We start from the raw sequence: 230686 nt of genomic DNA on the forward strand, positions 1-230686 counted from the left end.
GTTGGAAAAGACACAATGATGGAATACAACAAGAATTATTATGAACTGCTTGATCTGAAGTTCGGCAAATGTAAATTTTCCCTTGCAGGTCTCAAAGACAAAAAATTTTTCGAAGGTTATAACAGAAAGAAGATTGCCACTAAGTATCCGAATGTAGCGCGGAATTATTTTAAAAAGATAGGCTGTGACATTGAAATAATAAAAATAGAAGGTTCCGTGGAGCTTGCGCCTGTCCTTGGACTTTCAGATGCTATTGTGGATATAGTTGAAACGGGAACAACTCTTAAGGAAAATGGCCTTGAAATTTACAGGGATATATGTGATATAAGTACGAGGCTTATAGTAAATATTGCAAGTCTCAAGATGAAGAAGGATGAAATAGAAGAAATTGTGGATATGCTTAAAGAGCAGGTGGATCAAAGAGAAGACAGGGCAGAGTTTAAGGAGGCATTGAAATGATGAAGATAATTAAGGGAGATACAGATTCAAAACTTGAATATATGAAGCTTTTAAAAAGCAGGAGAACTGATGTGGATTCAAGTGTGGAGAAGGCGGTATCCAAAATACTTCAAGATGTGCGGCAGCAGGGGGATAAAGCACTTCTTTATTATACAAATAAGTTTGATTCAAAAGAGTTGAATAGAGAAAATATTCTGGTTACAAGAGATGAAATTGACAACGCTTATGAAAAAGTCGACAAAAATTTTATTGAAGCTATAAAAAAGGCTAAGAAAAATATTGAAAGGTTTCATAGACACCAGGTTCACAATTCTTTTGTAGTTGCAGATGAACCGGGAAAGATAATGGGACAGAGATATATTCCTCTTGAAAGAGTCGGTGTGTATGTACCAGGTGGTACAGCAGCATATCCTTCTTCCGTACTTATGAATATAATTCCTGCCAAAATTGCAGGGGTGGATGAGGTGGTAATGGTTACTCCTGTCAGAGAGAATCTAAGTATAAATCCAAGTGTGCTTGTGGCTTGTGATATAGCTGGAGCTGATAAAATATACAAGGTAGGCGGTGCACAGGCGGTGGCTGCCCTTGCCTATGGAACGGAAACAATACCGAGAGTTGATAAGATAGTAGGACCTGGAAATATATTCGTGGCAACTTCCAAGAAGCTTGTTTACGGGGAAGTCGACATAGATATGATAGCAGGGCCAAGTGAGATACTTGTGGTTGCAGATAAAACTGCAAATCCAAGATTTGTTGCAGCTGACCTTATGTCACAGGCAGAACATGACAAACTTGCGTCATCGGCTCTTGTAACTACATCCTATGAATTTGCCGAAGAAGTTGACAGAGAAGTGGAAAAACAGATAATTTCACTTGAAAGGCGAGAAATAATAGAGGAATCACTCAAAAACAATGGGATAATAATTGTAGTTGACAGTATAGAAGACGCAATTGAGCTTGGAAATGAAATTGCACCGGAACATCTTGAGTTATGTATAGAAGACCCTTTCTCACACCTTCCCAAAATAAGAAATGCAGGTTCGGTATTTTTGGGATCTTACAGCCCGGAGCCACTTGGAGACTATTTTGGAGGACCAAACCATGTACTTCCAACAAGTGGTACGGCAAGGTTTTTTTCACCACTTTCTGTAGATGACTTTGTGAAAAAATCAAGCTATATATACTATTCCAAGGAAGAACTTCAAAAGGCAGCGGACAGCATAATGACAATAGCTGAGGATGAAGGACTTACTGCACATAAAAATTCAATATATGTAAGGAAAAATTAGAGAGGTGTGGTTTTATGAGTGGAGATGTTTCTAGAAAGGCTGTAATTGAAAGAAATACTCTTGAAACGAAAATAAAAGTTGAACTTGATATAGATGGAAGTGGAGAGTATAAAATTGATACGGGAATAGGATTCTTCGATCATATGATTACTATGATAGCTAAGCACGGTAATGTAGATTTGAATGTATCTGCAGAGGGCGATTTGGATGTTGATTTTCATCATACTGTAGAAGATGTTGGAATAGTAATTGGACAGTGTATAAAAAAGGCTCTTGGAGATAAATCCGGCATAAAAAGATATGGAACTTTTTTTGTACCTATGGATGAGAGTCTTGAAATGGCATCTATAGATTTGAGCGGAAGGCCTTACCTTGTATTTGAAGGAGAGCTCAGGAGCCCAAAAGTTGGAGACATGGATACGGAACTTGTAGAGGAATTTTTTAGGGCACTTGCATTTAATTCAGATATGACTCTTCATGTAAAATCCCTTTATGGGAAGAACACACATCATGTTATAGAGGGAATGTTCAAGGCATTTTCCCACGCTTTTAGAGAAGCCTATACAAAGGATAGTGAAATAAAAGGGGTACTTTCAACAAAAGGAGTTATATAGGCCTTTATAAAAATAATAAACATAGGGAGGCATAAAAATTGATTTCTATTGTGGACTACGGAATGGGAAATTTAAGGAGTGTTCAAAAGGCTCTTGAGTTTATCGGGGCTGATACAGAAATAACAGGGGACAGAGATAAAATACTAAAGGCAGATGGAATAATACTTCCAGGTGTTGGTGCTTTCCCGGATGCCATGGATAGTATAAAAAAATTTGGTATAGATAAAGTTCTTCATGAAGCAGTGGATAAAGGCACTCCTCTTATGGGAATATGTCTTGGAATGCAGCTGCTTTTCGAAGAGGGAGAAGAAGTAAGGCATGAAAATGGACTTGGATTTTTAAAGGGAAAGATAAAAAAACTTGATATAGACTTGAAAATACCTCACATGGGATGGAACAATCTTGTATTTGATGGAAAATGCAATATACTGGATGGGGTAAAAGAGGGCAGCTATGTTTATTTTGTCCATTCCTACTATGCGGATGTAGATGATGAAAATGTATTGAAGGCTCACAGCGTTTATGGAATAGATATTCCGGCAGTTGTAAGCAGGGAAAATGTATATGGGATGCAGTTCCATCCGGAAAAGAGTGGAGATATAGGAATGAGGATGCTCAAAAACTTTTGGGAGATGATAAGATGATAATATTTCCTGCTATGGATTTAAAAGATGGAAAATGCGTGAGATTGTACCAGGGTAAATTCGACAGATCGCAAGTGGTTGGGGAAAGTCCTGTGGAAGTTTCAAAAATGTTTAAAAAACAGGGTGCCGGTTATATACATATGGTTGATTTGGATGGTGCCTTGAATGGAAGAATAAAGAACATTAATATAATAAAAAAAGTGGTTGAAAGTGTAGGAATACCTGTAGAACTTGGAGGAGGCATAAGAAACATTGAAACAATAGACAGTCTTCTTGAAGCAGGTATTTCAAGAGTAATACTTGGAACAGCAGCTCTTAAAAATCCTCGGTTTGTGAAAGAGGCAGTGAAAAAGTACGGAGAAAAAATAGTTGTTGGAATAGATGCAAAAAATGGAAAAGTTGCAGTAGATGGGTGGGTTAATGTAAGCGAAGTAGATTATATAGATTTTGCAAAACAGATGGAGGATATAGGGGTTTCAACAATAATATTTACAGATATAAGCAGGGATGGAACACTTGAAGGACCAAATCTAGAGCAGCTTGGAAACATAAAAGAAAGTGTGACCTGCGATATAATAGCTTCAGGCGGGATAAAGAATCTTCAGGATTTAAAAAATATATCAGAGATGGGGATATATGGTGCAATAACGGGGAAGGCCATATATTCTGGAACTATAAACTTAGAGGAAGCTATAAATACGTGTGAAAAATAATTTGTTGGAGGGTGTGAAAATGAGTATATATTGGAGTGAAGTTACAAAAAATGTCGAACCCTATGTTTGTGGAGAACAGCCGAAAGACAAGAAGTATGTAAAGTTAAATACAAATGAAAATCCGTATCCCCCTTCGAAACATGTGATAGAGGCTATAAATAATTGTGCAAAGGACGATTTAAGGCTTTATCCAGATCCTGACTGCGATAAACTCAGAGAATCAATTTCAAATTATTACGATTTGAAAAAAGATCAGATATTTATAGGAAATGGATCGGATGAAGTACTTGCAATGTCATTTTTGGCTTTCTTTGATAAAAAGGATAATATAGTTTTCCCTGACATTACATATAGCTTTTATCCTGTTTATGCAAATTTGTATGGCATAAAATACAGACTTGCAGAGTTAAATGAAGACTTCTCAATACCAGTTGAAGAATTTATCAAAAATAATGGAGGAATTGTAATCCCAAATCCCAATGCTCCCACAGGGAAGGCTTTGGACGTTGATTCCATAGAGAAAATTGTAAAGTGCAACAAGGATTACGTAGTAATTATAGATGAGGCATATGTTGATTTTGGATGTCATTCAGCAGTTGAGCTTATAAATAAATATAAGAATCTGCTTGTGGTTCAAACTTTTTCGAAGTCAAGGTCTCTTGCAGGACTCAGGGTTGGTTTTGCACTTGGAGACAAGGAACTTATAGAAGGACTAAACAGGATAAAAAATTCATTTAATTCTTATACGGTGGATAGAATTGCATCCAAGGCGGCGGTGGCTGCCATAAAAGATGAAGATTATTTTATAAAGTGTACGGAAAATGTAATAAAGACAAGGGAAAGTACTACCTTTAGGCTTGAAAAGCTTGGATTCAAGGTTGTACCTTCAAAAGCAAATTTTATATTTATAAATCATCCTGAATTGAATGCAGGTGAAGTTTTTTTAAAGCTTAAGGAAAAGGGCGTGCTTGTCAGATATTTTGATAAAGAAAAAACAAACAACTATTTGAGGGTAAGCATAGGTTCTGAAGGTGATATGAATGTATTTATATCAAAAGTCAGTGAAATCATAAGTGAGGCTAAATTGTAAAGGGAGGTGTTTTGCATGCTTACAAAAAGAATAGTTCCATGTCTTGATGTTAACATGGGCAGAGTTGTAAAGGGAATAAATTTTGTGGATTTGAAAGATGTAGGCGATCCTGTGGAAATAGCAAAGGAATATAATATGCAGGGTGCTGATGAAATAGTTTTTCTTGATATAACTGCAACCCATGAAAAAAGAAAAACAATGATAGATGTGGTAAGGAGAGCTGCAGAGCAGGTTTTTATTCCACTTACCGTGGGTGGAGGAATAAGAAATCTGGATGATTTTAAAAATATTCTAAGGGCAGGAGCTGATAAAATATCTGTAAATTCTGCGGCTATAAGAAACCCCGAACTTATAAAGAAGGCTGCTGACAGATTTGGAAGCCAGTGTGTTGTAGTTGCCATTGATGCGAGAAAGAGAAAAGATGACAGTGGATGGAATGTAGTTATAAACGGAGGAAGAATAGATACAGGACTTGATGCACTCAAGTGGGCTGAGAAAGTACAAAAACTCGGTGCCGGAGAAGTTTTGCTTACCAGTATGGATGCAGATGGAACAAAAAAAGGATATGATATTCCTCTTACAAAGGCGGTAATTGATATATTGAACATACCTGTAATTGCATCGGGGGGATGCGGATCCCTTCATGATTTCTATGATGTATTCAATGAATCCGGTGCTGATGCTGCACTTGTCGCATCACTTTTTCATTATGGTGAACTTACGATAGAACAGGTAAAAAAATATCTTAGAGAAAAGGATGTGCCTGTAAGGCTTTAGGAGGAAAAAATATGGCTGGAATTGATTATGATATTGATATTTTAAAAAAAGCTGATTTTAAGGGAGGACTGCTTCCGGCTGTAGTTCAGGATTTCAAAAATTCCGAGGTTCTTATGCTTGCATATATGAATGAAGAGTCACTTAAGAGGACACTTGAAAGCGGAACTACCTGGTTCTGGAGCAGATCAAGGAGTGAGTATTGGAACAAGGGAGCCACATCTGGACATTTTCAATATGTAAAAAGTATATCACTGGATTGTGATTATGATACAATCCTTTTGAAGGTTGATCAGATGGGAGCTGCATGTCATACTGGAAACAGAAGCTGCTTTTTTAACAAGCTTACAAAATAGCATTTACGTGTGGAGAGGAGAAAATTATGGGTGTAAAGGATACTATAAATGAACTTTATGGAATAATGGAAAGCAGAAAAAATGATCCTGTGGAGGGATCTTATACAAATTATCTTTTTGAAAAGGGTATAGATAAAATATTAAAGAAGGTCGGAGAAGAAAGTACGGAAGTAATTGTTGCAAGCAAGAATGGAAAAAAAGACGAGGAAGTTCCGGAAATATGCGATCTTATATATCATATTGTAGTTCTTATGGTAAATCAAGGAATTACACTTGATGAAATAGATCAAGAATTAAAAAACAGAAGAAAGAAAATAAAGAACAAAAAACCCGAGAGAAAAAACATAGAAAAAATTTAAAAAACTTGTCTTCAGATATATTTTATGGTAGATAAATGTTTGAATTGGAGGAGAATATCTATTATAATAAGGTATGTTTATTTTTTACTTCTGGGGGGAGTCTTTTGAACTACAAAGTAATAGATGAGGTAATCATTCTGTCAATTATAATGGCAGCAGGTTTTTTTGCAAGAAAGAAGAATATAGTGAGGGAGGAAAGTGTCAGCAGTCTTTCGAATCTACTTATAAATATAACTCTCCCAGCACTTCTTCTTTCTTCTTTTAATTATGATTATTCTCCAAAAATGTTTGTCGAAGCAAAGAGGATATTTTTATATTCTTTTGTGTTGAATTTGTTAATTGCATTTATAAGCAGATTTTTGACATTAAAATATAATAAAGATTCAAGTAAAATTATAAGATTTGCCGCAATATTTTCAAACAGCGGTTTTATGGGATATCCTGTTCTTGAAGGATTGTTTGGTAAAATAGGTATATTTTACGGAGCTGTATTTAACATACCGTTGAATATTATAATGTTCAGTATTGGAATTATGATATACACTGGAAAAAAAGACATGAAAACAATAAAGGGTGTTATTACGAATCCTGCTGTAATTTCAACCATAGCTGGATTTTTGCTATTTATGTTTTCTATAAAAATACCAACAGTTTTAAATGAGGCGATAAGTACTGTAGGTTCAATGACGACACCGCTTTCCATGATAATAGTTGGATGCATGCTGGCGGAAATGAAGTTTGAAGATATATTTAAAGGCAGCATAGCTTATTATATATGTCTGGTAAGACTTTTGTTGATCCCGGCTATAAGTTTTGTTATATTGAAATTGATAAGAGCGGACAGCTTTATGCTTCAGATATCAGTTGTGATTCAGGCAATGCCGGTTGCGGTTCTGTCTCCAATACTCGCACAAAAATATAATTCGGATGAAAAACTTGCATCAAAGAGTGTCTTCATAACAACCATTTTCTCAATGATAACTATACCTGTTGTGGTTGCTGCACTTCAATATTTTGATAAATTATTTTAGTGGACAAAGGGTATAATGAAGTGTATATTGTGAAAAATAATTATATGGAACAAGGTGATTTTATGTTTGATACACATGTACATACTGCTTTTTCGACTGATTCCAAAATGAAAATTCAAGATGCACTGGATTCAGCTGAGAAAAGACGACTGAATATTACAATTACAGAACATATGGACATAGGTTATCCTGAAAAAGGCGAATTTATCTTTGAGCCTTCTGAGTATTTTAGTGAATATTCAAGATTCAGGGAAAAGGGAGTTTTGCTTGGAATAGAAATTGGAATGAAAGAGGAGTCCGAGGATAAATCAAGGCTTGTAGTATGTGATAATCCTTTTGACTTTGTACTCGGTTCAATTCATCTTGTAGATGATATTGACCTGTATTATAGTGAATACTATGAAGGGAGGAGCAAAGAGGAGGCATATGAAAGGTATCTTTGTGCAATGCTCAATAATTTGAAAAAATTTGATTTTATAGATAGCCTTGCTCATATAGATTATATTGCAAGATATGCCAAATACAGTGATTGTGAACTCTATTATGGTGATTTCCCGGATTTGATTGATGAAATTTTGAAAACGCTAATAGATACTGGAAAATGTATTGAGCTTAACACGAAAAGGCTTGAAAACGAAAATTCGAGAAGCTCTCTTGTCAAGATATATAAAAGATATTGTGAACTTGGAGGAAGATATATTACAGTTGGATCCGATGCCCATGATGAAGGAAAAATCGGCTGCAATTTTGATATTGCATTTGATATATCAAGTTATTGCGGACTCAAGGTAGTTTACTTTAAAAACAGAAATATGGAGTATTCGAGAGATAGTTAGCTTGTGTCTATTATAGTTGACAGGTTTAGTCGGATTTGATAATATAATAACATAGACAAATTATAAGTTGTGTATCAAAGGAAGTGGTTAAGTGAAGCTATCCACAAAAGGAAGATACGGAGTCAAGGCAATGGTTGACCTTGCTGTTCACTACGGAAGTGAACCATGTTCTATAAAAAGTATTTCCGAGAGACAGGGAATATCTGAGTATTATCTAGAACAGCTTTTTTCACCGCTTAGAAAGGCAAATCTTATAAAAAGTATAAGAGGAGCCCAGGGAGGATATATACTTAACAGGCCGCCGGAAAGTATAACGGTTGGGGACATCATGAAGATACTTGAAGGACCCATTGAGATATCGGAGTGTATAGACGATGAGGAAGGAAGTTCATGCAACAACTCCAGTTACTGTGCGACTAGGCTGCTCTGGTCAAGAATCAGGGATAGCATAGACAGTGTAATGGAATCTACGACATTGCAGAATATTGTAGATGATTATAATGATATTCAAAAAAAGAAGACTGTTAAAGATAGATAACTTTAAAATATAACTCTTTGTTGGATTTGGACGAGAGTTATATTTTTTATTTTTTGGGGGAAATTAAAATTAGCTAAATATTCTTTATTGAAAAGGTGATATGCTTGTACAGAATACGGGACTTTATTTTTAAAGAGGTTGTAAGTCTGAATGGAAAAAAACTTGGTTTTATAGGTGATATACTCATTGATTTCGATCAAAAGATTGTAAGTGGATTTGATGTAATCTCGAATAATATATTGAGAAAGGATTTGAATGTAGATGTACGTGACACCCTGAGTTTTGAACCGGTTTTGATAACATCGTCGTTTTTTAGAGGGGAAAGAGTAAAGTTCAATGATATAAGAGCTTTTGATGTGGTGGATAGGGGAGGAAGAATAATGGGACATCTGGAAGATGTAGTTTTTTATGAGAAAAGCTTTAAAATAAGGGCGTTTATATTGTCCCGTGGTTTTATCTATGATATTTTCAGAAAAAGAAAGCTTTTACCGGCACAAAAGCTGGTGCTTGGAGAGAAAAGTATATTATACATATAAATAATTATATACAAGAGGCGAAAATGAATAATATAAAATTGAAAAAATCAATAAAATACATAGTAATACTGATTGCAGTAATATGCACTGCGGTAATTTTTAAAAAAAGTGCTGCAGTCAGAGAGATAATTTGTCTTTTGGTTGTATCTCTGTTTATAACGTATATGTTAAAGCCGTTTTATATGAAACTTGTAGATTTGGAAATTGGAAGATCCACGTCGGCGATTATACTTGTATCGGGTTCGGTGCTTGTGTGTGTATGTTTGTTTATGCTTATAATACCATGCTTTTTCAATGAAAATATGAATATAAAGTATATAATGCAGGGAATACAAAATTTAACAGAGCAAATATATAAAAATTTAAAGCCGGGCAGAGGCAGTGGAATTCTTTATAGAATAACAGACACACTGTATTATAAAATACAGGAAATTGTCATGGGAATTTCAGGAAAGATATATGAAATTTTGATGAAGCTTAGCGGTATACTTGTATATGTGGTTGTGATACCGATAGTTGTGTATTATTTTTTGATGGATGGAAGAAAGATATCTCATGGAATTCTAAATTTCCTTCCTATAAGAACGAGAAGTAGAGCATCGAATATAGTCAGACATATAGATATTGTTCTTGGAAGATATATTTTCAGTCAGGTGCTTTTGAGCTTCCTTATAGGAATTGTTACCTTTGTGATACTTTTGATATTAAAAGTTGATTTCCCTTTTATCCTCTCTCTTATAAATGCGTTTTTCAATATAATTCCATATTTCGGACCAATATTTGGAGCCATACCGGCTGTTCTTGTAGGCTTTATGAAATCACCGAGAACTGCGATTTATATAATGGTGTGCCTATATGTCCTTCAGCAGATAGAAGGCAATATACTCAGTCCGAAGGTAACTGCTGAAAGTGTAAGCATGCATCCTCTTTCAGTTATATTTTTGATTATATTGGGAGAAAAAGCGGCAGGATTCGTTGGAATGGTGGCGGTTATACCGATAGCTGCAGTTGTTAAGATAATATATAAGGATCTTACTTACTATATATTCTGATTTTTGGCAGTATTTAAATCTTCGGAATAATATTGACATCAATGCTTATTTTATTTATAATTTTATAGTAATTGAATATTTGAGATAATGATTGGAATAAGTAAGTGCGTTTTAAAAAAGAGAGGAAGCGTAAGGTGAAAACTTCCATTTATGACATGCTGAAGCTATCCATGAATCATAAGTGAGTTGTGAGAGACATAAATTGTGCTTTGATTTTTATGTAATTAGGGTGGTACCACGGATTGGCCTTCGTCCCTTGTAAGGGATGATAGCTTTTTTTATTTTGTACCACATTTTTAATATTAAAGGAGAGATTAAGATATGGAAAATTTGGGATTGAACCAAATAAGAGAAATGTATTTGAAGTTTTTTGAAGAAAAAGGACATCTTAGGCTTCCGAGTTTTTCTCTTGTTCCGAAACAGGATAAGAGTTTGCTTCTTATAAATGCAGGAATGGCACCATTGAAACCTTATTTTACAGGACTTCAGGTTCCACCCAGAAAGAGAGTTACTACATGTCAGAAATGCATAAGAACAGGAGATATAGAAAATGTAGGAAAGACTTCAAGACATGGTACATTTTTTGAAATGCTCGGAAACTTTTCTTTTGGAGATTATTTTAAATCAGAGGTAATTCCTTGGGCGTGGGAGTTTATAACACAGGTTATGAAGCTTCCGAAAGACAGGCTTTATGTTACCATATACTTGGATGATGATGAAGCATATGAGATATGGACAGAAAAGACTGATGTTAATCCCAAAAATATATTCAGACTTGGAAAAGAGGATAATTTTTGGGAACATGGAGAAGGACCCTGCGGACCTTGTTCTGAAATCCATTTTGACAAGGTAGGTCTTGATATAAAAACTGCTGAAGATTTTGTAGCGGCGGGAGACGAAGACAAGGTTGTTGAGTTGTGGAACCTTGTGTTTACTCAATTTGATAAAGATGAAAGTGGAAAGTATAATAAGCTCCCAAATCCAAACATAGATACAGGAATGGGACTTGAAAGAATGGCAACTGTAATGCAGGGAAAAGACAGTATTTTTGAGGTGGATACGATACGTGACATATTAAATGAAGTTTGCAGGATTTCAAATACAAAATATGGTGAGAGTAAAAAGCAGGATGTATCCCTCAGAGTTATAACAGATCATATAAGAAGTATTACCTTTATGATAAGTGATGAAATACTTCCTTCGAATGAGGGACGCGGCTATGTTCTGAGGAGACTTCTGAGAAGGGCTGCAATGCATGGAAAGTCACTTCACATAAAAACTCCGTTTTTGTGTGGACTTGTAGATGTTGTTGTAAGAAATTCAATGCAGGGATATCCGGAATTAAAGGAAAGACAGGGATACATAGAAAAAGTGATAAAACTTGAAGAGGAAAGATTTGATCAAACTATAGACAGTGGAATGAACATACTTGATTCTTTTATAGAAGAAATGAAGTCAGAAGGTATAAAAGAGCTTTCAGGTGAAAGGGCATTTAAACTCTATGATACTTATGGTTTTCCTGTAGAGCTTACAAAGGAAATACTTGAAAACAATAATATGACAGTAGTTCTTGACAAGTTCATGGAGGAAATGAAGAAACAAAAAGACAGGGCAAGAGCAGCAAGGGAACATACAAATTACATGGGTGCGGAAGATACTGTATTAAATAAAATACCGCTTGATATAGACACTGAGTTTACAGGTTATGAAAGTCTTGAATCTGAATCAAAAGTAAGAATTATAATAAAGAATGAGGAAATAGTTGAAAGTTTGAGTGAAGGTGACACGGGAGTTATAGTTGTTGATTCTACTCCATTTTATGCAGAAATGGGAGGACAGGTTGGAGATCATGGAATAATTTCAAACGATGGATTCAAAGCGGAAGTTTTTGACTGCAAACACAATGTGGCAGGAAAAATAATGCATTTTGTTCATGTTGTATCAGGGGAACTTTATGCTGGAAATATGGTTTATTTAAGTGTTTCAGAGACAAATAGAAACAATATAAGAAAAAATCATACTGCAACGCATATTTTAGATGAAGCTTTGAGAAAGGTGCTTGGAAGCCATGTGCACCAGTCAGGTTCTTATGTAGATGACAAAAGACTCAGATTTGATTTTAACCATTTTGAACCTGTGAGCCGTGAAAAGCTTGCTGAAATTGAAAGACTCGTCAATAAAATTGTAATGAAGGCGGAAAATGTTAAAACTGATATAATGTCGCTGGATGATGCTAAGAAAAGCGGGGCAATTGCTTTGTTTGATGATAAGTACAAAGATGAAGTAAGGGTTGTATCAGTTGGAAATTTCAGCAGGGAACTTTGTGGGGGTACCCATGCGGAAAATTCTGGAGAAATAGGACTTTTTAAAATAATAAGTGAAACAGGAATAGCTGCCGGGATAAGAAGAATAGAAGCAGTTACAGGTGAGTCTGCACTTGAATATATTGAGTCAAAATGCGATATAATAGATAAAATATCATTAAAGCTCAAGTGCTCTGAGCCGGATTTGCTCAAAAAGCTTGATTCTGTTACACTTGAATTGAAGAATAGTGAAAAGGAAGTTCGTGATCTCAAATCGAAAATTGCCGGAGGCTCCGAGGAAAAAATATTGGGTTCTGAAGAAAATATAAAGGGCGTAAAACTTTACCGGGGAGTATTGAAGGATATAGACAGAGATTCCATGAGAAATCTGGCGGACAAAATAAGAACAAAAGATGAGAATGCTGTAGTTGTCCTTGGAAGCAGTATTGATGGAAAAGTAAATCTTATTGCAATGGCATCAAAGGCAGCCGTAAAAAAAGGTGTTCATTGTGGAAAGATAATAAAAGAGATTGCATCAATTTGTGGCGGAGGCGGCGGTGGAAGACCCGACATGGCACAAGCCGGAGGGAAACTTCCAGATAAACTTTGTGATGCGGTTGGAAGTGCTTCTTTAATTGTTCAAAATATAGTTGAGTAGTATACAATTTATAAAATATGTTTTATAATGTACTTATTAGAATTGTGAGCGGGGTGATATAAATGAGTGAAGATAATACTATTCAGTTTGATATTTCAGAAAGTAAAAAGGCTCTTACAAAGGAAATATTGACGGAAGTTTATGATTCGCTAATTAAGAAAGGATATAATCCAGTCAATCAGCTTGTTGGATATTTGATTTCTGATGATCCGACTTATATAACAAATTATAATGGTGCGAGATCTCTAATCAAGAAACTTGAAAGAGATGAAATACTCGAAGAGGTTTTGAAGGCATATTTGGACATAAAATAAAGGCTAGTCTGTATATTTTGTTTGCAGGTTTTGGAGAATGTTATTTTATATGGAGAATATATATGAGAATATTAGGTTTGGATGTTGGTGATAGGACTATTGGGGTTGCTGTAAGCGACCCCTTGGGATTTACAGCGCAGGGAATTACGACTGTGAGAAGAAAAAACCAGGAAAATGATATAGAAGAAATAAAAAAAATATGTGAATCCTATGATGTAGAACTTATTATATCGGGGCTTCCAAAGAATATGAATGGTACTCTTGGCCCTCAGAGCCGGAAAGTAGAAGAGTTTTGCAGCGAAATACGAAAGAAGATAGATATTCCAATAAAAATGTGGGATGAGAGGCTTACGACGGCTGCAGCCAACAGGGCTATGCTTGCAGCTGACTTGTCAAGAAAAAAAAGAAAAAATATAGTTGACAAGGTAGCGGCTACGTATATATTGCAGGGGTATTTGGATAGTATATATTAAAAGAGGCTTTTTAGTTTTATAGACGGAGTGTATTTTGTATGAAAATTGATTTGAAAAATATAGTTCTTGAAGATCAAAACGGGAAAAAGACAAGGTTTGAATTTGTTACTAAACTTGAGGTGGATGGTAGAGAATACTTTATCGTTGTTCCAAAAGATAATAATGATTCGGAAGAGGCAATAGTTCTCAAAATTCATGTTGATGAAAAAGGCAGCAGTTTGTTTGAAACCGTGGAAGACGAAGAAGAATTTTCTAATGTAGTTGGAGCTTATGAGATGACTTTTGAAGATAATATTTAAAATAAATTATTTTTTACTGTCAGTATCAAAATTAAAAGCTATGCTTACATAGCTTTTAATTTTGATATTAATTGATTTTCAATTGACTGCTACCTTTTATAGTATTAAACTAGGATTGAAGTAAATGTTATTATGCATTTGACCCTTAAAATATTATATTTAAATTTTAATTGAAATGAGGTAGTATGATGTCAATACTTTCATCTGGAGAAATAGAAAGACTAAAGAATAGTTTGAAGGAAAAAGGTTATAAGCTTACACCACAAAGACGTGCTATAGTTGACATAATAATAAAAAATGAAGGAAAACATCTCACAACAGAGGAGATATACGATCTTGTTAAAAAAGATTGTCCTGAAATAGGATTGGCTACAGTGTACAGAACTGTTCAATTGCTGGAAGATATTGGTGTAGTGTGCAAGCTTGATCTAGGTGATGGATGCAGCAGATATGAGATAGTACATGAAAAAGAAATTCACCATCATCATCATCTTATATGCACTAGATGTTCGAAAATAATTGAGGTTCCGGATCATCTCTTAGAGGGTCTTGAATCACAAATAGAAAATAAATATAAATTTAAAATTTTAAATCATAGTCTAAAGTTTTATGGAATATGTAGTGAATGTTTAAAAAAATCAAAAGAATAAATAGGAAGGAGGATTTATTTGCGTAGAGAAAGAGATAAAATAAAAATTATTCCATTGGGCGGTTTAGGCGAGATAGGGAAAAATATGACTGTTATAGAATATAAAAATGACATCATAGTCATTGATTGTGGACTTAGTTTTCCTGACGAAGAGATGCTCGGAATAGATCTTGTTATACCTGATATAACTTATCTTAAGAAGAACATTGACAAGGTTAGAGGTATATTTTTGACACATGGACATGAGGACCACATAGGTGCTCTTCCATATGTACTAAAGGAGGTAAATGTACCTGTTTATGGTACTAAACTCACACTTGGAATAGTTGAAACAAAATTGAAGGAACATGGTATGTTAGATAAAGTGAATCTTAATGTCGTTGTGCCTTCAGATGTAATAAAGCTTGATAATATGTCCGTTGAGTTTATAAGAACTGGTCACAGTATAGCAGATTCAACAGCTATAGCTGTCAATACACGTGTCGGTACGATACTTCATACAGGAGATTTTAAAGTCGATTATACACCTATTGATGGAAGTGTGATTGATCTTGCAAGATTTGCAGAACTTGGGAAGAAGGGCGTTCTGCTTATGCTGGCCGACAGCACTAATGTGGAAAGACCAGGATATACAATGTCTGAAAGTACCGTTGGCGAAACCTTTCAGAGGTTTTTTGCAAGTGCAAAAAACAGAATAATAGTAGCTACTTTTGCATCTAACATACACAGAATCCAGCAGATAATAACTGCTGCTGAAAAATATAACCGTAAAGTAGCTATATCAGGAAGAAGCATGGAGAATATAATGGAGGTGGCAACAAATCTCGGTTATATCAATGTTAACAAAAATACAATTATAAATATTGACAATATAAACAGGTATCCTAATAACAGACTTGTAATAATAACAACAGGAAGTCAGGGGGAACCAATGTCTGCACTTTCAAGGATGGCTGCGTCTGAACACAAAAAGGTGAATATAATACCAGGTGACAGAATAATAATTTCGGCAAGTGCCATACCAGGAAATGAAAAGCTGATATCAAGAGTTATAAACCAATTGTTTAAAAAAGGTGCAGAGGTAATATATTCAGCACTGGCAGATGTTCACGTGTCAGGTCATGCCTGCCAGGAAGAGCTTAAGCTTATGCATACCCTTGTAAAGCCAAAGTTTTTCATGCCGGTTCATGGTGAGTACAGACATTTGAAGCAGCATGCTGACCTTGCAATGAAACTTGGCAAACCATCGAAGAATATTATAATGGCCAATAACGGAGATGTTATAGAACTTTCGAGGGACTCAATAAAAAAGAATGGAACTGTTGTATCGGGACAGGTTTTTGTAGATGGACTTGGAGTTGGAGATGTAGGAAATATAGTACTCAGAGACAGAAGGCATCTTTCGCAGGATGGAATACTTACAGTTGTTGTTACTATTGAGAAGGAAAGTGGCAATGTAATTGCAGGGCCTGATATAATTTCAAGGGGATTTGTGTACGTAAGAGAGTCAGAAGACCTTATGGAAGAGGCAAAACAGCTTGTTAGTGATGCACTTGAAGAATGTCATGAAAAACATGTAACTGAATGGGCAAGTATTAAATCCAGTGTAAAGGATGTTCTAAGAACATTTTTGTACGAAAGAACGAAGAGAAAACCAATGATACTTCCAATAATTATGGAAATATAAAATTGATTAGAAAGGATTTAATTCAATATGAGTGTATATGAAAAAGCAGATGAACTTGCAGAGGAATTGAAAAACTGCGAGGAAGTTGTTGAGTTAAGAAATGCAGGCAAGGAAATAATCGACAGTGAAGAAAACAAAAAGATAATTGACGATTTTAGGCACATGCAGATGGATGCATATTCAGAACAGATGAAAAATGGTGTATTGTCAGAAGAAACCAAAAAAAGGTTCAATGATATGGCTGCTGTTATGGACAGCAATCCAGCTGTAAGCAAATATATACACACAGAAGAAAAATTTACTATGATGTGGCAGAAAATACTTGATAAATTGAACACTGCAATAGGGATAGATTTTTCTTTTGGAGCAGATAACAAATAAAATAATTTTATTTATAAAGGCATTTAAACTATTACAGTAAGTTGACTTTTTTAGACTATGATATTAAAATAGATATGTTAACTTTAATTGGATACTAAAAAGTATCCAATTTTTTTGGTAAATTATTTATAATACAGCTTAATGCATTTGATTAGTTTAAGTGTAAAATTGGAGGAATAATAATGGATTTATTTACAAGAAACGATATAAGAAATGTGGCAATAATAGCGCACGTAGATCATGGTAAAACCACATTGGTTGATGCATTGCTTAAACAAAGTCATGTGTTTAGGGCAAATGAAAAGGTTGAAGAAAGAGTAATGGATTCAAATGCTCTTGAAAAAGAAAGAGGTATAACTATACTTTCAAAAAATACTTCTGTTGTACACAATGGAATAAAGATAAATATAGTAGATACACCGGGACATGCAGATTTCGGTGGTGAGGTAGAACGTGTTCTTGAGATGGTTGACAGTGTACTTTTACTGGTTGATGCCTATGAAGGACCTATGCCGCAGACAAAATTCGTACTTAGAAAAGCTTTGGAGCTTAAGCTTAATCCAATAGTTGTAATAAATAAAATAGATAAACCTAATGCAAGACCGGATGAGGTGCTTGATGAAATATTTGATTTATTTGTAGAACTTGGCGCAAATGACAGACAGCTTGATTTTCCAGTTGTATATTGTTCTGCAAAGGCTGGAGTTGCAAAGTTCGATGTAGATGATGAAGCAGTTGACATGACTCCTGTTTTTGAAACTATAATAAAAAATGTTCCAGCTCCACAGGGATATGTTGATAAACCACTTCAAATGCTTGTAACTACCATTGACCATAATGAATATGTGGGAAGAATAGGTGTTGGAAAGATAACACGAGGGGTTATAAGAAAAAATGATCCTGTTGTATTGATTAGAAAAGATGGAAAATGTGAAAATGTGAAGGTTTCAAATCTTTATGTTTACAATGGACTTAAAAAGGACGAGACAAATGAGGCGAAGCTTGGAGATATAGTTGCCGTATCAGGAATCCCAGACATAAATATAGGTGAAACTTTGGCGGATCCGTCAGCTCCCGAGGCACTTCCTTTTGTAGACATAGATGAGCCAACGCTAAGCATGTATTTTATGACAAATGATTCACCTTTTGCAGGAAAAGAAGGCGAATATGTCACTTCAAGACATTTGAGAGACAGACTTTTCAAGGAACTTGAAACCAACGTTTCTTTGAAAGTAGAGGAAACAGATTCATCGGATTGCTTTAAAGTAAGTGGAAGAGGAGAACTCCATCTTTCAATACTTATAGAAACAATGAGAAGAGAAGGTTATGAGTTCCAAGTTTCAAAACCAACAGTTATATTTAAAGAAGAAAATGGGAAAAAGCTTGAACCTATTGAATACTTGACAATAGATGTCCCAGAAGAGTTCATGGGTGTTGTAATGGAAAAACTTGGGCCAAGAAAAGCTGATATGGTAAATATGACATCGGCAGTAAACGGATATACAAGACTTGAATTTAAAATACCGGCAAGAGGACTTATTGGATTCAGAAATGAATTCATGACAGACACAAAAGGAAATGGAATAATGAATCATGTATTGGATGGATATGAACCTTATAAAGGTGATATACCTGAAAGGACAAGAGGTTCACTTGTAGTATTCGATCCTGGCACCACTGTAACATATGGACTTTTTAATGCGCAGGAAAGAGGAACTCTTTTCATAGGTCCTGGAATTGAAGTATATGCGGGAATGATAGCAGGCGAATGTTCAAGATCTGAGGATATAGATGTAAATGTATGTAAGAAAAAACATCTTTCAAACACAAGATCATCTGGAGCAGATGATTCCCTAAAACTTGTACCTATTGCACCTATGAGTCTTGAAAAATCACTTGAATTTATAGCATCTGACGAACTTGTCGAGATTACTCCAAAGAGTGTACGAATGAGAAAGAAGATACTTGATGCAGATTTAAGAAAAAAGGCTATGAGAAGAAAGTAGGAAGGATTGTCTATATTGAAAAATAATTTAACAAAGCTTTTCCTGGCTCTTGGTATTGGTTTTATAATTTTAGTTGGATGTGTACTTTATTTTGGATACAGGGGGGTAATACATCCCCTCGAAAAAAACGGTGATAGAGTCAGTTTTAAAGTTGAAAAAAATGAGAACATTGACAGATTAGTTGACGAATTATATGACAATGGAAAGATTGCTAGAAAAAACTTGTTGAAGTGGTATTTAGACAAAAAATTTTCTGGAATCGATATAAAACCGGGTGAGTATTCCTTCGATGGGAATATTCATATAAATAATTTTGTGAGATATATTGAAAGTGGAATAACAGATGACAGGCCTGTAAGTCTCACAATACCGGAAGGCTATGATATTGAGCAAATAGCCGACCTGCTGAATAAAAAGGGGATAATAGACAGAAAAAGTTTTTTGGAAAGCCTAAAAAATTACAAGTATCCTGCCTTTGCCAAAATTGATAAAGGCAGAAGATATGTTCTTGAAGGATACTTGTTTCCTGATACATACCAGTTTCTAAAAGGAAGCAGTGGGAATTTTATAATAGAGACAATGCTTGATAGATTTTCGGATGTGATGTCGGAAGTTGAAAAAAAGTATAATAAAAAGTTTACAAATGATGAAATTGATAAAATAGTTACCATGGCGTCTATTGTAGAAAAAGAAGTTAAGCGGCCTGATGAAAGAGGAAAAGCGGCATCAGTTTTTTATAACAGACTTGAAAAACATATGAAGCTGCAGTCATGTGCTACTGTTTTGTATTCTTTGAATAAACATAAGGACAAACTTTATTACAAGGATTTGACTGTTAAATCGCCATATAATACTTATATTGTAGACGGGATGCCAAAAGGACCGATATCAAATCCTGGTAAAGGTTGTATCGAGGCGGCGATAAAGCCGGATAAAACTAATTATATTTATTTTGTTTCTAAAAACAATGGAAGTCACTTTTTTACAGATGATATAAAAAAATTTTCTGAAGTAAAAGAAATTACTCAGGAAAATTGATTTTGGAGGAAACATGAGCAGTGGAGTTAGTCTTGATTATGTGGAGAATTATATAAGGTCATTGATTGGTGAACATACTGGAATCTTGAGAGACATGGAGTGTTATGCAGCTGAAAATGCTGTTCCAATTGTGCAGAAGGAAATTGCGAGGTTTATAGAATTTATGATTACAATCAAGAACCCCGGAAATATACTTGAACTTGGAACGGCAATAGGATATTCTTCAATTTTGATGAAATTGAGTTCCGTAGGTGATTGTCATATAACTACAATAGAGAGAAGCCCGGATATGGCGAAAATCGCACGTGAGAATATACAAAAGGCAGGATTTTATGACAGTATAAATGTTATAGAAGGCGAGTGCATGAATGAGCTGTTGAAACTTAAAGGCAGATATGATTTGATATTTATAGATGCAGGAAAGGGACATTACAGTCATTTCCTTCCTGAATGTTTGAGGCTGCTCGACAAAAATGGAATAATAATTGCAGATAATGTACTTTTTAGAGGTATGATAGCTTCTGATAAACTTGTTTTAAGAAGAAAGATAACAATAGTCAAGAGAATGAGAAAATATTTGGAAATGATATCGGATGGGAAGAAATTTGTAACATCGGTTATACCTATGGGAGATGGAATTTCCATAACTGTCAGGAGGAATTGACATGAAGAAACCTGAACTTCTGGCGCCTGCCGGAAATATTGAAAAACTGAAAACTGCAATAAATTTTGGAGCGGATGCAGTTTATCTCGGTGGTAGCAGGCTTAATTTGAGAGCTTTTGCCGATAATTTCACTGATGATGAATTGAAAAACGGTGTGGATTATGCTCACAATATGGGCAGAAAAGTATATGTAACAGTGAATGTGTTTCCGCACAATAGTGATTTAAATGGAATTGAGAGCTATTTAAAAAAGCTGTATGATACTGGAGTTGATGGCATAATAGTGTCGGACCCAGGTATAATAATGACGGCAAGAGAAGTTGTACCGAATCTTGAACTTCATTTGAGTACACAGGCTAACAATGTCAATTGGAAGTCAGCACAATTTTGGCACAATCAAGGTATAAAGAGAATAGTTATGGCAAGAGAGATATCACTTGACGATATAAAGTCAATACGACATCATCTTGACGAGGATTGTGAGATTGAGGTTTTTGTACATGGATCCATGTGCATGTCGTATTCGGGAAGATGTGTAATATCTAATTATATGACTGGAAGAGATGCAAACAGAGGACAATGTGCCCAGCCGTGCAGGTATAAATATTATCTTATGGAAGAAAAGAGACCTGGTGAGTACTTCCCTGTTTTTGAGGACGACAAAGGAGCATATATATTGAATTCAAAGGATCTGTGTATGATAGAGCATATACCGGAGCTTGTTGATGCAGGAGTGGATTCACTTAAAATAGAAGGAAGAATGAAGAGTTCATATTATGTTGCAGCTGTTGTAAAGGCATATAGACAGGCGATAGATGCTTATTTTCAAAATAAAGAAGGATATGTGTTTCAAAAGAAATGGAAGGATAATCTCCTAAAGGTAAGTCATAGGGTGTATTCAACAGGATTTTATTTTGGAAAACCCGATATGCAGATATATGAAACGTCATCTTATATACGAGATTATGATATAGTTGGAGTGGTTAGAGGTTATGATCCTGATAGCAAAATAGCCAATATAGAGCAGAGAAACAAAGTATATGAAGGAGATAAAGTTGAGGTTTTGAGGCCAGAAGGCGATAATTTTTTTGTGGAACTCAAAGATATGAGGGACGATACAGGTGAGAAAATTGATTCAGCTCCAAAGGCGCAGATGATATTTACGATAGAGACAAACATGACTTTAAAAACAGATGACATGCTTTTGAAGTCTAAAAATAAACATTAGTATATTTATTTTGTAATGTTTTGAATAAAACATCTTATTTTGGATAGAAATTATTCTAGATGAGGTGTTTTTTATATGTTTAAGATAAATAGGAACAAAATATCCAAAAGGCAGAAAATAGTGTTTGTATCAATTTTGATTTTATTTTTATTGTTAGGATTTAAAATATTTGAGATTCAACATTTTCAGTATGGCAAGCTCAGTGTAATGGCAAATTCACAATACTCTTATTCTGAAAATACAACTGACGCTGAATATAAGCTTTTTGACTGCAAAGGCAAGGAACTTTTGAATTATAACAAGAAATATTATGCAGTAATATGTCCTGATATATTCTTGAATGACAACAAAAGCATGAAGTCTGAGAATGTGCTTACACTTGTTTATGTGCTGAGAAATTATAATGAAAAATATGATATTTCCAAAAGCAAGTATTTAAATGGCAGTCAGAAACTATATTATGAGGTGGATGAGAGTACATACGAAAAATTGAAAAAATTAAAAGGGATAAAGGGATTTTATACATACGAGTATTCACCTGTAGATAAGTCTGGAGTGTGGAAGATTGAAAATCTTCTTGTAAATACTAAAAGAACAAAAGACAATTCCACAAAATCACCTGATTCCATAGAAATGAAAATCCATGAAAAAACTAAGAATAATAAAATATCAAAGGTGATTTTTCAGAAAGATGTTGACAATAATATAATAGGAAGCAGTGAGAGTACAGGCAAGAATAATGTAAATGTAAGGCTTACTTTGGATAGAAATATGGAAGATGGTATAAAATCTGTCATAAACAATTATAATAATAAAAAATTTGGCCAGATTGGTGTAGTTCTCATGGAGTCTGATACAGGTGATATACGAGCTATTGTTCAAAAAGATGATACGGAACCAAATGTAAATCTTGGAGTATCTACAAACCATGGTTTTTTCCCGGGCTCAACATTTAAAATACTTGTTGAAGAAGCAGGACTTGACAACAATAAGATATCAGTTGATGATAAATTTGTATCGAGAGGCTTGTTTGAGAAAAAAGATGATCAAGATTCAAAAGGAGAAACGTTTACTCCTGAAGAAGCATTTGTTGCTTCAAACAACGATATTTTTTCCCAGATAGGTGATAAAGTTGGCTTTGATAGTATATATAACAATTTAAAATCTCATGGACTTTTGAAAAAAACCTTAGGATTTGATCAGGAAAAAACAGGGGAATTTGAAGTGAAAAATCCAAAAGTATCAGATGGAAGCCTTGGACTTACATCTATTGGACAGAATATAAGAATAACACCTCTTGAAGCTGTAAGTATACCTAATACGGTAATAAATTCAGGGGTATATGTAGAGCCGCACATAATAGATGCGTATGTTGATAATAATAATAAAGTTATAAAAAAAGAAGAGTACAATAGCATGCAGATAATAAAGAAGTCAACTGCAGATGTAATGAAAAATCAGATGAGGGAGGTAGTCGAAAAAGGAACAGGATCACTTGCGTATATTGATAATTTTCAAGTCGGTGGAAAAACTGGCAGTACTCAGAGAATGGAAGTTTCAAACAAAACAAATTCGGTTCAGGAGCATTCTGATGGATGGTTTGTAGGATTTTTCAATGCAGGTGGTAAAAATTATTCCATGGTTGTATTTGTTCAGAATATAAATAAAGATACAGAGAGTGGTGGAAATAGTGCTGCACCCATATTTAAGGAAATAGTCTCAAAAGTTTTCGGAAATACAAAAAACAATTAAATTGAGCATATATGCACTTTTTTTAAATAAGGCTCATATTATATTAATAAGCACTATTAGGAGGAGCAGCTGTGTTTTTAACGAATTGCTTATTGGATATTATTAGCAGTATGTTGTTTATGACTGGATATGTTACTAATAATAGCTCATTTCCACAACCTCTGAATGACGAGGAAGAAAAATACTATTTAAAAAAGCTTAAAGAGGGAGATTTACTTGCAAAAAGCGTACTGGTTGAAAGAAATTTGAGATTGGTGGCTCATATTGTAAAAAAGTATTCTTATCCGGGAAAGGATATAGATGATTTGATTTCAATAGGTACAGTTGGGTTGATAAAGGCAATAGATTCCTTTGACCAATCAAAAGGTACCAAACTTGCCACTTATGCAGCAAAATGCATTGAAAATGAAATACTTATGCTTATAAGAAATAATAAGAAGATAAAAGGTGAAGTTTACTTGCAGGATCCTATAGGAATAGACAAAGAGGGCAATGAATTGCCCTCCAGAGGATAGATGTATCCAGAAGAGGGCTAAGTTATGGTATTATCATTTATTATAAACCATATATTTTAAAAATAAAAGCCAATTTTTAGAAAATAATGCGCGGGTATATGACAAGAGAGAACTCATCGTTTTTTTGATCTTTTCTTTTTTTATAAACGGCCTTGTTGATTACATTTTTTAAAAGAAGGTTTTTCTCGGCAATGCTGTTTGAGTTTTTATATGCGTCGAGAACATTTTTTATTTTTGATATGTAGTCTTCGATATTTCTTGTATTGTTCTCAACTTCAATTTTATTTTTTATAATGTCAATGACCTTTTTTGTATCTTCAATTCTTGAGGATACGTTCTTGGATCTTTCGGTAAAAGTATCTATATCATATATTCCTCTTTCAAATAGATCGAATAGATTATTTTCCTGGCTTTTGAGTTCATTTAGTTTATTAATCAAACTTTTTAAATGTTTTTTATATGATTCTAGATTTGGATTCAACTTTTGTGGGCTGAGTTTTATATTCAATTCAAGGTTCTGCAATAGAGATTCTATACTATCAAGCATTCTGCTTTCTATGTATATGAATTTTGAACTTTTGTTTCCACATGATCTGGCACATATAATGTGAGGTTCTCCTGTCTTGTAGGATCTGTATACCATTTTTGATCCGCAGTTGCTGCATATTACGATTCCCGCCAGTGGATTCCTTATTTTTGCCGTAAGTTTGTATGGAGTGTGATACTTACCTTTCATTATGCTGTTTGCTGCGTAAAATGTATTTTTATCTATTATAGACGGATGCTTTCCGTTTACTATTATCCATTGCTTTCTTGGTCTTGTTCTGGTTTCTTTTATTTTATTTGGTTTTTTGGACTTTTTTATATCTTTTTTCTTCCATGTTATTTTTCCTATATATACGGGGTTTTTTATTATATTGGATATTATGGAAGGTTCCCAGTCTTTGCCTGTATAGGATTTGTAGCCAAGTTTGTTCAGTTCCCTAGCGATATTTGTGTAGCCCATGTTTTTATTTACGTACATGTCGAATACGAGACGTACAACGGAAGATTGTTCTTCATCGGGGTCAAGTGTTCTGAAATGTTTACCTTCCTTTATATTATATCCGTATGGCGGAAGAGGAGAAAGATAGTTACCTTCCTCTATAGAACGGAGTCTTCCACTCTGGAGTCTTCGATTTATCATCTTTAATTCCTTGCGGGACATAAAGGCTTCAAATTCGGAATACTCTTCATCAAAGTCATCATTTAAATCATAGGTTTTCTGCAGCGTTATAATTTTGGTATTATGTTCTTTGAAAGTTTGGAGAATGAGGCCCTGTTCCTGCATATTCCCACGCCCAAGCCTTTGCATATCCATGCAGAGTACTGCATCGTACATATTTTTTTCGATTTCTCCAAGCATCTTTAGCATTTCGGGTCTATGTATAAGACTTTCTCCAGAGACAATTTCTTCATATATCTTTATTATGTCGAGTTTTTTTCCGGCAGCGTACTTGAGAAGGGCTTTTCTGTGTTTTGCGAGAGTTTCACCCTGCCCAAGATCTCTCTCAATTTCTTCATCGGCACGTGATTTACGAAGATAAATACATACTCTCATTTAATAATTCACCTCGTTTTAATAGAGTAAGCTATTTTATTCATATCTTTTATTGAAAGCTGTACAAGTATATTTATATATATGTATTAATAAATTAAAATAGAGGTGGTTTTATGAAAAATGAAAGATTTTTCAAATCTGGAAATACATCTATAAAGATAATTTTTCCTGAAATCACCGAAGAGGAGAACGAGAGACGTAAACAAGAAGTAAGAAAACTTGCTGTAAGGATAGTAGAGAACAGCATTAGAAAGAAATAAAAGTACAGAATCTAAAGAAATAGTACTTATATGTAAGGATTTATTTTCAATTAGTGTTGTAACTGTTTACAAAATATTGTATAATTACAATACATACTAATTATATCCATTTAAGATTATATCTTTAAATACTCTTAAATGTGATTTTCAAAAACCCTGGCTAATCCAAGGTTTTCTTTTTATACATTTCAGATAAAATACAGTACGTCCATCATGCAGAGGGCAATGAAATTTCATTGATGGATGTTTTGGGAAGCGACGAGGATTCCATAGTTGAAATTGTAGAACATAAAATGCAGGTAAGAAAATTATATTTAAAAATAAATACATGTCTTACAAGTAGGGAAAAATGTGTAGTTGAAATGAGATATGGACTTTCAGAGGGTAAACCCAGAACCCAGAGAGAAATAGCAAAGTTTCTTGGAATATCAAGATCATATGTTTCACGAATAGAAAAAAAAGCTTTGAAGAAATTATACAAAGAAATGAATTATGGGAAGAAACAGTAAAGTAATTTTACCGTATATTGTATGGCAATATATGCAATATAACTAAATTTACACCTTATTTGGAGTATTGTATTAAAGATTTTAAATATAGTACGATTAATAATATAGAGAAATGTCTACATTAAATACTTCGAAAGGGGAAAAAAGGTGAAGTTGCTGAAAGAATTATTGGAACTAACTACTAGAGAAAATGCATCAGATTTACATTTAACTGTGGGAGTACCCCCTATTATAAGAAAAAACGGTAAATTAAGTAAAGCTGGAAATGAAAAGTTGAAACCAGGTGATACAGAAAAATATGCAAAAGATATACTCAACGGTGATTATGATAAGTATGTTGAAACAGGTGAAATTGATAGCTCATTTTCAGTATCTGGTCTTGGAAGATTTAGAGTTAATGTTTTTAAACAAAGAGGCAGTAGCTCAATTGCAATAAGAGTAGTTGGACTCAAGGTACCGACTTTAAATGAGCTTAAATTTCCACCGGTGATTAAAACATTTACTTCATATAAAAGGGGTATGATTCTTGTAACAGGTCCTACAGGAAGTGGAAAAAGTACGACTCTTGCTGCAATGGTAAATGAGATAAATTCAACAAGGGCGGCTCATATAATAACACTTGAAGATCCTATAGAGTATCTTCACAAACATAGTAAATCTATAATAAATCAAAGGGAAATAGGGAAGGATAGTTGTAGTTATTCCACTGCACTCAAGTCTATTCTAAGAGAAGACCCGGATGTTATTTTAGTTGGAGAAATGAGGGATCTTGAAACGATATCAATTGCCCTTACTGCAGCGGAAACGGGGACTTTGGTATTGTCAACGCTTCATACAATAGGAGCGGCAAAAACAATAGACAGGATAATAGATGTATTTCCGGCCTATCAGCAACAGCAAATAAAAATACGACTTGCAGCTGTCGTGGGAGGAATAGTATCACAGCAGCTTGTAACAAACATAGATGGCAAGAGCAGAGTTGCAGCACTTGAGATAATGGTTGCTACAGCGGCTATAAGGAATATGATAAGGGAAGGTAAAGGCCATCAGATAGAATCAGCTATGCAGACTGGTGCCAAATATGGGATGAAGACAATGGATATGTCCCTTGCAGAGTTGTATAAGAGAGGGAAAATATCAATGGAGTCCATGCTTGCGTATGCCGTTGACAGAGATATGATAAAGAGAATAATAGAACTTTGATATTATAAAATTGTATGTTGTGTAAAATATTTATTAACAGTATAAACACTATAGTAATTGATAAGTATTTATGTTAAAATAACCTTAAATTAGGGGGGATGAAATTGGACATTTTTAAAGAAATAATTCATGATACCTCTCGTATTCTAACCTGTATTGTTTACATAATATCAATATACTACTTGTGCATATCGTTTTTTGGCTTGTGGCGAAAAAAAGATGACAAAATTACTACGAGAAAATCAAGCTTTGCACTTATTGTAGCAGCTCACAACGAGGAAGTTGTAATTGGAGATGTTGTTGACAGCTTGATGGCTCTTGATTATCCAAAGCAATTATATGATGTTTTTGTGATTGCTGATAATTGTACAGATAAAACAGCCCAGAAGGCCAGAAAAAAGGGTGCTATTGTTTATGAAAGGTTCAACAAGGACAAGAGAGGAAAAGGATATGCACTTGAATGGATGTTCAATAAGTTATTTAAGATGAATAAAAAATATTCAGCAGTTGCAATATTTGATGCTGATAATTTGGTACATAAAAATTTCTTGAATGCCATGGACAAAAAGTTGAACGAAGGCTATAAAGTTGTGCAGGGCTATCTTGACAGTAAAAATCCTGTTGACACTTGGATTACGGGTAGTTATTCTATTGCATTTTGGACCAATAACAGAATGTTTCAACTTGCAAAGAGCAATATTGGATTGTCTACGCAGCTTGGAGGGACTGGGTTTTGTGTAGAAACAGGCATATTGAAGAAACTGGGATGGGGTGCCACATGTCTTACAGAAGATCTTGAATTTACATGCAAGCTTATATTAAATGGATACAAGGTCGGTTGGGCTCATGATGCAGTGATATATGATGAGAAACCACTTACTCTTCCTCAGTCATGGCGGCAGAGAAAGAGATGGATGCAGGGATTTGCAGATGTATCGAGCAGATATTTTTTCAAACTTGTAAAGAAGGCATTTACGAGTTTCAGCTTTGTACCTCTTGATTGTGCGCTATACAGTATTCAGCCGATTGTTACGGTGCTGATTGGTATTTCTGCAATCATGGGATTTTTGCAGCACTTTATGTCTACATACAACATCATATCTAATTTAAGTGAGTTCGTTTATTCAGTAGATTTTAGTGTAGTGACAGTTCTGGCTATAGGATTTTCAATACTCCAGTGTATATATACTCCACTTATTCTTCTAATTGAGAGGAAATTCAGCTTTAAAGTTTTTTTGTACTATTTGTTATACCCACTGTATATCATGACGTGGTTTCCAATTTCAATACTTGGAATTCTCAATAAAAACAACAAGGAATGGAACCATACAGTTCATACACGAAGTGTAAAAATAAAAGATCTTAGAAAGGCAAATTGATATAACTGTGAGGAAAAGAGATACTTCTCTTTTCCTTTTATTATACAATTAATATATCTCAGTGTATTTTAGAATTTATCAAAATATGATAAAATATAAAGAGGAAATTCCAATTTCCTGTTGAATATATATTTTGATGGTTCTATTACAAGGGGGAAAATATTTAATGGACGAATATATAATAGGAATAGATGTTGGATCATCTAATATATGTGCTGCAGCAGGTAAGTTAGATAGATATGGCAAAATGCAAATAATGGGTATTACTTCAGCTGATTGCAGTGGAGTAAAAAAAGGAGTTGTAATAGATATAGACAGTACTTCCGAGTCTATAAAAAAATGCATTTATGATTTGGAAAGAATGATAGATATCAAAATAGAGGAAGCTTATATCGCTCTCCCCGGAGGATTAAGTGAACTTGTTGAGACAAAAGGAGTAGTTGCCATATCTTCAGAAGATGGAGAAGTTAGACGAAATGATGTGAATAGAGTTTTAAAAGCATCTAAAGTAATGACTATTCCGAACGATAAGGAAATAATAGGGATAATTCCAGAACAGTATATAATTGATGGATATGATAAAATAAAAGATCCTATAGGAATGAGTGGCGTAAGGCTTGAAGTGGATGCTCAGCTTGTAATTGCCCAGTCAAGTGTGATAAATAATTTTTTTAAAAGTGTAAATAGGGCTGGAGTAAAAGCAAGCGGACTTGTCTTTGAACCTACGGCGATGTCTCAGGCTGTCTTGAGGGATGAGGAAATTCAGAGAGGAGTTTTACTTGTCGATGTAGGTGGAGATTCAATAAATATCTATGATTACAATTCAGGAAAACTTGCTAGTATGGCTACCGCACCGATTGGTGGTAATAGTATAACTAATGATATCTCAGTGTGCTTGAAGATTCCTATATCTTCTGCAGAAAATTTGAAGAAAAAGTATGCAAGCGTTGAATCACTTTCAGATGTTAAATCCTTTGAAGTAGAAGTGAATACAGATTATAACAGTAAGGTTAAAGTTGACTATGATGTTCTTATTCAAATAATACAGGCTAGAGTAGAGGAATTGCTTTGTATAATAGACAGCAGGATAAGGAATCTGGATAATAACGAGAATATATCAGAGGTTGTTTTGGTAGGTGGAGGAATATCACAAATAAAAGGAATAAAAGAATTTAGTGAGAAAGTACTGGAGAAACATGTTAGAATTGGTGTTCCCAATTATATAGGTGCGTCCAGCCCAATGTATGTTACAGCAGTTGGAGTTGTTAAAGATGCATCTAATTCCATGGATGGAAAATATGAAAATCCATTGAACAAATATGAAGAAAAAAAGTCGGAAGACTATAAAAATCTGTTGAGACATGGTGCTGAGACTGAAAATAAGGAGTATGAAAGCAGTGGTTTTGTATCAAAAATAAAGGAGTTTTTTACAGATTTTTTCTAATGAGGAGGGTATTGTAGTGCTAGATTTTGATGTTGATGTTCAGGATTTTGCTCAAATAAAGGTAATAGGATGTGGAGGCGGAGGAAACAACGCTGTAAATAGAATGATAATTGAAGGATTAAAAAATGTAGAGTTTATCGCTATAAATACAGATAAACAAGCCTTGATGCTTTCGCAGGCATCTCAAAAAATACAAATAGGAGAAAAGCTTACCAAAGGGTTGGGAGCAGGTGCAAATCCTGAAATAGGACAAAAAGCTGCAGAAGAAAGTAAGGATGAAATTTCACAGGCAATAAAAGGTGCAGACATGGTGTTTATAACGGCAGGAATGGGCGGCGGAACTGGAACAGGTGCAGCTCCTGTAATTGCTGAAACGGCCAAGTCAATGGGCATACTTACTGTAGGAGTTGTAACAAAACCGTTCCCTTTTGAAGGAAGAAAAAGAATGATACATGCAGAAATGGGAATAAACAATTTGAAAGACAGGGTAGATACCCTTGTAACAATTCCAAATGAAAGATTGTTGTCGATAGTTGATAAGAAAACTACCTTGATGGATTCATTCAAACTTGCTGATGATGTATTGAAACAAGGTGTTCAGGGCATATCAGATCTTATAACAATACCTGGACTTGTAAATCTTGATTTTGCAGATGTAAGAACGATTATGATAGATAAGGGACTTGCTCATATGGGTGTAGGCAAGGGCAATGGAGACAACAGAGCACAGGATGCTGCAAAACAGGCCATATCGAGCCCTCTTCTTGAGACTTCTATAGTTGGTGCAACGGGAGTACTTTTAAATATAACAGGTGGTGCTGATCTTGGATTGCTGGAAATAAATGAGGCTGCTGAAATTGTTCAAGATGCTGCGGATCCAGATGCTAATATAATATTCGGAGCAGTTATAGACGAAGAGATAAAAGATGAGATAAGAATTACTGTTATAGCTACGGGTTTTGAAGAAAAGGCAAAAACTGCGAAGCCAGAGAAAAAAGTGAATAAGGAAAATGAAAGCGGAAACAGAGAACAATTTTACCATCGTAATGACAGTAAAGATGAAGCTGCAGCTACATCAGAATATAAGAACTTTGAAGATGAAGACCTTGAAATACCAGCTTTTTTAAGAAGACAGAGAAGACAATAAAATTAATTGAGTAGTTTATAAGCTGCCGGCAGAGATGCCGGCAGCTTTTTATGTCTTAGAAAACTAGTGTGTTTGGTATTGTGCATAAATTTGAATTACATGACATATTATAGAAAATAAAAATGTTCATCACAATTAGAAAATGACAAAATTTTGAACTAAACAAGTATATAATAAAAAGTAAATTATGGGAAAATAATACATTAAGGAGATGGTGGCACTTGATTGTTTTTATAGATGTGCTTGTTTTTATAAATATTATAGTTAATTTCTTTGTAATGTATATTACAGCGAAAACCATGAGAGTTGTAATTGAATTCAAGTATATGATTTTGTCATCTGCAATCGGGGGAATGTATGTTGTCACCATGATTTTCCCGAGGCTTGAAGTGTTTTCAACTTTGCCATTTAAGATATGTGCAGCAGCAGTAATGATTGTTATTGCATTCAGACGAAAAAATTTTATGTTCAATATAAAAGCATTAGCAATGTTTATAATGTATTCTATGCTTCTTGCGGGTGTTTGTATGTTTATCCAATACAACAGGTACGGGTATGGGTCATATGATTTCTCGTCAAAGTGGCTTTTGATTGCGATTATGATGACATATGTGGCTGTTGACAGACTTGTTGTATTTGTAAACGGGAGAAGAAGTCTTAGCACGCTTATATACAATGTTGATATTGTAATGGAGGGTGGCAGCAAAAGTGTAAAAGCATTTCTTGATACGGGTAACGAGCTTAAAGAACCTGCAACCAATCTTCCGGTTATAATAGTCGAAAGGTCCGAGTTTTTGGATGTTAACATTGAAGGTTATGATAAATTATATATACCTTACAGGGTAGTTAATGGTAGCTGTGATAAACTTTTGGGATTCAAACCGAAATCTGTAATAATAAAAACGCAAAATACTACTGAAAGCAGGGAGGCTGTAGTCGCTTTTTGCGATGACAGGCTAAGTGAATTTAGTGATTATCATGCACTTTTACCAAGGGGAGTAATTTAATTGTAAATCAAGTGTGTATTGAGGATAAATCCAAAAAAATAGGACTAATTGGGGGAAAAAGTTATGATGAAAATAAATGTTGTACTTAACAGATTGATGCTGAAATTCAAGGTGTTTTTTAAAAATTTGTATTACATAGGAGGAAGTGATGTCCTGCCGCCGCCTCTTACGAAAGAAGAAGAGGCAGATCTTGTCCTTAAACTTGTTTCCGGAGATGAAAAAGTAAGATCTACACTGATTGAGAGAAATCTGAGACTTGTTGTGTATATAGCCAGAAAATTTGAAAATACAGGAGTGAATGTGGAGGACTTGATATCGGTTGGAACAATAGGACTTATAAAGGCTGTAAATACTTTTGATCCAAGCAAGAAAATAAAGCTTGCAACTTATGCTTCTAGATGCATTGAAAATGAAATACTCATGTATCTAAGACGCAACAACAAAGTAAAGGCAGAAATATCGTTCTACGAGCCTCTTAATATAGACTGGGATGGAAATGAACTTTTGCTCTCCGATATATTAGGGACGGAAAATGATATAGTGTATGATCTTATAGAAGATGAGGTGGACAAACAACTCCTTGTTATGGCCATGCAAAAGTTAAGTGACAGAGAGAAGAAAATAGTAAATTTGAGATTTGGTTTGAATGGGAATATTGAAAAGACGCAAAAGGAAGTGGCAGACATGCTTGGTATATCACAGTCCTACATATCGAGACTTGAGAAAAGAATAATAAAAAGATTAAAAAAAGAAATAAATAAAATGTTGTAAGTTTGTCTTTAGTATAAAATTCAGCTTCTTAGTAAATACTTAAAATGCTATATATTCTAAAGGGGCTGATTGCATGATAATTAACAAAGTTGAAATCTGTGGCGTAAATACATCTAAACTGCCAGTTCTTAAAGAAAATGAAATGAAAGATCTTTTGATTAAGACTAGAGATGGTGATTTAAAGGCTAGAGAAAAGTTTATAAAAGGAAATTTGAGACTTATATTAAGTGTAATACAGAGGTTCAACAACAGGGGTGAGAATGCAGATGACCTGTTCCAAGTTGGATGTGTTGGCCTTATAAAGGCGATAGACAATTTTGACCTTGGCCAAAATGTAAAATTTTCTACTTATGCAGTGCCTATGATAATAGGTGAAATAAGAAGATATTTAAGAGACAATAATTCCATAAGAGTTAGCAGATCCTTGAGAGATATAGCCTATAAGGCACTCCAGGCAAGAGATAAGCTTGTTAGGGAAAACAACAAGGAACCTACAATATCGCAGATAGCCAAGGAACTAGAAATGCCGAGGGAAGAAGTTGTGTTTGCACTTGATGCAATTCAGGATCCGGTGTCGTTGTTTGAACCAATATACAGAGACGGTGGAGATGCAATATACGTAATGGATCAGATAAGTGATACAAAAAATGTCGATGAAAATTGGCTTGAGGATATATCTATAAAAGAAGCCATGAAGAAGCTCAATGACAGGGAAAAGCTTATATTAAACCTTAGGTTTTTTGATGGAAGAACTCAAATGGAAGTAGCTGACGAAATAGGAATATCACAGGCTCAGGTATCAAGGCTTGAGAAGACTGCATTGAAACATATGAGGAAATATATATGATGGTGTAAGTTTATAATAAAATTTATTTGGGAGGGGTTTACATATGGAAAATGATATGGATGAAGAAATTTCACTATATTCTCTGGCTGCTTTAAGGAGCATGGAGATTATAGATATAAATACGGGTTCAAAACTTGGACTTATAAAGGACTTAAAAATGGACTGTGAAAATAATAGAATAATTTCTATTATACTTCCATCTACAACATCTAAGATAAATTTATTTGGAAAGAATGAAGATGTTGAGATCCCATGGAGCAGTGTAAAAAAAATTGGGGTAGATGTTCTTCTTGTAGATGCAGAGGATATAGCATCATAAATATTCGGTTATCCGTCCTTGTGAAGTTGATGTTGATGCAAACTTTGCCAAATAAGTGTATAATATAGACAAATATAGATATAAAGGACGTGAAACAGGATGAAATGCCCTTATTGCGGTCATGAAGAAAGCAAAGTTGTTGATTCGAGATCTACTGAAGACAATACAGCTATCAGGAGAAGACGCGAATGTCTTAAATGCAAAAAAAGATATACAACTTATGAAAAGATTGAAAATCTTCCAATACTTGTTATAAAAAAGAACATGGAGAGGGAATATTTTGACAGGGACAAGATGCTTAACGGACTTATAAAAGCATGTCAAAAAAGACCTGTTTCCAGGCAGGAACTTGAGAGTATAGCAGATGACATCGAAAAAACTATAAACAATAAAATGATAACTGAAATAAATTCATCTGATATAGGTGAAATGGTGATGAAAAGACTAAAAGATATAGATGAAGTATCTTATGTTAGGTTTGCTTCTGTCTATAGGCAGTTTAAGGATATAAATACATTTATGGAAGAAATAAAAAATCTTATTTCAAAGAAGTAGGCAGCTAATTGTAAGCTGTCTACTTTTTTTATATATTGAGGTGGATATTAGTTTAATTTAACAAATAATTAGCCTGTACTTAATATAACAATTGTATACTTATGTAAAAAGTTTTTATATGAGGTGGATTAAATGAGTATATGTTATAAAGATGAGATAGAAAAAATACTGTCAAAGAAAGATATAAGCACAGTATTTCAGCCAATTATATCTCTTAAAAATGCGTCTGTCATAGGATATGAGGCATTAAGCAGAGGTCCCAAGGATTCTCCACTTCACTCTCCAAAAAAGCTTTTTTTAGAAGCGGAAAATTATGATAGAACATGGGAGTTAGAGCTTTTATGTAGGATAAAGGCCATTGAGAAAGTAAAACAAATAGATAAAAATAAACTTCTTTTTATTAACGTAGATCCAAAAATATTTAAAGATCCAAGATTTAAAAGTGGATTTACCAAGGATTTTTTAAAAATTAACGGAATATCTCCGGATTCAATTATATTTGAAATAACTGAGAAAACTGCCATAAAAGATTATAAAGGTTTTAAAACGGCATTGGACAATTATGTAAGGCAGGGATATAAAATAGCTATTGATGATATGGGTACTGGTTATTCAGGACTTAAAACTTTAATGGAGACAAAGCCTCATTATATAAAAATTGATATATCTTTTATAAAAGATATAGACAAAGATTTGTTTAAACAGGAATTGGTAAGGACAGTCTTGTCTCTTGCCAAAGCTACTAATATGGAAATTATTGCCGAAGGAATTGAAACTGAAGCTGAACTTTTAAAGCTGATAAATTTAGGAGTTACATATGGACAGGGATATTTTCTGCAAAGGCCATCAGGGGCCTTCCTCGATATTTCAGAAAGGGTGAAGGAGAAAATAGTTAAGTATAATAGAATAGAAAATAATAAATTTGATAAAAATTATGTGGGAAGTATAGCTCAAAATAATCCAGCATCAGAGGTTACAACCAGAAATAAAGATATTAAGCAGTTTTTTGAGAAATTTCAAATTACAGGTGTATGCATAGTAAAAAATGGTTATCCAGTCGGACTTATTATGCAGCACAACTTGGACTATGTACTTGCTACTCAATACGGAATGTCTGTTTTTTTTAAACGTTCTGTAGCATTGGTAATGGATACATCTCCCCTTATAGTTGATTATTATACAGATGTAAGTGATGTAGCTAAAGTTGCCATGGCAAGGGATATAAAGAAAATATATGACTATGTCATAGTTACTAAGGAAAATAAGTATTATGGAATTGTTACAATAAAAAATTTACTTGAATATACTATGGAATTTGAAAAAAACCGTGCTAAAAATTTAAATCCCCTTACTGGTCTTCCGGGTAATGAAATTATAAATAAGGTAATTGAAAACATAATGCATTGTCATGAAAGATTTTTTTTAATTTATGCAGATTTAAATAATTTTAAAATATACAATGATACATATGGTTTTGAAAATGGAGATAAAGTATTAAAACTTACAGCAAAGCTTATACAGGATGAATTTGAAAAACTTTCTCTACACCGGAGTTTCGTAGGACATATAGGAGGGGATGATTTCGTATGTGTAATAGAATACAATTTTGAAATTTGCTGTGAGCTTTGCAGAAATATAATTTCAACCTTTGACTTGCAAATATTAGATTTTTTTAATGAAAAAGACAAAGAAAAGGGATATATTGAATCTCTTGACAGAAAAGGGAACAAAGACATATTTCCTCTTACATCCATAGCACTAGGATGTATATGTGGGTATTTTGAAAATTTTAAGAAGATTGATGAAGTTGGAATACATATGAGTAAAATAAAGAAAAAAGCTAAAAAAATAAAAAACAGTAGTTTTATAATTTTTGATATAGATAAAAATACCTTTATAAATGAATAACAATATTGGGGGAAATAATATGAAAGAAGATATTAAATTAAAATTTTCAACTAATTTTTTAAAAATAAAAAAGTTAGTTAATATAATTAAATTTAAAGATATAAGGTTTTTTAAAAGTGTGAGCCTAAAAATAACAGCAGAAATTGGAATACTTGTAGTGACTGTATGTGCGGTTCTTGGATTTATTTCTTATTATAGTTCTTATAAATCCATGGAAAAAAACATAAATTCACAATTGAAAGATAAAGCAACACAATCATCTAAGTTAATTTCAGAAATGCTTTCAGGACAAATTAAGTCAATGCTCCAAATAGCTGACAGGGAAGAAATAAAATCTATGAATCCTAAAGTGGAGATTCCAATCTTAAACGAGAAATCCAAGGAATTGAATTATTCGAATTTAGGTGTAATGGATCTTAGTGGACTTACATATATGGAAGATGGTACGAAAACTCAAAATAATTTAACTTCCGATGATTCACAATATATGAAAAATTCTATAAAAGGAAAAGGTCAAATATCGGGACCATATTTCAATATAAATGGGGAACAAATTATAGAAGTGTCGGTTCCAATAAAGAAAAATGGAAGTGTCATAGGAGTATTGTTTGCCAATATTGGTATGTCTGAACTAAATAAACTTGTTCAAGGTATGAAGGTTGGAAATACAGGATATTGTTTTATAGTTGACAGTAATGGAACCAAAGTTGTAGATAAAAATCTTACCTTGGTACTAAATAGAGACAATACTATAAAAAATGCTCAAAAAGATAAAAGTCTTGAAAAAATAGCGGAACTTGAAAAAGATATGATAAAGGGAAATAAAGGTTATGGATGTTATAATATGAAGGGTGTGGATAAGCTTCTAGCTTATTCTCCTATACCGGGAATAAAATGGTATTTAGGCCTTACAATGGATAAAAGAGAGATATTTTCATCTGTAGAGTTATTGAAGTATAAAATGATGGCTGCAACTTTAATATTTATAATAATAGGGGTAATAATAGGAATAATAATATCATTGAGAATAAAGGCGCCTGTTGTAAAAATAAGAAAATATGCGCTTGAACTTTCAAAATTTAATTTTAGATGTAATTTGGATATAAAAAGACAGGATGAATTTGGACAGCTGGCTGATGATTTAAAATTTGCAATAAAAAATATAGAGGGAATGATAAAATGTGCCAGTGATGAGGGAAAGTTGACCCTAAGGTCCAGTAATTATATAAAAGACATGTTTGATAAATCTAAAATAGAGGTAAACACTGTTGTTGAAGGTTCAGGTAATATAACTGCCAGCATGGAAGAAGTGCTGGCTTCAGTTGAAGATCTTGGAGAAAGAATTACTTCTGTAAAAACTGTAGTTGGACAAACTGTAGATGAAATTGGAGCGGGACTTGATTTTGCTGATAAAATAAATAAAAAAGCTGAGATAATGAAGAACAGAATAAAGAAATCCCAAACAGATCTTCAGGAGCAATATAATACCTCAAGTGAGAAACTAAAAGAATCACTTAATACGATTAAAATTGTAAAAAATATATTTGACATGTTAAAACAAATAAGGAATATATCGAAAAAAACAAATATAATTGCTGTAAATGCTCATATTGAATCTGCAAGAGCAGGAGAATATGGAAAAGGGTTCATGGTAGTTGCTGGAGAGGTGAGAAAGCTTGCAGAACAGTCATCATCTGTAGTAGATAAAATACAAGGGGATGTGAAGGATATGACTGATGCAGTGAGTGAACTTATTGGCTGTTCAAGAGACATGCTATCTTCCGTGGAAGAAAAAATTGTAAAAGAATACGCTCATATAATAAATATGAGCTTAGAATACCAAAATGATAGTAATAAGATAAAAGATTTTATAAACAAGTTCTATGTACTTGCAGATAGTATAAATTTGTCTCACAATGAACTTTGCGGCATAATCAATGAAATTATAGATACAGCTGACAAATGTACAAGTGATGCTTCTGATATATCCGAGAGCATGGAATCCATAGAAGCTAAAAATACTCATATTGGAGTTAAAACTGATGAAAATGCCGTTAGAGCAGAAGAATTAATAAAAATAGTAAATAAATTCAAGATAAATGTTTAAATAAGGATTTAGGAATTATTTCAGCTGAGATTAAAGATACTATGGGAACTGTAAATATTATGGCAAGTGAGCCTGTAAGTCCCTGAATTATCTCAATACTTACCATGTCCATATTTATAAGCTGGTTATAGTCCAGATTGTAGGAGTATATTATTATGATCATGCTTAAAGATGCCCCTGTAAAAGCGAGTATAAGTGTGTTTGCCATAGTTCCCATCATGTCTTTTCCTATTGTCATACCGGATTTGAAAAGTTCCTGTTTTGAAATACTTGGATTGGAAAGATATATTTCCTGCATTGATGAGGCTATGGATATGCAAAGATCCATGACAGCTCCAAGGCATGATATTAATATTCCAGCAGTAACAAGCTCCTGAACTTTCATTCCGGATACATTTGAAACCATGTTTAAACTTTCTACTTGTGTAAGATTCAATCCATTTAAATGTGCAAAATGTCCGAATACAAGTTCCAATAATCCTGAAATGGCCACTCCGCATATGGTTCCTAAAATGGCACAGGTACTTTTGGGACTAAATCCATTTAAAAGAAAAAGAGACATACAGGTAATTATGCTTGTGATTAAGATTGATGATGCTGTAGGAGAATAACCGAGATACAGCATTGGTATAAATAAAAAAATGACTAAGGAAAGGGTAAATATTAGACTTAGTACCGATTTCATGCCTTTTTTACCGCCTATTATACACAAGGAAATAAAAAACAATGCGATAAATGCATATTGAACGGGAGCTCTGTAGTAATTATATACTATAATGCTGTAGTTACTTTCGGAAGACGAAATTTCGACAATTATTTTCATGTTTTGTTTCAGATATACATTGTGTGTATCACTTAAATAGTTGGTTATATTTTTTATTTCACCTGTATGTTCACCGGAGATGATTTCCAATTTTGCATTCTGGGTGCCTAAGTATATATTGCGGGAATTTTTAAGCTTTGTCATAGAATTGTTTTTTACAGACAGGACCCGGGCCTTTTCATATTTTACAGATGATTTCCCATTTTGAATATTATATGTAACAGGATGGTTTGTATTGAATTTGTATAAAAATATTCCAGATAAAACTACAAGTAATAAAACAGTGAATATCTTGTAACTTTTTAAAAAGTTTATCATTTTATACCTCCAAAAAAATTTTAAGTAATTAAATTCATGCTTCCAATTATATAACAGCATTAAAATCTATTTATAAAGTTTATGTAAAATGTAAGTTAAATTAGAATGTTATGATTTTTTTACACAGAATTTACACTACTGAGAAAGAAAAAAACATATATAATGCTAGAATTACAATTGTACATTAAAAAAGGGAGGAATTTTATGAATTCATATTTTAGAAAAGCGGGACTGTTTTTTTTATGCTCGTTTATAGGACTCTCATGTGCTGCAATACCTTTATCAGTTAATGCCAAAGATTCTGGAGAGAATATTACAGTTCAAGAGCAGTCTTCGACTAAAGATGGCAAAGCTCATATAAAGGACATAACTTTTTCACCGGGAAAAGATGAGTCAGAAATAAATTTCACCTGGTATTCAAGTAATAATTTGTCTGCACAGGTTGAGATTGCACTAAAATCAGATATGACAAACAGTGAATTCCCATCTGAAAAGTCAAAGTTATTCAAGGGAGAAATATCTAATGGAGATGATGGATATTTTTCCAATAAAGTAACTGTGACGGGACTTAAAGACCATATGTCATATGTATATAGGGTAGGAGATGGTACAAATTGGAGTGATGTAGAAAATTACACAACAGAAGATACTTCAGAATTTAATTTTTTATTTGCAGGAGATCCGCAAATAGGTGCCAGTGGTGATATTTTAAAAGATGGAGAAGGATGGCAGGATACGATAAAGAAAGCTACAAGTAAATTTTCAAATGCAAGTTTTCTCTTGTCAATAGGTGATCAGGTAAACAACGGCAAGGAAGTAATAGATGGAAATAATGAACCTGAATACAACGAGTATTTTAAACCACAACAGCTTAGAAATATACCTATAGCAGCAATTTCCGGAAACCACGAAGGTTATGGGAAAGGACACATTACTCATTTTAATATTCCAAATATGTCGGATAAATATGGTATATTTACGAGTAATGGATATGAAACGGATAAAAGTAGTGGAACTACTGGAAATGATTATTATTTCGTGTATGGAAACACATTGTTCTTAATGCTGAACAGTAATGACATAAATGCAGAAGATCACAAACAGTTTATGGAAGAGGCAATAGCTCAAAATCCAAATGTAAAGTGGAAGATAGTTGGAATGCATCATTCCATATACAGTTCTGCAACACATGAGACGGATGCAGATATAGCGCAGAGGAGAATTACTCATCCGCAAGTATTTCAGGAACTTGGCATAGACGTTGTACTTGATGGACATGATCATGTATATACGAGGTCATGCCAGATGGAAGACGGAAACGCTGTAAGCGATAAAAATGATACAAATGTTACAGATCCCAATGGAGTACTTTATGTAACAGCAAATTCAGCCAGTGGAAGTAAATACTATGAAATTCAAGAACCAAACTACAATAATTATTATGAAGCAAAAAAGGAACAGATTCATGTACCTACCTTCTCGGACATAAAAATGACGGATAAAAGTTTTACAATAACAACATATAGAACTGATACTATGGAAGTTACGGATACCTATACTATAAACAAGACTTCAAACCATAAAAATGTATCAAGACTTGCTGGAAAAAACAGATACGAAACAGCTGCCAAGGTATCAAAAAATAAATGGGACAGTGCGGATTCGGTGGTTCTCGTTTCAGGGGAAAGCTTTGCAGATGCATTAAGTGCAGCACCTTTTGCAAATTCAAAAAAGGCACCTCTTCTTCTTACTGAGAAAGCTTTTCTTGACACTTATACTAAAAATGAAATATCACGGCTTAAGGCAAGAACAGCTTATATAGTGGGCGGTATAGGTTCGGTTTCAAAAAATGTAGAAGATACACTTAGAAATATGAATATAGTAGTAAAAAGAATATCAGGAAGTGACAGATATGAAACTTCACTTGCAGTTGCCAAAAGCATGAAGAATATTAAGGATATATTTATGGCATCTGGAAAGGATTTTCCTGATGGACTCTCGGTGTCTTCCTATGCTGCATTAACAGGAAGTCCAATACTATTGACCGATGGAAGTAGTGTTGATTCAAATATTTCAACCTATATAAAATCGAGTAATGTCAAATGTTATATAGTTGGTGGAAAATCAGTTGTAGGGGACAATGTATTAAAGGAGATAAATGGAGAAAGAATATCTGGAGAAGACAGGTATAAAACCAATATAGCAGTGCTTGACAAATTCAAGGGTGACTACAGCAAATCCAGTATATATATAGCATCTGGAAGCAATTTTGCAGACGCACTATCAGCTTCGGCTGCTGCAGGAAGTAAAAAGGCACCAGTGATACTTGTAGGAAATTCAGTGCCTGATGCTGTGAGCAAGTACGTAAAATCAAGTACAGGAAGTGTTGGACAGATAACAGTTCTCGGTGGTGAGAGCGTTGTGCCTCAAGGCATTATAAATGAAATATTGAAATAATATCTTTTTAATGAAAGGATTTCTCTGGTTTTAGCAGCCATTGAAGTTCTTTTATTTTGCATTTATGTATGTTAAATTAATGTTAAGAAGTTTAAAATATGTATACAAAGTTCAATTAACAGATAAACAATGTTAAAATATATTTTGTAATATTAATTATTATTGTGGAGGGCTGATATGGAAAGTATTTATATAGACAACTATGAATTTTTAAAAATTGATCTCTGTGGAGCAGAAGCTATTTTTTCCACGGCAAAAGGCGACCTTGATTTTAACAAGGAAAAGAGATCGGGATTAAAAAATCTTGACAATTTAAAAAGGCACTTTAATATTCAAGATGTAGGATATTTAAGTCAGGTTCATGGTGATAAAGTTGTTGATTATTCGAGAAAACTTGAAAAGGCAGATGGACTTTTGACTACCAAAAAAGGAATCGCTGTGGGAGTTTTTAACGCAGATTGTGTGCCAATACTTCTTTATGACAGTGAAAATGATGTTGTATGTGCAGTTCACAGTGGATGGAAGGGCACTTTGAATCTTATACTTATGAAAGCTGTTCAAAAAATGAAATCTGAATATAAAAGCAGTGCGGATAATATTTACGCGTGTATAGGACCTCATATAAATGTTTGTTGTTATGAGGTTGGAGATGAAGTTGTAGAAAAATTTGCAGAGTCGCAGTTTTATAAAGACAGGAAAGATATATTTTTAGGCAACAATCTTGACCTTCGGAAATGCCTTTTACACGAGTTACATCATGAAGGGATAGATGACGACAATATAATTTGTGTTGATGTATGTACATCTTGTAACAAAATGTATAGAATGCACTCCTATAGAAAAAATAAAGACTGTGGACGTATGTTTTCATTTATTTATATGAAGTAAATTAAAAATTCGTTAGTTTGTTTGGAGGTAGTCATGTCTGAAGAAAAAATTCTAATAGTTGATGATGAAGAGCACATATGTGAACTTATCAAATTCAATCTTGAAAAAAACGGATATAAGACAATAACTGCAGGGGATGGAATCGAGGCACTGAAAAAGATAAAACAGGAAAAGCCAAATCTTATACTTTTGGATGTAATGCTTCCTGGAATGGATGGCTACGACGTATGCAAGGAAATTAGAAAAGACAGTTCAATTGCAACTATTCCGATCATAATGATAACTGCAAAGGGCGAGGAGTTTGACAAAGTGCTTGGACTTGAACTTGGAGCAGATGATTATATTACAAAACCATTTTCAGTTAGAGAACTTGTTGCAAGAATAAAAGCTATGTTTAGAAGGATAAATATTGAAGGGGCAGATAATTATTACGTTTTTGGAGAACTGAAGGTTGATTTTGACAAGCATGAGGTTATTAAGGATGGAAACAAAGTGGAACTGACACTGAAGGAGTTTGAACTTTTGCATATTCTCGTGAAAAATATGGGAAGGGTTGTTACAAGAGATTTTTTACTTGATAAAATATGGGGATATGAATACGTTGGTGAAACTAGAACAGTAGATGTACATATAAGACATCTGCGTCAGAAAATAGAACAGGATGATAAAAAACCGAAATATATTGAAACAATGCGTGGAATAGGATATAGATTTAACCCTGAGGAATAACGGTGATTTTATGAGAAGAAAATTTATGATGTCCATGATAGGTATACTTGTACTCAGCTTGATCGTAATGACAGGGCTTTTTATGATAATTGAAAACCATGAATATATAGAAAACATCAAGACTACTTTGAAATTGAATAATCAGGCTGTAATAAATGCAATGAAGAGAGAAGGTTACAAGGACAGGCCACAGGCATTCAAGGATTATTTCAATAATACAAATATGAGGGGAACATGTATAAACAAATATGGAAGGGTTATAAGCGATTCTGAAGAGTATGGGAAAGAACTTCCCAATCACAATGGAAGAAAGGAAATTGTAGATGCGAGAAAATATGGAGAGGGTTATGATATAAGGCTGAGTGAAACTACTCACAAAACCACATTATATTTTGCAACGGCAGATACCGATGGATATGTAGTAAGAAGCGCGATGACTATGAAACGGATAAAAGGGTTTGAAGCTGTATACTTTAGATATTATATAATGATAATGTTGGCATGCATAGGTTTATCTTTAGTTTTAGTGACAAAGTTGTCTGATTCCATATCACGGCCTATAAGGAGACTTCAGAAAATAACCGCCAGTATAGCAGATGGAAATCTTGAAAAAAGAGTCAGCATAAACAGAAATGACGAAATAGGGCAGCTTGCGGAAACCTTTAATAATATGGCTGAAAAACTCCAATATACATTAAATGATTCAATAAACCAGAGCAACAAGTTGAAGGCAATACTTACAAGTATGGACAGTGGGGTAATTGCAATAGATACAGGATATAAAATTATAATGATAAATCCGTATGCCAGGGAGATATTTGGAATAGACAGCGATATAATTGGCAAAAATTTAATGGACAGTATACGTGATTTTGAGCTTGAAGAAATATTCAAGTATGGGAATGGAAAATATCATGAAATTACTATAATATGGCCTAGAAAGAGGCAACTTAGAATAAAAACTGCAGACATAATAAACAATTTTAAAGATAAAATAGGTACGGTGGCAGTTGTACAGGATATAACCGACATAAAAAGGCTGGAAAACATGAGATCAGAGTTTGTAGCCAATGTTTCTCATGAATTAAAGACTCCTCTAACATCTATAAAAGGCTTTGCAGAAACCTTGAAATATGTTGACAACAGTGAAAACAAAAACAAATTTTTGAATATTATAAATGATGAAGCTGACAGGCTTACAAGGCTTATAGAAGATATTCTTATATTATCGCATATAGAAAATGACAATGATGATTCAAATGACAGGATAAATATAAAATCTATCATACAGGATGTATGTTGTCTTATGGAAGGTACCGCTAAGAAAAAAAATATAAATATAGCAATGGATGTTTCAAGTCTTCCCGATATCTATGGAAACAAGGATAAATTTAAACAGATGATGATAAATCTTATAGACAATGCAGTTAAATATTCAAATAAAGATGGTTTTGTTGAAGTAGGGGATAGACTTGTCAATGAAGATTGTATAATCTGGGTAAAAGACAATGGGGTTGGAATATCAAAAGAACACAAGGAACGTCTTTTTGAGAGATTTTACAGGGTTGATAAAGCAAGGTCCAGAAGTCAGGGAGGAACAGGACTTGGACTTGCAATAGTAAAGCACATAGTCATGGGGTTTAAAGGAAGTATAGAGGTTGAAAGCGAAGTTGGTATAGGAAGTAAGTTTATTGTAAAAATTCCTGTTTCAAAACAGGATTAATATTTGAAGGGAGTTTGATTTTATGAAGGAAACTTTAAATGATTTGAAAGCAAGAAGAAGCTGTAGAAAATATAAAAGTCAACAGATAAAAGGGGAAGAGCTCAGTGCTATTCTTGAAGCGGGAACTTATGCACCTACGAGTATGGGACAGCAGTCTCCTATAATTGTTGTTATTCAAGACAAGAAAACAATAGAGAAAATTTCTAGGCTAAATGCAGAGGTTATGGGAGCAAAATCGGATCCATTTTACGGTGCTCCGACTCTTACTGTAGTTTTTACAGACAAGGATAGAAGTACTTATATTGAAGATGGAGCACTTGTAATAGGCAATATGTTAAATGCTGCAAATGCACTTGGGGTGGCCTCATGCTATATATATAGGGCGAGAGAAGTATTTGAAACCGAAGAAGGAAAAGCTTTTAAAAAAGAATGGGGACTTAAAGACAATTATGTTGGAGTAGGAAATTGCATTTTAGGATATGCGGAGGAAGGCGGGATAGGAAAAGCTGCTCCAAGAAAAAAAGATTATATAATAAGGACGTGAATTTTAAATTTGTAAAAGGCAGTATATAAACAATATGTATTTATATGCTGTTTTTTGTTCTGTTTGGAATCTACCTGTTTTTGCGTATTGGAAAAAAGAACTTGTACCTATTCTTTAGGAAAAGTATAATAATAGTTATTTGCCGCAGGAATTAATATATTTGATAATGAGTATGTCCAGTTCGCAGCTTATATTTAATATTTCATCAGGTAATGCATTATTTAAAATCTTATTATTTAAGACTTTTCTCAGTTCTTCAATCTGGTACTCAATTTTTTCGACATCGTTCATAAGTATAAAATCCTCCATAAGATCACAAAACTTGCTCAATAAGCAAATTATAACATTATTTCTCACATATAATCAATTAGAATATATGATATTTGGAGGACAACTTGATGATTCATACTAAAAAAAACAAAAATTTAATTGGAGACAAAGTTAAACATGCCAGACTTAAAAGCAATCCGAAGATAACTCAGAAGGATTTACTTGCAAGACTCGCAGTAAGAGGATTAGAACTTGAAAAAACTGCTATATCAAAGATTGAATCAAAAAAGAGACCGGTTACAGATAGGGAACTTGTTGCTATAGCGGATGCACTTAATGTGAGTATATTATGGCTTCTGGGAAAAAAGGAGTAGTACCTTGCCGGTATATAAGATTGAATAATCAAATAATTTACATTTTAGCGTTAATTTAACTTATATACTTCTTAAATAATTAAGAACTTAAATTTATCAATAGAAGAGAATAACAATTGAAACTTATAAATCAAATATTTGATTTATAAGTTTCAATTGTTGTATTATTTTAGTTTGTAGTAAAAAATAATGTTTTCAAAAGAGTATGTGTTTTACAACTTTGAATTAATTCATCTGCGTAATACTGAAGACTTGAAACTGTATATATAAATATGAAAATTATGCTGATAACTTGAATAAGCTGTAATACTCTGTGCGTACTACTATTTTTATCATGCAATTTTCTAAAACATTTTAGACTAATCAATATATTTAGTAATATAGCCATAACTACCACGATATTGCTAACTATATCCCATATGCTTTTCACGAAAATACCACTTCCTCAAATTATATGTCTTTTTGAATTATGTTTACTGATTTTATCTTGTCTTCCATATTTTTTCCTTTTAAGAATGTTTTTATAGGATGCATGTCCAAATAGAGTGCATCCTTCTTAGGGCAACCTTTATGTCCAATACATTGAAAACAAGAGATACAATATCTATCATATACTGTCTCCATTTCTGTTATAGGCACATTCATAGGACATACGCTTTCACATTTGTGACAATTTACACAAATGTCAGGATTCCTTTTTAATTTAAAAATCTTAGCGAAGCTTAATACACCTGCTTCTACTGATCCATGGCAAAAGTATTTACAATAAGGTCTGTTTATGAGAAGAGATAAAATTGTAAATATGAATAGAGAAATTAGTATAGAACCAGCCACAACTTTTCTTGAAAATAATATGTTTGTAAGCGCTGACACATCTGGTCCACCTAAATTTGCAAGTACTTTTGATGTAAAAAACGATGTAGCAAAAAAAGCATAGCTGAGCATTATAACGTAACGAAAGTAGCTTAAAACTGCATTTGATTTTGGGGAAATGAAAGTGTCAAATTTATTTTTGAATAATTTTTTTCCAAGCGTTCCTACAAATTCTTGATAAATACCCCAGGTACAAAAAAAACCACAGTAGATTCTTCCAAAAAATATGGACAATAACGAAATTAGAATCCAGACAGCAACTCCATATTCAAAGTTAAATATCAAGCAGCTTAGGAATGCAAGTTGAAGTATAATTCTAAAGTGATTTTTAGTTAAATTAGTTAATTGAGCTGTTGTTGATTTCAAGTTAATCCTCCTCTAATAAAAAAATACTGATAATAACATTCATTATCAGTTACATTTTGCAGTATACCAAAAATGGTTTATTATGTCAATAAGGATAAGTAAACAATGGAATAAAATTATTCAAGTGCGTATTTTGAGTTTTATATGTTAAAATTATGTTATTAAAAACATCGGAGGCAGTATATGAAAAATAAAAATAATATAAAATTAGATGAACAGGTTAAGAAAGACATGACAAACAAGATAAAAGAATATTTTTTTAATGAAAGAGATGAAGAAATAGGAGATTTAGCAGCAAGTTTAATTCTAGAATTTATTATAGAAGAATTGGCGCCTGAATTTTATAATCAGGGAATTTATGATTCTTATAAATATATGACTGAAAGAGTTGAAGATATATTGTCAATTCAAAAATATTAGAATATTGGAGATGTAACTTAAATATGCAAGAAGAAGATTATATAAAAAGATTAATAAAAGCTATAAGTGAGATGATAGTTGGCATTTCGTATGGAAAAGATTCTGTAAAGAGTAATATCAAATTTCAAAATAATGATGCCGTAATTTCCGAAGATGGATTATTAAAAATTATGATTAGAAAATATATAATTGAAGGTAAATTAACTGAAGCCGAAAATAGGATATTTGACGCTATGGAATCAAATAATTCAAAACAATATTATGACGTAGCGTTATGGTTTTATAAGGAACTTAATAAATGGAATGAGGATAAGCTTCTTCGATGTAATTTTTCGAAACAGAAAGTAATAAAAGGATTAGAAAATATAAAAAAATATATGAAAGATTAATTGTTTTATAATACAACTTAGTCATTGTAATGATGTTTGCAGTAATGCTTTTTTTAAAATTCGGAGTGTTAAATTTATTTAACATTAAATACACTGGGAAATGCCTTATATTAACGAGTTTAAATTAATTCGTCAAAAATTCGTCAAAAATTTAAAAAATATCTTCTATTAAATCATGTGCATGGTTAAGCATATCTTGATTTACATGTGAGTATCTTTTTAAAGTTTCACGTACGTTATGACCAAGAATGTTTGCTGCAGTTTTAAAATCAACTCCGTTTGCTATTAGTTTGGTGGCATAGGTGTGTCTTAACTCGTGCATTGAAATATTGAAGCCCTTCTTTCTAAATAATAAATTTAGAGAAGGTAATGGTGTTACCTTGCAGCTTATAACTCTATTATCTATTCCAATTATATTTTTATGATTTAAGATTTCATTTAAAGTATTTTTGGAAATAGGTATAGATCTTTTCGAATTTTTGCTTTTTAAGGACCCGAATCCATAAGTGTTTTGAGGTCCTTTTTTCCATTGTTTATTTACATTTATAACACGATTTTTAGTGTCTATATCTCTCCATGTAAGTCCTAGAATTTCTCCAGCTCTCATACCTGTATTAACAGCTATGTATATAAACAGGTAATATCGTGTATTTTTAAATGAAGATAATAAATTGTCTATTTCTTTATCAGTTAAAGCTTTTTTATTATTTCCTTGGGTTTTGGAATTTTAATAAATTTTACGGGATTTTGATTTATTATATGATATTGATTTTTAGCAGAATTAAATATTATCCTTAGTTTTTTTAAATAATATATAATAGTGTTTGGATTAAGTGAATTTGCTTTAGTGAATTTATCTACAATTTTTTGTATATCCATATTTGTTATTTGACAAACTTTTAAATCATTAATATCAGAAAACTTTCTTAAAACAGTAGTTGTTGACTTAATGGTTTCAAATGATCTATATAATTTACTGTGTTCTAAATATTCTATTCCGAATTGACCAAATGTAATGTCCTCAAAATCGGTTCTTAAATTTATATTTTTTTTTAATTTATCTAGAGCTTTCAATGCACTGTCTTTAGCTTCTTGTTTACCTTTCCTGTTTAAAGAAAATCCCTGTTTACTTTTTTGCTTCCATTTACCATTAAGTTTGTAAGATATTATATATTGCCAACTTCCATCTTTTTCTCGGTAGCTTATGTTATACTGCATTACACATGTACACCTCCTGAATTAATGTCTTTTGGAAATTATATAGTTAATATAATTAATTATTTCTTTCTGTTCATTTTTTGTGAACTTTTCCTTATCAAATCTTGAAATAATAGCATAGATACTACTGTTTACATATTTAGTAGATTCTAAGTTATCAAGTAAATTATTTATATTTACCATGGTTTTAAGTGCCTTTGAAACTTGTTGCTCAGAAAGTAAGCTTTTTACATCTACATCTAATGCGGTTGCAATTTTATTTAATTTAGCTAAAGTGGGGTTGTTAACTTTATTGTTTTCTAAATCACTTAAATATCCTAATGATATTCCAGATATTTTTGCAAGAGTATTTATACTAATATTTTTACTTTTTCTTATATTTCGTATGTTATCCCCTAACATGTTACACCTCCAGTTCATTTCCATAGAACAATGTTAACACCTTTTTAATTCATTGTCAACGAAATACAAAGAAAAAATAGTTATTCGTTATAAACGAATAATATATTTTGATTATAGCATAATATGAGGGATTACCGTGCTTGTTCATTTTTAACGAATATAGTATTATTAGCTCAAAACGAATAGGGAGGAAAAAATGAACTACATAAAAAAATATAGACTATTAAATAATATGACTATTAGACAATTGTCAGCTATAACTGATGTCGCTACTGGATATATTAGTGGACTTGAAAATAATAAAGTTAATAATCCAACGAAGGCTATAATGACTAAAATTGCTGATGCACTGGGGAGAACAGTAATAGAAGTATTTTTCCCAAGTGAATTGATGGAGGTGATTAAAAATGGACAAGGTAAAAGTAATGGTATTAAAGCCTCAACAATTAGCAGATAGATGGCAATTAAGTCTATCTAAAATATATGAGGACAATAGTGCAGGAAAACTTCCTCATCTTAAAATAAATCGAAATAGGTTTCCATTAAAAGCTATTGAAAGATTAGAAAATGAAGTCGGCTTTGATAAAAATGACATTCAAACTTCAAGGGAGAGGGAACTAAATAGAAAAATTGATCAGCTTGAGGATTTGATACAAATTAAAAATAAGGAAATATTTAAGTTTAAACAGATTATATCAAAAATACATGTATTTCTTACTGAATATATGTATGAAGATACAAGATAAGAACTATATAAATAATTTCATCGATATTAGGTATTAAGGGGTGTTTCTTATGGAGGATAATTGGTGGACAGTTCTAATTGCTTCATTTGTAGAGTGTAGCTCGGTTGAACAAGCGTTTGAGCTGTATGATACTGGGTGTGTTAAAAATTATTTTAACAACAATGGAGTGCTCGAACCTATTGAATTGACTGCTAAAGATTTTTTAGAAATGCTTAGATTGAAAGAAAGGGGAGTTAAGAGAAAAGAAATAGCTTCAAAATTCAATATTTCAATTGACAAATTGGATTATCGTATGAAAAAAATGAGGGATGAAGGGGTAAATTCAGAAGGACCTTAAGTAATAAAAACTGGAAATTTAAATAAAGGAAGAGATTCTATGTTTAATGTTGAAACCTCTGTCAGGAAAAAGAATTCAAGAAATTCGTGCTTAATTCCAGGGCAATTAAGCATGTTTGATATTATAAAATCTACTAAAACAGTATCTTCAGTTAAAGAAACTAAAAATACAGTTAATAGTGTAAAACTCATAGATCGTGAAAAAGATGAACTTTTAGATGTTAATTCTATACTAAAAGATTCGGAGAAATCCAAGCAAAAAGATGTTGCACTTAAAAGTGTTAAAGTTGGAGATTACATCAGAGCACGTTATGGAACCAAAGTTATAGAAGGTAAAATAACCCGTGAATATGGAATGAATAATGAGATATTGAATATAGAATTTATGAGAAATAATGCTATTGCAGTTACTGCAATAGGTCGAAGTTTTATAATCAAAATATTAAAATCAGCATAGGGGGACGGACATGGCACAGTATAGATTTGTTTATACAAGTTTTTGGCAAGATCCAAAAGTGATGGAAAGTTTTACGCCTGAGGACAAACTATTTTTTATATATCTTTTAACTAACGCACACACAACCCAGATAGGAATATATAAAATTCCTAAAAAATTAATGGCTTTTGAACTTGGGTATTCTGTGGAATCAATTTCAAGCCTTATTTCAAGATTTGAAGAACACCATAAAATGATCGTATATAACAAAGCTACAAGTGAATTGGCTATTAAGAACTGGGGTAAATATAATCTCAATAAAGGCGGTAAGCCTGTAGTTGACTGTATAACTAAAGAGTTCAAACAAGTTGATGATAGAAGCCTAATTGAATATGTTTATCATGGAATTAAAAATAAAAATATGAAATTATTATTTTCAGAAGAATTGAAAAAAGACAAGGAAAATGAGAAAGCCAAAGATATCTATAATACTCCTAAGAATAATTTTGATGGAACTAAATTAAAGACTGATACAGTAGACGATTCGATTTGCGATTCGGATAACGATACGCTTAACGATTCGTATGACGATACGTCCGACGAACCGAAGGCGATACGTGGACAAAAAGAAAACAAAAAACAAAAAGAAAATAAAAACAAAAAAGATAATTATTATATGTCTGACTCTAACGAATATAGACTTTTCAAACAATACAGCCAAAAATAATTCGAATTTTACAAATGTCTTAAATGATGCCTATCAAAAAATAGGCAAGGTAAATGATAGTATGATATCTGAAACACTTATTCAGGCTGTTAAAGATAAAGTTTCTCTGCTCAAATAGTAAGTTCAGAAATAGTTATAGCAGAAGTACAGAGGTACTTCTGCTATATGATTTCACGGAGGAAAATTATATGATATTTATTATTTTTATAGGATTATATATAGGCAACTTAATATACTGGGTCTCGGATAGGGTAATTAAAAAAGATACTGTAAATATTGATATACTGAAAGAATGTATATTGAGATTTAAGGGTGGATTAATATACAAATACATACTGCAGGCAGGTATTGTTTTTATTTTTGTATTTGTATTCAGTCGGTACGGTGATGGCATTAGTTGTGTGAAATATCTTATTATGATTTCATTTCTTATTCTAATTTCAATCATAGATTATAAAACAAAGTACATATATTCAGGGATAAGTTACACCTCTATAGCAGTTTCAATAGTATTTATGTTTTTACAAGCTTTTCATCACGATTTTATTTACAACTATATAGCTGGAGGTATATTTGGATTTATGATAGCATCCATCTTTATTTTACTGAGCAGAGGCGGTATGGGATGGGGTGATGCTGATATATTACTGCTAGCGGGTATTAATTTGGGACTGTTTTTATCTATAAAGGTATTCTTTATAACATTTCTGTTGGCTGGGATATTTAGTTTATTCAGGCTTATCAAAGGAAAGAAAGAGCAGTTTGCATTTACTCCATTTATAACAATTGGAGTAATTATGGTTCTTATAGTGCCATTTTGAGTTTGGATATGACAACGTCTATGGTATAATTAAGAAGTACAATTGAATACGTTGTGTATGGGCTACTGGATGTCACTTATCCCTGTTGAAGGGAGGTGATATAATGAGTAATGACAACTTAATGTTGCTTTTCGAAGGAGGGCTTTTCCTGATTTCACTGTTAACATTTATAGTTATACTTATTGAGAAAATCTCAAAAAAATAGTAGCCCCGACTCGCAATTGGACGCTACTATTTTTATTTAATAAACATAGTGATACCAGTTGCCTAGGCAACTAGATTGTATACTACAGGGTGCTGTGAACTACATCTCCATTGAAATGGAGAGCTTCGGATTCTCGATAAAGCCCATAATTGAATTCCATCGATACATCTCCGGGATATCCAACCCCACTACTGCTGGTATAGATTTCTCTATCCTACACAGATACTTTTTTAAAATGTTATATTTTATAGCAACCTTTCATCTCCACTTTTAAAAGTGGAGGATTCTCGGCTATTCTCCTAACACCCTGTTTTTATTATAACTACTTTTTATATTAATAGTATATCACAGATTATAGAAATTATACAATCGAGTATGCATTCAGATATAGTTTTATTCATAGTACTTGGGTGTTACAATCTGCATTTTTTTATAATGTCATTTTGAATTTATATGAAACAATTTCTATGGTATAATTAAGGAGTAATAAGAAAAATTTACATGGTTGCCTCTTCTTTATTTATGGGTGGATTGCGGTTAAAGATGTCTGCGTATGAAGAAGAGGTGATGCGTATATGTCAGAAGGATACTTAATATTGTTCTTCAGTTTATTTTCAATGACTGCTATTTGCATAGTAGCTTTGTCTGATAAAAAATCAGATATTAAGATAGAAAATAAAATAACTTTGAAACCAGATGAAATAACATCTGATATCAAAGTAGACATAAATAACGAAAAAAATAATAGATAGGACCTCACAAGATCTATCTATTATTTGTTAACACTGTGTAAATCAAGCAGATTAATTCGCAATCCACTCCTCTTATTACTAATAGTATACCATAAATTATAAGAATTATACAAATGAAATTCTTTAAGCATAAAATATATTATTTTAATTTGTCAATGATTTCTTGATTTTGCTTTTCTGTGTGAGCAATATCTGATTGCATAGAACCTATGTCATATTCCAAATCTGAATATGTAGAGTACAAATTATTTACATTCCAATTTATAGTATGTAAGTAATTTAAAATATTTTTTCTGTATGATTCAGTATGATACAAATTTATACATTCTTTTAGTGTATCTGCTCTTCCGTTAGTGAGGCAGTATATGAAGAAGTAAATTGCGTTGCAATTAAATCTATATGCACTAGGTATAAGGCTGTTGTTATTTATTTTGGAATTATTAGTTTTTATTTGATCATTAATTTCATTCTTGATTTTAATGTTTTTTTCAAACATCGGAGAATACTTTTCTAAATCAGAGTTAAATTCTAAGTCATCCAAAGTTTTCAAGTGCCTAAGTAAATATTTATAATATATCGCTAATATAATTTTTTTTGCGATGAAAAATACTATAGGAATTAAAAAGAAGCCTATGCATACTTCACCTAAGTATTGATCTGACATTGATTTTGTTGATAGATTAAATATGGAAAAGCCTCTAATATGTAGTCCTATATGATTAAAAAACTTTTTAAATATTAAATAGGGTAATCCACATATAACTACAAAAGCTTTGTAACATAAGTCAGCAAACCGTCTATTTATAATTTCCATAATAGCCTTAATATGTCCAGTTGTCGTATGACTCAAAATAAAATCCATAATAGAATATATTCCGTATATTATCGAAAATTTATAAGTACTAAAATCCATATGTTCTATCTTTGTATGCAACTTGCAAGAATTTTTATTATAATCATTTCTGGATAATTCAGTTCCAAGAGATTTATATTTATTTCTTAAAGAATTATTGGTTTGTAATAATCTAAATGTAATTAAAAAGTTTTTTATAATTGTCCTCTTGTCAATTTTTTTTGAAAGATCTACTCTTGCAATATCATCTAAAGCTGATATATTTATAATAGAATTTTTCATTAATATTTTTCACCACCTTTCTTTTTATCCATATCTTTCTATTTTCTACAAGAAATAAAAAAATCCTCTTAAAGAAATAAAAAAATCTAAAAATAATCCAAGAAAAATCCAAAGAATAAACAAATTTTTCAGAGATATTATTAATTATACTGATAAAATTCTTTAGGAAATTTTTTTATTTACAATGAATGAAATTATGAGTATAATAAAATTAGAAAGTAGGAAAATAATAATTTAAGAAGGTGATTGTATGATTACTCAGTTAAGAGAAAAATCTCAGATTACAATTCCAAAAGAGGTAATAAGAAAATTAAACTTAAAAGCTGGAGATTCTATAGATATCGATGTTGAGGATAATAAAATTATTTTAAAACCTGTAGTTGTGATTCCAAAGGATCAAGCATGGTTTTGGAGTAGGGATTGGCAGCAGAATGAAGAACAGGCAGATAAAGATATAAAGAATGGAAAAAGTGAAAAATTTAATTCTGTACAGGAGCTATTTGACGATCTTGATAATTGAACGTACTGATAAATTTAAAAGAGAGTATAAAAAACTGCCTGATGATGTTAAAAAGTCTTTTAAAAAACAGTTTTCTAGATTTATTGAACATCCATATGCTGAATTTCATCCATCTTTACGTATAAAGAGAATACAAGGTACTAATAATATTTTTGAAATGACGGTTACAATGAGTATTAGAGTGACATGGCAGTATATAGATAATGGAGTATTACTTAGAAGAATAGGGAAACATGATAAGACTTTGAGTAATTCATAATAATAAAATAATTAACACAATTTTCACCCAAGAAAAATCCAAAGAATAAACAAATTTTTCAGAGATATTATTAATTATACTGAAAAATATACCGTAGAAATCTGTTTTCGTTTGATACAGGAAAAGTATGGTAGTATAATATAAATATAGAATGACGAAAAACACGGACACCTAGAGGTGACTATTTGGAGGGCGAAAATGAAGAGTAAAAAATTAATGGCAATTGTTATGACTGCAGCTGTATGTGTATCATTTCTTACGGCAAAGAATTTTTATGGAAAGTCGAATGTTGTAAAAGCAGAATCAGTAACTACAACACAGACAAGTGGCGTGACTAGACTTGGAGGAGCAGACAGATATGAGACTTCTGTAAAGATAGCAGAGTATGGATGGAGCAAAGCGGACACTGTTTTCATAGCAGGAGCACAGACCAATACGGAATTTGCAGATGCTCTGGCTGGAACACCTCTTGCATATTCAGATGATGCACCAATCCTTCTCACAAGACATGATGCACTTCCTAGCAATATCAGTGCAGAAATAACAAAATTAAGTCCAAAGAACATAGTTATTCTTGGAGGGACTGGAGTTGTGTCATCAAGTATAGAAAATGGACTTAAATCTAAAGGATACAATGTATCGAGAATAGCGGGGAAAGACAGATATGAAACTGCTATACAGATAGCAAAACAGTTATGGGCCAAGTATCCTTCTACAAGCGAGAAGGTCGGTTCAGATTCAGGAGTTATAGTTACTACAGGCAAGCAGTTCCAGTATGCTATGAGTGTGGCATCAGGTATGGCTAGAGGTCATGGGGCTATATTATTCAGTGATGGAGATACGCTTAATCAAAAAGTGTCTAATTTACTTTCTAGGGATAATAACCTGCAGAATATACAAGTTATAGGAGGGAGTAAGGTACTTGGAGTGAAAGGAAGTTTGTATAATTCAAATCCAGGACTTTTCCAAATTGAAAACTATAATAATATATCAGAACTTGAAAATGGAGAAAGTTCTTTAAATGATCTTACCGGAGTAGCAGTAGCAAATGATAAGACATTCCCAGATTCACTTGCAGGATCGGCATTAGCAGCAAAAATGAATTATGGTATGATATTATCTGATGGAAACAATTTGCCATATACGGTAGATTCCAAAATGAATTCTCTTTCAGGTGGATTGATTTTTGGTGGTACTGGAGTTGTATCATCAGATATGGAGAGTAAGATAGCATCTATATTCAACAAAAGTATTCCAGCTAATCCTAATGGACTGAAAGATACAGATATTATATCGTTCAGTGATGAAAACTTCAAAAAGAGTGTAGAAAAAGCTCTTGGAAAAACTAATGTGACGGTTGGAGATGCTAAACAAGTAAATGATTTAAGTGTGGAACAGGTAAGTGATTTATCTGATTTAAAATATTTCCCGAACTTAATGGATTTAACAGTAAGTGATGGTTCGATTAGTAATAATAGTGATATATCGAATCTCTATCAATTATTATATTTGCATCTCAATAATTGCAAATATAATAAAAGTTTGATAAGTTCGCTCTCGAAAGTAACTATAGTTGTTAATGGCAAAGCAGTATCTAATCCAAATCAATAATTAATGCTATGTGAAAATAGGTTGAGATATAGACTCAGCCTATTTTTTATTTTTAAAAATAAGGATAAGTTTGTTGTATATGTAAGTTAGTTTTTGCCGAACCTCATTATGCTATCCTATATGAGAATTGTAAGGAGGTGCATAAACGAATATGAAGAAATTTTCAAAGCTCAATAAAACAAAGAAAGGGGTGATAGTATTAGCTGCCATAAGTGCTGTGACTGTATCTGTACTGGGTTTGCATGTATTAACTGGGGCATATGGAAGAGACAGCAACTGGGATGTTTATCAGTCAAGTAAACTTGCTGAAGTTAACTTAGACCATTTGCTTTCAAAAACTGTAAAGAATAATCCAGAGCAAAAGGGTGAAAAAAACAATATGCACAAAGTAAAGGAATATATGGATTTGTATAACAGAGACTATAATTCCTATACTGTAGTAGATTCTATAACCAATGGACTTCCTATAGGTGACAGAGGCAATCCTGAAATACCGTCAGATCCATCAATAAAGAATCCCAATCTATATGCAGACACAACAATCTTCACCGATTCAAATGGTCAGAAGAAAGCATCAGGATGGTATGACAGCGTATATGGTCCTTTTCTTGATGCTGAAGTAAGTAATGACAGAGGAAGTCAGGAAAGTGATTCTGCAGAATTTGCCAAGATACTTTTTCCAAAAGGTTCTGACAGGGTATATGTTGCCACAGATGAACCACAGTATTATCTGAGAGATGCAAAGAGTACCGCAACTCTGTACGGTGGTAAATACCCTATACTCATAAGTGAATCTGGAAGTTATGGCAGCCTGTCTGTTAATCTGGAGACGCTTAAAGCCAAACATGCTATTTTTCTTGGTGGTACAGGTTCAAACAAAGGGCCAGCCACATTTGACTCTCTGACGGGAGTTGGAACTACCGGTACAGATATGGCACGTATAGGCGGTACTGATGCTTCACAGACTGCACGATTTATGAAACAGCTTCCTTCAGATGTCTATGATAATCCGACACAACCACAGAATAATCTTGATGGAAAATACACTCTTGTAGCCGACTCTTCTGTAAGTTCCAGTACATTAAGTTCCATTGAAGTAAAGTTAAAGAGTAATGATTTCACTGGTGCGGTAAAACTGGCACTGGCTAATAAAATAGGTGATGCAACACCACACCAGGAATCAAATATTCAATCTGGTACTCCAGCACTCACAATCGGCGGATTTGATAAGGACAACCCTCCGACAGGAGATGCAAAAAAGGATAAACTCAAAGAGAAGTACCTCAAAGTATATCTTTGTACACCATCGACAGGACAGCTGGTACTGCAGTATTTTGAATCAGGCTTCAAATTTGTTCCGACTACACCTAATACAGGCAATGTAAAATTAACTGTTGACGTCAGCCCAAAAGATGCAGGTACGATTAATCTGGACGGTAAAACATCAGACAGCAGTGGAACCATAAATGGAAGCAAGACTTTGAAAGATGGTACTGCCTCTTTCAATGTAAAACAGACACCAAACACAAAAGCACCTGCAGAGAGCCACTGGAAATTTGACCATTGGGGCGTACTGGATGGAGACAAAGTAACACCGGATAATAATGGTAATTTAAGTATAACAAAAGATACAACCATTGTTGCATACTATAAATTAATTTTTGACGGAAAAGATAAAATTTATCCTGATGAAAAATCACACTTGAAGATAAAAGCTTCTGTGGATGCAGCATGGTATAGAGAAGGTGAAGAACATAAATCATCAGATAAAGGTGCAACTATAGCTAAGGAAGGGCAGCTTGTAACATTCACAGTAAAAACAGATGTCTCTGATTATAGATACCCTATAACGGACAGCAGAGGATGGCAAGATGCTCATACGCCTAGTTATGTATATTATAGCAAAGATGGATTCACGGGGATTTTGTTTGGAAAAGGGGAAGAATCACATGATTTTGGACACTGGCATCACAGCAGGCACAGCTCACATTGGGTATCGCATTGGAAATACAGGCAGGATTATAAAGGTACTGTATATAGAAAACCTGTCCAGTATTTTTCACCTACAGAATTAAGATTGTATTTCCCCGATGGAATTGTAAATACTGACCCTACCGGGCTGAACCCATCAATAAAAGATGACTTGAATGTAGATCCAACTACTCCCTATATGGAACACTATATGACGTCTGCTCCAACGTACACATACAGTCGTACTATAGATTCAACATATGGACAAGTATGGAAACATAATACTGAAAAAGTAGAATTCTATGTCCATGTGACAACACCAGTGACAATAAAGCAGTTAAAGAATGGCGACACAGAAAGGATTCGAGAACCTTATAAAATAAAAGTTGAGGCAATAGAACCTTCAGGTATAAAAAAATCCTGTTATGTTGATCTCGATATTGAAGGTAATATATATCAAGGTATATACACAACTCCAGTAAATTAGAGATACAAAAGAATCTAGAGAATTTTTTCTAGGTTCTTTTGTATTCACGTATTAATTTTCACGAACCTTGTTTTGCTATAATGGAAAAGATCTAAAATAAAATTATTAAAAGGAGTGTTGAAAGTGGAAATTTCAAATATAAGGGTTGTAAAAACAGGTTCTATTTTAAAAGACGATACAAATAGCAGGCTTCTTGCATATGCAGGGTTAACGTTGGATGGTTGTGTGAGAATTGAAAACATAAGAATTATAAGAGGAGATAAAGGTGATTTTTTATCATTCCCATCAAAGCTCAGAAAGAATGGTTCAAGACAAGATGTTGTACATCCTGTATCAGCTGAAGCAAGAACAGAACTTACTAATGCAGTGATGGAAGTTTTTAAAAAATAAAACAGCACAAGAAATGGAATAGAAATGCGTTTTGCGTGGGTGTGATTTGCCACGCAAAAATATTTTGTAAACAGGCTTCAGAGCCTTATTTCCGTTGGAATAAAGAAAACAGGCTTGATATAATATATGTATAGGAAATACGGATATTAGGTTTTAAGAGAAAAATACCCGAAAAAGGATTCAGAATGAAAACAAAGTTAACAAAAAAAGATTATAAAATTATCAACAACGCAGTTAAAAAGGTAGAAATTTACCTTAAAAAGCAAGGAGCCTCTAATTTTATTCAATTCCATTTAAATTTCATAAAAGGTTTTGCTTCATTATTTCTCATTAAGGATCAAGATTTTCTGTCACTCATAGAAAGTCCTGATGATATTGAAATGCGAGATAATTCACTGATATACATAAGAAGTTTATCAGTAAAACACCCTCTGTACAATTTTTTTAAACAATTTAACTCTCTACCAAATTTTATGCAGGAAGATATTATGGAAGAATCTGTATATTTAATATCTAATATTTAATAATATCTAAGTTATATGATCTTGAAGAAATTTTCACATAAGTTAACAAGCGTTTTGAACAAAATAAATTAAGAGGTGATTACGAATGTATAAAATAGGACTGGATTTAGGATATAAATATATTAAAGGTGTTGCAGATAACGGTAAGAAAATATGTTTTCCCTCTGTTATCGCTCAGGACAAGTCTGTTGATGTAGATAGAGATATAGCAAAGATTTTTACAACAAATAATTCGGATAATTCAATACAAAATAATCTGTCTATAATAATTTCAAATGGAGAGCAGGAAACAAGATTTAAGGTCGGAAGTGCTGCACTAAAAGAAAGAAATGTACGTGCAACATTCCAGGATGATAAATGCAACAGCATAGAGAACAAGATATGCCTTGCAGCCGCTTCATCAATACTTTTTCCAAATGATAAAAACCAGGAAGTATTTCTAGTAACAGGATTGCCTATAAATAATTTTACTCAGCAAAAAACATCATTCAAGGATATGCTCTTAAAATATAATTTAACTGTCAGGGTACCAAAATTCAACATAGAAAAGCAGATTAAATTTGCACGTATAGAACTCGTTCCACAGGGACTTGCCGCTATATTCGCCGCTGTGTGGGATAATATAAAAACTTATTCCATACCAGGAAGCTATATAGGATTAATCGACTGGGGAGGAAAGACTGTAGATTATGCGGTCTTTCGTATAAATGATGATGGGTTTCCGGAATATTTAACCGAATATTCTGGAACTATAAACGGAGGAATGTTTCAAATAGAGAACTATGTCTCTGATTTATTTAAAGCACGCTTTGGAGCAGAACTAATATTTACTAACCTCCTAAGGTTAATTTCAACTGGTAAGGTATTTTTTGATGGACAGGAAAGAGACCTGTCAAAAGATGTCAATGATATTAAGAAAGATAGGGCGGAAAGTGTTCTTAATGAAATAACAAAGAAGTGGACGGACATAGTTAAATATTTCAATACTGTATTTATATCCGGGGGAGGTGGAATAGATATGTATGATTATCTTATGAATGTTCCTGGAGTCTTGAAAATGAAACTTGCAGGTGACGCACAAATGGGTAATGCACTTGGATATCATAAAATTGCAGAAATGGCCCAGCTTAAATCTAAAATGGCACATAAATAGATGTGCTGGTCATGTAACGTCTGTAATCACATATAAATACAGGCGTTACAGTCATTTTGCAGTAATAAATGTAACGATTTTGACCACATAAATGTTACATTAGAAAAGGCAGGCATATCAATAGATTTGTGAAGTTAACACTATACTATAGTAACAAATATTTGTAATAATGATTCTATTTGCAGTATATGCTCGCTTTTATTGTAACAAGTTTTATAATTATTACCAGTGAAGAGCTTAAAATCAATGAGTTAAAAAGTAACATTTTTGTATAAAGGAGCTGTTTGCTTTGAAGAAATCATTAACAGGAAGTTCTGATGTCCTGGTGAGTTTCAGAATTAAAAAAAGTAGTGATGATGACAAAATCAGAGACCTTTTTTCTGACTGCAAAACAAATAAAGAAAGAGCAAATATAACAAAAGCTGCACTAAATTTCTATGTTGAGAATAAAGAGAAGCTTGATGATATTAAAAACATAAGAGAAGACATTGAGAAAATTAGATCAACACTTGACGATATTAAATCTTCTGGAATGCAGGCTAAAGGTTCACGTAATTCTGTCAGTACTGCAAATCATGTAGAAGATAAAGAATCTCAGGTAACAAAAGATAAGTGGTCAGAGGGTGCCCTCAAGATGTTTGATTTTTAAGGTGGTGGATGATTACTTTGAAAGAAAATAAAGAAAGAGTAGAGTACACTGATATATTCTTTGAAAATGATTCTAAAACAAGAGAAATCATAGATGCTATAAAATCACTGGAGAGATTCAGAATGTTTTTATATAAAGATGCCGCTAATTACATAGCTTTAACGGAATCTCTTGGGCTGTATCCAGGATATAGTAAAAAATTTTATGAAGCATTAAATAAAGATGAATGGGCAGCTGAATATAACGGAAAGAGAATTAAAATTTATATACCAGATGTTCCTCCAACTGTGTATATTAAAACAAGAAATGAAGCTTTAAGTTATTTCATAGAACTTTGGAAAAGAAAAACACAGCGTATCCTTAGAAAATGCATGGATACTTACAATCTTAAATTTGATAAGATATTCACGTGGATTAAGTGTTTTAATCCTGTTAGTGAATATGATGGAGATAATAAATTAATAAAGCCTATAATCGACGGTATAGCACGTTCGGGGCTGATAAAAGATGATACGGTAAGAACGGTTAAGTATGGTTTTGAGGGATTCTGTGACAGACAGAATCCACATATGGAAGTGTATATTTTTGGGGATAAAAACATACCTGGATTTATTTCCAGTGATATTTTTTGAGCAAAAAAAGGTATACAAAAAATACTTAAAAGTTATCACGGAGTTTCAAGGCTTTGTGGGTTTCAAAAGGTATACAAAAAGCATCTGATATTTTTAAAGCATTTTTTGTATATACAAAAAGTACTTTTAGCTGTTGAAATCACTCGTATTTAAAAAATTAAAAAAGAGTGCTTTAGATACTCTAATATGTTTTTTGTGAGATTAAGTATTTCAATATGTTTTTGTGCAGGAAAACCAGTATAGAAATAGGTATGGACTATAAGTATGGAAAACAATACTGAATGTGTATTTGGTAGGGTGCAGGAAGAGGTAATATTATGATTAGAATTCAAGAACGTGACAAATATTTTCTAACTAAGATTGGTGAGTATGGAATTATAAATAATAAAACTATGAATCGTATGTATGGTACAGTACAATATTCCATACGCAGGAGGAAGAGACTTGCAGATGAAAAATATATAATAAAGAATAACCTATACTGTTCTCTTGGAGTCAAAGGGCGGAAATATCTAATGGATGAACTTGGAATGGAATATATAAGGGATGTAAGTACAGATAGATACCCTAGAATTCGTATTGGAAAGATATCGGAAATATTAACCGCTCTTGAGAAAAATTATTTTGTGTATCCTAGCTGGAAACTAAAAAATACAGAGGTGTTGAATGAAAGGAAGGACAAGTATTATGGAAAGATAGTAAGTAGATATAATGGTAAAAAATACTATATATATAATTTAGGTAGAATAAATATTAATACAAAATATGTAATAAATGCTATAAATTTAAAGAAAAGATATGCAAGGGATATAAGAGATGAAATATTAAGTAAGGCTGAGAATGGAAAGATAGAACGGACAATAATAATGGCAGAGGACAGGAGGACAATGGATATATATAATGGAAATTTAATGCCGCTTAATGTAAAAGAACAACTGGTGATTCCATGGGGAAAAATTGGTTTTGAGCTTATAAACATGATAGGAATTGAAGATATAAATGGAAAAGCAATGGAGTATTTATACGGAACTGATTACACCGCTCCAGAGTGGATTTATGCAGATTATACCGCTGAAGGAAAACAAATAATGGTGCTGGTAACAAATGATGTAGAAAAGATAGTAAAGATAAAGCAGATCCAGATGGCAACCCGCTATAATCTAGCGAATAAAATGAATATGGTGATAGTGTGCATGGAAAGCCAGTACGGAAAATTCAGAAAAGAATTTAAAAATATGGAAATAAGAACGGTGCCGGACAGAATAATATGGAAGAATTAATTAATACAAAATTTTACTTTTAATCAATTAAAAGGTTTAAAATAATTATAATCACTACTAATATAGTATACAATAGAAAAAGGGTATGGAATTTGATATAATGTATCAGCGGTATATAGTTTCAGAGAAAGATGAGAATTATAGAGAATATTGGAGGAATTAATATGGATTATGAATATGTGGACAAAATTATGAGTGGAATTAATGTGGATGATAAATTGAACTACAGCACGATAAAAATTATGCTGAAGGCTGTGTATGAGAGCGGTATGGAAAAGAGATAAGAAATTGTGAAATTGTGGACATGATAAATGAGAAGTATGGGAAATAATATGGAATGGAGGAGCGGGAAACCGTTTCCTACACAAACAAACTAGGAAGTGGATGCTTATAAGAATGGTAAGTATAGCGGTGCTTGGTCACAAGGAGGGAATATTTATGGGTGATATTGCTGAAATGAAAAATTATGTAGTGCAATATCTTGTGAAAACTTATAATTATGACTATGACAGGGCAAAAGATATACTCAGAAAGTCAAGATTCAGCGAACTTATAGATGAAGATACTGAATATGTACTTCACTATGGGGAGAAGATGTGAAAAAAGAACATGACGAACTTATGCTCGCCTAAAAATTAACATTGATAAAGAATCGTTTTTTGTGAATAAGAGTAGCTTTTATAGAGCGGCTCTTATTTTTTTTGCATCTAAATACCACATATTAAATATAGAATATAATTTCTAGTTTATACCCAATCGGGTAACATTTAGTCTTGGCCATACGGCTAATAAAAATAAAGTTAAAGGTGGAATAAAAATGAAAGATACAATGAAAGTGGACAAGCCGCTGCTGTCTGTAAAGAATGATTTTGTATTTAAACTTATATTTGGACGACAAAATCATAAGAACCCGCTCATATCTTTCCTAAGTGCTGTTATGGGACTTTCAAAGAGTAATTTCAAAGATATACAGATACTTAATACGGAATTATTAAGGGAATTCAAGGAAGATAAGAAGGGAATATTGGATGTTAGAATTAAAACATTAGAAGGAGAACAGATAGACATAGAGATACAAATATTGCCTACAGCGTTCATGGCGGAGAGATCTCTATTCTATTGGAGTAAGATGTATACTTCTCAGATAAAGTCAGGAGATACATACGATAAACTCAGAAAATGTGTTACAATTAATATAACAGATTTTGTGTGTACACCGGTCAATAGGGTTCATACAAATTTTCATATAACAGAAGACCAATCAAAGTATCAGCTTACAGATGTGCTGGAAATACATTTTCTAGAGATGCCGAAACTTTTGGATAAAACTATAGAAAATACAGACGATCCTATAATTCAATGGATACAGTTTATAAATAGTAAATCGGAAGGAGTGTTGAAGATGCTTACTGAAAAGAACAAGGATATAAAAGAAGCCTATGATTATTTGAAGATCATAAGCCAGGATGAGAAAGCCAGGATGGAATATGAAGCAAGGGAAGCGGAACTTCACGACCAGATGACAAGAATGAAATCAGCACTGGAAAGAGGAAAAAAGGAAAACTCAATCAAAATAGTAAAGAACATGTTAAGGATGGAAATTGATACTGAAAAGATTGCAGAAGCTACGGAGATGACTATTGATGAAATACTAAGGATAAAAGATAAACTAGAATAAAATGTATGAAAAGTAAGAGTGGTTTTTATGACCGCTTTTACTTTTTGATAGAGATACTATCGTATAACAAATTTCCGAATAGTATGATATCAAGTGATATGGTATAATATAAATATAGGATATTGTATTGAAAGGGGAATCTCAATTGCGTGATAAATATGATAAAGCTATAAAAATGGCAGAGGGAAATGTAAAGCACGAGGGTATATATCTTACTGAATATGAAAGAGATTTGATAAAAAAATCTTTAACAAAACAGCTTTCACATGCTGAATTCTTAAAACTAGCATATCAAAGTGCTACTAGGTAGATGAGGTAATGCCTATGTATGACATTTCAGAAAATAATAAATATCGTTCGTTATATTATTATAAAGATATTGATGTTTTAAAAAATAAGTTTAATATAAAAAATGAATCTAAACTGGAGAATATGGAGCGAATTGTATCATCCCAAAGACTTTCTGAACTAGAAATAAATCCAATACAAGGCAAATTTGATTTTGAACACTTATGTAAAATTCATAAGTATATTTTTCAAGATATATATGACTGGGCGGGGCAATTAAGAAATGAAGATATTTTTAAAGGTGGTGAATTTGCACCATCTTATTTATTAAGAGATGCACTGGAAAATGAAATATTTTCACATCTAAAAAAAGAAAACTATCTGGCAAATATAAATAAAAACGAGTTAGCTTATAAACTTGCTTTTTATATGTCTCAATTAAATTTTGCACACCCATTTAGAGAAGGTAATGGAAGAACTCAGAGAGAGTTTATTAAAAATTTAGCTAATTTTAACGGTTACACATTGGATTGGAATGGTATTGATCCAAAAAGTTTGCTGGAAGCTACGATTAAAGCTACAAGGAAATATGACTATAAAGATTTGTCTATTACAATTTCTAATATATTGAAACAATTTTGAGCTTCTTTATTTGTGAGAAAATGAACTTTTTTAAAAATAAGAGTGGTTTTTATGGCCGCTCTTATTTTTTTATATCTAAATACCACATATTAAATATAGAATATAATTTTTAGTTTATACCCAATCGGGTAACATTTAGTCTTGGCCATATGGCTAATAAAAAATTGAAAGAGGTGGAGTTATGCATGGCTGGATTCCAGCAGGTGCTTTGGCAAAATATGCAGGAAAAGATAATCCATTTGCTGTATTTGTAGCTGTTGTAATAGGAATTCCATTATACTCTAATGCCGCTGGTGTAATACCACTAGTTAGTGAACTTACAAGAGCAGGAGTTTCAATGGGCACTTCTCTAGCATTTATGATGGCTGTAACAGGTCTTAGTTTACCCGAAGAAATTCTTTTAATGAGAGTTTTAAAGGCTAAATTATTAGCAGTATTTTATTTTGTTACAGGAGTAGGAATTATATTTACTGGATATATGTTTAATTTTATTATATAGATAAAATACAATCTGGAGATTTTTAGGATGCTTTTTATATGTCAAAAATGGTACCCTGTTATTGATTATGAGATTTGCAAAGAGTGTAGAGCTTGTTTTAATAAGTGTAAACACAGAGTATATGAAAAGGAAGGTAACAGACCACTTGTAGTTTTTCCAGAAGGTTGTGTTCAAGGCTGTAAAGGCTGCCAATCATTATGTCCTTCTGGAGCTATTCAATATGTTGGTGATAACGGACAAACTAGTGACTGTACTTGTTTGGTTGCTGTAATAGTTAAATACATTTTAGAAAAGCGTACACGATTAATTAATTTTAGAAGTGTACGTTTATTTTTTTATATGTTAAATTCAGTAATTATGTTTTAAAAGAATTGGCACTTTCATTAAATAAAACTTAAATGTTAATACTATAGTTAAAAAAATATTAATTTAGGGTTGCAAAAGTGAATGAAGTATCATATGATTATAATTGAATATGTTCATATGGGAGGAGAAAATGATGGACTTGATACAAGTGATAAAAGCGTTATCTGACGAAACACGTATGAGAATATTAAATATACTTAAGGATGGAGAACTGTGTGTTTGTGAAATAGAGACAGTATTAGATATTAGTCAGTCTAATGCTTCAAGACATTTAACAAAGCTTACAACAGCTAAGATTCTCGATTACTATAAGGTAAATAAATACGTGTACTATAAAATAGATGAAGATACTATTAAAGAATTTTCATTTATAAATGAAATCATAAGAAAACATGCGGTTAAATTAGAACAATGTAAAAAAGATTTACAAAGATTAAAAAAGTATAGAGACAGTGGCCTTGGCTGTGATGAATTGAAAGAAGGCAAAGTATGTTTTGATAATAATTGCGTAGATTAGGAGTGAATAAATTGAATAATAAAACATCGAAATTATCTTGGCTTGACCGTTATTTAACGGTATGGATTTTTACAGCAATGGCACTTGGAATATTTTTAGGATGGGCTGTGCCGAGCCTTTCTAACACATTATCAAGCTTATCCGTAGGAACAACATCTATCCCTATGGCTATAGGACTTATAGTTATGATGTATCCACCTCTTGCAAAAGTTAATTATAAAGAACTCCATAAAGTTTTTAAAAATCCTAGAATTTTAGGATTATCACTTTTACAGAACTGGATTATAGGACCAGTTTTAATGTTTATACTTGCAGTTGTTTTCTTAAAATCATATCCAGCATTTATGACAGGGCTTATACTAATTGGCCTTGCAAGATGTATTGCTATGGTAATTGTTTGGAACAGTTTGGCTGATGGTGACACAGAATATGCAGCTGGTCTTGTAGCTTTTAATTCAATTTTTCAAGTTGTTTTTTATTCAATATATTGTTATATATTTATAACTGTTTTACCAACCTGGTTTGGGCTCACTGGCTACAAGGTGGATATTTCTATGGCTAAAGTAGCAGAATCCGTAGCAATTTATCTTGGAATACCATTTGCAGCAGGTTTACTTACAAGGCTAATTTTAGAACCTAAGATGGGAACAGTATGGTATACTAAAAAATTTGTACCTAAAATAAGTCCATTAGCATTAATTGCTTTACTTTTTACCATAATAATTATGTTTACTTACAAGGGTAAATATATAGTTGATCTTCCACTTGACGTTGTAAGAATTGCAATTCCACTTTTAATATATTTTGTAATAATGTTTTCAGTTTCATTTTTTGTAAGTTATAAATCAGGAATAGATTATCACAAAACTGTAAGTCTTTCCTTCACTGCAGCAAGTAATAATTTTGAACTTGCAATAGCTGTTGCAGTTGCAGTATTTGGAATAGAATCAAAAGAAGCCTTTACAGCAGTTATAGGCCCATTAGTTGAAGTTCCTGTAATGATAGGTCTTGTAAATATAGCACTACATTGGGGGCGAAAATATTTTAAAATGTCTACAAAACGATAGATAAAAATTAGATTAGATGGAGGGAGATAAAATGAAGCCAAAAGTAGCATTCATATGCGTACACAACTCTTGCAGATCTCAAATGGCAGAAGGACTGTCTAAATTGTTTGCAAGTGATGTGTTTGAGGCATATTCTGCTGGAACAGAACTAAGAGATACAATAAATCAAGATGCAGTAAGAATTATAAAAGATTTATATAACTTTGATATGAATAAAGAGCATAAATCAAAGTTACTGAAGGATATTCCGAGTGTTGATATAGTAGTGAAAATGGGATGTAATGTAGTATGTCCTTTTCTATCTGCAAAGCATACAGAAGACTGGGGATTAGATGATCCTACAGGGAAAAGTGATGAAGAATTTATAAAGACAGCAAAAAACATTGAGAAAAAGGTTAAAAATTTGGCTAAAAGAATTAAAAATAATGAAATTAAATTATAAGAGGAGCGATAAATATGAGCAAAATAGAAATTTTTGATCCAGCTATGTGTTGTTCAACAGGAGTTTGCGGACCAAGCATAAATAAAGAACTTTTAAGAGTTTCAACAGTTGTAAATAATATGATTAAAAAAGGTGCAAATGTAACACGCCATAATCTTTCCAGTGAGCCACAGGCATTTGTAGATAACAAGGAGGTTAACGAATATTTAAATTCAAAAGGTGCTGAAATTCTTCCAATAACACTTGTTGATGGTGAGATTAAAAAGGTCAAAGAATACCCAACAAATGAGGAATTTGCTAATTGGTCAGGACTTTCTAAGGAAGAAATATCTAATGTAACAATAAAAAAACCTACTAAGAGAAGCTACGGCTGTGGACATAAAGGCTGCTGCTAGAAAGAAGGATTAAATGAATAAACTATTTAACCTAAAAGATATTAACTTAACAAAATATATTTTTTTCACAGGAAAAGGTGGAGTTGGCAAAACTTCAACAGCTTGTGCTACTGCAGTTACCCTTGCTGATAAAGGCAAAAAGGTACTTTTAATAAGTACCGATCCAGCGTCTAATTTACAAGATGTATTTGGTATTGAGCTTAATAATAAAGGAACTTCTATAAAAGAAGTTCCCAATCTTGTAGTAGTAAATCTTAATCCTGAAGAAGCAGCTAAAGAATACAGAGAATCCGTTTTAGAACCTTATAGAAGTAAACTTCCAAAATCAGTAATAGATAATATGGAAGAACAACTTTCTGGTTCTTGTACAGTTGAAATAGCTGCATTTAATGAATTTTCAAATTTTATAACGGATGAAAATCTAAAGAAAAAGTATGATAATATAATATTTGATACAGCACCAACTGGTCATACTTTAAGAATGTTACAACTCCCTTCAGCTTGGAGCAATTTTATCAGTGAAAGTACTCATGGAGCTTCATGTCTAGGTCAATTAGCTGGACTAGGAAATAAAAAAGAAATATATAAGAAAGCTGTTGAAGCTTTATCAGATGCCGAAACTACTACATTAATGTTAGTTTCAAGACCTGAATATTCTCCACTTAAAGAATCTGAAAGAGCCTCACTTGAACTAAAAGATATAGGAATTAATAATCAAATCTTAGTTATTAATGGAGTAATTGAAAAGGGTCTTGAAAATGATAAAATATCAAACGGTTTATATGAAAAACAAAATGAGGCTCTTAAAAATATTCCCGAACATTTAAGAAACATTGAAACTTATAAGATACCTTTAAGGTCATATAATGTCACAGGGATTAATAATGTACGAATGTTGCTAAAGAAAGATATTAAAGAGGATAACGATAATAAACTTAACACAGAAAATTTAAAAGGTATTAAAAATCTTATTGACGACTTATATTCAAACAAAAAGAAAGTGATTTTTACTATGGGAAAAGGCGGCGTTGGAAAAACTACTTTGGCTGCAACCATTGCACTAGGTCTTTCAGAAAAAGGTGTCAAAGTTCATTTAGCAACCACAGATCCAGCTGATCATTTAAAATTTGTTATTAGTGAAGGTAATAATATAACTTTAAGTAAAATAGATGAAAAGAAAGAGCTCCAAAAATATAAAAAAGAAGTACTAAAAAAAGCTAGAGAGACTATGAGTGAAGAAGATATTGCTTATATAGAAGAAGATTTACGTTCACCTTGTACTCAAGAAATTGCAGTATTTAGGGCCTTTGCAGATATAGTAGATAAAGCAGAAAATAAAGTAGTAGTTATAGATACTGCACCTACAGGTCATACTTTATTGTTATTAGATTCAACTCAGAGTTATAATAAAGAAATTAAAAGGTCTGAAGGAGATATTCCTGAATCAGTTTTGAAGCTTCTTCCTAGATTAAAGAATGAAAAAGAGACAGAAGTTGTAATAGTAACTCTTCCAGAAGCAACTCCTGTATATGAAGCTATGAGACTTCATGATGATTTAAAAAGGGCTGGAGTTAATAATAAATGGTGGATAGTTAATTCAAGTTTACTTGTTACTGATACCAAAAGTGATTTTTTAAAGACAAAAGCTAAAAGTGAAATTCAGTGGATAAATAAAGTCAATGAAATCTCATATGGAAACTTTGCTGTTGTTGCATGGAATAGTGGTGAGCTTAAAGGAGATAGCCTTAGAAAACTGATAAAATACTAAATCTTATTTTATATAAAGTTTCTATAATAATAGTATATTTATTAAAGTGGATGAAATTTTGATTTTTCATCCACTTTTTCTCTGATTGTTGGCACTATCCTATATCAGCTATACTTTCTTTAAGGAATATTACTTGCACTTTGAGTAAAATAAATTTAAAGAATAATAACTTTATGAAATGATCCATTTTCTTAATATATGTTGATATACTTAAAAATGTATTTAATGGAAACATATGTCTTAGAGTAGGTGAAAATCTAATTTTTCATCTATTTTTTGTCTTAGTGTGGGTTTTGTCGGAAATGTTGGCGGTACCCCTGTTTGTATTCGGTAGGATGTATCAAATAATAAAACAGTTGTAAATATTAATTAAAAGTTAATAAAAATTATATTAAATAGTAATATTTATTATATATAATTAAAAATGTCCTAAGAAAATTTTTGTTAAAGAAATCATCTTAGAGAAAAAGTTGCCTCTTATAAAATATATAACTTTCACAGCGGAAAATGAATATTTATCATGTTCATTTTCCGCTGTATTTTTCGTTGTTTTTATCCTTCCCAAAAACCAATTTAATTCTGAACCACATTCTAGCCCAATTTTAAACCGCATTTTAGTCCAAGAAAAATTCCTATTTTAAAAAAATTTCTAAAGTGTTTATTAGTATTATACTGTACCCATATTCAAGGATGTGAGGTGTTTTAAGGTGTCAAGAAAATTGAAATGCGGAGGACTTTCATATTTATTAGCAGCTGTCCTGACATTATATATAACTGTTAAATTACTTGCATCCTTTGAAAGTGTAGCATATGAATTTAAAGGACTTTTAGTTGATACAAATAAGCAGACCATATATATAGATCAAAATTACAATTAGGAGGCAATTAAAATGAAAATATGCACAAGGGGTTCACCTGTGTAAATAAAAAACGAGGAGGATATATAAGTGAGTATATCTAAGTTAAAAACAAATTTTTTAAGAAAGAAGAAATCTAAGAAAGGAAGCGGACTCTCGACTATAATAGTTGCTGTATTTTTTGTACTTCTGTCAATGTATATATTTAATTCCGCTATACATCCAACAGCAGTTGCAATTAAAGACCAGGGACAGGATGCAGGAATGGCTATAGTTCAGGAAAAGACCAATATAATTTCAGATTTTCTGCCTGTTACCTTTGCAGATCCTACAACTTCAACAAACACTAACTAACATCAATTAGAAAAAGACCTCGTACAGGTCTTTTTTTCTATAGAAATTTTCTATTATCATAAAGATTTTTATAACTTTTTGCCGACCCTCAATTTTGTATAATGTAAGCGAATAAAAATTTAAAATTAAATTGGAAAGGAAGATATGGAATTAAGGTGGTGATTTATTGAATAGGAAAGGTGGAATATCAGTTATATATGCCTCTATAATTGTTATGTTTGTACTGTCAACATTTGTACTAAATGTATTTATCGGATTGTCTGAGGTTAACACAGTAGGGAATCTTCACAGTATTTTGAGGACCGAAGCAGATGTATCTGCAGGCAATAGAGAAATTACAGGGAATATGTATTCATTCTTTGATAAATACGTACACCAGTATATCTCGGTGTTAAAAGATTATACAACTATATATACAGTATATGAATGCAGTAACAAATCAATAAGACAGGTGAGTCAGGGTTATGGCAGTAGTAATCTTAATATAAAGCTCAAGGAAAATCAAATACTTGAAATAACAATTAAACAGAACACAATATCTCAGCTCCAGAAGCTCAACAATATGTTCAACAGAAATGACAGTGGCAGTATTATTGTTTCAGAAAAGAGGGCTGTAAATTGAATAAAAGAGGAAGTGCCCCGGGAGTAATACTAGCAGGTTTGTTTTTTATGATACTCCTTGTAAACTGCTACATTATAATGATGCATTATGCACATACAAGAAATATAAGATACGTTATATCAAGTGATATAGAAAACTCATATAAACAGCCTTTAGAGGCATATCAAAGTAATTTTGAGCAATTTTGCTCAGTTAGAGATTTTATAAATCCAAATTATAAGCCTGAAGAAGTTTATATTATAATTCCAGAAAGTTCAGGTTTCAATATTGATCGTATAGTAGAAAATTCTAAAACTCACATCAGTAATACCAACTCCGATATTTCAGAAGCATTCAGCATCTTCGATAAAGAAATTTCTAATTATAATCAGAAAACAAAAATAAAAAAATATCTAAATTCAAATCCAAAAGCAGTACTTGTCTTTTACAAATATAAAGACAAGTCAATGCTCATTGAAAGTTCATTCTTAGTATATGAAAGATAAAGAAAAGGAAGGTGCTAAGCTTTGCTGTGTTTAAAAATCTTATTTTTAATTGTGATGATATATGCCGGTGTATGCGACTGGAAAGATAGGATAGTCTATATAAAAACTTGGGTTGTAGTTTCAATTCTCTCTTTTGCAATAGCGTACATGGAGCATTATACAGTGCAGCAGATAATTTTCTATTCCAGGTGGCTGTTCATGGTTCTAATGGTAATGGATATCGTATCAACAGTTGTGTATAAAATCAAGGATAGAAAATTTGCTTTCAATAGAAATTTAAAAGCAGAAGAAGCTGTTGATTTTGCGGAGAAAAACTGTGCCCAGGAAAATATAGATACTGCTAGAGGTTTTGTATTCAGTTCAGGTTCAATAAAAAGAAGAAAATTAGACTCCAGGTTAAATAAAATGCAGCACGAATTAAATAAATCTACACCTGCAGATATTCTAATTGAAAAGTCATGTGAGAAAATTGCGTATGCTGAAATAAGCAATACTGTAGAAGATCTTTATACAGCAAACTCATTTTTCAGGTGTATTGGTAATAATGTCCACGAAGAGTACAGGGTTAGGACGAAAAAACTTTCTAAGAGAATAAAAGTACTCCCAGATAAAGTAACTAATGAACTATTCTATGGTATAGGCTGGGGAGACATAGCAATATCTCCGGCAGTTACGCTTTTCTGCGGACCCATTGGATTGATAATAATACTTATCTCGCTGTTTCTGTCTCTCCTGTGTATTAAACTTTCAAAAAAGAACGATGAGACAATACCGCTTGTTACATACTTGGCAATTGGATGCATAATAGCATTTTTTAAGATGATTTAAATTAAATGATTTAAATTAAATGATAAAACTTAGCTTGTGGGAAGTTTATCTCCGGCATAGAAAATAAATTATGAAATATAGGAGTTGGACAAGATGTTTAAAAACATATTTAGAAAATTTATATGTCTTGTATTTATATTAATACTTTTTGTTTTATGTATACTGTTTTTAAATACAAGGTATCCCTCAAGTGTAGATGTTGAGGTTATAGGAAATTCAATGAAACCAACATTGAATTCAGGTGAAAAACTTACCGCTCATACTGATATAAAAAATATAAAGAGGGGAGATATTATCATATTTAAGTCACCGGATAAGAGTCAAGATGGAAAAATACTTATAAAAAGAGTTATAGGACTTCCAGGAGAGAAAATAAAAATTCAAAATGAAAAAGTATTTATAAATGACGGTGTACTTTCCGAGCCTTATATAAATGAAAAAATGAATTCACCTGCAGATAAAAATTTGCCGGTAGATTTTGTGATACCAACAGATGCCTATTATGTTATGGGAGATAACAGGAATGATAGTAGGGACAGCAGATATTTTGGAGTGGTATCAGTGAAATCAATAATCGGTAAAGTTAATAAAATTAAATAAAAAATGAAAGGATGATTGTAGTGGTTGATCTAAAGTCATTTAATCTGAAAAGTTTAAAAGACAGGAAGAAAGAATTGGGAATAATTCTAGGCACATCAGCTGTATGGCTGGGGCTTGCCGGTGCAGTTTTCTATATGTCAGGCTCAGTACCTTCTATAGGAAGCAAATATATATATACAGTTAAAGCGGCTAGACCTGTCTCTGCTGGAAATATTATAAAGAAAACAGATTTAAAAATTGTAAAAGATTCGGTTTATGATTATATACAAACATCATATAGTAGCATTGCACCAGTAGTTGGGAAAATAGCCACAAGAAATATATATAAAAATGAAAACATAAAGAAAGATGATATTTCTTCAAATTCAAGCAATCTAAGACCTTGTACTCTGCCTGTATCGCTCAGTAGTTTGAGTGACAGCTCAATATCTCCAGGTGATTATGTTGATGTAATTGTAAATTATAAAGATAAAGGAGAGAAACCAAATGTTATAATCTCTAAAGCATTAGTTACAAAAGTCATAGATTCTACAGGTAAAGAAGTTTCAGAGCAGCAGTCACCGTCGGATCAAAACCAAATACCAGCGTTTTTAACTGTCATGGTAAACAGCAGTTCTATTATGTATGTAGAGGATGCAAAGAAAACAGCGTCTTTTGATTTTTATAAGTATACATCATCCACTACCGCTCAATCCAAAGTAACATATGTCCCATCATGGGATAAGCAGACTTCAAAGCAAATGTCTCAGACTACTTCATCTGTAAAGAGTAAATAGATATAGGAGATGATTTTATGGGAGTGAAAAAGGGAGTGGTAAATATGTCATTGGAAGAACTTTTAGATTCTATAAAAAATAAAATGTTAAATGGTTCCGATATTGAAAACTTAAATAAAAATATTAAACTGGCATCTGCAGGCGACTTAGAGAGTAAGAATTTAATTAAAAGATATATAAAAAATGAACTTAATGCTATCGGTATTACAGCGGTTGATAAATTCATAGAACAGTACCATATAAATTATTTTGAACCGCTGTATACAGGCAAGAACCCAGACTTTAGCAGGATTATAAATTCAATATGCATAGATAGGAATGATGATATTGATTTAAAAATAGGTATATTATTGCAGATAATATACCAGGAGCTGTACGGCCTTTCCGTAATAGATCCGTACTGCTACGGAGATATAGAAGGATTGAATGAAATAAATATAAATGCCTTTGATTTCATAAGTTTCCAAATAAGCGGCAGGAGAGAGCGGGTATGTAAACTCAGATTCAAAAATACAGATGCATGTATTGAAATTATAAAGAAAACCACATCAAATTCAAGTGATGCGGATTTAAGACCTAACAATCCTGAAATATTGTGTGATAATTTGAGCGGTGCAAGGGTTACAGCATTAATACCACCGTATATAAGAGAACCATCCCTCAATTTGAGGTATGAAGATTATAAGTATGTATCAAGCGAAAATCTTGTAAAAGGGGGTACATCTACCGCTGAATTTGAAAATTTTATTGACATCATTATGAAAGGCAGACCTAATATACTTGTAGTAGGTCCACAGAGTGCAGGTAAAACTACATATCTTCTTAGGCTCATATCATCCATACCGGACAACTTGTCAATACTCACAATGGAGTCTTCATTTGAACTTGCAATAAGAAAATATTTTCCGGATAAGGATGCAAAAAATCTCAAATTTCTCAGTATAAAAACACCTATGGACTGCTTTAAAACTGGGCTTAGACTCGGACGTGACATAGTTATAGATGGAGAAGTGAGGACACCTGAAGAAGCTTATGTAACAATACAGGCCATGACAAGGCAGAACAAGGGAAGTCTCGGCAGCTTTCATACATCTTCTGTGAAAAATTTCATCCCGGATTATAAAAATATGCTCATGCAGAGTGGAAGTGGAATATATAAGACAGAAGAATCTGCACTCTACGATATAGCAAGAGCTGTGGATATAGTAATATTTCTTTCTATGGATTTGTATACAGGAAAGAGGTATATAAGTGAAGCGTCTGAGATTGTATTCAAGCCCGATGAGTACCATAAGCCTTATGAATTAAATACATTGTTTAAATACACTTCTGGGAAGCTTATGCCGGTCAATAGGATATCAGATGAATATATACATGAATCAATGAATTTTGGGTTTACAGATGAAAAGATAAGAAAACTAAATGAATTGTACAGTACTTTTGATATTGATAGGGGTGTATAAGATATGATTTCAAGCAGAAAATATCTTGCTGCAGAACTCAACCTTTTCAGAAGGGATTCTGACAGGCTATCATTGATACTTGAGAAAATATATTACCTTGTAGTTGCCGCTGTATTTATACTCATTATGCGCATTGACAGCCTGTGGTACCTGAAACTTATATATATCTGTTTTGCAGCAGTAATTCCACTCATAGTTGCCGATTATATTATAGGGTTCATGCGATACAGGATAAGAAAGAAAATACCTGATTGTATGGAAAATTTCCAATACAATTTGAACAGAAAATTAAAAATTGATGCAGCGGTCAAGGATACATCAGACAGTTTGTCAGGAAATATAAAAAGACCTTTTCAGATTTTATATTATAACCTTTCCAGGAATTCTATTTCAGCCTTCGATGATTTCAAAAGAATTTTCAATGAAAAGAACATAGATACATTTAGCGAGATGCTAAGGGCATATATGCTATATGGCGGTGACTTCGGAAAATTAAACAAAGAAATAAGTGACCTTATTATAAAGATACGTGAAGAATATATATACGAGGATAAGAACAGAGAAAAATTAATGAAATACAGACTTGCAGCAGTATTCATGATAATTATGACTCTACTAATGTATAAGTACATGAATATTATTGTACCTGATATGGGACAGGTATCACAGAGTCCTTCACAGTATGTTCTTGTCGTAATGTTCTATATTGTGTATTTCTTTGCAATAGATATTTTGCAGAAATTATAGAGAGAAAATAAGAAGAATAAGAAGGGAGAAGTACGTATGACTAATAGTATAGGTAATTTATTTATAATATCCATTATTATTGGAGGCTTTGCATGTTATTTGCTTGATATAAAAGGATATCTCCTTGGAAATACATTCTTGAGGAGGGTTGTGAAAAAGATAATGCCAAAAACTACTTCAAAGGAATACAAGAGCTTGAATGATTTACTGGATAAGGCATCTATTAATATAGGTGTCCTTGAACTTTATATAGTAAAAATTGCAATACTCTTTGCAGCATCAATTTTTTTATTCCTGGTATTCATAACTAATACCCAGGTGAAACAAAAGGATATATTTAATACTACAATATACTCAAGTTATTCAAGCAGTGATTTTCGTAATAGTTCATCCACAAGATTAAAAAATTTTAATATTGTAAAGAGATATGTTGATATATCACAGGTAGAAAACACATCCCAATGGTTAAAAACTGTGAAAAATGTGATTTATAAATACAGTGATATAGATTCAAATGAAATAAATGACAGTGCCGCTGTTACACTCAAAGATATAATGTCATCAAAACAGCTGTATGCCATGCCGAGAAAAATAAACTATATATTGTCTGCAGTTCTGTTTTTCTTCTTGCCGGACATTATGCTCAAGATATACTCAATCGTAATAATTAGAAGGAAAAAGGATGAAGTTTATAATTTAATTAACTTAATGGTGGTTGTTGGGAGCAATGACAATGTAACATCCAGAAGTGTAATGAGGGCGCTCATAGATAATTCTCATTACTTGAAGCCATATTTAAAAAGTTTTGAATCAAACTATCTTATAAACAGGGAAGATGCATATAAGAAATTTTTAAGTGATAAAAGATATACTCAAGTGTCAAAGATAATTTCAGCTCTTAGACAGATAGAAGGTAGTAACAAAGAGTCTGCCATTTATAACATTGAAAGTAAAAATGAGAGTATAGAAAAGACAAGGAAATTGACGTATGAAAACAAGATAGAGAAAAAAGATGGTATTGCTCTTGTCATATTTGTTGTTGGTGTATGTATGCTTGTAAAAATAATCATGGATATATCTGCAGCGGGAATTTCAAGTATGAGTAATATGAATTTTTGATTTATGAAAGGGTAAGAATAGATGAAAAAGATTATTGAAATAAAAATGAAAAAACATTACGTATGGTGTCGTTTATGGACATACATACAAAATCATTAACAAGCCATACGTTGCTGCCTGCTATATTGGGAGATATAACGATTGGTATGGGTAAAAATATAGTAGCTGGCATTTATTTAAAAATTCATGCCAGCTACTATTAATATTGAAATTAAGCAGGTTCTTCCTTATTCACAATATACCATGTGTTATTAACTTTTTTAATGGTGAATTTTATTGGCACATCACAAGAACCTCCAATTTCTTTATGCGAGGCATCTTTTACATCAACTGTATATGTCATGTTGGCATATATTGTGCCACCTATGTCCTTTAATGAGTTTTGTTTTAGATTGAAATTTATAGTAAATGGTTTTTTGTACTCGTTATTTGAAGCATAAGGGTTATATACATTAAGTTTATCAAAGACCTGTTTTGACATATGCTTTGATATTTTGTCTGAGTATCCATCTTGAGTAGTAAATGCCTGTTTTATAACATTATGCAGTTCTGTATTATTAATTTCTGAAACTTTTAATTCTGCACTATTAGAATTAGGTTTAAGAGATTGCTTATTGCAGGCAGAAAAAGTAAATATTAATAAAATACTTAATATAAATGTTAGCGTGTTTTTCCTTTTTAAAATCAATATTATCACATCCTAAATTATTTTTAGTGCCAGTATTTTATATATCTTAACTTTGTATATGTCGCACTGGGATATTCAAAATATATTGCATGATTTTTTCTATTAATTGAATGTGCTGAATAGGCCCAACCATGTCCATGTGTGGTACCTGTAATTATACCTGCATGAGACCAAGTATTCTTAGAACTATTATAGAATTGAATAACATCACCGAGTCTTGATCCACTGCTGTAATCTCCACCAAAAGTATATCCCGTCTTCCTCATATAATTATAGAAATTAATTACATTTATCCAAGCTGTTGAGCGACTATACCATGTTGATGAACCCGGTATTCCTCCAGCATATACACACTGTGATACAAAATTTGTACAATCATTTGGATCGTAATTTTTATAATTGGGATTTCTACTTAATGCCCATTTTAATGCATAGCTTACAGCTGAAGATGCATTGTATCCTGAATATGATGCTAAAGAAACGTAGTTAGAACTTAGATCTTTGCTCGCTTTTATATTGTCATTATATTCTTCAATGTATTTATTAATATTTGCCGACACACTGTTGATAGAATCTATTTTAGATTCTATCAGATTATTGTAATCGGAAGATTGAATTATGTTGTTAGAAGAAATTTTAGTATTTTTGACTTTTTGTTCAGTCGAGGTATCATTTAAATCATTTACTAAATCCACCATTTTATTTATGCACCATTTGCCATTAACTTTTTGAACTTCAAATTCATATTTTTCTCCTGAAGAAGAAGATTGAATATTATTTGGTAATAAAGTTGCATTAACGTCATAGGTGATATTTATTAAATAGTCATCATTTTTTAAACTTTTTATATTATTTATAGTTAAAGTGCTTGTATAATTTGAAATTTTGAGATCAACAATTTGATACCATCTAACTTCAAAATCAATCGTTTTGTTGAGAAGTTCTAATAATTTATTGTTGTTAACTATATCGTTAAAGTCAGGTTTAGAATATGTTTCTGCTACGATATATTTTTGTGATAAAATTTTATTTATATTTTGTTTTATTTGTGATATATCTGAATTATTGAGTACTGAATTGCTTGTATTGTTTATAATATAATTATTTTTTGAATCTTTAGCATAGGATATAGTAGTGAATGAAGTGACAAAAATTAACCCAAATGACAATATTAATGCAAATTTTTTTTTGAACATAGTTGTATCCCCCTAATTTATAAATTGAATTTTAGTGCACAAGGTATATACCTCTAGCCATATCATATTATTATCATATCATACATATTATAAATAATATGTCATAATTTATATTAGAAAACAATTGTAAAAATAAATTTACGGTGGGCAAGTTCTTTATTTATCTATATAATTTGACGAACCTCGATTTGATAGACAGTAAGTATGTGAAAAATAATCCAATTCTAAACTACATTTCAGCTCAAGAAAAATCTAAAGAATAAACAAATTTTTAGAGTATGTTTTCGCAGTATTATTTTTCTGATTAATAAAATAGTCAGAAAGGATGGTACCATGTCTAAGAATAATAAAATAAAATATGTTGCCGCTTTTGTTCTTATCTTTGTCATAGGAGTATATCTCATTATTCCAATTGTAGCATCAGGTCCAGGGCACAATATAATCAGTATGTATGAAAGTGAAAATTTTGCAGGTAACCTAAAGTTAATTGCCGGGAATAAAAAACTGATGTTTAAGTGGTTTGAATATACCGGTATTCTATTTTCTTTTGTCGCACTTCTCATATTAATTGCAAGTCATATAGGATATAACAGGGAAAATGGTCCGTCTGCAATTCCTGAACAGGGTATACATGGAACAGCAAGGTGGCTTACATATGAAGAAGCTAAGAATATTTTTATTATTAAGAGCGGTCCTGTAGATGGAATTGTATTTGGAAAAATTGAAAAAAATAAGGATATACAGCTGCAGAGATCCAGTGGCTTTGAGACCGTAGCTATATCAACACCTGTTGGTTCCAATAAAAATGTTGCTATATATGGCCCGTCAGGTTCTGGAAAATCTAGGGGTTTTGTAAGAAATCAGGTTATGCAGATAGCCAAGATTGGACAATCCATGGTTATTACTGATCCTAAAGGAGAAATTTTTCAATCTATGTCAGGGTTCCTAAAAGATAGAGGTTATGATGTAAAGGTACTTAACCTTGTAAACATGATACACTCTGATAGATGGAATCCACTGACTGAAGTTACAGACGACATATCAGCTCAGAGTTTTTGCGATACTGTAATGGCAAATACAAGGGCACCTGGAGCAAAGATTGATGAATTTTGGGAAAAATCTGAGATGAATCTTTTAAAGGCACTTGTGCTGTATGTTGTAACTACCTGCCCTAAAGGAGAGAGAAACCTTGCAACTGTATATTCTATGCTGGCACTCAAAGATGTTGTTACGTTAGATGCTATGTTTGCACGACTTGATTTTAGCCATCCAGCAAAGATGCCATATTCTATATATTCTCAGGCAAGTGACAAGATAAAGCCTAATATAGTAATAGGGCTTGGTTCAAAGCTTCAGATATTCCAAAATGAAATAGTTCAAAATCTCACGGCAACTAGTGATATAGATTTGACAGCACCGAAATATAGAAAGACAGCTTATTTTTGTATAACATCAGATTCAGAAAGTACGTTTGATTTCATTGCAGGCCTTTTTTTCTCATTTCTATTTATAAAACTTACGAAATATGCCGACTTTTATCCTCCAGACCATCAAAAAGAAGTTTATTTCATACTCGATGAATTTCCAAATATTGGAGCTATACCAGATTTTACAAAAAAAATATCTACACTGAGATCAAGGGGTATTGTGTGTTTTGTTATATTTCAAAATATTGCACAACTTCAGAATAGATATCCTGATAATGGTTGGTCTGAGATACTTGGAAACTGTAATGCTCAACTTTTCCTTGGAGCTACAGATGATTTAACAGCAAAACAGGTATCTGACCATATAGGAGTGACGACTGTAAAAAATCCATCTATTAAGAGAGAATTGAGCCTAGAGAAAATGCTAGATCCAGGATCTTTAAGCGAGGGTTCCGCTAAGAGAAACCTCATGAACCCAGATGAAATAACGAAGCTTGACAAGAAAAAAGCTATACTAATGATTAATGGACAGCAGCCTCTGCTTCTATACAAATTTGATTATTCCCAGCACGAACTTTACAGTGAACTAAGAGATACAGAAGTCAGAAATTACAGACTCCCTTGGGCTGAAAAATATTATCCTGCTGAACAGGAGATGATTGAAAAAGCAAAAAGAGACGCTAAGGAAAGGGAAAGAAGTATGTCTATAGACAGTAATAAAGGATTAATTGGAATTGAACTTTTAAAATATAGGATGCTCAAGGTTATAAATAAATACCTGGCAGAGGTAAAAATTAAACTTTATAAGAAACTTTCTGGAGACAGTAGCATAAAGGATTATCTTAAATACTCTGAGAAATCGGATAATAACAATCGGACAAATTCAACTACGGATTCAAAGCCTAAAAATAATGATTGTACAAAAAATGAAGTGAGATTCAGTACCGAAGTTTCCGAAAGCAGTTCTTCTTATGAAGAAAGGGAACTCAGCGAAAATCAAGAAGAAAATAAATCTGCCGATAACAGTTTGGACGTTTTAAACGAATTTTTTGGTGATGATGATCTTGATATTGAGAATACTAATACTCAAGATGTTAAAAAAGAAAAAAAGAGTACTAAAGTTAAGTCTAATGTAATTGATAATAACGAGAGAACTAAAGAGTTAAAAAATAAGATTAAGAGAAAGGAAAATGACAAAGAACAGTTGAATTTTTTCAATGATAAAGATTCTTTTTGGTAGGCAGTATATACTTTATAGTGCCATTTTGAGTTTGGATGAAACAATTTCTATGGTATAATTAAGGAGTAATAAGAAAAATTTACATGGTTGCCTCTTCTTTATTTGTGGGTGGATTGCGATTAAAGATGTCTGCGTATGAAGAAGAGGTGATGCGTATATGTCAGAAGGATACTTAATTTTGTTCTTCGGTTTATTTTCAATAACTGCTATTTGTATAGTGGCACTGTCTGATAAAAAATCAGATATTAAGATAGAAAATAAAATAACTTTGAAACCAGATGAAATAACGTCTGATATTAAAGTAGACATAAATAACGAAAAAAATAATAGATAGGCCCTCACAAGATCTATCTATTATCTAAGTCATGTAAACTATCAAGCAGACTAATTCGTAATCCACCCTTCTTATTACTAATAGTATACCATAAATTATGAAAACTATACAAATAAACTTCATATATATAAACGAACATGTCTAATGAATCAAATACCAGAAATTAAAAATAGAGATGCAAAAGAACCTAGAGAATTTTTTCTAGGTTCTTTTGTATTCACGTATTAATTTTCACGAGCCTTAATTTTGTATAATGTAATTTATTAAATAAAAATTTTAATGGAGGGATGCTGTGTGTACTATAATTATGGATCAGAAGATCAAGTAAAGCTTTTAAGCATTATTAAAAAATTGGGCTGCATAACTATAAAACAGCTTGAGATTATATCAGAAATTTCTAATACACCACAGATAATAGAACAAACTTTAAAGGGGAGGAACCCGTGCATAAAAAGACAGGGGAGTATAGTTTACTTTTCAACTTCTAAAATAGACATGAATATGATTAAGGCTCTGGATGTATTTAGCTGCATATACCCAAATATGCCCGTGAGTTGGTATGATAGAGCAGAATTTCCGTTTTTTATATCATTTATACAGAAAAATAAATTGTATGATATTTCTTATATAGCTCAAGGACAGGAGGTAATAATGAGTACACTTTTAAACAGATGTAGATCTCAAAGGATAATAATTGTAATTGATAGTAAGAAGGAAATTAATAAGATAAAATTAATTACCAAGCATTATAAAATTGTATTTTTAAATGACTAATATGAGGAGGAGATTAGATTGAAGAAAGAAAGGAAAATAGTTACTACTCTTTTAAAAAATTATTACAGAGACATGGGTATAATTGCCCTGTATAAGAGGCAATTAGAACTTCTCTTATATGGACTTACAAAGCAAGTTAGTGATGATGAAAAAAAGAAAATTGAAAATAAGATAGTATCATTGAATACGAAGGTTAAACAGCTTGAATTTAAAAATTGCCAGCTAGATTTAATAGTGAATAGTATAAAAGAAGAAAATAGTATAAATGCAGATATTCTCGATATGAAGTTTAAAAAGAATTATTTAATCACAAAAATTTCACTAGAATTGCATTTTAATGAGAGTACTGTATGGGAAAGAGAAAAGTCTATATATAGTTATATATATCAGTGCCTTGACGATGAATCTCTTTCACATGCAGATGAAGGAAAGTCTGGAACAGCATATCAAAATAAAAAGAAGAAAAAGACAAGGGAGACTCCAAAACAAATCCAAGAATAATCCAATTCCAAACCGTATTCTGGACCACATTTTAACCCAAGAATAAGACCAATTTTAGTTAAATTGCGTGGTATATAATTGGTCTTGGGAGGTAGGAAAATGATAAAATTAAAATCTAAAAAAGCCAGCTATAAGGTTGATGGAAGTAGCAATATTTATGTTATAGAAAATAAAATAGAACAATTATTAATATGGTCAGCAAGGCAATTTTAAAATCCGCTAAAATTGGAGATAAGTTAGCATTAGAAAATTTAGTTAATAAGAACATAAAATATATCTATTGGGTTGCACATAAATATTGCCTTCAGGGTATAAGTTGTATAAGTTTTGAAGACCTTGTATCTGAGGGAAAACTAGGTTTATTTAAAGCACTAAAGAACTATGACATTGAAAATTCATCTGAGTTTCTTGCATATGCATATCCTTATATAAAAAAAGAAATGCTTAATTATATAAATAACAATATATTCTATGTACACATGTCTGATTCACAAATCCGAAAATATAACAGCACCAAGAGATCACAAAACAATAAGTTCAAAAATTTTAAATTTCAAAATGTCATATCTATTGATAATTCAACTAATGCTTTTAATTTATGTATTGAAAATAGTGAAACAAAAGTTAACGATGATATCTTTTGGTACGATCTGCAGTTCTATGGATTATCCAGTACTGAAATTTTTGTTATCAAAAAATTTTATGTTGAGGGCTTTCAATTAAAAGAAATTGAAAAGATGCTCAGCATGGAAAAAAAGATGGTAACAAAAATAAAAAACAGAGCACTTACAAAGCTTAAAGAGATATTCAATCAAGGTGCAGAGAAAGATTCGTGCCGGTACACAGCAGAAGGGGGTGATTAATTTGAATGCATCATTCATTCCGCTGATGACGTTATATGCATATGCCGAGTCCGCTGCACAGGGCGCTTCTCAAAGTTCAATTCGACCAGTATCCGCCGAATCATTTTCAAATGCTCTTGTTTCCATAGTAAGTACTTTTTATGCAACATTAAGTCCTATAATTCTTCCAGCCGCTAAATTAGGACTTTTAATATCCGCACTCGTGCTTCTTATAGGCAGTATTTGTATGTCAAAAACGCTTAAAAGGGTTGCGTGGGGCGGAATTGTAACTACTGTAGTAGTTCTCTTTCTGTATTACTTAGGCCCTGCTATTTTTGGTTATATAGTTACCGTACTTAAAACAGGCGAACAAGCTGTACATTAAAGGAGGTGATGAATTGTTTAAGAAACTTAAAAATGTTTTGTTAGATTTATTTCTGACTGTATCTGCTGTTGTTGCTGTAAGATGTCCTGTATTTGCAGACAGTATAGATCAGGCTATAAGTACCCAATCGTCGAATGCCGTTGAAAGTAGACTGTTTGGCTCTACTAAAACAGTGCTTATGGCAGTAGGTGGAGGTGCTATAGCAATAGCTATGGGTATTGTTGGAATTAAAATGATTCTAGCTCATAAAAGAGAAGAAACACGTACAGAAGCCCTTGCAAGTATAGGGTGGATTGTAGGTGGAGCTGTAGTTATTGGAGCCATAAGTATTTTTGTCGGATTCTTCTGGGGAACTTTTGGATTAAAAAAATAATAGTTAGTCCGTCAGATACCTGATCTGGCGGACTAATATCATAAGGAGGAATTTTTGATGAGAAATTTTACAGTACCATATAGTTTGGAAAATGAAGATAAGATTATCGGCGGGTATTTGTCTCTCAGACAATTTGCGTGGATTGTACTTGCAGGGCTTATAACACTTATGCTTTTTGTAATAAACACGGGATATATAACCAGAACTTCTGTTGGAGGCAGTGTAAGCCTAAATGCACTATCGTTGATATTTAGAATTATAGTGGCTTTGCCGTGTGTTGTAGGCTGTTCACTTATGGCAGTTTTAAAAATAAATGATATAACTGCTGATAGATATGTTATAAAGCTTATAAAATTTAAATTTAGGAAGCACGAAATAAAATTATATGAGAGGAAGTGAGAATTTTGCTAATAGCAGTAATACTTGTTGTTGTTGGATTTATGTTTCCATTAGGTGCATTTATCTATATAAAAAAAGATGATAACAACAAAAAAAGCGGCAAATACATTAATAACACTGACATTAAAGATATTAAAAGTGATGTAAAGAAAGAAGATAAACATTTTAAGCCTTTAGAGATCAAAAAACTCATAGGTATAGATGATATAAAGGACAATGTTGTAACTCTTATGAATGGAAACAGGAGAATTATACTTGGAATATCATCTCCTGATATTTCCATACTTACGGACGATGAGATTAATTTTATGGAATTAAAACTTCTTCAATTTGCGATATCTCTGAGTGACTCAATTCAATTTTTTACTACTCCAACAAGGATAGAAACTAAAGAGCCGGCAAATCTTGTCCTTAAGACAGTTGAATCAGATGATGAATCAATTCCGGAAGGACTTAAAGTATATGCAGATAATTTATACAGTTCATATAAAAGAATAGAAGACAGCAGGGGCGTATATGTACTAAAAAGTTTCTGTGTAATAGGAACTTCATTAAAAGATAAGGCAAGGGCACTTAATGATTTGAGGTATAAGTGCAATATTGTACTTTCCAAACTAATAGGTGCCAAGATGAGAGTTTCTGTTCTAAATTCTGTTCAAGGAGCACAGCTTTTCACAGATATTCTTCAGAGAGGAGACAATGTACAGATAGAAAAACTTGTTAAAAATGGTGCACTTGAGTTATATACAGAGGGAATAGGACAGGAGATATATTCATCGGAAGGGGAAAATAACGAAGTTAAGGAAGGTGAAAGTGATGTTTCCAAAAAAGAAGAAATCTCATAATAAGAAAAATAAAAATGATAAAAACAATAGTAGAGACACAAATAAATCTGATGATATATTTGATAAGACCTCTGAACTAATGGATATGGTATATCCGGATACGTTTGTAGAAGGTAAAGATTTCTGCTATCTCGGACCGAATAAGTATGTGCGTGTATATGCAGTTACCAATTATCCCCGTCAGACTAACATAGGATTTTTTAATGATCTTTTCACACTGGGGAATATAGATGTTTCAACTTATATAGAACCTATAGAGGATTCACATATAATAGATAGGCTGACATCAAAATATTCAGAATTAAAATCAAATCTAAATCTTCAGCTCAAGCACGGATATGCAATGGATTATGGACTTGCACATGCCGCATCTGACATAGATGCACTGAGGGAACTCATACAGACCAATAAAGAGAGAATGTTCTTTGCGCAACCAATTATTTTTATATGGGGTTCAAATCTAAAAGAGCTTGATAATAAATCCAATGCTCTAAATGACTTATGCAGCAGAAAGTCCCTTAAAATAAGATGCTTGACACTTGATCAAAATGTTGGTTTTAGTTCAGGGCTACCTACATTGAATCTTTCATTTTCACAGAATCTTAAAAATGTAACTACAGGTTCAGTTGCATCTCTCATACCACTTGGAAATACGCAGCTGTCACACCATGGAGGAATTCTATTTGGAAGAAATTTAAATACACAGTCGTATATCTTCTACAACAATTTCATAGGTGCTCCAGAACTTACAAATCCACACACTTTTGTATGCGGTACATCAGGTGCAGGCAAAACAGTATTTATGCATGTAAAATCTGCAAGAGGTACTGCAGCAGGAAGGTGGAGCGTTATATTAGATCCAAAAGGTGATTACAGAAAACAAGCTAAAGAACTCGGTGGCCAATATATAGACCTTAAACCTGGAATAAAATCAGGAATAAATCCATTTGAAGTTGAGATAGAAGAAGATGATCATGGGAAAAAGAAAATAGACTTGTATGGTAAGAGAAGTGAAATTATAAATATGATTTCAATTTTCGCAGAAAGATTTAGAGGACAACCCCTTAGAGGTCAGGAAATTACAGCGGTGGATGAAGTGGTGTCAAAACTCTATTCTGCTTCTGGTATAACAGAAGATGCCGATTCACTGTATATAGCAATTGAGAAAGCGGTAGATGGAAAATTTTATACCGGAAAAAAGAAAAAGAGGCTTCCCATACTATCCGATTTGAGGCGAGGTCTTATTGAATACAATAGAAGGGCAAATCTAAAAGGTCTCACTGAGCTGACCGAGATTATGAAAATGATAACTGGTGATGGACCAATGGCTATGTTTGATTGCCAGAGCAGTGTTTTGCTTGAAAATAGATTACTTGTTATTGGTTTTAAGGGGCTTTCAGATGAGTTTACGAAATTTTTTGCAACAATAAACACAATGTCATGGATCTGGTCAAAGTTCTCGAACTGGAAATTAAAAGATGTCCTTAAAGATGTGTATATAGATGAGGGTTCTCTATTTGCAAAATATGAGAAAGCACTGGATTTTATAGATAATATAGCACGTCTTGGAAGAGCGTTTCATATAGGACTTACGCTTGCTACACAATTTATAGAGGATTTTATATCTACTACTCAAGGAAGAGCTATTGTGTCATTATGTGCTACTAAAGTTTTATTAAGATTAGAGCCAAATGTAGCCAGACAGACTGCTGAGTTTTTTAATCTCTCAGAAAATTGCCGCGACTATATATCAAGTTTTTCTAGTGGACAAGCTATTCTTCTTACGGAACAGGACATTGTTCTTATGGAAGTTGTTCCTGAAAAATTTGAATGGGAATTTTCTGAAATGTAAAAGAGAGGAGGTAATACTATTAATACTCTTAGTAGGTCTAAAAATATAAGTATTATAAAGATATTTGTAAGTATGTTGTTTATATTTTTATTTTTTTTTACGGTTCCATGCTCAAATGTAAAAGCAGAAGAAATTCAAAGATTTTCACCTACAAAAATTGAACTAGCTGCAAATACAACAACTAATACAGAAAAAGCTTCTTTTAATTTAACTGCAACAGATACAAGTAAGGCACAGAAAACTGTTACTTACTACCTGTATATGTTCGGCGGGAGCATTATAGCTTTTGCCATGGGACTTGTTGCAATAAGAATGATACTTACAAAGAACAGTGACAGTAAACGTGAGGAAACAATGACTGCACTTGGCAAGATAATACTTGGATGCGGGCTTTTAGGTTCATGCATACTTATTTCAGGGTTCCTTGTAGGTGTCGCAAATCATATAGGATCTGTACTTACAAATGGATCATCTTCTGTTATAAATTCTCCTACAGCGAATATAACGGATGATGATGGCAACTTTATCACGAAGGCATTTGCAAATATATTCACTTCGATAGAAAAATGTGTATTTAATCTTTTCAGTACATACTTCGGGTTCCTGCCGCTAGATAAACTTATATTCAATTCAAAAGCGAATGTTTTTGGGATTACAGGGACGATTTCAGTTCCACCATTTACAGATACAGAGTGGTCGAATTTAAATTATATGTATTTAAGAGTCACATCTATATGTGCCCCTATTGTACTTATTATGGTAGGAAAGTCTGCAATTTCACTTATTATGTCTGCAAATAAACCTGCTCAGAGATCAGAGTTTCAGGAAGATATATGCAGATGGCTTTTCTCACTTGCGCTTATAGCAGTCGGACCAATTCTTTTAAGGGGATTGTTCCTGTTTGCAAGCTATATGACAGATGCTGTAGTTGCAATGTTCAATGCATCTTTTGGAAAGGATAACTACGTCACTAATATATCTATGGTTGACAGTATACAGACTGGTTCGGTACTTACGAGTGCGATAGTTAAATGCCTGTTTGCGTGGAAGTACTTCCAAATAAATATGTTATTTCTCGTTAGAAAAATTGTCCTTACTGCGATGTATGCTTTTACACCACTTGCAGCTCTTTTCTGGGGGATAGATAATAAGACACAGGCTATACAGATATGGTTTGGAGAGATGATAACAAATGCAGTAATGCAGTTTTTCTATGCATTTACATTCAGTATAATGATTATAAGTTTGTCAGGTTCATCATGGAAAAATTGGTTCTACTCTATAATATGGATATTCTCACTCGTTAAAATTGCCGAAGTGTTTAGAAATTCTCTTCAAGGTCTCTTCACAAAACTTGCAGGTGTAGATGAAATGGCTATTGCAGGAAAGTCCTTTGGTCCTGTATCAGCTGCAGCTTCTGGAGCCATAGGAGCAATATCAAGAACATTCAGAGGCAGCAGTGCATCGAAGATTTCGGAAGGAATGAGAGGTTTCAGAAGTTCACCTATGGAGGCCGCTGTATTTGGAGGTACAGGAAGGAAAAATACTGAAGGTGTTTCTGGAACTGTAAATCCGCTTGATAGAAATGTTGCTTCAAAGATGTCTGACAACGGGAAAAATAATATAGGTGATACTAATTCGGAAACAGCTTCTAATTCTAACGGTAACATGGACACTAAGAATGCAAATAAAGTTAAAGAAGAAAGTATAACAGGAAATCCACAGGCAGCAGGAAATACTGCAAAAGAGGATGGAAGTCCTGATTTTGAATTTGAAAGTACAGATGCATTCAGCGATCCATTTATGAGTGAAGGTGGAGATACAAGTGGAGTTGGCACTGGCAGCAATATTGGTAGCAGTGGAGAAAGCGAGGGTTTTTCAGCAAATGCGGATTCTGATACAGAAGGTTACAAAAATGATATTCCATTTGGTAATTCTACAGTAGATACTAACGGATTTAATGGTGTAAATACAGTCCCTCCTATAACGGATTCAAAAGGAAATGTAAATATGGATAATTTAAGGGCTGCAAGTTCAAGACACAGACTGTATTCTTCAATGCTCAACGATAATCTTAAAAAGTATGCTGCTAACCGTCCCGCAGGTGCAAAAATACTTGGAGAAATTTCAAGAGCAGGCAATTTCAGAAATGAAACTATGGCAAATAGAGTCATAGCCGGCAAAGCTATAAATGCAACTGTAAAAGATATGCAGTCTCTTGCAGGTGGAGTGGATAAGCTGAGTAAACAAGATGCACTTTCACAACTGTTTGGTGGGGATATAGGCAAATCTTCAACTCAAGCAGCACATGATAGAACTAATGAGGCAGAAAATACTGTTTCAAGGAATATAAATAACTTTAAATCAGCAATTTCACGTGGTGATATGGGAAGAGCTTCTCAAATTATGGATAGTGCAAGTCCTATGAATAATCTTTCACTTAAACAAAAAAGTGCTGTAATTGCACATACCGATCCATATACCAATGTTGATGGGTTTAGGTGGTGAGATTTTGAATAGCAATAAAGATGGATTTTTAAAAAGAATGGTCAAAAATAAAGCAAAATCTTTTGCTAAAAAATTTGTAACTAGAAATCCAATTGTGCTGGGGGTAATAGCCATTACCCTCGTTGCTTTTATAATTTTTGGTGCATTTGCCGCTGATATTGGAGATATGGGAAACAACACTATAAATTCTTCTCTTTCAGATAAAAACAACCAGGATATTGTAAAAGATTTGGAACAGTACCTTGATGACAAGATAAATGTTGGTATACCTGACTATATAAAATACGGAGATAGCTATTCGGAAAGCGGTGGAAGTAGTTCATCTGTAACCATACCTTCTGATTTTAAAAGTACAAGTAATGTTGTAAATTATGCACTTAAATTTCTTGGAGTTCCTTATGTATGGGGAGGCTCAAGTCCGTCAGGTTTTGACTGTTCAGGTCTTGTAATGTATGCTTATGCTCATTTTGGTATAAACTTACCAAGAACTTCTCAAGAACAATTTAAAGTTGGGACTTCAGTTAGTAAATCAAAATTAAAAGCAGGAGATTTACTGTTCTTTGAAGGAAATCCTCCGGGACACGTGGGGATGTATATAGGTGATGGCAAATATATTCAAGCACCAAAAACAGGAGATGTTGTTAAGGTATCTTTGCTAAGTGGCAGAAATGATTACACAGGTGCGAGGAGAATAGCGAATGTATCTGATAACAATAGTGGCAATTCATCAGATTCAAGTGATAGCAGTGCGGATACAGTAAATGATTCTGTATCAGATAGCGGTACAGATTATACTGATGCATACAATCTAATAAGAAAATTTTATCTTAGTCCAGGAAATGTTTTTGGATACATGAAGTATATGGAGATGTCTCTTGGTGTAAAACCAGAAGATTTCTTTGATGGAAATGAAAAAGATAAAAAAAGCCAAGATAAAAATGATTCTAATAATCCAACTGAAGAAAAATCGAAAATTTCTCAGGAATTTATAAAAAAGAAGATAGAAAAAAATTCACATAAAGTGGCTGATGAACTTAAACCTGAATTTACCATATCTACAGAGACTACCACAGATGTCATTACATCTGAAAAAGAGGTGACTATCATTGGAATTGATACAGGTAAAAAAATAACTACTACAAAGAAGGAAAAAGGTTCAATAGCTGTAGTAACCCACATCAGCAGTATATGGGGAGAAATAGACCTCCAGTACACACAGCAAACTTTTACTTATACGGATTCTGACGGAACACATACGGTAACTAAGCCTGTATACAGTGGATATAAATTAAATGGAAAGCTGTTTGCAAAACTTAGAAAGATAATAGAAACTGATTTTCCGAACGAGAAGGATGTGGATGATGCCATTTACTTCATTATAGAATCTGGATTTGACTTTGATAAGAAAGAACAAAATGGTGACTGGATAAATGGTAAGTTAAGTGACTTAACTCTTGATTCACTTCTTGCAGATTTAGGAGGCTCAAGTACAGGATCTTCGGCTGGAATGATACCTATTTTTTATCAATGGGATAAAAGATGGGGAAGTAATTCATATGCAGGTTCCACAATGGACAAGCTTGGTTCAGCTCCTACATCCCTTGCTATGGTTGTAAGTGGTCTTGAAGGAAAGCTCGGTTCTTATGATAAAAATAAAGACGGAATACTGGAACCTGATGAGGCGGCAAGTTATCTCAAATCTTCAGGTGTAGTGAAAGACACAGATGCCAATGATGTTTTTCAGAAAGCTGCTTCATCTTTTGGACTTACCATAAAGCATTATAGCAAAGCACAATATAGCAGCGTTATATCAGAATTAAAGGCTGGTTATCCTGTAATTGCAAATGTACATGGAAGCAGCGGTATTTCGTATGGGAGCCCTGGTTCTACTTTCACACAGGGTAATCACTATATTGTACTCACGGATATAGACAGTGGCAATAAAGTTACTGTACACGATCCGCTTAATAAGAATAATCAGAACAGCCGTACATGGGATATGTCCAGTATAATAGCTCCCGAAACATCAGATTACTACGTATTCAACAATCCTAACATTGTATATAAAAGCGGTGTGGCAACGGCTTACACTGGAGATAATATTGGACAAAATGGTGGAACACTGGCTGCTTGGAATGGCATGAACCTGTCAAACAAAAATTTGTCCAATCATTTAATTGCAGCTGATAAGAGTATACCTTTTGGTACTCTTGTAATTGTAAAAGTACCTGAGAACAAAAGATACTGGAAGATGTCAAATGGTCAGAAGGTGGATGCTAACGGTGCTTATGTTGTAGTAGATAGAGGTGGTGCTATAACAAATACTCACATAGATATTTATTTTGGAAGCGGTTCATATTACAATACGGCGAGCGGTGGTGGAATAGCCAACCAATTCGGAAGAGTTAGCATAAAACTTAGAGTTTCTAAGAGTAAATTGAGTTATTCAGATGCATTAAAACACTAGAGGAGGAAATTTATATGGATTCAACAAAGAAAAGGATACTTCTTATAAGCACTACCGCTGTATGCATATTATTTATAAGTACTGCTCTATTTTATAAATCTGCATCCGGGCATTTTGATTCCTCTGATAAATATGATTATCTAAAACAGGGTTATAGTATTTCTGAGAAGAAAAGATTTGATGAAAACAAAGAATATGCTGACAGATACAACAAACGTATATCAAATATGGACAAGCTTAGCACTCCAAGCAAGGGTTCTAAGGCACCTGATACTTCAGAAGTATCAGGTGCTGAAACTTCAAACTCAGACTTCTCACTGTATTTCATGTTTAGCGGTGGTGTACTGAATACTGACCAATATATAGATTCCGAGGATAAAGTGAAAGCGGGACTGAAGAACCTAAGCGTGATAGAAAATACTAAGAATTTGGCTTCTTATTTTGTGGAAAATAAGGATACGCTTAAGAAGCTGTATGGAATAGAAAGTGCTGCTAGTCTGGAAAAATTAAAAGAAAAATATTTAAAAATTGGGTCGTCTGTTCAGGTAACTACAGACAATACTTTTTCAAAATCATCAGATGGAAAAATATTATTTGATATTAAGATTTCAAGTTCAGGTACTTCTATTAATCTTAATCAGAAAATAACTTTGAGTTACGCAAATGATATATCAATGAATGTTAAATGGATAGTTTAGAAAAATAGTTGATTATTCCCGCTGAAATGGGGGGGTAAAAAGGTTGTATGATTTCTGGTGAGAATTTTTTCTGAAAAAATCCAATTTTGAGCCCAACTTTAACATCAAGAATAATCCAAGAATAAGGCAGATTTTGCAGTCGTTTTTTAGTTTATGATTTAATTAAAAGAGATGGAGGTATTTAAATGAATTTAAAAAAATTAAACTTTTTGAGTGTTAAAACTCGGAGAAAAATTGCTGCAGGTACTCTAAGTATTGCACTTGGATTATCGTTTGTATCTGGAAGTATATCTAGCATTGTATTGGCGGATGAAAATGGAATTAATATATCAAATTCTGTTATAAAAGCTTTTGCTGATGAGGTTAGTCAGAACAATATAAAAAAAATTATTGATATTGATTTATATGGGACTACTTTTATTTTAAAAAATGACGGTACTGTATATAAAAATTGTATATCTAATAGCAATAAGTTAAGTGTTAATAATGTAAAAGATATAATACCAATCTATGCTAAGTACTATACTAGATCTGTCTTTTTTTTGACTAATAGCGGAGAAGTATATGCATATGGAGAAAATGATACAGGACAACTTGGACTAGGAGATATAAAAGACAGGCTTATGGATCCAGTTAAAGTTAATATAAGCAATGTTAGAAAAATAGTTATTGGATGTTATAAAAATGTTTATTTTATCAAAAGTGATAATACTGTCTTTGTTTGTGGGAACAATGTAGATGGTGGTAATGATCCAGGATTGCTTGGCATTGGGAATATTCGTAACATTACTAAAATACCTACTCAAATAGATCTATCTGATATAAAAGATGTTATACCAAGTGGTGCTAATGTTTTTTATTTAACAAATACAGGAAAGGTTTATATTACCGGTTGCCAACATGATGAACCATATCTATTTTTTACTAATGCGCAAATAAATAAAATAATAACTGTAGATTCATCAGATGGAGATAATGGGAGGTCTAATCCAGTATTTTTTTTAATGAATGATGATGCTAAAAGTGTGTATGTCTATGGAGAGAATTCAGCAGGTGAACTTGGAACTGGAAATGATACTAGAGTAACATATCCAACTAAAATTAACATAAGTAATATTAAAGATATTGCAGCGTCTTTTTTTGATTATGGTTGCTCAGAAACCGTATTTTTAACTTATGATGGTTCTGTATATACCTGTGGCAATAATAATACGATTAAGAACTATTCATTAAAAAAATTGGCTGGAGTTGATACAATAGATCAATTTTGTTTTAATTATATGGTAAAAAGAGATGGAACTTTGGTATATCTTTCTGATGATCATACTTTAAAAGATATTAAATATCCATCAGGAGGTAATGTTAACATATCTGATATAAAAGATGGATGCTTTGATCCAAATGATTCTTTACCAAAACTTCTTATTGATAAAAATAATATTTTATATTTTTTACGTTATTATCGTGATCCTGAAAATGTAACTTCATTGGTTTATAATAAGACTCGGTACACAATAGATAAAATGTACAATGCAGATGATCAGTCAAAGTATGGTTCATGGTTCACTGGATATTACTCGAAATCTTTATATGACAATAATGATCTTATGCAGTTCGTATTGAATAACACAGATGGAACGGCTACATTGAGTAACGGCGGTGTAATAAAAGATGATAGTCAGATAAAGAATAAATATTTCCTTTCAAATGGCTCTATGATACTTATAGATAATTACGGTATGGTACAGTATTATGAAAACCTTACAACAACAGAACCGGCTACTCTTCCTATAGATGGCAGTGGGATTATAGGAGCTGATACGCTTGTGTTTGGTAGCGGTACGTCTGCAGTACAGCATCCCGTGTTATATTTTGGAAGTTCTTCAAAGTATATAGATACAGATGGTAGCCTAAAAACATTTACTCTAAAGAAAAATGATGTTTCAAAGATGTTTGCATATAAGTATAAAAAAGGAGTATCTCAGTATATGCTTATAGAAAAATCTGATGGCTCTTTGGTTTACCTGGATTCAAACGGAAAGCAGCAGGATTTCGGTCTCAACATGAATGATGTATCCTATATTATGCCTGCTACCAATGTAAATAAAGATATTTTTGTTATGAAAGATGGTACACTTAGAGACGATAAGGGTGTTGTATCAATGCCTGATGGTGTAACGTTAAAGACTATATGGTCAAATAGGGTTTTCGAAATGTCTGATGGATTTCTATATACATTCCAGGATCGTACATTTAAAAATACTAATACACTAGCGACTTTTGCAAAGCTTGCACAGAACAATGCATTGCTTTTAAAGAATGGAAATTTTCAGCTTGCAGACACATCAGGAAAATTAACTAATGATCTTGATGTAAGTGGAAATGATGTTAAATATATGTCACAGCTCGACTCAACCAACATGTACCTTATACTCAATGATGGTACAACTTATGGTGTTGGTGATAAAGTACAGGGAGACAGCCTTGAAAACCATGGGGTAAAGATATCTGATGTGTCTGCATTTTTATCAAATGGTTCAGATAATGCTGCACGGGCACTTGTTACTAAAGATGGTACTGTTTATACTAATCCAGGTTCATGGACTAAGAATACTCTAGTTCATTTTAGTTCAGACGCAGTCACGGAAGCCCATGGAGAAAATCCAGTATATACGAATCCACAGGATGTATTGGACGACTATAAGAATTCGAAAGATCCAGGAATAATAAATAAGCTCCCTGGTGGTACGGATGAAAAAGGTGAAATATCAAATGGAACAAATCCATCAGATACAACGTCACCAAGTATAGATATAACGGGAAATCCAACAGAATGGACAAATAAATCCGTAACGTTAAGTGTAACAGCGTCAGACGAGACAGGAGGTAGCGGTATAGCAAGTATAACAATGCCTGATGGCTCAACTGTTACAAGTGGAAGTGGGACATACAAGGTTACGAAGAATGGTACCTATACATTTAAGGCAACAGATAAGGCAGGAAATGTTACAACAAAAGAAATTACTGTATATATAGATACAGCAACACCAACAGCACCAATTATTTCAAACAATAACGGAACTGTAACAATAACGGCAGGTGCAGATTCGGAAAGCGGAGTGAAAGAGACAGATTACAGTATAGATGGAGGAGCATATCAGAGGTATACTGTACCATTCACCTTAGATACAGGCAGTCATACTGTAAAAGCTAAGACGATAGATAATGCAGGAAATGTCAGTAGAGAGATCTCACAAAATATAACGATCGGAGCATCTGACACAACATCACCAAGTATAGACGTAACAGAAAATCAAACAAACTGGACAAATAAATCCGTAACGTTAAGTGTAACAGCGTCAGATGAGACAGGAGGTAGCGGTATCGCAAGTATAACAATGCCGGATAGTTCAACCGTTACAGCTGGAAGTGGGACATACAAGGTTACGAAGAATGGTACCTATATATTTAAGGCAACAGACAAGGCAGGAAATGTTACAACAAAAGAAGTTACCGTGTCTAATATAGATACAACAGCACCAACAGCACCAATTATTTCAAACAATAACGGAACTATAACTATAACAGCAGGTACAGATTCAGAAAGCGGAGTGAAAGATACAGATTACAGTATAGATGGAGGAGCATATCAGAGGTATACAATAGCATTTATTTTAGACTTTGGGAGTCATATTGTAAAAGCCAAGACTGTAGATAATGCAGGTAATATCAGTAATGAAGCAACTGTCAACGTTACAGTGGATAATCAAGATATGAAAAATGCTCAGGATGCTGTAGATAAAGCTTGGCAAACATTAGACCAGGACGATCTTGATAAAGCTAAGAAAATAGTTGATGGTCTTCCTGATGGAAAAGATAAAGACAACCTTGGGGCACAGATAGGTGACATACAGAATAAAATAGATAATAAAGTGGCTGACAAAGCTCTTGAAGCTGCGGAAGCAGCCGTTGTAAAAGCAGAGAAAAGTTTAAAACAGAGTGATGTTGATTCTGCAAGAGCTCTTGTAGACAAGCTATCTTCGGGAAAGGACAAAACTGATTTGGGAAATAGACTTGATGATATAGTATTAAATAATACTATATCTGCTATAGATAAGGATATAACTTCATTGGAGAAAGATGTGAATAATCATATAGCTTACAACATCAATATGGATATAGATAGCTACAAGGAAAAAGTATCAGCTTTACAGAGTAGAGTAGATGCATTGCCTGATAGTGTGAGCAATACAAAGACATCTTTCAGCAATAGACTTAATGAAATAGAGAATAAGCTTAAGAATGAACAGATAATTCAAAATGCCATAAAGAAAGTGGAAAATGCACTGGACAAAGCTGGCAAAACGTTAGATAAGGGTAATATAGATGATGCCCAAAAAGCCATAGATGATTTGCCTTCAAGTATAGATAAGACTAAATATAATAATGAACTTAGAACAATCAAGCAGGAACTGCAGGCACAGACTGCCAAAGATGTAACATCAGCAAATGCCGCTGTAATGAAGGTATCGAGGACAAAATCACTTGATGATCTAAATACAGCAAGATCACTTGTGGATAAATTGCCGGACAGCTCACAGAAAACCCAATTAACCAACCAACTTAATATAATTGCAAGGTTCTGCAAATAGTTTAAAAAATAAAATCCAGGACAGAATAAATAATTCTGCCCTGGATTTTATTTTTGACCAACCTCGTTTTGCTAGAATGGAAACAAATCAAATTTGGGAGGAAAAGTGAAAATGGAGAATAATAAAATATTTTTGTGTATTGTTTTTGCCATAACTAAGTTTATAAATATATTTTACATATTTACTGAAAAATATGGGATATTTGTTATACTGTTATTTCTGATATTGAATAAATTGAGTATGTCTCTGTATATTATAATTGTATTTTTAACTGCATATATTTCGCTTAAATTATATACTAAGATAAATAATGTGTTATGCATCGGAAAAATAACACATTCAATAAATATGAATTTTGATATAAATATTAGAAAATTAATAGGTAAAAGAAAATCGTGGAATAGTATATATCTTTTAAACAAACTAGTGGATGAATTTGTTGACGGTCTATCAGAAGTGGCACTCAATCCTAAAAAATATAAAGTGAAAGAAGGCAAGATGTATAAATTCAGAACTCATGGTGCTGTATATGCACTCTTTCAAAGAAAGTTAATAAAAATGAACGACGGAATTTTTATCTATGATAAAGATTCCGTTGATATGGTCGTAAGGAAAGCTGGGCATCACACCGCACATAAATTCACTTTTTCGGATAAGCTCACTTTCATAGTAGAGCGTATGCTTATTCAGAGAAGCTTCTCTCAAATGCTCAATTTTTTCAGTAATCTTAAATTAAATGAAATTACATCCGTTAATTTTGAAGTAGAGTTCAAAGCAAAAAAGGTATATTTAAAAACAGTAGATTGATAGATGGAGATTAGTTTTAATAAAGAGTGGTTTTTTATGACCGCTCTTATTTTTTATGTTCAAATACCACATATTAAGTATAGAAGATAATTTTAGTTTATACCTAATCGGGTGATATTTAGTTTTGGACATAAGACTAATAAATTTATGAAAGGTGGAATGTATTATGAAAATTAATGATTTTGGAGAAAAAATAGGAGGGGCAAAGAAAGATTTATGGAAGGAAAGAAATTTTTATATAGATGATCTTGATACCTTATCTGATGGAGAAGCATTCAAGTATTGTACAAAGGAACAGGTATGGAAAAAGCCAGATTATAAGAAACTGTGCGAATATAAATCAAAACTTCTTGTGTTTTGTATAAAGAAGATCAGAGATTCACTTCCGGCAAAAGTCAAAGCAACATCAGACACAGAAAAGAATTTGTTGAATAGAAAAAAATTTGTTGAATTTATATCCCTTGTCAGGGATATTGCTATGGAACTTAAATCTGAAGAAGAACTCAAAGATTTATTCCAGAGGATATTTATTGCAAATGGTTATTATAGCAATAAAGGCTGGACTGTGAAAGTATATCGAAATTCAAATATAACTAATAAATTTGTAAAAAATGTACAAGCTATACCGCTAAAATTAAAACATTTCCAAAAAGAAATTAACAGAATTGGTTTTCCAGATTCTTTTTCCAACAGAAAAAAATTAGAAGTCAGAGAACTTGAACCAGGCAAATTTTTTGTGTGTAGGAGTGCAGCAAGCGGATATTGCTATTCACGTATATGTGAAACTCCATTTACAAGTGATGAAGAAGCACAGGAATATATCAAGACAATATCTCAAAGTAAAAGTGTTTGTGCGTTTCACTTGAAGAAACCAGAACTTGAAAATATTAAAAGAAAAGGAAAATATCAAAGAAACTTTCAAGTTTCCACATCCGATATTTATAAGACATTCAAATTTAGAGGTGGAGAATTTGGAAATTATGCTTCTGACAGTGAGAGACAAATGCATCTTAATTATTGTTTTGATGCCTTAATGGATCTGGCATATATATTAAATGTAGAGCCTTCTTTTTTAGCATTAAAGCGGAAAGATGGATCAAGTCTTGGAATAGCATTTGGTTCAAGGGGTAGTGGAAAAGCTGTGGCACATTATGAACCTTGTAGAAATGTCATAAACATAACAAAAGTAAAAGGAGCCGGGAGTTTGGCTCATGAGTGGGGCCATAGCATGGATGCTTTTTTTGGCAATATGCTTGGCAGTAATATGGAACATCCTTTCGCAAGTTCTAGTATTATTTTTAAGAATAATACTGTACCAAATGAATTGGTTGATTCTTTTAATGTGTTAGTCGATTCTATAAAATTCACTTATGCATCAGAAGAGAAAGCTAAAGAGCAAACTACAAAGGAAAATAAAGAAATTATTGAAATTATTGAAAAGAAAAAGAAAAGTTTAGAAAGTATTATGGAATATGTAATGGAAATTTTTTCTTGCCAGCAGGATCAATATCATGGGAAAAGAATATTACGTGCTGCATCAAAAGATGAGATTAAGGAATTTAATGGTTTCTTAGATGATATCTTAGAGAATAATTCATCTGCAGAGCCTATATATTCTCTATATAAAAAAGTTAAGGGAAGAATACCACGTAAGGCATACAGGAAAAATATAGACCTCATTATATATCAGATATCTATATTAAAAAAAGAACTTAAAAATATAGATGAAGCGAATGTGCTAAGAAGAAAAGAATCATCTAATTTCTTAAAAGAATCGGAGAAGTTAGACAATGCTAGAAAAAAGCCATATTACAGTTCTATAGTAGAAATGCTCGCAAGAGCATTTGAAGCATATGTTGAAGATGCCATGACTCAGGAACAATTTGTAAGTCAATACCTTGTGCACAGCACTTCTAATTCAGTATATTTTTCAGATATTAAACCTTATCCGGAAAGTCAAGAAAGAAAAAACATAAATAAGAATTTTGAAAATTTTTTTGTGTTGCTCAAAAAATATCTAAATGTTAAATCATTTGGCACAGATACTTTGGTCCAATCTGTAGGTATAGAAAAATCTTATGAAAATAAAAAAGTCATTGAATCTTATGGAGTTCAAGGCATTTTTGTTGGAAAACAACTGAGCTTATTCTGAAAAAATATAAAAAACCATAAATTTTGAATACAAATACCACATATTAAGTTATAGAAGACATTTTAGTTTATGCTCAATTGAGTAATATTTAGTTTTGACCATAAGGTTAATATGGAGAACTTTCAATACATTTTATTGAGGTTCTCTTTTTATTTTTATAAAAGGTGGGTTGATAGCATTTATCTACATAATAAACAAGTAAGGGAGAGATTTATATGAATAGCAAAAACGTATTTGCATGTATAAGAAATATATTTAACGGAAATAATCAAAGACTTAGAGAAGAAAATAAAGCTCTTAAAGAACAGATTGATCTATATGAAAAATTAGAAAGCAAAATAAAAGAACAAGTCCTTGATTTACAAAAAAAATTAGAAGATGAAGAAAAGTTAAAAAAGCAAATTTCAGATCTTAAATATTTTATAAAGGAAGTAATGCCTGAAATACTTACAGACAAATTTCAGGATAAGAAAGCAGCATATTATACTTTCTTAAAAGTTGCAACTAGAAAAAATTTTAAAAATAAGACCACATTGAAGAAAGATAAGGAAGAGCCGAAGTCCCAAAATGTACAAGAACCAATTGATATAAGTGCTGTTGTGTAAATAAAAAAATAGAAAAGGTGGAATGTATTATGAATAGAGTAGTTTTGATTGGCAGGCTAACGAAAGATCCTGAGCTTAGATTTACACCTGGCAATGGTACTGCTGTAGTAAGAGTTACATTGGCTGTGGATAGAAGATTCTCTAAAGCAAAGGATGGAAAAAAAGAAGCGGATTTTATTCCAGTAGTTGTATGGAATAATCAAGCAGAAAATCTATCTAAATACACAGTTAAAGGTAATCTTATAGCTGTGAGCGGTAGAATTCAAACTGGAAGCTATGAAGCTAAAGACGGTACTAGGAGATATACGACTGAGGTAATTGCGGAGGAAATTCAATTTTTAGAATGGAATAGTAGCAATTCTAAAGCTTCAAACAACAAAGCTAATAATTATAATAAGTCAAATCAATTCAATCAATCTCAGCAAAATCAGAGTAATAGATTCAATGATGATTTTGTTGATGTTGGTGACGATATACCATTTTAAAGGGGGATTAAAAATGAAAACTAAGGAAAAGAACATAAGGGAAAAAATGATTGAAGAAATGGAGGATCTAACTGAATTACGGGATATTGGAAAAAAAGGTCTAAAAATAAACAGAAATGAATTAAATATTGTATCAAGAGAACTTGTAAGTATAAAGAAAAAACTTGGAATGTTTATATAGCAAATAAAAAGCTGTCATTTTAATATGGCAGCTTTTTGTTTACCAAATATAACGAAAGGTGTTGTTAAAAATGGATATAGATTATGAAAATGATATGAGATTAAATATTCTAAATGTTGCTAGCTTATGTGGTATTAATGATGTAGAACGGGAAGGTTACAGATATACAGCTACATGTCCATTCTGCGGAGCAAAACGAGGCCATTTTTATCTGACTCCAGTGGATATGACAAATACAAATTATAAAAACGTATATAGATGTGTAAAATGTGGATCATCCGGTTCACACATTAAATTATATGCAGAGCTCCATAACTGCTCGAATAAAGAGGCCTTTAAGGAGATATTGGGAGTTAAGGCAATAAGTGATGTTGAAAATAAGATGAAAAAAGTAGAGAAATTCTATGAGAAAAGTATTGTTCCTATGGCTGATATAACAAGTAAAGATAAAACATATAAAAAGCTTATATCACTGTTATCTATAAGTTTTGAACATAGAAAGAATCTATTGAATAGAGGACTGTCTCTTGAACAGATAAAAGAAAATGGTTATGTTACTCTTCCAAGTAGCAGGGTTTTAAAGGGAAAAATATGTATTAAGTTGCAGGAATTAGGGCTTGATTTGAAAGGTGTACCTGGATTTTATTTAGATAAGTACAATAAGTATACTTTTTGGACACCAAAAGAAGGAGGATTTCTTGTTCCGGTTAGAGATATATACGGAAGAATACAGGGATGCCAGATTAGGAAAAATGGAATTAATGTAAAGAAAAAATATCCATGGTTCTCATCAGGATATATGGAAGGTGGATGTCAGTCAACAGGATTTTTTCACGTCAAGTGGAACAAAAAACATTCCTCTGAAAAAGTATTTATAACCGAAGGACCTTTAAAAGCTACTATTGCCAGCATATTATCAGATGTTACGTCTTTGGCTGTTCCTGGAGTTGGAACATACAAAGGTTGTGCAGATGTATTAAATGAAATGAAATCTAAAACTATATTTTTAGCTTATGATATGGACAAGTACTCAAATGAAAAAGTTATGGAACATCAGCATAATTTATACATCTACTTGAAAAAAAGCGGATTTAATGATGTGAAGATTTCTGAATGGAATCCTAAGTTTAAAGGAATTGACGATTACTTAAACCATATCAAGTGTTCTAAAAATGGTACGAATATTAATTATATAGTAAATTAATATATATAAGTATAATTTATCCATAAAAAATGTTATTTTATGCCGAATTTTTATTTAAAAGGTGGAGATTTAATGAATATTAAAAATATATTTGCAAGTGCTGGACTTGTAACACTGGTTACAATCGCGACTATGTCATATCAGGTTAAGGCTGCTGGAACTACAAGGATAAGCGGAGAAAACAGATACGAAACTGCTGCCAATGTTGCAAGCACAAATTGGACAAGCTCGAGTTGTAAAAATGCAATCATAGTGTCAGGAGAAAGCTATGCAGATGCAGTAAGTGCATCGGTACTTGCCAAAACGCTAAATGCACCGATACTATTTACAGAATCTGAGTCGCTCGATTCCAATACACAAAATGCTCTTGAAAAGTTGAAACCAGAGAATATTTATATAATAGGTGGAACTGGAGTTGTTTCGCAGTCGGTTCAGAATTTGCTTTCGGATTATAACGTAACAAGACTGAGCGGAGAAAACAGGTACAGCACAAATCTTGCAGTAGCAGACAAACTTGTTGAACTTGGAGTTAAGGCAAATAAAGTGCTTGTAGTTGGTGGACAGGGATTTTCAGATGCACTTTCCACTGCTCCTATAGCTTCGGCCAAGAATGAAATATTATTATTGGCCGATAATAATGAAAATGATATGGAAGGTACTGCTGAATTTGTTTCAAAAAATAATTCGGATGTCATGGTTATAGGAACTGAAAACATGGTAAATTCTAAAATCTATAATAAATTAAATGCTTCTAATAGGCTTGATGGTGGAAAAGATAGATTTGAGACAAACTTGAAGATATTAGATTATTATAAGGATAATTTAAAGAATAATAAGATGTATGTTGCTGACATAGCCGGTAACAGTTATGCAGATGCACTTGTTGCCACAGCTCTGTCAGGTAAATATTCTGCACCGCTTGTTTTTACAGGAACAGAAGGAGAAACAGGCACAATTAATGCCATTTTTTATATCAATAGTAATGCAGATAAGTACTCCACATCTATAAATGTTGTGGGAGGTACCGGAATTCTTCCAAACTCAATAGTTAACAGCATAAGTCCTTCTTCATCAAAATCAAGTGATAACGACCATGATAGTTCATCAAGTCACAGTTCATCTTCTGGTAGTTCTTCATCTAGCACTTCACAGCAAGCTATAGCTGTAGCAACAACTGCTGTAGAAAAATCAGAGTCTAGCAAATTACAAAGTGATGTAGATTCAGCAAAAGCTTTGGTGGATGCTTTAGAAGATAGCACAGATAAAACTAGTTTATTAACTAGACTACAGAAAGTTCAGCAGGAAATAGATGAGGCAAAAGAGCAACAAGTTTTGAGCGATGCAACAACTGCTGTAGAAAAGGCTGAGTCCAGCAAAGTACAGGCAGATGTTGATTGTGCTAAGATATTGGTAAATGCACTTGTAGATAGTAAAGATAAGACAGACTTATTAAATAGACTACAAGTTGTTCAAGAATATATAAATACTCAAAATGATAATAATGATGGTTCATCTTCGGATGATTCATCTAGTAATTCACAGCAAGCTTTAGACAATGCCACATCAGCAGTTGAGAAAGCTGAAAGTAGTAAGACTCAAAGTGATGTAGATTCAGCTAAAACTTTAGTAAAAGCACTTGTAGACGGTACAGATAAAACAAATTTATTAAATAGACTGGCAGTAGTACAAAAAGCTATAGATGATAAAACTGCCCAAGATGCTGAAAATGCTGCTTACCAGAAAGAACTACAGGATGCAACAAATGCAGTTGCAAAAGCAGAGAACAGTAAGTTACAGGCAAATATAGATTCGGCAAAAAACTTAGTAGATAAGCTCAATGACAGCGATAAATCAAGCTTGAACTCAAGACTTGATGTAGTTCAACAGGAAATAGATGATGCAAAAGAGCAACAGAAGGAACAACAGGCTTTGAGTGATGCCACATCGGCTGTAGAAAAGGCTGAGTCCAGTAAGCTTCAAACAGACGTAGATTCAGCTAAGACTTTAGTAGATGCATTACCTGATAGTACGGATAAGAATGATTTGGTAACTAGATTACAGGTAGTTCAAAAAGCTATAGATGATAAGGATGCCCAGGATGCTGAAAATGCTGCTTATCAGAAAGAACTACAGGATGCAACGAATGCAGTTGTAAAAGCAGAAAACAGTAAGTTACAGGTAGATGTTGATTCGGCAAAAAACTTAGTAGATAAGCTCAATAACAGCGATAAAGCAAGTTTAGGTTTAAGACTTGATGTAGTTCAGCGGGCAATAGATGATGCTGAAGAGCAACAGGATTTGAGTGATGCAATATCAGCTGTAGAAAAGGCTGAGTCCAGTAAGCTTCAAACAGACGTAGATTCAGCTAAGACTTTAGTAAATGCATTACCCGATAGTACGGATAAGAATGACTTGTTAACTAGATTACAGGTTATTCAAAAAGCTATAGATGATAAGGATGCCCAGGATGCTGAAAATGCTACTTATCAGAAAGAACTACAGGATGCAACAAATACAGTTGTAAAAGCAGAAAACAGTAAGTTACAGGTAGATGTTGATTCAGCTAAGACATTGGTAAATGCACTTGTAGATGGTAAAGATAAGACAGACTTATTAACTAGATTACAGGTAGTTCAAAAAGCTATAGATGATAAGGATTCTGAAGATCAAGTTATAACAACACATGAGGGATTTTATAATGCACTTGAAAATGCATTTGAAAATTGTGATACTATGTTGGATATTTATACAGATTCAGAAGATATGAGCAAGTACAATCCTGTTACTACGATAAATGAGCTTGAAATAAATCGTCCTGATCTAGCTGCAGAATATCTTGGAACAAATAATAATACTGCAACTAAAATATCTGACAACAAATATGAATTTAAATTAAATTTTGAGTTTGGTGATACTACGGAAGTTTTACTTCAAAAAAGAGAGGTATCACAGAATAAAGTAAGTCAAATTATAGAATCAGTAATAACTGCAGATATGACTGATTATGATAAGGAACTTGCTCTTCATGATTACCTAGTGAATAATTGTGAATACGATCCTACTGTCATAGCTGGTGATATTCCAGATGGTAGAGATGACGATTATACTGCATATGGGGCTTTAATAAATGAAAAGGCAGTATGCCAGGGATATGCTGATGCAATGTACAGACTTCTAAAAGCAGTAGGAATTAAGAGCATTATGGTATCTGGCACTGCTACAAATGGTGTTAATACAGAAGCTCATGCGTGGAATATTGTTACTATAGGAGGACAAACTTATCAATTTGATGCCACGTTCGATGATCCGTCTTACAAAGATGGAAGAAATAATCCAACTCATGATTATTTCAATATAACAGATTCTCAGCTTTCAAAAGACCATACGTGGGACACAAGTGAATATCCAGCATGTAACAGCACAGATTATTCATATAAAAATTAATTTTCAAGTAAGAATAAAAATAGGAGTGGTTTTTTATGACCACTCTTATTTTTTTATGTTCAAATACCACATATTAAGTATAGAAGATAATTTTTAGTTATGCTCAATTGAGTAATATTTAATCTTGGCCATACGGCTAATAAAAATAAAGTTAAAGGTGGGAATATATTATGAATCAAGGTGAAGCATTAAGGAAAATAGACTCAGAACTTGAAAAATTCAAGAAAGAAATTTTTACTATGGAACCTAGGAGAATATATAATATGTCAGGTTTCATTATTTTTACCGAAGCAACGATTTATCATCTAAAAGTGCTTACAAGAGATGAAAATTTATGCAGCTTAATCATGAAGTATGGAAAAACTTTGAAAGGTGCTGTCATGCATGTTATGAACAGCATTAGAAAAAAGTATGGAATGAGCGGGGATATATCCGTGGACGAGTTTCAGAAATTAATATGGGAATATTATGAGATGAAACCTGAAGAAGCAAAGAAAGCTATAACTATCAAGGCAAGTAATAAAAAAGGAAAAACTGAAGAACCGACACTGCTGTCGTATGTTAACAATAGTGAAACTAATTCCGAAAAACAGGACAGCACAAATAAGAAAACTATTATACGTAGGAAAACTGGCAATATAGGACCGCTCCAAATATCATTGTTTAATTTGGGAGGTGAGTCAAATGAATAAATCATATCTCTCGCAGGTACCTGTCAAACATGAAATTAATATAAGAAATATAAAATATTTGATTGATCAAGTTCTATACGTAGTAGATGCAGAAGATATAAAAATCAAAGGTGAGAATATACTTATTATATCATTCTATTCATCAAAGGATATAATTAATGACATGGCAAAAATATCTTATAGAGTATTTATTTCATTGAAAAAAGGAAAATATATTTCTCAAGATTTGACCTGCAACCCTGCTAAATGGCGAACAGCTGCATTAAGTAATATAATTGGTTATTATTGTTACTCATGGTACAAAAACTGTGCCATATATACCAATGAGGCTTATGAAATAATTTCAAAATATTTCAATCCTAAGGGGAATGGAAATCCACTTCTTAAAATTGAAGAATTCCAAGAAAGTATATTAAGAAAGAATTTACAGGCAAAACATAAGAAAATAACAGACAGAATAGATAGAATAATGGAAAGTATATCTGATCTTCCTTGCGACTTCACAGAATGGGTGGATGAAAGTGCCCTGATTCATAGCAGATATATCTACTATAAATATGAGAAAGGGAGAAAAATAATGAAAGGGTACTGTACTCATTGCAAACACAATGTTGAAGTTACAAGTCCCAAAAGTGGAGAAAAAGGAGTTTGTCCTAACTGCCACAGCCATATAATATATAAACCTAAAAAAAAATGTACTGCTATAGAGGATAATATACAGACTGCATTAATTCAGAAAGCTGGCAATTCTCTTGTCATTAGATATTTTAATGTTCATAAAAGTTATAGAAGTCATTATAGACAACCAGAGCTAACTATACAGGAGCTATCCAGAGATTTCATATACCTCAATAAGAAAGACTATGAAATTAAATCATTTGAATGGGGATATTTTAAAAATTCAAATGTTCTGAGATGGTGTGATTCTAGATATAGATTTGAATTTAATGATACTGTGTTGTATACAAAAAACATTTATTTTGTCCTTAATAAGACTAAACTGCAATATTGTCAGATAAAAGAGTTCGCACAAAACTGTCATACATTTCCTGTATGGAGGCATATAACGTTGTACATGAAATATCCTTTCATTGAATATTTTATAAAATCAAAATTATTTAATTTAACATGTAATCTTTTATACGATTACTATAATGATGATTTATGTGTTAAAGGAAAAAGTATTCCAGAAATACTTCAGGTAAGTAAAACTGGAGTAAATACCATAAAAAGATTAAACGGAAACCTTCGTATGCTTCGTGTACTTAGAGTATCGGAAAAGAACAGAATATATTTAGATGATGAACAGCTACTTTTTGTAAGTAAATATATTAAAAGTCTAGATAAATTTGTTTCAATATCTAAATGTACTACTGTGAATAAGATATTAAAATATATAAAGGAGCAGAGCGAATTTGAAAAAGTTAAACTTACCAAGAGTGAATATGAAAGGAACTATGCTGTAAATGATTGTTTGCTTGACTGGGCAGACTATATAAGTAACTGTATTCTGCTCAAGTATAATATTAAAGATGAATTTATTTTATTTCCTAAAAATCTTAAGGAAAAGCATGATGAATTGTGGAAATTGGTATCTCTAAATCATCAGAAAATATATGATGAAGCTATAAGCTCGAGGTATGCTGAAACGTTGGACGTTTATGGATATTCTTATAAAAATCTTAATATTATTGTCCCCAAAAATTATGATGACATAACGAATGAAGGACATACTCTTCATCATTGCGTAGGTTCTTATGTTGAACGAGTCGCCAAAAATAAAACAACAATACTTTTCATAAGAAAAAATGGTTATATAGACAAGCCATTCTACACACTGGAAGTAAAAGATAATAAAATAATTCAATGCAGGGGAAAAAATAATAGTTCTCCAAGCAATGAAATTGAAGAATTTCTTGACAAATTCAAAAATGAAAAAATAAATAAAAAACGTGATTCACTATGTGTATAAAGTTATGTGTTTTGTACCTTAAAATAGATAGACTGCGGGCTTGCAGCCTGTCTATTTTTTTGCCTTCATAATTCAATTAAAAAAATCCAATAAAAATCCAATTCTGAGCCATACTTTAACCCAAGAATAAAGCAGATTTTTGTTTTTAAAATCAGATTATACTGTAGATATATTAATAAGAAAGGAGTTGAGAATGTGATTGTATTAGCAACGGGGATTGAAGCATTTAATCAGGAATTAAAATCAAAAATTGAGAATCAAAACATAGGCCAAGTTAAAGCCATATGTTACAGGGAGTTCCTTATGGATGAAAAGTTTTTTTCAGATACAGTGATAATATCTAAAAGACTTCAAGGAGATACATCAATAAAAGAACTGCTTTTTTCTCTTAAAAAACGTGGTATGAGAATTATCTATATCACGGATAAGGAGGACGTGGATGGAATACTTTATTGTTTTGACCTTGCTGTTTATGATTTTTTATTTGATCCAGTATCATCAGATGATGTTGTAAATTGCATTTCAAATCCTAATAGCTTTACAGATGTAAGTTCTGTGTATTTGAATTTCAAACATAAGGGGAGTGAGAAAAAGGACGATTTGGGATTTGATGTACCTGATATAAATGATACAGCCCAGCAGAAACAAAAGGAGAGGATAAGAGAAGTAGAAAAAATTAAGGTAGTTGAGAAGAAAATTATAGAGACAAGGTTCTACAAACAGAATGTTATAACATTCTATGGAGCTAACAATAATATTCTCTCAAGCCAAATTCTTGTAAATTCGGCTGTACGTTTCTGCAAAAAAACCGGCAGAAAAATTCTAATTATAGATGCAGATGCAGTTCCTTGCATGGACCATCTGCTGGATGTACCAAAAGAGATAAGTGTAAAAGATTCATACAATATGGCGGCCATAGATACTGGACTGTCTGCATGCTATTCCTCTATAGAAAACGGGACGTTTTCTCCATCACTTTTACAGAAATTCATATTGTCCTGTAAAAATAAGAACATAGATGTACTAACAGGAATATATCAGGACAGACTTATTGATAATATGGATATGGTACATTACCAAAAAATCATAGAAGCAGCAAAGAAGTTGTATGATGTGATACTTATAGCAGTTAATCCGTTTAAGTCTAATGTTGGAACCATAGCATCTGTTATGTCCAGTGATAAAATAGTTGCGGTAGTTGAATCGAATTATCTATCAGCACGTAACACTTTTAGTTCAATTAAAACATTTGAGAGAATAGGTGTTAGCAGAGATAAGTTTGGGATAGTTATATTTGACTGGCCAGGTGCACTTGATTTTGGAACTATGGAAAAAATCTTTGACGGATATAATATAGTTGCGGAGTTGCCTTTTAATAAAAGCTACAATAGGGTAGTTAATAATAAAAAGCCGCTCACACTTATGCCTAAAGCTGATAGAGAAGCTTATGACAGTATAACTAAATTTATGGGACTTTCAGGCTCAATTTTAATTCAACATAATGAAAAACCTCAGGAATCACAAGAAGATTTAATGAATAAGGAGCCTGGTGATACTGAAAATTCACATAAAGGTTATAAATCTTTGCTTAATAGATTAATAGGAAGGAAGTGATATAGTGACTGCAACAGTTAATTTAAGCAACCTTAGTTATTTAAACTCCAAAGATACTGTGAAGCAAAATTTAACTGAACTTGAGGATAACATAGTAAATTACCTGGTAAAGAATTGTTCGCTTCTGATAAATGATATTGAAATGAATGGTAAATCAATAAAACTTATAAACGATGAAATAGTGAGATATATAAAAGACAATAAAATAGAAGTACCATCGTCGAATACCCTTGAGGAACTTCAGACTTCTATAAATTCAGATATTTGGGGCTATGGTCGTGTCCAGAAATTCATAAATGATGACAGTGTGTCAGATATCTATATATTCAGTAGAGATTGCATTTTTATAAAAAGAAATGGAATTCTTGAACCTACTGATGTAAGATTTCCAACAGATATGTCACTTTTAAATTTCTGCTATGGGCTTGCAATAAAAAATGAAGGAAGCCTCTCGGAAGTAAATGCAAGTCAAATACTCTCTGATGCTAAAACACAAAAAAATGCAATACTCAGGATGGACCTTGTTATAGCACCGATAGCCTGCGGTGGATCTCAAGTCGAGATACGAAGACTGCCTAAAAAAAAGAAAACATTCAAAGACTTAATTAAAGACGTGATGCTTGATGAGGATATAGTCAGGTACCTTATTATGGCAGTTAAATCTGGACTTAATATAGTATGGACAGGAAGGGGTGGGAGCGGTAAGACTACACTTATGAATACCTGTCTTGATTATGTGCCAGAAGATGAAGTGCAGCTTATAATGCAGGAGTCGCAGGAACTCTTTACATCACACAAAGCTACATACACTCAAAAAGTAAAGAAAAAGCTTGGTGAGAATGATAAGGCCTATACCCTGAAAGACCTGACTATTAATGCTCTCTTGATGAGCCTTGACAGAATGGTAATAGGTGAGATAAAAGATCAAGAGGCTATGGAGTTTTTTAACGCTGTTTACACAGGACATATAGGTTGGACAAGTGTTCATTCACCGTCATCTGAGGAGTGTCTAAATAAAATAGTACATCTGATGAAATATTCCAATACCGATCTTCCAAGGGAAGATTTAATGGAAATGCTTACCCAGATAGATCTAATAATTTATATGGAAGATTATAAATGTTTTGAGATAACAGAAGTATCAGGGTGGGATGATATTAAAAAGAAGCCTATATTCAATCCTATATTTAAATTAAAGATTGAAAAAACAGCAGATGGTTACAAACATGAGTTTGTTAAAGTTGGTGAAAGTTGTGAGAAAATATTAAAAAAGGTAGATAAAGCCGTTGCATCTGGAAAGTTTAAAGGAGATGATGCCATTGTTTAAGCTTTGGGTAGCGGTGCTTGAAATTGTAGCACTTATACTCATATACAATATAGTATATATATCTATTTCATATTTAAGAGATGCCAACTTTAAAAAGAAAATAGAACAGGGGTTAAATAAAGTTGATGTTAAAAACTTAAAAAAGAATATACAATATGTATCAAAAAAGAAACACTCAAAATATATTGAAAATCTAGCACTGTTAATACAGCAGTCAACTGTAAATGGCAGATATAAATTTATTACACCTGGGTTTGTCATATTCATTTCATGCCTCATATCAATTAGCTTCTTCATGGTTTCGCAAAATATTCTAAAAATATTTCCATCTTCAATTTTAATTGCCGTAATTGGATATAAAATACCCGCAGTTTTCTTAAATATTTTAGTATTTGTTAATTCCAATAAGATAACAAGAAAGTTAGTAGATTTTATAAATCTATTAAAAAATTTCTGCATGATAAAAAATGATATATCTTATGCAATAGAGGAGTCTGGTTCTTATATGAAAGAACCAATAAAAAGTGTATGTGAGAATTATACATATGAAGTTAAACATGGTATACCTCCATATACTGCTCTTGAGAACATAAAGGACAAAATTGACAGTACACAATATTCTATTCTTATTAAGAATTTACAAATATGCTCCAAGTATTCTAATCAGTATCTGCTTGTTCTTAAAAAATCAGCTGAATTAATTATGAGGTTTGCAAAAGAACAGACAGAAAGGCAAAAAGAAATTAAAAGAGGGGTAAAGGGAGTGGTTATGATTATAGTTCTATCCATACTCATATGGATAATGCTCTCTTATATGAATCCGGATCTTCTCTCATCTCTGCAGTCATCAAGTATAGGAAATATTATTATGACAATGATATGCTTTGCATGCACAGCTGGAGTGATGATAATTGAGAAACTTGCAAGAATTGAATATTAAATTAAAGGTGGTGATACAGTGCTTTTTATATTAAAGATAGTCTTTTTGTTTATAGCGTTTTTTATAGCTTACTCCGCAATAGAAGAAATCTATTTTAAGAATAACAAACGGGTTCAGGAGGCAAGAGGAGAATATAAAATCCGCTCTAAATCTACTTTTGACAGATTTAAACGGTACATCGAAAAAAATGACAAAGCTAAAAATGTTATTGAAAGAAAGGATGAGAAGCTGAAGAAGTTAGGCAATCCGTTAAAAATAAATGGATTTAGCTATTATGTTTATAAGTTTTTCATGCTTGTAATGCTTATTTTATTCACAATTTCAGGAGAAATGAGTTTTTCTACTATTGTGATATTGGCTGTAATGATTATTTTCCCTGATGTTATGATAAAATCCATATCCCAAAAAGAGAAAGCTGAAATACTGGGTGATCTCCCGAATATTACAGACATACTTAATATACAATCAGGTGCAGCGGGTATGGATATGGGAATTGCATTAATGGAGGCGTTTTCTATAGCAAAATGCAGGAGACTTAAAGAAAAACTTATGGAACTTTCTATAGAAATTTCTCTTACAAAAAATATTCCTGCGGTACTTGATAAGTTTGCCAGTAACTTTAACCTCGCAGAAATAGACAGTCTTGTAATTGCCTTAAAGCAAGCTGTTATTACTGGAAAATCGAGAGAGCTTCTTGACAGTCAGAGTGAGCTTTTAAAGGATGCTGCATTGACAAGAATATCACTAAAGACTAAAGAGGTTGGAATGTGGATTGGACTTGTAGGTGGATTATTTCTACTTGGAATAGCACCTCTTGTACTTTATAGTTTTGGAACACAACTAACTTCAAGTTTTACGCAAATATTCTAAGCTTATAAAATCTAATTTTTAGATTTAAAAATAAATTTAAAAAATTTCAAAGATGAAAGGAGAAAATTATGTTAAGAAATTTAAAATGTTTGTTATCACTTCCAAGAAAAGTATTATTAAGAAAAAAGAGAGGAGATATTTCAAATCCACTTGGCATAGTTGCTGTATGTGTCGTTATGATTGCTATAATTATAGCACTTAAAGAGCTGCCATGGAAAGACCTCGCAACACTTGTAGATGAATTCGTAACAGGGCCACTGTTTGGACATATAACTGATCCATTTAACTAAACGAAAAGAGGAATTTAGATGTTAAAAAAGCTGTTTCCCCGAAGGAAAAAAGGTTTTATATCTACAGCAATGGGTACTTTAATTGGAGTATTTATTATAACGATTATAACATTTGTTATGATAATTGACTTAAAGCCATTCTTTATAAATCTGCAGCTCCATCAAGTTGCAAGACAAGCCTCTCTTAGGATGGAAACAGATGGGGGAATGACACAAACCACAAGAAACTATATCGTGAATTCCTTTAGCAATATGAGTGGTTTTAAAGAGAGTAACCTAAAGATTACTCCCTCCAGTACTGCTGATGATACTAATTATACGAATTATGGTGATCCTATAAGTCTTACATTAACCTATTCTTATACGCCTAAAAGGTATCATCTTGTTGGGTGGACGCAGGTTCGGACAGATACTGGAGATGTTATGCCGATAACTGTACACTGGACAACAACAAGCAAGAAAATAAAGATAATTGACCATTAAGCGGGGGTGGTAATTTGAAATTGATTTTAAATAAGAAAAAGGGGGCTGTTCAGCTATTCCCGCTTGTTATTATGATAATTTTATTCATTGGAGTATTTTGTTTTCTTATGTACGAGAACATTATAGGTAATGACAAGTATTCAAGATTTAAAAACCAGCTTGATGCGTCAAATCTTGCAGTTGCAAGGAATATTGACCAAGAAGTTCTTGCAAGAGAGGGGAAAATAACATTCAAGGATAGGGATATAGTTCCGGTATTTAATGCATTTAAAGAGTATCTCATAAAGAATTATGCGCTGGACAGCAATATGACAAGCATATCTGCCAATAAATCTGTTGTAGGTAAAGTAACTATAAAAGATGTTAGATTGTATAGTGTAAAAGATAATAAGATTACTGAATGGGATTTTTCAAATGGAACTTTTGTAAAGTCCAAAGATGGTGTATCAAGTGCAGTTACACCTAATGGAAAATCTGTTGAGGGAACATCAATATATTCAAAAATAAACTTGAATACAAATACAGTATTTAAGGCTGAAAATAATGGAACTTCAAATGTGAAAAATTTAGATATAGAGTCCTATGATGATTTTCTCAGCGGACCGATAAAAATTAAGTGAGAAAGGATGTGTAAGTGTTGAAAAATAAAAAAATTATGGCTATAAGCGCCGTAGCTGCAGTTCTAATAGGTTGTACCATCTTCTCTATTGAGAAAAAAGCTGTGACATATGAACCAACTGAAAAAGTCTATGTTGCAACTACAAACATTAGTCCCGGCAGTAAATTAAACTCTAAAAACTCCAAAATCAAGAATATAAAAATTTCAGATACTACCAGTGATGTTTTGAAATCTAGTGATAATATTACTAAAGTTAGAAAAATTGTAAAAAGTTCAATTTATAAAGGTGAATATATAAATAAAAACAGACTTGTAGATGAAAATGATCCCCAAGCAAAAGCTTTAAAAATAAAAGCAGATCAGGTTGAATTCTCAATAAATACACAGCTCCTCGACAACTATGCAGGAACATACAGGGAAGGTGACTTAGTTACACTTGACTATACCCCAAAATCTTCAAATTCAAATCAAAATCCTAAGACAGTTAACCTTGTAGATAAGATAAAGGTTCTTGGAGCAATAGACAGTGAGGGTAAATTTTTAAAGCCAGGAGATGAAAATTCACTTGCAACAGGTATTAGCTTTGTTGGGACAAGGAAACAGATGCTTCAAGTTGCAAATGCACAAGATAAAGGTACATTCAAGATAGGAAGACTTAATCCGGGTACAAACTAATATGCTTGGGAAAACCCATATATCGGCGGCACTTGCTTCTGCTGCGATAATATCTTTTAAATGTAAAATTCCTATGAATCCATTAATCATGTCCGGTGCTATGATTGGCGGAATTATACCGGATATAGATTTGAGAAACAGTATGGTTTCAAAATATATCAAAACAAAATTCATATACACATCGTTAATACTTCTTTCAAGTCTCCTAGTTGCATCTTTTTATTTTAAATCTCAATTCATATTATACAAATATCATTTTAAACTTATCGGATTATTTCTTTTGCTAGTTTCAGCTTGTTTTTCAAAATTTACAGGCCACAGAATGTACTCTCACAGCATACTTGGACTTTCGATTTTTCATATGGAATTTATATCATATACAAACCGCTGTGTATGTGGTTTATCATAGGCTATATAAGTCATATCTTGATAGACCTTTTGAATTTTCAAGGAGAAGCTCTTTTGTTCCCATTTAAAGGTTCATATTCATTTAAAATATGTAAATCTAGTGGAATAGTTAACAACCTTATGTTAGTTACCTGCAGCTTATGTTTTATTGTATTCACCTTAAAAACCTAAAAAGCAGTTTTTAAAATATATAGTAAAGATTTGAAAAATAAAAAATATTAAACGGTGAAGGGATGATTTATGTGATAGAACAGTTTATACAAGATATTAGTGCAAGCAGACAGACAGGAAAAGTTCTTACTGGAGAACTTTCATCTGTTGAGCTTATAAAGAAAAACAGAAATACAGAAGAAGGAGTTAAAGAAGTGAAAATACCATGCGGAATAATATTCTACGGTGAGTACAAAATATTTATACCCGCAAATGAAATGAACATAAAGCGCGATGATGTAAAAGAAATATTTACTATAATGAAAACCATGGTTGGTTCCGTTATAGATTTTGTAATAACAGAAATTGTAGATGAAGACAATGCTGTAGCATCACGAGAAAAAGCTATGAAACTGAGGGAAAAAATTGAACTTCCAAAACATAAAATTGGTGATATAGTACCTGCAAGAATAGTTGGAATCGGTCGTAGCACAGCATATCTTGAAGTATATGGAAGGGAAATAAGAATACCAAAAGAAGAAGTGGACTGGTGTTATATTTACGATCTAAGAGATACCATACAAATTGGCGATGTAAAGAAAGCTAAAATTACGGAATTTGACCTTGAAAATAACAAACTGATGGTATCAATAAAGAGGGCTGTTGAAGATCCATACATTAAGAATATTAAAAAAGTTACCAAGAATAGTCTTTATGAAGCTGCTGTAACAGGCATAATGCCATATGGTATATTCCTGGAACTAAAAAATTTGAAAGGAATACGTGTCTTGTGTCCATATCCTCACTGGAATTCTTTTACTCCAGAACAAGGAGATTTGTTTGTTGTAAAGATAAAAAATATAGATATTCCAAGCAGAAATTTAGCAGGAAGTTTTGTAAGAGAAGTACGAAAGTTTAGATAGTGTAAGGGGATGGCTTGTGCCGTCCCTAATATTATTATTTGGAGGATATAAAATTGGAACTTTATAAGATAGAAACGCTTGACAGGCTTCTCAGATTCATGGATGATATTGTAATAGATAATAGTTTAAACATTAAAAACTTAACTTCTATAAAGGAATGTGCCGCTTTTGGAGATCGCTCAAGTAAAGGAATATTAAAAGAAGCCATTTTAAAATATACAAGAAGATATCTAAATTTAGATACAATTGATATACTGATAAATCAGTATCATATAAACTATTTTTTACCGCTGTATACAGGTAAAAATCCGGACTTTAGCAGGATTATAAATTCAATGTGCATAGATAAAGATGATGATATTGATTCAAAAATAAATTTATTAGTTCAGATAATGTACCAGGAGCTTTATGGTCTTTCTGTAATAGATTCATATTACTATAACAATATTGAAGGATTAAATGAAATATCCCTCAATACTAAAGAATTTATAAGTCTACAGATAAATGGTCAGAAGGAGAGAATTGAGAAATTATTCTTTAAAAATGAAAATACTTATGAAAAAATAATAAAAAGAAGTGTGTCACATGAGGATATGGATAATCTAGATCCAGAACATCCAGAAGTACTGAGTGATAATTTATGTGGTGCAAGGCTCACAGCGATAATGCCGCCATACAGCCGTTATTATTCTTTGAATGTTAGATATACTGGTACGAGCTTTTTTTCAAAGGATATACTTATAGACTCAAAAACTTCAAATTCATATATGGAGACATTTATGGATTTAGTATTGAATGGAAGGCCTAATATTTTTGTACTAGGTGGACAGGGTACAGGTAAAACTACATATCTTATGCGTCTTATAGGTTCTATACCGAAGAACGTATCAATTCTTACTATAGAATCAACTATGGAGCTCGATATTCTTAAATATTTTCCGGACAAGGATGTTAAAAATTTAAGGTTTTCCGTGTTAAGATCACCGGAAGATTGTTTTAAAACTGCACTTAGAATGGGAAGGGATATAATAATTGATGGAGAGGTAAGGTCTCCTGAGGAAGCTTATATAACACTTGAAGCAATGACAAGGCAGAATAGGGGTAGTATGGGAAGTTTTCACACTTCATCGAATCAGGATTTTATATATGATTATAAAAATATGTTACTTAAAGGGAATATATATAAAAGTGAAGGAGCGGCACTCTATGATATAGCGAGAGCGGTAGATATACTCATTTACCTTTCACTTGACAGAAATACAGGTCACAGGTATATAAAACAAGTTTCGGAACTTATATTCAAACCGGATGATTATAAAAAACCATATGAATTAAATACATTGTTTGAGTATACAAGGAAGAGAAAAGAACTAATATCTGTTAACAGGATATCCAAAAAATTCATAGAACGTGCCTTTGAATATGAATTTACGGAAGAACACGAACGTGAGCTTTATGAACTGTATAAAAAGATGGGCATATAAAAGGATCCAAGAAAAATCCAATTTTAATCCCAAGAATAAACCAAGAATGAGTCAAATTTTTCACTACCTTTCTGATAGTACAATATTGTATAGAAATTACTTGGAAAGGTGTGATAAATTTGATTAAGAAAAAGATCATATATACTCTACTGATCTCGTCTATACTTGGAATAAATATTACGTTTCATGTAAATGCATCTCCATCAGTCCAAACTAATTCCACAACTAATGTATCATCAAATGAGTATAAAAATTGGAATGATTCTGTTGAAAATCAAATTGAGATTATGGATCATAAAATTGAGGAAAATACGGATTCTCTCAAAAAATATGATCTTTTGCTGCAGAAATTGAATAAATCAATAGATGCAAATAATAAAAATATTAAATTACTTAATGCAGAGATAAAATCTTCAAATTCAATTTATAACAAGAGATTAAGAGCTATGTATGTAAACAATTTTCCAGAAGATTATTTTGAATTACTAATTTCATCTAAAAACATTGATGAACTGATTTCAAGAGTATCATTTGCAAAAATAATACTAGATCATGACAATGCTAATCTTCATAAGCTTCAGGATGCTAAAAAGTCAAAAGATGAGATATCAAGGAAATTAAATAATGATAAAGACAAAATATCAGAAGTTAAAGATAATATTATAAAAGAAACGACTCAGCTTAAAACCCAAAAATATAACAAGAAGGTGCTTATTAATTCTTTAAATGTAAGTAATACTTCACAGGGTAAGTATATTTCTCTTTCAAGAGGTAGTTCATCATATAACGGTATTGTTAACTATGCAATGAATTTTCTTGGAGTACCGTATGTCTGGGGAGGTACAACACCGTCGGGTTTTGATTGCTCAGGGTTTATACAGTATGTTTATGCACATTTTGGTATAAATCTGCCGAGAGTATCTGAGGATCAACAAAACTGTGGTGTACAGATAAAAGATAGAGAAGATTTGCAACCTGGAGATCTAGTGTTTTTCGGAAAACCTGCGTATCATGTTGGTATGTACGTAGGTAATGGCAGATATATTGAAGCACCACACACTGGGGATGTTGTTAAAATTGCAACTCTCTACAATTACACATCAGCTTCCAGAGTAAACTAAGGCATAAAAAAATAAGAAGAAAATAAGGGCGATTTTTTATAACCGCTTTTATTTTTTTGTGCCCAAATACCACATATTAAGTTATAGAAGATAATTTTTGTTTAAGTCCTTTTGGGACAATATTTAGTTTTGGTCATTAGGCTAATAAAAAATTGAAAAAGGTGGAATATATTATGGCAATCGAAAATTTAAAACAAATTACAAAATCAGCGAATAAGACAAAAATAATTGAATTTAATGACAATATGCATTTCAATAACTTTCAAGGACCTTTTGGGATAAATAAATCAACTGTTCATAGCAAAATATCTAAAATAAATATCACTATCGTGGATTTTACAAATGGAAATAAGGACAAGACTATTGTTTTAAAACACAATGTAGATCCAAGTGTAATGAAAGCAATATCCTTGCAGATTTTGTCTAATAGGAAGGATCTATTTGTAAATGGAATAAAGGAGCAAAAAATAAACTTCCATAAGAAAGATGAAGAAGGGTATTCAAGTGTTAGCGGTCTACTAATCAAATATCAGGAAAAAATGCAGAATCCTTGGACTGTTGAAATTGTGAATGGTAAAGGTATAGCTGTTAAAAATCAAACGGGAGGAAGCATAATAAAGAAGGGTTCTTATATTGAGACAAGTAAATCTGCCGTCTATATGTCAGAAATGGAATTTATAATTAAGATGAATGAGGTTAGAGACTACATCGAACATTTTGAAATTATAAATATGAGCAAGATGATTCAAGTAAGAAATAAAATGGAGCAGAGAATACGTAATGAGTCACAATCAGCTAAGATGCAGGTTATTCAGGGAGGAAATGTTATGGAAGCCGAGATATAGACTTTGGTATAAGCTATTAAAGAGTTAATACCTTATAATATAAGTATAGTAAATTTCTATCAAAATCCCAAACGTATAGATGATGGATATAGAGGAATACACATTTATTTTAAGCAAAATTCCAGATGCTTTCCGATAGAAATTCAAATTTGGAACTTGGAAGATGCTTTACTAAACTTTTATACCCATGATATAATATACAAAAAAATAACACTGGGAACTTACTGAAATATAGCTTGCAACTGCGAAATTGGATGAATAAAATTCCTTGTGCACCTAATGAAATTAAAATAACATTTTTACAATATTTATATGATTTTTTGTATTCATACTATGGAGGTGAGTAATATGTCTAAAGTGTATTTATTTACTAGAAAAAAAAGAGAAAAATATACTGCTATATTGGAAACATCTATGAAAAATGCTATTGAAGTTTTGAAAGAAAATAGAAATATTGACTATCAGCTTGGTATATTAAACGCACCTAGTTATGATTCAATGTGCAAAGTTTATGGAGAATATGCTCCTTTCAGAAAAGTTGATGACATTAGACAATTAATAGGAAATACTGAAAAAATTTATAGTTAAGTTTCAAAAATAAGATGGGTTTTTGATATGATCCTCTTAAAGTAGATATGGCAAATAACCAAAATTACTTTAAGGGGGTTTTTCTATTTCTACAAAACCAAAATATTCTTTTGATGTAAAAGTATATGAATTCAAACACTTCGTAGATGGATTTTGAGGTATAATGGCGATAACGTATTATCCTGATACAGACAAATGGTATAATAATTTAAAGGCAAGAAGGAAGTGATTTAAGGATGAATTGTGTTTTGTGTAAAGGTGATTTGATACATGATCGAATTAACCATATAATTGATTTACACGGGCATAGTATAATAATTAAAGGTATTCTAGCAAATGTTTGTAAATAATGTGGAGAATATTATATTTCAAATGATATTGCATTAAAAATAGAGAATATAGTAGAAGAAGTAAGAAAAAATAAGGCTGAAATATTGCTAGTGAATTATTCAGAAATAGTTGCATAATATTTTTAAAAGATAGTAATTATATCTTAAAAATAAGAGTGAAGAGAGGTTTTTATAGCCGCTCTTATTTTTTTATACTCAAATACCACATATTAAGTTATATAAGATATTTTTTAAGTTTTTTTGGAACAATATTTGGTTTTGGTCATTAGACTAATAAAATTTATAAAAATAAAAGGTGGAATGTATTATGTTATTTAGAGTAGAAAAAAGTGTATTGCAGGATTCGTTAGAAAAAATTGTTAGAGCAGCGGGAAAAGAAGAGAATTTAAACTGTGTTTTAATTGAAGTAAATAATGGACAAGTTAATCTCACATGTACTAATATTATCACAACTATAAGAACATCTTTTGTATGTATGGACTTTGAAGATGGAGAAGCTCTTATAGATTCAAAGTTTCTGCTGTCATATGTAAAAGCACTTGCATCAAATCAAATTTTAGTTAAGACAGAGGAAAATAAAGTGTCAATATCATGCGGGAGATCTAAGTCCAGCGTTATGTGTAAAGAAGTAGATAAATTTCCAAAAGAAAAGGAAATTTCAGATAGTATAACTGTAACTGTAAACATTATTTCTGAGGAGCTTAAAAGAGCTTTAAAAGAAACTATATTTGCAGCAGCTCATGATGAAACAAGGCCTATACTCACTGGAATATTATTTGAAATAAAAGATGGAATGTTAACGCTGGTTGGGCTTGATGGATTTAGAATGGCAGTATCAAGTATACCGGTTGATTCTGAAGAAACGATTTCCTGTGTAGTACCTCAAAAATCAGCTCTAGAGCTGCAGAGGTTGCTTGAAAATGATGATGAAAATGTAGTGATGAAAATATCATCAAATAAAATTGAATTTATATTTGCTTCTGTTGATATGACAAGTGTGCCGTTGGAAGGACAGTATATTTCTTACAGACAAATAATTAATGATAACAGTAAAACTACCTGCACAATTAACAGGCAAAAATTATTGGCTCTATTAAATAGGGCATCTGCTGTACTTACCGAGAAAAGCAAACTGGTTGAACTAACATTTTCAAAAGAAGGGATAGTAACCTTATTAGCTTCTTCTTCACTTGGAAATGTAAATGAACAAATTTTTATAAAGGACTTCAAAGGTCCTGAGTTAAATATCGCTTTCAATCTAAAATATCTTTGTGATATGCTCATGTCTTTAGATGAGGAAGAACTGGAATTTAAGCTTTCTAACAGCATATCTCCAGTTGTTATTAATAAGAAAGAAATTAGTGATTACACTGGAATTGTACTTCCTGTAAGACTTGTGAAAGGGGAAAATTAACATGTTGTCAGAGAATGATATTAAGGCAATATATCCATATTTGAAAAATACGATAAATGCGACATTGAAAGAATATCCAAGTGGTGATAAGGAAGCTGTGCTGGAATATAAGAATGGAGAAAAATATACTAAATCATTAACATCTATAAATAAACCTCCTGTAAAAGTGGGACTTACAAGTATAATAGAACATTTTTCAAGGGGAGATTACGGCGATTCAACATATAGAGGTAATTGCTCAGGACTGCTTGTTAAAGATTTATATGATTATTTCAAGCCTAAGAAAGTATTAGATCCCATGTGTGGATCTGATACCTCTGGTGATGTGGCAAAAAAGTTTGGAATAAACCAGATTTCACTGGACTTAAATCCTAAATTTGGTGGATTTAATATATTGAAGGATGATTTTGACCAAAGCTTTGATATGATTTTCTGTCACTTCCCGTACTTTGTTTTTCTAGGTTCCAAAATGCCTGTATACAGCGGAGTTATGTGGGGTGGGCCAAATAAGTACGATATGAGCAGAATAAATGATAAAGATAAGTTTACCGCCGCTGTTAACCTTGCACAGTCTAAGATGTATCAGGCGCTTAGAAAAAATGGCAGATTAATAATGCTCATCGGGGATAGTAGGTTCCGTGGAGATTATTATTGTATGTTTAAATCCATGGACTTTTATGGTGATATAGAAGATATCATGATAAAAAAACAATTTAATTATAATAGCTCAAGGACCATATATAATAATAGATTTATACCTATTGAACATGAGTATATAGTTGTTTTAAGAAAGAATGACGAGTATATAATCAAATGTATACATGTCACTAACGTAGATAAAGATATTAAGAAGTGTACGAGGATAACTTGGAGATCACTAATACAGAGTGTAATTGAGCACTTTGGAGGTAAAGCTTCAAGAAAGCAGATATATATGGAGTTAAAGGACCACCCAAAAGCAAAAAATAATAATTTTGTTAAGGAAAAAATCAGACAGATTGTAAATAGCTGTAATGATTTTGTTGTTAATAAAGAGTATATAAGTTTAAGTATATAAAATTATAGAGGAGAGTATATGAACTGGAAAGTTGAATATTATAGAAAGGAGAATGGGGTAAAAGTTTGTATATTGATTTAAGGTAATAAAATTTATTTAAGAGTGGTTTTTTATGACTGCTCTTATTTTTTTGCATTTAAATACCGCATATTAAGTTATAGAAGATAAATTTTGTTTAGTCCATTTTGGAATAATATTTAGTTTTTGCCATTAGGCTAATAAAAGATTGAAAGAGTTGAATTAAACTAATTTTTTAAATTTATAAAAATGAAGGGTGGAATATAGGTGTTATATAACGAATTTAGACCAAAGAGATTTAACGATGTAGTAGGACAGGGACACATAACCGAGATATTGAGAAATCAGGTTAAGGCTAAAAATGTAGCTCATGCATACTTATTCAATGGACCTAAAGGTACAGGAAAAACTACTTTATCAAAGATCTTAGCAAAAGCAGTTAACTGTCTTCATCCAAAGAATGGTGAACCTTGCAATGAATGTGAAATGTGCAGGAAGATTGACAGCGGTTCGTGTCTGGATGTAATTGAAATGGATGCTGCGTCAAAGAGAAAGATAGAAGATATGAGGAATATAATATCGTCACTTAATTATCCTACAACCGAATCTAAATTTAGAGTTATCATACTAGACGAGGTCCATATGCTTACACAGGAGGCTGTTAATGCCTTCTTAAAAACACTGGAGGAACCTCCTAAGAATACTATATTTATTCTGGCAACAACAGATCCACAGAAGTTGCCACCAACTATTCTATCGAGGTGCCAGAGATATAATTTCAGAAGGGTTAGTTTAAATAATACTTTTAAAAGGTTGAAACATGTTGCAATTAAATCATCTATAGATATAGATGATACGAGCCTGCAACTTATCTCAAAAGTAGCAGACGGTGGTATGAGAGATGCACTCAGTATACTTGATCAGGTCAAAGATTTAGATGAAATCTCATATAAAAATATAGCTGAACTACTTGGCACCTCATGCAATGAAAATATGTTTGTACTGTCAAAAGATATTTTTAGAAAAAATATACCACATGGATTAAGTCTAATAAATAATATGGACGAATCTGGAGTTGATTTCAATGTTTTCATAAAAGACTACGTCAGATTTCTAAGGAATATTCTTATGTCAAAAGTCATGGGCAAGGAATCTTCGCTTGTCATTGCTATGACAGAAGAAAATATATCTAGATTATTAAAGATGGAATGCTCAAAGGAAGATGTTATAAGTGTCATAGAACTTTTTCAGAAAATAGATACGAGAGATAGGGTTTCACTGGAGCTTGCAGTTATAAAATCAACTTCTATTCTAAAAGGGAAAGCAGAGAGTATAGCTCAGAGGTCTAAACAGTTGGAGAATAATAAAACTAATGTTGATACCCCTATTAAAGAAACACATTATATTGAAAACTCTAATTCTCAGAATAGTGATTTTAATGAAAAGAAGGAGAGAATATCACAGGCTAAAAAAACAATGATATCAAAATTTGCTAGCTGCAATAATTATTATAAGAACCTTGGACAAGCATTAACCATTTCAACTGTGAAATTAGTTATAAGTGATGATAAAAATATATCATTAATAATTATTCCTAGAGATAATGCTAATAAAAAAATACTTATGTCAGGTTATAAATGGATTGTACAGGGTTTCTGTAAATTTTCTAAAATAGCTGACATGAAAATAAATATACATGGAGGTAATTTAAATGAATAATAAAATTATAGTGTACTCAAGATCTGAGTACACTATTTTAAAGAATATAAATAAATTTAAAGATGGTATAAATCAACTTAATGTTTCAGAAATAGATATATCAAATATTTCAGATCCTAGAGAAATTATAGAGAAGTGTGAGACACTTCCTCTGTTGTTTGATAAGAAAAGAGTTGTAACAATAAATGCCAAATTCTTACATGATGACTATAAAGACAAGTATGGTATATTTAAATGTCTCAAAAAGTATGTAAAGAATTTACCTGACTTTACTGTTCTAATTCTGTATTTATATAAACGGGACAAAAGGGAAAAAATCAGCAAAAGACTAAAGGAACTGCAGAATCAGGGGATGAATCTTATTGTGGATGGAGATGAACGTATGGAAAAACTCAAAATCATCTCTGAATTTGTAAGATCAAATGATATAAGGTTAGATCAAGAAAGCATAGATTTTATGATAACTGCAAATTCCAACATGGATATGTTAATAAATGATATTTTTAAATTAAAGTTCATGGATAATATATCTATAGCTTCAATTAAAAAAGTATTTTCTTCTCTTGAGGAAGAAGATACTTTAGATTTATTGAATTATATTGCTGATAGCAGTAAAATTGCCGCTCTTAAATCATTAAATATACTTATGGATACAGGTTTTCAACCTATTCAAATAATAAAAAGCATAATGAAGCAGTATCAGAGGTTGATTTACTGCAAATCTGGGATTATGGCAAATAAGTCTATTAAAAATATTGCAAAAGAATATAAACTTCATCCGTATTTCTGTAAAAGGCTTTGTGGAATTGCTTCAAATTTAAATATATATAATCTTTCACATGATCTACAGATGTGCAGAGATCTAATGATAAAGATTATGAATGTGTCTCAAGTAGACACTAGGTCGGAACTGGAAATTTTAATACTAAGACTAAAATAGAATTAGAAGAGAGATAAACTATTATTTATATGTTTATCTCTTTTTTATCGGTGTTATTATAATAAATAGTATTGCAGGAACATGTGCAGTTATGCTTACAGTTTATATTAAAATGCATTAGCATATAAGGGCAAACTCCAAGAGCTATTGATATATTTATTACAGTTCGTATGCTGGGGCTATTTTTATCGTCAGCTGTTTTTAACTTTTCAAGCTTACTGATATAACTTTGGTCAACTTTAGCTTCTTTAGCTAATTTTTTCTGAGACATATTTCTTAATTTTCTAAAATGTTTTATAAATAATATGTATTCTACCTCCACTTAATCACACCGTTCTATTTTTTACAGTAATAATGTTAGATTACTATATACTACAAATTATTTCAAATATGTATAATTTGTAGTAATTTGTCGTGAATATGAATAGGGGTCATACTTTTCTGTATTATAATATTGATTATAGCAATTGTTTGTATATAGCCTAGATATTGTAATAAAATTGTGCTAATATATTAACTGATAATAGAACATATGTTCTATATTTAGAGGGGGAATTTTTGTGACAAAAGAAGAACTAATGAAAGAAAATAAGAATTTGAAAGAAGAAAATTTAAGATTGAAAAAACAAATTATGATATTTAAATTTTTTATATCTAAAATTAATAAAAACATTGAAAATATTTTTTGACGGCAAAAAAACGACAAAAATTCAAAGAAAATCTGCAAATAATTTTGGAAAAACTAAAATATTATTTGCAGATAAACTTTTTAAGTACTTAATTCATGGAAATTATGGAGGTTATCGAAAATGTTATTCATATAATAGTGTTAAATTTATTTAACATTAGAATAATAACTGCTTAACTTTGGTGGAATAATATAATATACGTAGACATAAACAGCACTTGTATTTATAGATTTAACAAATTTGAGGAGGTTTACACCGATTATGAAAAAAGTGAAATTGAGAGCTATCATTGCATCAATGGCAATTGTCATGACTGTTGGAGTTTTTGCAGGTTGTGGTTCCACCAAGAGCGGAAGTGATTCAAAGGACGGTGCGTCAAATGCATCATCTGAAAAGTTGTCGGGTTCAATAACGCTAGCAGGCTCAACAGCCCTTCAGCCACTTGCAGAACAACTTGGAAAATCTTTTATGGAGAAAAACTCTAAGGTTACAGTTAATGTACAGGGTGGAGGAAGTGGTACCGGACTTAAACTGGCACTTGATGGTACGGCCAATATAGGTAATTCGGATGTAGCGGCAGAAACAAAACTGTCTCAGGATGATGCAAAAAAATTAGTTGATCATAAGGTTTGTGCAATAGGATTTGCAGTAGTCACAAATTCAGGTGTCAAGGTTGACAGCATGACAAAAGAACAAATTCAGAAGATATTTACAGGAGAAATAACAAATTGGAATCAAGTTGGCGGAGATAATATGCCGATAAATGTTATAAACAGAACCAAGTCGTCAGGTACAAGGGCAACATTTAAAGATACAGTAATGGGTGGAAAAGAAGAAAAAGAGGGACTTGGTACAACTCAGGACTCAAATGGAAATGTAGAAAATGCAATAAAAAATACAAAAGGTTCCATAAGTTATCTTGCACTCTCATATCTTACAGATAGTGTTAAGCAAAATGTAAAAGCTTTAAAAATAGAAGGTATTGAAGCTTCCGATAAAAACATAGAAGATGGGAAATATCCTTTCTGGTCTTATGAACACATGTATACAAAAGGAGAGGCAGCAGGAGTTTCAAAAGCATTTATAGATTACGTGTCGAAAGATGAAAACAAGGCTACTATAAAGAAACTTGGATATATTCCAATGAGTGATATGAAGCAAAAGTAAATTTTGATTGAGAGAGGTCGGATTGGTGTATTTGTCCGGCCTTATTGTCCTTGTTGCACATACTTATTTAATTCGAGGTTGATATAATGAATAAAAAATCTTTATATAAGAATCTAAAAAATGAATATATCGGAAGAGGGTTTTCAATATTCTGCGGCATTGTAATAATAGCACTTACTCTTGCTATTATTATATTTATAGCGTCAAAGGGAATAAATACATTTGTAAAGCATGAATATCCTCTGACAAAATTTTTATTTGAGTCAAGTTGGAATCCTGAAGGTGACAGCCCGAGACTTGGAGCGCTGATATTTATAGCAGGTTCAACATTTGTTTCACTTGGAGCTGTTTTAATAAGTGCACCTGTTGGTGTAGCACTGGCAGTATTCATGAATTATATTTCACCTAATATTGGATCCAAGATTTTAAAACCGGCACTTGAACTTTTCGTGGGAATACCTTCTGTTGTATATGGCTGGGTTGGATTTAGTGTATTACTTCCTTTTTTGAAATTCAGTTTTGGAGGAATAGGTTTCAGCCTGCTTGCGGGAATACTTGTACTAAGTATAATGATACTTCCAACTATTGCAAGTATATCTGCTGATGCGGTTAAAACCGTACCTAAAAGTTACCTTGAAGGTTCTTATGGACTGGGGGCAACCAGGTGGCAGACTATATCTAAGGTTATTCTTCCATCAGCTAAAAACGGCATACTCACTGGGATTGTACTTGGACTCGCAAGGGCTTTTGGTGAGGCTCTGGCGGTTCAAATGGTCATAGGAAATTCTGTGAAATTTCCGGATAAACTTACTTCACCTACCACAACGCTTACAAGTGTACTTACCATGGATATGGGAAATACGGTTACGGGAACGGCGTGGAATGATGCACTCTGGTCTCTCGCACTGCTCCTGCTTATAATATCTTTTGTTTTTATAGTTATAATAAGAATTATTGGGAATAGGAGTGAAGTAAAATCGTGAATGCCAAAATGAAGGACAAAATTTGGACCGGTGTGCTTTATGGCATATCTGGATTTATAATAATATTTCTAGCGGCACTTATAATATATATCATGGTAAAGGGGACGGGATTTTACAAACCATCTTTTCTTTTTGGAGATGCAAAATTCGGTGAAGCTGGAGGAGGAATAGGCCCGCAGCTTTTTAATTCTTTCTATATGCTGGTTATAGCACTTGTTATAAGTGTTCCATTTGGAGTGGGTGCTGGTATTTATCTTGCAGAATATGCAAAACGGGGCTTTTTTTTAAATGTGATGAGACTGTGTATAGAAACTATGGCATCTCTTCCGTCTATTGTAGTTGGACTTTTTGGGCTCCTTATATTTGTTGGTATGACCAACTGGGGATTTACCCTTATATCAGGTGCATTTGCAATATCCATTCTAAATCTGCCTGCACTTACCCGTGTGAGCGAGAATGCCATACGAGAGGCTGCAAAACCGGTAAAGGAAGCAAGTCTTGGATTGGGTGCGACTAGGTGGCAGACTATATGGAAGGTTGTACTTCCATCTGCAATACCTGAGATTTTAACGGGAATCATACTTGCTGCAGGAAGAATATTTGGAGAGGCTGCAGCACTTTTGTACACTGCAGGGATGAGTGCTCCAAAACTTGATTTTAGTTCATCAGCTGTTTTAAGCAGTTCTTCTCCGTTTAATCTGTTCAGACCTGCGGAAACACTGGCAGTTTATATATGGAAGTTGAATTCAGAGGGAATGGTTCCTGATGCAGCTCAAATTGCGAACAAGTCATCTGCAGTTTTAATTGTTATGGTACTTTTGTTCAACCTTTTGGCAAGAGTACTCGGCAAAAAAATATATGAAGCTTATACGGGCAAAAGGTAGGGAGGAAAATAATGCACATAGTTGAAACTAAGGATCTTGACCTGTACTATGGAAATGTTCAGGCACTTAAAAAGGTAAACTTGAAGGTTGAAGAAAATTCTGTTACGGCACTTATTGGACCATCAGGATGTGGAAAATCAACTTTTTTAAGGACATTGAATAGAATGAATGATCTTATTGATTTTGTAAAGATAAATGGAAAAGTTATATTTGATGGAAAAGATATATATCAAAATTATGATGTTATAGAGCTTAGGAAGAGAGTGGGAATGGTGTTTCAAAGTCCCAACCCGTTCCAAATGTCCATATATGACAATGTGGCATATGGGCCGCGTATACATGGAATAAAGAGCAAAAACAAGCTTGATGAAATAGTGGAAAAGAGTCTTAAAGGTTCTGCTATATGGGATGAAGTGAAAGACAGACTTGACAGAAGTGCACTTGGACTTTCCGGTGGACAACAGCAGAGAATATGTATTGCCAGAACCCTGGCTGTTGAACCGGAGGTGCTTTTAATGGATGAGCCTACGTCGGCACTTGACCCTATATCAACCTTGAAGATAGAGGAACTTATGGATGTATTAAAAAAGAAATATACTATAATAATAGTTACACACAATATGCAGCAGGCAGGCAGAATATCCGATAAAACTGCGTTTTTTCTAAATGGCGAAATAATTGAAAGCGGCAGGACAGAGGATATATTTTATAAGCCCAAGGACAAGAGAACAGAGGATTATATTACAGGAAGATTTGGTTAAAAAATATAATATATGAAATTTGAGGTGATATTTGTGACTAGATCAGGTTTTGACTATGAACTTGAAGAAATGCATAATGACCTTTTAAGAATGGGGAGTATAGTTGAAAAACAAATTCATCAGTGTATCGAAGCTCTTGTAGGACATGATCTAAAACTGGCAGAAGAGACAATACAAAATGATGATATGGTTGACAATCTTCAAAAGGAAATAGACGACAAGTGTATAAAGCTTATAGCCAAAGAACAGCCGCTTGCCATAGATCTAAGGACTATATTTACAACCAGTAAACTTGTGACTGACCTCGAAAGAATGGCTGACCATGCAGTTGATATATCAAAGGTGGTATTGAGACTTAAAGAAGAGAAATATGAAAATCAGCTTGCAGATATTCCTAAAATGTCTGATGTAGTTGACAGTATGATAAAAAAGGCTCTCGATGCCTACGTGGCAAGAGATGTTGACATGGCATACAAAGTTTGTGACATGGATGATGATATAGATTCTATTTTTAAGAGTGTATTTTCAAGCATGATTCATATAATGTCAAAAGACAGAACCAAAATAAATCAAATGACACAATTTCTGTTTGTATGCAAATATCTGGAGAGAATTGCAGATAGAGTAACAAATATATGTGAAGGTACAATATATCTGGTAACAGGTGAACATAAGGATTTGAATGAATAAAAAATAAAAATGGATTTCCAGAGCTATTCTGGAAGTCTTTTTATTTGAGATTTGTTTATAATTATGCTATTCAGTTATATAATAGAAAGTAAAGAAGGAGTTTTTTATGATGAAAATTTTGAATATAGCTCATAGGGGGTTTAGTGGGATATATCCTGAAAATACAATGCTTGCATTTGAAAAAGCTGTAGAGGCAGGGGCCGATGGTATAGAAACAGATGTGCATGTTACAAAGGATGGAACTATTGTAATATGTCATGATGAAAAATTAGACAGGACTACAAATGGAACAGGTTTTATAAAAGACTGCAGTTATAGAGAACTTTCAAAATTGGATGCGGGACTTGGAGAAAAAATTCCAACTCTTGTACAGCTTCTAGATTATATAAGGAATAAAAATATTATTCTTAATATAGAATTGAAAAACAATGTTATAGACTACAGGAATTTTGAAATAAAGGTAATTGATGAAGTATATAAATATAAGCTTCAGGACAGGGTGATACTATCATCTTTCAATCATAATTCCATGAAAAAGGTAAAAGTATATGATAAGAGAATAAAAACGGGTTTGCTATATGGTTTGCCAATACATGAGCCTCAAAAATATGCAAAGAAAATGGGAGCGGATGCACTTCATCCACTGTTTTCACTTGTCATGGATGAAAATATGGTAAACATTATAAAAAAGGAACATGTTTTAATAAACTCCTACACTGTAAACGAGAAAAAACATATGATTAAAATGATTGAGCTTGGAATGGATGGCATTATAACAAATTATCCTGATATACTTGCAAAAATATTGAAATAATCAAAAGGATAAAGGTACTCAAATATATATTTTATAATTTAATTCTAGGTTATATAAATGTGTAGAATTAATTTGTAAAAATGTCTGTTATTTTGTCTTTAATATTAAGTTTATATTTTAATATAGTTAAGTTTATGTTATACTTTATTGGGTTAGAGATACATATTTTCAGTAATAGGAGGGATATAATGTTTAGCTTTACTCCAAAAGAAGACAAATTTTACAATCTTTTCATAGAAGATGCCAAAATAGCATATAAAGCAGCCAAGCTATTGGTGGAATTTATTGATGATCTTGATGATTTGGAGAAGAATATAGAAAAGGTTAAAGATGTAGAACACGAAGGTGATATGAAGCAGCACGAAATACTGAAAGAGTTAAATAAAACATTTATAACCCCGTTTGACAGGGAGGATATTTATAGCATTGCAAAAGGCATGGACGATATTGTAGATCTCATAGAATCCACAGCAAGCAGATTCGTCATGTTGAATGTAACTTCCTGTACGGATGAAGCGAGAAAACTCTCGAACATGATCCTGGATTCATGTATGGAAATTATAACTATAATGCAGGAACTGAAAAGTATGAAAACAAGCAAGAAACTCTCTGAAAAGATAATAAAGGTCAACGGTATAGAGGAAAAAGGAGACATAATTTCAAGAGAAGCTATTAAAAAGATATTCAGAGGAAACATGGAAGTGATTGATATAATAAAATGGAGAGAAATATATCAATATCTTGAGGATACTCTGGATTCCTGTGAAGATATAGCAAACATTGTTGAAGGAGTAGTAATGAAAAATGCTTAATAGTACGCTTATGTTGACTATTGTTATAATCATGATTTCAATAGTATTTGATGTCATTAATGGGTTTCATGATAGTGCGAATGCCATAGCCTGTTCTGTTTCAAACAGAGTTTTTTCCATGAAACAAGCTGTAATAATTTCAGCGGCACTTAATTTTACAGGTGCTTTTATGAGTGTAAAAGTTGCAGAAACAGTGGGAAGTGGTATAGTTCATCCGAATGATATAACCCAAAAGGTAATTATAGCAGCTCTTATAGGTGCTATAATATGGAATCTTTTAACTTGGTATTTTGGAATACCGAGCAGTTCTTCACATGCGCTTATAGGCGGTCTTATCGGTGCTGCTGTTGTATATAAGAACTCATTTCTAATTATTTACTGGTCAAATCTTTTTTGGAAAGTCATATTATGGCTTATATTGTCGCCTCTAATAGGTTTTGCAATAGGTTTCATATATATGAATGTAATAAATATGTTTCTTGTGAATACAAGACCAACTACTGTAACAAAAGTATTTTCACGACTTGAAAAGGCATCAACCATGTTTCTTGCTTTGAATCATGGAGCCAATGATGCACAAAAAACCATGGGAATTATAACCATGACTCTTATGAGTGCAGGGTTCATAAAGGAATTTTCTGTGCCTGTGTGGGTTAAAATATCCTGTGCCCTTGCAATGGCCCTTGGAACGGCGCTTGGTGGCAAAAGGATAATAAAGACAATGGGATCAAAGATGGCAAGGATAGTTCCTGTCAGCGGATTTGCGGCAGAACTTGGTGCTTCAAGCGTAATACTTACAGCAACAATGTTTGATGCTCCTGTAAGTACTACACATATAATAACTACAGCTATAATGGGTGTAGGAGCCTCGAAAAGATTTTCAGCAGTGCGCTGGACGGTAGCAAAAGATATAGTTTTTACATGGGTGTTTACTATACCAGGATGTGCCCTCATTGCAGGGTTTGTGATGTATCTATTGAATTTAATCTAAATTGTTTACAGAATATGCGGTTTTAGTTTGAAAGTTTAAATTAACTGTATATTCTGTTATTTACTTCATTTCATAATATATCTTAAAAGTTGACTAATTTATGATATTAATATATATTCTAATCAGCAGCTCTGTGAGAGTGTCTTTTCAAGCTGTATATCTGGTTTGTGTTACAATATAAGCATATATTGGCTAAAAATAGTTATAATGAATTGGATACAAAAAAGGAGTGTTTTTATGGGAAAACCTATAGTAGCAATAGTAGGTAGGCCTAATGTTGGAAAGTCTACCTTGTTTAATAAATTGGCAGGAAAGAGAATATCAATAGTTGGTGACAAACCTGGTGTTACAAGAGACAGGGTATATGCTGAAGCTGAATGGCTCAAGTATACTTTTACTATAATAGACACAGGCGGGATAGAATCTGAAAACAAAGACATAATTATTTCCCAGATGAGAAGACAGGCACAGGTTGCAATAGAAACTGCCGATGTCATAATATTCATAGTTGACGGCAGGGAGGGACTTACGGCTGCAGACAGGGAAGTTGCACAGATGCTTAGAAAGAGTGGAAAGCCGGTAGTTCTTGTTGTAAACAAAATAGACAATGTAAAATTTGAGAGCAGTACTTATGAGTTTTATAATATTGGAATGGGAAATCCTATTGCGATATCTGCGTCCCAGGGACTTGGGCTTGGTGATATGTTAGATGAGGTTGTTGGCCATTTCAGTGAGGATGGAGAGTATTCAAAGGATGATGAATATATAAAAATAGCATTTATAGGGAAGCCTAATGTTGGAAAGTCATCACTCATAAATAAATTGCTCGGTGAGGACAGGGTAATTGTAAGTGATGTCCCTGGAACAACGAGAGATGCAATAGACAGTTATCTTGAAAGGGATAACGACAAGTTTATACTTATAGACACTGCTGGAATAAGGAGAAAGAACAAAGTAAAGGAGGAAATTGAAAGGTATAGTGTTATAAGAACATATGCGGCAATTGAAAAAGCAGATGTGTGTATTCTACTTCTTGATGCAACTTATGATATAAGTGATCAGGATGAAAAGATAATAGGATATGCCCATGAAATGAGCAAGGCAATTATGGTAATAGTAAACAAATGGGATCTTGTTGAAAAAGATACCAAAACAATGGGAAAATTCAAAGAAATGATAGGAAACAGCCTGTCATTTATGCCGTATGCACCATATCTTTTTATATCAGCAAAGACGGGTCAGAGAGTTACAAAAGTTCTTGACATGGTAAAAAAATGTAATGAATCCTATACTAAGCGTATAAAAACAGGAATATTGAATGATGTTATAAGCAGGGCGATAATGATGCAGGAACCACCGGTTGTAGGAAATAAAAGGCTTAAAATTTATTATGCTACACAAACAGGAGTAAAACCGCCTACATTTGTATTCTTTGTAAATGATACTGCCTGTGTTCATTTTTCCTACAGAAGATATCTTGAAAATCAGCTGAGGGAAAATTTTGATTTCGTTGGAACAGGTATAAAGTTTGAGTTTAGGGAAAGGAAGGAATAATATTGAAGTTTGATGTATGCTTTCTTGGTGCAGGAAGTTTTGGAACAGCGCTTTCCATAATACTTGCTGCAGCAGGAAAAAATGTAGTTTTGTGGGATAGAAACCATGATGTGGTCAGCGGCATAAATTCAAACAGAGAAAATATAAGGTATCTTAAAGGTACTAAGATTCCAAAAGGGGTGGAGGCTTCATATGAACTTGATTATGCAGTCTCAAACAGCGATTTTTTGGTAATTTCTGTTCCATCCCATGTAGTTGCTGGTGTATGTAAAAATATAAAGCCTTATTTAAGCCACTCTCAGATAATAGTGAATATTGCAAAGGGAATAGATTCCGAGACTGGAAATAGGCTTTCAGAAGTAATAGAAGCTATACTTCCTGAAAATGATGTTGTCGTGCTTTCAGGACCAAGTCATGCGGAAGAAGTCGCAAAATTCATACCGACAACAGTTGTAGTTTCTGGGGAGAAAATGGATGCTGCAAAAAAGGTTCAGGATTTATTTATGACAGATACATTAAGAGTGTATACGAATCCTGATATTATAGGGGTCGAGATAGGCGGTGCGGTTAAAAACATAATTGCACTGGCAGCAGGTGTATGTGATGGAATAGGGTACGGAGACAATGCAAAAGCCGCCCTTATTACAAGGGGAATAAGCGAAATAAAAAGAATAGGTGTAAAGCTTGGTGGAAAAAAGGAGACATTTTCAGGACTTACTGGAATAGGAGATCTTGTAGTTACGTGTACCAGTATGCACAGCAGAAACAGAAGGGCAGGAATACTTATAGGACAGGGAAAATCGAGGCAGGAGGCTGTGCAGGAAGTCAACATGGTGGTTGAGGGAATAACAGCCTGTCGTGCTTTTTATAATTTAAAGAATGATCTTGGAGTGGAAATGCCAATAGCGGATGCCTTGTATAAAGTTATTTTTGAAGGCAAAAACCCGAAGCAAGCTGTATATGAGCTTATGACACGGGATAGAAAAAATGAAATTTAATATTTTTATAAATTATAAGAATAATATTTGATTGTATCCAATATATATATATTGTTATTATTAGAATTTTAGGGGGTATATTTTGGATAACTTTGATATATATAAGGATATATCTGACAGAACTCAGGGAGATATTTACGTGGGGGTTGTCGGACCTGTTAGGACGGGAAAATCAACCTTTATAAAAAGATTCATGGAAATTATGGTTCTTCCAAACATGGATAATTCTTATAAAAAGCAGAGAGCGAAAGACGAGCTTCCCCAGAGTTCCTCCGGGAAATCGATTCATACCACGGAACCAAAATTTGTTCCAAATGAGGCCGTTGAGATAAGTTTGAATGAAAACACAAAATTCAAAGTCAGAATGGTGGACTGTGTGGGATATATTGTAAAGACCGCACTTGGATATATGGAGGGCGAAGAGGCAAAAATGGTTACAACTCCATGGTATGATTATGAGATACCTTTTGAAGAGGCTGCAGAGATAGGTACTAAAAAAGTCATAAATGAACATTCGACTATAGGACTTGTAGTGACTACGGATGGATCTATTGCAGACATTTCAAGGAATGATTATGTTGAGCCCGAATCGAGGGTTGTAGGGGAATTGAAATCTATAAACAAACCGTTTATAATAGTTCTGAACTCAAAAAATCCGTATGAGCCGGATACCATTGAACTCAAAAAAACAATGGAGGAAGAGTATGATGTTCCTGTTCAGATAATGGATGTATTGAATATGACAGAAGATGACATAACGAATCTTTTTCATAGGGTACTTAAAGAATTCCCTATAAAAGAGATAAATATAGACATACCTGAATGGATAGAGAAACTTGATCTTGATCATTGGTTGAAGATAGACTTCATAAATCTGGCAAGAGATATGTGCAAGAACATATACAAGGTCCGGGATATAGAAAGATCCATGGATGATTTTGATGATGTGGAGTTCATAGGAAATTCAACAATAAAGGAAATAAATATGGGGGAGGGAACTTCCAGAATAGAGCTTGAACCTAAAAAAGATCTTTTCTATAAGATATTAAGCGAGGTATGTGAAAAAGAGCTTCACAGTGAGAGCGACCTTCTTCATACGATTACCGAGATGCATCTGGCAAAAGTGGAATATGACAAAGTATCAGATGCACTGAGGGATGTAAAGGAAACAGGATATGGACTTGTGGCACCGCAATTATCCGAGATGAAACTTGAAGAACCTCAGATAGTAAAACAGGGAAGTAGGTTTGGAGTAAAACTTAAAGCAAGTGCTCCGTCATTGCATTTTATAAGAGCAGATATAGAAGCAGAAATATCACCTATAATGGGAACTGAGAAAGAAAGTGAAGAAATGGTGAAATCACTTCTTGAACAGTTTGAAAGTGATCCTTCAAAAATATGGCAAAGCAATATGTTTGGAAAATCTCTTGAAATACTTGTTAAAGAAGGACTTCAAAATAAATTGTACAGAATGCCGGAGGATGTTCAGGTCAAGATGCAAAAAACTCTTCAAAAGATAATAAACGAGGGAAACGGCGGATTGATATGTATAATACTTTAGAAAAAAAATAATTTTAGTAGAACTTTTGTACATAGGGTTCGATGCTTAAGGTACAGGGTATTTTAAGTGTTGAGTCCTATTTGAAGCTTAAATGAAAAATTATTTTATAAAAAAACTGCATTTATGTAATCCTACGGCAAGTGTTTTTATGGTATAATCGTTTTAAACCACGATTTGATTCTAGTTAGATAGTGGTTATATTCTTGCATTTATAAAATAATGTTGAAATTACAATTAGTGTTAAAGTATAATTAAAAAGGTTTTTGTATGACAGTGGAAGGATGAATTTTTAGATGATAAAAAGCATGACTGGATTTGGAAGAGGAACTTCAGAAGGCTCAAGCAGGAGCTTTTCTGTAGAAATAAAAACTGTAAATCATAGATATTGTGACATCAATATAAGGATGCCTAAAAGTTTCATGCCCATCGAGGATAAAATTAGAAAATTTATACTCCAGAAAATAAACAGGGGTAAGGTTGATGTATTTATCACTCAGATGGATTATGGAAATAAAAAAGTTGCAGCCTTGTTTGATGAGAATCTTGCGGACAGCTATGTGGAGTGTTTGAATAAGATAAAAAATAGATATGATATAAAAGAAGAGCTTACAATGGAACTTATTTCAAAATTCCCTGATGTAATAACTGTAAAACAACAGGATGAAGATTTGGATGAGATATGGAAGGTTCTTGAGGAGGCTTTTAGAGAAGCTCTTGATATGCTGGTTGGCATGCGAGAGAGTGAAGGTGCAAAGCTCAGAGAAAATATACTTGTTAAATGCAGCGCTATAAAAAGTTATCTTGACAAGATAAACAAGGTTTCAGCAACTCTTGTAGATGAGTTTAGGGATAAACTTAACGGGAGAGTTGAAGAACTTATGGAAAGTTGTGATATCGATAAGGGAAGAATTGCAATGGAAGTTGCAATATTCGCCGACAAGGCATGTGTTGATGAAGAGATAGTAAGGCTGGATAGTCATATAGGACAATTTCGGGACACTTTGAATATGGAAGAACCTGTTGGAAGAAAACTTGATTTTATCCTTCAGGAAATGAACAGGGAAGCTAATACAATAGCGTCCAAATCTACAAATTTAAATGTTACTAATTTAGTTTTAAATATAAAAAATGAAATAGAAAAAATAAGAGAGCAAATTCAAAACATAGAATAAATAATAGGAGGAAATACATGGACATAAAATTGATAAACATAGGTTTTGGAAATATTGTTTCAGCAAACAGGCTTGTTGCTATAGTAAGTCCGGAATCTGCTCCAATAAAGAGAATAATACAGGAAGCACGTGATAGAGGAATGCTTATAGATGCGACTTACGGGAGAAGAACGAGGGCAGTTATAATAACGGACAGCGATCATGTAATACTTTCAGCTGTACAGCCTGAAACTGTAGCACATAGACTTTCATCAAACAAGGAAATAGATGATGAGATGACAGAAGTTGAAGAACAATGAAGAAAAAAGGGCTTTTAGTTGTAATATCAGGTCCTTCAGGGGCAGGAAAGGGTACCATATGTAGGAAACTTTTAAGAGGAAATGACTTTTGGATGTCTGTTTCTGCAACTACTAGGGAGCCGAGAAAAGGTGAAAAAGAGGGAATAAATTATTATTTTTTGACAAAAGAGGAATTTGAAAGTAGAATAAAAAATAAAGCTTTTCTGGAATATGCACAAGTGTATGGCAATTATTACGGAACGCCAAAGGACAAAGCTCTCGAAGCTATAGAGAAAGGTAATGATGTAATTCTCGAGATAGATATACAGGGAGCTCTCAAGGTGAAGGAAAATTATCCTCAGGGCGTTTTTATATTCATATTGCCGCCATCTATGGAGGAGCTTAAACATAGAATAATTGCACGTGGTAGTGAAACTCAGGAATCTCTTACAAAGAGATTCAAGTCTGCATATAAAGAAATAAATTACATATCAAAATACAATTATGCAGTTGTAAATGATACTTTGGATGTTGCAGTAAAGAGCATTGAGAGTATAATTACAGCTGAAAAGTGCAGAGTAGATAGGGTGAAGGATGAAATTCTTAAATCTAAGGAGGATATGAATTATGAATAATTCCATGATAAATCCATCTATTGTAGATTTGCTGAAAGACGTAGACAATAGATATGCTTTGATAACTATAGTGTCTAAAAGAGCAAGACAGCTTGTAGAAGGATCACATTCAATGGTTGACATGGACTCTACAAAACCAGTTACCATAGCTATAAATGAACTTGATGGTGGATTTGTAGATTTTGAAACTTCAAAAGAGGGTACAGAATATGGGCCAGAATGTTAAAAATGTTGTTATAGGTGTAACAGGAGGCATAGCAGCCTACAAGTCCGTCGATATAGTAAGTAGGCTGAAAAAGAAGGATATTAATATTGATGTAATAATGACGGAAGGCGCCTGTAAATTTGTAACGCCATTGACATTTCAGACAATAAGTCAGAATGCTGTAAGTGTTGATGTGTTTTCCGAACCGAAGGTATGGGAAATACAGCATATTTCACTTGCCAAGAAAGCGGATCTGATACTTGTTGTACCTGCAACAGCAGATATAATAGGCAAGGTCGCATCTGGAATAGCAGATGATCTTTTGTCTACAACCATAATGGCTTCAAAAGCACCTGTGGTATTTGCACCTTCAATGAATACAAATATGTATTCAAATCCGATAGTACAAGAAAATATAAATAAACTTTCAAAATTTGGATATAGGTTTATAGAACCTGACAAGGGAAGGCTTGCCTGTGGAGATGTAGGCAGGGGAAAATTGCCTGATACAAAGTTCATTTCTGAACTTGTAGAAAGTATGCTTTATGACAAAAAAGACATGAAGGGAAAGAAGGTACTTGTTACGGCAGGTCCTACTTGTGCACATATAGATCCTGTAAGGTATATAACAAACAGGTCTTCAGGTAAAATGGGCTATTCCATAGCTGAAGAGGCAAGGGACAGAGGTGCCGAGGTTACGCTCGTATCTGGACCTACACAACTCGAAGCACCATTTGGTGTAAAGTATGTCAAGGTTGATACAAACAAAGATATGCTTGAGAGTGTGCTTGCGGAATTTAGTAGTCAGGATATAGTAATAAAGGCAGCTGCAGTTTCCGATTACAAGCCTAAGATGTATTCAAACGAGAAAATAAAGAAGCTTAATGACGGGCTTTCTATTGAGTTTGTCAGAGATACTGATATATTGAAAAAACTTGGCCAAATTAAAAAAAACCAAGTTCTTGTTGGTTTTGCAGCAGAGAGCAGCAGGCTTCTTGAAAATGCCAGAGCCAAGCTTTCCAAGAAAAATCTTGATTATATTGTCGCAAACAATATAGTTTCCAAGGATACAGGATTTGCATCGGATGATAATAAGGTGACTGTAATTGCAAAAGATGGTAGAAAGTTTGATTTGGAAAAAATGAGCAAAAGAAAACTTTCAAGAAGGCTGTTTGATATAATAAATGAAATGGAGTTAAAATAAGAGGGGTTTTAAGTACCTCTCTTATTTGGTTTGATATATTAGATTAAAAGGTGATAAGGTGAGCTATGCAGGTATAATTGTAAACAGCACCTCTGTCAAACTGGACAGAATTTTTACCTACAAAATCCCTGACAATATGGATGGAAAGATTGATATAGGAAGAAGAGTCAAAATACCATTTGGATTGTCAAATAGACTTATAGATGGATTTGTAGTTAGAATTTATAAAAATACAGATTTGAAAGGAAAAATAAAATCTATACATGAAATATGTGATGATTTTCCACTTTTTACAGAAAAGAATCTTCTTATCATTGAAAAGATGAGAAAGAAATATCTTGCTACCTATATTGAATGTATAAAATTGTTTATACCGAATGGAATATTCAAGGGTGTTAGACATAAAAAACAGGTTGTTTTATACAAAGGTTCAGAATTGGAAGGAAGATTTAAAAAAGAACCATATTTGGGCATTTATAATATTGTGGCAAATCAAGAGGGAATATATACTAAAAATTCACTTAGGGACAAATGCGGAGTATCTTTGTCGCCTATAAATACGATGATAAAGCACAGGTTCATTCTCACTGAAAAGAAGACTGTTGAGAGGTATGATAATAATAGCTATAGAGCATATTCAAAAAAGGTACTTAACTCTGAACAGAAAAGAGCTTTTCAAGCTGTAATTCACTCAAATTCAAGAATTTTTCTTTTGCATGGTGTAACAGGCAGTGGAAAGACTGAAATATATATGCAGATAGCTGAAAAAGTCATGCAGCAGGGAAAAGAGTGTATAATACTTGTACCGGAAATTTCGCTTACACCACAGATGGTGGAAAGGTTCAAAGGAAGATTCGGAAAGGATATAAGTGTTTTTCACAGCAGGCTTTCAATAGGGGAAAGATATGATGAGTGGATGAGAATAAAGAAGGGGCTTGTCAAAGTGGCAATAGGGGCGAGATCGGCAATTTTTCTGCCTTTTTCACATGTTGGACTCATTATAGTAGATGAGGAACATGAGGAAAGCTACAAGTCTGATGTCAGCCCTAAATATAATGCAAGGGAAATTGGTGAAATGATGTGCCGGGAATATGATTGCAGGATGATACTTGGTTCTGCCACACCATCTGTGGAAACTTACAGCAGATGCAGAAAAGGAGAGATAGAACTTGTTAAAATAGAAAACAGGGCAGATGGTGCCTACATGCCTGAAATAGAGATTGTTGACATGAGGGATGAACTTTTGTGTGGCAACAAATCAATGTTTAGCAGAAGACTTCATGACCTTATGGCAGAAAGATTCGAGAGAAATGAGCAGGTGATACTGTTTTTAAACAGACGTGGATTTTCAACTTTTGTTTCCTGCAGAAAGTGCGGTTATATATTTAAGTGCAGTAACTGCGATATTTCGCTTACGTATCATCGGGGGATGAAGAAACTCGTGTGTCATTATTGCGGGAGCAGACATGATGTACCGAAAGTATGTCCAAAATGTGGCAGCAGATATGTAAAGTATTTTGGTGTTGGAACCGAGAAGGTGGAGCAACTTTTAAAAAGTGAGTTTCCGTCTGTAAAAACACTTAGGATGGATTTTGATACTACCAGGCTGAAAAATTCGTATAAAAATATATACAATGTTTTCAAGGAGCATAAAGCGGATGTACTGATAGGAACGCAGATGGTTGCGAAAGGTCTTGATTTTAAAGATGTTACTTTGGTTGGAGTAATAGCAGCCGACCTTTCGTTAAACCTTCCGGATTTTAGATCTGCCGAGAGGACGTATCAGCTTATGACTCAGGTATCGGGAAGAGCTGGAAGGGGAAATAAAAAGGGCAACGTTGTAATACAAACCTATAATCCGGATAATTACAGCATAAAGTGTTCAGCTGAAAATGACTATGATGGGTTTTACGAGAAGGAAATGACTATAAGGCAGGAAATGCAGTATCCACCGTTTTCAGATATACTTCTTATAAATATAAGCAGTAAAAATGAGAATATATTAATAAAAAATATACAAAATGTTGGTGTATTTTTAAACAATATGCTTGGAAAAGATGATAAAATTAAGATATTGGGGCCGTGTCCTTGTGTAATATCCAAAATAAAAGAATTATTCAGATGGCAGATAATAATCAAAGGCAGAATAAGTTTAGACATGGCTCAGGCAATAAAAAAAACAGTATATGATTTAACAAGCAGTGTGCATGATGATATAAAAGTAAGCATGGATATAAATCCAACGAGTACATTATAGATTGTGGAGAGGAGAATAAATATGGCGTTGAGAAATATAGTAAAATATGGTGATGATATTCTTAGAAAGAAGAGCAGGAAGGTTGATGTTGTAAATGATAGAATACTTACGCTCATTGAAGATATGAAGGACACTCTGTACAAGAATGACGGAGTCGGACTTGCAGCACCTCAGGTTGGAGTTTTGAAAAGAGTTATTGTTATAGATATAGGTGAAGGAATAATAAAACTTGTTAATCCTGAGATAATAGAAACAGAAGGAAAATATGTTGATACGGAAGGATGTCTTAGTATTCCAGGCAGACAGGGAAGGGTAGAAAGACCTAAAAAAGTAAAAGTAAAGGCTCTTAATGAAAAAGGTGAAGAAGTTGTGATTGAGGGAGAAGATCTTCTTGCAAGAGCTTTCTGTCATGAAATAGATCATCTGGATGGAATTTTATTTATAGACAAGGCTGAAACGGAAAAGAGGTAATCTTATGAACATAGTTTTTATGGGTACCCCGGATTTTGCGGTACCTGCCTTAGAAAAACTTATAGAAAGATACAATGTGAAGGCGGTTTTCACACAGCCTGACAGACCAAAGGGAAGAGGCAAAAAACTTTCAAAATCCGCGGTAAAGGAAACTGCTGAGGAATTTGGTGTAGATGTGTATCAGCCTGAAAAACTGAGAAATGATAAATATTCACTTGAAATTATTAAGAGCATGTGTCCTGATTTTATAGTAGTAGTGGCATATGGACAGATACTTAGCAGGGAAGTTTTGGATATTCCGAAGTATGGATGCGTAAACCTTCATGCATCAATTCTTCCAAAATACAGGGGAGCTGCTCCTATAAACTGGTGCATAATAGATGGTGAAAAAGAAACGGGAAATACAACAATGCTTATGAATGAAGGCCTTGATACAGGAGATATACTTCTTACAAGCAGGGTTGAAATTGGAGATAATGTAACAGCAGGTGAACTTCATGATGTTCTTATGGAAGATGGAGCTGGACTTCTTGTGAGAACTCTTGATGGTGTTTTAAGGGGAGAGATTCACGGAAAAAAACAGGGAGAATCACCAACTCAATATGCTGGAATGCTTGATAAACATATGGCAAATATAAACTGGCAGAACAATGCAGCGGATATAAAAAATTTCATAAGAGGTCTAAATCCGTGGCCGGCGGCCCGAACAATTTATAAAGGCAGTGCAATGAAGATATACGAAGCGGCTGTAACTGAGGAAAAATCTTCTCATGTACCAGGATTTATAGAGGAGGTATCTGACGAAGGTATAAAAGTTTGTACTGGTGACAAAATAATTTTGATTGATAAAATTCAGTTTCCCGGTAAAAAGGTCATGAAGATAAAAGAATATATAAGGGGAAATTCGATAGAATGCAAATCTGTTCTTGGACAGTGAACAAAAAAGGAGATGGTAACGAATGCCGATTTATTTTGACAGGAGTTTCATTATACTGATACCTGCGCTTATAATAGCAGCTTATGCGCAGTATCAAGTATCTTCTACATTCAACAAATATTCCGGATATAGAAGCAGAAATGGTTATACAGGGGCTCAGGCTGCGAGAAGTCTTCTTGATTACAGTGGACTGTATGATGTGCCGGTGGAAGTTGTATCTGGGAAGCTTACGGATCATTATGATCCGGGAAATCGTGTAATGCGCCTTTCACAGGAAGTCTATTATGGAAACTCAGTTGCTTCAATAGGTGTTGCAGCACATGAAACAGGTCATGCCATACAGCATCAAAAAAGATATCTACCTCTTATTATAAGAAACAGTATAGTGCCAATTGCAAATCTGGGTTCCAATGCTTCATGGATACTTTTTATACTGGGCTTTGTATTTGGAATAAAGGGACTTGTTAGTCTTGGAATATTGTTTTTTACAGCAGTTGTTGTTTTTCAGCTTGTTACTCTCCCTGTGGAGTTTGATGCGTCAGGTCGTGCGCTTAAAATTCTTGACAGCAGGGGAATACTTTACGGGGATGAGGTCCGTGGAGCAAGACGTGTGCTTAGAGCTGCAGCAATGACATATGTGGCAGCGGCACTTACAGCAATATCAAATCTTATTAGGCTTATTTTTATAAGCGGAGAAAGAGACTGAGCTTATATATGAAAAAAAATGTGGAAAATGCAAGACTTACAGCAATTGAAATTATTGAAGATGTTTTCTATAGAGGAGCATACTCAAATCTTGCACTTAAAAAGAAATTGAATTCCAGTACCCTGTCCGTAAGGGACAGGGCACTTGTTACTGAAATAGTATATGGAACATTGAGGTATAAATATACCATAGACAGGATACTTGATAAATTTTTAAAGAATGATATTGAAAAGCAGAATAGCTTTATAAAGAATGTACTTAGAACATCTCTTTATCAAATTATATATCTTGACAAAATACCGGAATTTGCAGTTGTAAATGAGGCTGTGGAACTTTCAAAGAAAAGATATTCAAGGCTTTCGAAACTTGTAAACGGGGTTTTGCGAAATTTTTTAAGAAAGAGAAAAAGCATTGAGTTGGAAGAAAGGGAAGATGTTGAAAAACTTTGTTTTAAATATTCATTTGCTCCATGGATGGTAAATTTGTTTAAAAGTCAATATGGTATTGAAACTGCCGAGGCAATTTTAAGAGGACTTGATTGTATCCCAAAAGTTACAGTTAGGGTAAATCGTCTGAAGACAAATTTTACATCTTGTTGGAATGAACTTGTTCAAAATGGTTATAATTTAAGAAAACCGGAGCTGTGCAGTGATGCAATAGTAATAGACAGGGGAAGCGATATAGAAAAAAATATTTTGTTTTCAAATGGAATGATTTCCGTTCAGGACGAAAGCGCAATGCTTCCGGTTATGGCAATGGATCTAGAAAAAAACATGACAGTAATTGATGTGTGCAGTGCACCAGGAGGAAAAACGTGTTATATGGCAGAAGTAATGGAAAACACAGGAAAAGTATTTGCTTTTGACATATATGAAAATAAAATAAAAATTATAGCAAAAAATGCAGAAAGACTTGGAATAAAAAATATAGAAGCAGGCATTTTTGATGCATGTAATTGTAATTTAAATATGAAAGAAAAAGCTGATAGGGTTCTTGCAGATGTTCCCTGTTCAGGAATCGGAATAATAAGGAAGAAGCCGGAGATAAAGTGGAATAAGAGTATGGAACAACTTGAAAATCTAATTGGAGTTCAAAGAAAGATAATGCAAAATTCGGCTGAGTATGTGAAACCATCAGGAGTATTTGTATATTCCACGTGTACTCTGAACAAAAATGAGAATGAAAAAAATGTTGAGTGGTTTTTAAAAAACAATTCGGAATTTACTTTGGAAAAACTTGATTTTGGAAGGAAAGATAATATAATATACCATAGAAATGGATGTGTAACAGTACTTCCAGATGAAAATATGGATGGATTTTTTGTAGCAAAAATGATAAAACATAGATAGGTGTATTTATATGATTAATATTTTGGATTTTGATATAGAAGAAATGAGAAACTGGCTGAAACAAAATGGGCAAAATTCATTTAGAGCAAGTCAAATCATGGACTGGATATATAAAAATAACATTTTCGATTTTGAAAAAATGAAAAATATTCCAAAAAAACTGAGAACATCTTTGAAAGAAAATTTTTACATAGAAGTTCCTGAAACCGTGGGGATGTATGAATCAAAAGAGAAAGATACTTTCAAATACTTGTATAGGTATAATGACGGGAATGTAATAGAAACAGTTGTAATGAGTTACAATCGTGGAAATTCAATATGTGTTTCAACTCAGGTAGGATGTAGGATGGGGTGTACATTTTGCGCATCCACTATAAATGGGATGGTGAGGAATCTTACTCCGGGTGAGATAATTGGACAGATACTTGCCGCACAGATGCATTTTGAAAGAAAGATTTCAAATGTAGTTCTTATGGGAAGCGGGGAGCCTCTTGACAATTATGATAATGTTGTGAAATTCATAAGTATAGTTAATTCCGATTACAGTTTGAATATAGGGCAGAGGCATATAACTTTATCGACATGCGGTTTGGTCCCCGAGATAATAAAGCTTGCCAATAGAAAGCTTCAAATAACTCTTGCCATATCGCTTCATTCTCCAGAAGATTTACTTAGAAAACAAATGATGCCTATTGCCAACAAATATGCTATAAGTGAAATAATTGATGCATGCAAATACTATATAAAAACAACAGGAAGAAGAGTTTCATTTGAATACGCCCTTGTAAATGGAGTAAATGACAGCAGTCAGCATGCCTTGAAGGTTGCAATGCTTCTCAAAGGAATGATCTGCCATGTAAATCTGATCCCGGTAAATCAAGTAAAGGAAAAGCGATTTGAGAAATCATCCAAGAACAGTATTGAAAAATTCTTGCATATATTATCTCAAAATGGAATAGAAACTACTATAAGAAAAGAAATGGGTTCAGATATAAATGCTGCTTGTGGTCAGCTTAGGAGAAAATATCTTGAGTCTAAAAAAGAAGTAGAAGGGGTGTAAAAAATGGTAGGGATCTTATCAGATGTGGGCAAGGTTAGAAAATTAAATGAAGATTATGTGAGCTACTACAACGGGGCAGATTTTACTATATATGTCATAGCTGATGGAATGGGCGGACATAATGCAGGGGAAGTGGCGAGCAAACTTGCCGTGGAAACTGTGATTGAACATATGAAATCCGTTGGTGAATTAACTGACATGAAAGATGATCTGCTTTTAGCAATAGACAAAGCAAATTCCAATATATTTGAACTGTCAAACAAGGATAAAAAATTGGCTGGAATGGGGACAACTATAACTGTATGCCTTGTTAAAAATGGCCAGATGATAATAGGAAATGTTGGAGACAGCAGTTGTTATGTTTTGAAGAAGGATGGTATAACAAAAGTCACGAAGGACCATTCTCTAGTGCAGCAGCTTATAGATGAAGGAAGTATAACTGAAGAACAGGCAGCCATACATCCAAACAAAAATATAATAACCAGGGCACTTGGAACAAATAAGTCGGTTGAGGTTGATATATTCAATGTAGCTCTTGGAGATGTGGAAAAAGTTCTTATGTGTACAGATGGTTTATCTAATGAAGTAAGTTTGAGTGAAATGTATGATATTATATTGAGAAACAACAATAACGAAAATGCCTGCAGTCAACTTGTGGAACTTAGCAAACTTAAAGGTGGAAGGGATAATATATCGGTTATTGTATTTGAAGGAGAGTGTAAAGATGATAGGAACGATGCTGGGAAATAGATATGAACTGCTTGAAAAAATAGGTGAAGGTGGAATGGCAGTAGTATATAGATCCAAGGATCATCTGTTGAATCGTAATGTGGCAGTCAAAATCTTAAAAGAACAATTTTCGAATGATACTGAATTTGTTGAAAAATTTAAAAGGGAGGCAACTGCGGCAGCCAGTCTTTTAAATAATAATATAGTAAATATATATGATGTAGGAAGTCAGGACAACATAAACTATATAGTTATGGAATATGTGGCAGGAAAGACATTAAAGCAGGTTATAAGAGAAAAAAAGAGAATTGAGTCGGCAGAGGCTGTTGAAATATCTATTCAAATAGCAAAAGCCATTGAATGTGCCCACAAGAACAATATCATACATAGGGATATAAAACCACATAATATTCTTGTAACTGAAGAGGGAGTCGTTAAAGTTACTGACTTTGGCATAGCAAAAGCATCCAATTCTTCAACAATAACCAATTCAAATAAAATAATGGGTTCTGCACATTACTTTTCGCCCGAACAGGCCAAAGGGAGCTTTGTTGATTTCAGAACTGATATTTATTCACTTGGAATTGTAATGTATGAAATGGTTACAGGAAGAGTGCCATACGATGCAGAAAGTCCTGTCTCAGTGGCATTGAAACATATACAAGAACCAGTAGTCCCGCCAAATCAGCTCAATGAAAGTATTCCGGACAGTTTGAATAAACTTGTGCTGAAAGCGGTCGAGAAGGAACCGATAAAAAGGTATCAGACCATGAGTGACATGTTGAAGGATCTTAAAAAGATACAAAACAATGAAATTCCTAATATTGTTGATGATGATATTGAAGAAGACATGACAAGAATAATGGACCCTATAGATGTCAGCAGTCTTGAGGATAAAGAAGATAAAAAATATGATGATGATAAGGAATATGATGAATCGGAAGGTGTAAAGAAGAACAAGATACTGGATTCAAGAAAAAAGAAAAATATTCTTGCAGCTGCTATGATAATGCTTGCTATTGTTGTTGGATCCATATTGGGATATTCTTATTACATTAAAGGATATGGTGCGGAAACCACAGTTCCGAGTATTATAGGTATGAAGCAGAGTGATGCAAAGAATGCTGTTGAGGCAAAAAAACTCAAATTCGTAGTTGTATCAAAGGAGAAAAGCAACAAGGATAAAGGAACCGTGCTTAAAGTTTCACCAGACGAGGGAACTAAGGTTAAGGTAAATTCGGAAGTCAGGGTTACTGTAAGCGGGGGTATGGATAAACTTACGGTTCCGAATGTTGTAAATGTTGATTACAATACTGCCAAAGATATAATATCCCAGAGTGGGTTGAAGGTTGGAGATGTGAGTTACAGATACAGCGATGATGTGCAGAACGGTTATGTAATAACCCAGGATCCTGCATCAGGTTCAGATATAGCCGAAGGCTCATCAGTTGATCTTGTTGTAAGCAGTGGACCGGAAACAAAATATGTTACTGTTCCAGATGTAGAAGGAAAGAGTATTGGTGAGGCAGAGTCGATACTTTCTGGACGCGGAATAAATTACTCTGTTCAATATGAAACAACACAGGATAAATCACAGGATGGAGTAGTTAAAAGCCAAAGTGAATCAGGTTCAATGAAGGAAGGTACTACAATCACATTAACGTGCTATAAATATTCACAGCCGCAGAATGATCAGGATACAAATGGAGATTCAGGTTCTGGTAGTGGAAACGGCAGAGATAATGATAAAGGCGGCAATGGAGGAGGCACTAACAGTGGTGGTGGTTCCCAAAACAATAATCACAGCGGTGGAAATGGTGGTACAACGGGTAGTGGCAATGGAAATCAAGGTTCTACAACACAGGGTAATGAGTAGCTGTGAATAAATATTTTTATAGGAGAAATTATGGATGGAACTATAATCAAAGGAATAGCCGGGTTTTACTATGTAAAATCCGGTGAAATAACAATTGAATGCAAATCAAGAGGAAAGTTCAGGTATAGTGGGTTTTCCCCAATGGTTGGAGACAAGGTATGCATTTCAATGGATGGAGATAAGGGTGTTATAGAGCAGATTTATCCAAGAAGATCGGTTATGTCAAGGCCAAGTGTTGCAAATGTAACACAGGCATTTGTTGTTTTTGCGGTTAAAAATCCTGAAATAAATGAGGAACTTTTAAATAAAGTAGTTGTAAATTGTGAGGCCTGCAATTTGAAAATTATTATATGCTTGAACAAGGTAGATCTTGATCCGGGCTGTGAAAGAGGTCATTTAGTTGAAATGATGAGAAATGCAGGATATGAAGTGGTGTTTTTGCAGGCAAAAGAAGGAATTGGCATAGATGAAATAAAGAGACTTATGAAAAATCAGACGAGTGTTTTATGTGGGCCTTCCGGAGTTGGAAAGTCCACAATAATGAATAAAATTGCAGGTATGGAACTGATGGAAACTGGAGTTATAAGTCGAAAACTGAAGCGTGGGAAAAATACTACAAGGCATAGTGAGCTTATAGAACTGTGTGGGGGATTTTTGGTTGATACTCCCGGATTTTCATCATTGAATATGAGTTTTGTAAATAAAGATGAGCTTCAGGGATATTTCCCCGAGTTTCAAAACGTTATTGAAAATTGCAAATTTAATACTTGTCTACATTACAAGGAGCCTGGATGTGCAGTAAAATCCATGGTTGAAGAGGGTAAAATAGACAGGGAAAGATACAATTTTTATATAAAAATGCTTGAAGATATAATTAAAAACAAAAGAAATACTTGGTAGACACAATATTATAATGTGCTTAGGAGGAGATTTTATGGTAAAAATAGCACCATCGATTTTGTCTGCAGATTTTGCCAATCTGGGCATCTGTATTGACGAATTGGATAAGTGTAATGCTGACATGATTCATATTGACGTAATGGACGGTATGTTTGTGCCTAATATATCGTTTGGAATTCCAATTATAAAGTCTATAAGAAATAGGACCAAGATACCCTTTGACGTTCATCTCATGATAGAAGATCCGTCAAGGTATGTAAAGGATTTTGCCGAAGCAGGGGCTGACATAATAACGGTGCATTTCGAGGCGGACCGGCATATAGACAGGACTATAAACTATATAAAGAGTTTTGGAGTAAAGGCTGCAGTGGCTCTTAACCCGGCAACAAAAGTTGAAAATATAGAATATATAATTTCAAACCTGGATATGGTTCTCGTAATGTCTGTAAATCCTGGATTTGGAGGACAAAAATATATAGAGTATTGCTATGACAAGATAAAATGTGTGAAGAAGCTTGGTGAAAAATACAAAAAGGATCTTATGATTGAAGTTGATGGTGGAATAGGAAAAAACAATATATCCAAAGTTGTGGACAGTGGTGCAAACGTAATTGTGGCAGGTTCGGCTGTTTTCAAGAACAATGACATAGAGAACAACATTGCCTCTCTGAGGGGTGAACTTTAAATGAAATCAGTTATAGTATCGGGAGGAGAGGCACCTTCTTTTGAACTTTTAAAAAGCGAACTTGATTCAAGTTCGCTTTTAATATGTGCAGATAGTGGTGCAAATTGTTTGTATAAGTATAATATGGTTCCTGATTTTCTTCTAGGAGATTTTGATTCCATAGATAAAAAAGTGCTTGAATTTTTTAAGAATCGTGGTGTTGAAGTACAGAGCTATCCTTCAGAAAAAAATTTTACAGATACTGAAGCTGCTTTTTATAAGGCTGTTGAAATGGAGTCAGATGAAATAGTATTTCTCGGCTGTACGGGAACAAGACTGGATCATATAATGGGTAGTATCGGAATGCTTAAAAAAAGCCTTGATAAAGGGATAAAGGCATATATAAAGGATAGGAACAATATTATACAGATACTTCACAGAACAAGCATAATAAAGGGTACAAAGGGAGATACATTTTCACTTTATGCATATTGCGATAAAGTTTCAAATTTGAACATAAGAGGAGCAAGGTACAAGCTTGAAAATTATGATCTTAGACTTGGCGACTCAAGGACTGTATCAAATGAATTTTTAAGTTGCGATGTTGAAATTGCGTTTGAAGATGGACTTTTATTGCTGTTTAGAAGTTATGATTGAAAAAAACTTTTGGTAACAATATTTAGTTATAAAACATATAATAGTATAAAGTAAGTCATAAAGGATAATAGCTGTGGGAAAGAAATGTTTAAGAAGAAGGACAAAAAAGAAAATAGGATTGATTGTCTTATCGATAGGGGCCGGTTTACTGCTTACAGTTATTATACCTATATGGGGATGGATAATAGCAGGAGGAGCAGTCCTTATTTACTGTGGATGGTGTTTGATAGGAAATTATAAATAGGGGGATGTATTATGAAGATTATTACAGTAAAACTTCCTGGAGTCTTGTCTGCAATTTTAAAATTGTTTAGAAGAAAAAAGAAATAAAAAAACATAAAAAATAAAAATGCAATTGCTGTTTGACAACTGCATTTTTTATTTCTTATATAGCACGCTGAACCTTTCCTGAACGAAGGCATCTTGTACAAACATGAATCCTTTTAGGAGTTCCGTTTACTATTGCCTTTACTTTTCTTACGTTTGGAGCCCAACTTCTTTTAGATTGACGGTGTGAGTGGCTATATTGTACACCAAATATAACTTCTTTTCCGCATATTTCGCACTTCTTCGACATTACAAACACCTCCCTAAACTCAAACAGTACTTATTTTACCATAATATTATAAGTTCATGCAAGAGAATAATCAAAAAATTATTTTATTCTAAATAAAAGTCATTTTAACGCTTTTATTTTATTTAAATCTGTTTTAATATATTTTAAAAAATACAGGCTATTATTTATATATAAATTAAAAAAAGCTCAAATAATATAGTCAATTTTTGGATTTGTACCTTGTATTATTCTAAATTCATATTATAATATATTATTATAGTAATAATAGTTAATTATTACTGAACCTGATTTGGCCAATATTTAAAATCTTATTTTTAGAGGGGGATTAATAAAATGAATTGCGGCAAGGATATAGATATAATATATAATGATAGAAACAAGGTTGTAAAGGACGGCATATGCTATACAAATTTTCTTTCAAGAGAAAATGCACAGAGTGTCAGAAGGTTTTTTGAAACTTTCCCTAAATATGAACTGACACCACTTGTAGAACTTAAAAACCTTGCAGGATATTTTAAAGTTAAAGATATATATGTAAAAGATGAGTCAAAGAGATTTGGATTGAATGCATTTAAGGCTCTTGGAGGTTGTTATGCCATAAGCAAGTGCATATGCAGCAAACTTGGAATAGATATAAAAGATGCAAGTTTTGAAGTTTTAAGTTCCCGTAAAGTAAAAGACAAGCTTGGGGATCTTGTATTTGTAACAGCTACGGATGGAAATCATGGAAGAGGAGTTGCATGGGCTGCAAGACAATTCGGGTTCAGATCGATAGTGTATATGCCCAAAGGTTCAGCTCTTGATAGATTGAACAATATAAAAAAAGAAGGGGCAGAGGCAAGTGTGACTGACATGAATTATGATGATGCCGTAAGATATGCAAAGAAAGTTGCAGACAATATTGGTGGAATTATGGTTCAGGATACTGCCTGGGAGGGTTATGAAGAAATCCCAACGTGGATTATGCAGGGGTATACCGCAATAATGGATGAAGCATATACCCAAATTGAAGAATTAGGATATGACAAGCCTACGCATGTCTTCCTTCAAGCTGGAGTTGGGTCTTTTGCAGGAGCTATGCTTGGTTATCTTGTGAATACATACTCAAATGACAGTCCGATATCTGTAATTGTGGAACCTAGTACTGCGGCCTGCATATATAAGTCAGCTTCTTTAGGCGATGGGAAAATACATCCTGTAACGGGTGACATGGAAACTATTATGGCGGGGCTTGCTTGTGGAGAGCCGAATACTATCTCATGGAAAATACTCAGAGATTATTCTTCGGCATATGCATCCTGTGACGATTATGTATCTGCAAGGGGAATGAGAATACTTGCAAATCCGCTTGATGGAGATGAGAAAATTGTATCCGGCGAATCTGGTGCTGCTGGTATGGGATTATTGAGTCTTATTCTTCAAAAGGATGAATTTAAAGATGCCAGAGAAAAATTAAAGCTGGATGGAGATTCGAGAATACTTGTAATAAGTACGGAGGGAGATACTTATCCTGAAAATTATAGAAGTATAGTATGGGATGGAAAATGCTCGAGTTATCGATAAATTTAAGGTGGCGTAAGGGTCGCAGACTGTCTGAAAAATAATGGAATAGTTTTAAATATCCGTCAGATTTTTTTAGTCCGGCGGATATTTTCTTGAATTAATATTTTATTTAATATAAAATATGTTTATATAAAACCTATAGTATAAAAGGAGGTTCGAATATGATAGGAAGCATTGAAGGCGAAATGGGACAGATTGATTATTCAGAGGAAAGTGTTGCAAACATAGTTGGAATATCTACTATGGAATGTTATGGTGTAGTTGGAATGGCATCTAAAAATGCAAAGGACGGCCTTTGGGAACTCATAAAAGGAGAGAGCTTGAGCAGAGGGGTAAAGGTGCGTTCAAAAGACAACGAACTCCTTGTGGAACTTTATATAATGGTGGAATATGGAACAAAGATATCTGTAATTGCAAAAAATATAATACAGAAGGTAAAATATAATATAGAAAATTATGTAGGACTTAAAGTTTCTACTATTACAGTAAATGTTCAAGGTGTTAGAATCTAGGGAGGAATTTATAAAAATGGATTACTTAAAGATAGATGGACATTGTTTTTACAATATGATGGCAAGTGCAAGCAATGCACTTTGCGAGCAGAAAGATATTGTAAATTCGCTTAATGTTTTTCCTGTACCGGATGGGGATACAGGAAGTAATATGTCCATGACGTTGAAAGCGGCTGTGTTGGAGATAAGTGAAATGAAAGATGAATCTCTGGGGCGGATGGCAAAAAGACTGGCAAAAGGTGCACTTATGGGCGCAAGAGGAAATTCAGGTGTTATACTTTCACAAATATTGAGAGGCATTGCAAAAGGTCTTGAAGGAAAAAACGAAGTGGATTCAACTGAGTTTGCACAAAGTATATCCGAAGGAGCAAGATTTGCATACAAAGCTGTTATGAGACCTACAGAGGGTACAATACTGACTATAATAGGAGCTGCAGGCAAGTGCGCATTGAAATCCAATGAAAGCAATATTACCATGCTCCTAGAGGAAGTATGCAAACGATGCAGTGAGGTGCTTGATAGAACTCCTGAAATGCTTCCCGTTTTGAAAAAGGCGAATGTTGTTGATTCAGGAGGAAAAGGCCTTCTTGTAATACTTGAGGGAATGTATGCAGCTTTGAGAGATGGAGTTTCGGATGTTGAACTTGAGAAATTTGAAAGTTCGAATGTAGAATCAGCAGTTAAAAATATAAATGATGATGATATAAAATATGGCTACTGCACTGAATTTTTAATCCATTCGGATGCCGATTCAGATGCGTTCAAGGCAAGATTGTCTGGCATTGGGGATTCAATGGTGGTTGTAAGTGACGATGGCATAATAAAGGTTCACATACATACGAATGATCCTGGATGGGTACTGTCACAAGCGGTAAAGCTTGGAGAACTTTCTAGAATAAAAATAGACAACATGAGAGAGGAACACAGGCATGTCCTTGGTATAGATGGGCATACTCAAAAAAATCAAGAAAAATATGATGACGAACAGAAAGAGATTAAAAAATACGGTTTTGTTTGTATAACTATCGGAGAAGGACTTAAAAACATATTCAAGGATCTTGGTGCGGACTATATTGTGGAAGGCGGACAGACGATGAATCCAAGCACACAGGATATACTTGAGGCTGTTCAAAAAGTGAATGCCGAAAATATATTTGTACTTCCAAACAATAAAAATATATTCATGGCGGCAAAACAGGTTTGCGAATTGAGCGACAAGAATGTGATAATAGTCCCGGCAAAAACTATGCCTCAGGGGATAACTGCCATTACATCCTTTAATTCCGATCTTGATGTTGAGGCTAATACAAAATCCATGGAGGAATCTATAAAACAGGTTGACACTGGATTTGTAACTTATGCGGTACGTGATACGGATATGGATGGAAAGTTGATTAAAAAGGGCGATATAATTGGAATTGTAGAAGGAAAGATAATTGAGTCTGGATCTGACATGTTTGAAGTGTGCACAAAAATAATAGATAAAATGTCAGATGAAGATAAAGATCTTGTAAGCATCTACTATGGAAGTGAATGTGATACTGAACGTGTTGATGAATTTGTATCAGGTATAGAAGAAAAATATTCGGATATGGACGTTCAGAGTTATAATGGAGGACAGCCGCTCTATTATTTTATAGTTTCGGTTGAATAGAAAAAGCCATGATACGGCTTTTTTTATTTTGTAGTATAAAGGGTCGGGTGATTTTATGAATGTTTATGATGCTGTTGGAAATTTGAAAGGTGTAGGTCCGAAAACGGAGGAAAGTTTGAACAAATGCTGTATATTTACAATACTTGATCTACTTCTGTATTTTCCACGTGATTATAGAAATGTATGTACCTACGACAATGTGGGAAATGGAAATGGTAAAGTTATACTTAACTGTACCGTAAAGTCCATAGGGAGAGATATAAGGACTAAAACTGGAAGGGTGATAACGACTATAGTGTTTGAAAATGAAGACGGTACGTTTCTTGGAAAGTGGTTCAACCAGCCCTATATGAAAAGAAAGTTTGTTGTGAACTCAAATTATACGATAGTTGGAAAGCTTCAGGAGTTTAGAGGAAGTATAAGCATAATGAATCCAGTAAAGGTTGAAGAGGACTCTAAAAAAGTATCAGAAGGGGGAATACTTCCGATATATCCTCTTAAAAGCGGAATTACAAACAATATGCTTGTAAAATTGATATCGCATGTACTTTCAAAGATAAAAGTTGAAGAAAATTTGCCTTTGTGGATTGTAAAAAAATATAAACTTTTTAGTATGGATTCCGCACTTCGTGAAATTCATTCGCCTTCAAGTGTAAAATTGTTGAAGGAAGCAAGGAGAAGGCTTAAATTTCAAGAACTTTTTACCTATTCATTGAAAATTCTCATGGTGAAGGAGTATTACAATAAAAACAGGAATGGAACAGCTTTCAAAATTTCCAGGGAACTCGTTGGACTTAGAGATTCACTTTCATTTGAACTTACAGAATCCCAAAACAAAGTTATGAGGGAAATACTAATAGATGAGAAAAAACCTTTTAGAATGAATAGGCTTCTTCAGGGAGATGTTGGAAGTGGAAAGACTATAATATGTTTGATTGCAATTTTTAATGTTATAAAAAACGGGTTTCAGGCTGTACTGATGGCACCTACTGAAATACTTGCAAGACAGCATTATACGGACAGCAATTTGATTTTTAAAAAGTTCAATGTGAGTATTGCATTGTTGTGTGGAAGCAGTACAAGGAAAGAAAAGGAAGATATAAAAAAGAAAATCCAGGATGGAACTATAGATCTTGTAATAGGAACTCATGCCCTTATAGAAGAAGATGTTGAATTTAAAAAGCTTGGTATTATAGTTACCGATGAACAGCATAGATTTGGAGTCATGCAGAGAAACAAGCTGCTTGAAAAAGGTAAAAACTCAGATATCCTTGTAATGACGGCCACACCTATTCCAAGAACACTCACACTTTATATGTATGGAGATCTTGATGTATCTGTGATAAACGAACTTCCTCCAGGCAGACAGAAAATAGAAACCTGTTATATTGATATGAAGTTTGAAAGAAAGGCTTATGAATTTGCGTTAAAGGAGATAAAAAATGGAAGACAGGTTTACATAGTTTGTCCTCTTGTGGAAAAAGGCGAGAGCGATGAACTTGCATCTGTTGAAAAACTTTACGAAAAGCTCAAAGATACTTATTTCAGGAATATAGATGTAGATATATTGTATGGAAAAATGGCACCAGCTTTGAAAGATGAAATAATGAACAAGTTCAAGGAAGGAAAAACAAAAGTAATAATATCTACAACTGTAATAGAAGTTGGGATAAACGTTCCAAATGCTTCACTTATTATAATAGAGAACTCCGAAAGATTCGGGCTTGCACAACTTCATCAACTGAGAGGGAGAGTTGGAAGGGGAAAGTACAAATCCTATTGTATACTTTTAGCTGATATAAAGAATGATATAATAAGAAAAAGGATGAATATTATGAAAAGCAGTACGGATGGTTTTTTTATAGCAGAGCAGGATTTGAAAATAAGAGGTGGGGGAGAAATATTTGGATTCAGACAACATGGAGAGGATGGACTTGTAATTTCAGATTTTGTAGAAGATATAAATGTATTCAAGGCAGCAAATTTTGAAGCCAGGAAACTTATAGAAAGCCGATCTGAAGAAGATCAAAAAATCAAGGAAGAAATGCTTCAGGGGCTTGAAAGAACATCAAAGTATATTTGCTTTAATTAATTTTTGTTAAAGACACAAATTTATGTTAAAATATTATAGATAATATACATAACGTGTTGCCAGGGAGGAATATTTATGAGAATAATTGCGGGACTTGCCAAAGGAAGAAAATTGATGTCACCTGAAGGATATGCTACAACAAGGCCCACTTTAGACAGAGTCAAGGAAGCCATGTTCAATATTCTTCAGATGAAAGTGCCTGATGCGGTTGTTCTTGATGCGTTTGCAGGAACGGGAAGTTTGGGACTTGAGGCTGTTAGCAGGGGGGCTAAACATTGTTTCCTTGTAGACCAAAACAGTGAAACATTTTCCATACTTAAGCAAAATGTAAGTTCACTGGGATTTGAAGACAAGTGTACTTGCTTTAATAAAGATTCTTATGGAGCACTTACGGAATTTGCAAAAAAAGAAGTCAAGTTTGACTTGATATTCATAGATCCACCTTACAGAAAAAATATGATTCCTGGAGCTGTTGAAATAATAGACGATAATAATCTCTTAAAAGATAATGGCATAATAATGACCAAAATAGATACAAGAGAAGACATATACAAGGGAACGCATGCGATTCCTTTGAACGATAGTAGGAAGTACGGTAAAACTACCGTTTGTGTTTATAGAAAAGTCGGGGAGGATTGTTGAAGTGAATAAGGCAATATATCCTGGAAGTTTCGATCCTGTTACAAATGGGCATATTGATATAATAAAAAGGTGTTCAAAGATATTTGATGAGTTAATAGTTGTAGTTTCAGTTAATCCGGATAAAAAAGGACTTTTTAATAATAATGAAAGAGTTGAGATGATAAAGAGGACTATAAAAGACATCAAAAATGTGCGTGTTGAGATATTTTCGGGACTTTTGACTGACTTTATGAGAAAAAATAATATAAGTATTATAGTAAAAGGACTTAGGACGATATCTGATTTTGAATATGAATCTCAGATGGCCTTTATAAATAAGAAGCTCTTTGACAACATAGAAACTATGTTTATGATGGCAAGCAGTGAAAATTCATATTTGAGTTCATCGGCTGTGAAACAGGTAGCTGCATTTGGTGGATGCATAGAAGGGCTTGTGCCTGACGAAATTATCCCAGACATAGTGGAGAGAATAAAAGAGAATCGCAATAAAGTTAATTGCCCTTAGGAGGAAGAGTAATGGAGACTATCAAGTTATTGGAGTATCTGGAGGAAATTATAGAAACATCTTCAAAAGTACCTATGACAGGAAAAGTAATGGTCAATAAAAAAGAGGCCATGGATGTTTTGGAAAAAATACTTAACTGCCTTCCGGCTGAACTTAAGAAAGCGCAGTGGATAGTTGATGAGAAGGAAAGAATATTAAGCGATGCCATAAAAGAAGCTGACAGTATGAAAAAAGAAAATATAAACATATTGAGACGTCAGATAGAAAATCATGATGTAACCAAAGAAGCAAATAAAAGAGCGGCGGAAATAATATCTTCTGCAAAGAAGAACGCAAGGGCAATACGTTTGGGGTCTGTAGATTACGCAAGTGATATATTGAAACAACTTGATAATGAGATAGACATGAAAGGAAAGGAAATGATCTCATCTCTCAAGGTTCAGCTTCAAAGTTTTGTGGACAATCTCGATGGAAGTATAAAAATGGATACAAATGCTATAAGAGAAAACATAGAGGAACTAAGAAACATGAAAAAATAAATTTTTTAGCTTGAATACAAATACTGGAAACATCATTAAAAAAATAGCAGATATAAATATATTTATTTTATAGTAGGCAAAACCATAAAAGTAGAAGAATGTTTCAATGGAGCTAAATCTTTCATAAATTACAAAGATTAAGAGGCTTGTACCTGAGCATATAAGTCCATGGATGAATTTTCTGCATATGTATTTTACCATGGAAACTTTAAATTTATAAGTAAATGAATATACTTGGGATATAATTGAAAATCCACTGAATGTAAATAGAAAGCTCACTATGGCTATTTTGGCATGTATACCTGCATTTGAGGAGGATACCAGATTGCATCCATTTGTCATTTCTATCATTCCTAAAATCGTACCTGATGTTAAATCCTGTGATGATCCGATAATTTTAGAAATTTTTAATATTGCAAAATTGAATAGTGAATTATTTACAAGAATGTTGTTTACAACGGAAAAAACAGTTACAAACCCACCAATTGAAAGGCATGTCTTTATAGAGTTTTCTATGCTGTCTTTAAATATTTTCCCTATATTCCTGTTGTTTTTAGCAGTTATCATTTTGTTTTTTGAAGCTTTAAATCTGTTATCTGCAGGAAGTATTAATCCCATAATCATACACGAAATTAAATTTGAGAGAAGTAGCAAATAGCCTATGTCTGAATTTTTAAACATTGATATTCCGACAGAACCTAGTATAAATAGAGGACTTGAGTTGGAGGCTATGTTTAAAAGCCGCTGCAGAGTACCTTTGTCTATTTCATTTTGAGCATACAGGTCACAGGCGTATTTTGCACCCAATGGATATCCGCATAATATGCTTATTACAATTGAAAAACTGCAGCTTTTAGGAAGTCTTAAAGGACGACATAGTATTTTACCGAAAAATTTTGAATATATGGTTATACCATTGCAGCCTATTATAACATTTGAGACTATTAAAAAGGAAAACAAAGAAGGAAACACTTTGTAGAAAAACAGGGCGGCTCCATCTATGGCTCCGTCCATACATACTTTAGGGGATACCAATATTTGTATTATTAAGATTGAACATGCTAAAGTGATAAATAAATTACGATCTTTTATTATAAAGGCCATAGCAATAACAAGAGAAGCGAGTACTGCATAAAACAACACATCCATGAATAAAACCACCTGCTTTTTAAGTGAAATCACAAAATTAATATATTTAAATTATATTAGTAGGGAGTAGTACTTATTCATTAAAAATTTCAACTAGCTGTATACTATGACGCTTTTTTTGTAGTCCAGGTTGAAGTTGGAGGATTCGTTTAAAAGACTGTAGGCTCTTGTTGATGCAGTGTCAATTTTCAAGACTGGACTTGATGGAGTATTTTTTGGAAAACGGGTGTATATAGGTATTGATGATTTTTTGCTAGCTTCTTTTAGTATTTGTCTGCCGGTTTTGTTGAAGCCGAGGACACGGGCATAAGGACAGCTCATTTTTGAAAGATTTAAAATATCGAACTTATCAAACCCAAGAAAAAACTGACATAGTATCCTGCTTATTCTGCTGTATGTATACCGTTTTGTTTTTGCAAGTTTTACTATACTGTCGTAGGAGGTTCCCTTGTTTATGGATTCCAGTATTCTGTTCTCTATTCCTTCTGTGGCATCTGGGAGCGTTGAGAGGCTATCTGTGTCGAAGAGAGATTTGTATTTTATATAAGGAACCATTTTGTTTTCCAGGGAAAAGTCAAAACCTGAGTCATGGAATTTTTTTAGAAGACTGTAGGTGCAATCTGGAAGACTGGTTTTTATGCCTTCTATGGATTTATTGGATTTTAAAATATTTCTTATAGCTGAAGCGCTTGAAAAACAGCCTTCTGTTTCAAGGCTTGAATGAGATGCACCCTTTCTTTTTACAGGAACAATGTTTATATTGCTTTTGAGTTTTTTCAAGCTTTTTATATATTCTATTGCAAGTATGTTGTTTGAAGATGAAATAATTTTTTTTATATCGTATTTTGAATATGATGGATAATACCTATTTATAAATTTTTCTAGTGAAAAAGATCTTGCAGATGCATATGACGCTCCGGATTTTAATTGTTTTTTTAATAGAACTTTGAATTCCAGAGGTTCTTCAACTAGAATTTCCGATATAAGAGTCAAAATTTTAATATCGGTACATTCACTTCCAAAAGATATGCTGTCAATAACACCAAGAGAATTCAGAAGGCTTACGGCTCCAAAAGAAAAAAATTCTGCGGAGGATATACTGTACAAGGCAGGTAGTTCTATTACAAGATCAATTCCATTTATAAGACACAATTCTGTTTTATGCCATTTGTCTAGTATAGACGGTAAACCCCTCTGAACAAAGTTGCCGCTTATCACCGCAACTGTTCCCTGGGACTTTGTTATGTCTCTGGCGCTGTTTATTTGATATATGTGGCCATTGTGAAAAGGATTGTATTCAGCTACGATTCCGATTGTTTTCATTTATAACATCAATCCTCCAATTTTTTTTGTGATCGCATAATTTTTCATGTATAATTATTATAACAGATTAAAATAATTAGTGTAACAGCTAAAATATTTGAAGAAAAAATAAAGATTTTAAATATTATTTATTGAAATATATGTCCAAAAAGTATTATATTATAACTATATGTTATTTTTATTAATTTAACAATTGAAGGGAGAAACGAAAATGAAATTGATGAAACAAATATGGGTCAAGGCAAAAACAGACAAAAAGAAAATTGTGCTGGCCGAGGGAGAAGAAGAGAGGAACATAAAAGCAAGTGAGAAAATAATAAAAAATGGAATATCAAATTTGGTGATGGTTGGTAACATTGACACTATAAAGGCAAAGGCAGCTAAATTGGGGGTTGATTTAACTGGAGTTGAACTGGAAGACCCTGAAATTTCACCAAAACTTGAAAAGTATTCAAATGAATTTTATGAATTAAGAAAGAAAAAAGGAATGACGCCTGAAAAAGCGGATAAAATAGTAAGAGACCCTCTTTACTTTGCAACTATGATGGTAAAGATGGGAGATGCAGATGGACTCGTTTCCGGTTCAATACATACTACAGGAGATCTTTTAAGACCAGGTCTTCAGATTGTAAAAACTGCACCAGGAACTTCAGTAGTTTCCAGCATATTTATGATGGAGGTTCCAAACTGTACTTATGGTGACAACGGAATGCTTTTATTTGCAGACTGTGCAGTAAATCCTAATCCTAGTACAGAACAACTGGCAGCAATAGCTGTAAGTACTGCAAAAACTGCGAAAGAACTTTGTGGAATGGATCCTAAAATAGCAATGCTTTCTTTCTCTACAAAGGGAAGTGCACAGCATGAAGTTGTAGATAAAGTTAGAAATGCAACTGAACTTGCAAAGCAGATGGCACCGGATCTTAAGATAGATGGAGAATTACAGCTTGATGCATCGCTGGTAGAAGAAGTAGCAAACCTAAAAGCACCAGGAAGTCCTGTTGCAGGTCAGGCAAACGTACTTGTATTTCCAGAGCTTCAAGCAGGAAACATAGGATACAAGCTTGTTCAAAGATTTGCCAAGGCAGAAGCTATAGGACCTATATGTCAGGGATTTGCAAAGCCTATAAACGACCTTTCCAGAGGATGCAGCTCGGATGATATAGTAAATGTTGTAGCAGTAACTGCAGTACAGGCACAGGCATCAGTAAAATAACAGGACTTAGAAAATTAAAATAAGGAGAGGTAGTATATGAAAGTTTTAGTAATAAACTGTGGAAGTTCATCTTTGAAGTATCAGCTTATAAATATGGAAGATGAGAGTGTACTTGCTAAAGGACTTGTTGAGAGAATAGGAATAGAAGGTTCCGTATTAACTCACAAGGTAAACGGAGAAAAAAATATTATAAAACAGCCTATGAAAGACCACAAGGTAGCAATAAAATTGGTTCTGAATGCACTTGTAGACAAAAATTATGGAGTAATAAAGGATATGTCCGAGATTTCAGCTGTAGGACACAGAGTTGTACATGGCGGAGAAAAGTATGCGAAGTCTGTTTTAATTGACGATGAGGTAATAAAAGCAATAGAAGACTGCATAAAACTTGCACCTCTTCACAATGGTCCAAACCTTATAGGCATAAATGCATGCAAGGAACTTATGCCGGATACACCTATGGTAGCAGTGTTTGATACTGCATTTCATCAAACACTTCCGGATTATGCCTATACTTATGCAGTTCCATATGAATTATATGAGAAATATGGAGTGAGAAAATATGGTTTTCATGGTACTTCCCACAGATTCGTTTCAAGGGAAGCAGCTAAAATGCTTGGAAAAGATATAAAATCGCTTAAAACAATAACATGTCATCTCGGAAATGGTGGAAGTATATGTGCAGTTAAAAATGGAGAGTCCATAGATACAAGCATGGGATTTACCCCTCTGGCAGGTATATGCATGGGAACAAGATGCGGAGATATAGACCCAGCAGTAGTTCCATTCCTGCAAAAAACAGCAGACATGTCTGTTGATGAAGTGGACGCTTTAATGAATAAAAAATCTGGAATACTTGGAATATCGGGAATAAGTAGTGATTTCAGAGATATTATATCAGCTGCAGATAAAGGAGACAAGAGAGCAAAACTTGCACTGGATGTATTCTTCTACAGGGTAAAATCAGTAATAGGTGCATATGCTGCTGTTTTAGACGGAGTTGACTGTATAGTATTTACTGCAGGATTTGGAGAGAACTCGTCTTATGCAAGGGAGACAATATGCAGTGGACTTGGCTATCTTGGAATAAAGATTGATAAAAAGAAAAACGATGTAGCGGGAGAACCAGCAGAAATAAGTGCCGATGACTCAAAGGTTAAAGTATTGTGTATTCCAACTAATGAAGAGCTTATGATAGCAAGGGATACCCAGGAAATAACAAAAGCATGAAGTCCAAAGTTAAATAAATCTTGACTTTTAATGCTCATCTCTATATAATAAATTGTGGTTAACATGTAGAGGTGAGCATTATGAAATTAGATATATCTGATCTACTCAACAAGGATAATCTTGAAGAAGACCTACATATTACTTTGGATGAAAAGAGTTTTTATGACGGCAGTGAATATATTGGTGTTTTAAATTCAATAAACTTTTCTGGAGTTTTGAAAAAAGTGGGAGATATATTTTTACTGGATGGTAAAGTTAATGCTGTCCTTGAGCTTACTTGTTCAAGATGCTTGGATAAATTTCCTTATACTGTAAATATAAACATAAATGAAAAATTTACAGACGGGAAAAATACCGATGAAAATGAAGATGATTTGATTTTCATTGATGATAGCAGCATAGATGTTACTGAAGTGATTGAGAATAATATTATATTGACTTTGCCTATAAAAAGGTTATGTAGTGATGACTGTAGCGGCCTGTGCCCAAGATGCGGTGTTAATTTGAATAAATCCACCTGCAGTTGTGAGAAGGCTGAAACTGATATAAGATGGGCAAAGCTGAAAGATATGTTTTCAGATGATTAAGGAGGTGTTTTGACTATGACGAGTCCAGCAAGAAAGACATCAAAAGGAAGAAGAAATAATAGAAGAGCACAGACATTCAAAGTATCTCTACCAGGAATTGTAGAATGCCCACAATGTCACGAAATGAAACTTGCTCATAGAGTCTGCAAGAATTGTGGTTATTATAATGGTAAAGAAGTTGTTTCGGTTGCAAAATAGTAAAAGAAAGTCGGCAGGCTTTCTTTTTTTGACTTTAAATCCATTTTTGACTAATGCTTATGTGTTATAATTGAAGCTGAATTGGAAGCATAATCAGTAAGGATGTGAGTAGATGAAGATTGTCTTGGATGGAATGGGTGGAGATTTTGCACCATCTTCCACAGTGGCTGGTGCCGTAGCTGCTCTTGAAGACAAAGAGCTTGAAATTATAATAACAGGTAAAAAAGAAGAAATATACAGGGAACTTGAAAAGTATAATTATGACAAGTCCAGGATAAATGTTGTAGATGCACGTGAAGTTATAAGCACAAATGAACATCCTGTGATGGCAGTTAGAAGAAAGAAAGACTCAAGCCTTGTTAAGGCGCTTCAGATTGTAAAGTGTGGAGAGGCGGAAGCTGTCGTATCTGCAGGTAGTACTGGTGCATTTATGACGGGAGCATCTCTTATAGTCGGCAGGATAAAAGGAGTTGACAGAGTTGCACTCGCACCAGTTGTTCCTGGGAAAAATGGGAAATTTATGATTGTGGATGCTGGAGCAAATGTTGACTGCAAACCAAAGTATCTTGTTCAATTTGCCATGATGGGCATGGTTTATCTTGAAAATGTGCTTGGAATAAAGAATCCTTCCGTGGGTCTTGTAAACATAGGTGAAGAAGAGGAAAAAGGAAATGAACTTTCCAAAAAAGTGTATAAGATTTTAAAAGATTCAAATTTGAATTTTGCAGGAAATATAGAACCAAGAAATGTAACTGATGGAAATATTCAGATACTTGTATGTGACGGCTTTGTAGGAAATACAATTTTAAAGATGTATGAGGGTACGGCGCTTAACATGGCTAAAATATTGAAAGAAGAAGTGATGAAGTCTGCTTTTTCAAAAATTGGTGCACTTCTCATGAAAGGTGTATTCAAAAATTTGAAGAAAAGATTCGATTATACAGAATACGGCGGTTCTGCTTTTTTGGGCTCGAGAGGTGTATGTGTAAAAGCACATGGCAGTTCTGATTCAAAGGCATTTAAAAATGCAATTGCAGAGGCTAAAAAATGTGTAAAAAATTCAGTTATAGAAAAAATAAGCCGTGAAATAGAGAATATGTCCTATGATAATCAATTAGAATAATTTAAAAGGAGCATAATATAATTATACTAGTTGAAAATAAGTTGTAATTCATATTGACGGTATAAGATATTTGTGTAATATTAATTATGTATAAATTTTTAGGAGGCGAAATTATGATTTTTGAAAAAATAAAAAAAATAATAGCTGATCAGCTTGGAATAGGTGAAGATGAGATAAAGATGGATTCATCTTTTGTAGATGATCTTGGAGCGGATTCACTCGATATAGTTGAACTTATAATGGCTCTTGAAACAGAGTTTGATTTGGAGATACCAGATGAAGAAGCAGAAAAAATTTCTACTGTAGGGGATGTAGTTGAGTACATAAAAGCCCATACGGATATAGAGGATTAATCAAGTAATTAAAGTCCCGACTCCAGATTGTGAATTGGGACTTTAATTTTATAATGAAACGTAGTTTATTCTTGAATTTGTTCATTGGAACAGACTGAAGAATAAACTTCAGAAGGAGAATAAAATGGAAAGCTATTCAGGCAATTTGGAAAAACTGGAAAATAAGTTAAAGGTAAAGTTTAAAAATAGGAAAGTTCTTGAAACGGCGATTACCCATAGCTCTTATGCAAATGGAAGCAAATTTATAAAGTTTAATGAGAGGCTTGAGTTTTTAGGGGATGCAGTTCTTCAACTGGCTATATCGGAATATCTTTTTTTAAATTACCCGGATGAACCAGAGGGAGTTCTTACAAAGAAAAGATCAATTATAGTATGTGAAAGTTCCCTTTATGAAGTAGCCAAAAAGTGGGAACTTGGAAGGTACATAAGGATGAGCAAGGGCGAGGAAATGACAGGAGGAAGGGAGCGTGTTTCAATACTTGCAGATTGTGTCGAAGCTGTAATTGCAGCTTTTTATATAGATAATGACTATAAAAAGGTTGATGAGTTTATTATACAAAATTTCATTGATATCATAGAAAAAGCTGTGAAGGATGAAATAGTGCTTGACTATAAAACAAAGCTTCAAGAGGTAATGCAGCAAAATGGTGAAGTTGAAATTGAGTATGAGCTTGTTAAATTCGAGGGCCCTCCTCATAGGAGAAAGTTTTATACTAAAGTATCTGTAGACAATAGAGTTCTTGCAAATGGATCTGGTTACAGCAAGAAACAGTCTGAGCAGGATGCTGCCTATAGGGCACTTAACAATATGAAATAAATTTAAGATGCTTTTGGAGGTGTTTTTTTGGGAAAGGCTCATTATATAATTCCAATATTTGTACCTAATAAAGGATGTCCCCATAATTGTGTTTTTTGCGATCAGACTAAGATAACAGGAAGTGTTCAAGAAGTAGATCCAGAATTTACGAAAAACACTATAGAGATGTATTTGAAAACTATAGATAGGAATGCTTGTATTGAAATATCTTTCTTCGGGGGGAGTTTCACTGCGATTGATATTGAAAAGCAAAGTGAACTTTTGAAGGTTGCAAAACAGTATAAGGATATGGGACTTGTGGATTTAATACATTTATCTACAAGGCCTGACTATATAGACAGAAAGATTTTAGACAATCTAAGGTATTATGGGGTTGATGTCATAGAACTTGGGGTCCAATCCCTGGATGAGGATGTACTTAAAAATTCGGGAAGGGGACACTCTGCAGAAGATGTAGTGCGTGCGTCTTCTCTTATAAAGGAATATGGTTTTACACTTGGGCATCAGGTTATGCTTGGACTCCCAGGTGATGATTTCAAGAAAGACGTATATACGGTAAGTGCATCTATGTCTATGAAACCGGATATATACAGGATATATCCTGCACTTGTTATAAAAAATACTCCAATAGAGAGTATGTATAAAAATGGCAGTTACAGTCCATACAGCCTGAATGATGCTGTGTTGATAAGCAAAGTTTTATATTCAATGCTAGTTACAAATCATGTAAATGTAATAAGAGTTGGGCTTCAGCCTACAAAAGAGATAAATTTGGGTTCGGAGGTTGTAGCAGGACCGTTCCATCCTGCATTTAAAGAACTTGTTCTTGGAAGCTTATACAATGATATGCTGAAAGAGGCATTGAGCAAGGCGGATTTTGATGGCATTGAGGTGAAAATAAATCCTAAAGATATATCCAAGTTATATGCAGATGGAAAAAGGTTTTTTCACGTGGTTGAAAAAGTTTTTAAATCGCAGCATATTTCTGTAATTCAAAGTAAAAATGTTGGAGATGGCTGTTTATGCCTAGATTTCGGTAGAAGCAAAGAAGTAGTGTCCTTGAAACAATATATGAAAAATATTTGTGATTCGTGTAAAGGAGTGTGTAATATATGAGAAAAAACACCAGGGAGAAAGCGACAAAAATTTTTGCGGTGCTTATAGTATTTATATTTATAATAGGTTTGCTTCCACTGCTTTTTGGAATATAGGTATGTATATATGTTTTTAAAAAGTATTGAAATAAGAGGATTTAAATCATTTGCCAACAGGACGGAACTGAAACTTACAAAAGGCATAACAGCTATTGTAGGGCCGAATGGGAGTGGAAAAAGCAATATCTCCGATGCAGTGAAGTGGGTGCTTGGAGAGCAGAGTGTGAAGAACTTGAGGGGCGGAAGAATGGAAGATGTTATATTTTCAGGAACCCAGTTTAGAAAACCACTTGGTCTCTGTCAGGTTTCACTTACATTGGACAATGAAGATAAATCATTGCCTATTGAATATTCTTCTGTTACTGTACTTAGAAGATTGTACAGGTCAGGAGAAAGTGAATATTACATAAACAATACGAAATGCAGGTTAAAGGACATAAACGAGCTATTTATGGATACTGGTATAGGGAAGGAAGGATATTCCATAATAGGCCAGGGCAGGATAGATGCCATACTAAGCGGAAGACCAGAGGAAAGACGTGGAATTCTTGAAGAAGCGGCAGGCATAGTAAAATTCAGATCAAGAAAAGAAGAAGCGGAAAAGAAACTTAAAAATACAGGAGAAAATCTTACTAGAATACAGGATATATTGTCAACTTATGCGGAAAGGCTTGAGCCTTTAAAATATGAAAATGAGAAAGCAAGCGAATTTCTAAAACTTTCCGAAGGGTTGAAGGAAAAAGAAATAAACATGATTGTCAATTCAATGGACAATGCAAAAATCAAGATAGATGATATTAATAAAAAAATAAATACAGCCAAGGCTGAGATGGAAAGATTGAATTCAAGGTATTCTGTGATTAAGAAAGATGTAGATAAGTTCACAGGTGAGATCGAAAGGCTGGATGAAAAAAGAACTTTTATCGAAAAAAGCCGTTATGATTTTGTGTCAAAACTTCAGAAACTTGATTCGGATATAAATATACTTAAAGAAAAAATATCCTCAGCCAACTCAACTATTGAAAAAAACATCAGAGAACATGAAATTTTAAAGAACAAACTTGCAGATATAAATAATCAGAAAAATATACTGATGAAGGACATCTCAAAGTTTAAAAAGATTCAAAATGAACTTTCGAGCAGTATAGAAGATAAAAATAATATTTTGAATGATTTCATGAAGAACGCCACTGGCAGGGATGGCTTGATAAAAACTTTAAAAGACAATCAAATAGAGTACTTGAGTTCGATATCAGGTATAAAAAACAAAATTTCTTCCCTTAAGGAAAATATAGCAAAAACACAGGAGAAAAAAGAGTATGTAGAAGGCATATGTGTTGACTATGAAAATTCCATAAAGATAAATCTTGCAACCATGACTAAATTTAAATTGGAAATAATGGAAATACAAGAAACTATAGAAAATAGAAACAACCTCATAGAGGAAAACAAAAAGAAAATATCCGAGCTTAAAAGATGTTTCAAAAAATCCAGCCAGGAATTAAAAAAATTAAATGGAGAGTATATGAGACTTACTGCAGGGTGCAGTATGCTTTTAAATCTTGAGAAGCAGCATGAAGGTTACAATCGTGCGTCAAAGATACTCATGGGTAACATAGCTTCGAGGAAAGTTAAGGTTCCTGAAAACAGCTGCTTTATTTTTGGGGATATAATAACAGTAGATAAACAGTTTGAAACAGCAGTTGAAATTGCACTTGGTGCCTCAATTTCAAATATTATAACTAAAGACGAAGTTATAGCAAAAAATCTTATAAAACATTTGAAATCCAACAATATTGGAAGAGCTACCTTTCTTCCACTTAATATAATTAAGGGTAGAAAGGCTTCTATAAGTACACGTGCCTGCGGGATGGATGGTTATCTTGGAATTTTAAGTGACATTGTAGCTTATGATGACTGTTTTAAAAATGCAGTTGAAAGTGTACTTGGAAGAACTGTTGTGGCACGGGATATTGACAGTGCACTTGCGATTGCGAAGTTGTTAAATTATTCTGTAAGAATAGTAACTTTAAGCGGTGATGTAGTAAATGCAGGAGGTTCGCTTACAGGAGGAAGCAGAAAGTCGCACTCGAGTGGGATAATAGGCAGAAAGCGCGAAATAGATGAAATGAAGAAAAAAATCAAGTCTGTGGAAGAAACTTCCAAAAATTTGAAGATTGAAATTGATGCAGAGGAAAGTAAGCTGCAAGAACTTGATGCATCTAATCTTGATTTAAAAGATGAAGTTTATTCAAAGAGTATAGATGCAGCCAAGTTCAGAGAAAAGTTAAAGAACATGGAAAATGAAAATGTAAAGCTTAAAAAGAGCGTGGATGTTTCAAAAAGTGAAGTTTTGAGTTCAAAACTTGAGATTGAAAATTTGAATTCAGAGTGTATGGAAAGCATGAGAAAGCTTGATGACGTGAAAAAGCAAAAAGACGATGGGGAAAAAAAGATACTAGAAATTGAATATGAAATTAAAAACAAAAACAAGAGTATAGACAACTTCAAAAATGAGCTTACAAATGCAAGAATAAAGAAGGCCAAGATAGATGAAGGGCTTTCGAATAAAATGGTTCTTGAAGAAAGGCTGAATGCTGATAAAAATGAAATTGAATCGAAAATTGCACGTATTGAAAAGGAAAATAGCGGGCTTGCAGAAAGTAAAAAGGAATTTTTGGAGAGAATTGAAAAAAACAAACTGCAAATATCCGGGATAGATAAGAACACCAGAGAATTTGAAAAAGACATGGATGTTTTAAATGCAGAGAGGATAAAAATAAATCAAAGAGTAAGTGAATTAAATGAGCAGTCAGTTTCTTTGTCATCTTCAATAAAGCAGAAAGAAGAAGATATACATAAGTTTGAGATTTCTCTTGCAAGAGAATGTGCGGAAAGCGAAAATCTTGGTGCCAGGCTTGAATCAGATTTTGAAATTAGCTATGAAGAGGCATTGGAATATAAGTCACATATAGAAGACGTGAATAAATTTAAGTCCGAGATACAGGATCTCAAGAAAAGAATATCCAAAATAGGTTCTGTAAATCTTGGTGCTATTGAAGAATACGGACTTATAAAGCAGAAAGTCGATTTTATGACATCACAAAAAGACGACCTTGAGGAAGGTACTGTAGAACTTAAAAAGGTAATAGAAGAAATGACGAAAAAGATGAAGGTGCTTTTCAAGGAGAATTTTAACAGACTGAGAGGGAGTTTCAATGAAACTTTCAGGGAATTGTTTAAAGGTGGCAGTGCGGATCTTATGATCGCATCAGGCGATGAGCTCACAGGTAATATAGATATAACAGTACAGCCTCCCGGGAAAAAACTTCAAAATATAAATCTTATGTCTGGAGGAGAAAAGGGACTTTCTGCAATAGCTCTTTTATTTGCAGTGCTTAAGATGAAGCCGACGCCATTTTGTATACTCGATGAGATCGAGGCTGCTTTAGATGATGTGAATGTTTTAAGGTATGCAGAGTTTTTAAAGAAGTTTTCACAAAGAACTCAGTTTATTGTAGTGACTCACAGAAAAGGAACTATGGAAGCAGGAGATGTCATGTATGGAGTGACGATGGAAGAAAAAGGAGTATCAAAGATCGTGTCTGTGGATCTTGATGGAAGATTTTCTTAATATACTTTAGAATAGAAAGAGGGAAATTTTATGTTTCAAAGTTTTTTGAATAAATTAAAGAAGGGGCTTACGAAAACTAAAGATAATTTTACTGGAAAAATAATATCTGCTTTAAGTGGTTCGATATCAATAGATGATGATCTCTATGATGAAATTGAGGAAATACTTATAACTGCGGACATAGGTGTGGATACAACCTTTTATATAATAGACAGACTAAAGGAGAAGATAAAGGAAAATAAAATAAAAGATCCTTCTCTTATAAGTGATTGTTTGAAAGAAGTTATAGTTGAGATACTCGGTGATGAAGAGGGAACAGTTGATCCTGTAGAGGTTCCTGAAATTATGCTTGTAATAGGGGTAAATGGGGTTGGAAAAACTACGTCGATAGGTAAAATTGCATCAAAACTCAAAAGCAAAAATTATAAGGTACTTATGGCAGCTGCAGACACATTCAGAGCGGCAGCTATAGATCAGCTGGAGGTTTGGAGTGGAAGAGCAGGGGTTGATATTGTGAAACACCAGGAAGGATCTGATCCGGCTGCTGTTATATTTGATGCACTTCAGGCCACAAAAGCAAGAGGAATTGACGTTCTTTTATGTGATACTGCAGGAAGACTTCATAATAAGAAAAATTTGATGGATGAACTTGGAAAAATAAATAGAGTAATTGAAAGAGAATACAGTGAGGCATATAGGGAGACCCTTCTTGTTTTGGATGCGACTACAGGTCAAAATGCAGTTCAGCAGGCAAAGCAGTTTATGGAAGTTTGCAAAATAGACGGAATAGTACTTACGAAACTGGATGGTACTGCAAAGGGTGGAATTGTAATTTCAATAAAACATTCTCTTGGAATACCCGTAAAATTAATAGGAGTTGGAGAAGGTATAGATGATTTGCAGGAATTTAGTCCAAAGGATTTTGTCGATGCACTTTTTTCATATTAACTGTTAAGTAAATATACTTGACAGCCTATTCTTATTTTGATATTATATGATTGTTGATTATTTAGGTGTGTTAAGGAAGTGAAAAGGGAGATTTCCCGATGTGCCATGGAAGACAGAATAAAACTTTCCATGTTGCTCGATATATATGGAAATTTGTTGACTGAAAAACAAAAAAGCATAATGGATCTTTACTATAATTGTGATTTGTCATTGTCTGAGATATCGGAACATACGAGTACCAGCAGGCAGGCTGTATATGATATTATAAGAAGATGTCATAAATTGCTTTTAGGATATGAGATAAAACTTGAACTTATGAAAAAAAGTTTGATGATGAAGAAAAAAGTGGAAGTCCTTATGAAAAAAATCGATGAAGTTGAGACTTCCGGCAATAAAAAATTGATTTGTGATATAAAAAAATATATAAAAGATAATATTAAGTAAGGAGGATTAACATGGCTTTTGAAGGATTAGCATCCAAGCTTCAGGATACTTTGAAGAAGCTTAAGGGAAAAGGTAAGCTTTCAGAAAAAGATATAAAGACAGCTATGAGGGAAGTAAAACTTGCACTTTTGGAAGCAGATGTTAACTACAAGGTTGTACGTAATTTTATAAAGTCTGTAAGTGAAAAGTGTCTTGGTGAAGAAGTGCTTAAAAGTCTTACTCCGGGTCAGCAGACAATAAAGATAGTAAATGATGAACTTACAAATTTGATGGGCAAGAGTGAGAGTTCAATTGTATATTCACCGGATGGAATCACAGTAATAATGCTCGCAGGACTTCAGGGAGCAGGAAAGACTACCATGTGTGGGAAATTGGCTCTTGAACTTAGAAAAAAGAACAAAAAACCGCTTCTTGTTGCATGTGATATATACAGGCCTGCGGCTATAAAACAGCTTCAAGTGGTTGGAAAGCAGATAGATATACCTGTGTTCTCCATGGGAGACAAGGTAAGTGCAGTGGACATATCAAAAGGTGCAGTTGAATATGCAAGGAACAATGGCCTGAATGTAGTTATAATAGATACAGCGGGAAGACTTCAGGTAGATGAAAAGTTAATGGATGAATTAAAGGATATAAAAGAAGCTGTAAATCCAGGAGAAATCATGCTTGTTGTAGATTCCATGACAGGACAGGATGCAGTAAATGTGGCTGAAAGCTTCAATGAAAAACTCGACATAACGGGTGTAATACTTACAAAACTCGACGGTGATACTCGTGGTGGAGCGGCACTTTCAATACGTGCCATGACTGGAAAACCTATAAAGTTTATAGGTGTAGGTGAAAAAATGAACGACTTTGAAGTGTTCCATCCTGACAGAATGGCATCCAGGATACTTGGAATGGGAGATGTTCTTTCACTTATAGAAAAAGCTCAGCAGGCTATAGACAAGGATGAGGCAAAACAGCTTGGAGAAAAAATGCTCAACAAGAGTTTTGATTTTCAAGATTTTCTTGACATTATGCAGCAGACCAAAAAGCTTGGACCTCTTAGCAAGATTGTAGAGATGATGCCTGGAATCCCTGGGGTTGATAAAAGTGTCTTGAACGACACTAATATTTCCCAGGGAGAGAAGGAATTGAGGATAAAAGAATCTATAATAAGGTCAATGACTGCAAATGAACGTCTTAATCCATCGATACTTAATGCTTCTCCGTCGAGGAAAAAGAGAATAGCTGCAGGATCAGGAACTACAATACAACAGGTCAACAAACTGCTGAAAGACTTTGATAAAATGAGAAAAATTATGAAGCAGTTTGGTGGAATGGGAAACAAAAAAATGTTCAAAAAAGGTATGTTTGGAAAATTACCTTTTTAATATAATTGTAATTTTACAAAATAAGGTTAAGGAGGTGATATATATGTCAGTAAAGATAAGATTAAGAAGAATGGGCGCAAAAAAAGCTCCATTTTATAGAATTGTTGTTGCAGATTCAAGATCTCCAAGAGATGGAAGATTTATAGAGGAATTAGGATATTACAATCCTACAACAGATCCAACTACTATAAAATTTGATGAAGAAAAAGCTGTACAGTGGATAAAGAATGGTGCTCAGCCAACTGAAATTGTAAAGAAGATTTTTGCAAAATCAGGATTAGATGAAAAAGCTGGCAAGTAGTAGTTACTGGGGGGTAATTAAATGAAAGAATTAGTTGAAATTATAGCTAAATCATTGGTAGATAACCCAGATATGGTTCAAGTAAATGAAGTTGCAGGCGAACAGTCTATAATACTTGAACTTAAAGTTGCTCAGGAAGATATGGGAAAAGTAATAGGAAAACAGGGAAGGATAGCAAAGGCTATACGAACTGTAGTAAAAGCGGCAGCTATAAAAGAGAATAAAAGAGTAGTTGTAGAAATAATATAAGAGTTAGGTTGCCTAACTCTTATATTATTATATGATTCTGAGAAAGGAGAGTAGAATTTCATGGAAGAATTTATTACTATAGGGAAGATAGTAAATACACATGGAGTAAAGGGAGAAGTTAAGATTTACCCGCTTACTGAGGACATGAGCCGTTTTAAAAAACTCCAAAGTGTTTATATTGAAGGTCAACAGAGAAATATACTTGGATGCAAACTCCAGTCGAAACGTGTCATATTTAAAATAGACGGAGTAGATTCAATAGAAGATGCAAATCGTTTTAGAAACAAGTACATTGAAGTCAGGAGGGAAGATGCAATCAAACTTGATGATGGCAGTTACTTTGTATCTGATATAATTGGATGCAGTATTATAGATGATTGCGGAAAAAATTATGGAAAGGTATCCGAGGTAATACATACTCCCAATAATGATGTTTATTGGATAAAGGAAGGTAAAGAACTTTTGGTACCGGCTCTTGATGAAATAGTTCTAAATATAGATATAGAAAAATCAGAAATAATTATAAGGCCGGTGAAAATATGGATGTCAGAATAGACATATTAACGCTTTTCCCAGAAATGTTTGATGTGTTTGATTATAGTATAATAGGCAGAGCAAGAAAAAAAGGTATTTTAAGTATAAATGCTGTCGACATAAGAAATTACACTAAAGACAAACATAGAAAGGTTGATGATTATCCATATGGAGGAGGGTCCGGTATGATAATGGCTGCTCAGCCAATAGTGGATTCAATAAAGCAAATAAAAAAGGTAAACAGTGGAAAAGTAATATTCCTAGGACCAAAAGGCAGAACTTTTAATCAGAAAATGGCAAAAGAGTTATCTAAGGAAAAAGAGCTTATATTTTTGTGTGGACATTACGAGGGCATAGATGAGAGAGCATATAAATACATAGACATGGAATTGTCCATTGGAGATTTTGTACTTACAGGAGGAGAATCTGCATGTATACCCGTAGTAGATGCTATTTGCAGAATGATACCTGGAGTACTCAAGAGCAGCGAAAGCTATACGCAGGAATCCTTTTACAATGGAGTCCTTGAATATCCTCAATATACAAGACCCGAGTGTTTTGAAGGAGATATGGTTCCAGAAGTTCTTGTGTCTGGACATCATGAGAATATACGAAAATGGAGAAGAATTGAGTCACTTGTGACAACCAGTGAAAAGAGGCCTGATCTTTTTGAAAAACTTAAACTTTCAAAAGAAGACATGGAATTACTTGAAAAATATCATAAAAAACGTTAAATGAAAAGAGCACTGTGAGTTTGAAGTGCTCTTTTGTAAAATATATAAAAATCAAGCAATTACTATAGAGATAATTCTTTCCATATGTTAATTGACTTTTTTATGGCTTTTGTTGCTTTATCTATATTTTTTTCACTTAAAGCTTCCAATATTTGAGTATGAATATTAAAAGCATTTATGCCATATTTTTGTTTTTGATGTGTTTTTTCTATAGATGGTTCAAAAAATTTAACAATGAATTCGTAGGTCTTTTCAACTAGCTTATTTTTTGTGGCACTTCCGAGTGCAGCATGAAACTTTAAATCAATTTTTGATAAAGCAATGGGATTGAATTCAGAGTCATCGATCATTTTACTCATTTCAAGATGAGCATTTTTAATTTTTTGTATATCAGTTTCATCTGCATTTTTAATTATTAATTTTACCACTTCAATTTCCATTATTTGACGAAATTCTGCAAGCTCTTCTAAATCAGGTCTAGCAAGAATAAAGCTGAACAAGAGAGGATCAAACAGGGAGTCCCCCATGGAAGTAGCAATATAAGTTCCATCACCCTGTTTGACATTAATGATTCCAAAGGCAGAAAATTTATTCATGGCTTCTCTTACTGATCCACGGCTTACTCCAAGATTCTTTGCAAGTTCCATCTCATTTGGAAGGCGATCTCCAGGCAATAATTGCTTTGTGAGAATCAATCTTTTAATATTTTCAATTACTACGTCAACGGCGGAACTTTTTTTTTGTGGAATAAATTGATTCATATGTAAATCCTCCATTAAAATCTGACAAATTTAATTCTTATTATAGCATACTATAGAAAAATGGAAAATTCAATTTATAAAGATATACTTACTGTAATATTTTGTAATAAATTCCCAATGAAATATTTATGTAAACGTTATTGACAGGATGAAATTGATGTGATACTATATACACATAAACATCAAACGTTTGATGTTTGATGTTTACTATTTCAAGGGAGTGATGTTGATGAATTCGGAAGAATTGAAAAAAATGGCCGATAAATTACGATTAGATGCAGTTAGAATGGTTTATGAAGCAAAAGATGGACATCCGGGTCCAGCATTATCTATTGCAGATATTGTTACTACTTTGTATTTTGATGAAATGAATATTAGACCTGATGATCCTAAGTGGGATGATAGAGATAGATTTATTCTTTCAAAAGGGCATTCATGTCCAATATATTATGCGGCATTGTCTGAAAAAGGATATTTTGGAGAAAAAGTCAGAGATTTTAAACTTAGGCAGCTTGGAAGTATATTTCAAGGACATCCGGTTATGAACAAGACCTTAGGTGTAGATATGACTAGTGGATCTCTTGGAAATGGTATTCCTATTGGATGCGGTATGGCTATAGCAGGAAAAAATATGAATAAAGACTACAATGTTTTTGTAATTACAGGTGATGGTGAACTTGAAGAAGGAATAGTATGGGAAGGAATCAACACGGCAGCTTCAAACAAGCTTGACAACTTAATTGTATTTGTAGATAAGAATGGATGGCAAAGTGGTGATTCTGTAGAAAATATAATTGGAAGTAATAATTTAAAAGAAAAGTTTCAGGCATTTAACTGGGATGTTCAGGAAATTGATGGACATGATATAGATCAAATAAAGAAGTCAATACAGGTTGCAAAGTCAAATAAAGGCAAGCCAAGTGCCATAATATGTTCGTGTATAAAGGGAAAGGGAGTATCATTTATGGAAAACGATAATTCTTGGCATAAACGTGTTCCAACAAAGGAGCAGTATGAAATAGCTTTAAAAGAATTGTCAGGAGGTGTTAAGTAATGTCAAATTACAGTGGAACTAGAGAAGCTTTTGCAGCTTCTATATCCGATTTAAGAAAAGATGATAAAAGAATTATGTTCGTATCCTCTGATTCATTAAAAGCCATGAGAGCTACGAAGTTTGCAGAAAGTTTTCCAGATTCTTATGTAGAAGTGGGTATTGCAGAGCAAAATGCAGTGGCAGTGGCATCAGGATTGGCAAGCTGTGGAAAGATACCTTTTGTAGGAACTTATGCAGGTTTCATGACCATGCGTGCATGCGAACAAATAAGAACATTTGTTGCATATCCGAATTTAAATGTAAAACTAGTAGGTATAAATGCTGGATTGTGCGGAGGAGAAAGAGAAGGTGTTACACATCAATTTTATGAAGATATTGGAATTTTATCCAGCATACCAAACATTAAGATATTTACACCAGCAGATGCAAATCAAACATATATGGCAGTAAAGGAAGCAGCCAAGATTGATGGACCTGTGTATATAAGAGCAGGGAGCGGCAGAGAAAAAGATGTATATGGAAAGGACATGCCGTTTAATATGGATGGAGTTACAGTCCTCAGGGAATATGGAAATGATACGTTGATTTTGGCAAGTGGTTTTGTGCTTAGCAATGTTATAAAGGCTTCGGAAATACTGCTTCAAAAGGGAATAAAAGTCGCAGTGGCGGATGTAAATATTTTATATGGGTCAAACAACGATAAATTAATATCAATTATGGAAAATGCAGACAAGATTGTGACAGTGGAAGACCATAATGTAAATGGAGGACTTGGAAGCTTCATATCAAGACTTGCTTGTGAGAACGAACCTACGTCTGTAAAAAGAATAGGACTTACTACATTTGGTGAATCAGGATCTGCAGATGAACTTTTGGAGCATTATGGATTTAGTCCAGAAAAGATAGCTGAGACAGTTAAAAAAAATTTAAAATAAAAAATTGGAGGGGTTAATTATGAGTAAGACTGTTGTAAGTGTAATAGGAGCCGGTGGAAAAATGGGGACAAGAACTAGTAATAATCTTGCCAAATCTGAAGAATTTGAAACTCTGTTTGTAGAGAGTTCAGATAAAGGGATTGCGAGTATCAAAGAAAGAGGTTTTGAAGTTACAAAAATGGAAGATGCTGTTCCGAAGTCTGAAGTTGTAGTACTTGCAGTTCCAGATACTTTGATTAAAGTTGTCAGCAAAGATGTTGTTAAAGCAATGAAGCCAGGGAGTGCACTTATTATTTTGGATCCTGCTGCAGCTGTAGCAAAGGAGCTTTCACTTAGAGATGATTGTACATTTGCAGTAGCTCATCCATGCCATCCTTCATATTTTATAGATCAAGATACTTATGAGGCAAGACATGATTATTTTGGAGGCATTGATGGAAAGCAGGGCATAGTCATGGCTAAAATTCAGGGAGAAGATGCAAAATTTGATATGTGCAGAAAAGTTAGTGAAACGATGTATTCCCCTGTTGTAAAGAGTTATGTAATGGGAATAAGGGATATAGCATTTTTAGAGCCTACGTTGGTAGAACTTCTTGGAGCTACTTGTCTGTATGCTATGGCTGAAACTGTTAATGAGGCTGAAAAAAGAGGAATACCAAAGGAAGCGGCAGTCTCGTTCCTTTCTGGACATATTTACAATTTATCAGCAAATTTTCTTGGCTTTTTAGGAAATACTCCTGTGTCAGATGCATGTAAAGTTGCCATAAATTTAGGAAACAAACTTGTACTTAGAGATGAATGGAAGAAAATTTGGGATGACACTGTGCTCGATAAAGTTATTGAAACAATGCTTCATCCAGAAAAACCTCAAATATAAATAAGATTAAAAATTAAATTAATAAAACTTATGCATAATAATATGTTTTTGATTTAGTTAATACTAGAAGATAAGATTGGAAATCAATGATAGCTACCAAAGAGATATAATCTTATCTTCTATTTTTAAGATAATATTGAAAACGATTGTATATGTCATAAATAATTATAAGTGGGAGATGAAAGATATATGAAGAGTGTATCCGTTGATAGCGAAAAGGTAATAAGAAAGTTAATGATAAAAATAGTACCTTTTCTTATGCTGTTGTTTGCAACTGCAATTGTTGACCGTGTAAATGTGGGCTTTGCTGCACTTGAAATGAATAAGTCATTAAATATTAGCGCAGGTATGTATGGATTTATTTCAGGTATATTTTTTATTTCTTATTTTATTTGTGAAGTTCCAAGTAATGTTATAATGTATAAAGTTGGAGCTAAACGCTGGATAGCACGAATACTTATAAGCTGGGGCATAATAACTGTAATTATAGGGTTTGCCAGAAATTCTACTCAACTTGGAGTTCTGAGATTTTTACTTGGAGCGGCGGAAGCTGGATTTTATCCTGCAATGATACTGTATATGACATACTGGTTTCCATCGCGTTTTATGGCAAAAGCTGTTGCTACGTTCATGGCTGCGCAGGCAGTTGCTAATATTGTAGTTGGACCTATTTCGGCATGGATACTGGATAATGTTAATTTCATGGGAATGGAAGGATGGCGTTGGCTGTTTATATTTGAGGGAATACCTGCTATTATATTTGGAATAATAACAATGTTTGTACTGATTGATAGGCCGGAGCAAGCTAAGTTTCTTACACAGGAAGAGAAAGATTGGGTTACAGGCGAATTAAAAGCTGAACTGGAGTCAAAGGAAGATGGAGTAAAAGAATCAAAATGGAAAGTACTAAAACAACCTAGAGTGTGGCATCTTGCAATTGCTTTTTTCTGCTATGTAAGTGCAAATTATGGAATTAGTTTATGGCTTCCACAGATCATCAAAAATTTATCTGGAATTTTGAGTGATACAGAAGTTGGATTGGTATCAATGCTGCCTTATATATGTGGAGCAATTGCGATGTATGCAAATGGAAAGCATTCTGATAAAGTTATGGAGAGAAGAAAGCACACTGGAATACCGATTTTAGCTGCATTTATAGGATTGGTGCTTTTGACAAAAATGTCAAATGTATGGCTTTCAATGGCATGTATCTGCTTAAGCATATCGGGTTTATATGCATTTATAGGTACATTTTGGACAATTCCTACTGCATTTTTAGGTGAAGCTTCAGCCGCCGTTGGAATAGCTGCAATCAATGCTTTTGCAAATTTGGGAGGTTTCAGTGGACCTTATCTTATAGGATGGCTTAAAGGCATTACAGGATCTACAAATGCAGGCATGTATGTCCTTGCAGGATTTGCTCTTTTAGCATCTATATTAATACTTATAATACCGAAGGATGTAGAAGAGGTTAAGCGCGTTTAGAATACTTGTTTTTACGCCGGATGTAGAATTTAGATTATATAAAATTCAAAAATTATTAGGAGGAACATTATATGAAGATAGTAGTTTTAGATGGATATACTTTAAATCCAGGAGATTTGACATGGGATGGATTAAAACAAATTGGAGATCTTGTTGTGTATGATAGAACAACATATGACAAAGATGACGATAAGATTATAATAGATAGAATTCAAGATGCGGATGTAGTATTTACAAATAAGACACCGCTATCTAAAAATGTTATAAATAAAGCAGTTAATCTGAAATTTATAGGAGTTCTTGCAACCGGTTACAATGTAGTTGATGTTGAAGCAGCCAGGGAAAGAAAGGTAGTTGTAACCAACATACCGACTTATGGAACGGATTCAGTAGCTCAAATGGCAATAGCACTGATGCTTGAGTTGTGTGAACATGTGGGTGATCATGATAAATCCGTAAAAAATGGTGAATGGAGCAACAATCAGGATTGGTGCTATTGGAAACATCCACTTGTAGAACTTTCAGGAAAGACTATGGGGATTATAGGTTATGGAAGAATAGGACAATCAACTGGTAAAATTGCCCAGGCAATGAATATGAATGTATTAGCTTACGATGTGTATAAAGACGAGAAGCTTGAAAATAGTATGATGAAATATACTGAAATAGATGATCTGATAGCCAGATCCGATGGTATAGTCCTTCATTGTCCTCTTTTTAAAGATACGAAAGATATTATAAGCAAGAAAAATATAGACAAAATGAAAAGAGGGGTTATGATAATCAACAATTCAAGAGGTGGTTTGATTGTTGAAAAGGATTTGGCTGAGGCATTAAATTCAGGTAAAGTGGCTGGTGCGGCAGTTGATGTTGTATCTACAGAACCAATAAAGAAAGACAATCCTTTATTGACGGCTAAAAATTGTATTATTACACCTCATATATCATGGGCACCGGTTGAATCGAGAAAACGTTTGATGGACATTGCAATATATAATCTTGAAAAGTTTATTGATGGATCGCCTGTAAATGTTGTAAGTTAAAAATTCAGTGATTGTGAAAGGAGAAGGATTATATGAAAATTGTAATTGCACCTGATTCTTTTAAAGGCAGCTTAACAGCTGGAGAAGTAGCTGACAGTATAGAAAAGGGTATAAAAAATGTGATTGATAATATTGAAATTATAAAAGTTCCCATGTCTGATGGCGGTGAGGGTACTGTAAGTGCATTGGTTGATGGAACCTGCGGAAAAATAGTAAAAGTTAGTGTAAAGGACCCTCTCATGAAGACAATAGATTCATTTTATGGAATACTTGGCGATGGAAAGACTGCAGTGATAGAAATGGCTGCAGCATCAGGACTCCCTTTAGTGTCTGAAAATGAAAAAAATCCACTTGTTACAACTACGTATGGTACGGGACAGCTTATAGAACATGCCCTTGACATGGGATGCAGAAATATAATCATTGGACTTGGAGGAAGTGCGACCAATGATGGAGGAATGGGACTTTTAAAAGCTTTGGGAGTTAAGTTTATGGATAAATTTGGAGAAGATATAGGGCAGGGTGGTGGCAGTCTTGATAGGTTATACAGTATAGATGTTTCAGATATCGACGTGAGACTAAATGAATGTAGTATAATTGCTGCCTGTGATGTAGATAATACTTTATGTGGGATTAATGGAGCATCCTATGTGTTCGGACCGCAAAAAGGTGCAGACTCAAATATGGTCAAACTTTTGGACGAAAATTTGGAAAACTATGCTGCAGTTATAAAAAAGGAATTTGGAACAGACATAATGAATATTCCAGGCTCAGGTGCTGCAGGCGGACTTGGAGGAGGAATAGTGGCTTTTCTGCACACAACTTTGAAAAAAGGTATCAATATTGTAATGGATGTTACCGAGTTGAAACAAAAAATACATGGCGCAGATATCGTTGTAACAGGTGAGGGAAATATAGATTTTCAGACGGCATTTGGAAAAACAGCTTTTGGAGTGGCTTCAGCAGCCAAAGAAAATCATATACCAGTTATAGCTATAGCAGGGGGTATAGGAAAGAAAAGTGACATCCTTTACGAAAAGGGCTTCGATGCCATAGTTTCAATAGTTGACAAACCTATGTCCCTTCAAGAATCGATGAAAAATGCCAAGATGCTTTTGGAGAAATCTTCTGAACGTGTTATGAGAATATTAAAGTTAAAAATGAGTTTGGAATAATGAAAAGCTTGAAGGATTGCTGGATTTCAACATTTAATATTTTTAAATATGTTGAAAAATAAATTTAAATATGATAAAATGTACTTTGTGCTGCACGAACGGTCCTCTGTCTGTACATATTATATAATGTACTGGATACGAACGTTTAGTAACTATGAGGAGGTAATGCACAATGTTAGATGTAATAAAAGCTATAGAAGAAGAACAGATAAAAAAGGATATCCCAAAGTTCAACGTGGGAGATACAGTAAAAGTTCATGTAAGAATAAGCGAAGGAAACAGAGAAAGAATACAGGTATTTGAAGGTGTTGTTTTAAAGAGACAAAATGGTGGCTTGAGAGAGACTTTCACAGTAAGAAGAGTTGCTTATGGCGTCGGAGTTGAAAGAACTTTCCCGCTCAATGCCCCTATAATAGATAAGATAGAGGTTACAAGAAGAGGTAAGATAAGAAGAGCTAAGCTTAACTATTTAAGAGACAGAGTCGGTAAGGCAGCAAAAGTAAAAGAAGCATTAAAATAAAAATGGGGCTTGTATAGTCCCTTTTTTTATACGTTATTAAGGTGGTGTAAAATTTGTTGAAAGAATTACTTGACATTGGGAAATCAATATTAATTGCTATAGTTGCAGCTTTTTTGATTATAACTTTTGTATTTGAAACGGTAAGTGTGGATGGACATTCTATGAATCCTACATTAAATGACGGGGATAGACTTATAGTTGAAAAAGTCAGCTATTATTTTAGATCTCCCGAGCCCGGGGATATAGTTGTAATAAAATATCCTGCAAATCCGAAGGAAAAATATATAAAGAGAGTTGTTGCAGTAGGTGGAGACAGGGTAAAAATCCAGGGCGGAAAACTGTATATAAATGATAAACCAAAGAATGAGCCGTACATACTAGAACCGATGATTGATGATTTTAATGAAGTTACAGTACCTCAGAATACCATCTTTGTAATGGGTGACAATAGAAACAACAGCCGTGACAGTAGATTTTCGGATGTAGGTTTTGTAAGTTACAAAATGGTAGTTGGAAGAGCTGTGTTTAGGTTATATCCGTTTAGTGATATTGGAGCTCTAAAATCATATAGATGACAACTTTGCTGGAATTGAATGGGAGGCTTGACAAATGAACATAAATTGGTTTCCAGGCCATATGGTAAAAACTAAAAAAGAAATAAGACAGAATTTAAAAATGGTTGATGCTGTAATAGAAATAAGAGATGCAAGGATAGTTGTTTCCAGCAAAAATCCGGAAATTGATAATTTGTGCAAAGGTAAACCACGAATAATACTTTTAAATAAATGTGATTTGGCGGAAGATAGAATTACGAGAGAATGGGTTAACTATCTTTCATCTGAAAACACAGGGGTGCTTGCAGTGAATTCAAATACAGGAGCAGGCTTAAGCTCGATAAGACCCGCATTGAATCGTGTACTTAAAGGGAAACATGACAGAATGATTTCAAAGGGAATAAACAAAATGGTTGACAGAGTCATGGTGGTTGGGATACCTAATGTTGGAAAGTCAACTTTTATAAATAAAATAGCAAAAAACAAGGCGGCAAAAACAGGAAACAAACCTGGTGTTACTAAATCAAAGCAGTGGATTAAGACCAAGTTTGGAATTGAACTTATGGATACGCCGGGAATACTCTGGCCAAAGCTTGAAAGCAGTGAAACTCAGCTTAATTTGGCTTTTACAGGGGCAATAAAAGATGAGATCGTAGATAACGAGGAGCTTGCATTAAACCTTGTAAAAGTGATTTTGAAAGATTATCCTAAAAAACTTGTAGAGAGATACAAAGTGGATCTGTTGGATGAAAATGCAGCTGAGACTATAGATAAAATAGCAAAAAAAAGGGGAACTTTAAGTAAGGGTGGAGAAATAGACTACAATAGAGTTTCAAATATAATTCTTGAAGAATTTAGATCGGGAAAAATAGGGCAGATTTCGCTTGAAAGGCCCGTGTAAAAGAAAGGCACAGTTGAAATGTTTGAATATATTGAAGAACTTGTTTCAAGTCACAGAAAAAGCATGACTTTTCATGAGATAAATAATAATGTAAAGAAGCTTAAATCGGCATATTTTGATGTGGAGGCTTCAATTTACCAAAAAGTGATACATGAATTGAGTCTTGACAGCAGAAAAAATGTAAAAAGTCTTTCAGAAAATTTGTCTAAATTTATTGAAAAAACTCGAAAAGAAATTTTAAGAGTAAGAAGTATGTATGAATTTGATGCGAAATTTGGAAATTGTATATATACTGCAGGTACTGATGAGGTAGGAAGAGGACCACTTGCAGGGCCTATAGCTGCGGCTGCAGTTGTGCTTGATATAAGACATCTAAAAGACAGTGAACTTATACTTGGTATAAAAGATTCAAAGAAGCTGGCACGAAAAAAAAGAGAAGAAATTGCCGAAATAATAAAGAAAAGGGCAGTTAGTTACAGTATTGCGGTTGTAAATAATGACAAAATAGATCAAAGAGGAATATCTTGGTGCAACAATGAAGTTCTGAGAAGATCTGTAGAAGGTATTAACGTACCTGTAAACATGGTTTTATCCGATGGCTATGCTGTAAACAATCTTGGTATTGACAATGAATTTATAATAAAGGGTGACTGTAAAAGTGCAAGTATAGCGGCGGCATCAATTATAGCAAAGGTGTACAGGGATAATCTTATGGATGAGTATAGTCTTGAGTTCCCTATGTACAATTTTTCCAGAAACTCAGGTTATGGAACTAAGGAACATATAGAAGCCATACGGAAATATGGAACATGTAGATTGCATAGAAGGAGTTTTTTGAAAAATATAATATAATTTTTATAAAAGTTGAAAAGCATTTTTGATTAATTTTATCCTATGGGTATTTTTATATGTGTTTAACAGGATTTCAACAACATCAAATCTAAAGTTTATATTATGGAGTTTGTTTTTTAATGCGTATACATTTGCGGTTTTGTAAATTTTTGATTGCTTTTTATAGTTTACAGATTCGCAGGGGAGTCCATATTTAGTTGATTTTCTTGTTTTAACTTCTATGAAACAAATAAATTTACCGTCTTTTCCTATTATATCAATTTCGCCTGTCCTGCACCTGAAATTTCTTTCAAGTATTTTATAACCTGCGGATGAAAGATATAATTCTGCAATGGATTCACCAGTATTTCCCGTTTCTTTGTTTTGATTTTTCATTTCCAGTGTCCTTCTTATAAATATTATATTTCTGGAAGATATATATTTATACATATCAATAGCAAAAAGAGAACTATTACTCCTCCAGAGGTTATCATATGTTGATTTTTTGTTTTTAGACCAAGCAAAAATGTCAATATGCCGGATATCATAAAAAATATCACTATTATAAAAAAATTCATTTTAAAAATCTCCTGTCTCTCTAAAATTTTATCATTGGTTTTATAAAGACTTTTCTGTATTATATTATAATACATTATTTGTATAAATGGAATATTATGTATAAATTATATGATTTTGTTATTTATAAATTTTCTGTAATTAAGTGCTTCAATTACATGTTCTCTGCCTATGAATTCTTTAGAGTCAAGATCAGCTATGGTTCTTGAAAGTTTCAATATTTTATTATAGGCACGTATGCTTATCTTATATCTGGAAAAAATATTTTCAAGGAACTTGTTTGTATTTCTGTCGAGAATACAAACTTTTTTTATAAGTCGGTTATCCATCTGAGAGTTGAAACTGATTTTTTCATCCTTGAATCGGAGGGACTGCAATTTCCTTGCATGTTCAACTCTCTTTTTCATGTCTTTTGAAGATTCATTTTTGCGAGCATTATTTAATTCGCTGAAGGATGGAGTATTCACGAACACAAACATGTCTAACCTGTCTATAATCGCATTTGAAAGTTTTGATATATATCTTCTGCGGTCGTATTCACTGCAGGTACAATGTCTTCCCGAAGCAAAATTTCCACATCTGCACGGGTTTGCAGCCATTACAGTCATAAAATTACAAGGATATTTTACCTTGCCCCTTGCTCTATTTATAGTTATAAAATGTTCTTCCAGTGGCTGTCTCAATGATTCGAGGGCATCTCTTTTGAATTCCAGAATTTCATCTAAAAATAAGACGCCGTTGTGGGCAAGTGATATTTCACCCGGCATTAGATTTGCTCCGCCAACAAGTGCAGTTGCTGTAGTTGTGTGATGTGGATTTCTAAAGGGTGGATCACCTATGAATGACTGATTTTTTTCGAGAAGACCTGCAGCACTGTATATTCTTGTTACTTCAAGAGATTCTTTGTAATTGAGTTTTGGAAGTATTGAAGGTATTCTCTTTGCTATCATTGTTTTACCGCATCCAGGAGGACCTATCATAAGAAAATTGTGTCTGCCGGCTGCAGCAACCTCTGCAGCACGTTTACAACTTTCCTGTCCGCGTATATCTGAAAAGTCAAGGAAGCATCTTGTTTGTGTCCTGTGTTTGAAAGGAGATTTGCTTTTCGATGATCTGTTCTCAATAAAGGTTACAACCTCATTTAAGTTTTGAAAGGAATAACAGGAAGCGTTTTTTACTACTTGACATTCTTCTGAATTACTGGAAGGAAATATAAACTTTTTTATTCCGTTTTTAAGTCCATCTACAATTATTGAAAGAACACCATTTATTTTGTTTAGGTTTCCAAACAGTGAAAGTTCGCCTACAATTATAAAATCATCTGAATCTGGAAAATGTAGCTGGCCTGTAGCATAGAGTATTCCGACAGCGATTGGAAGATCAAACAATGAACCAAATTTTTTTATATCTGCAGGAGCTAAGTTTACTGTTATTTTTTTAATTGGAAAATTGAAACCTGAATTTGTTATTGACGCTCTTACCCTGTCTCTTGATTCTCTCACAGAAGTGTCTGCCAGGCCTACTATATTGAAATAAGGAAGTCCATTTTCTATGTTGACTTCTACGGTTATTATTTTTGCTTCTATTCCAACTAAAAAAGCACTGTTTATCTTTACTGCCATAAAATCACCTCTGTTTAATTATTGACAAGATAAAAAATGTTTAAACTTCAAAAATAAATTTTGATAAATATTCAGAATAAAATTAAAATCATTGCTAATAATTAAGATAATAAATTTTAAAAAATGTATATTGGAGGAAAATAATATGAACTTATACGACTTGTGGTTTTCAAGCGTAAGATTATCAGACGGGTTAAAAATAAAAATAATAAAAAAATTTAAAGATACTCAGGATGCATGGATAAATTTGATATATTCCAATAGACATATAAATATAGATAATAAAATTTATAAAAAATTAAAAAAATCCTGGGATAGGGAAAAATTGGAGCGTTGTGCTGAAGAATGTTATAGGAAAAGAATAAGGAGTGTAAGCTTTAATGAAAATACATATCCATACAGACTTAAAAATTATGGAGATTCTCCTGCGGTATTGTTTTACAAAGGAGATATTAATAAACTGAATGATGGACTTTCTGTAGGGGTAGTAGGATCTAGAAAGTGTAGTGTATATGGAAAAAGTATCTCTGAAATACTTGGAAGAAGTGGAGCTGAAAATGGAGTCAATGTTATAAGTGGTATGGCGAGAGGAATAGATTCGCATGCACATAATGGGTGCTTGGCATCTGAAGGGTATACGTGCGCAGTGCTTGGCTCTGGGGTGGATGTTGTTTATCCACGTGAAAATTTTGAATTATACGGGAAAATTGCAGAAGAAGGGTGCATTGTATCGGAATTTTTACCCGGCACAGGACCGATGGCATATAATTTTCCAAAAAGAAACAGAATAATAAGCGGGTTGAGTGATGTAGTTGTTGTAGTTGAAGCTGCGGAAAGAAGTGGTGCGCTTATAACCGCTAATATGGCTGCGGAGCAGGGAAAGACTGTTATGGCAGTTCCAGGGTCTGTTTTTTCCCTCCAGAGCAAGGGCAGCAATAAACTTATAAAAGATGGAGCCTATCCTCTTACATGTGTTGGAGATCTTTTCGAACTACTTGACATTGAGTATAGTATAAAAACAGGAATTCGCGATAATAAAGAGGATACACTCACTTTATACGAGAAAAAAGTATACGATGTTATAGGGGACACACCACTCTATATTGACGATATTTCAAGAATAACTAATATTGACATAAAACAATTATATGAGTTATTATTTGAGTTGCAGTTAAAAAATTTAATAATGTGTCTTTCAGGTAACTATTATGTTAAAATTCGCGATGAGAAAAATATTATAAATAATATGTAGAAAAATGTTTTTAATCCAGGAGGATTAAAGAGAGTTTTGAATAGAATGAGGGGGTGAGATGCTCTGATGTAATTTTAAAATCAGAGCTCGTCATGGGACAAAAATTAGTTATAGTAGAATCACCGGCAAAAGCTAAAACTATAGGAAAATATTTAGGAAAAAATTATGTAGTAGAAGCTTCCATGGGGCATGTGAGAGATCTTCCCAAAAGCCAGCTTGGGGTTGATGTAGATAATAACTACAATCCAAAATATATAACTATAAGAGGAAAGGGAAAACTTCTAAGCAAACTTAGAAGAGAGGCAAATAAAAGCGATAAGGTATATCTTGCGACAGACCCTGATAGAGAGGGTGAAGCAATTTCGTGGCATCTTCTTTATGCATTAAAGCTTGATGAAAATGAAAAATGCAGAATAGAATTCAATGAGATAACTAAAAGTGCTGTAAAAGGTTCATTGAAAAAGGCGAGAAAGATAAACTTGAATCTTGTTGATGCCCAACAGGCAAGAAGGGTACTTGACAGACTTGTTGGATACAAGATAAGTCCAATACTTTGGAGAAAGGTAAAATGGGGACTCAGTGCAGGAAGAGTTCAGTCTGTGGCTTTAAAAATGATATGCGACAGGGAAAAACAGATAAAAAAGTTTGTTCCTGAAGAATATTGGACTGTTGAGTGTATTTTAAATAAAGAGGGGAAGTCTTCTAAAAATAGTTTTAAGGTAAGACTCACCAGTTTTGAAAAGAAAAAAATTGAAATAAAGAATAAGGAAGAGTCAGACAATATAATACATGAACTGGAGTCAGGAAAGTTTATTGTAAAGAACATAAAAAAGTCCACTAAAAATAAAAATCCATTGCCGCCTTTTACAACTAGTACGCTTCAGCAGGATGCTTATAGAAGATTGAATTTTTCAACCAAAAGGACAATGTCTGTGGCGCAGCAACTTTATGAAGGTGTGGATATAAAAAAATATGGAACTATAGGACTCATCACATATATGAGAACTGATTCCGTTAGAATTGCAAAGGAAGCTCAGGAAGACTGCAAGAATTTTTTAATAGATGCTTTTGGCACAGAGTATGTTCCAAACACTTTTAGAAATTTTAAGGGGAAGAAAAATATACAGGATGCTCATGAGGCTGTGAGACCTACAAATGTAAATATAAGACCAGATTCAATAAAGAAGGATCTGAAGCCTGAACAGTATAAGATTTACAATCTTATATGGAAAAGATTTGTTGCAAGCCAGATGGCTTCAAGTGTAATTGATGTAAGATCTGTTGATATAGAAAATGGATCATATGGTTTAAAGGCAAGTGGATCAAAGGTGAGTTTTGATGGATTTATGAAGGTATACGACTATTCTGTGGGCGAAGACAAGGATGAGTCAAAGCTTCCAGAACTTGCCAAAAATGAATTGCTTTCCAAAGAATCAATTGAGGGAAAACAACATTTTACACAACCGCCTGCAAGATATTCTGAAGCGTCTCTTGTAAAGACACTGGAGGAAAACGGCATAGGCAGACCTAGCACGTATGCTCCTATAATATCTACGCTTCTTGACAGGAAGTATGTTGAAAGGGAGAAAAAAACACTTCTTCCAACAGAACTTGGGGATATAGTCAACAATATAGTAAGTGAATACTTTAAGCAGATAGTCGATGTGGAATTTACAGCAGAAATGGAAGGCAGACTTGATAGCATTGAAGCTGGCAGTGAAGATTGGAGAAAAGTTGTTGAACAGTTCTTTGAACCTTTGAAAAAGGATATTGAAACTGCTGAACGTGAAGTAGCAAAAATAACAATAGAGGACAAAGTAACTGATATAAAATGTGATAAGTGTGGAAAATTTATGGTGATAAAACATGGTAGATTTGGTGATTTTCTAGCCTGTCCCGGATATCCTGAATGTAAAAATACCAAACCTATAGTTGAGGAACTTGATGTAAAATGTCCAAAATGTGAAGGAAAGGTTGTTGCAAAGAGAAGCAGAAAGGGAAGAAAATTCTTTGGGTGCAGCAATTACCCGGATTGTGATTTTGTAAGCTGGTTTGAACCGACAAATGAAGTTTGCAAGTCATGTGGCAGTTATATGGTCAAGAAATACAGTAAATCAAAAGGAAATTATCTTGAATGTTCAAACACAGAATGTAAACACAGAGAATATAAGACTGAAGAAAATGATGATGAATCTAAAGAAAGTTCGAAAGATACGAAAAAAGTCAAAGAATAGGGAGGCTGTAGTGCCTCCTTTGTGCTTTGATTAAGTGAAAATTCAGGTTGAATTATGAAGTCTAGTATGTTATCATAATTAAGGATACGAGATAATTCTAAATATTTTAAAAACTTTAAACTTAAATTTGACGATGAAGAACTCCTATATGCTTGGAATTGTGGAGTTTGTTATACATGAAAAGTTTTTGTGATGTAAACATAACCATCAGTAACTTTTCAGCTGAGCGTTGATTTTAAATTACTCTAAGGAGGAATATCAAATGACGTCTTTATTGAATAAGACAAGAATGCTAAACAAAATATTACAAAAATCAGGTACTGATCCAGTAGATTTTAATGATATATGCAATTTTTTGGGGGAAATTTTAAACTGCAGTGTTTATATTGTAGCAAAAAATGGTGATATACTGGGTTATAACTTTTCTGAAAATTTCGAAAGGAACGATTTGAGCAGTGAATTCATAAACAATATGAAGTTCTCAGACAAATACAACAATAAGCTTTTGACTATAAATGAAACAATTTCGAACATCACAAACAATGAGCTTTTCAGTTTTATAGGTGATGAAAAAATAAATGATGAAGAAAAGTTCGTTACTGTAGTTCCTATAGTTGGAAAGGGTGAAAGGTTTGCCACTCTGTTTCTTGCAAGAGTGGAAGACAAATTTATAGAGGAAGATTTGGTTCTTGGAGAATACAGTTCGACTATAATAGGCCTTGAAGTTTTAAGAGCTAAAACAGATGAGATAGAACATGAAACGAGGAAAAAGGCTGTAGTACAGCTTGCAATAGGCACTCTTTCATATTCTGAACTTGAGGCTGTAGAACACATATTCAACGAACTTGATGGGGACGAGGGTTTGCTTGTTGCATCAAAGATAGCTGATAAAGTTGGAATAACAAGATCGGTAATTGTAAATGCTCTTAGAAAGTTTGAGAGCGCAGGTGTAATAGAGTCGAGATCACTTGGAATGAAGGGAACCCACATAAAGATATTAAATGACAAACTTTTGGATGAACTTAAAAAAATAAGATAGAAATTTATTGAATAGATAAGACTGTTATGATATACTACATACAGAATAATTACACACACGGTCTAATTTATAGAAGGTGCCGAAAGGTAAGGCTATAAGAGAAAAGACTGTGGAGGAGAAAACCTAGGAGGTAAAATTATGTCAATTATTTCAATGAAACAATTATTGGAGGCCGGTGTTCATTTTGGACATCAAACAAGAAGATGGAACCCTAAAATGGCTCCGTATATATTTACTGAAAGAAATGGAATCTACATAATAGATTTACAGAAAACAGTAAAAAAAGTAGAAAAAGCATATGAATTTGTAAAGGAAGTTGCACTTAGCGGAAAAGATGTGTTGTTTGTTGGAACAAAGAAACAGGCACAGGAAGCTATTGCACAGGAAGCAACTAGAAGTGACATGTTTTATGTTAACAACAGATGGTTAGGTGGAATGCTTACAAATTTTCAAACTATAAAAACTAGAATTCACAAACTTGAATCCCTTGAAAAAATGGAGGAAGATGGAACATTTGAAGTTCTTCCTAAAAAAGAAGTTATAAAATTAAAAAATGAAAAAGAAAAGCTTGAGAAAAACTTGGGCGGAATAAAATCCATGGATGCAAACAACTTAGGAGCAATATTCGTAGTAGATCCTAGAAAAGAAAGAAATGCTATATCAGAAGCAAAAATTCTTGGAATACCAGTTGTAGCTATAGTTGATACAAACTGTGATCCGGATGAGGTAGATTATGTTATACCTGGAAATGATGATGCAATAAGAGCTGTAAAATTGATAACTTCAAAGATGGCAGATGCTGTTGTAGAAGGAAGACAGGGAGAACAACTCGCAGAGTAGTATGAGCTTTGGATTAAATACGGATATTGAAAGGAGTTGAAAACCGAAGATTGGCATGTCTTGAACTATGCCGAAATCGGGAAATACTTATGATAACTGCAAAAATGGTAAAAGATTTAAGAGAAGTAACTGGAGCAGGAATGATGGATTGCAAGAAAGCTTTAACTGAAGCAAACGGTGATTCTGAAAAAGCAATTGAGATACTTAGGGAAAAAGGTCTTGCAGCTGCTGCTAAAAAGGCAGGAAGAACAGCAGCAGAAGGACTTGTAAGTACTTATGTTTCTGAGAACTGTAAAAAAGCTTCAATGGTTGAAGTAAACTGTGAGACTGATTTTGTAGCTGTTAACAAAAATTTTATGGAATTTTCGAATACAATTGCAAAACAGGCAGCAGATACAGATGCATCTTCAGTTGAAGAATTTGTAAATCAAAAGTATGCTTTGGATACTGATAAAACTATATCACAGGCACTTACAGAACTTATTTCAAAGTTGGGCGAGAATATGGCTGTGAGAAGATTTAAGAAGATAGATGTTGAAAAAGGAGCAATTGCAAGTTATATTCATGGAGATGGAAGAATAGGTGTTCTTGTTAAAGTTGAATGTGACAAGGACAGTGATGAACTCAAGGATATAGCTAAAGAAGTTGCTATGCAGGTTGCAGCAACAAATCCTGGATTCTTGGATGAGAGTTCAGTTAATCAGGAAGTTTTGGAAAAAGAAAAAGAAATATACAGGGTTCAGGCATTGAATGAAGGAAAACCTGAGAAAATTGTTGAAAGAATGGTAGAAGGAAGAATTAAAAAATTCTACAAAGAAAATTGCCTAGTAGATCAAGTATGGATAAAAGATTCAGATCTTACTATAAGCAAATATCTTCAAAGCAAATCTAAAGAAGTTGGAGCACCTATAAAAGTTTCTGATTTCGTAAGATTTGAAAAAGGCGAAGGAATAGAAAAGAAAGAAGAAAATTTTGCAGAAGAAGTAAAAAAACAGATGGAAGGCAAATAGAAACTGAAAAGAGGACACTGTGTGTTCTCTTTTTTTAGAGTGGGCAGGTGTGGTCTTGCCTGTGCATTTATTTTAGATAATGATTTGGAGGGAATGGAATGAAAGAGTCTAAATACAAAAGAGTAATGTTAAAGCTTTCAGGAGAAGCACTTTCGGGTAAAAATGGATATGGTATAGATTTTGATGTTACTAAGGAAATAGCAAAGCAGATAAAAAAACTTATAGAGATGGACGTGAAGGTTGCGGCTGTTGTAGGCGGGGGCAATATATGGAGAGGAAGAAATGGAAAGGATATGGACAGGACTACGGCAGATTATATGGGAATGCTTGCCACTTGCATAAATGCGCTTGCTCTTCAAGATTCACTTGAAAATCTAGGAGTTAATACAAGAGTTCAGACGGCTATTGAAATGAGGGAAGTAGCGGAACCTTTCATACGAAGAAGGGCCATGAGACATCTTGAGAAGGGAAGGGTGGTAATATTTGCAGCAGGCACCGGCAATCCATATTTTTCAACAGATACTACAGCTTCCCTTCGTGCGGCAGAAATAGAAGCTGATGTAATACTTCTTGCAAAGAAAGTTGATGGAGTATATGATAAAGACCCACACAAGTGCAGTGATGCTAAAAAATTTAATAAATTATCATATATAGAAGTCCTTGAAAAGGGCCTTCAGGTTATGGATTCTACAGCAACATCACTTTGCATGGATAATAATATTCCAATACTTGTATTTGGACTGGATAAACCTGAAAATATAACAAAAGCTGTTCTAGGGGAAGAAATCGGAACGGTTGTTTGCAAATAACAAATTTTAGGAGGTATTTTTATGATTAAAGATATTTTTAAAGCCATGGAACAAAAAATGGAAAAAACTACAGAATCCTTGAAGAAAGAATTAGCTTCAATGAAAGCAGGGAGAGCAAGTGCAGCAATGCTTGATAAAATAGAAGCGGAATATTATGGGGCGAATACTCCGATAAACCAGCTCGGAAATATATCAATACCAGAACCAAGAGTTCTTTCAATACAACCTTGGGATAAAAGTGCATTGAAAGCTATAGAAAAAGCTATATTGAAATCTGATTTGGGAATTAATCCGTCAAATGACGGTGAAGTTATAAGACTTATTGTTCCGGAACTTACAGAAGAAACTAGAAAACAGATAGTTAAAAATGTTAAAAAGTCGGAGGAAGAGTCTAAGGTTGCTGTCAGAGGAATAAGAAGGAACTGTAATGATAAACTTAAGATCATGAAAAAAAATAATGAAATAACTGAAGACGAGTTTAAAAAAGCAGAAGAAGAAGTTCAGAAAAAGACGGATGGATTTATAAAGGATATAGAAAATATAGCTGCATCTAAGGAAAATGAAGTTATGTCAGTATAATTTATTATATTTTAAACCTGCGGATTCGCAGGTTTTATTAAAATTATTTCAAATACTAAAAATGGAAAGGGGTTATGTTTTAGATGCTGAATGACATTGATAAAAAAGATAATAATGCAGATACTATAATACATATAGATGAAGAGAATGTTCCAAAGCATATAGGAATTATAATGGACGGAAATGGAAGATGGGCTAAAAAACGCAAACTTCCAAGAGCTTTCGGACATAGGGCAGGAGTGGAAAATATAAGGGGTATTGTAAAGGAATGTGCTAGTCTTAATATAAAATATCTTACCCTGTATGCTTTTTCCACAGAAAACTGGAAGAGACCAAAAGAAGAGGTCTCAACACTCATGAAGCTGCTTGCCAAATATTTAAAACAGGAATTTAATGAACTCAATAAAAATAATGTTGTTATAAATCATATCGGGGATATATCAATGCTTCCAGAGATATGTCAGAGAGAACTTAAAATTGCATATGAAAATACTAAAACCAATACAGGGCTCGTTTTGAATTTGGCATTCAATTATGGTGGAAGAGCAGAGCTTATAAGAGCATTTAAACTTATGCAAGAAGACATAGAAAAGGGCATATTGACTAAAAGTCAAATAGGAGAGGACACTATTTCAAATTATCTTTACACTAAAGGAATGCCTGATCCGGACATTATAATAAGACCAAGCGGAGAACAAAGATTGAGCAATTTTTTTCTTTGGCAGTGTGCTTATTCGGAATTTTGGTACTCAAATATATGCTGGCCTGATTTTAGACGCGAAGATTTGAGAAAGGCCATATACGACTATCAACATAGGGATAGAAGATTTGGTGGAATAAAATAGATTTCATTTTATGGAGGTGTTACTTTGAACAGTAGATATGTGGGAGCATTAATAATTGCTCCTTATATTTTATTTTTGTTTTTAGGCGGTATATATCTTAAATATTCGGTAATGGTTCTTGCGGTAATGGGAATGTATGAGTTTTACAGGGCGGCGTCTAAAAAAGGCAGTAATCCTATTTCGAAAATAGGATATTTTATGTGTATTATTTATTACATATATATAGGAAATCCTGTTAATTATAAAATTGTATTTCTTATGATAATTATAAGTTTATTTGCGCTTATGTGTATAAGTGTACTTGATTTGAAATATAATTTTATGGATATATCAATTACTGTTATGGGATTTTTGTACCCGGCTGTATTTTTTAGCTCCATAGTATATGTAAACAACTTAAATTTTGGAAACTATTTTGTATGGCTGATATTTATATCATCATGGATATGCGATACAAGTGCCTATTATTCAGGGAAAGTTTTTGGAAAAAAGAAATTGTGTCCTAGGTTGAGTCCTAATAAAACTGTAGAGGGATCCATAGGAGGAATTGCAGGCAGCACAATAGCATGTACATTATTCGGGGCGTTTTCAATCTATATGGGTGTACCTGTCTTGATTTATCATTATATCGGTATAGGAATTTTATGTGGTGTATTTTCACAATTTGGAGATCTCTTTGCATCTTCTATAAAAAGATATGCTGGAATAAAAGACTACAGCAAGCTTATACCTGGTCATGGAGGAATACTTGATAGGTTTGATAGTGTGCTGTTTTCAGGAATAATAGTGTATTATTATATGATATTTTTAAAGTTATAGCATGAATATACAATAAAAATTATGATATAATTAAACATACAGTAGATAACAGGAGATGTTTTGATGAAAAAAGTTTCTATACTTGGAGCAACAGGTTCTATAGGTACTCAGACGCTTGATATAATCAGAAGGAGCAATGGAAATTTTAAAGTGTGTGGGGTTTCAGCAAATAAAAATTACCATGGTCTTATAAATATAATAAATGAATTTAAACCTGAATATGCAGTTTTAATGGATAAAAGAGCATGCAGCAGTCTGGAAGAATACTGCCGCCTAGAAAAATTGAAGACAAAAGTCATGTGTGGTGTTGATGGACTTAGTAAAATAGCGTCTCTCGATGACGTTGATATAGTTGTTACATCTGTTGTAGGAATGATTGGACTTATTCCTACCATAGAAGCCATAAGAGCAGATAAGACAATAGCACTTGCAAATAAAGAAACTTTAGTTGCAGGAGGCAGTATAGTAAAAGAAGAACTTCAAAAGCATAATTCAAAGATAATACCTGTAGACTCCGAACACGGGGCTATATTCCAGTGCTTGAGGGGAAATGAAGATCAGACAGTCAGTCGAATCATATTGACTGCCTCGGGAGGACCTTTTAGGGGTAGAAAAAGAGAGCAACTTTCAGGCGTCACTGTAGATCAGGCATTAAATCATCCAAATTGGAAGATGGGAAAAAAACTTACGGTGGATTCGGCCACTCTTATGAATAAAGGCCTTGAGGTTATAGAAGCACATTGGCTTTTCGAGATGCCCTATGAGAATATAGATGTTGTAGTCCACCCGGAAAGTATAATACACTCCATGGTCGAATACGTGGATGGGAGTGTTATGGCACAGCTGGGGAGTACAGACATGAGACTTCCAATACAATATGCTATGAATTATCCTGCACGTCGAGAGGCTGTGGTTGAAAAACTTGATTTTTATAATTTGAAAAAGCTCACTTTTGAAAAGCCTGATATGGATACTTTCAGACCGCTTAGACTTGCCTATGAGGCTGGAAGGAGCGGCGGAACGTCCCCTGCAATATTAAATTGTGCAAATGAAGCAGCTGTTTCACTTTTCCTACATAAGAAAATAGACTTTCTTTCAATAATGGATGTGCTGGAGGATTGTATGAACAAATTTGAAAAAAGTGATGACTATGAAGTGGAAGATATAATAAATCTGGGATATAAAATAAGAGAGTATGTTAATTTTAAGTATGCAGAATAAAAATGGTACGATATAGCTATCAAGCTATATGTTGATAGCTTAATATATTTTAGGAGGAATGATGCTTGTATATAATTGCAGCTATAATAGCCTTTGGTGTACTGATTTTAATCCATGAGTTGGGACATTTTACATTAGCAAAAATAAATGGAGTTGTTGTGGAAGAATTTGCGATAGGAATGGGACCTCAGCTGTTTTCAATAGATGGCAAGGAGACGAAGTATTCAATAAGACTTCTGCCTATAGGAGGTTATGTAAAGATGCTTGGGGATGAGGGGGAAAGTACGGATCCTAAAGCATTTAACAACAAATCTCCCCTTAGAAAACTCAGTATAGTAGTTGCAGGACCTGTAATGAATTTTGTACTTGGAGTTCTTTTGTTTTCAGTTATTGCCTCGCAAAGGGGATATACAATGCCTGTTATAAATGGAACAATGCCAGACAAGTCAGCTCAGCATGCCGGACTTAAGGTTGGAGACAAAATAGTAAAAGTAAACAAGTCAAAGATTCTTACATGGGAAGATTTTACAACGGAAATATATATGAATGCTGGAAATACTTTAGACATAACATATAAAAGAGGGGACTCGCTGAAGCAGGTTTCTGTAAAACCATATTTCGATAAGAAAGAAAAAAGATATATGATTGGAGCCTATGGAAAATTGATTGAACATCCAGGCATAGGAAAATCGATAGCTTATGGGTTTATGGAAACAAGATCCCTTATAAAACAGACTTTTGCCTTTTTTAAGACGCTTTTTATAGGAAAAGCTGATATGAACAATGTAGGAGGTCCTGTTACAATAATAAAACTTTCAGGTGCTGCGGCGAAGGCTGGTATTTTAACTTTACTCGCATTCTGTGCATATATAAGCATACAGCTCGCCATATTTAATGTGATACCATTTCCAGCTCTTGATGGAGGATATATATTTTTGTTTCTCTTCGAGACGATAACAGGAAAAAAAGTTGACCAGAACAAGCTTGGAATGGTAAATTATGTTGGATTTGCAATACTAATGATGCTTATGGTGCTTGTTACGGTAAAAGATATTCTTCATCCTATTCAATTTTGATTATGAAGGGGCAGAGGTTAGATGATTAGACGGAAAACAAGAAAGATCAGGCTAGGAAACATGTTCATAGGCGGCGATTCAGAAGTATCCGTACAGTCGATGACAAATACAGATACCAGAGATATCGATAAAACTGTAAGGCAGATAAAAAGACTTGAAAATGCAGGATGTGATATTGTAAGATGTGCGGTACCTGATATGGAAGCCTGTGATGCTTTGGAGACAATTGTGAAAAAGTCTCAAATACCAGTAGTTGCTGATGTGCATTTTGATTATAGACTGGCGCTTAAGTCGATAGACAATGGAGTGTCGGGCCTCAGGATAAATCCTGGAAATATAGGCGGCATGGATAGAGTATTGAAGGTTGCCAAAAGTGCCGGTGAGCATGACATACCCATAAGAGTTGGTGTGAATTCAGGTTCTCTGGGCAGGGATTTGCTTAAAAAATACGGAAAAGTTTGTTCCGATGCTCTCGTCGAGAGTGCAATGAATCATGTTTCGATGCTTGAGGAGGCGGGATTTTACAATATAGTAATATCGATAAAATCTTCCAATGTGGCTCAGATGATTGAAAGTTACAGGAAAATATCCAATATGACACAGTACCCCCTGCATCTTGGAGTAACTGAAGCGGGGACGCGGTTTACAGGAACAGTTAAATCAAGTATAGGAATTGGTACACTTCTTATGGATGGAATAGGAGATACAATACGTGTGTCTCTTACTGGAGATCCTGAAGAAGAAGTTCATGTTGGCTGTGAGATACTCAAAGATTGCGGGATTCGACGGGGTGGAATTGATATTGTGTCCTGCCCTACATGTGGCAGAACTGAAATTGATCTTATAGGAATAGCGCATGAAGTTGAAAAACAAATACACGGAATAAAAAAAGATATAAAAGTGGCCATTATGGGCTGTGTTGTAAATGGACCGGGTGAAGCAAGAGAGGCAGATATAGGAATAGCAGGAGGAAATGGCGAGGGGCTTATATTTAAAAAAGGGAAAATTATAAAAAAGGTACCTGAAAATGATCTTGTGAAATCACTGGTGGAAGAAATTAAAAGCATGTAGGTTTGTAAGGAGGGCGGATTATGAGCTCGAGTATTGTAAATCTTCTACAGCAAAATATGGATCGTGATAGCGAAATTATTCTCGAAGATGTAAAATTGCAAAAAATACAGTATTTGAAAAAAAGCAACAGGTTGAAGATAATAATTAAATCTGCCAATGATATCAATTCTAAAATCAAATCAAAAATAAAGAAAATAGTAGGGGAAAGACTTGGATGCTTTCCATATATCGATATAATATGTTACAAAGATATATCAAATGTATCTTTGGAGGGAGTTTGCAGCAGATACTGGATAGAAATTGTAAATATACTCTCTTCATATATTCCTGTATGTAAAAATTTTTTGATGAATGCCTCTAAAAAGATTGAAAATGAAACCATAAAAATATATAGTGGTAACAGTTTTTTATGCAGTTTTTTAAAAGACAAGAATTTTGAGAGAACAATGATAAAAGCAGTCAAGGAGATATTTGATATAAAATGTCAGGTATCACTTGTTTACGACTCATCTCTTGAAAATGATAAATTTCTAAATGAAAGCCAGGATAGGGAAAAAACATACATAAAAAATATAATGGAAAGTAGACAGTCAGTCTCAAATAACCCAAAACAGGGAAGTATAAAAAATTACGGTAAGCCTGCAGTAAGGGAAAAACCGAAATCAGGTGCAGTGATAGTTGGAAGGCCTATAACAGGATCACCTGTTGAAATAAAATCCATAGTTGAACTGCAAGGCAACGTAGTTGTACTTGGTACTATCTTCAAAAGAGAAATTATTGAAACAAAGACAGGCAGAAAGATAATTGCATTTTATATAACTGATTATACGAGTTCCATAACTGTGAAATTATTTCCAAAGGCGAAGGATACTGAAAGAATAATAGATGAAATAAAAGAGGGCGTTTACTGTATGGTAAGAGGCGAAACAGTAAATGATCCTTATGCAAAAGAAATGGTTATAATGGCAAGGGACATAGTTAAGTCCATTCAAATAAAGAAACAGGATAATTCAAAGGAAAAAAGAGTGGAACTTCATCTGCATACTCAGATGAGTGCAATGGATGCTGTTAATTCACCGTCAAGTCTTATAAAAAGAGCGGCGTCTTATGGGCACAAGGCCATAGCCATAACTGACCACGGGGTTGTTCAAGCATATCCTGAAGCCATGAATGCTGCAAAAGAAAATAATATAAAAGTGATATATGGTGTGGAGGCATATCTTGTTGACGACAGTATACCAGCAGCACAAGGTGCGGACAATGTCAGTATTGATGATACCTATGTAGTTTTTGATATAGAAACTACTGGACTTTCCAATAGAAATGACAGAATAATAGAGATAGGTGCAGTAAAGATAGAAAATGGCGAGAAGACAGGAAGGTTCAGTGAATTTGTAAATCCCGAAGTGCCAATACCGGCAAATATTGTTGATCTTACAAATATAACGGATGATATGGTTTCGGGAGCTGATACTATAGAGAAGGTTCTTCCGAAATTTATGGAATTTATAGGTGACTCCACAGTTGTGGCACATAATGCAGACTTTGATACAGGTTTTATAAAGAAGTATTGCAGACTTATGAATATAGAGTTCAAAAATCCTATTCTTGATACAGTTCCACTTTCAAGATTTTTATTCCCTGAGCTTAAAAGGTTTAAACTTGATACGATATGCAAGCATCTTGGAATATCGCTTGAAAGTCACCATAGAGCTGTGGATGATGCCGGTGCAACCGCAAACATACTGCTAAGATGTTTTAAAATGCTAAAGAATATGGGAATACATGATCTCTCTAAAATGAATGAGGAATATTTGAAGAATATAGACATAAAAAAGCAGCCTACATATCACTTGATAATACTGGTAAAGAATCAGACGGGACTTAAAAATTTATATAAACTTGTTTCGTTTTCCCATATAGACTATTTCTTCAAGAGGCCTAGGATGCCAAAGAGTCTTATTATGAAATACAGAGAAGGGCTAATAATAGGAGGGGCTTGTGAGGCAGGTCAAGTATATAGAGAGGTTTTAAAAGGCAAAAGTGATGAAGAAATGTCAAAAACACTCGAATTCTATGACTATCTTGAAGTGCAGCCAATTGGGAACAACAAGTTCATGCTCAAAAATGGTACTGCAAAAAATGAAGATGAACTGAAATATATAAACAAGAAGATATGTTGTCTTGGAGAAAAATATGGTCTGCCTGTGGTGGCAACGGGAGATGTCCATTTTATGGATCCGAAAGATGAAGTGTTTAGAAGGATAATAATGGCGGGACAGGGATTTTCAGATGCAGATGACCAGCCTCCTCTTTATTTCAGAACAACAGAAGAGATGATGAGGGAATTTTTGTATTTGGGGAAAGAAAAAGCACAGGAAATAGTGATTGATAACACAGTTAAAATTGCAGATATGATAGAAAATGTAAAACCTATACCTGATGAAACATTTCCTCCTAAGATAGAAGGAGCAGAGGAACAGATAAAAGAAATGACTTTAAAAAAGGCACATTCAATATATGGGGAAAAGCTTCCTGAAATAGTTCGAAACAGACTTGAAAAGGAGCTTAATTCCATAATAAACAATGGATATGCAGTGCTTTATCTGATTGCAGAAAAACTTGTTGCAAAGTCGTCTCAGGATGGATATCTTGTAGGATCAAGAGGATCTGTGGGGTCATCATTTGTAGCTACAATGTCAAATATTACAGAGGTAAACGGACTTCCTCCGCATTATGTGTGCCCAAAATGCAAACATAGTGAATTTATTACAGATGGTTCTGTGAGCTCAGGGGCTGATCTTCCAGAGAAAAACTGTCCTCAGTGCGGTGAAAAAATGAGGCGTGACGGACATGATATACCTTTTGAAACTTTTCTTGGTTTCAACGGTGACAAGGAACCGGATATAGACCTTAATTTCTCAGGCGAATATCAGTCAGTTGTACACAAATATACCGAAGTAATCTTTGGTAAAGGTCATGTTTTCAAGGCAGGTACAATAGGAACAGTTGCGGAAAAGACTGCATACGGATATGTAAAGAAGTATCTTACAGAAAGAAATATAATAGTTCCGAAAGCTGAGATTGAGAGACTTACGATGGGATGTACAGGAATAAAGAGAACAACGGGTCAGCATCCAGGAGGAGTAATGGTTGTACCAAGCGATAATGAAATATACAATTTTACTCCGGTACAGCATCCTGCAAATGATAATGATACAGATATAATAACCACTCACTTTGATTATCATTCAATAAGCGGAAGACTTCTTAAACTCGACATACTTGGACATGATGATCCTACAGTTTTAAGGATGCTTCAAGATTTTACAGGCCTGGATCCTAAGAAAATTCCACTTGGAGATCCCAAAGTTATAAGTTTGTTTACGTCACCAGATGCACTTGGAGTTACCGAGGAAGAACTTGGATGTCCTGTTGGAACCTATGGATTGCCTGAATTCGGTACGAAATTTGTACGTCAGATGCTTATAGATACCAAGCCGAAGAGTTTTGCAGATCTTGTCAGAATATCAGGACTTTCCCATGGTACGAATGTATGGCTCAATAATGCCCAGTATTATATAAAGGAAGGTTACACTACTTTAAGTGATTGTATCGCCTGCAGGGATGACATAATGATGTATCTTATATCAAAAGGTCTTCCAAAGAAAGATTCTTTTACAATAATGGAGAAAGTAAGAAAGGGCAAAGGGCTTACAGAAGAAAGGGAAGCTTGTATGAGGGAGCATGATGTTCCCGACTGGTATATAGAATCATGTAAAAAGATTAAATACATGTTTCCTAAGGGGCATGCCGTAGCCTATGTTATGATGGCCATGAGAATTGCATATTTTAAAGTGTATTATCCAGAGGCCTACTATGCTACCTACTTTACAGTAAGAGCTGATGAATTTGATGTTGATGTAGTTGTAAAAGGTGAAGATTCGATAAAGAAGAGAATGAATGAGATATATGCAATGGGAAACAATGCAACGCAAAAAGATAAGGGACTTCTCACAATACTTGAACTTTCATATGAAATGTATAAGAGAAACATAAAGTTTTTGCCTGTTGACATATACAAGTCAGATTCTGTTAAATTTATTATTGAAGATTCAGGAATAAGAATTCCAATAAATACGCTTCAGGGAGTGGGAGAAGGAGCTGCCCAAAATATAGTGAATGCACGTGACAAAGGTGAGTTTATTTCAAAGGAGGATATGAGATCAAGGGCGAAGGTTTCAAAGAGCGTAATGGAGACTTTGGAGAGTCATGGATGTTTGAGGGGACTTCCAGAAACAAACCAGCTTTGTTTATTTGCCTGAGAGGGTATGATTTTAAAACCTCCATTAATTTTTGACTTGAAATAAATATTTTAGTATGATAGAATGAATCTAGTAATTCTACAGAACTTTGTTTAATTGCAGAGTGGGTTTTAACCCACTCTTTCTATTTGTTAAAACGCAGCGTGAGTTGCGTTTTTAATTATAGTCGTTAACATTTTTTCTCGTGAATTGTTTAAACTATGTATAATAAGGAGGGAATCTAAATGTATAGTTTAGAAAACAAGCTACGCGAATTGATAATTCCTATAGTTGATAAATTAAATTATGAATTGTATCATTTAGAACTTGTTAAGGAACAAAATGAATATTATTTGAGAATATATATAGAGAAGGAAAGTTCGGGAATAACTTTGGATGATTGTGAAAAAGTAAGCAGGGCTGTAAGTGAAATGCTTGATGTTGAAGATCCTATAAGTTTCTCATATTATCTTGAAGTATCATCTCCAGGTGTTGAGAGAAAACTATATACTGACGAGCATTTTAAAAGATATACTGGAAGTCTTGTGAAAGTAAGCATAGATGGATTATTTGAAGGAAAGAAGAAATATGAAGGAAAGCTTTTGAAATTTGATGAAGATGAATTGAAACTTGAGACTGAGCTAAAAGATTTAGTTATTCCAAGAAGTAAAATTTCCAGTGTGAGTTTGAAGGTCAATTTTTAAGGGGAGGGATACGGAAAAATGAATCAAGAATTTGTAGAGGCCTTGAAAGAGATAGTTAAAGAAAAGGGGATAAGTAAGGAATTGCTTTTCTCAACAATAGAGGATGCTCTTGTTGCTGCATACAAGAAGAATTATGCATCACATGGTGGTAGTCAGAATGTAAAAGTTACAATGAATAGGGAAAATGGCGAAATACATGTATATGCCCAGAAAAAAGTTGTGGAAGACGTAGAAGACGATGTAAATGAAATATCATTAGAAGATGCAAGAGATATAGATTTAAAATATGAAATCGATGATTTTGTTTCTATAGAAGTAACACCTAGGAAATTTGGAAGAGTAGCGGCTCAAGCGGCAAAACAAGTTGTAATTCAAAGAATAAAAGAAGAAGAGAGAAGAATTATATACAACGAGTTTGCAGAAAAGGAAGATGATATAATAACTGGTGTAGTTATAAGAAAAGACAAGAACAATGTTCTTGTAGACCTGGGAAAAACAGAAGCTGTGCTTGGACCGAATGAACAGATGCCAGGTGAAAAGTATAACTACAATGACAGGATAAAGCTCTATATAGTTGAAGTGAAAAATACGACAAAGGGAGCACAGATTGTTATTTCAAGGACTCATCCGGGACTTATAAAAAGGCTGTTTGAACTTGAGGTGCCTGAAATATTTGACGGAGTTGTAGAGATAAAGTCAATTGCACGGGAAGCAGGCTCCAGAACAAAGATATCAGTTCATTCAAATGATGAGAATGTCGATCCTATGGGGGCTTGCGTTGGACCTAAAGGTATAAGAGTGCAAAGTATAGTAAATGAGCTTAAAAATGAAAAAATAGATATAATAAAATGGAGCAAACTTCCTGAGGAGTATATAGCAAATTCACTTAGTCCGGCAAGAGTGCTTGATGTTGACATGGATGAAGACAACAAATTTGCTCAGGCTGTGGTTGACGATGACCAGCTTTCTCTTGCGATAGGCAAGGAAGGACAGAATGTAAGACTGGCCGCCAAGCTTACTGGATGGAAAATTGATATAAAAAGTAAATCTCAGGTAGAGGATTTCCATATTGATGATGAAGAAGTTGATCCAGAACAGGAATCTAGTGAAGAAATTCAAGATGATCATATTATTAAATAAGGATGGTGTGATTTATGAAAAAGAAGAAGATACCACAGAGAATGTGCCTTGGATGTATGGAAATGAAACCTAAGAGGGAACTTATAAGAGTTGTGAAGAATAAAGACGGAGAAGTATTTGTAGATCTTACAGGTAAGAAGAATGGAAGAGGAGCTTACATTTGCAAGAATGCTACATGTCTCGAGAGTGCCTTTAAGAACAAAAGACTTCAAAAGAATCTTGAAACCGAGATTGATGTTGAACTTTATGATAAATTGAAAGAAGAAATACAAAATGAAGGATAGCTTTCTTCGATTTTTAGGTATTGCAAAAGGAGCAGGAAAAATTCTTGAAGGATATAATAAATGTGAAGATGGCATGAGAAATGGTAAGGTGAGTCTTATTATACTATCAGAGGATGTTTCATCCAATACACTAAATAAATTTTTAAATTATGGAAACAAATATAATATAAAAGTTTTGATAAAGTACCGTAAGGATGAACTTGGATGTGCAATAGGCAGAAGAGAAATAAAAGTTATAGGAATTACAGATGAAAATATGAGTAAAAAACTTTCAAGTCTGTAAAACCAGAAATTTAATTTCGGGGGTGAAGTATTTGTCAAAAATTAGAGTTTATCAATTAGCTAAAGAGCTGAAAATTTCAAGTAAGGAATTGATAAGAATACTTTTGGAAGAATTCAACGTAACAGTAAAGAATCATATGAGTGTTATAGAAGAGGAAGATGCAGAACTTATAAAGGAGTTTCTTTCGGAAAAGTCGGATGCTGAAAATGACGGTAAGGCTGAAAAAAATGAAAATGCAGAAAATGAGATTGCCGTAGGGCACAAGGATAATTCCACAGAAAAGTCCGACAAGAAAACCGGAAACAAGAAAGAGGAAGTAAAGAAAAACAAGAAAGAGCCTGTGAAGAAAAATAAGAATATAAAAAATAAAAAAAAGAGCGGAAATCAGGTTCTTGGAAACAAGGCAGGCAGCACTGATAATATTGAAGATGCAAAAAATGATGATGACAAAATAATAGAAATAGAAGATACTATAACTGTAAAGGAACTTTCCGAGAAAATAGGTCAGCCTACTACTGAAGTCATAAAACAGCTTATATTTATGGGTGTAATGGCTGCAATAAATCAAGACATAGATTTTGCAACAGCGGAAAAACTTGCAGATAAGTTTGATGTCATGGTTGTCAAGAAGGAAACGGATGTAGACAAAGAGGCGGTAGAACAGGAAGATGATGACGATGATGATGAAAATCTTGAAAAAAGACCTCCTGTAATAACTGTAATGGGACACGTTGATCACGGTAAAACATCATTATTGGATGCTATACGAAAATCAAAAGTTACTTCTCATGAAGCAGGAGGAATAACTCAACATATAGGAGCCTATACTGTAAACATAAACGGAGAAAAAATAACTTTCCTTGACACTCCGGGACATGAAGCGTTTACTGCAATGAGAGCAAGAGGTGCCCAGATAACAGATATAGTAATACTTGTAGTTGCAGCAGACGATGGTATAATGCCACAGACGGTGGAGGCTATAAATCACTGCAAGGCAGCTGATGTTCCTATAGTTGTTGCAATAAACAAGATAGATAGGCCTGGAGCAAATATTGACAGGGTAAAGCAGGAACTTACCGAATACGGTATTACACCAGAAGACTGGGGAGGGGATACCATATGTGTGCCGGTTTCAGCCCATACAAAGGAAGGAATTGATACACTTCTTGAAATGGTAATTCTCACTGCGGAAGTTCAGGAGCTCAAGGCAAATTCAAACAGGAATGCCAAGGGAGCTGTAATTGAAGCAAAACTTGACAAAGGAAGAGGACCTGTTGCAACACTTTTGGTTCAGAATGGAACCTTAAGAGTAGGGGATTCAATAATAGTTGGAACTACCTATGGAAGAATAAGAGCAATGTTTGATGACAAGGGAAAAAATATAAAAACTGCAGGACCATCTATTCCGGTTGAGATACTCGGACTTTCAGAGGTTCCTTCAGCAGGAGACAGATTCCATCAGGTTAAAGATGAAAAAACAGCAAGGGATATTGCTGATAGAAGAAAACAAAAAGAAAGAGAAGAAAATCTTCAGTCTACACATAAGGTTTCACTTGAGGATTTATACAACCAGATAAAAGAGGGAAAGGTAAAAGAGCTCAATATAATTGTAAAGGCAGATGTCCAGGGTTCCATAGAGGCACTTAGACAATCTCTGCAGAAGCTTTCAACTGATGAAGTCAAGGTAAGGGTAATACATGGAGCTGTAGGAGCAATAACAGAAACAGATGTGAGCCTTGCTACTGCATCAAATGCAATTATAATAGGGTTTAATGTAAGGCCTGACAGCAATGCTGAAAGAGCAGCTGAAAAAGAAGATGTTGATATAAAGACATATAGGGTAATATACAATGCAATAGATGATATAAAAGCAGCAATGGTCGGTATGCTTGAGCCGGATTACAAGGAAAGCGTAACGGGGAAAGTTGAAGTAAGACAGACATACAAGATCTCAAATATAGGTACTATTGCCGGATGTTATGTTCTAGACGGAAAAATAATAAGAAACAGCAAAGTCAGAATAATAAGGGATGGAATAATTATATTTGAATCTGAACTCGCTTCACTTAAAAGATTCAAGGACGATGTAAAAGAAGTTGCACAGGGCTTTGAGTGCGGAATTTCAATTGAAAAATTCAACGACATAAAAGTCGGTGATATAGTAGAGGCTTATATTATTGAAGAGGTTAAAAAGAAAGAGCTTTAATTAAATATTATATTTTCATCAATGCGGAGGTGACGGTTTGATGTCTAAGTATAGAAACGGCAGAATAAATGAGGAAATGAAGAGGGAAATAAGCAGCATAATAAGAAATGAAATAAAAGATCCAAGGATAACTGCAATGATAAGTGTAACTAAAGTTGATGTTACACGGGATCTTAGTTATGCAAAAGTATATGTCAGCCTTTATGGAAACAATAAGTCAAAGGATGAGACTTTTGAAGCTCTCAAAAATTCTGCAGGATTTATAAGAAGAGAGGTAGGACACAGAATAAGACTGAGAAATACTCCAGAAATAATTATAGAGATTGATGACAGCATAGAGCAGGGAATGCACATAGATGAAATCTTAAGAAAAATAAAGGAGCATGATTAGAATGTCTATAGGGAATGTTGCAGCTGTAATTGAAAAGTGCAGTAATATTGCCATTACGTTTCACAAATCTCCAGATGGAGATTCTATAGGAAGTGCACTTGCTCTTTTTCAGGGACTTTGCAGCATAGGTAAACGTGCTTGCATTCTTTCAGTTGAAGATATACCTGAAGATTTTAAATTTCTACCATGCTCTGACAAAGTGGATTCCAGCTGTTTCGAACCTGATGACAGTGTGGATTGTGTAGTAGTTTTGGATTGTGGTGACAAGAAAAGAATAAATGCCAGATTGAATTTTGATAATAGAAATTATAAAATCATAAATCTGGATCATCATCTTACAAATGAGAATTATGGAGATTTGAATTATGTAGATACAAAAGCAGCTGCAGTTTCTGAGCTTGTATATGAACTGCTTTCTGAACTTGGAGTAAAAATAGACAAAGACATGGCAGAGTGCATGTATACGTCACTTATAACAGATACAGGTTCATTTAAGTATTCTTCAACGACTCCGAGAACTCATAGTATTGCAGGAAAATTAATAGGTATCGGTTTTGATTTCAGCAAAGTTCATAGAACAGTGTTTGACAATAAAAGTATTGAAGATGTTAGACTGATTGGCATGGCAATTGACAATATGGAACTTATAAATGATAATATATGTATAGTGAAAATTAAAAGATCCATGCTTGAAAATCCGGATATCGATACACATGATATTGTAAATGTGGGCCTTAAAGTGAGCAATGTTGAGGTATCAATACTTTTGAAGGAATCTGAAGATGGCAAAATCAAGGTAAGTTTAAGATCAAAAAATTTTGTGGATGTCAGAAAAATTGCAGAGAAATTCAATGGAGGCGGACATATAAGAGCTGCCGGAGCCGAGCTGGATTCAAATGATATGGATTTTGCAGCGGATATTATATTAAGGGAAATTCAAAAAGAGATGGTGTAGATGGACGGAATATTGAATATAAATAAACCGGTTGGAATGACTTCTTTTGACGTGGTGAGAAAAGTAAAATACATGTTGAATATAAAAAAGGTGGGACATACAGGAACTCTTGATCCCGGCGCATCAGGAGTTCTTCCAATTTGCATAGGACGTGCTACAAAACTTGTAGATTACATAATGAATGGTTCGAAGACTTATGTAGCACTGTTGAAGCTGGGGGTTTCCACAGATACCTATGATAGATATGGAAAAATGGTATCCGAGCACGATGTGGATATAACAGAAAATGAAATATCAGATGCCGTAAGAAATTTTGAAGGCATTATAGATCAGGTACCTCCAATGTATTCGGCGCTCAAAGTAAATGGAAAAAGACTTTACGAGCTTGCGAGAAAAGGAATAGAAATCGAGAGAAAAAGCAGGAAGATAGAAATATATTCCATAAAAATATATGAAATTAAACTTCCTTATGTAAAACTTGAAGTTAATTGCTCCAAGGGCACATACATAAGGAGTCTGTGCAATGATATAGGGATGTGTCTTGGCTGTGGTGGAACGATGTGGGAACTTGTGAGAACACACACCGGAAGTTTTGATATATGCGATTCAGTGGAAATTTGCAGCTTGAATGAAGTGAATGCTGAAGAGTATATTATTCCAATGGATAAATGCCTTTCGGAGTATGAGAGTGTTTTTGTACCGCAGAATTTCAAAAAACATGTACTTAATGGAGTACCGGTTAGAAGTCCCAAATTTTTGAGCAAGTTGAAGCTAGATACATTTTACAGGGTATATGTAGACAAGGACAGGTTTATAGGGATAGGTTCGGTTGAAGAAAACATTGGATTTAAAATGACAAAATTATTGATTCGGAGTAGTTAACAATGATGATAATTGAAGATAATTTTAAAATACATTTAAAAGAGAGTACCTATATTGCACTTGGAAGTTTTGATGGACTTCATCTTGGACATATGAGTCTTGTGAATAAAGTTATAAACCTTGCACGTGAAAATGATGCCAAAAGTATGGTTTTTACATTTAAAGATCATCCTAGGTCAGTTATAAATAAAAATGCGGGACCTAGAATGCTTATGAGCAATGAAATGAAGCTTGATGTATTAAAAAAAGCGGGATTGGACATAATAAATATGGCAAGCTTTGATAATGACTTTATGAAGATAAAACCTGAAGATTTTGTGGAAAGCTTGCTTGAAAAGTATAATGCAAAAGGTTTTGTGGTAGGATTCAATTACAAATTCGGGTATAAGAATATGGGAAATATTGATCTTATGAAAAAACTTAGTGAAAAATACAATTTTTCACTAGATATAATTTCTCCTGTAAAATATGAAGGGAAAGTTGTATCCAGTACACTGATAAGACAAATTATATCTGAGACTGGAGATATGACAAGAGCTTCAAAAATGCTAACGCGTCCGTTTTCCATAACTGGAAGTGTGACTTATGGAAAACAACTTGGAAAACAACTTGGATTTCCAACTGCAAATTTAAAAATGGATCAGAGATTTATAATTCCAAGGACAGGAGTCTACTACACTGCTGTAAAGGTTGGAGGCAATTTCTATAAGGGAATAACAAATGTAGGATTCAATCCGACTACTCATGATGGCAAACTTAGCATAGAGACAAATATTCTTGATTTTGACAAAGATATATATGGTGATAAGATTGAAGTTTGTTTTATTAAGAGAATCAGGAGCGAGAAAAAATTTGATAGTCTTTGCGATTTGAAAGCTCAACTTGAAAAAGATAAAAAGTATGCTTATACGAGAAGATTGTAAATTAATTTATAAAACTAATTTACAATACTAGATTTATTTGCTATAATTACAAACGTGATCCCTATGCTAAGAAATTCGAATTGCCGACGTTTTTCTTGGAATAGAGGGGATTAACAATTGGAGGTGTTGCAAAATGGAAAAGGCAGTTAAACAGGAAATAATGAAAAAATATGCAAGACATGAAGGCGATACTGGTTCACCGGAAGTGCAGATTGCACTTCTTACCAACAGAATCAATCATTTGAATGATCATTTGAAGATTCACAAGAAAGATCATCACTCGAGAAGAGGGCTTTTGATGATGGTTGGTAGAAGAAGAGGCCTTCTTAATTATTTAATTAAAGAGGATATTGAAAGATATCGTGCTATAATAAAGGCATTAAATTTAAGAAAATAACTTTAGAGCGGCTTCTAGACCGCTCTATTATTTTAAAAAAATTATTGTGATTTTAATTGTAAAGGAGGTAATTTAATGAGTGAAATTATTGAAACTACTGTTGCAGGACGAACTTTGAAGGTTGATTATGGTAAGGTGGGAAGACTATCCAACTGTGCTTTTTTCATAAGTTATGGTGAAACGGTAGTTCTTATAAATGTCAATGCATCTGAAAAACCTAGAGAAGGAATCGATTTTTTCCCTTTGAATATAGAGTATGCAGAAAGATTATATTCCGTAGGAAAAATACCTGGTGGGTTTATAAAAAGGGAAGGAAAACCAACAGACAAGGCGATACTTCATGCAAGAGCTATAGACAGACCGCTTAGACCGCTGTTTCCTAAAGGATATAGAAATGATGTTCAGGTTGTATGTACTGTAATGTCTGTAGATCAAGATAATCTTCCAGATATACTTTCCATAAATGGTGCATCTCTTGCATTATGCATGTCAAGTATTCCTTTCGATACTCCTGTTGGAGCTGTTTCTGTTGGAATTGTAGACGGAAATTTTGTGATAAATCCTACACTTGAACAAAGAGCAAAAAGTAAACTTGAACTTACAGTTTGTGCTACCAAGGACAGGGTAATGATGGTGGAAGCCGGTGGAGACGAGGTACCGGAAGACATAATGTATGATGCAATAAGTTTTGGATTTGAAGAGTGCAAGAAAATTGCAGAGTTTCAGGAAAAAGTAATGAATAAGTACGGCAAGGCAAAAGATACACCGGAGCTTTACAAGGTAGACGAGGTACTTGAAAAGGAAATAGACGATTTTTCGTTTGACATGATAAAATCTGCAATGTATATATCAGATAAAGATGATAGAAACAGTGCATTGAGTGAAGTCAAGAAGAAAATTGATCAGGAGTTTAAAGAAGAAGACAAATTTAAAAATGAACATCCTGACTATGATGGCGACATATCGACTGACATAAATGATGTTACTTATAGATTACAGAAGAAAATAGTAAGAAATATGCTTTTAAATGAAAACAGAAGACCTGATGAGAGGAAATTTGATGAAATAAGACCTATAAGTTGTGAGGTGTCCCTACTTCCGCGAACTCATGGAACAGGACTGTTTACAAGGGGACTTACACAGGTGCTTACGGTTGCAACTTTAGGTTCACTTGGTGATGCACAGGTTCTTGATGGAATAGGAATTGAAGAATCAAAACGATATATCCATCACTATAATTTTCCACCATACAGTACAGGAGAAGCAAGGCCTGTAAGAGGACCGGGAAGAAGAGAGATAGGTCATGGTGCACTTGCAGAAAAGGCACTTGTGCCACTTATACCATCAGAGGATGAATTCCCATACACAATAAGACTTGTATCAGAGGTTTTAAGTTCCAATGGATCAACTTCCCAGGCAAGTATATGCGGAAGCACTTTGGCACTTTTGGATGCAGGGGTTCCAATCAAAAGACCGGCAGCAGGAATTGCAATGGGGCTTATAACAAGTGATGATCTTTCTGAAGAAAAGATATTGACTGACATACAGGGAATAGAAGATTTCTTTGGAGATATGGATTTTAAAGTTGGAGGAACTGAAGTTGGAATAACAGCTATACAGTTTGATACAAAAATACACGGCCTTTCGATGAAGTGCATAAAAGAAACCTTGAAAAGGGCAAAGGAAGCAAGGCTTTTTATACTTGACAAGATAAATACTTGTATAAGTGAGCCTAGGCGTGAACTTTCTAAATATGCTCCAAAGACATGCACCATGCATATAGATCCTGATAAAATAAGGGATGTTATAGGTGCAGGAGGAAAGGTTATAAATAAAATAATTGCTGAAACCGGAGTAAAAATAGATATAGAGGAAGATGGAAAGATATTTGTAATGTCAGATGACAGTGAGGCAAACAATAAGGCCTTAAAAATAATAGACGATCTTACTCATGATGTAAAAGTTGGAGAAATATATCTCGGAAAAGTTACAAAGACTACAAATTTTGGCGCCTTTGTAGAAATACTTCCTGGAAAAGAAGGATTGGTTCATATATCCAAACTTGATTTTAAGAGAGTAAATAAAGTCGAAGATGTGGTATCTGTTGGAGACGAAATACTTGTAAAAGTAGTTGAGATAGATAACCAGGGAAGAGTAAACCTTTCGAGGAAAGATGCAATAAAAGATTCACAGAAAAAAGAATCAAAGGAAGAAGAAAAATAGAAGGGCTTATGTGCCTTTTTATTTTTACCCTATATTAAAGATTAAGTATACATAGTTATAGCATAAAAAGTACATAATATAAAAATAATATTGTTTGGCAAGATTATTCAAGTGATTTTGAAAGGGTGAAATCCATGTATAATGTATTTAAACTGCATAATGGATTGAAGATAGTTTTGGAAAATATAGATTATGTAAATTCTGTAAGTGCAGGCTTGTGGGTAAAAAATGGTTCTAGAAATGAGAATGCTTCCCAAAACGGAATATCACATTTTATAGAGCATATGTTTTTCAAGGGAACAGAGAAGAGAAGTGCCTTTAATATAGCTGAATGTATAGAGGATGTTGGAGGACAGATAAATGCGTTTACAGGAAAAGAAGCTACGTGTTTTTATGTAAAAGTTCTCGATTCACATATTGATCTGGCACTTGACGTAATATCGGATATGAAGTTTCACAGCAAATTTGAGACTGAAGACATAGAGAAAGAGAAGGCTGTTGTAATTGAAGAAATAAATATGAGTGAAGATTCTCCGGAAGATGTACTGTCTGATCTTCATAGCAGAGCTATGTGGGGGGGAAATTCAATTTCATATCCAATACTCGGCAGCAAGGAGAATGTAAATTCTTTTACGAGGGAACAGATCACCGATTATATAAAATATCACTATACTCCTGAAAACTCCGTCATATCGATATGTGGAAAGTTTGATGTCGATGAAGTGAAGTATCTACTCGACAAGTATTTTGGGACCTGGGAAAATCCGTCGGCAGAGGACTTCGAATATTCGAAGCCCGAGTTTAAAAAAAACTGTCTATTTAGAGAGAAAAACATAGAACAGGTCCATCTAGCACTTGGTATGTGTGGCATAAAAAATGGAGACGATGATTTGTATACTTTGCTGCTTCTTAGCAATGTGCTCGGTGGAGGAGCGTCTTCTATACTTTTTCAGAAGATAAGGGAAGAAAAATCATTGTGTTATTCAATATATACATATATATCTTCTTTTGACAATATAGGAGCAGTTACAATATATACAGGTTTAAATTCAGATTATGTGTGTGATGCAATTACCATAATAAAACATGAGGTGGATAAATTCATAAAGGATGGTATTGATTCAGAAAAGCTTGCAAAATTGAAGGAACAGTTGAAAGCAAATTATATATTGGGAATGGAAAATACAACAAGTAGGATGTTCAACAATGGAAAATCAATGCTTTTCTTAAACAAAGTAAGCACAGCACAGGAAATAATGGATAAAATAGATGACATAGACAATAAAAGAATAAGACTGGTAATGGAGAAAACTTTGAAATTGGGAATTCAAAGTGCTGCATTTGTTGGAAAAAATGTAGATATTGATACTGCTGAAAATATTATTCAGAAAGACATATATCCTTTTGCTGAAGCTCCAAATTTAAATATATAGTAATAACTATGTATAAAAGTTCATAATAATTTATTAAGAAATATATTATGAACTTTTGGGGTGGTGTGATTTTGGAGCAACATATGAAATTGTACAGCGATATGGAAAGATATGAGATTATAAATGTAAATGATGGAGAAAGATTTGGTTTTCTCGGAAATAATGATATAATAATCGATGAAAATGGTAATTTCAAGATACTTCTTTTAACAACTTCGAAATCAAAATTTGGTATTTTTGGTAAAAATGAATTTATTGAAGTTCCGTGGGATTGCGTGAAAAAAATAGGCTCTAAAACTATAATAATAGATGCAGAAGAAAAAAAGTTGAAAAAGACCCATTAACAACTCTTCATTTTAGTAATAAAATGATATAGATAAACATTATTTTTAAACAATATTCCTAAAATGAGGAACAAAGTGGAGGACAGATATGAAGATATTAGTACAAAAATTTGGAGGCACTTCTGTTTCAACTCACGAAAGAAGGCAAAATGCTGTAGGCAAGATACTTGATGCAAAGAAAAACGGATATTCTCCAGTAGTTGTTGTATCTGCAATGGGGAGAAAAGGTCAGCCGTATGCTACAGATACTCTTCTTTCACTTTTGAGCAGCCAGTTCAAGTCAAAAAATAAGTTTGCTTCTGATTTGATAATGAGCTGTGGAGAAGTTATAAGTACCGTGGTTATGTCAGATGAAATCTCAAAGTGTGGATTTAAAGCCTTCCCATTTATGGGTGGACAGGCATCTGTAATTACAGATGACAACTACGGCGATGCTTCTGTCTTGAATGTTGATGGAAAAAACTTGATTGATGTTATGAAACAAGATGGAATTCCTGTAGTTGCAGGATTTCAGGGAATGACAAAGAAAGGTTTTATAACAACATTGGGAAGAGGAGGAAGTGATGTTACTGCAGTGCTTCTTGGAAATGCGCTTGCTGCAGAAAGAGTTGAAATATATACGGATGTAGATGGAATAATGACTGCTGATCCGAGGATAGTCAAGGATGCCTCTCTTATTAAAAATATAAGTTACAACGAAGTGTTTCAGCTTGCGGATCAAGGTGCAAAAGTAATACATCCGAGAGCTGTGAAACTTGCTATGGAGAGCTCTATTCCGCTTGTCATAAAAAATACAATGAATGACGTGAAGGGGACGGTTATAAGCAATTACATGGCGGAAGAAAGACAGAAGCCTGTAAGTGGAATAACATCCATGAAAAACAGAATCCAAATTACTTTAAAATATAATAAAAATGCCACAAATGAAAATTATGACAGTGTTTTTGATGAACTGGCAGATAAAATGATAAGTATAGATCTTATAAATGTATTTCCAAAAGAGAAAATTTTTACTATAGGTGAAGATGATGCTGAAAATTTCAAAATAGTTATGGAAAATCTTGGCCTTGAATATTCTGTGATTCATGATTGCACTAAAATCGCAGTTATAGGAAACGGAATGCGAGGCATACCTGGAGTAATGGCAAAGATATTGAAAATACTCTCAAAGGAAAATATACAGGTTCTTCAAACGGCAGATTCACATACTACAATATGGTGCCTTGTAGATGGAAAAATGCAGGAAAAAGCAATAAATGCACTTCATAGGGGATTCAATCTGAATTGTAAATGAATATTTATTTCCTTACTGCGCAATATATAGTATATATAATTTAGCAGGGAGGAAATATTATGGCGGATAAAATTCAACAAATGGGAATGAATGCTAATAAACTTGAAGATGAAAGAAAGAGAGAAAATATAAGGGAGCTCGGGAGAGAAAATCTGTCGGAGGCTGGAGATGAGATTCAAATACTGCCAATAATAGGTCAGATTGAAGGGCATGAGGTGCTTCCACCCCAGACAAAAACTACAAAGTATGAACATGTGATACCGGAGCTTGTTTCAATTGAGAGAAATCCAAATACTAAAGGGGTACTTGTTGTTTTGAATACCGTAGGCGGAGATGTTGAAGCCGGACTTGCCATAGCGGAAATGATAAGCAGTTTGAGCAAGGTTACAGTGTCTCTTGTAGTAGGAGGAGGCCATTCAATAGGGGTGCCTCTTGCCACCAGCTCGGATTATTCATTTATCTCTCCTTCTGCAACCATGATAGTTCATCCCGTTAGAATGAATGGAATGATAATAGGAGTGCATCAGACCTTTGAATATTTTAATAAAATACAGGATCGTGTAAATGATTTTATAGTAAGAACATCGAAAATTTCCAGTTCAAAGCTGAGCGGGCTTATGTCAAAAACTGATGAACTTTTGAATGATGTTGGCACCATGCTTATAGGAAAAGAAGCAGTGGATGTGGGAATAATAGATGAAGTCGGTGGAATAAGCCAGGCACTTCTAAAACTTCATGAGCTTATGAAAGAGCAAAGATAGAGCCATAGGGACAGCTACTCCTATGGTGTTTGTATTTAATACGCAAAAGGAAATGAACATGCTGTGTAGAATATATTAACTATGGGAGACAGCTGAAGAGGTGATTATATGGCGAGAAAAAAGAGAAGAGGACACAATGAAAACAATGATATGAAAGGGATAATACTTATTACCATAGGAATTTTAATGATAGTTAGTGTATTTTCGCCTTCAACATCAGGTGTAGTTGGCAGAGGTGTAAAAAAACTGCTTATTGGGATCATGGGACTTGGTGCTTTTGTATTTCCTGTACTTATAATATTTGTAGGAGGATGTTTTCTGGCGTCAAAAAACAGGATTAGTTTTGGAAGAAAATTTTATGGAATATTTTTATTTATTTTAACCACACTTCTTTTTATCCAAATGATAATTATGTCTGACTATTATCCAGCAGATAGTATATTTGAAAGTATAGGCAGGCTTTATAACAGAGAAGGGATAATACATGGTGGAGTAATAAGTCTCATTATTGACATACCGCTTTTTAACCTGTTTGGAGATACAGGATGTTATATTATATTTCTTGCAGCGTATTGTATATCCTTTATGCTTATTACAAAATTCAGTGTTTATAGTTTGTTGCAGGGAATAAGAACTTCGATTTTTTCTAAGGATAAAATGATTGATGATACTGTAGTGCAGCAGAATGACGAGAAAAAAGTAACTGACAGCAACGAAAGAGAAGGCTTTGTGAAAGGTCTAAACAACAGGATAAAAATATTAAATTTTATGAAGTCAAAGGAAAGTCAAATTGCAGATGACTGTAAAGAAGAGATAATGGGGACAAAAGAAGAGTCATTTAATCATCCAATTGACATAGAAATAGCATCAGACAAGATTCCGGACAAGTCTATAAATGATGAGTTGAACAAGAACATGGTTGAAAGTGAAGGATTAGATACTGTATACAACTATCCGGATACAGGTCTCTTAAATGTTAATAAACAACTTAACATGAATAAGGCAGACGACAAGAGGGGACTTATAAAGAGTGCAAATAAACTCGAGGAGACATTAAACAGTTTTGGCGTGGATGCCAAAGTGATGCAGGTAAGCAAGGGACCGTCAGTTACAAGATTTGAAGTGCAGCCGAGTCCCGGAGTGAAAGTAAGTAAAATAGTAAATCTATCAGATGATATTGCATTGGGACTTGCAGCTGCAGGAGTGAGAATAGAAGCACCTATACCTGGAAAATCGGTTATAGGTATAGAAGTTCCAAACAAAGTACTTACTCCCGTATATTTGAGAGAAGTTATAGAGTCAAAGGAATTTAAAAATTCCAAGTCAAATTTGTGTTTTTGTCTTGGAAAGGACATAGGGGGTAATTGCATAGTTTCCGATCTTACAAAAATGCCCCATCTTTTGATTGCAGGGGCTACAGGATCAGGAAAGAGCGTATGTATAAACACCATGATTATAAGCCTTTTGTATAAATATTCTCCGGATCAGGTAAAGCTGCTTATGATAGATCCTAAAGTAGTTGAACTAAGCGTGTACAATGGAATACCACATCTTCTGATACCAGTTGTTACTGCCCCTAAAAAGGCTGCAGGAGCACTTAACTGGGCTGTACAGGAGATGGACAGAAGATATAAACTTTTTGCAGATAATGGAGTTAGAAATATAGAGGGATACAACGAACTTGTAAAAAAAGGAAATAATGAATCAGAGCTCCCATTTGTCGTAATGATAATTGACGAACTTGCAGATCTTATGATGGTATGCCCAAATGAGATTGAAGATTATATAGGCCGCCTTGCACAGATGGCTAGAGCCGCAGGAATGCATCTTGTAATAGCAACGCAGAGACCATCTGTAGATGTAATTACTGGAGTTATAAAGGCAAACATACCTTCCAGAATATCATTTGCAGTGTCAAGTCAGATAGATTCGAGAACAATACTCGATTCAAGTGGCGCGGAAAAGCTTCTTGGAAAAGGAGACATGCTTTTTTATCCTGTAGGAGAGTCAAAGCCTGTTAGAATACAGGGAGCCTTTATAGCAGAAAAAGAAGTTGAAAATGTTGTGAAATTTATAAAAGATAATCAGGGTGAGCCACAGTACGAGGATAGAATAATGGAAGAAATAGATACAAATACAGAAGTTAAGGATGATGATTGTGACGAGCTTCTTCATGAAGCAATACGAATAGTAATAGATGCGGGACAGGCATCTGCCTCGCTTGTTCAGAGAAGACTGAGGGTCGGATATAATAGGGCGGCAAGAATAATAGAACAAATGGAGGAAAGAGGAATAATATCTGGAAGAGATGGCACAAAACCAAGGCAGATTCTTGTAGATAAAGATGAATATAAAGATAAGTCCTGAATTGTGTATTTTATCTTGTAAAAAATATAAAGTAGATTTAAAATAACATATGTGTTTATAATTTAAAATTAAGGCCTTATTTGGGAGGAAAAAATTGTATAGATTAAAAGTTGGACTTATAAGCCTCGGTTGTGACAAGAATAAAATAGATTCAGAAATCATTTTGAACAAATTAAAGGTTGAATATGATATTACGCTGGATATGCGGGAAGCTGAAATAATCATTGTAAATACTTGTGGATTTATAGAATCTGCCAAACAAGAATCTATAGATACGATACTTGAGATGTCAAAGTACAAGGAAAAGTTTAAATGTAGGATATTGATTGTGACCGGATGTTTAAGCCAGCGTTACGGGAAAAAACTTGTTGATCTCATGCCGGAGGTTGATATAA

The 230686-nt window shown here is 33.5% G+C and carries 235 protein-coding genes and 4 pseudogenes (2 of these 239 cut by a window edge); 221 read left to right on the forward strand and 18 right to left on the reverse strand.

The window, feature by feature from the left end; translation table 11 throughout:
* The 27 genes and pseudogenes from hisG to AC4CVH_RS01875 form a co-directional block, all read left to right on the forward strand.
* On the forward strand, positions 1–459 hold the 3' portion of the coding sequence (gene hisG, locus AC4CVH_RS01745; RefSeq protein ID WP_490785993.1) for an ATP phosphoribosyltransferase. The gene continues 219 nt to the left of window position 1, outside the view; only the last 459 of its 678 coding nucleotides appear in the window; its start codon lies off the left edge, out of view; the stop codon is at positions 457–459.
* Entirely contained in the window at positions 456–1748 is a 1293-nt protein-coding gene (hisD, locus tag AC4CVH_RS01750; protein ID WP_490785994.1) for a histidinol dehydrogenase, read from the forward strand. Before hisG ends, hisD begins: the two co-directional genes overlap by 4 nt.
* A 14-nt stretch (positions 1749–1762) precedes the next feature.
* Positions 1763–2362, forward strand: coding sequence for an imidazoleglycerol-phosphate dehydratase HisB (gene hisB / locus AC4CVH_RS01755; protein WP_490785995.1), 600 nt, complete (start codon positions 1763–1765; stop codon positions 2360–2362).
* Between the two features lie 38 nt (positions 2363–2400).
* Positions 2401–3006: an imidazole glycerol phosphate synthase subunit HisH gene (gene hisH, locus AC4CVH_RS01760; RefSeq protein ID WP_490785996.1), complete on the forward strand. Its 606-nt coding sequence runs from the start codon at positions 2401–2403 to the stop codon at positions 3004–3006.
* Positions 3003–3719, forward strand: coding sequence for a 1-(5-phosphoribosyl)-5-[(5-phosphoribosylamino)methylideneamino]imidazole-4-carboxamide isomerase (gene hisA, locus AC4CVH_RS01765; RefSeq protein ID WP_490785997.1), 717 nt, complete (start codon positions 3003–3005; stop codon positions 3717–3719). Before hisH ends, hisA begins: the two co-directional genes overlap by 4 nt.
* A gap of 19 nt (positions 3720–3738) precedes the next feature.
* On the forward strand, positions 3739–4809 hold the full coding sequence (gene hisC / locus AC4CVH_RS01770; RefSeq protein WP_490785998.1) for a histidinol-phosphate transaminase: 1071 nt from the start codon (positions 3739–3741) through the stop codon (positions 4807–4809).
* A gap of 15 nt (positions 4810–4824) precedes the next feature.
* Positions 4825–5586 carry an imidazole glycerol phosphate synthase subunit HisF gene (hisF, locus tag AC4CVH_RS01775; RefSeq protein ID WP_490785999.1) on the forward strand — a complete coding sequence of 254 codons (762 nt, stop codon included), beginning with the start codon at positions 4825–4827 and terminating at the stop codon, positions 5584–5586.
* Positions 5587–5597: 11 nt separating this feature from the next.
* The gene (gene hisI, locus AC4CVH_RS01780) at positions 5598–5939 is read left to right on the forward strand and encodes a phosphoribosyl-AMP cyclohydrolase (RefSeq protein ID WP_490786000.1); all 342 of its coding nucleotides are present in this window, start codon (positions 5598–5600) and stop codon (positions 5937–5939) included.
* Between the two features lie 26 nt (positions 5940–5965).
* Positions 5966–6298 carry a phosphoribosyl-ATP diphosphatase gene (gene hisE / locus AC4CVH_RS01785; RefSeq protein ID WP_490786001.1) on the forward strand — a complete coding sequence of 111 codons (333 nt, stop codon included), beginning with the start codon at positions 5966–5968 and terminating at the stop codon, positions 6296–6298.
* A gap of 104 nt (positions 6299–6402) precedes the next feature.
* A complete protein-coding gene (locus tag AC4CVH_RS01790) occupies positions 6403–7329 on the forward strand; it encodes an AEC family transporter (protein WP_490786002.1) in 927 nt (308 codons plus the stop codon).
* 62 nt (positions 7330–7391) lie between these two features.
* Positions 7392–8165, forward strand: a complete 774-nt coding sequence (locus AC4CVH_RS01795; protein ID WP_490786304.1) for a histidinol phosphate phosphatase — start codon at positions 7392–7394, stop codon at positions 8163–8165.
* A gap of 91 nt (positions 8166–8256) precedes the next feature.
* Positions 8257–8703 (forward strand): RrF2 family transcriptional regulator, encoded by a 447-nt coding sequence (locus AC4CVH_RS01800; protein ID WP_490786003.1) that lies wholly within the window; start codon positions 8257–8259, stop codon positions 8701–8703.
* A 104-nt stretch (positions 8704–8807) separates the two neighbouring features.
* Entirely contained in the window at positions 8808–9239 is a 432-nt protein-coding gene (locus AC4CVH_RS01805; protein ID WP_490786004.1) for a PRC-barrel domain-containing protein, read from the forward strand.
* A gap of 23 nt (positions 9240–9262) precedes the next feature.
* Positions 9263–10291: an AI-2E family transporter gene (locus AC4CVH_RS01810; protein ID WP_490786005.1), complete on the forward strand. Its 1029-nt coding sequence runs from the start codon at positions 9263–9265 to the stop codon at positions 10289–10291.
* Positions 10292–10612: 321 nt separating this feature from the next.
* The gene (gene alaS, locus AC4CVH_RS01815; RefSeq protein WP_490786006.1) at positions 10613–13252 is read left to right on the forward strand and encodes an alanine--tRNA ligase; all 2640 of its coding nucleotides are present in this window, start codon (positions 10613–10615) and stop codon (positions 13250–13252) included.
* A gap of 62 nt (positions 13253–13314) precedes the next feature.
* Positions 13315–13566 (forward strand): IreB family regulatory phosphoprotein, encoded by a 252-nt coding sequence (locus AC4CVH_RS01820; RefSeq protein WP_490786007.1) that lies wholly within the window; start codon positions 13315–13317, stop codon positions 13564–13566.
* A 62-nt stretch (positions 13567–13628) separates the two neighbouring features.
* The gene (gene ruvX / locus AC4CVH_RS01825) at positions 13629–14039 is read left to right on the forward strand and encodes a Holliday junction resolvase RuvX (RefSeq protein ID WP_490786008.1); all 411 of its coding nucleotides are present in this window, start codon (positions 13629–13631) and stop codon (positions 14037–14039) included.
* Positions 14040–14077: 38 nt separating this feature from the next.
* The gene (locus AC4CVH_RS01830; RefSeq protein ID WP_490786009.1) at positions 14078–14338 is read left to right on the forward strand and encodes a DUF1292 domain-containing protein; all 261 of its coding nucleotides are present in this window, start codon (positions 14078–14080) and stop codon (positions 14336–14338) included.
* 188 nt (positions 14339–14526) lie between these two features.
* Complete coding sequence (locus AC4CVH_RS01835) at positions 14527–14988, forward strand: Fur family transcriptional regulator (RefSeq protein WP_490786010.1); 462 nt, start codon at positions 14527–14529, stop codon at positions 14986–14988.
* Positions 14989–15006: 18 nt separating this feature from the next.
* Positions 15007–16674 (forward strand): ribonuclease J, encoded by a 1668-nt coding sequence (locus tag AC4CVH_RS01840; protein WP_490786011.1) that lies wholly within the window; start codon positions 15007–15009, stop codon positions 16672–16674.
* 27 nt (positions 16675–16701) lie between these two features.
* A complete protein-coding gene (locus AC4CVH_RS01845) occupies positions 16702–17055 on the forward strand; it encodes a YlbF family regulator (RefSeq protein WP_490786012.1) in 354 nt (117 codons plus the stop codon).
* 182 nt (positions 17056–17237) lie between these two features.
* Entirely contained in the window at positions 17238–19061 is a 1824-nt protein-coding gene (typA, locus tag AC4CVH_RS01850; protein ID WP_490786013.1) for a translational GTPase TypA, read from the forward strand.
* Between the two features lie 15 nt (positions 19062–19076).
* Positions 19077–20099: an endolytic transglycosylase MltG gene (gene mltG / locus AC4CVH_RS01855; protein ID WP_490786014.1), complete on the forward strand. Its 1023-nt coding sequence runs from the start codon at positions 19077–19079 to the stop codon at positions 20097–20099.
* A gap of 13 nt (positions 20100–20112) precedes the next feature.
* Positions 20113–20763, forward strand: coding sequence for an O-methyltransferase (locus AC4CVH_RS01860; RefSeq protein ID WP_490786015.1), 651 nt, complete (start codon positions 20113–20115; stop codon positions 20761–20763).
* A 1-nt stretch (position 20764) separates the two neighbouring features.
* Complete coding sequence (locus AC4CVH_RS01865) at positions 20765–21991, forward strand: peptidase U32 family protein (RefSeq protein WP_490786016.1); 1227 nt, start codon at positions 20765–20767, stop codon at positions 21989–21991.
* Positions 21992–22066: 75 nt separating this feature from the next.
* Complete coding sequence (locus tag AC4CVH_RS01870; RefSeq protein ID WP_490786017.1) at positions 22067–23743, forward strand: penicillin-binding transpeptidase domain-containing protein; 1677 nt, start codon at positions 22067–22069, stop codon at positions 23741–23743.
* 71 nt (positions 23744–23814) lie between these two features.
* Positions 23815–24243 (forward strand): annotated as a pseudogene (locus tag AC4CVH_RS01875) (sigma-70 family RNA polymerase sigma factor); the annotation flags it as partial.
* Positions 24244–24334: 91 nt separating this feature from the next.
* Here the strand turns inward: AC4CVH_RS01875 and AC4CVH_RS01880 are convergent.
* On the reverse strand, positions 24335–25858 hold the full coding sequence (locus tag AC4CVH_RS01880; RefSeq protein ID WP_490786018.1) for a recombinase family protein: 1524 nt from the start codon (positions 25856–25858) through the stop codon (positions 24335–24337).
* Between the two features lie 113 nt (positions 25859–25971).
* Here AC4CVH_RS01880 and AC4CVH_RS01885 point away from each other — a divergent pair, with 113 nt between their 5' ends.
* The 13 genes and pseudogenes from AC4CVH_RS01885 to AC4CVH_RS01945 all read left to right on the forward strand — a co-directional run bounded on the left by AC4CVH_RS01885 (position 25972) and on the right by AC4CVH_RS01945 (position 39314).
* A complete protein-coding gene (locus AC4CVH_RS01885) occupies positions 25972–26118 on the forward strand; it encodes a hypothetical protein (RefSeq protein ID WP_490786019.1) in 147 nt (48 codons plus the stop codon).
* A gap of 215 nt (positions 26119–26333) precedes the next feature.
* Positions 26334–26627: pseudogene (locus AC4CVH_RS01890) on the forward strand (sigma factor-like helix-turn-helix DNA-binding protein); the annotation flags it as partial.
* Positions 26628–26774: 147 nt separating this feature from the next.
* Positions 26775–27830: a type IV pilus twitching motility protein PilT gene (locus AC4CVH_RS01895; protein WP_490786020.1), complete on the forward strand. Its 1056-nt coding sequence runs from the start codon at positions 26775–26777 to the stop codon at positions 27828–27830.
* A 104-nt stretch (positions 27831–27934) separates the two neighbouring features.
* Entirely contained in the window at positions 27935–29209 is a 1275-nt protein-coding gene (locus AC4CVH_RS01900) for a glycosyltransferase family 2 protein (RefSeq protein WP_490786021.1), read from the forward strand.
* A gap of 166 nt (positions 29210–29375) precedes the next feature.
* Positions 29376–30653: a cell division protein FtsA gene (gene ftsA, locus AC4CVH_RS01905; protein WP_490786022.1), complete on the forward strand. Its 1278-nt coding sequence runs from the start codon at positions 29376–29378 to the stop codon at positions 30651–30653.
* A 16-nt stretch (positions 30654–30669) separates the two neighbouring features.
* Complete coding sequence (ftsZ, locus tag AC4CVH_RS01910) at positions 30670–31800, forward strand: cell division protein FtsZ (protein ID WP_490786023.1); 1131 nt, start codon at positions 30670–30672, stop codon at positions 31798–31800.
* Between the two features lie 221 nt (positions 31801–32021).
* The gene (locus AC4CVH_RS01915) at positions 32022–32807 is read left to right on the forward strand and encodes a sigma-E processing peptidase SpoIIGA (protein ID WP_490786024.1); all 786 of its coding nucleotides are present in this window, start codon (positions 32022–32024) and stop codon (positions 32805–32807) included.
* 63 nt (positions 32808–32870) lie between these two features.
* Positions 32871–33578 (forward strand): RNA polymerase sporulation sigma factor SigE, encoded by a 708-nt coding sequence (gene sigE, locus AC4CVH_RS01920; RefSeq protein WP_490786025.1) that lies wholly within the window; start codon positions 32871–32873, stop codon positions 33576–33578.
* Between the two features lie 73 nt (positions 33579–33651).
* Positions 33652–34425, forward strand: a complete 774-nt coding sequence (sigG, locus tag AC4CVH_RS01925) for an RNA polymerase sporulation sigma factor SigG (protein WP_490786026.1) — start codon at positions 33652–33654, stop codon at positions 34423–34425.
* A gap of 43 nt (positions 34426–34468) precedes the next feature.
* Positions 34469–34744 carry a YlmC/YmxH family sporulation protein gene (locus tag AC4CVH_RS01930; RefSeq protein WP_490786027.1) on the forward strand — a complete coding sequence of 92 codons (276 nt, stop codon included), beginning with the start codon at positions 34469–34471 and terminating at the stop codon, positions 34742–34744.
* Between the two features lie 99 nt (positions 34745–34843).
* Positions 34844–35299, forward strand: coding sequence for a transcriptional regulator NrdR (gene nrdR / locus AC4CVH_RS01935; protein ID WP_490786028.1), 456 nt, complete (start codon positions 34844–34846; stop codon positions 35297–35299).
* A gap of 132 nt (positions 35300–35431) precedes the next feature.
* On the forward strand, positions 35432–37207 hold the full coding sequence (locus AC4CVH_RS01940) for a GGDEF domain-containing protein (RefSeq protein ID WP_490786029.1): 1776 nt from the start codon (positions 35432–35434) through the stop codon (positions 37205–37207).
* 19 nt (positions 37208–37226) lie between these two features.
* Positions 37227–39314, forward strand: a complete 2088-nt coding sequence (locus AC4CVH_RS01945) for a methyl-accepting chemotaxis protein (RefSeq protein WP_490786030.1) — start codon at positions 37227–37229, stop codon at positions 39312–39314.
* Here AC4CVH_RS01945 and AC4CVH_RS01950 read toward each other — a convergent pair.
* Positions 39298–40455 carry a YibE/F family protein gene (locus AC4CVH_RS01950; protein WP_490786031.1) on the reverse strand — a complete coding sequence of 386 codons (1158 nt, stop codon included), beginning with the start codon at positions 40453–40455 and terminating at the stop codon, positions 39298–39300. The two genes, AC4CVH_RS01945 and AC4CVH_RS01950, sit on opposite strands and share 17 nt — an antisense overlap.
* A gap of 204 nt (positions 40456–40659) precedes the next feature.
* Here AC4CVH_RS01950 and AC4CVH_RS01955 point away from each other — a divergent pair, with 204 nt between their 5' ends.
* From AC4CVH_RS01955 to AC4CVH_RS01975, 5 genes are all read left to right on the forward strand, one after another.
* Entirely contained in the window at positions 40660–42912 is a 2253-nt protein-coding gene (locus AC4CVH_RS01955) for a cell wall-binding repeat-containing protein (protein ID WP_490786032.1), read from the forward strand.
* A gap of 177 nt (positions 42913–43089) precedes the next feature.
* Positions 43090–43800 carry a peptidoglycan editing factor PgeF gene (gene pgeF, locus AC4CVH_RS01960; RefSeq protein ID WP_490786033.1) on the forward strand — a complete coding sequence of 237 codons (711 nt, stop codon included), beginning with the start codon at positions 43090–43092 and terminating at the stop codon, positions 43798–43800.
* Between the two features lie 33 nt (positions 43801–43833).
* Positions 43834–44529, forward strand: a complete 696-nt coding sequence (locus AC4CVH_RS01965; protein ID WP_490786034.1) for a response regulator transcription factor — start codon at positions 43834–43836, stop codon at positions 44527–44529.
* A 10-nt stretch (positions 44530–44539) separates the two neighbouring features.
* Complete coding sequence (pnpS, locus tag AC4CVH_RS01970; protein ID WP_490786035.1) at positions 44540–46252, forward strand: two-component system histidine kinase PnpS; 1713 nt, start codon at positions 44540–44542, stop codon at positions 46250–46252.
* Positions 46253–46274: 22 nt separating this feature from the next.
* Positions 46275–46796, forward strand: coding sequence for a nitroreductase (locus AC4CVH_RS01975; protein ID WP_490786036.1), 522 nt, complete (start codon positions 46275–46277; stop codon positions 46794–46796).
* 135 nt (positions 46797–46931) lie between these two features.
* Here the strand turns inward: AC4CVH_RS01975 and AC4CVH_RS01980 are convergent, their stop codons facing one another.
* Positions 46932–47087, reverse strand: coding sequence for a Spo0E family sporulation regulatory protein-aspartic acid phosphatase (locus AC4CVH_RS01980; protein ID WP_490786037.1), 156 nt, complete (start codon positions 47085–47087; stop codon positions 46932–46934).
* Positions 47088–47194: 107 nt separating this feature from the next.
* Here AC4CVH_RS01980 and AC4CVH_RS01985 point away from each other — a divergent pair, with 107 nt between their 5' ends.
* Complete coding sequence (locus AC4CVH_RS01985) at positions 47195–47440, forward strand: helix-turn-helix domain-containing protein (protein ID WP_490786038.1); 246 nt, start codon at positions 47195–47197, stop codon at positions 47438–47440.
* A 450-nt stretch (positions 47441–47890) separates the two neighbouring features.
* Here AC4CVH_RS01985 and AC4CVH_RS01990 read toward each other — a convergent pair whose 3' ends face one another.
* Positions 47891–48679, reverse strand: a complete 789-nt coding sequence (locus tag AC4CVH_RS01990) for a 4Fe-4S binding protein (RefSeq protein ID WP_490786039.1) — start codon at positions 48677–48679, stop codon at positions 47891–47893.
* Positions 48680–48862: 183 nt separating this feature from the next.
* Here AC4CVH_RS01990 and AC4CVH_RS01995 point away from each other — a divergent pair, with 183 nt between their 5' ends.
* Both AC4CVH_RS01995 and AC4CVH_RS02000 read left to right on the forward strand, forming a co-directional pair.
* A complete protein-coding gene (locus tag AC4CVH_RS01995; RefSeq protein WP_490786040.1) occupies positions 48863–49099 on the forward strand; it encodes a DUF2164 domain-containing protein in 237 nt (78 codons plus the stop codon).
* Between the two features lie 23 nt (positions 49100–49122).
* The gene (locus AC4CVH_RS02000) at positions 49123–49488 is read left to right on the forward strand and encodes a DUF6483 family protein (protein ID WP_490786041.1); all 366 of its coding nucleotides are present in this window, start codon (positions 49123–49125) and stop codon (positions 49486–49488) included.
* A gap of 151 nt (positions 49489–49639) precedes the next feature.
* Here the strand turns inward: AC4CVH_RS02000 and AC4CVH_RS02005 are convergent, their stop codons facing one another.
* From AC4CVH_RS02005 to AC4CVH_RS02015, 3 genes are read right to left on the reverse strand one after another with little or no spacing between them, the layout of a single operon-like run.
* A complete protein-coding gene (locus AC4CVH_RS02005; protein WP_490786305.1) occupies positions 49640–50167 on the reverse strand; it encodes a site-specific integrase in 528 nt (175 codons plus the stop codon).
* An 11-nt stretch (positions 50168–50178) separates the two neighbouring features.
* Positions 50179–50706, reverse strand: a complete 528-nt coding sequence (locus AC4CVH_RS02010) for an Arm DNA-binding domain-containing protein (RefSeq protein WP_490786042.1) — start codon at positions 50704–50706, stop codon at positions 50179–50181.
* A 21-nt stretch (positions 50707–50727) separates the two neighbouring features.
* Entirely contained in the window at positions 50728–51108 is a 381-nt protein-coding gene (locus tag AC4CVH_RS02015; protein ID WP_490786043.1) for a helix-turn-helix domain-containing protein, read from the reverse strand.
* A gap of 196 nt (positions 51109–51304) precedes the next feature.
* On the opposite strand from AC4CVH_RS02015, the gene AC4CVH_RS02020 reads away from it, so the two are divergent.
* The 8 genes from AC4CVH_RS02020 to AC4CVH_RS02055 all read left to right on the forward strand — a co-directional run bounded on the left by AC4CVH_RS02020 (position 51305) and on the right by AC4CVH_RS02055 (position 55131).
* Entirely contained in the window at positions 51305–51565 is a 261-nt protein-coding gene (locus AC4CVH_RS02020; protein WP_490786044.1) for a helix-turn-helix domain-containing protein, read from the forward strand.
* Positions 51516–51854, forward strand: coding sequence for a hypothetical protein (locus tag AC4CVH_RS02025; protein ID WP_490786045.1), 339 nt, complete (start codon positions 51516–51518; stop codon positions 51852–51854). Before AC4CVH_RS02020 ends, AC4CVH_RS02025 begins: the two co-directional genes overlap by 50 nt.
* Before the next feature lie 49 nt (positions 51855–51903).
* A complete protein-coding gene (locus AC4CVH_RS02030) occupies positions 51904–52191 on the forward strand; it encodes a helix-turn-helix domain-containing protein (protein ID WP_490786046.1) in 288 nt (95 codons plus the stop codon).
* 39 nt (positions 52192–52230) lie between these two features.
* Entirely contained in the window at positions 52231–52647 is a 417-nt protein-coding gene (locus AC4CVH_RS02035) for a hypothetical protein (RefSeq protein WP_490786047.1), read from the forward strand.
* Between the two features lie 10 nt (positions 52648–52657).
* On the forward strand, positions 52658–53353 hold the full coding sequence (locus AC4CVH_RS02040) for a hypothetical protein (protein ID WP_490786048.1): 696 nt from the start codon (positions 52658–52660) through the stop codon (positions 53351–53353).
* Between the two features lie 188 nt (positions 53354–53541).
* Positions 53542–54174, forward strand: coding sequence for a prepilin peptidase (locus AC4CVH_RS02045; protein WP_490786049.1), 633 nt, complete (start codon positions 53542–53544; stop codon positions 54172–54174).
* A 121-nt stretch (positions 54175–54295) separates the two neighbouring features.
* Complete coding sequence (locus AC4CVH_RS02050; RefSeq protein WP_490786306.1) at positions 54296–54379, forward strand: putative holin-like toxin; 84 nt, start codon at positions 54296–54298, stop codon at positions 54377–54379.
* Positions 54380–54954: 575 nt separating this feature from the next.
* Positions 54955–55131 (forward strand): hypothetical protein, encoded by a 177-nt coding sequence (locus tag AC4CVH_RS02055; RefSeq protein WP_490786050.1) that lies wholly within the window; start codon positions 54955–54957, stop codon positions 55129–55131.
* 139 nt (positions 55132–55270) lie between these two features.
* Here the strand turns inward: AC4CVH_RS02055 and AC4CVH_RS02060 are convergent, their stop codons facing one another.
* Complete coding sequence (locus AC4CVH_RS02060) at positions 55271–56266, reverse strand: hypothetical protein (protein WP_490786051.1); 996 nt, start codon at positions 56264–56266, stop codon at positions 55271–55273.
* A 250-nt stretch (positions 56267–56516) separates the two neighbouring features.
* On the opposite strand from AC4CVH_RS02060, the gene AC4CVH_RS02065 reads away from it, so the two are divergent.
* The 30 genes and pseudogenes from AC4CVH_RS02065 (at position 56517) to AC4CVH_RS02210 (ending at position 81255) form a co-directional block, all read left to right on the forward strand.
* On the forward strand, positions 56517–56786 hold the full coding sequence (locus tag AC4CVH_RS02065; protein ID WP_490786052.1) for an AbrB/MazE/SpoVT family DNA-binding domain-containing protein: 270 nt from the start codon (positions 56517–56519) through the stop codon (positions 56784–56786).
* Positions 56776–57045: a hypothetical protein gene (locus AC4CVH_RS02070; RefSeq protein WP_490786053.1), complete on the forward strand. Its 270-nt coding sequence runs from the start codon at positions 56776–56778 to the stop codon at positions 57043–57045. The genes AC4CVH_RS02065 and AC4CVH_RS02070 overlap by 11 nt, the downstream gene beginning before the upstream one ends.
* Before the next feature lie 198 nt (positions 57046–57243).
* Complete coding sequence (locus AC4CVH_RS02075; RefSeq protein ID WP_490786054.1) at positions 57244–58656, forward strand: cell wall-binding repeat-containing protein; 1413 nt, start codon at positions 57244–57246, stop codon at positions 58654–58656.
* Positions 58657–58807: 151 nt separating this feature from the next.
* Positions 58808–61114: a hypothetical protein gene (locus AC4CVH_RS02080; RefSeq protein WP_490786055.1), complete on the forward strand. Its 2307-nt coding sequence runs from the start codon at positions 58808–58810 to the stop codon at positions 61112–61114.
* Positions 61115–61237: 123 nt separating this feature from the next.
* Positions 61238–61504, forward strand: coding sequence for a SpoVG family protein (locus tag AC4CVH_RS02085; protein ID WP_490786056.1), 267 nt, complete (start codon positions 61238–61240; stop codon positions 61502–61504).
* A 185-nt stretch (positions 61505–61689) separates the two neighbouring features.
* A complete protein-coding gene (locus AC4CVH_RS02090) occupies positions 61690–62028 on the forward strand; it encodes a hypothetical protein (RefSeq protein ID WP_490786057.1) in 339 nt (112 codons plus the stop codon).
* An 85-nt stretch (positions 62029–62113) separates the two neighbouring features.
* Entirely contained in the window at positions 62114–63181 is a 1068-nt protein-coding gene (locus tag AC4CVH_RS02095) for a ParM/StbA family protein (RefSeq protein WP_490786058.1), read from the forward strand.
* 289 nt (positions 63182–63470) lie between these two features.
* Entirely contained in the window at positions 63471–63830 is a 360-nt protein-coding gene (locus tag AC4CVH_RS02100) for a hypothetical protein (RefSeq protein WP_490786059.1), read from the forward strand.
* Between the two features lie 17 nt (positions 63831–63847).
* Positions 63848–64462, forward strand: a complete 615-nt coding sequence (locus tag AC4CVH_RS02105; protein ID WP_490786060.1) for a hypothetical protein — start codon at positions 63848–63850, stop codon at positions 64460–64462.
* Between the two features lie 317 nt (positions 64463–64779).
* Positions 64780–65742, forward strand: coding sequence for a hypothetical protein (locus AC4CVH_RS02110; protein ID WP_490786061.1), 963 nt, complete (start codon positions 64780–64782; stop codon positions 65740–65742).
* 438 nt (positions 65743–66180) lie between these two features.
* Positions 66181–66342 carry a hypothetical protein gene (locus tag AC4CVH_RS02115; protein WP_490786062.1) on the forward strand — a complete coding sequence of 54 codons (162 nt, stop codon included), beginning with the start codon at positions 66181–66183 and terminating at the stop codon, positions 66340–66342.
* Positions 66343–66559: 217 nt separating this feature from the next.
* Positions 66560–67420 carry an Rpn family recombination-promoting nuclease/putative transposase gene (locus AC4CVH_RS02120; protein WP_490786063.1) on the forward strand — a complete coding sequence of 287 codons (861 nt, stop codon included), beginning with the start codon at positions 66560–66562 and terminating at the stop codon, positions 67418–67420.
* Positions 67421–67565: 145 nt separating this feature from the next.
* The gene (locus AC4CVH_RS02125; protein ID WP_490786064.1) at positions 67566–67730 is read left to right on the forward strand and encodes a hypothetical protein; all 165 of its coding nucleotides are present in this window, start codon (positions 67566–67568) and stop codon (positions 67728–67730) included.
* A 14-nt stretch (positions 67731–67744) separates the two neighbouring features.
* Positions 67745–68350 (forward strand): Fic/DOC family protein, encoded by a 606-nt coding sequence (locus AC4CVH_RS02130; protein ID WP_490786065.1) that lies wholly within the window; start codon positions 67745–67747, stop codon positions 68348–68350.
* A 172-nt stretch (positions 68351–68522) separates the two neighbouring features.
* Positions 68523–68849, forward strand: a pseudogene (locus AC4CVH_RS02135) (permease); the annotation flags it as partial.
* A gap of 499 nt (positions 68850–69348) precedes the next feature.
* The gene (locus tag AC4CVH_RS02140) at positions 69349–69732 is read left to right on the forward strand and encodes an ArsR/SmtB family transcription factor (RefSeq protein ID WP_490786307.1); all 384 of its coding nucleotides are present in this window, start codon (positions 69349–69351) and stop codon (positions 69730–69732) included.
* Positions 69733–69743: 11 nt separating this feature from the next.
* A complete protein-coding gene (gene arsB / locus AC4CVH_RS02145) occupies positions 69744–70799 on the forward strand; it encodes an ACR3 family arsenite efflux transporter (RefSeq protein WP_490786066.1) in 1056 nt (351 codons plus the stop codon).
* 31 nt (positions 70800–70830) lie between these two features.
* Complete coding sequence (locus AC4CVH_RS02150) at positions 70831–71241, forward strand: arsenate reductase ArsC (RefSeq protein ID WP_490786067.1); 411 nt, start codon at positions 70831–70833, stop codon at positions 71239–71241.
* 14 nt (positions 71242–71255) lie between these two features.
* A complete protein-coding gene (arsD, locus tag AC4CVH_RS02155) occupies positions 71256–71636 on the forward strand; it encodes an arsenite efflux transporter metallochaperone ArsD (RefSeq protein ID WP_490786068.1) in 381 nt (126 codons plus the stop codon).
* Between the two features lie 13 nt (positions 71637–71649).
* Positions 71650–73404 (forward strand): arsenical pump-driving ATPase, encoded by a 1755-nt coding sequence (arsA, locus tag AC4CVH_RS02160; RefSeq protein ID WP_490786069.1) that lies wholly within the window; start codon positions 71650–71652, stop codon positions 73402–73404.
* A gap of 707 nt (positions 73405–74111) precedes the next feature.
* Complete coding sequence (locus AC4CVH_RS02165) at positions 74112–74282, forward strand: hypothetical protein (protein ID WP_490786070.1); 171 nt, start codon at positions 74112–74114, stop codon at positions 74280–74282.
* 69 nt (positions 74283–74351) lie between these two features.
* Positions 74352–74615, forward strand: a complete 264-nt coding sequence (locus AC4CVH_RS02170) for a hypothetical protein (protein ID WP_490786071.1) — start codon at positions 74352–74354, stop codon at positions 74613–74615.
* Positions 74616–74781: 166 nt separating this feature from the next.
* On the forward strand, positions 74782–75237 hold the full coding sequence (locus AC4CVH_RS02175) for a hypothetical protein (RefSeq protein ID WP_490786072.1): 456 nt from the start codon (positions 74782–74784) through the stop codon (positions 75235–75237).
* Positions 75234–75722, forward strand: coding sequence for a hypothetical protein (locus AC4CVH_RS02180; protein ID WP_490786073.1), 489 nt, complete (start codon positions 75234–75236; stop codon positions 75720–75722). Before AC4CVH_RS02175 ends, AC4CVH_RS02180 begins: the two co-directional genes overlap by 4 nt.
* 21 nt (positions 75723–75743) lie before the next feature.
* On the forward strand, positions 75744–76550 hold the full coding sequence (locus AC4CVH_RS02185) for a hypothetical protein (RefSeq protein ID WP_490786074.1): 807 nt from the start codon (positions 75744–75746) through the stop codon (positions 76548–76550).
* A 93-nt stretch (positions 76551–76643) separates the two neighbouring features.
* On the forward strand, positions 76644–77150 hold the full coding sequence (gene lepB, locus AC4CVH_RS02190; protein WP_490786075.1) for a signal peptidase I: 507 nt from the start codon (positions 76644–76646) through the stop codon (positions 77148–77150).
* A 20-nt stretch (positions 77151–77170) separates the two neighbouring features.
* Positions 77171–77926: an SAF domain-containing protein gene (locus AC4CVH_RS02195; RefSeq protein ID WP_490786076.1), complete on the forward strand. Its 756-nt coding sequence runs from the start codon at positions 77171–77173 to the stop codon at positions 77924–77926.
* Between the two features lie 17 nt (positions 77927–77943).
* A complete protein-coding gene (locus tag AC4CVH_RS02200) occupies positions 77944–79389 on the forward strand; it encodes an ATPase, T2SS/T4P/T4SS family (RefSeq protein WP_490786077.1) in 1446 nt (481 codons plus the stop codon).
* A gap of 3 nt (positions 79390–79392) precedes the next feature.
* Entirely contained in the window at positions 79393–80136 is a 744-nt protein-coding gene (locus tag AC4CVH_RS02205) for a hypothetical protein (protein WP_490786078.1), read from the forward strand.
* A gap of 36 nt (positions 80137–80172) precedes the next feature.
* On the forward strand, positions 80173–81255 hold the full coding sequence (locus AC4CVH_RS02210; RefSeq protein WP_490786079.1) for a hypothetical protein: 1083 nt from the start codon (positions 80173–80175) through the stop codon (positions 81253–81255).
* A gap of 211 nt (positions 81256–81466) precedes the next feature.
* Here AC4CVH_RS02210 and AC4CVH_RS02215 read toward each other — a convergent pair whose 3' ends face one another.
* Both AC4CVH_RS02215 and AC4CVH_RS02220 read right to left on the reverse strand, forming a co-directional pair.
* Positions 81467–81943, reverse strand: coding sequence for a hypothetical protein (locus tag AC4CVH_RS02215; protein ID WP_490786080.1), 477 nt, complete (start codon positions 81941–81943; stop codon positions 81467–81469).
* A gap of 23 nt (positions 81944–81966) precedes the next feature.
* Positions 81967–83139: an amidase domain-containing protein gene (locus AC4CVH_RS02220; RefSeq protein ID WP_490786081.1), complete on the reverse strand. Its 1173-nt coding sequence runs from the start codon at positions 83137–83139 to the stop codon at positions 81967–81969.
* 333 nt (positions 83140–83472) lie between these two features.
* Between AC4CVH_RS02220 and AC4CVH_RS02225 the strand changes: the two genes are divergently transcribed.
* The 42 genes and pseudogenes from AC4CVH_RS02225 (at position 83473) to holA (ending at position 131813) form a co-directional block, all read left to right on the forward strand.
* Positions 83473–85806 (forward strand): VirD4-like conjugal transfer protein, CD1115 family, encoded by a 2334-nt coding sequence (locus AC4CVH_RS02225; protein ID WP_490786082.1) that lies wholly within the window; start codon positions 83473–83475, stop codon positions 85804–85806.
* A 157-nt stretch (positions 85807–85963) separates the two neighbouring features.
* Positions 85964–86140, forward strand: coding sequence for a hypothetical protein (locus AC4CVH_RS02230; protein WP_490786083.1), 177 nt, complete (start codon positions 85964–85966; stop codon positions 86138–86140).
* A gap of 294 nt (positions 86141–86434) precedes the next feature.
* The gene (locus AC4CVH_RS02235; RefSeq protein WP_490786084.1) at positions 86435–86914 is read left to right on the forward strand and encodes a DUF5697 family protein; all 480 of its coding nucleotides are present in this window, start codon (positions 86435–86437) and stop codon (positions 86912–86914) included.
* A gap of 18 nt (positions 86915–86932) precedes the next feature.
* Positions 86933–87415, forward strand: coding sequence for a hypothetical protein (locus AC4CVH_RS02240; protein WP_490786085.1), 483 nt, complete (start codon positions 86933–86935; stop codon positions 87413–87415).
* Between the two features lie 191 nt (positions 87416–87606).
* Positions 87607–88278 (forward strand): sigma-70 family RNA polymerase sigma factor, encoded by a 672-nt coding sequence (locus AC4CVH_RS02245; RefSeq protein WP_490786086.1) that lies wholly within the window; start codon positions 87607–87609, stop codon positions 88276–88278.
* 1 nt (position 88279) lies between these two features.
* Positions 88280–88642 (forward strand): hypothetical protein, encoded by a 363-nt coding sequence (locus AC4CVH_RS02250; protein ID WP_490786087.1) that lies wholly within the window; start codon positions 88280–88282, stop codon positions 88640–88642.
* 13 nt (positions 88643–88655) lie between these two features.
* Complete coding sequence (locus tag AC4CVH_RS02255) at positions 88656–89015, forward strand: hypothetical protein (protein ID WP_490786088.1); 360 nt, start codon at positions 88656–88658, stop codon at positions 89013–89015.
* 57 nt (positions 89016–89072) lie between these two features.
* Positions 89073–89414, forward strand: coding sequence for a PrgI family protein (locus AC4CVH_RS02260; RefSeq protein WP_490786089.1), 342 nt, complete (start codon positions 89073–89075; stop codon positions 89412–89414).
* Between the two features lie 5 nt (positions 89415–89419).
* On the forward strand, positions 89420–90259 hold the full coding sequence (locus tag AC4CVH_RS02265; protein ID WP_490786090.1) for a hypothetical protein: 840 nt from the start codon (positions 89420–89422) through the stop codon (positions 90257–90259).
* On the forward strand, positions 90231–92111 hold the full coding sequence (locus AC4CVH_RS02270; RefSeq protein WP_490786091.1) for a VirB4 family type IV secretion system protein: 1881 nt from the start codon (positions 90231–90233) through the stop codon (positions 92109–92111). Before AC4CVH_RS02265 ends, AC4CVH_RS02270 begins: the two co-directional genes overlap by 29 nt.
* A 72-nt stretch (positions 92112–92183) precedes the next feature.
* Positions 92184–94619, forward strand: coding sequence for a hypothetical protein (locus tag AC4CVH_RS02275; protein WP_490786092.1), 2436 nt, complete (start codon positions 92184–92186; stop codon positions 94617–94619).
* A 4-nt stretch (positions 94620–94623) separates the two neighbouring features.
* Positions 94624–97086 carry an NlpC/P60 family protein gene (locus AC4CVH_RS02280; RefSeq protein WP_490786093.1) on the forward strand — a complete coding sequence of 821 codons (2463 nt, stop codon included), beginning with the start codon at positions 94624–94626 and terminating at the stop codon, positions 97084–97086.
* 14 nt (positions 97087–97100) lie between these two features.
* Positions 97101–97784 (forward strand): hypothetical protein, encoded by a 684-nt coding sequence (locus AC4CVH_RS02285; protein ID WP_490786094.1) that lies wholly within the window; start codon positions 97101–97103, stop codon positions 97782–97784.
* 185 nt (positions 97785–97969) lie between these two features.
* Positions 97970–102436 carry an OmpL47-type beta-barrel domain-containing protein gene (locus AC4CVH_RS02290; protein WP_490786095.1) on the forward strand — a complete coding sequence of 1489 codons (4467 nt, stop codon included), beginning with the start codon at positions 97970–97972 and terminating at the stop codon, positions 102434–102436.
* 111 nt (positions 102437–102547) lie between these two features.
* Positions 102548–103243 carry a hypothetical protein gene (locus AC4CVH_RS02295; protein WP_490786096.1) on the forward strand — a complete coding sequence of 232 codons (696 nt, stop codon included), beginning with the start codon at positions 102548–102550 and terminating at the stop codon, positions 103241–103243.
* 166 nt (positions 103244–103409) lie between these two features.
* Positions 103410–105395: an LPD1 domain-containing protein gene (locus tag AC4CVH_RS02300; protein WP_490786097.1), complete on the forward strand. Its 1986-nt coding sequence runs from the start codon at positions 103410–103412 to the stop codon at positions 105393–105395.
* Positions 105396–105610: 215 nt separating this feature from the next.
* Entirely contained in the window at positions 105611–106000 is a 390-nt protein-coding gene (locus AC4CVH_RS02305; protein ID WP_490786098.1) for a hypothetical protein, read from the forward strand.
* A 29-nt stretch (positions 106001–106029) separates the two neighbouring features.
* Positions 106030–106485 carry a single-stranded DNA-binding protein gene (locus AC4CVH_RS02310; protein ID WP_490786099.1) on the forward strand — a complete coding sequence of 152 codons (456 nt, stop codon included), beginning with the start codon at positions 106030–106032 and terminating at the stop codon, positions 106483–106485.
* A 13-nt stretch (positions 106486–106498) separates the two neighbouring features.
* Entirely contained in the window at positions 106499–106666 is a 168-nt protein-coding gene (locus AC4CVH_RS02315) for a hypothetical protein (protein ID WP_490786100.1), read from the forward strand.
* Between the two features lie 70 nt (positions 106667–106736).
* Positions 106737–107870 (forward strand): DUF3854 domain-containing protein, encoded by a 1134-nt coding sequence (locus AC4CVH_RS02320; protein WP_490786101.1) that lies wholly within the window; start codon positions 106737–106739, stop codon positions 107868–107870.
* Between the two features lie 72 nt (positions 107871–107942).
* Positions 107943–111314 carry a cell wall-binding repeat-containing protein gene (locus AC4CVH_RS02325; protein ID WP_490786102.1) on the forward strand — a complete coding sequence of 1124 codons (3372 nt, stop codon included), beginning with the start codon at positions 107943–107945 and terminating at the stop codon, positions 111312–111314.
* Between the two features lie 170 nt (positions 111315–111484).
* A complete protein-coding gene (locus AC4CVH_RS02330; protein ID WP_490786103.1) occupies positions 111485–112006 on the forward strand; it encodes a hypothetical protein in 522 nt (173 codons plus the stop codon).
* Positions 111999–113978: a PcfJ domain-containing protein gene (locus tag AC4CVH_RS02335; RefSeq protein ID WP_490786104.1), complete on the forward strand. Its 1980-nt coding sequence runs from the start codon at positions 111999–112001 to the stop codon at positions 113976–113978. The genes AC4CVH_RS02330 and AC4CVH_RS02335 overlap by 8 nt, the downstream gene beginning before the upstream one ends.
* A gap of 195 nt (positions 113979–114173) precedes the next feature.
* Entirely contained in the window at positions 114174–115592 is a 1419-nt protein-coding gene (locus AC4CVH_RS02340) for a P-loop NTPase family protein (protein ID WP_490786105.1), read from the forward strand.
* A gap of 4 nt (positions 115593–115596) precedes the next feature.
* On the forward strand, positions 115597–116919 hold the full coding sequence (locus AC4CVH_RS02345) for an ATPase, T2SS/T4P/T4SS family (protein ID WP_490786106.1): 1323 nt from the start codon (positions 115597–115599) through the stop codon (positions 116917–116919).
* Entirely contained in the window at positions 116912–117859 is a 948-nt protein-coding gene (locus AC4CVH_RS02350) for a type II secretion system F family protein (protein ID WP_490786107.1), read from the forward strand. Before AC4CVH_RS02345 ends, AC4CVH_RS02350 begins: the two co-directional genes overlap by 8 nt.
* Positions 117860–117877: 18 nt before the next feature.
* Entirely contained in the window at positions 117878–118729 is an 852-nt protein-coding gene (locus AC4CVH_RS02355) for a hypothetical protein (RefSeq protein WP_490786108.1), read from the forward strand.
* A gap of 68 nt (positions 118730–118797) precedes the next feature.
* Positions 118798–119019, forward strand: coding sequence for a hypothetical protein (locus AC4CVH_RS02360; protein ID WP_490786109.1), 222 nt, complete (start codon positions 118798–118800; stop codon positions 119017–119019).
* Between the two features lie 18 nt (positions 119020–119037).
* Positions 119038–119502 carry a hypothetical protein gene (locus tag AC4CVH_RS02365; RefSeq protein ID WP_490786110.1) on the forward strand — a complete coding sequence of 155 codons (465 nt, stop codon included), beginning with the start codon at positions 119038–119040 and terminating at the stop codon, positions 119500–119502.
* Between the two features lie 14 nt (positions 119503–119516).
* A complete protein-coding gene (locus tag AC4CVH_RS02370; RefSeq protein WP_490786111.1) occupies positions 119517–120122 on the forward strand; it encodes a hypothetical protein in 606 nt (201 codons plus the stop codon).
* 17 nt (positions 120123–120139) lie between these two features.
* Positions 120140–120796: an SAF domain-containing protein gene (locus AC4CVH_RS02375; RefSeq protein ID WP_490786112.1), complete on the forward strand. Its 657-nt coding sequence runs from the start codon at positions 120140–120142 to the stop codon at positions 120794–120796.
* A 1-nt stretch (position 120797) separates the two neighbouring features.
* Positions 120798–121375, forward strand: a pseudogene (locus AC4CVH_RS02380) (metal-dependent hydrolase).
* Between the two features lie 71 nt (positions 121376–121446).
* Positions 121447–122277, forward strand: coding sequence for a S1 RNA-binding domain-containing protein (locus AC4CVH_RS02385; protein WP_490786113.1), 831 nt, complete (start codon positions 121447–121449; stop codon positions 122275–122277).
* Positions 122278–122330: 53 nt separating this feature from the next.
* Positions 122331–123761, forward strand: coding sequence for an ATPase, T2SS/T4P/T4SS family (locus AC4CVH_RS02390; RefSeq protein ID WP_490786114.1), 1431 nt, complete (start codon positions 122331–122333; stop codon positions 123759–123761).
* Positions 123762–123880: 119 nt separating this feature from the next.
* On the forward strand, positions 123881–124882 hold the full coding sequence (locus AC4CVH_RS02395; protein ID WP_490786115.1) for a C40 family peptidase: 1002 nt from the start codon (positions 123881–123883) through the stop codon (positions 124880–124882).
* Positions 124883–125055: 173 nt separating this feature from the next.
* On the forward strand, positions 125056–125727 hold the full coding sequence (locus AC4CVH_RS02400) for a hypothetical protein (RefSeq protein ID WP_490786116.1): 672 nt from the start codon (positions 125056–125058) through the stop codon (positions 125725–125727).
* Positions 125728–126075: 348 nt separating this feature from the next.
* On the forward strand, positions 126076–126315 hold the full coding sequence (locus tag AC4CVH_RS02405) for a hypothetical protein (protein ID WP_490786117.1): 240 nt from the start codon (positions 126076–126078) through the stop codon (positions 126313–126315).
* 236 nt (positions 126316–126551) lie between these two features.
* Positions 126552–126665: a YgiT-type zinc finger protein gene (locus tag AC4CVH_RS02410; RefSeq protein WP_490786118.1), complete on the forward strand. Its 114-nt coding sequence runs from the start codon at positions 126552–126554 to the stop codon at positions 126663–126665.
* A 307-nt stretch (positions 126666–126972) separates the two neighbouring features.
* Positions 126973–128079: a DNA polymerase III subunit beta gene (dnaN, locus tag AC4CVH_RS02415; protein WP_490786119.1), complete on the forward strand. Its 1107-nt coding sequence runs from the start codon at positions 126973–126975 to the stop codon at positions 128077–128079.
* Between the two features lies 1 nt (position 128080).
* The gene (locus AC4CVH_RS02420) at positions 128081–129136 is read left to right on the forward strand and encodes a DNA modification methylase (protein WP_490786120.1); all 1056 of its coding nucleotides are present in this window, start codon (positions 128081–128083) and stop codon (positions 129134–129136) included.
* A 285-nt stretch (positions 129137–129421) separates the two neighbouring features.
* Positions 129422–130873: a DNA polymerase III subunit gamma/tau gene (gene dnaX, locus AC4CVH_RS02425; RefSeq protein ID WP_490786121.1), complete on the forward strand. Its 1452-nt coding sequence runs from the start codon at positions 129422–129424 to the stop codon at positions 130871–130873.
* Positions 130866–131813 carry a DNA polymerase III subunit delta gene (gene holA / locus AC4CVH_RS02430; protein WP_490786122.1) on the forward strand — a complete coding sequence of 316 codons (948 nt, stop codon included), beginning with the start codon at positions 130866–130868 and terminating at the stop codon, positions 131811–131813. The genes dnaX and holA overlap by 8 nt, the downstream gene beginning before the upstream one ends.
* A 25-nt stretch (positions 131814–131838) precedes the next feature.
* On the opposite strand, the gene AC4CVH_RS02435 is transcribed toward holA, so the two are convergent.
* Entirely contained in the window at positions 131839–132135 is a 297-nt protein-coding gene (locus tag AC4CVH_RS02435; protein WP_490786123.1) for a helix-turn-helix domain-containing protein, read from the reverse strand.
* 238 nt (positions 132136–132373) lie between these two features.
* Here AC4CVH_RS02435 and AC4CVH_RS02440 point away from each other — a divergent pair, with 238 nt between their 5' ends.
* The 29 genes from AC4CVH_RS02440 (at position 132374) to AC4CVH_RS02580 (ending at position 159061) form a co-directional block, all read left to right on the forward strand.
* Positions 132374–132502, forward strand: a complete 129-nt coding sequence (locus tag AC4CVH_RS02440; RefSeq protein WP_490786124.1) for a hypothetical protein — start codon at positions 132374–132376, stop codon at positions 132500–132502.
* Positions 132503–132763: 261 nt separating this feature from the next.
* The gene (locus AC4CVH_RS02445; RefSeq protein ID WP_490786125.1) at positions 132764–133669 is read left to right on the forward strand and encodes a phosphate ABC transporter substrate-binding protein; all 906 of its coding nucleotides are present in this window, start codon (positions 132764–132766) and stop codon (positions 133667–133669) included.
* An 86-nt stretch (positions 133670–133755) separates the two neighbouring features.
* The gene (gene pstC, locus AC4CVH_RS02450) at positions 133756–134652 is read left to right on the forward strand and encodes a phosphate ABC transporter permease subunit PstC (protein ID WP_490786126.1); all 897 of its coding nucleotides are present in this window, start codon (positions 133756–133758) and stop codon (positions 134650–134652) included.
* Complete coding sequence (pstA, locus tag AC4CVH_RS02455) at positions 134649–135536, forward strand: phosphate ABC transporter permease PstA (protein WP_490786127.1); 888 nt, start codon at positions 134649–134651, stop codon at positions 135534–135536. Before pstC ends, pstA begins: the two co-directional genes overlap by 4 nt.
* An 11-nt stretch (positions 135537–135547) precedes the next feature.
* Positions 135548–136297, forward strand: a complete 750-nt coding sequence (pstB, locus tag AC4CVH_RS02460; protein WP_490786128.1) for a phosphate ABC transporter ATP-binding protein PstB — start codon at positions 135548–135550, stop codon at positions 136295–136297.
* Positions 136298–136330: 33 nt separating this feature from the next.
* A complete protein-coding gene (gene phoU, locus AC4CVH_RS02465; RefSeq protein ID WP_490786129.1) occupies positions 136331–136987 on the forward strand; it encodes a phosphate signaling complex protein PhoU in 657 nt (218 codons plus the stop codon).
* A 106-nt stretch (positions 136988–137093) separates the two neighbouring features.
* A complete protein-coding gene (locus AC4CVH_RS02470) occupies positions 137094–137801 on the forward strand; it encodes a glycerophosphodiester phosphodiesterase (RefSeq protein WP_490786130.1) in 708 nt (235 codons plus the stop codon).
* A gap of 188 nt (positions 137802–137989) precedes the next feature.
* Positions 137990–138613, forward strand: a complete 624-nt coding sequence (locus AC4CVH_RS02475) for a DUF47 domain-containing protein (RefSeq protein ID WP_490786131.1) — start codon at positions 137990–137992, stop codon at positions 138611–138613.
* The gene (locus AC4CVH_RS02480; protein ID WP_490786132.1) at positions 138606–139604 is read left to right on the forward strand and encodes an inorganic phosphate transporter; all 999 of its coding nucleotides are present in this window, start codon (positions 138606–138608) and stop codon (positions 139602–139604) included. The genes AC4CVH_RS02475 and AC4CVH_RS02480 overlap by 8 nt, the downstream gene beginning before the upstream one ends.
* Before the next feature lie 237 nt (positions 139605–139841).
* Positions 139842–141158 carry a ribosome biogenesis GTPase Der gene (gene der, locus AC4CVH_RS02485; protein WP_490786133.1) on the forward strand — a complete coding sequence of 439 codons (1317 nt, stop codon included), beginning with the start codon at positions 139842–139844 and terminating at the stop codon, positions 141156–141158.
* Between the two features lie 2 nt (positions 141159–141160).
* Positions 141161–142156, forward strand: coding sequence for an NAD(P)H-dependent glycerol-3-phosphate dehydrogenase (locus AC4CVH_RS02490; RefSeq protein WP_490786134.1), 996 nt, complete (start codon positions 141161–141163; stop codon positions 142154–142156).
* 82 nt (positions 142157–142238) lie between these two features.
* On the forward strand, positions 142239–143717 hold the full coding sequence (gene spoIVA / locus AC4CVH_RS02495; RefSeq protein WP_490786135.1) for a stage IV sporulation protein A: 1479 nt from the start codon (positions 142239–142241) through the stop codon (positions 143715–143717).
* A 293-nt stretch (positions 143718–144010) separates the two neighbouring features.
* Positions 144011–144889 carry a YicC/YloC family endoribonuclease gene (locus tag AC4CVH_RS02500; RefSeq protein ID WP_490786136.1) on the forward strand — a complete coding sequence of 293 codons (879 nt, stop codon included), beginning with the start codon at positions 144011–144013 and terminating at the stop codon, positions 144887–144889.
* Between the two features lie 17 nt (positions 144890–144906).
* Positions 144907–145188 (forward strand): extracellular matrix/biofilm regulator RemA, encoded by a 282-nt coding sequence (gene remA, locus AC4CVH_RS02505; protein WP_490786137.1) that lies wholly within the window; start codon positions 144907–144909, stop codon positions 145186–145188.
* Positions 145185–145802, forward strand: coding sequence for a guanylate kinase (gene gmk / locus AC4CVH_RS02510; RefSeq protein WP_490786138.1), 618 nt, complete (start codon positions 145185–145187; stop codon positions 145800–145802). The genes remA and gmk overlap by 4 nt, the downstream gene beginning before the upstream one ends.
* Positions 145795–146028, forward strand: coding sequence for a DNA-directed RNA polymerase subunit omega (gene rpoZ / locus AC4CVH_RS02515; protein WP_490786139.1), 234 nt, complete (start codon positions 145795–145797; stop codon positions 146026–146028). Before gmk ends, rpoZ begins: the two co-directional genes overlap by 8 nt.
* A complete protein-coding gene (gene coaBC / locus AC4CVH_RS02520; RefSeq protein WP_490786140.1) occupies positions 146012–147211 on the forward strand; it encodes a bifunctional phosphopantothenoylcysteine decarboxylase/phosphopantothenate--cysteine ligase CoaBC in 1200 nt (399 codons plus the stop codon). Before rpoZ ends, coaBC begins: the two co-directional genes overlap by 17 nt.
* A gap of 58 nt (positions 147212–147269) precedes the next feature.
* Positions 147270–149468, forward strand: coding sequence for a primosomal protein N' (priA, locus tag AC4CVH_RS02525; protein WP_490786141.1), 2199 nt, complete (start codon positions 147270–147272; stop codon positions 149466–149468).
* 21 nt (positions 149469–149489) lie between these two features.
* On the forward strand, positions 149490–149939 hold the full coding sequence (gene def, locus AC4CVH_RS02530) for a peptide deformylase (RefSeq protein ID WP_490786142.1): 450 nt from the start codon (positions 149490–149492) through the stop codon (positions 149937–149939).
* Between the two features lie 4 nt (positions 149940–149943).
* Complete coding sequence (gene fmt / locus AC4CVH_RS02535; protein WP_490786143.1) at positions 149944–150876, forward strand: methionyl-tRNA formyltransferase; 933 nt, start codon at positions 149944–149946, stop codon at positions 150874–150876.
* Between the two features lie 22 nt (positions 150877–150898).
* Positions 150899–151582: a zinc metallopeptidase gene (locus AC4CVH_RS02540; RefSeq protein ID WP_490786144.1), complete on the forward strand. Its 684-nt coding sequence runs from the start codon at positions 150899–150901 to the stop codon at positions 151580–151582.
* 20 nt (positions 151583–151602) lie between these two features.
* Complete coding sequence (rsmB, locus tag AC4CVH_RS02545; protein ID WP_490786308.1) at positions 151603–152931, forward strand: 16S rRNA (cytosine(967)-C(5))-methyltransferase RsmB; 1329 nt, start codon at positions 151603–151605, stop codon at positions 152929–152931.
* Positions 152932–152941: 10 nt separating this feature from the next.
* Positions 152942–153991: a dual-specificity RNA methyltransferase RlmN gene (gene rlmN, locus AC4CVH_RS02550; protein WP_490786145.1), complete on the forward strand. Its 1050-nt coding sequence runs from the start codon at positions 152942–152944 to the stop codon at positions 153989–153991.
* A gap of 3 nt (positions 153992–153994) precedes the next feature.
* On the forward strand, positions 153995–154741 hold the full coding sequence (locus AC4CVH_RS02555) for a Stp1/IreP family PP2C-type Ser/Thr phosphatase (protein WP_490786146.1): 747 nt from the start codon (positions 153995–153997) through the stop codon (positions 154739–154741).
* The gene (gene pknB / locus AC4CVH_RS02560) at positions 154716–156596 is read left to right on the forward strand and encodes a Stk1 family PASTA domain-containing Ser/Thr kinase (protein WP_490786147.1); all 1881 of its coding nucleotides are present in this window, start codon (positions 154716–154718) and stop codon (positions 156594–156596) included. Before AC4CVH_RS02555 ends, pknB begins: the two co-directional genes overlap by 26 nt.
* Positions 156597–156626: 30 nt before the next feature.
* Positions 156627–157496: a ribosome small subunit-dependent GTPase A gene (rsgA, locus tag AC4CVH_RS02565; RefSeq protein ID WP_490786148.1), complete on the forward strand. Its 870-nt coding sequence runs from the start codon at positions 156627–156629 to the stop codon at positions 157494–157496.
* 34 nt (positions 157497–157530) lie between these two features.
* Complete coding sequence (gene rpe, locus AC4CVH_RS02570) at positions 157531–158181, forward strand: ribulose-phosphate 3-epimerase (protein WP_490786149.1); 651 nt, start codon at positions 157531–157533, stop codon at positions 158179–158181.
* Complete coding sequence (locus tag AC4CVH_RS02575; protein ID WP_490786150.1) at positions 158182–158817, forward strand: thiamine diphosphokinase; 636 nt, start codon at positions 158182–158184, stop codon at positions 158815–158817.
* 73 nt (positions 158818–158890) lie between these two features.
* Entirely contained in the window at positions 158891–159061 is a 171-nt protein-coding gene (locus tag AC4CVH_RS02580; protein ID WP_490786151.1) for a hypothetical protein, read from the forward strand.
* A 141-nt stretch (positions 159062–159202) separates the two neighbouring features.
* Here the strand turns inward: AC4CVH_RS02580 and rpmB are convergent, their stop codons facing one another.
* Positions 159203–159394 (reverse strand): 50S ribosomal protein L28, encoded by a 192-nt coding sequence (rpmB, locus tag AC4CVH_RS02585; RefSeq protein WP_490786152.1) that lies wholly within the window; start codon positions 159392–159394, stop codon positions 159203–159205.
* A 333-nt stretch (positions 159395–159727) separates the two neighbouring features.
* On the opposite strand from rpmB, the gene dpaL reads away from it, so the two are divergent.
* The 7 genes from dpaL (at position 159728) to AC4CVH_RS02620 (ending at position 166901) form a co-directional block, all read left to right on the forward strand.
* Positions 159728–160957 carry a diaminopropionate ammonia-lyase gene (gene dpaL / locus AC4CVH_RS02590; protein WP_490786153.1) on the forward strand — a complete coding sequence of 410 codons (1230 nt, stop codon included), beginning with the start codon at positions 159728–159730 and terminating at the stop codon, positions 160955–160957.
* Between the two features lie 161 nt (positions 160958–161118).
* Positions 161119–161469: an Asp23/Gls24 family envelope stress response protein gene (locus AC4CVH_RS02595; RefSeq protein ID WP_490786154.1), complete on the forward strand. Its 351-nt coding sequence runs from the start codon at positions 161119–161121 to the stop codon at positions 161467–161469.
* 16 nt (positions 161470–161485) lie between these two features.
* Positions 161486–163123, forward strand: a complete 1638-nt coding sequence (locus tag AC4CVH_RS02600; protein ID WP_490786155.1) for a DAK2 domain-containing protein — start codon at positions 161486–161488, stop codon at positions 163121–163123.
* A gap of 55 nt (positions 163124–163178) precedes the next feature.
* Positions 163179–165215 carry an ATP-dependent DNA helicase RecG gene (gene recG / locus AC4CVH_RS02605; protein ID WP_490786156.1) on the forward strand — a complete coding sequence of 679 codons (2037 nt, stop codon included), beginning with the start codon at positions 163179–163181 and terminating at the stop codon, positions 165213–165215.
* Between the two features lie 75 nt (positions 165216–165290).
* Positions 165291–165857: a 16S rRNA (guanine(966)-N(2))-methyltransferase RsmD gene (gene rsmD, locus AC4CVH_RS02610; RefSeq protein WP_490786157.1), complete on the forward strand. Its 567-nt coding sequence runs from the start codon at positions 165291–165293 to the stop codon at positions 165855–165857.
* A gap of 1 nt (position 165858) precedes the next feature.
* Positions 165859–166362 (forward strand): pantetheine-phosphate adenylyltransferase, encoded by a 504-nt coding sequence (coaD, locus tag AC4CVH_RS02615; RefSeq protein WP_490786158.1) that lies wholly within the window; start codon positions 165859–165861, stop codon positions 166360–166362.
* 11 nt (positions 166363–166373) lie between these two features.
* Positions 166374–166901, forward strand: a complete 528-nt coding sequence (locus tag AC4CVH_RS02620) for an ATPase (RefSeq protein WP_490786159.1) — start codon at positions 166374–166376, stop codon at positions 166899–166901.
* On the opposite strand, the gene ylbJ is transcribed toward AC4CVH_RS02620, so the two are convergent.
* Positions 166881–168050 (reverse strand): sporulation integral membrane protein YlbJ, encoded by a 1170-nt coding sequence (gene ylbJ, locus AC4CVH_RS02625; RefSeq protein ID WP_490786160.1) that lies wholly within the window; start codon positions 168048–168050, stop codon positions 166881–166883. The two genes, AC4CVH_RS02620 and ylbJ, sit on opposite strands and share 21 nt — an antisense overlap.
* A gap of 93 nt (positions 168051–168143) precedes the next feature.
* On the reverse strand, positions 168144–169373 hold the full coding sequence (locus AC4CVH_RS02630) for a nucleotidyltransferase (RefSeq protein WP_490786161.1): 1230 nt from the start codon (positions 169371–169373) through the stop codon (positions 168144–168146).
* 211 nt (positions 169374–169584) lie between these two features.
* Here AC4CVH_RS02630 and pta point away from each other — a divergent pair, with 211 nt between their 5' ends.
* From pta to trmD, 17 genes are all read left to right on the forward strand, one after another.
* A complete protein-coding gene (gene pta / locus AC4CVH_RS02635; protein ID WP_490786162.1) occupies positions 169585–170589 on the forward strand; it encodes a phosphate acetyltransferase in 1005 nt (334 codons plus the stop codon).
* A gap of 36 nt (positions 170590–170625) precedes the next feature.
* A complete protein-coding gene (locus AC4CVH_RS02640) occupies positions 170626–171819 on the forward strand; it encodes an acetate/propionate family kinase (RefSeq protein ID WP_490786163.1) in 1194 nt (397 codons plus the stop codon).
* An 80-nt stretch (positions 171820–171899) separates the two neighbouring features.
* A complete protein-coding gene (locus AC4CVH_RS02645; protein WP_490786164.1) occupies positions 171900–172406 on the forward strand; it encodes a YceD family protein in 507 nt (168 codons plus the stop codon).
* Between the two features lie 15 nt (positions 172407–172421).
* Positions 172422–172604, forward strand: coding sequence for a 50S ribosomal protein L32 (rpmF, locus tag AC4CVH_RS02650; protein ID WP_490786165.1), 183 nt, complete (start codon positions 172422–172424; stop codon positions 172602–172604).
* 112 nt (positions 172605–172716) lie between these two features.
* On the forward strand, positions 172717–173727 hold the full coding sequence (plsX, locus tag AC4CVH_RS02655) for a phosphate acyltransferase PlsX (protein ID WP_490786166.1): 1011 nt from the start codon (positions 172717–172719) through the stop codon (positions 173725–173727).
* A gap of 113 nt (positions 173728–173840) precedes the next feature.
* Complete coding sequence (acpP, locus tag AC4CVH_RS02660) at positions 173841–174080, forward strand: acyl carrier protein (RefSeq protein ID WP_490786167.1); 240 nt, start codon at positions 173841–173843, stop codon at positions 174078–174080.
* Positions 174081–174204: 124 nt separating this feature from the next.
* Positions 174205–174897 (forward strand): ribonuclease III, encoded by a 693-nt coding sequence (gene rnc, locus AC4CVH_RS02665; protein ID WP_490786168.1) that lies wholly within the window; start codon positions 174205–174207, stop codon positions 174895–174897.
* Positions 174898–174924: 27 nt separating this feature from the next.
* Positions 174925–176013 (forward strand): elongator complex protein 3, encoded by a 1089-nt coding sequence (locus tag AC4CVH_RS02670; RefSeq protein ID WP_490786169.1) that lies wholly within the window; start codon positions 174925–174927, stop codon positions 176011–176013.
* The gene (locus AC4CVH_RS02675; protein WP_490786170.1) at positions 176010–176108 is read left to right on the forward strand and encodes a DUF4044 domain-containing protein; all 99 of its coding nucleotides are present in this window, start codon (positions 176010–176012) and stop codon (positions 176106–176108) included. Before AC4CVH_RS02670 ends, AC4CVH_RS02675 begins: the two co-directional genes overlap by 4 nt.
* 10 nt (positions 176109–176118) lie before the next feature.
* A complete protein-coding gene (gene smc, locus AC4CVH_RS02680) occupies positions 176119–179685 on the forward strand; it encodes a chromosome segregation protein SMC (protein ID WP_490786171.1) in 3567 nt (1188 codons plus the stop codon).
* Between the two features lie 30 nt (positions 179686–179715).
* Positions 179716–180633, forward strand: coding sequence for a signal recognition particle-docking protein FtsY (gene ftsY / locus AC4CVH_RS02685; RefSeq protein WP_490786172.1), 918 nt, complete (start codon positions 179716–179718; stop codon positions 180631–180633).
* Between the two features lie 105 nt (positions 180634–180738).
* Positions 180739–181077: a putative DNA-binding protein gene (locus AC4CVH_RS02690; protein ID WP_490786173.1), complete on the forward strand. Its 339-nt coding sequence runs from the start codon at positions 180739–180741 to the stop codon at positions 181075–181077.
* A gap of 11 nt (positions 181078–181088) precedes the next feature.
* Complete coding sequence (gene ffh / locus AC4CVH_RS02695; protein WP_490786174.1) at positions 181089–182453, forward strand: signal recognition particle protein; 1365 nt, start codon at positions 181089–181091, stop codon at positions 182451–182453.
* Positions 182454–182496: 43 nt separating this feature from the next.
* Positions 182497–182754, forward strand: a complete 258-nt coding sequence (rpsP, locus tag AC4CVH_RS02700; RefSeq protein ID WP_490786175.1) for a 30S ribosomal protein S16 — start codon at positions 182497–182499, stop codon at positions 182752–182754.
* Positions 182755–182775: 21 nt separating this feature from the next.
* The gene (locus AC4CVH_RS02705; protein ID WP_490786176.1) at positions 182776–183003 is read left to right on the forward strand and encodes a KH domain-containing protein; all 228 of its coding nucleotides are present in this window, start codon (positions 182776–182778) and stop codon (positions 183001–183003) included.
* 60 nt (positions 183004–183063) lie between these two features.
* Entirely contained in the window at positions 183064–183558 is a 495-nt protein-coding gene (gene rimM / locus AC4CVH_RS02710) for a ribosome maturation factor RimM (RefSeq protein WP_490786177.1), read from the forward strand.
* Positions 183543–184271 (forward strand): tRNA (guanosine(37)-N1)-methyltransferase TrmD, encoded by a 729-nt coding sequence (gene trmD / locus AC4CVH_RS02715; protein ID WP_490786178.1) that lies wholly within the window; start codon positions 183543–183545, stop codon positions 184269–184271. The genes rimM and trmD overlap by 16 nt, the downstream gene beginning before the upstream one ends.
* 62 nt (positions 184272–184333) lie before the next feature.
* On the opposite strand, the gene AC4CVH_RS02720 is transcribed toward trmD, so the two are convergent.
* On the reverse strand, positions 184334–185032 hold the full coding sequence (locus tag AC4CVH_RS02720; RefSeq protein WP_490786179.1) for a FadR/GntR family transcriptional regulator: 699 nt from the start codon (positions 185030–185032) through the stop codon (positions 184334–184336).
* A gap of 223 nt (positions 185033–185255) precedes the next feature.
* Between AC4CVH_RS02720 and AC4CVH_RS02725 the strand changes: the two genes are divergently transcribed.
* From AC4CVH_RS02725 to rnhB, 10 genes are all read left to right on the forward strand, one after another.
* Complete coding sequence (locus tag AC4CVH_RS02725) at positions 185256–186086, forward strand: transketolase (protein WP_490786180.1); 831 nt, start codon at positions 185256–185258, stop codon at positions 186084–186086.
* Entirely contained in the window at positions 186086–187021 is a 936-nt protein-coding gene (locus tag AC4CVH_RS02730; protein WP_490786181.1) for a transketolase family protein, read from the forward strand. Before AC4CVH_RS02725 ends, AC4CVH_RS02730 begins: the two co-directional genes overlap by 1 nt.
* A 19-nt stretch (positions 187022–187040) precedes the next feature.
* Positions 187041–187898: a phosphogluconate dehydrogenase C-terminal domain-containing protein gene (locus AC4CVH_RS02735; protein ID WP_490786182.1), complete on the forward strand. Its 858-nt coding sequence runs from the start codon at positions 187041–187043 to the stop codon at positions 187896–187898.
* Between the two features lie 189 nt (positions 187899–188087).
* Positions 188088–189383: an MFS transporter gene (locus AC4CVH_RS02740; protein ID WP_490786183.1), complete on the forward strand. Its 1296-nt coding sequence runs from the start codon at positions 188088–188090 to the stop codon at positions 189381–189383.
* A 71-nt stretch (positions 189384–189454) separates the two neighbouring features.
* Positions 189455–190426 carry a D-2-hydroxyacid dehydrogenase gene (locus tag AC4CVH_RS02745; protein WP_490786184.1) on the forward strand — a complete coding sequence of 324 codons (972 nt, stop codon included), beginning with the start codon at positions 189455–189457 and terminating at the stop codon, positions 190424–190426.
* A gap of 32 nt (positions 190427–190458) precedes the next feature.
* Positions 190459–191601, forward strand: coding sequence for a glycerate kinase (locus AC4CVH_RS02750; RefSeq protein WP_490786185.1), 1143 nt, complete (start codon positions 190459–190461; stop codon positions 191599–191601).
* Positions 191602–191773: 172 nt separating this feature from the next.
* On the forward strand, positions 191774–192121 hold the full coding sequence (rplS, locus tag AC4CVH_RS02755) for a 50S ribosomal protein L19 (RefSeq protein ID WP_490786186.1): 348 nt from the start codon (positions 191774–191776) through the stop codon (positions 192119–192121).
* Between the two features lie 53 nt (positions 192122–192174).
* A complete protein-coding gene (gene lepB / locus AC4CVH_RS02760) occupies positions 192175–192696 on the forward strand; it encodes a signal peptidase I (protein ID WP_490786187.1) in 522 nt (173 codons plus the stop codon).
* A 34-nt stretch (positions 192697–192730) separates the two neighbouring features.
* Positions 192731–193576, forward strand: a complete 846-nt coding sequence (ylqF, locus tag AC4CVH_RS02765) for a ribosome biogenesis GTPase YlqF (protein WP_490786188.1) — start codon at positions 192731–192733, stop codon at positions 193574–193576.
* A gap of 63 nt (positions 193577–193639) precedes the next feature.
* Positions 193640–194428, forward strand: a complete 789-nt coding sequence (gene rnhB / locus AC4CVH_RS02770; protein ID WP_490786309.1) for a ribonuclease HII — start codon at positions 193640–193642, stop codon at positions 194426–194428.
* 3 nt (positions 194429–194431) lie between these two features.
* On the opposite strand, the gene AC4CVH_RS02775 is transcribed toward rnhB, so the two are convergent.
* The 3 genes from AC4CVH_RS02775 to AC4CVH_RS02785 form a co-directional block, all read right to left on the reverse strand.
* Entirely contained in the window at positions 194432–194803 is a 372-nt protein-coding gene (locus tag AC4CVH_RS02775) for a YraN family protein (protein ID WP_490786189.1), read from the reverse strand.
* Between the two features lie 23 nt (positions 194804–194826).
* On the reverse strand, positions 194827–194985 hold the full coding sequence (locus tag AC4CVH_RS02780; protein WP_490786190.1) for a hypothetical protein: 159 nt from the start codon (positions 194983–194985) through the stop codon (positions 194827–194829).
* Positions 194986–195090: 105 nt separating this feature from the next.
* Complete coding sequence (locus AC4CVH_RS02785; RefSeq protein WP_490786191.1) at positions 195091–196605, reverse strand: YifB family Mg chelatase-like AAA ATPase; 1515 nt, start codon at positions 196603–196605, stop codon at positions 195091–195093.
* 145 nt (positions 196606–196750) lie between these two features.
* On the opposite strand from AC4CVH_RS02785, the gene dprA reads away from it, so the two are divergent.
* The 30 genes from dprA to rimO all read left to right on the forward strand — a co-directional run.
* A complete protein-coding gene (gene dprA, locus AC4CVH_RS02790) occupies positions 196751–197857 on the forward strand; it encodes a DNA-processing protein DprA (RefSeq protein WP_490786192.1) in 1107 nt (368 codons plus the stop codon).
* Between the two features lie 92 nt (positions 197858–197949).
* The gene (gene topA, locus AC4CVH_RS02795; protein WP_490786193.1) at positions 197950–200091 is read left to right on the forward strand and encodes a type I DNA topoisomerase; all 2142 of its coding nucleotides are present in this window, start codon (positions 197950–197952) and stop codon (positions 200089–200091) included.
* Positions 200092–200353: 262 nt separating this feature from the next.
* Positions 200354–201130 carry a GTP-sensing pleiotropic transcriptional regulator CodY gene (codY, locus tag AC4CVH_RS02800; RefSeq protein ID WP_490786194.1) on the forward strand — a complete coding sequence of 259 codons (777 nt, stop codon included), beginning with the start codon at positions 200354–200356 and terminating at the stop codon, positions 201128–201130.
* A 138-nt stretch (positions 201131–201268) separates the two neighbouring features.
* Positions 201269–201970 (forward strand): 30S ribosomal protein S2, encoded by a 702-nt coding sequence (gene rpsB / locus AC4CVH_RS02805; protein ID WP_490786195.1) that lies wholly within the window; start codon positions 201269–201271, stop codon positions 201968–201970.
* A gap of 89 nt (positions 201971–202059) precedes the next feature.
* Complete coding sequence (gene tsf / locus AC4CVH_RS02810; RefSeq protein WP_490786310.1) at positions 202060–202980, forward strand: translation elongation factor Ts; 921 nt, start codon at positions 202060–202062, stop codon at positions 202978–202980.
* Between the two features lie 98 nt (positions 202981–203078).
* Positions 203079–203789, forward strand: coding sequence for a UMP kinase (gene pyrH, locus AC4CVH_RS02815; RefSeq protein ID WP_490786196.1), 711 nt, complete (start codon positions 203079–203081; stop codon positions 203787–203789).
* A 21-nt stretch (positions 203790–203810) separates the two neighbouring features.
* Positions 203811–204368: a ribosome recycling factor gene (gene frr / locus AC4CVH_RS02820; protein ID WP_490786197.1), complete on the forward strand. Its 558-nt coding sequence runs from the start codon at positions 203811–203813 to the stop codon at positions 204366–204368.
* A gap of 83 nt (positions 204369–204451) precedes the next feature.
* Positions 204452–205213 carry an undecaprenyl pyrophosphate synthase gene (gene uppS, locus AC4CVH_RS02825; RefSeq protein WP_490786198.1) on the forward strand — a complete coding sequence of 254 codons (762 nt, stop codon included), beginning with the start codon at positions 204452–204454 and terminating at the stop codon, positions 205211–205213.
* A 24-nt stretch (positions 205214–205237) separates the two neighbouring features.
* Positions 205238–206032 carry a phosphatidate cytidylyltransferase gene (locus tag AC4CVH_RS02830; RefSeq protein ID WP_490786199.1) on the forward strand — a complete coding sequence of 265 codons (795 nt, stop codon included), beginning with the start codon at positions 205238–205240 and terminating at the stop codon, positions 206030–206032.
* Between the two features lie 63 nt (positions 206033–206095).
* Positions 206096–207253: a 1-deoxy-D-xylulose-5-phosphate reductoisomerase gene (locus AC4CVH_RS02835; protein ID WP_490786200.1), complete on the forward strand. Its 1158-nt coding sequence runs from the start codon at positions 206096–206098 to the stop codon at positions 207251–207253.
* A 65-nt stretch (positions 207254–207318) separates the two neighbouring features.
* Complete coding sequence (gene rseP / locus AC4CVH_RS02840) at positions 207319–208329, forward strand: RIP metalloprotease RseP (RefSeq protein WP_490786201.1); 1011 nt, start codon at positions 207319–207321, stop codon at positions 208327–208329.
* A 21-nt stretch (positions 208330–208350) separates the two neighbouring features.
* Positions 208351–209400: a flavodoxin-dependent (E)-4-hydroxy-3-methylbut-2-enyl-diphosphate synthase gene (gene ispG / locus AC4CVH_RS02845; RefSeq protein ID WP_490786202.1), complete on the forward strand. Its 1050-nt coding sequence runs from the start codon at positions 208351–208353 to the stop codon at positions 209398–209400.
* Positions 209401–209420: 20 nt separating this feature from the next.
* Positions 209421–213725, forward strand: a complete 4305-nt coding sequence (locus AC4CVH_RS02850; RefSeq protein WP_490786203.1) for a PolC-type DNA polymerase III — start codon at positions 209421–209423, stop codon at positions 213723–213725.
* A 224-nt stretch (positions 213726–213949) separates the two neighbouring features.
* Positions 213950–214408 carry a ribosome maturation factor RimP gene (rimP, locus tag AC4CVH_RS02855; RefSeq protein WP_490786204.1) on the forward strand — a complete coding sequence of 153 codons (459 nt, stop codon included), beginning with the start codon at positions 213950–213952 and terminating at the stop codon, positions 214406–214408.
* Between the two features lie 18 nt (positions 214409–214426).
* Complete coding sequence (gene nusA / locus AC4CVH_RS02860; protein WP_490786205.1) at positions 214427–215548, forward strand: transcription termination factor NusA; 1122 nt, start codon at positions 214427–214429, stop codon at positions 215546–215548.
* Between the two features lie 14 nt (positions 215549–215562).
* Complete coding sequence (gene rnpM, locus AC4CVH_RS02865; RefSeq protein WP_490786206.1) at positions 215563–215832, forward strand: RNase P modulator RnpM; 270 nt, start codon at positions 215563–215565, stop codon at positions 215830–215832.
* Entirely contained in the window at positions 215822–216115 is a 294-nt protein-coding gene (locus AC4CVH_RS02870; RefSeq protein ID WP_490786207.1) for a ribosomal L7Ae/L30e/S12e/Gadd45 family protein, read from the forward strand. The genes rnpM and AC4CVH_RS02870 overlap by 11 nt, the downstream gene beginning before the upstream one ends.
* 31 nt (positions 216116–216146) lie before the next feature.
* Positions 216147–218321: a translation initiation factor IF-2 gene (infB, locus tag AC4CVH_RS02875; RefSeq protein ID WP_490786208.1), complete on the forward strand. Its 2175-nt coding sequence runs from the start codon at positions 216147–216149 to the stop codon at positions 218319–218321.
* 40 nt (positions 218322–218361) lie between these two features.
* Complete coding sequence (rbfA, locus tag AC4CVH_RS02880; protein WP_490786209.1) at positions 218362–218712, forward strand: 30S ribosome-binding factor RbfA; 351 nt, start codon at positions 218362–218364, stop codon at positions 218710–218712.
* A 1-nt stretch (position 218713) separates the two neighbouring features.
* Positions 218714–219667 (forward strand): DHH family phosphoesterase, encoded by a 954-nt coding sequence (locus tag AC4CVH_RS02885; protein WP_490786210.1) that lies wholly within the window; start codon positions 218714–218716, stop codon positions 219665–219667.
* Entirely contained in the window at positions 219668–220549 is an 882-nt protein-coding gene (gene truB / locus AC4CVH_RS02890) for a tRNA pseudouridine(55) synthase TruB (protein WP_490786211.1), read from the forward strand.
* 2 nt (positions 220550–220551) lie between these two features.
* The gene (locus tag AC4CVH_RS02895) at positions 220552–221472 is read left to right on the forward strand and encodes a bifunctional riboflavin kinase/FAD synthetase (protein ID WP_490786212.1); all 921 of its coding nucleotides are present in this window, start codon (positions 220552–220554) and stop codon (positions 221470–221472) included.
* A gap of 133 nt (positions 221473–221605) precedes the next feature.
* Entirely contained in the window at positions 221606–221869 is a 264-nt protein-coding gene (gene rpsO / locus AC4CVH_RS02900; RefSeq protein WP_490786213.1) for a 30S ribosomal protein S15, read from the forward strand.
* Between the two features lie 75 nt (positions 221870–221944).
* The gene (locus AC4CVH_RS02905; RefSeq protein ID WP_490786214.1) at positions 221945–224092 is read left to right on the forward strand and encodes a polyribonucleotide nucleotidyltransferase; all 2148 of its coding nucleotides are present in this window, start codon (positions 221945–221947) and stop codon (positions 224090–224092) included.
* 134 nt (positions 224093–224226) lie between these two features.
* On the forward strand, positions 224227–225525 hold the full coding sequence (locus AC4CVH_RS02910; RefSeq protein ID WP_490786215.1) for a M16 family metallopeptidase: 1299 nt from the start codon (positions 224227–224229) through the stop codon (positions 225523–225525).
* Positions 225526–225596: 71 nt separating this feature from the next.
* A complete protein-coding gene (locus tag AC4CVH_RS02915; RefSeq protein WP_490786216.1) occupies positions 225597–225869 on the forward strand; it encodes a YlmC/YmxH family sporulation protein in 273 nt (90 codons plus the stop codon).
* A gap of 88 nt (positions 225870–225957) precedes the next feature.
* Positions 225958–227163 carry an aspartate kinase gene (dapG, locus tag AC4CVH_RS02920; RefSeq protein ID WP_490786217.1) on the forward strand — a complete coding sequence of 402 codons (1206 nt, stop codon included), beginning with the start codon at positions 225958–225960 and terminating at the stop codon, positions 227161–227163.
* Positions 227164–227222: 59 nt separating this feature from the next.
* Positions 227223–227924 (forward strand): ClpP family protease, encoded by a 702-nt coding sequence (locus AC4CVH_RS02925; protein ID WP_490786218.1) that lies wholly within the window; start codon positions 227223–227225, stop codon positions 227922–227924.
* Between the two features lie 108 nt (positions 227925–228032).
* A complete protein-coding gene (locus tag AC4CVH_RS02930) occupies positions 228033–230291 on the forward strand; it encodes an FtsK/SpoIIIE family DNA translocase (protein WP_490786219.1) in 2259 nt (752 codons plus the stop codon).
* 94 nt (positions 230292–230385) lie between these two features.
* Positions 230386–230686, forward strand: partial view of a 30S ribosomal protein S12 methylthiotransferase RimO gene (gene rimO / locus AC4CVH_RS02935; protein WP_490786220.1) — the 5' end (the start) only. The gene runs 1043 nt beyond the window's last position; only the first 301 of its 1344 coding nucleotides appear in the window; the start codon lies at positions 230386–230388; its stop codon lies off the right edge, out of view.

This window comes from Clostridium pabulibutyricum (assembly GCF_058242705.1).

Coding starts and splice junctions, on each gene's coding strand:
- hisD (WP_490785994.1), top strand. CDS start 456: ATGATGAAGATAATTAAGGGAGATACAGATTCAAAACTTGAATATATG.
- hisB (WP_490785995.1), top strand. CDS start 1,763: ATGAGTGGAGATGTTTCTAGAAAGGCTGTAATTGAAAGAAATACTCTT.
- hisA (WP_490785997.1), top strand. CDS start 3,003: ATGATAATATTTCCTGCTATGGATTTAAAAGATGGAAAATGCGTGAGA.
- hisC (WP_490785998.1), top strand. CDS start 3,739: ATGAGTATATATTGGAGTGAAGTTACAAAAAATGTCGAACCCTATGTT.
- hisF (WP_490785999.1), top strand. CDS start 4,825: ATGCTTACAAAAAGAATAGTTCCATGTCTTGATGTTAACATGGGCAGA.
- hisI (WP_490786000.1), top strand. CDS start 5,598: ATGGCTGGAATTGATTATGATATTGATATTTTAAAAAAAGCTGATTTT.
- hisE (WP_490786001.1), top strand. CDS start 5,966: ATGGGTGTAAAGGATACTATAAATGAACTTTATGGAATAATGGAAAGC.
- AC4CVH_RS01795 (WP_490786304.1), top strand. CDS start 7,392: ATGTTTGATACACATGTACATACTGCTTTTTCGACTGATTCCAAAATG.
- AC4CVH_RS01810 (WP_490786005.1), top strand. CDS start 9,263: ATGAATAATATAAAATTGAAAAAATCAATAAAATACATAGTAATACTG.
- alaS (WP_490786006.1), top strand. CDS start 10,613: ATGGAAAATTTGGGATTGAACCAAATAAGAGAAATGTATTTGAAGTTT.
- AC4CVH_RS01820 (WP_490786007.1), top strand. CDS start 13,315: ATGAGTGAAGATAATACTATTCAGTTTGATATTTCAGAAAGTAAAAAG.
- ruvX (WP_490786008.1), top strand. CDS start 13,629: ATGAGAATATTAGGTTTGGATGTTGGTGATAGGACTATTGGGGTTGCT.
- AC4CVH_RS01830 (WP_490786009.1), top strand. CDS start 14,078: ATGAAAATTGATTTGAAAAATATAGTTCTTGAAGATCAAAACGGGAAA.
- AC4CVH_RS01835 (WP_490786010.1), top strand. CDS start 14,527: ATGTCAATACTTTCATCTGGAGAAATAGAAAGACTAAAGAATAGTTTG.
- AC4CVH_RS01845 (WP_490786012.1), top strand. CDS start 16,702: ATGAGTGTATATGAAAAAGCAGATGAACTTGCAGAGGAATTGAAAAAC.
- typA (WP_490786013.1), top strand. CDS start 17,238: ATGGATTTATTTACAAGAAACGATATAAGAAATGTGGCAATAATAGCG.
- AC4CVH_RS01860 (WP_490786015.1), top strand. CDS start 20,113: ATGAGCAGTGGAGTTAGTCTTGATTATGTGGAGAATTATATAAGGTCA.
- AC4CVH_RS01865 (WP_490786016.1), top strand. CDS start 20,765: ATGAAGAAACCTGAACTTCTGGCGCCTGCCGGAAATATTGAAAAACTG.
- AC4CVH_RS01870 (WP_490786017.1), top strand. CDS start 22,067: ATGTTTAAGATAAATAGGAACAAAATATCCAAAAGGCAGAAAATAGTG.
- AC4CVH_RS01880 (WP_490786018.1), bottom strand. CDS start 25,858: ATGAGAGTATGTATTTATCTTCGTAAATCACGTGCCGATGAAGAAATT.
- AC4CVH_RS01885 (WP_490786019.1), top strand. CDS start 25,972: ATGAAAAATGAAAGATTTTTCAAATCTGGAAATACATCTATAAAGATA.
- ftsA (WP_490786022.1), top strand. CDS start 29,376: ATGGACGAATATATAATAGGAATAGATGTTGGATCATCTAATATATGT.
- sigE (WP_490786025.1), top strand. CDS start 32,871: ATGATGAAAATAAATGTTGTACTTAACAGATTGATGCTGAAATTCAAG.
- sigG (WP_490786026.1), top strand. CDS start 33,652: ATGATAATTAACAAAGTTGAAATCTGTGGCGTAAATACATCTAAACTG.
- AC4CVH_RS01930 (WP_490786027.1), top strand. CDS start 34,469: ATGGAAAATGATATGGATGAAGAAATTTCACTATATTCTCTGGCTGCT.
- nrdR (WP_490786028.1), top strand. CDS start 34,844: ATGAAATGCCCTTATTGCGGTCATGAAGAAAGCAAAGTTGTTGATTCG.
- AC4CVH_RS01940 (WP_490786029.1), top strand. CDS start 35,432: ATGAGTATATGTTATAAAGATGAGATAGAAAAAATACTGTCAAAGAAA.
- AC4CVH_RS01945 (WP_490786030.1), top strand. CDS start 37,227: ATGAAAGAAGATATTAAATTAAAATTTTCAACTAATTTTTTAAAAATA.
- AC4CVH_RS01950 (WP_490786031.1), bottom strand. CDS start 40,455: ATGATAAACTTTTTAAAAAGTTACAAGATATTCACTGTTTTATTACTT.
- AC4CVH_RS01955 (WP_490786032.1), top strand. CDS start 40,660: ATGAATTCATATTTTAGAAAAGCGGGACTGTTTTTTTTATGCTCGTTT.
- pgeF (WP_490786033.1), top strand. CDS start 43,090: ATGGAAAGTATTTATATAGACAACTATGAATTTTTAAAAATTGATCTC.
- AC4CVH_RS01965 (WP_490786034.1), top strand. CDS start 43,834: ATGTCTGAAGAAAAAATTCTAATAGTTGATGATGAAGAGCACATATGT.
- pnpS (WP_490786035.1), top strand. CDS start 44,540: ATGAGAAGAAAATTTATGATGTCCATGATAGGTATACTTGTACTCAGC.
- AC4CVH_RS01975 (WP_490786036.1), top strand. CDS start 46,275: ATGAAGGAAACTTTAAATGATTTGAAAGCAAGAAGAAGCTGTAGAAAA.
- AC4CVH_RS01980 (WP_490786037.1), bottom strand. CDS start 47,087: ATGAACGATGTCGAAAAAATTGAGTACCAGATTGAAGAACTGAGAAAA.
- AC4CVH_RS01985 (WP_490786038.1), top strand. CDS start 47,195: ATGATTCATACTAAAAAAAACAAAAATTTAATTGGAGACAAAGTTAAA.
- AC4CVH_RS01995 (WP_490786040.1), top strand. CDS start 48,863: ATGAAAAATAAAAATAATATAAAATTAGATGAACAGGTTAAGAAAGAC.
- AC4CVH_RS02000 (WP_490786041.1), top strand. CDS start 49,123: ATGCAAGAAGAAGATTATATAAAAAGATTAATAAAAGCTATAAGTGAG.
- AC4CVH_RS02010 (WP_490786042.1), bottom strand. CDS start 50,706: ATGCAGTATAACATAAGCTACCGAGAAAAAGATGGAAGTTGGCAATAT.
- AC4CVH_RS02015 (WP_490786043.1), bottom strand. CDS start 51,108: ATGTTAGGGGATAACATACGAAATATAAGAAAAAGTAAAAATATTAGT.
- AC4CVH_RS02020 (WP_490786044.1), top strand. CDS start 51,305: ATGAACTACATAAAAAAATATAGACTATTAAATAATATGACTATTAGA.
- AC4CVH_RS02025 (WP_490786045.1), top strand. CDS start 51,516: ATGGACAAGGTAAAAGTAATGGTATTAAAGCCTCAACAATTAGCAGAT.
- AC4CVH_RS02030 (WP_490786046.1), top strand. CDS start 51,904: ATGGAGGATAATTGGTGGACAGTTCTAATTGCTTCATTTGTAGAGTGT.
- AC4CVH_RS02035 (WP_490786047.1), top strand. CDS start 52,231: ATGTTTAATGTTGAAACCTCTGTCAGGAAAAAGAATTCAAGAAATTCG.
- AC4CVH_RS02040 (WP_490786048.1), top strand. CDS start 52,658: ATGGCACAGTATAGATTTGTTTATACAAGTTTTTGGCAAGATCCAAAA.
- AC4CVH_RS02045 (WP_490786049.1), top strand. CDS start 53,542: ATGATATTTATTATTTTTATAGGATTATATATAGGCAACTTAATATAC.
- AC4CVH_RS02050 (WP_490786306.1), top strand. CDS start 54,296: ATGTTGCTTTTCGAAGGAGGGCTTTTCCTGATTTCACTGTTAACATTT.
- AC4CVH_RS02055 (WP_490786050.1), top strand. CDS start 54,955: ATGTCAGAAGGATACTTAATATTGTTCTTCAGTTTATTTTCAATGACT.
- AC4CVH_RS02060 (WP_490786051.1), bottom strand. CDS start 56,266: ATGAAAAATTCTATTATAAATATATCAGCTTTAGATGATATTGCAAGA.
- AC4CVH_RS02065 (WP_490786052.1), top strand. CDS start 56,517: ATGATTACTCAGTTAAGAGAAAAATCTCAGATTACAATTCCAAAAGAG.
- AC4CVH_RS02075 (WP_490786054.1), top strand. CDS start 57,244: ATGAAGAGTAAAAAATTAATGGCAATTGTTATGACTGCAGCTGTATGT.
- AC4CVH_RS02080 (WP_490786055.1), top strand. CDS start 58,808: ATGAAGAAATTTTCAAAGCTCAATAAAACAAAGAAAGGGGTGATAGTA.
- AC4CVH_RS02090 (WP_490786057.1), top strand. CDS start 61,690: ATGAAAACAAAGTTAACAAAAAAAGATTATAAAATTATCAACAACGCA.
- AC4CVH_RS02095 (WP_490786058.1), top strand. CDS start 62,114: ATGTATAAAATAGGACTGGATTTAGGATATAAATATATTAAAGGTGTT.
- AC4CVH_RS02110 (WP_490786061.1), top strand. CDS start 64,780: ATGATTAGAATTCAAGAACGTGACAAATATTTTCTAACTAAGATTGGT.
- AC4CVH_RS02115 (WP_490786062.1), top strand. CDS start 66,181: ATGGGTGATATTGCTGAAATGAAAAATTATGTAGTGCAATATCTTGTG.
- AC4CVH_RS02120 (WP_490786063.1), top strand. CDS start 66,560: ATGAAAGATACAATGAAAGTGGACAAGCCGCTGCTGTCTGTAAAGAAT.
- AC4CVH_RS02130 (WP_490786065.1), top strand. CDS start 67,745: ATGTATGACATTTCAGAAAATAATAAATATCGTTCGTTATATTATTAT.
- AC4CVH_RS02140 (WP_490786307.1), top strand. CDS start 69,349: ATGGACTTGATACAAGTGATAAAAGCGTTATCTGACGAAACACGTATG.
- AC4CVH_RS02150 (WP_490786067.1), top strand. CDS start 70,831: ATGAAGCCAAAAGTAGCATTCATATGCGTACACAACTCTTGCAGATCT.
- arsD (WP_490786068.1), top strand. CDS start 71,256: ATGAGCAAAATAGAAATTTTTGATCCAGCTATGTGTTGTTCAACAGGA.
- arsA (WP_490786069.1), top strand. CDS start 71,650: ATGAATAAACTATTTAACCTAAAAGATATTAACTTAACAAAATATATT.
- lepB (WP_490786075.1), top strand. CDS start 76,644: ATGTTTAAAAACATATTTAGAAAATTTATATGTCTTGTATTTATATTA.
- AC4CVH_RS02200 (WP_490786077.1), top strand. CDS start 77,944: ATGGGAGTGAAAAAGGGAGTGGTAAATATGTCATTGGAAGAACTTTTA.
- AC4CVH_RS02205 (WP_490786078.1), top strand. CDS start 79,393: ATGATTTCAAGCAGAAAATATCTTGCTGCAGAACTCAACCTTTTCAGA.
- AC4CVH_RS02210 (WP_490786079.1), top strand. CDS start 80,173: ATGACTAATAGTATAGGTAATTTATTTATAATATCCATTATTATTGGA.
- AC4CVH_RS02220 (WP_490786081.1), bottom strand. CDS start 83,139: ATGTTCAAAAAAAAATTTGCATTAATATTGTCATTTGGGTTAATTTTT.
- AC4CVH_RS02225 (WP_490786082.1), top strand. CDS start 83,473: ATGTCTAAGAATAATAAAATAAAATATGTTGCCGCTTTTGTTCTTATC.
- AC4CVH_RS02230 (WP_490786083.1), top strand. CDS start 85,964: ATGTCAGAAGGATACTTAATTTTGTTCTTCGGTTTATTTTCAATAACT.
- AC4CVH_RS02245 (WP_490786086.1), top strand. CDS start 87,607: ATGGTCAGCAAGGCAATTTTAAAATCCGCTAAAATTGGAGATAAGTTA.
- AC4CVH_RS02260 (WP_490786089.1), top strand. CDS start 89,073: ATGAGAAATTTTACAGTACCATATAGTTTGGAAAATGAAGATAAGATT.
- AC4CVH_RS02270 (WP_490786091.1), top strand. CDS start 90,231: ATGTTTCCAAAAAAGAAGAAATCTCATAATAAGAAAAATAAAAATGAT.
- AC4CVH_RS02275 (WP_490786092.1), top strand. CDS start 92,184: ATGTTGTTTATATTTTTATTTTTTTTTACGGTTCCATGCTCAAATGTA.
- AC4CVH_RS02285 (WP_490786094.1), top strand. CDS start 97,101: ATGGATTCAACAAAGAAAAGGATACTTCTTATAAGCACTACCGCTGTA.
- AC4CVH_RS02290 (WP_490786095.1), top strand. CDS start 97,970: ATGAATTTAAAAAAATTAAACTTTTTGAGTGTTAAAACTCGGAGAAAA.
- AC4CVH_RS02295 (WP_490786096.1), top strand. CDS start 102,548: ATGGAGAATAATAAAATATTTTTGTGTATTGTTTTTGCCATAACTAAG.
- AC4CVH_RS02300 (WP_490786097.1), top strand. CDS start 103,410: ATGAAAATTAATGATTTTGGAGAAAAAATAGGAGGGGCAAAGAAAGAT.
- AC4CVH_RS02305 (WP_490786098.1), top strand. CDS start 105,611: ATGAATAGCAAAAACGTATTTGCATGTATAAGAAATATATTTAACGGA.
- AC4CVH_RS02310 (WP_490786099.1), top strand. CDS start 106,030: ATGAATAGAGTAGTTTTGATTGGCAGGCTAACGAAAGATCCTGAGCTT.
- AC4CVH_RS02315 (WP_490786100.1), top strand. CDS start 106,499: ATGAAAACTAAGGAAAAGAACATAAGGGAAAAAATGATTGAAGAAATG.
- AC4CVH_RS02320 (WP_490786101.1), top strand. CDS start 106,737: ATGGATATAGATTATGAAAATGATATGAGATTAAATATTCTAAATGTT.
- AC4CVH_RS02325 (WP_490786102.1), top strand. CDS start 107,943: ATGAATATTAAAAATATATTTGCAAGTGCTGGACTTGTAACACTGGTT.
- AC4CVH_RS02330 (WP_490786103.1), top strand. CDS start 111,485: ATGAATCAAGGTGAAGCATTAAGGAAAATAGACTCAGAACTTGAAAAA.
- AC4CVH_RS02335 (WP_490786104.1), top strand. CDS start 111,999: ATGAATAAATCATATCTCTCGCAGGTACCTGTCAAACATGAAATTAAT.
- AC4CVH_RS02360 (WP_490786109.1), top strand. CDS start 118,798: ATGTTAAGAAATTTAAAATGTTTGTTATCACTTCCAAGAAAAGTATTA.
- AC4CVH_RS02365 (WP_490786110.1), top strand. CDS start 119,038: ATGTTAAAAAAGCTGTTTCCCCGAAGGAAAAAAGGTTTTATATCTACA.
- AC4CVH_RS02400 (WP_490786116.1), top strand. CDS start 125,056: ATGGCAATCGAAAATTTAAAACAAATTACAAAATCAGCGAATAAGACA.
- AC4CVH_RS02405 (WP_490786117.1), top strand. CDS start 126,076: ATGTCTAAAGTGTATTTATTTACTAGAAAAAAAAGAGAAAAATATACT.
- AC4CVH_RS02410 (WP_490786118.1), top strand. CDS start 126,552: ATGAATTGTGTTTTGTGTAAAGGTGATTTGATACATGATCGAATTAAC.
- dnaN (WP_490786119.1), top strand. CDS start 126,973: ATGTTATTTAGAGTAGAAAAAAGTGTATTGCAGGATTCGTTAGAAAAA.
- AC4CVH_RS02420 (WP_490786120.1), top strand. CDS start 128,081: ATGTTGTCAGAGAATGATATTAAGGCAATATATCCATATTTGAAAAAT.
- holA (WP_490786122.1), top strand. CDS start 130,866: ATGAATAATAAAATTATAGTGTACTCAAGATCTGAGTACACTATTTTA.
- AC4CVH_RS02445 (WP_490786125.1), top strand. CDS start 132,764: ATGAAAAAAGTGAAATTGAGAGCTATCATTGCATCAATGGCAATTGTC.
- pstC (WP_490786126.1), top strand. CDS start 133,756: ATGAATAAAAAATCTTTATATAAGAATCTAAAAAATGAATATATCGGA.
- pstB (WP_490786128.1), top strand. CDS start 135,548: ATGCACATAGTTGAAACTAAGGATCTTGACCTGTACTATGGAAATGTT.
- AC4CVH_RS02470 (WP_490786130.1), top strand. CDS start 137,094: ATGATGAAAATTTTGAATATAGCTCATAGGGGGTTTAGTGGGATATAT.
- AC4CVH_RS02475 (WP_490786131.1), top strand. CDS start 137,990: ATGTTTAGCTTTACTCCAAAAGAAGACAAATTTTACAATCTTTTCATA.
- AC4CVH_RS02480 (WP_490786132.1), top strand. CDS start 138,606: ATGCTTAATAGTACGCTTATGTTGACTATTGTTATAATCATGATTTCA.
- der (WP_490786133.1), top strand. CDS start 139,842: ATGGGAAAACCTATAGTAGCAATAGTAGGTAGGCCTAATGTTGGAAAG.
- AC4CVH_RS02500 (WP_490786136.1), top strand. CDS start 144,011: ATGATAAAAAGCATGACTGGATTTGGAAGAGGAACTTCAGAAGGCTCA.
- remA (WP_490786137.1), top strand. CDS start 144,907: ATGGACATAAAATTGATAAACATAGGTTTTGGAAATATTGTTTCAGCA.
- gmk (WP_490786138.1), top strand. CDS start 145,185: ATGAAGAAAAAAGGGCTTTTAGTTGTAATATCAGGTCCTTCAGGGGCA.
- rpoZ (WP_490786139.1), top strand. CDS start 145,795: ATGAATAATTCCATGATAAATCCATCTATTGTAGATTTGCTGAAAGAC.
- coaBC (WP_490786140.1), top strand. CDS start 146,012: ATGGGCCAGAATGTTAAAAATGTTGTTATAGGTGTAACAGGAGGCATA.
- def (WP_490786142.1), top strand. CDS start 149,490: ATGGCGTTGAGAAATATAGTAAAATATGGTGATGATATTCTTAGAAAG.
- fmt (WP_490786143.1), top strand. CDS start 149,944: ATGAACATAGTTTTTATGGGTACCCCGGATTTTGCGGTACCTGCCTTA.
- AC4CVH_RS02540 (WP_490786144.1), top strand. CDS start 150,899: ATGCCGATTTATTTTGACAGGAGTTTCATTATACTGATACCTGCGCTT.
- rlmN (WP_490786145.1), top strand. CDS start 152,942: ATGATTAATATTTTGGATTTTGATATAGAAGAAATGAGAAACTGGCTG.
- AC4CVH_RS02555 (WP_490786146.1), top strand. CDS start 153,995: ATGGTAGGGATCTTATCAGATGTGGGCAAGGTTAGAAAATTAAATGAA.
- pknB (WP_490786147.1), top strand. CDS start 154,716: ATGATAGGAACGATGCTGGGAAATAGATATGAACTGCTTGAAAAAATA.
- rsgA (WP_490786148.1), top strand. CDS start 156,627: ATGGATGGAACTATAATCAAAGGAATAGCCGGGTTTTACTATGTAAAA.
- rpe (WP_490786149.1), top strand. CDS start 157,531: ATGGTAAAAATAGCACCATCGATTTTGTCTGCAGATTTTGCCAATCTG.
- AC4CVH_RS02575 (WP_490786150.1), top strand. CDS start 158,182: ATGAAATCAGTTATAGTATCGGGAGGAGAGGCACCTTCTTTTGAACTT.
- rpmB (WP_490786152.1), bottom strand. CDS start 159,394: ATGTCGAAGAAGTGCGAAATATGCGGAAAAGAAGTTATATTTGGTGTA.
- dpaL (WP_490786153.1), top strand. CDS start 159,728: ATGAATTGCGGCAAGGATATAGATATAATATATAATGATAGAAACAAG.
- AC4CVH_RS02595 (WP_490786154.1), top strand. CDS start 161,119: ATGATAGGAAGCATTGAAGGCGAAATGGGACAGATTGATTATTCAGAG.
- AC4CVH_RS02600 (WP_490786155.1), top strand. CDS start 161,486: ATGGATTACTTAAAGATAGATGGACATTGTTTTTACAATATGATGGCA.
- recG (WP_490786156.1), top strand. CDS start 163,179: ATGAATGTTTATGATGCTGTTGGAAATTTGAAAGGTGTAGGTCCGAAA.
- rsmD (WP_490786157.1), top strand. CDS start 165,291: ATGAGAATAATTGCGGGACTTGCCAAAGGAAGAAAATTGATGTCACCT.
- AC4CVH_RS02620 (WP_490786159.1), top strand. CDS start 166,374: ATGGAGACTATCAAGTTATTGGAGTATCTGGAGGAAATTATAGAAACA.
- ylbJ (WP_490786160.1), bottom strand. CDS start 168,050: ATGGATGTGTTGTTTTATGCAGTACTCGCTTCTCTTGTTATTGCTATG.
- AC4CVH_RS02630 (WP_490786161.1), bottom strand. CDS start 169,373: ATGAAAACAATCGGAATCGTAGCTGAATACAATCCTTTTCACAATGGC.
- pta (WP_490786162.1), top strand. CDS start 169,585: ATGAAATTGATGAAACAAATATGGGTCAAGGCAAAAACAGACAAAAAG.
- AC4CVH_RS02640 (WP_490786163.1), top strand. CDS start 170,626: ATGAAAGTTTTAGTAATAAACTGTGGAAGTTCATCTTTGAAGTATCAG.
- AC4CVH_RS02645 (WP_490786164.1), top strand. CDS start 171,900: ATGAAATTAGATATATCTGATCTACTCAACAAGGATAATCTTGAAGAA.
- rpmF (WP_490786165.1), top strand. CDS start 172,422: ATGACGAGTCCAGCAAGAAAGACATCAAAAGGAAGAAGAAATAATAGA.
- plsX (WP_490786166.1), top strand. CDS start 172,717: ATGAAGATTGTCTTGGATGGAATGGGTGGAGATTTTGCACCATCTTCC.
- acpP (WP_490786167.1), top strand. CDS start 173,841: ATGATTTTTGAAAAAATAAAAAAAATAATAGCTGATCAGCTTGGAATA.
- rnc (WP_490786168.1), top strand. CDS start 174,205: ATGGAAAGCTATTCAGGCAATTTGGAAAAACTGGAAAATAAGTTAAAG.
- AC4CVH_RS02675 (WP_490786170.1), top strand. CDS start 176,010: ATGAGAAAAAACACCAGGGAGAAAGCGACAAAAATTTTTGCGGTGCTT.
- smc (WP_490786171.1), top strand. CDS start 176,119: ATGTTTTTAAAAAGTATTGAAATAAGAGGATTTAAATCATTTGCCAAC.
- ftsY (WP_490786172.1), top strand. CDS start 179,716: ATGTTTCAAAGTTTTTTGAATAAATTAAAGAAGGGGCTTACGAAAACT.
- AC4CVH_RS02690 (WP_490786173.1), top strand. CDS start 180,739: ATGGAAGACAGAATAAAACTTTCCATGTTGCTCGATATATATGGAAAT.
- ffh (WP_490786174.1), top strand. CDS start 181,089: ATGGCTTTTGAAGGATTAGCATCCAAGCTTCAGGATACTTTGAAGAAG.
- rpsP (WP_490786175.1), top strand. CDS start 182,497: ATGTCAGTAAAGATAAGATTAAGAAGAATGGGCGCAAAAAAAGCTCCA.
- AC4CVH_RS02705 (WP_490786176.1), top strand. CDS start 182,776: ATGAAAGAATTAGTTGAAATTATAGCTAAATCATTGGTAGATAACCCA.
- rimM (WP_490786177.1), top strand. CDS start 183,064: ATGGAAGAATTTATTACTATAGGGAAGATAGTAAATACACATGGAGTA.
- trmD (WP_490786178.1), top strand. CDS start 183,543: ATGGATGTCAGAATAGACATATTAACGCTTTTCCCAGAAATGTTTGAT.
- AC4CVH_RS02720 (WP_490786179.1), bottom strand. CDS start 185,032: ATGAATCAATTTATTCCACAAAAAAAAAGTTCCGCCGTTGACGTAGTA.
- AC4CVH_RS02725 (WP_490786180.1), top strand. CDS start 185,256: ATGTTGATGAATTCGGAAGAATTGAAAAAAATGGCCGATAAATTACGA.
- AC4CVH_RS02730 (WP_490786181.1), top strand. CDS start 186,086: ATGTCAAATTACAGTGGAACTAGAGAAGCTTTTGCAGCTTCTATATCC.
- AC4CVH_RS02735 (WP_490786182.1), top strand. CDS start 187,041: ATGAGTAAGACTGTTGTAAGTGTAATAGGAGCCGGTGGAAAAATGGGG.
- AC4CVH_RS02740 (WP_490786183.1), top strand. CDS start 188,088: ATGAAGAGTGTATCCGTTGATAGCGAAAAGGTAATAAGAAAGTTAATG.
- AC4CVH_RS02745 (WP_490786184.1), top strand. CDS start 189,455: ATGAAGATAGTAGTTTTAGATGGATATACTTTAAATCCAGGAGATTTG.
- AC4CVH_RS02750 (WP_490786185.1), top strand. CDS start 190,459: ATGAAAATTGTAATTGCACCTGATTCTTTTAAAGGCAGCTTAACAGCT.
- rplS (WP_490786186.1), top strand. CDS start 191,774: ATGTTAGATGTAATAAAAGCTATAGAAGAAGAACAGATAAAAAAGGAT.
- ylqF (WP_490786188.1), top strand. CDS start 192,731: ATGAACATAAATTGGTTTCCAGGCCATATGGTAAAAACTAAAAAAGAA.
- rnhB (WP_490786309.1), top strand. CDS start 193,640: ATGACTTTTCATGAGATAAATAATAATGTAAAGAAGCTTAAATCGGCA.
- AC4CVH_RS02775 (WP_490786189.1), bottom strand. CDS start 194,803: ATGAAAAATCAAAACAAAGAAACGGGAAATACTGGTGAATCCATTGCA.
- AC4CVH_RS02780 (WP_490786190.1), bottom strand. CDS start 194,985: ATGAATTTTTTTATAATAGTGATATTTTTTATGATATCCGGCATATTG.
- AC4CVH_RS02785 (WP_490786191.1), bottom strand. CDS start 196,605: ATGGCAGTAAAGATAAACAGTGCTTTTTTAGTTGGAATAGAAGCAAAA.
- dprA (WP_490786192.1), top strand. CDS start 196,751: ATGAACTTATACGACTTGTGGTTTTCAAGCGTAAGATTATCAGACGGG.
- topA (WP_490786193.1), top strand. CDS start 197,950: ATGGGACAAAAATTAGTTATAGTAGAATCACCGGCAAAAGCTAAAACT.
- codY (WP_490786194.1), top strand. CDS start 200,354: ATGACGTCTTTATTGAATAAGACAAGAATGCTAAACAAAATATTACAA.
- rpsB (WP_490786195.1), top strand. CDS start 201,269: ATGTCAATTATTTCAATGAAACAATTATTGGAGGCCGGTGTTCATTTT.
- tsf (WP_490786310.1), top strand. CDS start 202,060: ATGATAACTGCAAAAATGGTAAAAGATTTAAGAGAAGTAACTGGAGCA.
- pyrH (WP_490786196.1), top strand. CDS start 203,079: ATGAAAGAGTCTAAATACAAAAGAGTAATGTTAAAGCTTTCAGGAGAA.
- frr (WP_490786197.1), top strand. CDS start 203,811: ATGATTAAAGATATTTTTAAAGCCATGGAACAAAAAATGGAAAAAACT.
- uppS (WP_490786198.1), top strand. CDS start 204,452: ATGCTGAATGACATTGATAAAAAAGATAATAATGCAGATACTATAATA.
- AC4CVH_RS02835 (WP_490786200.1), top strand. CDS start 206,096: ATGAAAAAAGTTTCTATACTTGGAGCAACAGGTTCTATAGGTACTCAG.
- ispG (WP_490786202.1), top strand. CDS start 208,351: ATGATTAGACGGAAAACAAGAAAGATCAGGCTAGGAAACATGTTCATA.
- AC4CVH_RS02850 (WP_490786203.1), top strand. CDS start 209,421: ATGAGCTCGAGTATTGTAAATCTTCTACAGCAAAATATGGATCGTGAT.
- rimP (WP_490786204.1), top strand. CDS start 213,950: ATGTATAGTTTAGAAAACAAGCTACGCGAATTGATAATTCCTATAGTT.
- nusA (WP_490786205.1), top strand. CDS start 214,427: ATGAATCAAGAATTTGTAGAGGCCTTGAAAGAGATAGTTAAAGAAAAG.
- rnpM (WP_490786206.1), top strand. CDS start 215,563: ATGAAAAAGAAGAAGATACCACAGAGAATGTGCCTTGGATGTATGGAA.
- AC4CVH_RS02870 (WP_490786207.1), top strand. CDS start 215,822: ATGAAGGATAGCTTTCTTCGATTTTTAGGTATTGCAAAAGGAGCAGGA.
- rbfA (WP_490786209.1), top strand. CDS start 218,362: ATGTCTAAGTATAGAAACGGCAGAATAAATGAGGAAATGAAGAGGGAA.
- AC4CVH_RS02885 (WP_490786210.1), top strand. CDS start 218,714: ATGTCTATAGGGAATGTTGCAGCTGTAATTGAAAAGTGCAGTAATATT.
- truB (WP_490786211.1), top strand. CDS start 219,668: ATGGACGGAATATTGAATATAAATAAACCGGTTGGAATGACTTCTTTT.
- AC4CVH_RS02895 (WP_490786212.1), top strand. CDS start 220,552: ATGATGATAATTGAAGATAATTTTAAAATACATTTAAAAGAGAGTACC.
- rpsO (WP_490786213.1), top strand. CDS start 221,606: ATGGAAAAGGCAGTTAAACAGGAAATAATGAAAAAATATGCAAGACAT.
- AC4CVH_RS02905 (WP_490786214.1), top strand. CDS start 221,945: ATGAGTGAAATTATTGAAACTACTGTTGCAGGACGAACTTTGAAGGTT.
- AC4CVH_RS02910 (WP_490786215.1), top strand. CDS start 224,227: ATGTATAATGTATTTAAACTGCATAATGGATTGAAGATAGTTTTGGAA.
- dapG (WP_490786217.1), top strand. CDS start 225,958: ATGAAGATATTAGTACAAAAATTTGGAGGCACTTCTGTTTCAACTCAC.
- AC4CVH_RS02925 (WP_490786218.1), top strand. CDS start 227,223: ATGGCGGATAAAATTCAACAAATGGGAATGAATGCTAATAAACTTGAA.
- AC4CVH_RS02930 (WP_490786219.1), top strand. CDS start 228,033: ATGGCGAGAAAAAAGAGAAGAGGACACAATGAAAACAATGATATGAAA.